The sequence below is a fragment of the Geobacillus sp. GHH01 genome (assembly GCF_000336445.1).
GTDB classification, from domain to species: domain Bacteria; phylum Bacillota; class Bacilli; order Bacillales; family Anoxybacillaceae; genus Geobacillus; species Geobacillus zalihae.
In genome coordinates this window covers 3,277,077-3,507,762 of the sequence record NC_020210.1, presented here as the reverse complement: position 1 = coordinate 3,507,762, position 230,686 = coordinate 3,277,077, and the positions used below count along the sequence as shown (strand labels likewise).

Genomic DNA, 230,686 nt, shown 5'->3' with positions numbered 1-230,686 from the left:
CGCGCTCTTCGTTTGGAAGTGTTTTCCACGCGCTCCAGTCGATCGTGCGGAAATCGTGCAAACAATACCAACCGTCCAACGTTTGGGCCGCTTCGCTCATCATCGTCACTCCTTTATTCAATCAATTGTACAGTACCACTATATCATAGTTTGGCCAAAAAAGCGGGTGTCCGTGCATAAAGCAAAAGATACTGAATTGTTCCAAAAGGTGAATTATTGATTGGAAGGGCTTACGATCGTTGCGTTTTCGTATCGAAGCGGTATGCTTAATGTAGAGAAAGGCTGATGCCTGGAGACAGGCGGGCCAACCGTGAAGGAGGCATGAATCGTGACAACCGATTTATTTACGGCATTAAAAGCGAAAGTAACCGATACGGGTCGAAAAATCGTGTTTCCGGAGGGAACCGATGACCGCATCTTAACGGCGGCGAGCCGTTTGGCGACGGAGCAAGTGCTTCAGCCGATCGTCCTTGGCGATGAGCAAGCGATAAGGGTGAAAGCAGCTGCGCTTGGCTTGCCGCTTGAAGGGGTGGAGATTGTCAACCCGCGCCGCTACGGCGGGTTTGATGAGCTAGTTTCGGCGTTTGTGGAGCGGCGCAAAGGGAAAGTGACAGAAGAAACGGCGCGCGAGTTGCTTTTCGATGAAAACTATTTCGGTACGATGCTCGTTTATACGGGAGCGGCCGACGGCCTCGTCAGCGGGGCGGCACATTCGACGGCGGATACGGTCCGACCAGCCTTGCAAATCATTAAAACGAAGCCAGGCGTTGGCAAAACGTCCGGCGTGTTCATCATGGTGCGCGGCGACGAAAAATATGTGTTTGCCGATTGCGCCATCAACATTGCTCCTAACAGTCATGATTTGGCTGAAATCGCGGTCGAGAGCGCCCGGACGGCCAAAATGTTCGGCCTTAAGCCGCGCGTAGCGCTGTTAAGCTTTTCCACGAAAGGGTCGGCCTCGTCGCCGGAGACGGAAAAAGTCGTTGAGGCGGTGCGGTTGGCGAAAGAAATGGCGCCGGATCTGATCCTTGACGGTGAGTTTCAATTTGACGCCGCGTTTGTGCCAGAGGTGGCGAAAAAGAAAGCGCCGGACTCGGTCATTCAAGGGGACGCAAATGTCTTTATTTTCCCGAGCCTTGAGGCGGGCAACATCGGCTACAAAATCGCCCAGCGCCTTGGCGGCTTTGAAGCGGTCGGCCCGATTTTGCAAGGGCTGAACAAGCCGGTGAACGACCTATCGCGCGGCTGCAGCGCCGAAGACGCCTACAAGCTCGCGCTCATCACCGCGGCGCAGTCGCTTGGGGAGTAAAGAGGCGGCGAACTGAGCAAGAGGAGTCGGAACCGGTTCGTTTTGCCAAAGAATGGGCGATCTCTTGTTTCATGCATGGATTCGTGTCAAAGAAGGCGGCTGGCTGCTGTTTAGCCGCTTTCTTTTTTAATGGCCGTAATCGTTCCAGTTTGATGTGGTATAATGAGAGCGGAACGTTCAACGTAAGGGGTTTGCTGCGATGAGCCATGAATTGCTGCGGCAGCCGAAATGGCGGGTCATCGACCAGTCGCATTTCGGTCCGCTGTTTGATGCGAAACAATCGTTTGCCATCGATGATGCATTATGCACCGCGGTTGGTGCGGGACAGTCGGATGCGGTCGTCCGCACGTGGGTGCATGAGAATACCGTCGTCTTAGGCGCCGCTGATACGAAGCTTCCGTACATCGATGAGGCCATTTCGTTTTTGCGCCAGGAAGGGTATCGCGTCGTCGTCCGTAATTCCGGCGGGTTGGCCGTTGTCCTTGACAGCGGGGTGTTGAATATTTCGCTCATTTTTCCGGAAACGAAAAACACGATTGCCATCGAGCAAGGGTATGAGGCGATGTATGCGCTCATGGCCGCCATGCTTGCCTCATACGGCGCCCGCGTTGAGGCGGGGGAAATCGTCGGTTCGTATTGCCCGGGGAGCTATGACTTGAGCATTGGCGGCAAAAAGTTTGCCGGCATTTCGCAACGGCGCGTGCGCGGCGGCGTTGCCGTGCAAATCTACCTTTGCGTCAACGGGAGCGGAGCCGCGCGGGCTGAGCTTATTCGCCGTTTTTATGAGCTCGGCCGCCAAGGAGAGAAAACGAAATTCGCCTACCCCGATGTTGTCCCAACTGTCATGGCGTCGCTGTCTGAGCTTCTCGGCTGCGAGTTGTCGATCGATGAGCTGCTTGTCGCCCTTTGGCGCACGCTGCAGTCGTTTGGCGGCGAGCTATATTCGTCTGCCCTCGAGAACGGCGAATGGAATTGGTATGAGCAGTATTGGGCGCGCATCGTCGAGCGGAATGAAACGGCGCTCAAGGGCGAGCTCCTAGCAGGAGAATAAGGGGGCGGTCCGCCCAGCAGCAAGAGCCTGCGTTCATCGCCTGACGCCGCCGGCAGGCAAAAAGGATGCTCCGTGTCTCGGCCGCACCGGAGAGAGTGCGATCAAGGCGCAGCCATGGACAGGGCATCCTTATTTTATTTACTCCGCGATTTTTTCCAAGTTGCCGTTCGGGTCCATGCGGAAGGTCAGTCCCCGCTCTTCTTCCTCTTTTAACACCATTTTGCGCGCTCGGTTGATGATTTTCACGAGCGTCTCAAAATCTTCTTGGACGGTCGACGAATTTTCTTCTAATTTCGCAACCTTTTCTTCAAGCTCTTTATTTTTTTGCTTTAATTCTTCAATTTCGCGGCGCAGCCGCTCGTTTTCTTTGATCAGCGTCTCCCGTTTCCGTTCATGGGATTGGAACGTTTTCAAAAAAGCGATCACTTGATCCAGCGTCACTTGTTGCGGCGGGGAGGATGGGATGACGGCAGGCAGCTGCATCACCTCTCCCAGTTCTTCTAGTGATGGCATCGGCGGCTCGTACAGACGCCGCTTTTTCGCGCCGCCTTGTTTGGCCAACAGCCGCAGCCGCTCTTTTCGCTGCTTTTTCGCCAGCTGCAGCGCTTCTTCGTACTGATGGCGGACGACTGCATTCCAGCGAAAGCCACAGGCGGCCGATGTCCGATTCAGCTTGTCGCCGACTTCTTCAAACGCGTTCAGCTGGGTGCTCCCTTCACGCACATGGCGCAATACGGTCTCTGCCAACAATAAATCGTCTTCTTCCGTCCAAGCGTCTTGCCGTTGTTTCATTGTTCTCCACTCCTTTTTCCCATGCTAGTAAAAGGGTGGACCAAAAGGAAAAAAATTATACGTTGCAAGTTTATGGGATTGGCAAATTACAAGGGTGAAAGCATGCCAACTTGCAATTTTCCGGCAAAAGCGGTAGAATACACAAAGCAAACGCTGCGGAAAGGGATGACGAGTGATGGCGAATGAGTTTCGCGTTTGCGACGACTGCAAGGCGCCGAATTTAAAAACATTGATTCCGCGCTTGAAAAAGCTTGATCCGGATGCGGTCATCAAAATCGGCTGCCAGTCGTATTGCGGCCCAGGGCGGAAAAAGACGTTTGCTTTCGTCAACAACCGTCCGGTGGCGGCGCTGACGGAAGACGAACTGATTGATAAAATTGCCGAAAGGTTGAAAAAGCGATAACCGATCACCTTCTTTGCCGAAAGAAGGTGATTTTTTGTTTTTTCCGTCAATAATGGAGAAAGACGGAGAAAAAAGTCAACTATTTCTTTGCCAAAAGAAACGGCGTATAATAGATGTATGTTGGAGACGGAAGAGGAGGATGCGATGTATTCCGGCGGGCAGCTTGACGAAGAAAAAGTGTTTAAAGATCCGGTGCACCGATACATACATGTTCGCGACAAAGTGATTTGGGATTTGATCGGCACAAAAGAATTTCAGCGCCTGCGCCGCATCAAGCAGCTCGGCACGACATATTTGACGTTTCACGGCGCCGAGCACAGCCGGTTTAACCATTCGCTCGGCGTTTACGAAATCATCCGCCGCATCATTGACGACGTGTTTGTCGGCCGCGATCATTGGGATCATAGCGAGCGCCTTCTTTGCCTATGCGCGGCGCTCTTGCACGATTTAGGGCACGGCCCGTTTTCCCATTCATTTGAAAAGGTGTTTCGCCTCGACCACGAAGATTTTACACAGGCAATCATTTTAGGCGATACAGAAGTGAACGCCGCCTTGCGCGAAGTGGGCGACGATTTTCCGCAAAAAGTGGCGGAAGTGATCGCCAAAACGTACCCGAACAAGCTTGTGGTGAGCCTCATTTCGAGCCAAATTGACGCCGACCGGATGGATTATTTGCTGCGCGATGCGTACTACACCGGCGTCAGCTACGGCTATTTTGACATGGAGCGCATTTTGCGCGTCATGCGCCCGCGCGAAGACCAAGTCGTCATCAAACGAAGCGGCATGCATGCGGTCGAGGATTACATTATGAGCCGCTACCAAATGTATTGGCAAGTGTATTTCCATCCTGTGACGCGCAGTGCGGAAGTCATTTTAACGAAAATTTTGCATCGGGCGAAAAAGCTGTACGAGGACGGGTATACGTTTGCGACGAAGCCAACCCATTTTTTATCGTTTTTTGCCGGCCATGTAACGCTCGGCGACTATTTGGCGCTCGATGAAGCAATCATCCTGTTTTACTTCCAGCAATGGCAATACGAGCGGGATCCGATTTTAAGCGACTTATGCCGGCGGTTTGTCCACCGCCGCCTGTTCAAATATACGGAGTTCCATCCGACAAACGAGCAAATGGCAAAGCTGATCGAGCTGACCGGCTTGTTCAAAAAGGCCGGGATCGATCCAGACTATTACTTGGTCGTCGATTCATCGTCCGACTTGCCGTACGATTTTTACCGGCCGGGCGAGGAAGGCGAGCGCCTGCCGATTTATTTGTTGATGCCAAACGGGGAGCTGCGCGAGCTGTCGCGCGAATCGGTGTTGGTTGACGCCATTTCCGGCAAGCGGCGCACCGACCATAAGCTCTATTTCCCCGCTGATTTTCTTGAAGACATGTCGACGAAGCGGACAGTGAAGAAAAAGATTATGGAAATTTTAAAGGGTTAGGAGATGACGGAGAGTGCTCACAGAGCATGCGAAAGTGATGAAGGCGTTGGCGGCCGCCGGGGAAATAGCGGGCCGCAAAAAGCTGCAAAAAATGATTTACATCGCCAAAAAGCTCGACTTTCCGTTTTATGAGAAGTTCGACTTCCACTTTTACGGCCCGTATTCGGAAGAGTTGACGTGCCGCATCGAAGAGCTGTGCGCGCTCGGCTTTTTGCATGAAGTGAAAGAGAAAAAGAGCGGCTATGTGCAATACCGCTATACACTGACCGAAGCGGGCGAACAGTTTTTGCGCCATTACGACTGGGAGATGCCGGGCCTTGCCGAATGCATGCAGGCGATGAACGGACAAAACGCACGCTTTTTGGAGCTTGTCTCCACGGTGCTCTATTTTGAACATTTGTCAAAAGATGAGGTAAAAGAGAAAATCGCTGTCGTAAAAAGCAAGCAGCGCTATACGGAGGACGAGATCGAAGAGGCGTATGCGTATATTGAGGCGCTGCGGAGCCGTTGCAACAAGGGCGCTTGTGTGTAGGGAAGATGAAAAACACTGTTTCAACACACCATCAGCTGGCCATAGACGAAAAGGTGTCCCATTGTTTCCGGGACACCTTCTTCTTTTGGATTAATGCGGCAAAAACGCCAGCTGCAAAAAGAACAGCACGGCAAGCACGTACAGCAGCAACGGCACATCGCGCCAGCGGCCGCGGGCGATTTTTAAGAGCGGGTACGAGATGAAGCCGAGCGCGATGCCGGTCGCGATGCTGGACGTGAGCGGCATGCTTAAGATGATGAGAAAGGCTGGGAACGCTTCGTCCAGTTCGCGCCAATTGATATGGGCGATGTTGCTGATCATCAAGCTGCCGACGACAATGAGCGCCGGGGCGGTGATGGCAGAAAGCCCGGCGACGGCGCCGACAAGCGGGCTGAAAAAGGCGGCTGCGATGAACAAGACGGCGACCGTGAGCGCGGTCAAGCCGGTGCGGCCGCCGGCGGCGACGCCGGTTGACGACTCGATGTACGCCGATGTCGGGCTCGTGCCGAACATGGCGCCGATCGTGGTCGCGACGGAGTCGGCCAAGAGCGCCTCGCGGGCGCGCGGCAGTGTGTTTCCTTTCATCAGTCCCGCTTGCTGGGCGACGCCGATCATCGTGCCGGTCGTGTCAAAGAGCGTGACAAGCAAAAAGGAAAAGACGACAGCGTACAAGCTGTGGCTGATGACATCGCCAACGGCCGTCAATGGATTGGCGGCGACAAGCCCTTCCGGCAGCGACGGCAGCGAGACGATACCTTTGTCAAAGTGAAGCTGCCCGGTCGCGTAGGCGATGACGCCGGTCGCGACCATGCCGTAAAACAGGGCGCCGTTGACGCCGCGCATCATCAGAATGAGCGTCACCGCCAGGCCGATGAGCGTCAACACGGCCGACGGGGCATGCAAGTTGCCAAGCGCGACCAAATTTTGCGGATGGGCTTGGATGATTCCGGTCAGCCGCAGGCCGATAAAGGCGATAAACAGCCCGATGCCGGCGGTGATGCCGTGTTTTAAGCTGTCGGGGATCACTTCGATCAGCTTGCTGCGGAGCGGGGTGAGCGACAGCAGCAAAAACAACACCCCGGCCACAAACACGGCGGAAAACGCGGTTTCGTACGAAATGCCGCCGTGCGAGCCGACGACGGAATAGGCGAAATAGGCGTTCAGCCCCATGCCGGGCGCGATGGCGATCGGATAGTTGGCAAAGATGGCCATCCATAGCGTGCCGACGACGGTCGCGATGACGGTGGCGGTGAACGCCTGTTCAAACGGGACGCCGGCATCTGATAAGATGACCGGATTGACGACGATGATGTACACCATGGTGAAAAAAGTCGTCAGGCCAGCGAGAAATTCCGTTTTGCGGTCAGTCTGTTTCTCTGCGAAACGAATCATGGGCCACCTCCTAAAAAACGAACAATGTCAGAAACCATTATAAATAATATTCGTTTTTCCCTAAAAATGCAACGGGAGCGCTTCATGCGCCCCCGCTCTTGTGTCACTCTGTGTCGCTCAGCCGTTTTCCGGCGATCGCATAATGGTCTTTCGTCATTTCTTCAATGAATACGACAACGCTCTCCCGTTTCGCCCCTGTCGTCTCGACGACGGCGTCGGTCACTTTTTCCACCAGCGCTTTCTTTTGCTCATCCGTGCGGCCGGCGAGCATTTTGATCGTGACATACGGCATCATCATTCCCCCATTTCCTTGTCGAGTGCTGTCGCGCTTATTATACCATGGAACCGTGAAGTTCAGTCCACTTTTGGCGGTAAATCATGTATACTAAGGATAGTGAATACAGGGGAAAAGGAGTTAATCAAGTGGAACACATTTTGCCGTATTCGTTAAGCGAAATTCCGTACGTGCTGTTGACGCTGGCGCTGGCGTTTTCCGTGCATGAGTTCGCTCATGCATACGTCGCCTACAAGTTCGGCGATCCGACGGCGAAAAACGAGGGACGGCTGACATTGTCACCGTTTGCTCATTTGGATTTGCTTGGCACCCTGCTGATTTTTCTCGCTGGGTTTGGCTGGGCGCGCCCGGTGCCGGTCAATCGCTTTTATTTCAAAAATCCGCGCCTTGCCGGCATTCTCGTCTCGGTTGCCGGACCGCTGAGCAACCTCGTGCTTGCCGCGCTTGGATTTGTCATTTGGTACGCGATGATCGATTTCGGCATCATGCGGGCGCTGCCGGATTGGTTTGCGGCCGGGTTTGACCTGTTTTTCCAAATTTTTATCAGCTTGAACGCTGTCTTGTTTGTGTTTAATTTATTGCCGTTTCCGCCGCTTGACGGGTATCGTATTATTGAAGACTTGGCCCCAGATGGGCTGCGGGCGAAAATGACGCAGTGGGAAACGTACGGGGCGCTCATTTTTCTTATCCTTGTGCTCACGCCGCTTGACCGATATACGATTGAGCCGGTGTTTCAAGTGGCGCTGCCGTTTGTATTGGAAAATTTGCAGTCGTTGGTCGCCAATTTGTTTATGTAAGGAAGGAGGAACAAGCGGAATGGAGCAAAAAAAGAAAAAAAACATCGGCTTTAATATCATCAAAGACGATCCGACCGACGGGCACCGCGGCTTTGGCGCCGGGGCGTTGAGCTTAGAAAACGTTTCGCCGGTCATCATTGACGTCGAAGCGGGCGAAGCGTTCGTCGATATGGGGGCGATGCATGCGCGCAGCGCCGTCGAGCGCGGCATCAAGTTTTTGCCCGACCGTTCCGCCGTGCCAAACGGCAAGCCGTATTGGATCGTCTGGGTGACGATCGAGCGCCGTGAAGACGGCCCGTATTACGCCGGGGTGACGGCGTGCGAAATGACGATCGACCGTGAGGCGCGCCGCGGCTATAAGTTATTGCCGGAACATGTGAACCGGCTCGATAAATCGCTAAAGCGGCACATTATTGTCGATCATATGGACGCGAAATCAAAACGGGTGCTCGCCGACTTTTTGAAAGGGCACGACATTGGGATGTGGAACCGTTCGAGCGACAAGCTGAAACAAGATTTGGAAGTGGAAATGTGACGGTTTTGTGAAAAGATATGGGCAAGGGCTTGTTCTTGTGTGAAAAAAAGGATAAACTAAATCTACATGTATAACACAGGAAAACTAGGACAAGAAAATCCCCTGCGTGCATACGCAGGGGATTTTCTTGTTTAAAACCATGGGAACCATTTCTCGAACCAGCTTTGATTGTCTTCTTTTTTCTTCTTTTTCTTTTCCAAATGGTCGGTGCAATAGTCGGTCGGTTCTGTACCGATGAGATAGTACGTTTTTCGTTTCACCGGACAGGAGTCGGTGGCCAGCTTGCCGTTTTGCGGGTCGATGTAGACGCCGATGACGCCTTTGGTCGGTTTGAACGATTTTTTCGGTTCGCCAGCGAGGCTTTGTTCCATAAAGTGAACCCATATTTGTTTGGCATATTGCCTTTCCGCAGGACGATCCATCGTTTCTCCGCGATCGTAGCCGGTCCAGACGCCGGCGACTAGTTGCGGGGCGAACCCGATCATCCAACTGTCCGTTTTCGTCGTTCCCGACTTGCCGGCGTACGGACGCGTGATGTCATCGATGATTGACTGCCCGGTGACGGTCGTATAGCCGTTAAGCTTTGGGTCGAACATTCCGGTCATTAAATGGGTCGTCACAAACGCTGCGTCGCGGTCGAGCACTTGCCGGCTCTCCGGCTTATGTTCATATAGCACGTTTCCGTTTGCATCCACGACTTTTTGAATAAACACCGGTTCGGTTTGTTTGCCGTAGTTGGCCAGCGTGCTGTACGCGGCCACCATGTCGATCACTTTCACGGGCGAGGTGCCGAGCGCCAACGACGGCACTGCTTTCAATCTGCTTGTGATGCCGAGCGCTTTCGCTGTGTCGACGAGTTTGTCGGCGCCGATGAACTGGAGCGTTTTCACCGCAAAGACGTTGTCGGATACGGCGAGCGCCTCGGCGAGCGTGATCGGGCCGTTGGCATAGTAGTCATTGTAATTATGGGGGGTGTACGACGATCGGCCGCCGTTAAACGTAAATGTCGTCAGCTCGCTGCGCAGTTGGGTCGATGGGGTGAATCCTTGCTCGATCGCCGCGTAATACAAAAACGGCTTAAATGTCGACCCTGGCTGGCGTTCCGCCTGCACGGCCCGGTTGAATGGGCTCTCTTCGTAGTTGCGTCCGCCGACGAGCGCCTTTACTTCCCCGGTGTGTGGATCCATCGCCACAAGCGCCGCTTGAATGGCAGAGTGCGGATCGATGATGCGACGGATTTGCTCTTCGGCAATCCGTTGCAGACGCGGATCCAGCGTCGTATAGACGCGCAGCCCCCCAAGCTCGATCGTCCGCTCATCCAGGCCGAGTTTCGTGCGCAACTGCTGTTTGACGACATCTTGAAAATACGGAGCGATCGGCTGCTCTTGTTCCCGGTGCCGGGCGTAGACGAGTTTGTCGCGGTACGCCTGCTCCGCTTCTTGGCGGCTGATGTAGCCGGCTTCCACCATGGAGGTGAGCACGATTTTTTGCCGCGCTTTCGCACGCTGTTCATTGACAAACGGCGAGTAGTAATACGGCCCTTTCGGAATGCCGGCGAGCATGGCTGCCTCGCTGAGCGTCAGCTCGCTCGCGTGCTTGCCGAAATAGTAGCGGGCTGCCGCCTCAATCCCGTAGGCGCCATGGCCGTAGTAAATCGTATTCAAATAGCCTTCCAAAATTTGATCTTTGCTGTAGTTGGCTTCAAGCCGGATGGTGTACAACGCTTCCTGGATTTTTCGCGACCACGTTTTTTCATGCGTCAAAAACAAGTTGCGCGCATACTGCTGGGTGATCGTGCTCGCCCCTTCGACTTTTGCCATCGCCTCGACATTCGCAATGATGGCGGCGGCGATTCGCTTCAAATCAAACCCGTGATGTTCGTAAAACTTCCGGTCTTCAACGGCGATCGTCGCTTCGATGATGTGCGGGGACATGTCTTTGAGCCGAACCCAATAGCGTTTTTGACCATGGTCGCTTTCCCCGATTTTGCTGCCGTCAGCGGCATAAAAAATCGTCGTCTGCGGCACGGCGACCGGCGGGGCGCCTTCGATTTTCGCGAACAACACAAAGCTCCCGAGAGCGGCGAAGGCAAAGATGACGAGAAAAAAGCCGATAAAGACGGCGGCGCGCACATATTTCCACGTGCCGCGAAAACGGCTGCCCGGGATCGGTTCCATTGCGCATCACCTCAACGGTTTTGGCGTTGTTTTAGACATGCGGGCGGACGCCCGGCTGAATGCGCCGCCTTGCTTTTGTCAAGGCTTCGCCAGCGAGGTTTTCCGCTTTTTCTTACCAGTATGAAAAAAAATTTTTTATTTTAAACTTGTTCCTCTTGCATTTTTGCTAGATTGCTCTATACTTTTTCATGTTTAGTTTTTCGTTGGCTAAGGAAAACTTGTATAGTAAGCAACGCTCGGAGAAAGGATGTTACCGATGGAACTTTGGTTTACCGAAAAGCAAACGGAGCATTTTGGCATCACCGCACGCATCATCCGCACTTTACATACAGAACAGACGCCGTTCCAAAAGCTCGATATGGTCGAAACGGCGGAGTTTGGCAACATGCTCATTCTAGACGGCATGGTCATGACAACACAAAAAGACGAGTTCGTCTATCATGAAATGGTCGCCCATGTGCCGCTGTTCACCCACCCCAATCCGGAAAACGTGCTTGTCGTCGGCGGCGGCGACGGCGGCGTCATTCGTGAAGTGCTGAAGCACCCAAGCGTCAAAAAAGCGACGCTTGTCGAAATTGACGGCAAAGTGATCGAGTGCTCGAAAACCTACTTGCCGGAGATTGCCGGCAAACTCGATGATCCGCGCGTCGAAGTGAAAGTCGATGACGGGTTTATGCATATCGCCAAAAGCGAAAACGAGTATGACGTCATTATGGTTGACTCAACCGAACCGGTCGGCCCAGCGGTCAACTTGTTCACAAAAGGGTTTTACGCCGGCATCGCCAACGCGTTGAAGGAAGACGGCATTTTCGTCGCCCAAACGGACAATCCGTGGTTTAAGGCCGATTTGATTCGCAACGTATACCGCGATGTGAAAGAAATTTTCCCGATCACCCGTTTGTATACGGCGAACATTCCGACGTATCCGAGCGGGCTCTGGACGTTTACGCTCGGCTCGAAAAAATACGACCCGCTCGCTGTGAGCGACGACCGGTTCCATGACATTGAGACGAAATATTACACGAAAGAATTGCACAAAGCGTGTTTCGTCTTGCCGAAATTTGTCGCGGATTTAACGAAGTAAGGGGGCGCAGGCAATGCGATTTGATGAAGCCTATTCGGGCAACGTGTTTATCGGCAGCCATCCGAATTTTGAAGAAAGCGAAGCCGTCATTTACGGGATGCCGATGGACTGGACGGTCAGCTACCGGCCTGGCTCACGGTTTGGCCCGGCCCGCATCCGCGAAGTGTCGATCGGGCTTGAGGAGTACAGCCCATATTTGGACCGCGAACTCAAAGACATCCGCTACTTTGACGCTGGGGACATTCCGCTGCCATTTGGCAATGCGGCCCGCAGTTTGGAGCTGATTGAACAGTTCGTGAAAAAGGTGCTTGACGCCGGCAAATTTCCGCTCGGCCTTGGCGGCGAGCATCTTGTCTCCTGGCCGGTCATGAAAGCGGTGTATGAATACTACCCGGATTTGGCCGTCATTCATATGGATGCGCACACGGACTTGCGCGAACATTACGAAGGCGAGCCGCTGTCGCATGCGACGCCAATCCGCAAGGTCGCTGACCTGATCGGCCCGACGAATGTCTTTTCGTTCGGCATCCGCTCCGGCATGAAGGAAGAGTTCGAATGGGCGAAAGAAAACGGCATGTACATCGCCAAGTTTGAGGTGCTTGAACCGCTCCGCTCCGTGTTGCCGAAGCTCGCTGGCCGTCCGGTGTATGTGACGATTGACATCGATGTGCTTGATCCCGCTCATGCCCCAGGCACTGGGACGGTCGATGCCGGCGGCATTACGTCAAAAGAGCTGCTTTCGGCCATTCACGAGATCGCCCGCTCCGACGTGCGAGTCGTTGGCGCCGATTTGGTGGAAGTCGCACCGATTTACGACCATTCCGAACAAACGGCCAATACGGCGAGCAAGCTTGTGAGAGAAATGCTGCTTGGCTGGGTGGCGAAGTGAAAAATGAGAAAAAGCGCCTAAATCGCAAGTTTGCGAGGGCGCTTTTTTCTTTGGTGGGACAAAAGATGCAGGAATATGAGCGTACGGAGCGTAATAATATGTAATGTATTTACAGAAAAAGGAGAGGGGGAATGAAGATGGGCGTGAAGCTGATCAAAATTTCCGTTGTGTACTTTGTCATTGGCGTCTGTATGGGGCTTGGCATGTCGATGACCCATTCGTTTGCGCTGACCCCGGTCCATGTCCATATCAACTTGCTTGGCTGGACGGCCTTGACGCTTGCTGGCATCATCTATCATTTATTTCCACAAGCGGCGGCGACGAAATGGGCGAAAGTGCATTTCTGGCTGCACAATATCGGCCTGCCGGTCATGATGATCGGTCTCATTTTCGTCGTTTACGGCAACGAAGCGTTCGTGCCGGTGACAGCGATTGGCGGGGTGCTCGTCGTGATAGGTGTCATTCTTTTTGCTATTAACGTGTTAAAAAATGTTCGGGCGTCATCATAAAATACCGATGGAACAAAGAGGGTGTCCCAAAAGGATCGGGACACCTTTTCTTATTACCGTATGTAGGTATAAAACAATCATTAAGAAACGATATGTTGTGTTTTGTTTAAGGAAAAACAACCTTTTGGGTCAGCCCCTTTTTTTGCCCACTGGAGCGGAAATCTGCCATCGGGTTTGTCCCCTCTTGAATGGAGCGAAACAGTTCATTATACTATAAATTATGACTGTTTGTTCGCAAAGGTGTGTTCATCGATATGAAGGAAACAAACGGCATCCCGGCGCGCCTCCGCCAAGTGGCTGTCATTCGCGACGGTCCGCGCCAAGAGACGGTTGTGCTTGAGGCGGATGGCACGTATTACATAAAAGGGGAAACCGTTTATTTGCAGTTTGCCGAAGAAAACGAACTCGGGCGGGTGAACAACATTGTGAAAATCGCGCCTGACGAGGTGACCGTCCTTCGTTCCGGAGCGGTCGAGATGCGGCAAACGTTCCGCCGCCGCCAAGAAACATCGGGCCATTATGGGACAGCGTTCGGACGATGGGCGCTGGCGGCCAAAACGAGCTCCATGGAGTTTCACTATGATGAGCAGCGGAAAAAGGGGCGGCTTTTTCTTTCCTATGAACTGATGCTAGGCGATGAGCGAAGCGGGCGCCATACGTTGACGTTGACATTTAAGGGGGTATAAGCGGTGAACATTGTCGGACAAATCAAGGAAAAGATGAAAGAAGAAATCCGCCAGGCGGCGGTAAGAGCAGGGCTGGCTTCGGCCGACGAGCTGCCGGATGTGCTGCTTGAGGTGCCGCGCGACAAGGCGCATGGCGACTACTCGACGAACATCGCCATGCAGCTCGCCCGCATCGCGAAAAAACCGCCGCGGGCGATCGCCGAAGCCATCGTCGGGCAGCTTGACCGCGAACGCATGTCGGTCGCCCGCATCGAGATCGCCGGGCCAGGGTTTATTAACTTTTACATGGACAACCGCTATTTGACGGCGGTCGTGCCGGCGATTTTGCAGGCGGGACAAGCGTATGGCGAATCGAACGTCGGCAACGGGGAAAAAGTGCAAGTCGAGTTCGTCTCGGCCAATCCAACCGGAGACCTGCATTTAGGTCATGCCCGCGGCGCGGCGGTCGGCGATTCGCTTTGCAACATTTTGGCGAAAGCCGGGTTTGACGTGACGCGTGAATACTATATTAATGACGCCGGCAAGCAAATTTACAATTTAGCGAAATCGGTCGAAGCCCGTTATTTTCAGGCGCTCGGTGTCGATATGCCGTTGCCGGAGGACGGCTATTACGGCGACGATATCGTCGAAATCGGCAAAAAGCTTGCCGAAGAGTACGGCGACCGGTTTGTCGAAATGGAGGAAGAAGAAAGGCTTGCCTTTTTCCGCGACTATGGGCTCCGCTATGAGCTTGAAAAAATCAAAAAAGACTTGGCCGACTTCCGTGTGCCGTTTGACGTCTGGTATTCGGAAACATCGCTCTATGAAAGCGGAAAAATCGACGAAGCGCTTTCCACTTTGCGCGAGCGCGGCTATATTTACGAGCAGGACGGGGCGACATGGTTCCGTTCGACGGCGTTTGGGGACGACAAAGACCGCGTCTTAATTAAGCAGGACGGCACATATACGTACTTGCTTCCGGACATCGCCTACCATCAAGACAAGCTGCGGCGCGGGTTCAAAAAGCTCATCAACATTTGGGGGGCGGACCACCACGGCTACATTCCGCGCATGAAGGCGGCGATCGCTGCGCTCGGTTATGATCCGGAGGCGCTTGAAGTGGAAATCATTCAAATGGTGAACCTATACCAAAACGGTGAGCGCGTCAAAATGAGCAAGCGCACCGGCAAGGCGGTGACGATGCGCGAGCTCATGGAAGAAGTCGGCGTCGATGCCGTCCGCTATTTCTTTGCGATGCGCTCGGGCGATACGCATTTGGATTTTGACATGGACTTGGCCGTGTCGCAGTCGAATGAAAACCCGGTTTACTACGTCCAATACGCGCACGCCCGCGTTTCGAGCATTCTTCGCCAAGCGGAGGAACAACACATTTCCTATGACGGCGACTTAGCGCTTCACCATCTTGTGGAAACGGAAAAGGAAATCGAGCTGCTCAAAGTGCTCGGCGATTTCCCCGATGTCGTCGCCGAGGCGGCGCTCAAGCGGATGCCGCATCGCGTCACCGCCTATGCATTCGATTTGGCTTCCGCGCTCCATAGCTTTTATAACGCGGAAAAAGTGCTTGATCTGGACAACATCGAAAAAACAAAAGCCCGCCTCGCGCTTGTCAAGGCGGTGCAAATTACGCTGCAAAATGCGTTAGCGCTCATTGGCGTTTCAGCGCCGGAACAAATGTAAACGAACGAGGGGGAGCGACTGCTCCCTCTTTTGTTTGGGCATTCTAAAGAAAAACAGTGGTGGAGGATCAACAAATGAAAGAAGTTGTACTATCGCTCATCACCGGCATCGTTGTCGGCTTTTTGTTCACCTTGCTTCGGTTGCCGATTCCCGCTCCCCCGGCGTTGGCCGGCATCGCCGGCATCGTCGGGGTGTATCTCGGCATGCGGTTGTTTCAATGGTTCACGGTGTTTTGGAAGTAAGCACTTGCATGATCAAACGGGGAACAAAACCCGGTTGGCGCAATTTTGGCAGCATCAAGCCGCCGGAAGCGCCGGCCGGGTTTTTTTGCTTCTTCTGTTGCTTGGGAGGGAAATGGAACTTCAGACCGGTCAAAGCCAGGCGGAGATGAGCTGGGAAATCGACTGTTTGCCGCGGTCAAGAAGCGAACGTTTTTGCCAAAAGTCGACCGTCAGCGGCTCGGCGCGCAACAAATCGCGCTCGATCGCCCGTTTGACGAGGCGGGTAAACGCGCGGTCAAACACATAGCAGTTGATTTCGCTGTTTAAAAACAAGCTGCGCCGATCGAAATTTGCTGTGCCGACGTCGCACCACTCCTCATCGATGACGAGCGTTTTTGCATGGTAAAATCCTTGGTAAAAGCGGTAAATGCGCGCGCCGGCTTTCAAGAGTCGATAAAAGTACGGATAGGCAGCCTCTTTGACAAATAAATGGTCCGCCTTCAGCGGCACAAGGACGGTCACACGCACCCCGCGCCGAAGCGCTTGCATCAGCTCGTTAAACAGCGGCCGGCTTGGGATGAAGTATGGGCTGCCGATCATAATTTCTTTTTTCGCCTGGCGGATGACCTCGATAAACTGTTCTTCAAGGGCAGCGCCGTTGGTGGCGACGAGCTGATGGCGAATGGCGCCGGCCGGAAGCGGCGGGAAGTAGCGATGTTTGTCAGGCACCGTCCGCCCCGTTGCTTCTTCCCAGTCGTGCAAAAACTGTTCTTGCAAGTCGTGAACCCCTTCGCCGTTCACTTTTAAGTGGTAATCGCGCCATTCGCCGAAGTTGGCGTCTTTTCCGTTGTATTCACGGCCGATGTTAAAACCGCCGATGTAGCCGACCCGCCCGTCGATGACCGTAATTTTCCGATGGTTGCGGCGGTTGAGGCGGTAAATGAAAAACGGAAAGCGCGGCTTTCGGGCATAGGCGAACTCCACCCCGCTTTCCTCGAGCGAACGGATGAGCGCTTTCGGCAGTCCAAAGCTGCCGATCCAATCGGTCAACACTCGCACTTTCACGCCGGCAGCTGCTTTTTCCTTTAAAATCTGGAAAAATGGCGCGCTCGTTTCGTCATTTTTTATAATGTAAAACAAGACGTGAATATGATCGCGGGCGCGGCCTAGTTCAGCGAAGTAATCAGAAAATAAATGCCTGCCGTTGATATAGAGGGAAATATCGCTTCTCCGCTCCGGGTAGACGACTTTTTTGCGCCCATTGCGGAAGATGAACTGTCCAAGCTTGTCATCAAGATAAACAAGCAGCAATACGATGGCAATGACGGAAATGACGACCATATCTTCTCCTCCTATGTCGATTCGGTATTTATTAATGTGCCCGAGAACGCGCAAAACGTTTCAAATTGCATCTACCGTGAACATACCCAAACTCCAAATGAATAAAATTTCCATATTGATGAATTTTTTTCGTCATGGGAGTCTATAGAGGGCTGAACAAATCGATGATTCCCCCGCGATCGCTCCGTTGCAAAGGGAAAGTTTTCGCGGCTGGGATGAAAAAAGGCTATTGACTGAATGCTCATTCATTTGTACAATAGACATAAAGCGAATTCTGAAAATTTCTTTTGTTATGGCAACACATTCGCTCGAAAAACGGGGGAAGGGGAGAGAAGATGAATGCCTTGTTGGTGGTGAACTGGCTCGCGTTTTTGCTTGTAACCGCTTACGCAATTTACTTGTTTGCATATGTCGTAAAAACGCGGGCGATGTACATCAAACTCGGCAAAAAATTCGAGTTTGACCACAAAGTAAAAGAGCGGCTGCGAAACATCTGGGTCAACGTGTTCGGCCAGAAAAAGCTGCTCAAGGACAAAAAAAGCGGACTGATCCACGTCGTCTTTTTCTATGGCTTTATTCTCGTCCAATTTGGCGCGATTGATTTCATCATCAAAGGGCTTGCGCCGGGGGCGCATTTGCCGCTTGGGCCGCTGTATGCGGGATTTACGTTTTTCCAAGAAATCGTTACCTTGCTTATTTTGATCGCGGTGCTCGCCGCCTTTTACCGCCGTTACATTGAAAAGCTCGTCCGTTTAAAGCGCGACTTGAAAGCTGGGCTTGTCCTCATCTTCATCGCCGGGCTCATGCTGTCGGTGTTGTTCGGCAACGGGATGAGCATCATTTGGCACGGCGAAGAAGCGACATGGAGCGAGCCGGTCGCCTCGCTTATTGCTGCCGCGTTTTCCTGGGTCGGCGAAACGGGGGCTGCGGTGCTCTTCTTTATCGCCTGGTGGGTGCATCTGTTGATTTTGCTCACGTTCCTCGTGTACGTGCCGCAATCAAAGCACGCCCATTTGATCGCTGCGCCGATCAACGTCTTTTTCAGCCGGCTGACGCGGCCGAAGCTTGCCCCGATCCATTTTGAAGACGAAAGCCAAGAATCGTTTGGCGTCGGCAAAATTGAGGATTTCACGCAAAAGCAATTGATCGACTTGTATGCCTGTGTCGAATGCGGCCGCTGCACAAGCATGTGTCCGGCGACCGGCACGGGGAAAATGTTGTCGCCAATGGATTTGATTTTAAAATTGCGCGACCATTTGACGGAGAAAGGGGCGGTCGTCACGTCACGCACGCCGTGGGTGCCCGCGTTCGCTTTCAAACATACAAGGGGCAATCAGCTCGCGTTCGCCGCGGCGTCGGAGCAGGCGGCGACGATCGAAATGCCAAGCTTAATCGGCGATGTCATCACCGAAGAAGAGATTTGGGCCTGTACGACGTGCCGCAACTGTGAGGACCAATGCCCGGTCATGAATGAGCATGTCGATAAAATCATCGACTTGCGCCGCTATCTTGTCCTGACGGAAGGACGGATGAACCCGGACGCGCAGCGGGCGATGACGAACATCGAACGCCAAGGCAATCCGTGGGGCTTGAACCGAAAAGAGCGGGAGAACTGGCGCGAGCTGCGCGATGATGTGCATGTGCCGACCGTCAAAGAGGCAGCGAAAGCGGGAGAGGAAATCGAGTACTTGTTCTGGGTTGGCTCGATGGGGTCGTATGACAGCCGGAGCCAAAAAATCGCCCTTGCGTTTGCCAAACTGCTGAACGAAGCGGGCGTCAAGTTTGCGATTTTAGGGAACAAAGAGAAAAACTCAGGCGATACGCCGCGCCGGTTAGGAAATGAGTTTTTGTTCCAAGAATTAGCGACGAACAACATCGCGGAATTTGAAAAAGCGGGCGTCAAGAAAATCGTGACGATCGACCCGCACGCTTACAATACGTTCAAAAATGAATACCCGGATTTCGGGTTCGAGGCCGAAGTGTATCATCATACCGAGCTGCTCGCCAAGCTCATCGAAGAAGGGCGGCTCGTGCCGAAACATCCAGTGAATGAGCGCATTACGTTCCATGACTCGTGCTATTTAGGGCGCTACAATGACGTCTATGACGCGCCAAGGAAAATTTTGCGCGCTATCCCGGGCGTCGAGCTTGTCGAAATGGAGCGCAACCGCGAACGCGCCATGTGTTGCGGCGCCGGCGGCGGCCTCATGTGGATGGAGGAGACGACCGGCAACCGGATCAACGTCGCCCGCACTGAGCAAGCGCTCGCTGTCAATCCGACGGTCATCAGCTCCGGCTGTCCGTACTGTCTGACCATGTTGTCAGACGGCACGAAGGCCAAGGAAGTGGAAGACCGCGTCTTTACGTACGATGTCGCCGAGATTTTGGCAAAATCAGTATTTGGTGAAGAAAAAGAAGAAGCGGCGTCGTAAAAATAGTTGCGAAGACAATTTCTATTTTTTAAAATAATAAGTATAATGAAAGAGAAGGTGTATGATCGTACACCTTCTCTTTCGCACCACGACCGAGCGAGCGTTCAGTCTGTGTTTTGTAATCGCTTTCTTATCCGATGAAAAGGGGAGAGGAATATGGGAAAAACAGTGATTGTCAGCGGGGCGCGCACCCCGTTCGGAAAACTCGGCGGTTCTTTGCAAGCGCTGTCAGCGTCAGAACTCGGCGGCATTGCCGTGAAAGAAGCGCTTGCCCGCGCGGATGTGAGCGCGGAACAAGTCGATCATGTCATTTTAGGCACCGTCTTGCAAGGCGGACAAGGACAGCTCCCATCGCGGCAGGCGATGCGCCATGCCGGCATTCCGTGGCATGTTCGCACCGAGACGGTCAATAAAGTATGCGCATCGGGCATGCGCGCCGTGACGCTCGCGGATCAGCTCATCCGCTTAGGCGACGCCGATGTCGTTGTCGCGGGCGGGATGGAATCGATGAGCAACGCCCCGTACGTGCTGCCGAAAGCGCGCTGGGGGTTGCGAATGGGCGACAGCACGGTGAAGGATTTAATGGTGTATGATGGCTTGACATGCAGTTTTACCGGCGTCCATATGGGCGTTTATGGCGGGAATACAGCGCGTGAACTTGGCATTACACGCGAGGCGCAGGATGAGTGGGCGTACCGCAGCCATATGCGAGCCATTGCCGCCATCGAAGCCGGTCGGCTCGCGGAAGAGATCGTTCCGGTGACGATTCCGCAGCGCAAAGGAGAGCCGCTTGTCGTCGAACACGACGAGGCGCCGCGCAAAGACACGTCGCTTGAAGCGTTGGCGAAACTGCCGCCGGTGTTTGACCCGGAAGGAACGATCACTGCCGGCAACGCCCCGGGCGTCAACGACGGCGCCGCGGCGCTCGTCTTGATGAGCGAGGAGCGCGCCGCCCGCGAGGGGCTTGAGCCGCTCGCGACTGTTGTCGCCCACACCGCCATCGCCGTTGAGGCGAAAGATTTCCCAAAAACGCCGGGACTTGTCATCAACGAGCTGCTCCGCAAAACGGGAAAAACGGTCGACGACATTGCCTTGTTCGAAATAAACGAAGCGTTTGCCGCTGTTGCTCTTGCTGCGATCCAAATCGCCGGCCTTGACCCGGAAAAAGTGAACGTCAACGGCGGCGCTGTCGCCCTCGGCCACCCGATCGGCGCGAGCGGCGCACGCATCATCCTCACGCTCATTTATGAGCTGAAACGCCGCGGCGGCGGCCTCGGCATCGCCGCCATCTGCAGCGGCGGCGGCCAAGGCGACGCCATCTTGGTCGAGGTATAACGAGCGGGGCGCGGCGGGCAAGCGGCATGCCGCCGTCGCCTTCCAGTGTTGCGCCAAGGCATAGGATGCGGCGTGTGACCGTCTGCCCCAAGCGTTGCGTCATGAGGCATCGCGCCATATGGTGCGGCATGCCGTCGCTGTCTCTGCCGCAGCGTGCGGCACGTTGCTCATTGCCGCAACAGCCGCGGCATCAACGGTTGACAGCAGGGGTTGTTGTGATGACGATGCAAAGACCGTTTGCCGTTGGTTGCTGGCGGCAGTGAGACATATGAGTTTAGGCGCGGAGAAGGAAACGCAAAGCGGACGATAGGGGGAACAGAAGATGGATGTGAAAACAATCATGGTCGTCGGCGCCGGACAGATGGGGTCAGGAATCGCTCAAGTGTGCGCCGTCGCTGGCTATCAAGTGTTTTTGTACGACATTAGCGAAGCGCAGTTGGACAAAGGAATCGCCAACATCGAAAAAGGGCTCGCCCGCCAAGTGGAAAAAGGGAAAATGACAGCGGTGGACAAAGACGCAGCGCTCGCGCGGCTTGCCCGCTCGACCGACTTGCATGCCGCCGCTGAAGCGGATCTTGTCATTGAAGCGGTCGTCGAAAACATGGACGTGAAAACAAAGCTGTTCGCCGAGCTCGATGCGCTCGCCCGCCCGGAGACGATTTTAGCGTCGAACACGTCGTCGCTGCCGATTACGGAAATTGCCGCCGCGACGAAACGGCCAGAGAAAGTGATCGGCATGCACTTTATGAACCCGGTGCCGGTGATGAAGCTCGTCGAAATTATCCGCGGATTGGCGACGGCTGATGACGTGTATGAAACGATCGAAGCCGTTGCCCGCAAGCTCGGCAAAGTGCCGGTCGAAGTGAACGACTTTCCGGGCTTTATTTCGAACCGCGTTCTCATGCCGATGATCAACGAAGCGATTTACGCCTTGTACGAAGGGGTGGCGACCAAAGAAGCCATCGATGAAGTGATGAAGCTCGGCATGAACCATCCGATGGGTCCGCTGACGCTCGCTGATTTTATCGGGCTCGATACGTGCTTATACATTATGGAAACGCTTCATGAGGGGTTCGGCGATGACAAATACCGCCCATGCCCGCTCTTGCGCAAATATGTGAAAGCCGGATGGCTCGGCCGCAAGACGGGCCGCGGATTTTACACGTATGAATAAACCGCTTGGCGTCGCTCCAGGACAACGCCGAAGCGTGCCGCAATGTGCGTGGGGCGGCGCCCGCTATGCTGTCTGCCGACCGTAACGCCGCACGTTAGGTGCATGCGGGAACGCTGTTTTACAGCCTATAAGGCAAATCTATAGAATCGTTCAGTTGCCTGCTGGCTGCCCCATGGAGCGGAGGAGCGCCTGAAAACACCATTGTGTCAGCGACATCGGAAGGAGGCCATTTCATGGAATTTCGCTTCACCGAAGAGCAGGAAATGATGCGGCAAATGGTGCGCGAGTTCGCCGCGGCGGAGATCGCCCCATTTGTCGAGCGCATGGAACAAGGGGAGTTTCCGCGCCCGATTTTAGCGAAAATGGCCGAACTCGGCCTAATGGGCATCACTGTCCCGGAGCAATATGGCGGCGCGGGTATGGACTTTGTTTCGTACATCATCGCCATTCATGAAATTTCTAAAGTGAGCCCGACCGTCGGTGTCATCTTATCAGTGCACACGTCGGTCGGCACGAATCCGATCTTGTATTTCGGCACCGAAGAACAGAAACAAAAATACGTGACAAAGCTCGCCCGAGGTGAGTACTTGGGGGCGTTTTGCCTTACTGAACCGAGCGCCGGCTCGGATGCGAAAAGCTTGAAGACGAAAGCGGTGCGCCGTGGAGATCGTTATGTGCTAAACGGCTCAAAAATATTCATCACCAACGGCGGGGAGGCAGATACGTACATCGTCTTCGCCCGCACGAATCCGGAAGAAGCCGGAAGCCGCGGCATTTCCGCGTTCATTGTGGAAAAAGGGACGCCAGGGATGTCGATTGGCAAAGATGAGAAGAAGATGGGGCTGCACGGGTCGCGGACGGTGACCATTACGTTTGAAGACGCCGAAGTGCCGGCGGAAAACTTGCTCGGTCAGGAAGGGGAAGGATTTAAAATCGCGATGGCCAACCTTGACGTCGGTCGGATCGGCATCGCCGCCCAAGCGCTCGGCATCGCGGAGGCGGCAGTCGAACATGCCGTCGCCTACGCGAAAGAGCGGGTGCAGTTTGGCAAACCGATCATCGAGCAGCAAGGCGTCTCTTTCAAGCTTGCCGATATGGCGACGGCGGCGGAAGCGGCGAAATGGCTCGTCTATCGCGCCGCTTGGCTGCGCGCGCAAGGGCTGCCGTGCGGAAAAGAGGCGTCGATGGCGAAGCTCTTCGCTTCACAAACAGCGATGGACAATGCCATCGAGGCGGTGCAAATTTTCGGCGGCAACGGCTACACGAAAGACTACCCGGTCGAGCGGCTGTTCCGTGACGCGAAAATTACGCAAATTTACGAAGGAACGAGCGAAATTCAGCGCATCGTCATCAGCAAACATTTGTAACCAGGCATGTTGATGAACCAATCCAAACCAGATGAGAAGGCTCTGTTCCTAGCTTTTCTGCCGTAGTCGGCAAGCCGTTCGCTTGCCGACTGGGCATGCGACAGCATGCCCTCCTCGAACAATGAACGTTTTGCGGGCAAATGGCATTTGCCCGTCGGCGTTCTTGTTCGAGGGAAGAGGCAGAAAAGCTTGTGTTCAGTCAGCTCATGATTGGCAACCGAATGAAATGGTGGAATGAGCCGCAAACCGTCGGGTCTTCGGAAGGCTGAACAACGCCGCTTTCAGGGATGGAGGCATAAACACGGGGCTCTGTCATTTGCTGCGTTTTGTTGTGCAGCCGGAGCGATCCTATTCTCTTTTCCCAACAACGATTCGTTGTCTGTCTTTGGAAAACCCGGAATGGGCGGCGAACTGGATGGCAACGTCGCGGCACAACGATTCATTGTCTGTTTTTGGAAAACGGTGATCACGCTGGCACGGGGGACGAGGATTTCGGATATATAGGAAAACGGGGGAATGAAACGATGAACTTTCGATTGAGCGAAGAACATGAAATGCTGCGAAAAATGGTGCGCGAATTTGCCGAAAATGAGGTAGCGCCGACTGCCGCTGAGCGCGACGAAGAAGAGCGGTTTGACCGCGGCATTTTCAACAAAATGGCTGAACTCGGTTTAACAGGCATTCCGTGGCCGGAAGAATACGGCGGCATTGGCAGCGATTATTTGGCCTATGTCATTACCGTTGAGGAGCTGTCGCGCGTCTGCGCCTCGACCGGGGTGACGCTTTCCGCGCATATATCGCTCGCCAGCTGGCCGATTTACAAGTTCGGCAACGAAGAACAAAAGCAAAAGTATTTGCGCGCCTTAGCGACTGGGGAAAAACTGGGGGCATACGCTCTGTCCGAGCCGGGGGCGGGGTCGGATGTCGCCTCGATGAAAACGCGTGCGGTAAAAGACGGGGACCACTACATTTTAAACGGCTCGAAAGTATGGATCACCAACGGCGGCGAAGCGGAAATTTACGTCGTATTTGCCGTCACCGATCCGGAAAAGCGGCATAAAGGGATCAGCGCCTTTATCGTGGAAAAAGGAACGCCGGGCTTTTCGTTCGGCAAAAAGGAAAAGAAACTCGGCATTCGTTCGTCGCCGACGACGGAGCTCATTTTTGAAGACTGCCGCATTCCGAAAGAAAACTTGCTCGGTCAAGAAGGAGAAGGGTTTAAAATCGCCATGATGACGCTCGATGGCGGCCGCAACGGCATCGCCGCCCAAGCGGTCGGCATTGCCCAGGGCGCGCTGGATGCGGCGGTGGACTATGCGAAACAGCGCGTCCAGTTCGGCAAACCGATCATCGAGCAGCAAGGGGTCGCTTTCAAGCTCGCTGACATGGCGACTGCCATTGAAGCGGCGCGGCTCTTGACCTATCAAGCGGCATGGTTGGAGTCGAATGGCTTGCCGTACGGCAAAGCATCCGCCATGGCGAAACTGTTTGCCGGCGACACGGCGATGAAAGTGACGGTCGAGGCGGTGCAAATTTTCGGCGGCAACGGCTACACGAAGGACTACCCGGTCGAGCGGTTTATGCGCGACGCGAAGATTACGCAAATTTACGAAGGAACGCAAGAAATCCAACGCCTTGTCATTTCGCGCATGTTGACACGCAATTAAACATTGCGTGTCCACTCATTCGTGTTGACACGCAATTAAACATTGCGTGTCCACTCATTCGTGTTGACACGCAATTAAACATTGCGCGTCCACTCATTCGTGTTGGCGCGCGATTGAAACATTGTGCGTCATTTCAATGGTTTTGGATCTGAACGGCGGCTTGGCGCTTTGGGAAAGGGCGCACGGATAGGCATGGGGCGGGGCGGCGCCCCGCCGTCAAATGGGAATGGGGGAGAGACAACGAACATGAAAAAACGGGAAGTGATTGCATCGGTCAAAGACGAAAAGCTCGTGAAAAAACGGCGCAATGAGATGATCAAAGGCGCGATTTCCTTGTTTAAACAAAAAGGTTTCCACCAAACGACGACAAGGGAGATCGCCAAAGCGTCCGGCTTCAGCATCGGCACGTTGTACGAGTACATCCGCAAGAAAGAAGACGTCCTCTATCTCGTGTGCGACCGCATTTACGACGAAGTGCGGGAGCGGACGGAACAAGACCTCGGTGCCCACCATGGCACGATCGAAGGGTTAAGGCGCGCCATTGCCCACTATTTCCGCGTTGTTGATGAACTCGATGATGAAGTGCTCGTCATGTATCAAGAAGTGAAAGCGCTAAGCAAAGAATCGCTGCCGTATGTGTTGAATAAAGAACTCGATATGGCGGCGATTTTCGAACATATTTTGCGCGCATGCGTTGAGAGCGGGGCGTTGCAGCTTTCTGAAAGCGAAATCCGCCTGTTCGCCCACAACATCGTCGTTCTTGGGCAAATGTGGGCGTTCCGCCGTTGGGTGCTGCGGAAAATGTATACACTCGATGAATATATCGAACTGCAAACCGAGTTTTTATTAAAGGGGATTATGGAGAAACAGCGAGTCTAAAAGGGGGAGAAGAAACGATGGCGCACATTTACCGTCCGAAGCATCACGTCCGCTTTGTGACTGCATCGAGCTTGTTTGACGGCCATGACGCCTCAATCAACATTATGCGCCGCATTTTGCAGGCGAGCGGCGCCGAGGTCATCCATTTAGGCCATAACCGATCGGTGGAGGAAATCGTCAATGCCGCCATTCAGGAAGATGTGCAAGGCATTGCCGTCTCCTCGTATCAAGGCGGGCATATGGAATTTTTTAAATATATGTACGACCTGCTCCAAGAGCGGGGGGCGTCCCATATCCGCATTTACGGCGGCGGGGGCGGCGTCATCATCCCGCGGGAAATCAAAGAGCTGCACGAATATGGCATCGCCCGCATTTTCTCGCCGGAAGACGGCCGACGCCTCGGTTTGCAAGGGATGATCAACGTCATGCTTGAAGAGTGCGATTTTCCGACCGTGACGGTGGTGACCGATGAACTGGAGCGGCTTCCGTCCGGCGATGTGCAGGCGATCGCCCGGCTCATCACGCTGTGCGAATATCGCGCCGAGGGGGAAAACAAAGAGGCGGCCGCGGCGGCGGAAGCCGCCATTGAACAAGTGAAGGCGCTCGAGAAGCGCGTGCCGGTGCTCGGCATCACCGGCACAGGCGGAGCTGGGAAAAGCTCGCTCACCGATGAGCTCGTCCGCCGCTTTTTAAACGAAATTCCTGATATCAAAATCGCGATCTTGTCAGTCGACCCGACGAAGCAAAAAACGGGCGGGGCGCTGTTGGGCGACCGCATCCGGATGAACTCGATCAACTCGCCGCGCGTTTACATGAGAAGCTTGGCGACGCGCCATTCCCGCACGGAACTGTCGCCGGCGATTCGCGACGCCATTTCGGTTGTCAAAGCGGCCGGATTTGATCTTGTCATCATTGAAACGAGCGGGATCGGCCAAGGCGACGCCGCCATTACCGAAGTGTGCGACGTGTCGATGTACGTCATGACAAGCGAGTTCGGCGCGCCGACGCAGCTTGAGAAAATCGACATGATCGATTATGCCGATTTGATTGTCATTAATAAATTCGAGCGCAAAGGGTCAGAAGACGCAAAACGGCAAGTGCAAAAACAATATCAGCGCAGCCACCAGCTGTTTGACCGCGATGTTTCGGAAATGCCGGTGTACGGCACGATCGCCAGCCAGTTTAACGACCCAGGCACGAATACGCTCTTTGTCGCGCTTGTGGATACGATCAATAAAAAAGCAGGAACGAATTGGAAAACAAGCTTAAAAACGGTCGCCAATGTCGAAAAGCATAATGTCATCATCCCGAACGAGCGCCGCTACTATTTGCGTGAAATCGCGGAAACGGTCCGCTCGTACCACCGCCGCGCCGAGCAGCAAGTCGAGGTGGCCCGACGCCTCTTCCAAATCGAAGGGGCCATCGAAGCGGCGAAGGAACGGGGCGAAGCGGAAGACGTGATCCGCGCGCTCGAGACGCTCAAAGCGGATTATGAGGCGAAATTGACGCCGGAATCGAAGCGCATTTTGGCGACATGGGAAGAAACGAAAGCGAAATATGCGGCAAAACAATTTGTCACGAAAGTGCGCGATAAAGAAATCGTTACCGAACTGACGACGAAAACGTTGTCCGGTTTGGACATTCCGAAAGTCGTCTTGCCGAAATTCAAAGACTACGGAGAGATTTTGCGCTGGGTGTATAAAGAAAATGTCCCTGGCTCGTTCCCGTATACGGCCGGCGTCTTTCCGTTCAAGCGCCAAGGCGAAGACCCGAAACGGCAGTTTGCCGGCGAAGGGACGCCGGAGCGCACGAACCGCCGCTTCCATTACTTGTGCAAAGAAGACAAGGCGAAGCGGCTCAGCACCGCGTTCGACTCCGTGACGCTCTATGGCGAAGACCCGGACTACCGGCCGGACATTTTCGGCAAAGTCGGGGAAAGCGGTGTCAGCGTCTGTACACTTGATGATATGAAAAAGCTGTACAAAGGGTTTGACTTGTGCGACCCGCTCACATCCGTGTCGATGACGATCAACGGTCCGGCTCCGATTTTGCTGGCGATGTTTATGAATACGGCGATTGACCAGCAAGTCGAGAAAAAGGAAGCCGAGCTTGGCCGCCCGCTCACGCCGGAAGAGTACGAACAAGTGAAGGAATGGACGCTGCAAACGGTGCGCGGCACGGTTCAAGCCGATATTTTGAAGGAAGACCAAGGGCAAAACACGTGCATTTTCTCGACCGATTTCGCCTTAAAAATGATGGGCGACATTCAAGAGTATTTCATCAAGCACCGCGTCCGCAACTACTACTCGGTGTCGATCTCCGGCTACCATATCGCCGAGGCGGGGGCGAACCCGATCACGCAGCTGGCGTTTACGCTTGCGAACGGCTTTACGTATGTCGAGTATTACTTGAGCCGCGGCATGCACATTGACGATTTTGCGCCGAACTTGTCGTTTTTCTTCAGCAACGGCCTCGATCCGGAGTATTCGGTCATCGGCCGCGTCGCCCGCCGCATTTGGGCGATCGTCATGCGCGAAAAATACGGCGCCAACGAACGGAGCCAGAAACTGAAATACCATATCCAAACGTCCGGCCGTTCATTGCACGCGCAGGAGATCGATTTCAACGACATCCGCACGACGCTGCAGGCGCTTCTGGCGATTTATGACAACTGCAACTCGCTGCATACGAATGCCTATGACGAAGCGATCACGACACCGACCGAAGAGTCGGTCCGTCGGGCGATGGCGATCCAACTCATTATCACGAAAGAGTTTGGCCTGACCAAAAACGAAAACCCGCTCCAAGGGTCGTTCATCATTGAAGAGCTGACCGATTTGGTTGAAGAAGCGGTGTTGCAAGAGTTTGAACGGCTCAACGACCGCGGCGGCGTGCTCGGGGCGATGGAGATGCAATACCAGCGCGGCAAAATTCAAGACGAATCACTTTACTATGAAACGAAAAAACATACCGGCGAACTGCCGATCATCGGCGTCAACACGTTCTTGAACCCGAATCCGCCGTCAGAGGACGAACTGAACAACATCCAGCTCGCCCGGGCGACGTATGAAGAAAAAGAGACGCAAATCCGCAACTTGCGCGAATTCCAAGAGCGGAACAAAGACAAAGCCGGCCCGGCGCTCGAACGGCTGAAGCAAGTGGCGACAAGCGGCGGCAACATTTTCGAAGAATTGATGGAAACGGTGAAAGTCGCCAGCCTTGGACAAATCACCCGCGCCTTGTACGAAGTCGGCGGACAATACCGGCGGAATATGTAATTCGAGGGAGTTTCGTTGTTTTCTGCTTTCGATGGGCGCCCTTGATCACAATGGACAACGGCCCGTTGAACTTTAGCAGATCGGTAGAATGATGGGCAGCGGCTGTTGGCGTACTGGCCCGCCGGAGGCGAAACGAACGGAACGCGGATTGGGCCAAAAGAGCAAGACGAATGGGCTTCGTAAGGAAAAAGTGGAGCGGTGTGAACAAAGGTGATTGTGACAACGGATATGTCGGAATCGGAAGGAGGGCCGCCCTCGCCGCAGGGCTGCCCTCCTTTGCTTTTTTCGGCAAATGGGTAGCATAAACCCCGACAATTTGTTTATAATGAATGGTATGTATTCCACTTGCATTCATTTGTTTCATTAATATAGAAGGGGAGTGCTGAACTTGAGCCTGCAGCAGCAATACTCGCCGGAGGAATTGCAGGAGATGTCGTTCGTCGAGCTGGCGAACCTCATTTTGCTTGACAAGCGGGAGGCGCTGCCGTTTGATCAACTCGTTCGTGAAGCAGCAGCGCTGGCCGGCATATCGGAAGAAGAGATGGAGGCGCGGCTGGCCCAATATTACACCGATTTAAACATCGACGGCCGGTTTATTTGCGTTGGGGAAAACGTCTGGGGATTGCGCGCATGGTATCCGTTTGACCAGACAGAAGACGAAACGGTGACGATCGTCAAGCCGAAGAAGAAGAAAAAAGCGCTTGACGATGAATACGATGAATACGATGAGTTGCTTGAAGATGAAGATCTCGATTACGACGATTTGGATGAATATGATGGGGAAGAGCTCGAGCTTGATGAAGACGAGCTCTTGGAAGATGAAGAATTCGATCTGGACGAAGACGTCGCGTTTGACGATGACATTCTCGGCGATGAAGAGTTTGAGCTGGACGATGCGCCGCTTGATGAAGAGCTTGATCTCGAAGAGCCGGACGAAGACGAATAACCGCTTGACTTTGCCAGGGGAACCCGGTACAATGTGTGTTGGGCTCTTGAAAACGAACAAATCGATCGCTCCCTTACGTACGGTAAGCGGAGCGTTTTTTATTTGCGCCTTTCGCAAACACTGAAACTGTTACCGCAATTTCGGCAAGGGGGAAGACAAAATGACGAAATACATTTTTGTGACGGGCGGCGTTGTTTCCTCACTCGGGAAAGGGATTACGGCGGCTTCGCTTGGACGTTTGTTGAAAAACCGCGGGTTGAACGTGACGATCCAAAAGTTTGACCCGTACATTAACGTCGACCCAGGGACGATGAGCCCGTATCAGCACGGCGAGGTGTTCGTCACGGACGACGGTGCAGAGACGGATTTGGATTTAGGGCATTATGAACGGTTCATCGATATTAATTTAAACAAATACAGCAACGTGACGACAGGAAAAATTTATTCCGCCGTCATCCGCAAAGAGCGCCGCGGCGATTACCTAGGCGGCACGGTGCAAGTCATTCCGCACATTACCAACGAAATTAAAGAGCGCGTCTTCCGGGCCGGAAGAGAGACGAACGCCGATGTCGTCATTACGGAGATCGGCGGCACGGTCGGCGATATTGAATCGCTTCCGTTTTTAGAAGCGATCCGCCAAATCAAAAGCGATGTTGGACGCGAAAACGTCATGTACATCCACTGCACGCTCGTACCGTACATCAAGGCGGCTGGGGAAATGAAAACGAAGCCGACGCAGCACAGCGTGAAAGAATTGCGCAGCCTCGGCATTCAGCCAAACGTCATCGTCGTGCGCACGGAAATGCCGATGCCGCAGGAAATGAAAGAGAAAATCGCCCTCTTTTGCGACATCGATCCGAAAGCGGTCATCGAGGCGCGCGATGCCGACACGCTGTATGCGGTCCCGCTTATGCTTCAAGAACAAAAACTGGACCAAATCGTGTGCGAACATTTGCGCCTCAACTGCCGCGAAGCGGATATGACCGAATGGAAGGCGCTCGTCGAGAAAGTGCGCAACTTATCGAAAACGACGAAAATCGCTTTGGTTGGCAAATACGTCGAGCTTCCGGACGCCTATATTTCTGTTGTTGAGGCGCTCCGTCATGCGGGGTATGCGTTTGACACCGACATTGATATTCAGTGGATCAATGCTGAGCATGTGACGCGTGACAATGTAGCCGACCTGTTGAAAGATGCGGACGGCATTTTGGTTCCGGGCGGGTTCGGCGACCGCGGGGTCGAAGGGAAGATTGAGGCGATCCGCTACGCCCGCGAGCAGCGCGTGCCGTTTTTGGGCATTTGCTTAGGAATGCAGCTCGCCTCGATTGAATTTGCTCGCCATGTTGTCGGGTTGTCCGGCGCCCATTCGTCCGAGTTTGACCCGAACACGCCGCATCCGATCATCGACTTGCTTCCGGAGCAGAAGGATGTCGAAGATTTAGGCGGCACGCTCCGCCTCGGCTTGTATCCGTGCAAGCTGCAGGAAGGGACGCTTGCCTACGCCGCCTACGGCGATGAAGTCATTTACGAGCGCCATCGCCATCGGTACGAATTCAACAACCAATACCGGCCGATCATGGAAGAGCACGGCTTCGTCTTTTCCGGCACGAGTCCGGACGGACGGTTGGTTGAAGTGATCGAACTCAAGGATCATCCGTGGTTCGTCGCCGCGCAATTCCATCCGGAATTCACCTCGCGCCCGACGCGGCCGCAGCCGCTGTTCCGCGAGTTTGTCAGAGCGTCGCTGAAAGAGTGACGAAAAAGGGGCTGTCCCAAAAAAGCCGTAGAACGGCCTTTTGGGTTCAGCCCCCTTTCTTTTTTGGATATTTTTCATCTTGTCAAGCACGATGCCCATTGATCAGGCGCTGTTTTTTGGGCGGTTTCTATACCTCTTTGCCTTTGGCCGGTCGGAGAGCGCTCGCTTTCATGGCGGCTGTTATTCATATTCCGCCAAAATTTCATCGAGCAAAACGCGCAGTCCGTAGTAGATGAATGAAGCGGTGATGATCGTCGGCATGCCGATGCGGCGGCCGTCTTCGGTCGGCACGAGCGGGCGGGAAAGTTTGCTGTCGATAAAGACGGTGGCCATATCGGCCAGTCCGGGTTCATCCTTGACGAGCGCCGCGACGGCCACTGCATCAACGCCGTGCGCCTGCAGCTGTTCGACGAGGCGAATGGCCTCAGGATCGGCGGAAAAGCGGGCAAATAGAAGCGCTCGGTCCGTTTCCTGCCAGTCATCGGTTGCTGTCGGCTCAAGCCGTTTGGCTTTCGGCAGCGGATCGGGGCCAAGAAGCGCGGCGGTGACGACCGCATCGAGTTCACCTATGCCATACAGCCAAATGCGTCCATCACCGATGGCGGCCTGAGCGAGCAGACGCGCCCCGTCTTCGAGCGCCAGCTCTTCATCCGCGGCGATTTTTTGCAACAATCCGATCGTTTGCGTCGTTAAAATTTTCACGGTTCGGCCTCCCTTCGCCGCTATTATACAAAATCGGCAAACAACAAGAAAAGCAAGCAGGAAAAGGGTTTGCCAAATGCGAAACATTAATAGGGAGAAAACAGGGAATAGAGGTGCATAACTGTGGGAAACAAAATTTTGATTGTCGACGACCAGTATGGCATCCGCATTTTGCTCAACGAAGTGTTTCAGCGGGAGGGGTATGTAACGTATCAGGCCGCCAACGGCATGCAGGCGCTCGAAATCGCCCGCAAACATCACCCCGATCTTGTGCTTCTTGATATGAAAATTCCTGGCATGGACGGCATTGAAATTTTAAAACGGTTGAAAGAGATTGATCCGGATATTAAGGTGATCATCATGACCGCCTACGGGGAGCTCGATATGATTCAAGAAACGAAAGAGCTCGGGGCGCTGATGCATTTTGCCAAGCCGTTTGATATTGACGATTTGCGCGTTGCCGTCAAAAAATACATTACCGCCTAGACAGCGCCATCGACGAGCGGCTTTCCTTTGGCAAAGAAAGCGCATCGATGGACATTGATGACGCTGTCGTCTTTAGGAGAATAAAGGGTGGAAATGTTGCCGTTTTGCCGGCAAGTTGGTATGCTTATAACGTAGATGGATTTTGCGCCTGTGGACCCAGTCACCGCCAGGGCGACAAAGACGACGATCAGCTAAGGAGGATGGAACCATGCCGTTAGTATCGATGAAAGAGATGCTCAACGAGGCGCTGCGCGGCAAATACGCGGTCGGTCAATTTAACATTAACAACTTGGAATGGACACAAGCCATTTTAGCGGCGGCCGAAGAGGAAAAATCGCCGGTCATTCTCGGCGTCTCCGAAGGGGCGGCCCGCTATATGAGCGGATTCAAAACGGTCGTCAATATGGTCAAAGGGTTAATGGAAGACATGAACATCACCGTTCCGGTCGCCATCCATCTCGACCATGGATCGAGCTTTGAAAAATGCAAAGCGGCGATTGACGCCGGGTTCACCTCGGTTATGATTGACGCCTCCCACCATCCATTTGAAGAAAACGTCCGCATCACCTCGCAAGTCGTTGAATATGCTCATGCGCGCGGCGTTTCGGTCGAAGCGGAGCTCGGCATCGTCGGCGGGCAGGAAGACGACGTCGTCGGAGAAGGGATCATTTACGCCGACCCGAAAGAGTGCGAAGAGCTTGTCAAACGGACAGGCGTCGACTGTCTCGCCCCGGCGCTCGGTTCTGTGCACGGCCCGTACAAAGGAGAGCCGAAGCTCGGATTTGCCGAAATGGAGCAAATCCGCGATTTAACCGGCGTTCCGCTTGTGCTCCACGGCGGCACCGGCATTCCGACCGAACAAATTCAACGCGCGATCTCCCTTGGCACATCGAAAATCAACGTCAATACCGAAAACCAAATGGCGTTTACCAAAGTCGTCCGCGAACTGCTCGCGAAAGACCCGAACGTCTATGATCCGCGCAAAATCATCGGCCCGGGCCGCGACGCCATCAAAGCGACGGTCATCGGCAAAATGCGCGAGTTTGGCTCGTCCGGAAAAGCGGCGCGATGAATCGGCTTCGCGGGCGGCGTTTGGCCGCCGCGCGGCTGCCTTTGCATGTGCAACGAATAACAAGGAGGGTTCAGCATGAAATTTTTTATCGACACTGCCAACTTGGAAGAAATCAAACACGCCCATGAACTCGGCATTTTGGCCGGCGTCACGACCAACCCAAGCCTCGTGGCGAAGGAGAACGTATCGTTCCATGATCGGTTGCGCGAAATTACATCGATCGTTTCTGGTTCGGTGAGCGCTGAAGTCATTTCGACCGACGCCGCTGGCATGATCGCGGAAGGCGAAGAGCTGGCGAAAATCGCCCCGAACATTACGATCAAAGTGCCGATGACGCCGGAAGGCTTAAAAGCAGTCAAGGCGTTCAGCGAAAAAGGGATTCAAACGAATGTGACGCTTGTGTTCACCGCCAACCAGGCGCTCTTGGCCGCACGCGCCGGCGCGACGTACGTCTCTCCGTTCCTCGGCCGCCTCGATGACATCGGCCATAACGGTTTAGAGCTCATTTCCACCATCGCTGAGATTTTCAACATTCATGGCATTGAAACGGAAATCATCGCCGCTTCGATCCGCCATCCGCACCATGTGACAGAAGCGGCGTTGCGCGGGGCGCATATTGCCACGGTTCCGTACAAGGTGCTTATGCAATTGTTCAACCATCCGCTGACCGATCAAGGAATTGAGAAGTTTCTCGCCGACTGGAATCGGCAAAAATGAAAGTAAGCCGTTTGCCTCTTGGGTGAAGCGGGCTCGCTCTGCCGCGTTCAGGCCGGACGTGATGAGCCCGCCCGGCTTTGCTTTTTCGTCCCAGGGGTGAAGCCAACTTCCGAGCAAAGAAGGGAGACGACGATGGATAAAATGAAAATTATCGGCGGAGATCGGCTGCGGGGAACGATCAAAGTGAGCGGTGCGAAAAACAGCGCGGTCGCTTTGATTCCTGCAGCGATTTTGGCCGATTCGCCGGTGACGATCGAGGGGTTGCCGGACATTTCCGACGTGCACATTTTAGGAAGCTTGATCGAAGAAATCGGCGGCTCGTTTTCGTTTGACGGCAAAGAGGCGGTCATCGACCCAACGAATATGGTGTCCATGCCGCTTCCAAATGGGAAGGTGAAAAAGCTGCGCGCCTCCTACTATTTGATGGGGGCGATGCTTGGCCGCTTCAAAAGAGCGGTTGTCGGCTTGCCGGGCGGATGTCATCTCGGTCCGCGCCCGATTGACCAGCATATCAAAGGGTTTGAGGCGCTGGGAGCCACCGTAACGAACGAGCAGGGCGCCATTTACTTGCGCGCGGAGGAACTGCGCGGAGCCCGCATTTTTTTGGACGTCGTCAGCGTCGGCGCGACGATCAACATCATGCTGGCGGCGGTGCGCGCCAAAGGGCGGACGATTATCGAAAATGCGGCGAAAGAGCCGGAAATCATCGATGTAGCGACATTGCTTTCGAATATGGGCGCGAAAATCAAAGGAGCCGGCACCGATGTGATCCGCATTGACGGCGTCGAAAAATTATCGGGCTGCCGCCATGCCATCATCCCGGATCGGATCGAAGCCGGGACGTACATGATCGCCGCCGCGGCCACCAATGGCGAAGTCGTCGTCGACAACGTCATCCCGCAGCACGTTGAATCGCTGACGGCCAAATTGCGCGAAATGGGGGTGCGCGTGGAGACGGGGGAAGATCAAATTCTCGTCTGCGGCACCGACGTTTTGAAAGCGGTTGACGTCAAGACGCTCGTCTATCCGGGCTTCCCAACTGATCTGCAGCAGCCGTTTACCGCGCTGCTGACAAAAGCCAACGGCACAAGCGTCGTCACCGACACGATTTACAGCGCCCGCTTCAAGCATGTCGATGAATTGCGGCGCATGAACGCCAATGTAAAAGTCGAAGGCCGCTCAGCCATCGTCACCGGCCCCGTCAAACTGCAAGGGGCGAAAGTGAAGGCGAGCGATTTGCGCGCCGGGGCGGCGCTTGTCATTGCCGGGCTGATGGCTGAAGGAGTGACGGAGATCACCGGCGTCGAGCATATCGACCGCGGCTACAGCAACCTCGTCGAAAAACTGTCTGACATCGGCGCCACCATTTGGCGCGAAAAAATGACCGATGAAGAAATCGAGCAAGTGAAAAACGCGTAACGTCCAGTCGACAAAGGGGAAGGGGAGAACGACGATGGAACGAAGCTTATCGATGGAACTCGTGCGCGTCACCGAAGCGGCGGCGCTTGCCGCCGCCCGCTGGATGGGGCGCGGGAAAAAGAATGAGGCTGATGACGCCGCGACGTCGGCGATGCGCGACGTGTTTGACACCGTGCCGATGAAAGGCACCGTCGTCATCGGCGAAGGGGAAATGGACGAAGCGCCGATGCTGTATATCGGGGAAAAGCTCGGCAACGGCTATGGCCCACGCGTCGATGTCGCTGTCGACCCGCTTGAAGGGACGAACATCGTCGCTTCCGGGGGATGGAACGCCTTGGCTGTCGTCGCTGTCGCTGACCACGGTCATCTGCTTCACGCGCCGGACATGTACATGGAGAAAATCGCCGTCGGGCCGGAAGCGGTCGGGATGATTGACATTGAGGCGCCGATCATCGACAATTTAAAGGCGGTGGCGAAGGCGAAAAACAAAGATATTGAAGACGTCGTCGCGGTTGTTCTCAACCGTCCGCGCCATGAGCGTCTCATTCATGAGCTGCGTGAAGCCGGCGCCCGCATTAAGCTCATCAATGACGGCGATGTCGCCGCCGCCATTAACACGGCGTTTGACCATACCGGCGTTGACATTTTGTTCGGCTCGGGCGGCGCGCCGGAAGGAGTGCTCGCCGCGGTCGCGTTGAAATGCCTTGGCGGCGAACTGCAAGGGAAGCTGCTGCCGCAAAACGACGATGAAGTCGAGCGGTGCAAACAAATGGGCATTGACGTCAACAAAGTGCTGCGCATGGACGATTTGGTGAAAGGAGACGACGCGATTTTTGCCGCCACCGGCGTCACCGACGGCGAGCTGTTGCGCGGCGTGCGGCTGAAAGGGGCGTACGGCCTCACCCACTCCGTCGTCATGCGGGCCAAGTCCGGCACGGTCCGCTTCATCGAAGGGCGGCACAGTTTGAAGAAAAAACCGAACTTAGTCATCAAATGATATCCTACCATCCGGCCGGGCGCCGGAGCCGCGCCTGGCTCGGAAAAACAAAAAAATATTGATTAAAAAGAAGAAAAAAGGGTAAAATAGTCGTGTTGCTTATGCAAAAATAAGCTCTGCCATTCTACTTCTTTATTTCATTTCAGCCTTCATCATCTTCGAAATGAATCCCTTCGCCTGTCGAATTGATGACCAATACGTCCGAACACGAACGATGGGAGAATAGGAAAATTTGCAAAGTGTGGTGTCAAGATGGAATTAACGTTAGCAGCACTAGAAAACATGAAATTGAAGGAGCTGTATGAGCTCGCCAAGCAATACAAAATTTCATACTACAGCAAGTTGACGAAAAAGGAGCTTATTTTTGCGATTTTGAAAGCGCGTGCCGAACAAGACGGCCTCTTTTTCATGGAAGGCATCCTCGAAATCATTCCGTCGGAAGGATTCGGCTTTTTGCGCCCGATCAACTATTCCCCGAGCTCGGAAGACATTTACATTTCCGCTTCCCAAATCCGCCGTTTTGATTTGCGCAACGGGGATAAAGTATCCGGCAAAGTGCGGCCGCCGAAAGAAAATGAACGCTACTTCGGCTTGCTTCATGTCGAAGCGGTCAACGGCGAAGACCCGGAAGTCGCCAAGGAGCGCGTTCACTTTCCAGCGTTGACGCCGCTTTACCCGAATCGGCAAATGAAGCTGGAGACAACGCCGGACAAGCTGTCGACCCGCATCATCGACTTGATCGCTCCCGTCGGCTTTGGCCAGCGCGGGTTGATCGTCGCGCCGCCGAAAGCTGGCAAGACGATGCTGCTGAAGGAAATTGCCAACAGCATCACCACAAACCACCCGGATGTCGAGTTGATCGTCTTGCTCATTGACGAACGGCCGGAAGAAGTGACCGACATCGAGCGGTCGGTGCAAGGCGATGTCGTCAGCTCGACGTTTGATGAGGTGCCGGAAAACCATATTAAAGTGGCCGAGCTTGTCTTAGAACGGGCGATGCGATTAGTTGAGCATAAGCGTGACGTCGTCATTTTAATGGACAGCATCACCCGCCTCGCCCGGGCGTACAACTTGGTCATTCCGCCGAGCGGACGCACGCTCTCAGGAGGGATCGACCCAGCGGCGTTTCATCGCCCGAAGCGGTTTTTCGGCGCGGCGCGCAACATCGAAGAAGGCGGCAGCTTGACGATTTTGGCGACCGCCCTCATTGACACCGGGTCGCGCATGGATGACGTCATTTACGAGGAATTTAAAGGCACCGGCAACATGGAGCTCCATCTTGACCGCTCGCTCGCCGAGCGCCGCATTTTTCCGGCGATTGACATTCGCCGCTCGGGAACGCGCAAAGAGGAGCTGCTCATCCCGAAAGAACATTTGGAAAAGCTGTGGGCGATCCGCAAAACGATGGCCGATTCGCCCGACTTTATCGAGCGGTTTTTGAACAAATTGCGCCGGACGAAGTCAAACGAAGAGTTTTTCGCCTTGCTCGATCAGGAGTGGAAACAGGGCGGCCCGCCCCGTCTGTAGGCAGTTGGCGGAATTTGCCGCGAATCGCCCGTTGCAAACTGACAGAAAAGCTGTTATAATCTTAACATGTGTGTTTTGGCTATCGCCTTTTGGTTTGTGCGATCCGTGATTTGCACCGGCTGGGTTCGCTTCGGTGGAGTCCCAGCTGTTCCATGCGCTGCGCCTTGCCAAACGGGCGGGCGCGCATAAGCATGAAGCGTTCCATGCTACGAATCACTCTGTTTCGATAAGATACAGGGCGGAAGGAGATGAAAACGATGAAACAAGGCATCCATCCAGAGTACAAAAAAGTCATCGTCCGTTGCGCATGCGGCAACGAATTCGAAAGCGGTTCGGTCAAAGACGAGCTGCGCGTGGAGATTTGCTCGGAATGCCATCCGTTCTTCACGGGCAAACAAAAATTTGTTACGGCAGCGGGCCGCGTGGATAAATTCAATAAAAAATACGGCCTTAAGTAACAAGGACGTGACGAAAGCAGGCAAGCGAAACTTGCCTGCTTTTTCGTGAGAGCAGATGGAAGGCCGGTTGCTTATCAAGCTGATCCCGCTGATCGTTGCGATGGCAGACGGCAAGGAGCGGCCGATGGTTTGAGGACAGTGTTGTGTGAAAGGAGAGGCCCCGATGTACGTGATGACGCAGTCCGGCTGGCTTGAGCTCATTTGTGGATGCATGTTTTCCGGCAAATCAGAAGAATTGATTCGCCGCGTCCGCCGCGCTCAGTTTGCCAAGCAGGAAGTGAAAGTGTTCAAACCGACGATCGACAATCGTTATAGCGAAGACGCAGTCGTGTCGCACAACGGCAATTCGGTGATCGCCATTCCGGTCGCGACGCCGGCGGAAATGTTCCGCTACATTTCCGCCGCCACCGACGTCGTCGCCATCGATGAAATACAGTTTTTTTCCGACGACATCATCGATGTGGTGCAAACGCTCGCTGATTGCGGCTACCGCGTCATCGCCGCGGGGCTCGACCAAGATTTTCGCGGCGAACCGTTTGGCCCCGTGCCGGCGCTGATGGCGATCGCTGAGTCGGTGACGAAGCTGCAGGCGGTTTGCACGGTATGCGGTTCCCCGGCCAGCCGGACGCAGCGGCTCATTAACGGTGCGCCCGCCTCTTATGACGATCCGGTGATTCTCGTCGGCGCCAGCGAGGCGTACGAGCCTCGCTGCCGCCATCACCATGAAGTGCCTGGCAAACCGAAAAAGCGATACAACCGCCCGCTTGCTGGACATACGGGTGAGTGATGGTGAGGCGGTCACTGATGTTGTTTGGCCGCTTTCATCGGCCAAGTGGCGAAGCGCAGCCATCGTTGATGGAAACGGTGCATATTCGTATGTTTCGCCGACCGAGAAGGGCGGAAGCGGCGCCATCATTCTCGCCCGTCTCGTGCGTCCATTCGCTATGGGAGGAAAAAGCGTTTGGCATGCGGCTCGTTCATCATTGATCGTTCGCTTGACTAGGCTGCCCCTTTTGTTCGTTCGCCGCAAAATAGACGAATGATGGCAGAAAGATTTATGGCTTGCCGTGTATCATTGACGGGCGATCATGGACATCCTAACAGCTAAGGAGGCGAAAAAGGATGAGACGCATCTGGCTGTTAGGAATGATCTTCCTGCTTTCGGCCTGTTCGCTCGCTCCGGATCATCCGTCCTACCGCCAGCAAAGCGAGGACAAAAACGGCGCGCGGCTGATGACGGACGGGCGGCCGAAGATCGACGCTGACAGAGACTTGTACAACAACTTCGACGATCCGGAAAACGTGCGGCAAAACCCGAATTTTATCAGCTTGACCGAAGGAAGCGAAAACCAGCGCGCCGATACGCGCAAGGCAGCACAACTCATCGAGCGGTACACCGATTACCACGCCGACTCCATCTGGTTTCACGGCGGCAATATGTATGTGACCGTTGATGCACCGGAAGAGCTGTCTGACGAGGAGCGGCAGCGCGAGGCGCAACGCATTGACAAGCTGCTGACAAAAGCAATCCCGACATACGAGGTCATCGTGCGCGTCAACTGAGAGCTCCCGCTTGCCAAAAGCGGGGGTTTTTGTTTGGCTTCATTTCATGCTATAATCTAAAATTAGACTGTGTGGGAAAAACAGAGGTGAATGATGTGTTTGATCGGTTGGAAGCTGTGGAGCAACGGTATGAAAAGCTCAATGAACTGTTGATGGACCCCGACGTCATCAACGATCCGAAAAAGCTGCGCGATTATTCGAAAGAGCAGGCGGATTTGGAAGAAACGGTGCAAACGTACCGCGAATACAAATCGGTTCGCGAGCAGCTGGCCGAAGCGAAAGCGATGCTCGAAGAAAAGCTGGAGCCGGAGCTGCGCGAGATGGTGAAAGAGGAAATCGGCGAGCTGGAAGAACGGGAAGAGGCGCTCGTTGAAAAGCTGAAAGTGTTGCTTTTGCCGAAAGATCCGAACGATGAGAAAAACGTCATTATGGAAATCCGCGCGGCCGCCGGCGGCGAAGAGGCGGCGCTGTTTGCCGGCGACTTGTACCGGATGTATACGCGCTATGCGGAATCGCAAGGGTGGAAGACGGAAGTGATCGAAGCGAGCCCGACCGGCCTCGGCGGCTATAAAGAAATCATTTTTATGATCAACGGCAAAGGGGCGTATTCAAAGCTGAAGTTTGAAAACGGCGCGCACCGCGTCCAGCGCGTCCCGGAAACGGAGTCAGGCGGGCGCATCCATACGTCGACGGCGACGGTCGCCTGCCTGCCGGAGATGGAAGAAATCGAAGTCGAAATCAATGAAAAAGACATTCGCGTCGACACGTTCGCCTCAAGCGGACCGGGTGGGCAAAGCGTCAACACGACGATGTCGGCCGTGCGCCTCACCCATATTCCGACCGGCATTGTCGTCACGTGCCAAGACGAAAAATCGCAAATCAAAAACAAAGAAAAAGCGATGAAAGTATTGCGCGCCCGCATTTACGACAAATACCAGCAAGAAGCGCGCGCTGAATACGACCAAACGCGCAAGCAAGCTGTCGGCACCGGCGATCGTTCTGAACGCATTCGCACGTACAACTTCCCGCAAAACCGCGTCACCGACCACCGCATCGGACTGACGATCCAAAAGCTCGATCAAGTGCTCGATGGGCATTTGGATGAAATCATCGAGGCGCTCATTTTGGACGACCAAGCGAAAAAATTGGAGCAAGCGAACGATGCGTCGTAACGTACATGAAGTCCTCGCCTGGGCTTCTTCTTTTTTGCGCGCCCACGGAAAAGAGGAGCGGGCGGCGGAGTGGCTATTGTGCCACCATTTGCGCACCGATCGGGCCGGGCTGTTCGCCCGTTGGCGCGAGCCGGTCGACGAAGCGGTATATGAACGATTTGCGGCCGATGTGCGCCGCCATGCGGTGGATCATGTGCCGATTCAATATTTGATCGGCTATGAATCGTTTTACGGCCGGTTGTTTCTTGTCAATCGCCATGTGTTAATCCCGCGCCCGGAAACGGAAGAACTGGTGCTTGGCGTCCTAAAGCGGGTGCCGCGTCTATTTGCTGGTCGGAAGCGGATCGATGTCGTTGACGTCGGCACTGGCAGCGGGGCGATCGCCGTGACATTGGCGCTGGAGAACAAAGCGTTGTCGGTGACCGCAACCGATATTTCCGAAGCGGCGCTCGCGGTCGCCCGTGAAAACGCCCGGCGGCTCGGGGCGAACGTTTCATTTTTGTGCGGCGATTTGCTGCAGCCGATCATGGCCATGGGGTGGACGGTCGATGTCGTCGTTTCCAATCCACCGTACATTCCAGAGACGGACGCCGCTATGCTTTCCCCGGTCGTCAAAAACTATGAGCCGCACACGGCGCTCTTTGGCGGCCGCGATGGGCTCGATTTTTACCGCCGCTTCGCCCGCGAGTTGCCGCTTGTGCTCGGCGCGCCGGCGCTTGCCGCTTTTGAAGTCGGCGCCGGGCAAGGGGAAGCAGTGGCGGCGCTCTTGGCCGCAGCGTTTCCAGAAGCCGAAGTGGAAGTCGATTTTGACCTCAACGGCAAAGACCGGATGGTGTACATGACGCGGCCGAAAAACGGGAAAACGTGTTAGATTGATAGGTTTAAAAACGAGCGGCGCCGTCCACAATGAAAGGTGAAAGGACGGTGCCGATGATGACCATCAAAGGAAATGCCATTGCCATATGTTTATATATCATTCTATTAACGACAGGCGTACTCGTCGAGCTGTACGGCCACAAGACGGACGCCGGGGCGAACGCGGCGGTCGCCATCCCTGATGAGGCAATCCGCCTGCGCATTTTAGCCAACAGCGACGCCGATGAAGACCAACAATTGAAGCGAAAAGTGCGTGATGCGGTCAATGCGCAAATCAACGGCTGGGTGGCCGAACTCACTTCGTTTGAGGAAGCAAAGCGCGTCATCCGCTCTCACCTGCCGGACATCGAGCGGACGGTCGCCCGCGTGTTGCGCGATGAACAAAGCGATCAAACGTACAAAGTGGAGTTTGGCCCGGTTCATTTTCCGACGAAAGTGTACGGCAACTACGTATATCCGGCTGGCATCTATGATGCCGTGCTGATCACGCTTGGGGAAGGAAAAGGAGCAAACTGGTGGTGCGTTCTGTTCCCGCCGCTTTGTTTTCTCGATTTTTCCAACAGCGATGCCGTCATGATGGCGGCGAACCGATCGCCTGCCGGAACGAATGAACCGGTGTCGGCTGGGAGCGTCCGGTCAATGGAAGCCGGGTCGAAGCAGAACAGCGAGTCGGCCGAAGCGGAAGCTGAGGCGATGCGAAGCGGCGAGCAGGCCATCGAGCGGGACGAACCGAAAGAGGAGAGGGGTGCGATGGCGGAAACCGAAGATCGCGCCGCTTCGTCCATCCATGCGGATGGCGAGAAGGACAAAGGGCACACTGATGATCAAGAATCGTCCTTCGTCGTCATGGCCGAGCCGGAACAGCCGGTGGAAGTCAAATTTTTCTTCAAAGAGTGGCTCAGCCATCTCATTCCATAAGCATCTATCCACAAAGTTATCCACAAAAATAACAAGTTTATTCACAATTTGTGTATAACTGTGGAAAGGCATCGGGCGGCGATCTGACGCTTGTAAAAAAAGCCGCCATTTTCAAGGCGAATCACGGCGATGGAGAAGGTGAAACGATTGAAAACGCGTGTTTGGGTTGTGGATAATATTGTTGATAAACAGCAAGTTTATCCACAAATACGAGAGGCGGTTGAATGGCTGCGGGCCGGGGAAGTTATCGCATTCCCGACGGAAACGGTGTACGGGTTGGGGGCTGATGCGGCCAATACAGCCGCGGTGGAAAAAATTTTCGCCGCCAAAGGGCGGCCGAGCGACAATCCGCTCATCGTTCATGTCGCCAGCATGGCCCAAGCGGAGGCGGTAGCCGCCTCGATCCCACCGATGGCGAAAACGTTGATGGAGCGGTTTTGGCCGGGGCCGCTCACGTTAGTATTGCCAAAACGGGCCAAAGCGGTGTCTGAACGGGTGACGGCCGGGCTGCCGACGGTGGCGGTGCGCATGCCGGATCACCCGCTGGCGCTGGCGTTGATCGAGGCGAGCGGCTTGGCGTTGGCCGCCCCGAGCGCGAATCGGTCAGGAAGGCCGAGTCCGACGACGGCGGCGCACGTGCTTGCCGATTTAGACGGGCGGATCGCCGGGGTGATCGACGGCGGGCCGACCGGCGTGGGCGTTGAATCGACGGTGCTCGATTGCAGTGGGGGCGTGCCGACGATTTTGCGCCCGGGAGGAGTGACGAAAGAGGCGCTTATTGAAGCGATCGGCCGCGTTGAAGAGGCCGCTGCTGTGGATGACGAGGCGGCGCCGAAAGCGCCGGGGATGAAATATACGCATTATGCGCCGAAAGCGCCGCTTTGGATCGTCGCCGGCCCGCCCGCGTTTTTGCAGCGGCTTGTCGATGAAAGCCGGGCGGAAGGGAAAACGGTCGGCGTGTTGACGACCGAGGAGAACCGGGATCAGTATGCGGCCGATGTCGTGCTGCCGTGCGGAACGCGCCAGGCGCTTGAGACGGTCGCGAGCCGGCTGTACGACACGCTGCGCCGATTTGATGAAACGAACGTCGATCTCATTTACAGCGAGGCGTTTCCGGAAGAAGGAATCGGCGCGGCGATCATGAACCGGCTCCGCAAAGCAGCCGGCGGACGCGCCATCAGCGAACAGCGGAAATGAAAGGACGGCCGTCTGTATAGATGCAGTGAACAAGTTTCACGTATCCTGGTCGAAAAAGCAGCTTGTCTATTTTTTGACGGTCGGAGGCAAGCCGCAGGCTTCTTCGTCGCGCCTTGGCGTGACGGAAGACCGAACGGAAACGCGCTTCACAGATCCATGTATGGGTTTGGAAGCGGCGTTGTTCGGTCGTGCGATAGTCGAGAAAACGGCTCTGCAAACGGTAAGGTTCAAATGGCAACTAGAGGATTTGGGGGATGCCGTTTCCAAGCGCGAAACCGGTCTGTTGTGGACCGGTTTTTTCTTTTCCGTCCGCCCGTCAATCAGGCGGCGCCCATTGGCTGCCCGCTCTGCTTCTAAACTGCCCTGGACGTGCATATGTTTAGCAATAAGGCCGGTCCGGGAGGGAAGAAACATGGGCGCATTCATCGGCGAAATCATCGCGCTGTCAATGATGGCGCTGGCGCTGGGCATGGACGCGTTTTCAGTCGCTTTAGGAATGGGGCTGTTGCGCCTCCGGCTGCGGCAAATGTTTTATATCGGGTTGACGATCGGCTTGTTTCATATTCTCATGCCGCTTGCTGGCATGGCGGTCGGCCGCCTGCTGTCGCGCGAGTTCGGAAGTGTCGCGACATACGCGGGCGGGGCGCTGCTGTTATGGCTTGGCGGGCAAATGATCATCGCCTCGTTCCGGAGGGACGATGGCTCACCGCTGTTTCCGCGTGGGGTGGGGTTGCTTTTTTTTGCGTTCAGCGTCAGCCTAGACAGCTTTTCCGTCGGGCTGAGCCTCGGCATTTTCGGAGCGCGGACGATGGTGACGATTTTGCTGTTTGGTCTGTTCAGCATGGTGCTGACATGGGTTGGGCTTTTTGTCGGCCGCCATTTTCAGCAATGGCTCGGTTCTTACAGCGAAGCGCTCGGCGGCAGCATTTTGCTGGCGTTCGGGCTCAAGCTGCTTTTTCTATAAACGGCGGCAGGCGGTTTTCCTTCAGTGGAAAAAAGCGGACTGCCTGCTTTTTTTGCGGCTCTTCACCAAAAGTTGTACTTGATTTTTTCTGAACATACCCTATTTACGCTTGTGAGGGAAAATCAGCACTTTTTGCCTATCCTTACGCAGGAAACCGCATTGCTTGTCAAGTACATGTTGTGGTGAAGAGCCTTTTTTTGCTCTTTTCCCTATGGTATATTGATGGTAAGTCATTGATGTGAAGAGGTGGTTGTATGCCATACCGCATTTTGTTCGTCTGCACGGGCAATACGTGCCGAAGCCCGATGGCCGCTGCATTGTTGGAGAATAAGCAGCTGCCAGGCGTCGAGGTGAAATCGGCCGGCGTGTTTGCGGCGGAAGGGAGCGAGGCGTCGGTTCACGCCAAGACGGTGTTGAAGGAAAAAGGAATCGAAGCGGCCCACCGCTCCTCGCAGCTGAAAAAAGAGCATATCGACTGGGCGACGCACGTGCTGGCGATGACATCCGGCCATAAAGAAATGATCGTCGAGCGTTTCCCAGAAGCGAAGGACAAAACGTTTACGTTGAAGCAGTTCGTCTCGGGAACAGACGGCGACATCGCCGATCCGTTCGGCGGGCCGATTGAAGTGTACCGGGCGGCGCGCGATGAGCTGGAGACGCTCATTGACCGCTTGGCGGAAAAGTTGCAAACAGAACAATGAGGTAAAGAAGTGAGGGGGAACACAAATGGGGGGGACAAGTCATCGGTTCGGTTTGCGCCTGAAGCTCGTCGTCTTTACGACAGCGTTGGCGCTGATCACGTATTCAACGAGCGCCTTTTTCTTGTACGTTTTGTATGATCAGTGGTTCGCCTCATGGAACAAAAGCGTGTTCACGATGATCGTGTTGCTCCTTGGCATCTTTTGGTCCGGAGTGCTTGCCTATTTGGCCGCTGGCTGGATTACAAGGCCGCTGCAACGGCTCGAGGAAGCGGCGGCAAAGGCGACGGAAGGGCATATCGATGAGGATGTTCCGCTGCCCTCTTCCCATGACGAAATTCGCTCGCTGGCTGTCGCGTTCAACCGGATGCTCGGCCATTTGCGCGCAGTCGTCGCCAATGTGGAAGAGAGCGCAGCGCGCACGACTGAAAAGACGGCGGAAATGAGGCAGGCGTCCGAAACAGCGTCAAACCGTGCACGCGATATTGCAGCGACCATTGACGACATTTCCAAAGGGGCGGCGTCTTCGGCCGAGGCGATTCAAGAGGCGGCTGCGGCGGCCGAGGATGTGCTCGCCATCGCAGTACAAGTAAAAGAAACAGCCGAGCGTGCGGAACAGTCGGTATATGGGATGGCCGAAACGCTGAAGGCAAGCCGCGATATCATCCATTCGCTTGTCAGCGGCATCGATCAGCTGGCTGACGATCAAGAACGGTCGCGGGCGGCTGTCAAGCAGCTCGAAGCACACGCCAATCAAATCGGCAACATTACGTTGCTTGTCGCGGACATCGCTGAACAGACGAACTTGCTTGCGCTCAATGCTTCCATTGAGGCAGCCCGCGCCGGCGAGCACGGCCGGGGGTTTGCCGTCGTCGCTGAGGAAGTGCGCAAGCTGGCTGATGAGAGCGCCAAGGCGGTCAAGAAAATCGCGGAACTGGTCGGCAACATTCAAAATGAAGTCGCCCGTGTGGTGGCGCAAATGGACAAGCAGGTGGCTGCTGCCAACGCTGAGGCGGCGAAAGGGGAGCGCACGAATGAGGCCATTGCGGCCATGGCGGCCTCAGCTGATGAAGTGATCCGCGCCGTCCATGACATCGCTGAGCTGGCGAAGCGTCAAATGGGGCATATGGAGCGGGCCGCGGCGCAGACGCAAGAAGTGGCGGCGATTGCTGAGCAGACGTCCGCCGGCGCGCTCGAAGTTGCGGCGGCGACCGAGGAGCAGGCCGCATCGATCAACGATGTGCATAAACTGGCTGGCGAGTTGGTTGAACAGGCCGAACAATTGCAGGCGGCTGTCGCCCGGTTCCGCACCCGTTGATGCACATGCAAATATGATTCATCGAAAGGAGGAAGGGCGATTCCTCCCTGGCTTTCGCTATCACTGCGAAGCCTAGGGCTCCCCGCCCGAACGTGATGAAAGTCGCTATTGCTTCTGACCATGGTGGAATTCGCATTCGTGAGGAAATTAAAGCACTGTTGGATGAAATGGGAATCGAGTACACCGATTTTGGCTGCGATTGTGAAACATCGGTCGATTACCCGGATTACGCGCTTCCCGTCGCTGAAAAAGTGGCGCGCGGCGAATTTGATCGCGGCATTTTGATCTGCGGCACCGGCATCGGCATGACGATCGCCGCCAACAAAGTGAAAGGGGTGCGCTGCGCCCTTTGCCACGACGTCTACAGCGCCAAGCTGACGCGCATGCATAACGACAGCAACATTCTCGCGATGGGGGAGCGCGTCATCGGCCCCGGCCTGGCGCGCGAAATCGCCAAGGCATGGCTTGAGACCGAATTTGAAGGCGGACGCCATGCGCGGCGAATCGGCAAAATCGCCGACTATGAAAACAAGCATTTGTAGGCGGAACCAGGGCCGCATCGGAGCGGATGCGGCCTGTGGGCCATAAGCGAAAGGTGTGGGCGTCTAGCTTCATGAGGGCAGCAGCGCAAAGGCTGGGAATTCGGCGATGTTCACAACAAACGCTGTTCATCTTTCGCGAATCATTGGTGAAAATACTAGAAGGCCATTGAAAAACAGCCGTTTTTTTGAAATGGATGATTCTCAAGTGAAGGAAGAGCAGCATGTATAAGGTTTCTCCATTTGAAAAGCAACGTGATGGAGCCGCATTTTTCGTTACATCACCAGACTTCTAGTGTTCGTCAAGGATCGTGTGGGGCACACCGTGCGAAGGAGGGAAGGGAATGGACGCACGATTGACCGAATGGCGGCAGCAATGGCAAGCCATCTTGCATGAGTTTCGCCAACAGGCGCCGCTTGGCCGCGGCGATGTCGTTGTGATCGGCTGCAGTACGAGCGAGGTGCTTGGCGAGCGGATCGGCACGGCTGGATCGATGGACGTTGCCGCCATGCTGTTTGCCGAGCTTGACGCGTGGCGGCGCGAAACCGGCATTGCGCTCGCGTTTCAATGTTGTGAACATTTAAACCGGGCGCTTGTTGTCGAACGGGAAACCGCCAAAACTCACGGGCTGGAGATCGTTTCGGTCGTTCCGGTGCCGAAAGCGGGTGGGGCGATGGCCGCCTACGCCTATCGAACGTTCGCTGACCCGGTCGTTGTCGAGGCGATTCGCGCCGATGCCGGCATTGACATCGGCCATACGCTCATCGGCATGCATTTGAAGCCGGTTGCCGTTCCCGTGCGCGTTTCGGTGAAGCACATTGGATCGGCGTGCGTGACGCTGGCGAAAACGCGGCCGAAGCTGATCGGCGGCGCCCGAGCGGTCTACTCGTTGGAAAATCCGAATGATTCCTGTTCTTTCTAGCGGTTTCATTCATTTTTTCTTTGAATTTGCCTAGCTGAAGCTGATAAAATAAAAACGAATATTCACTGATTTCGCATAAGGGGGAGCTATTGATGAATTACTTGCCACAACAAGATCCGCAAGTGTTCGCCGCTATTGAGCAAGAGCGGAAGCGGCAGCATGCGAAAATTGAACTGATCGCCTCGGAAAACTTTGTCAGCCGCGCGGTCATGGAAGCGCAAGGGTCGGTTTTGACGAACAAATATGCGGAAGGCTATCCGGGACGCCGCTACTACGGCGGTTGTGAATATGTCGACATCGTCGAAGAGTTGGCGCGCGAGCGGGCAAAGCAATTGTTCGGAGCGGAACATGCGAATGTCCAGCCGCACTCGGGGGCGCAGGCGAACATGGCCGTTTATTTCACTGTTTTGGAGCACGGCGACACGGTGCTTGGCATGAACTTGTCGCACGGCGGCCATTTGACGCACGGCAGCCCGGTCAATTTCAGCGGCATTCAGTACCATTTTGTCGAATACGGCGTCGATCCAAAAACGCATGTCATTGACTATGACGACGTGCGCGAAAAAGCGCGCCTTCACCGGCCGAAGTTGATCGTCGCCGGCGCGAGCGCTTATCCCCGCATCATCGACTTCGCCAAGTTCCGCGAGATTGCCGATGAAGTCGGCGCCTATTTAATGGTTGACATGGCCCATATTGCCGGTCTTGTTGCGGCAGGTGTTCATCCGAACCCGGTTCCGTACGCCCATTTCGTTACGACGACGACGCACAAAACGCTGCGCGGTCCGCGCGGCGGGATGATTTTATGCCAAGAGCAGTTCGCCAAACAGATCGACAAAGCGATTTTCCCTGGCATTCAAGGCGGCCCGCTCATGCATGTTATTGCCGCGAAAGCCGTCGCGCTCGGTGAAGCGCTGCAAGACGACTTTAAAGTCTACGCGAAGCGCGTCGTGGAGAATGCCAAACGGCTCGCAGCCGCCTTGCAAAACGAAGGATTCACCCTCATTTCCGGCGGCACGGACAACCATTTGCTGCTTGTCGATTTGCGCCCGCAGCAACTGACCGGGAAAACGGCGGAGAAAGTGCTCGATGAGGTCGGGATTACGGTCAACAAAAACACGATTCCGTACGATCCGGAAAGCCCGTTTGTCACAAGCGGCATCCGCATCGGCACGGCCGCGGTCACGACGCGCGGCTTCGGATTGGAAGAGATGGACGAAATCGCCGCCATCATCGGCCTTGTGCTGAAAAACGTCGGCAGCGAACAAGCGCTTGAGGAAGCGCGCCAACGCGTCGCCGCTTTGACAGAAAAGTTTCCGCTCTATCAAGACTAAGCGCCGCCGCTTCGTCCGAAACCGTACGGTGCACCGCCTCCGGATTTGGCGGTGCGCCTTTTTCCGTTCGTTCGGCAGTTGAATAGGCGCTCGTTTTCCAGTAGAATGTATAGAAGTGCAGCGCATACATACGGAAGAGGAGAGTTGACCCATGGGAAAAGTGTACGTCTTTGATCATCCGCTCATCCAGCATAAATTGACCTACATTCGCGACAAGAATACGGGCACGAAAGAATTTCGCGAGCTTGTCGACGAAGTGGCGACGTTGATGGCGTTTGAAATTACACGTGATCTGCCGCTTGAGGAAGTCGAGATCGAAACCCCCGTCAGTAAAGCCAGAGCGAAAGTGATCGCCGGCAAAAAACTGGGCGTCATTCCGATTTTGCGCGCCGGCATCGGCATGGTTGACGGCATCCTGAAGCTCATCCCGGCGGCGAAAGTCGGCCATATCGGCTTGTACCGCGATCCCCAAACATTAAAGCCGGTCGAATATTACGTCAAGCTGCCGAGCGATGTCGAAGAGCGCGATTTTATCATCGTCGACCCGATGCTCGCAACCGGCGGATCAGCGGTGGCGGCGATCGATGCGCTGAAAAAGCGGGGTGCGAAAAGCATTAAATTTATGTGCCTAATCGCGGCGCCGGAAGGAGTCAAAGCGGTGGAAACGGCCCACCCGGATGTGGACATTTACATCGCTGCCCTTGATGAGCGGTTGAACGACCACGGCTATATTGTCCCTGGTCTTGGCGACGCCGGCGATCGGCTGTTTGGCACAAAATAACAGCTGCAAGGCGCCCCGCGCCGCGCGGGGTTCGCATTCCATCGAGCGGTGGAGAGGGTGCCTTGCCCATGCGTCAGTTAAGCGCTTGCATCGAATCATGAAAAGGAAAATAGGCTAAAAATAAAATATATCATTATACATCATCATTGTGAGAAGAAAATGAGAAATTGTCACAAATTATTAATATTTGCCCTATGTGAATGAGGTTTTACGTGGAAACACATTGACATTGACCAGGCCGTATTGTATCCTTTACAAGGGGTAGATTGAGAAGGTTTTCATTATGTTAAAGGGTGTGTTGGCATGTCCCCAAAACAGCGCCACCCGTTTCAAGCCATGGCGTTGATGTCCGCCATCGTCTCCCAACTTGTTGGTTCGATTTTGGTCGGCGTTTTCGGCGGGAGATGGATCGATGATCGATTTGGCACCGAGCCGATCTTTTTGATCGTCGGCCTTTTGCTTGGACTGGCGGCCGGCGTGTATGCGATGTTGCGCTTGATCCGCCAATATTTCTCTGGGGAGCAATAAAATGGGAAATCTTCAAGCGATGTTTTGGCGGCAAGTTCGATACATATTGTATTTGCTCGCCATCTATACGCTCGGCTTTGGATTTACGCCGTATAAAACCGTTTTTCTCAGCTTGATTCTCGGCACATCGATCAGCCTCCTCATGGTTTGGAACTTAACCTGGAAAATCGAAAAATTCGGACAAGCGGTGGCGGCGCGCAAAAAAGTGCGCACATTAGGCACCTTATCGCGTTTGGCGCTTGCCGCATTGGCTGCTGTCATTGTTCTGACGTATCCGCAATATTTTCATATCGTGCCAACCGTTTTGGGATTAATGACATCCTACATTGTCATTATAATAGATTTCTTCTTTCACAAATGGAAAAACGACAAGCTGCAGGCATGAAAGCGAGGTGAGAGAGGATGGAGCATAAAGCGCCGCTTGTCGAATTTTTAGGCCTTACGTTTAATTTATCTGATATGTTGATGATTACGATCACCTGTTTGATCGTTTTCATCATTGCTGTTGCGGCTACTCGCTCGCTTCAGCTGCGCCCGACGGGGATGCAAAACTTTATGGAGTGGGTCTTTGACTTTGTTAGAGGCATCATTAACAGCACGATGGATTGGCAAACGGGCGGCCGCTTTTTGACGCTGGGGGTCACGCTCATCATGTATGTGTTTGTGGCCAATATGCTTGGACTGCCGTTTTCCGTCCATGTCAACGGCGAACTTTGGTGGAAATCGCCGACCGCGGATGCGACCGTTACGTTGACGCTGGCGGTGATGGTCGTCGCCCTCACCCACTACTATGGGGTGAAAATGAAAGGGGCATCCGACTATTTGCGCGATTACACCCGTCCAGTCGCCTGGTTGTTCCCGCTTAAAATCATCGAAGAGTTTGCCAACACGCTGACGCTCGGTTTGCGTCTTTTCGGGAACATTTACGCCGGGGAAATTTTGCTTGGCTTGCTCGCCAGCCTTGGCACGCATTACGGTGTGCTTGGCGCTGTTGGCGCAGCCATTCCGATGATGGTGTGGCAAGCGTTCAGTATTTTTGTCGGAACGATTCAGGCGTTCATTTTTACGATGTTAACCATGGTTTATATGGCTCATAAGGTCAGTCATGACCATTGAGCATTCCTTATCATTTCATTAAGGACTTGAAACATTACTTTAACATGGTGAAGGAGGATCTATCAACATGAGTTTGGGTGTACTTGCAGCTGCGATTGCGGTAGGTTTGGGGGCGTTAGGCGCCGGCATCGGCAACGGGTTGATCGTCAGCCGTACCATTGAAGGGATTGCTCGTCAACCAGAATTGCGTCCGGTTTTGCAAACGACGATGTTCATCGGGGTTGCGTTGGTTGAGGCGCTTCCGATCATCGGTGTCGTCTTCTCGTTCATTTACTTAGGTCGATAAGAAATCGATATGGAAAGTGATGGCGAAGTTCGTGTCAACGACCACCTTCGCCATTCCTTTATGTGCGGTTTTGCGAGACCGCATCGGTGCGATAGCTGTCGAAAGGAGTGAAACGCGGTGTTGTGGAAGGCAAACGTATGGGTGCTCGGCGAAGCGGCGCATGGCATCAGCGGCGGCACGATTATTTACCAATTGCTGATGTTCATTATTTTGCTGGCCTTGCTGCGCAAATTCGCTTGGCAGCCGTTAATGAATATCATGAAACAACGTGAAGAACATATCGCGAACGAAATCGACCAGGCGGAAAAACGCCGTCAAGAAGCAGAAAAACTTCTTGAAGAACAGCGCGAACTGATGAAGCAGTCGCGCCAAGAAGCGCAAGCGCTCATTGAAAACGCGCGCAAGCTGGCTGAAGAGCAGAAAGAACAAATTGTCGCCTCGGCCCGTGCGGAAGCGGAACGGGTGAAAGAAGCGGCGAAAAAAGAAATCGAGCGTGAAAAAGAACAGGCGATGGCCGCGCTCCGTGAACAAGTGGCCTCGTTGTCTGTCTTGATCGCCTCAAAAGTGATTGAAAAAGAGCTGACCGAGCAAGATCAACGCAAGCTGATCGAAGCGTACATCAAAGACGTTCAAGAGGTAGGAGGAGCGCGATGAACCAAGAAGTGATCGCCAAACGGTACGCGTCCGCTTTGTTCCAAATCGCGCTCGAACAAGGACAGCTTGATCGAATCGAAGAAGATGTTCGCGCCGTGCGCCAGGCGTTGGCGGAAAACGGCGAGTTTTTATCGCTTCTTTCGTATCCGAAACTTTCCTTGGATCAGAAAAAAGCGCTCATCCGCGAAGCGTTCGCCGGTGTGTCCACTCCGGTGCAAAACACGCTTCTCCTTCTTCTGGAGCGCCATCGCTTCGGCCTTGTGCCCGAGCTGGCGGAACAGTTTCTCGCCCTCGTCGACGATGCGCGCGGCATCGCCAAGGCGGTCGCCTATTCGGCGCGGCCGTTGACGGACGAAGAACTGCGGGCGCTTTCCGACGTCTTTGCCCAAAAAGTCGGCAAACAGACGCTTGAGATTGAAAACATCATTGATCCGGAACTCATCGGCGGCGTGAGGCTGCGCATCGGCAACCGCATTTACGACGGCAGCGTCAGCGGGCAGCTTGAACGGATTCGGCGGCAGCTGATCGGCTAACATTTGAAGACAGGGGTGAAAGGCATGAGCATTCGAGCGGAAGAAATCAGCGCGCTCATTAAGCAGCAGATTGAAAACTATGAATCGCAAATCCAAGTGAGCGATGTCGGAACCGTCATCCAAGTCGGCGACGGGATCGCGCGCGCTCATGGGCTCGATAACGTCATGTCCGGCGAGCTTGTTGAATTTGCCAACGGCGTGATGGGCATGGCGTTGAACTTGGAAGAAAACAACGTCGGTATCGTTATTTTAGGACCGTACACCGGCATTAAAGAAGGGGACGAAGTGCGCCGTACGGGCCGGATCATGGAAGTGCCCGTTGGGGAAGCGCTCATCGGCCGCGTCGTCAACCCACTCGGTCAGCCTGTTGACGGATTAGGGCCGGTGGAAACGACGGAAACGCGCCCGATTGAAAGCCGTGCGCCGGGCGTTATGGACCGGAGATCGGTGCATGAGCCGCTGCAAACCGGGATTAAAGCGATCGACGCGCTCGTGCCGATCGGCCGCGGCCAGCGCGAGCTCATCATCGGCGACCGGCAAACGGGGAAAACGTCCGTCGCCATTGACACGATCATCAACCAAAAAGACCAAAACATGATTTGTATTTATGTCGCCATCGGGCAAAAAGAATCGACGGTCCGCACCGTTGTCGAAACGCTCCGCAAACACGGCGCGCTCGACTATACGATCGTCGTCACCGCCTCGGCGTCGCAGCCGGCTCCGCTTTTGTTCTTGGCGCCGTATGCCGGTGTGGCGATGGGCGAGTATTTCATGTATAAAGGCCAACACGTGTTAGTGGTCTATGACGATTTATCGAAACAAGCCGCGGCATACCGCGAATTGTCGCTCTTGCTTCGCCGTCCGCCGGGCCGTGAAGCGTATCCGGGGGATATTTTCTACTTGCACTCCCGCCTGCTTGAGCGCGCAGCGAAATTGAGCGATGCCAAAGGCGGCGGTTCGTTGACCGCGCTTCCGTTCGTCGAAACGCAAGCGGGCGACATTTCCGCCTACATTCCGACGAACGTCATCTCGATTACGGACGGGCAAATTTTCTTGCAATCGGACTTGTTCTTCTCCGGCGTCCGCCCAGCGATCAACGCAGGGTTGTCCGTTTCGCGCGTCGGTGGGGCAGCGCAAATCAAAGCGATGAAAAAAGTAGCCGGGACGCTTCGTTTGGACTTGGCCGCTTACCGTGAGCTCGAAGCGTTCGCCCAATTCGGCTCCGACCTCGATAAAGCGACGCAGGCGAAGCTCGCCCGCGGGGCGCGCACGGTCGAAGTGCTGAAGCAAGATTTGCATCAGCCGATTCCGGTCGAAAAACAAGTGTTGATCATCTATGCATTGACGCGCGGCTTTTTGGACGACATCCCGGTTGAAGATGTGCGCCGTTTCGAGAAAGAGTTTTACTTGTGGCTCGACCAAAACGGCCAACACTTGCTTGAGCACATCCGCACGACGAAAGATCTTCCGAACGAAGACGATCTCAATCAAGCGATCGAAGCGTTCAAGAAAACGTTTGTCGTTTCTCAATAAGGCCGGCGGGGGCATATCGCCCCCTCATGCCTGTTAGAACCCGTGCAGCAAAAAGGTGGTGAAACCTTTGGCATCGTTACGCGATATTAAAACGCGCATCAATGCGACGAAGAAGACAAGCCAAATTACAAAAGCGATGGAAATGGTCTCGACGTCGAAGCTGAACCGCGCGGAGCAAAACGCGAAATCGTTCGTTCCATATATGGAGAAAATTCAAGAAGTCGTGGCTAATGTGGCGCTTGGCGCCGGCGGCGCTTCACATCCGATGCTCGTTTCGCGCCCGGTGAAAAAAACCGGTTATCTCGTGATCACGTCGGATCGCGGTCTGGCTGGCGCGTACAACAGCAACGTGCTGCGCCTCGTGTACCAAACGATCCAAAAACGCCATGCTTCTCCGGACGAATATGCGATCATCGTCATCGGCCGCGTCGGGTTGAGCTTTTTCCGCAAGCGGAACATGCCGGTCATTCTCGACATCACCCGCTTGCCGGACCAGCCGTCGTTTGCCGATATTAAAGAAATCGCCCGCAAAACGGTTGGGTTATTCGCCGACGGTACGTTTGACGAGCTGTATATGTATTACAACCATTACGTGAGCGCGATCCAGCAAGAGGTGACGGAACGGAAGCTTCTGCCGCTCACTGACTTGGCGGAGAATAAGCAACGCACGGTGTACGAATTTGAACCGTCGCAAGAAGAAATTTTGGACGTCTTATTGCCGCAGTATGCGGAAAGCCTCATTTACGGCGCATTGCTCGATGCAAAAGCAAGCGAACACGCCGCCCGCATGACGGCGATGAAGAACGCAACGGACAATGCGAACGAGCTCATTCGCACATTGACGCTTTCCTACAACCGCGCTCGCCAAGCGGCGATTACGCAAGAAATTACGGAAATTGTCGCCGGAGCAAACGCCTTGCAATAGGGGACTAGCAAGTTAGGAGGGAAAACGATGACAAGAGGACGCGTTATCCAAGTCATGGGTCCGGTTGTAGACGTCAAGTTTGAGAACGGCCACTTGCCGGCGATCTACAACGCCCTGAAAATTCAACATAAAGCGCGCAACGAAAACGAAGTCGACATCGACTTGACATTGGAAGTCGCCTTGCACCTTGGCGATGATACAGTACGGACGATCGCGATGGCGTCCACAGACGGCCTCATCCGCGGCATGGAAGTCATCGATACCGGTGCACCGATTTCGGTGCCGGTCGGCGAAGTCACGCTTGGCCGCGTGTTCAACGTCTTGGGCGAGCCGATCGACTTGGAAGGCGACATTCCGGCTGACGCCCGCCGCGACCCGATTCACCGTCCGGCGCCAAAATTCGAGGAATTGGCGACGGAAGTCGAAATTTTGGAAACGGGGATTAAAGTCGTTGACTTGCTTGCCCCGTATATTAAAGGCGGAAAAATCGGTTTGTTCGGCGGCGCTGGCGTAGGAAAAACGGTCTTGATCCAAGAGCTGATTCACAACATCGCCCAAGAGCACGGCGGGATTTCCGTCTTTGCTGGCGTCGGCGAACGGACGCGCGAAGGGAACGACTTGTACCATGAAATGAAAGATTCCGGCGTCATCAGCAAAACGGCCATGGTGTTCGGACAAATGAATGAGCCGCCGGGGGCGCGGATGCGCGTCGCCTTGACCGGCTTGACGATGGCCGAATACTTCCGTGATGAACAAGGCCAAGACGTGTTGCTCTTTATCGATAACATCTTCCGTTTCACGCAGGCCGGTTCGGAAGTGTCGGCGCTGTTAGGCCGCATGCCGTCGGCCGTTGGTTACCAACCGACATTGGCGACGGAGATGGGTCAATTGCAAGAGCGGATCACGTCGACGGCGAAAGGCTCGATCACCTCGATTCAAGCGATTTACGTCCCGGCCGACGACTATACGGACCCGGCTCCGGCCACGACGTTCTCGCACTTGGATGCGACGACGAACCTGGAGCGGAAACTCGCGGAGATGGGGATTTATCCGGCCGTTGACCCGCTCGCTTCGACATCGCGTGCGTTGGCGCCGGAAATCGTCGGCGAGGAGCATTATCAAGTCGCCCGCAAAGTGCAGCAAACGCTGCAACGTTATAAAGAATTGCAAGACATCATCGCCATCTTGGGGATGGACGAACTGTCGGACGAAGACAAACTCGTCGTTCACCGCGCCCGCCGCATCCAGTTCTTCTTGTCGCAAAACTTCCACGTGGCGGAGCAGTTCACGGGCCAACCGGGCTCCTACGTGCCGGTCAAAGAAACGGTGCGCGGCTTTAAAGAAATTTTGGAAGGCAAATACGACCATCTTCCGGAAGATGCGTTCCGCTTAGTCGGCCGCATTGAAGAAGTCGTTGAAAAAGCGAAAGCGATGGGTGTCGAAGTGTGACCCGGGATAGGGGGATTGGACAATGAAAACGATCCACGTGAGCGTCGTTACTCCTGATGGCCCGGTGTACGAAGACGATGTTGAGATGGTCAGCGTCAAAGCGAAAAGCGGCGAGCTCGGCATTTTGCCGGGGCACATCCCGCTTGTCGCCCCGCTCGAGATCAGCGCGGCCCGGTTGAAAAAAGGCGGCAAAACGCAATACATTGCCGTCAGCGGCGGCTTTTTGGAAGTCCGCCCGGACAACGTGACGATTTTGGCTCAAGCTGCTGAACGGGCGGAGGACATTGACGTCCTCCGCGCCAAAGCGGCGAAAGAGCGGGCGGAGCGCCGCCTGCAAAGCCAGCAGGATGACATCGACTTCAAACGGGCCGAACTGGCGTTAAAACGCGCCATGAACCGTTTGAGCGTTGCGGAAATGAAGTAAAAAGCAGGGGAGTTTTTCCCCTGCTTTTTTTGATGAAAACGGAAGAATCGTCCGTCAAGGAGAGAGGCAAACGCTCTCTCTTTTTTCGTTCCTCGCATTCCGTCGTTTCAACAAAGATGAAGCGCTTACATGAATGGATACCGTGTTGACAGTGTTAACTTGAAGTTTTGCTGACACGGCTGGATATAAATGTTATAATGAAATCGAAGGAATTATTGAAAAATTTCATCATTAACACCATACGTATGTAGTAAACCGGAAGGGGGCGAGCTGGTTGAGCAACATCTATGCAAACAGTTATTTGATCATCTTCGTCTTCCTTTGCCTCGGTGTGTTGCTGCCGATCGGGGCGCTCACGGCCGGGCGGTGGCTGCGGCCGCACGTGCCGAGTGATGCAAAGGCGACAATTTATGAAAGCGGTAACAATCCCTTTCACGACTCGCGCGTTCAGTTCCAAGTTCGGTACTACCTATTTGCCTTGCTGTTTGTCATTTTCGATATCGAGACGGTGTTTTTGTACCCGTGGGCTGTTGTCTATGACCAACTCGGCTTGTTCGCGTTGGTGGAAATGATCATGTTCATCGTTTTGCTTGCCATTGGCTTGATCTATGCTTGGAAAAAGAAGGTGTTACGATGGATGTGAAATGGGAGGGTTTTTCTGGCGTCGAAATGGAAGAAGTGAAGCGAAACGTCTTTTTGACGACGTTGGAACAGTTGAAAGGATGGGCCCGAAGCAGTTCGCTTTGGCCGTTGACGTTCGGCCTTGCCTGTTGCGCCATCGAGATGATGGCGGTCGGCGGCGCCCATTACGACCTCGACCGGTTCGGTTCGTTTTTCCGCGCCTCGCCGCGGCAGGCGGACGTCATGATTGTCTCGGGCACGGTGACGAAAAAAATGGCGCCGCTCTTGCGCCGGTTGTATGACCAAATGCCCGAACCGAAATGGGTCATCGCCATGGGTTCGTGTGCGACAGCCGGCGGCCCGTACGTCAAATCGTACAGCGTCGTCAAAGGCGTCGACCAAATTGTCCCGGTGGACGTGTACATACCAGGCTGTCCGCCGAACCCGGCAGCGCTCATCTACGGCATTCATAAATTAAAAGAAAAAATCCGACTGGAAGCCAAAACGGGGAAGAAGGTGCTGTAACCGATGGATGAAGAAAAAGATTTGGCCCAGCGAAAAAAAGAAGCAGCCGAGCGGGCAAAACAGCTGGCGCGCGAACGGCTTGCGGCCAAGCAAGCAGCAGAACAGGCGAAGCAAGCCGCTGAAACCGGTGACGCCCGAAGCGATGATTTGAATCCTTCTTCGGATGTATCCGACGGCCCGGCAAATGAAGCGCCGGGCGGCGCGGCGCAGCCGCCATCGGCTGAAGACATCGCGTCAGCGAAAAAACGAGTTGCCGAAGAGGTGCGAGCCAAGGCCGCCGAGTTGCGGCGACAGCGCGAGGCGGCGGCGTCCGGGGACGACCTCGAGGCGGCGAAGCGGAAGGCGGCGGAGGAAGCGCGGGCGAAGGCGGCGGAATTGCGAAGACAGCGGGAGGCCGCTGCGTCTGGTGCGGCGACAGGGGACGACCTCGAGGCGGCGAAGCGGAAGGCGGCGGAGGAAGCGCGGGCGAAAGCGGCCGAACTGCGGCGACAACGCGAGGCGGCGGCGTCGGGAGCGGGGTCCGGGGACGACCTTGAGGCGGCGAAGAAGAAAGCGGCGGAAGAAGCGCGGGCGAAAGCGGCCGAACTGCGTCGTCAGCGCGAGGCGGCGTCGGGAGCGGGGGCTGGGGACGACCTCGAGGCGGCGAAGAAGAAAGCGGCGGAAGAAGCGCGGGCGAAGGCGGCCGAACTACGTCGTCAGCGCGAGGCGGCCGCGTCCGCAGGTGCGTCGGAAGAGGACCTCGAGTTAGCGAAGAAAAAGGCTGCCGCGGCGGCTAAGGCGAAGGCGGCGGCGCTGGCCAAACAGAAGGCCGCTGAAGCGGCGGGAAGCGATGACGAGCTGGCGAAGCAAAAAGCGAAAGCCGCCGCTGCAGCGAAAGCGCGGGCTGCTGCTATGGCGAAGCAGCAAGGCGATGCTGCCGACGATGAGGCGAAACAAAAGGCGATCGCGGCGGCGAAAGCGAAAGCGGCCGCGGCTGCCCGGGCGAAGGCCGCAGCCGCTGGGGAGGATGGCGGGGCGGCGAAGCCATCTGCTTCATCGCCGAACGATCCGCTGCTTGAGAAATATGTCCGCATCATTCATGAGCATCTCGGTTCGGACGTGCTCGAGGATGCATACATCAACCGGCTGGCGAAAGATGTGCCGACGCTTGTCGTGAAAAAAGAGGCGTACTACAAAGTCGCTGAGTTGTTAAAGGGCCATGAACAGCTGCAGTTTGATTATTTATCCGAGCTGCACGGCACCGATTTTCAGACGCATATGGAAGTGTACGTCCATTTGTATTCCTATCCAAACCGGCAGCCGGTGGCGCTGAAAGTCAAAATCGAGCGCGACAACCCGGAAGTCGATTCGCTCGTTCCGCTTTGGCCGGGGGCGAACTGGCCGGAGTGCGAAGCGTACGATTTGCTTGGCATCCGTTTCCGCGGCCACCCGAACTTAATCCGCATCTTTCTTGGGGAGCACTGGGTTGGGCATCCGCTGCGCAAAGATTACGAGCCGTACGATGCGGAGGTGTAGATGATGCTGCGCACAGAAGAAATGATTTTAAACGTCGGCCCTCAACACCCGAGCACGCACGGGGTGTTCCGCCTCATTTTAAAAATTGACGGCGAGATCATTCAAGAGGCGACGCCGGTCATCGGCTATTTGCATCGAGGGACGGAAAAAATCGCCGAAGGGCTGCAATACACGCAAATCATCCCGTACACCGACCGGATGGACTACTTGTCGGCGATGACGAACAACTATGTGCTTTGCCATGCGGTCGAAACGATGATGGGCATTGAAGTGCCGGAGCGGGCCGAATATTTGCGCGTTCTCGCCATGGAGCTCGGGCGGATCGCCAGCCACCTCGTTTGGTGGGGGACGTATTTGCTCGATCTTGGTGCGACGAGCCCGTTTTTGTACGCGTTCCGCGAACGCGAAATGATTATTAATCTATTAAATGAGCTGTCTGGAGCGCGGCTGACGTTCAACTATATGCGCATCGGCGGCGTCAAATGGGATGCGCCGGACGGTTGGATTGACAAAGTGAAGCAGTTCGTTCCGTACATGCGGGAGAAACTTCACGGCTATCATGAGCTTGTCACTGGCAATGAAATTTTCCGCCAGCGCGTCACCGGCGTCGGGCGGTATACGAAAGAAGAGGCGATCAGCTATTCGCTCAGCGGCGTCAACTTGCGGTCGACCGGCGTCAAATGGGATTTGCGCAAAGATGAACCGTATTCGATCTATGACCGCTTTGATTTTGACGTGCCGGTGCGCGATGGCGGCGACTGCCTTGCCCGCTATGAATGCCGGATGGCGGAAATCGAACAGTCGCTTCGCATCATCGAGCAGGCGTGCGAGCAATTTCCGCCTGAGGGGCCGATCATGGGAAAAGTGCCCCGCATCATTAAAGCGCCGCCCGGCGAGACGTTCGTCCGCATCGAGGCGCCGCGCGGCGAGATCGGCTGCTATATTGCGAGCGACGGCAAAAAGGAGCCGTACCGCCTCAAATTCCGGCGCCCGTCGTTTTACAATCTGCAAATACTCCCGAAGCTGCTCAAAGGGGAAAACTTGGCCAATGTCATCGCCATTCTTGGGTCGATTGACATTGTGCTTGGGGAGGTCGACGGATGATGGAACAATGGCTTGAATCCACGCCAAGCTGGTCGAACATCGCCCTGTTTTTCGGGCTTGGGGCGCTGCTTTTGGCGGTCGTGCTCGCCTTTGTCACATACGGCATTTTGGCTGAGCGGAAAGTGATGGGGTTTATGCAAGGGCGCATCGGGCCGAACCAAGTCGGCGGCCGCTTCGGGCTTTTGCAAACGGTCGCGGACGTATTAAAGCTGCTGCTAAAGGAAGATACGATTCCGAAAGCCGCTGACCGCCCGCTGTACGTGCTGGCGCCGATCATCGCCTTTGTGCCGTCGTTTATGGTGCTGGCGGTATTGCCGTTTACCGATTCGTTTCGGTTTGCCGATATCGGCGTCGGCCTTTTGTATTACATCGCCGTTTCCGGCTTGACAACCATCGGCGTTGTCGCCGGCGGCTGGGCGTCAAACAACAAATACGCTCTGCTTGGCGGCATGCGGGCAGCCGCGCAAATGATTTCCTATGAGATTCCGCTCGTCATGTCGGCGCTTGGCGTCGTGCTTTTGGCTGGAAGCATGAATTTAGTCGACATCGTTGCGGCGCAAAAAGACGTCTGGTTCATTTTCGCCCAGCCGTTGGCGTTTTTGATTTTCCTCATTGCCGCGGTGGCCGAGTTGAACCGGACGCCGTTTGACTTGCCGGAGGCGGAGTCCGAGCTCGTCGCCGGCTTCCATGTCGAATATTCCGGGTTCCGTTGGGCGTTCTTTATGCTCGCCGAGTATGTGTATTTGTTCGCCATGGCGGCGCTTGTGACGATTTTGTTTCTCGGCGGTTGGCATCCGGTCGCATTTCTCGGCTGGATTCCTGGCGCGGTCTGGTTTGCGCTGAAGTTTTGTGCGGTCGTTTTCGTCCTCATTTGGTTTCGCGCCACATTTCCGCGCGTGCGCGCCGACCAGCTGATGGAGTTCGCCTGGAAAGTGCTGCTTCCGCTTTCGCTCGTCAACATTGTGCTGACGGCGGTCGTGAAAGCGTGGTTTTTCTAAAAGGCCGGTGATTTAGTGAAAAGTCGCGAAAAACGGACTCTTTTCAAATTGAGAAGTCCTGTAAAATCAACGCCTCTCTTTCACCCAAAAGCAACGGATTCGGCGAAATCGGTCGTTTTTCACCAGTCCTCTAAAGGAACAAAGCAACTTGTCTTGCCAAGAAGGGGGCAGCCGCCCATGAGCATGGCCTCCTCCTTCGGGCAGAGGTCGTGTCGGAACGCCACTTTTCCCATGAGAGGGGTAGACGGATGATTGGGTTGATGAAAGGATTGGCGTATACGTTAAAAGAGTTGACGCGCGAAAAAGTGACGTACGATTACCCGCACGAACCGCTCCCGCTCCCGGATCGGTTTCGCGGCATCCAGAAATTTTATCCCGAAAAATGCATCGTGTGCAACCAGTGTGTCAACATTTGCCCGACCGAATGCATCCAGCTGACCGGGAAAAAACATCCCGATCCGACGAAAAAAGGGAAAGTGATTGAGACGTACAACATCAACTTTGAAATTTGCATTTTATGTGATTTGTGCACGGAAGTATGCCCAACGGAAGCGATTGTCATGACGAACAACTTTGAGCTCGCGGAATACAGCCGCGACGCTCTGTATAAAGATTTGGCCTGGCTCGATGAAAACGATACGAACATCAGAAGGGAGAATAAGCCGTGAGCGGAACGGACATCGCCTTTTTCTTGCTCGCCCTCGCGGCGATTGCCGGGGGAGTGACGATGCTCCAGCTGACGAACGTCGTCCATATGGTCATCGCCCTCGTCATGACATTTGTAGGCATTGCCGGGCTGTACGTGCTGTTGTCCGCTGAATTTGTCGCTGTTGTGCAAGTGCTCATCTATTCCGGAGCCATCACGATCATCATGCTGTTTGCGATCATGCTGACGCGCCATCACACAGACGAAAGGGAGCGCCAAACCACCGGCGGCGTCTGGCATAAAGCGGTTGCCGCCCTCTCCGTCATCGCCTTCGGCCTTGCCGTCTACTTCGGCATCCGCCAGCTCGACTTCGGCGCTGACGGCAGCGCGCTTTCGGGCGACAACGCGAAGGCGATCGGCAAGTCGCTTTACTCGTATTATACGATTCCGTTTGAAATCGTGTCCGTCATTTTGCTTGTCGCCTTAATTGGCGCGATCGTGTTGGCGAAAAAAGACGGCAAGGGGGCGGAAGACGAATGACATTATCGGCCTATTTAGCGTTGGCGCTGATCTTGTTTTGCATTGGGCTGTACGGGGCGCTCACGAAGAGGAATACGGTCATTGTGCTCATCTGCATTGAGCTGATGTTAAATGCGGTCAACATCAATTTCGTCGCTTTTGCCAAATACGGCGCCCATCCCAGCGTTCACGGGCACGTGTTCGCGCTGTTTGCGATCGCCGTGGCGGCGGCGGAAGCAGCCGTCGGCTTAGCTGCGCTCATCGCTTTTTACCGCAGCCGGAAGACGGTTCAAGTCGATGAAGCCAATTCGTTGAAACATTAGAGAAGGGGATGGGAACGATGATGAACCTAGCTTGGGTCGTGCCGCTGTTCCCGCTTGGTTCGTTCATTCTGTTGCTGCTGTTCGGACGGAGATGGAAACAGCGAAGCGCCTATGTCGGCATCGCCGCGGCGTTCTTGTCGCTGCTTTTGGCGCTCGCGGTGCTTGTGGACCGCCTTGGCGGGTCGACGTATGAGGCAAACTGGACATGGATGACGATCGGCAACGTGACGTTGACGGTCGGGATTTCCGCCACCGCCCTAAACGCTTGGATGCTCGTCGTCGTCGCACTCGTCAGCTGGCTCGTCCATGTGTATTCGCAAGGGTACATGGCTGGCGATGAACGGTTTTCCACCTTTTACGCGTATTTGGGCCTGTTTACGTTTGCGATGCTCGGTCTTGTGCTGTCGCCGAATTTGCTGCAGGCGTACATCTTTTGGGAGCTCGTCGGGCTTGGATCGTTTTTGCTGATCGGTTTTTACTTCTATAAGGAAGAAGCAAAAGCGGCGGCGAAAAAAGCGTTCATCATGACGCGCATCGGCGACGTTGGCTTTTTTATCGGCATGATGTTGCTCTTTTGGCAAACGCACAGCTTTGATTACGATGACATTTTCCGCGCCGTCGGCGACGGCACGCTGTCGCCGGGGATGACGACGCTCGCTGTGATCTTGATTTTCATCGGCGCCATCGGCAAATCGGGGCAATTTCCGCTCCATACATGGCTTCCAGACGCGATGGAAGGCCCGACGCCGGTGTCGGCGCTCATCCACGCTGCGACGATGGTGGCGGCCGGTGTGTACCTTGTGGCGGCATTGTTTCCGCTGTATGAGGCAAGCCATGCAGCCATGATGACCGTGGCGACGATCGGCGGGGTGACGGCCATTTTCGCCGCGACGATCGGCTTGGTGCAGACGGACATCAAGCGCGTCCTCGCCTATTCGACGATCAGCCAGCTCGGTTATATGATGTTGGCGCTTGGCGCCGGCAGCTATGTCGCGGCCATCTTCCATTTGACGACGCATGCGTTCTTTAAAGCGCTCCTCTTTTTGGCCGCCGGGAGCGTCATTCATGCCGTCCGTACGCAAAACATCGAGGAAATGGGCGGACTTTGGCAGCGGCTGCCATGGACCGCGCCGCTATTCCTCATTGGGGCGCTGTCGATCAGCGGGGTTCCGCTATTCGCCGGCTTTTTCAGCAAGGACGAAATTTTGGCCGCCGCCTGGACGAACGGGCCGCGCCTCCTCTTTTGGCTCGCGGTCGCTGCCGCGCTGTTGACGTCGTTTTATATGTTCCGGCTCTTTTTCCTCGTCTTTGCCGGCAAAGCGCGGCATCATGAGGATGCTCATGAAGCGCCGGCCTCGATGGTGGCGCCAATGCTTGTGCTCGGCGTGCTGTCGATTGCATCCGGATACATGCAAACGCCGTGGTTTGGCTCGTTCCTTGGCGAATGGTTGACGGATGGAGCGTATCGTCATGAAGCGGCGCCGGGATGGATCGCTGTTTTGGCGACGATCGTGTCGTTTGCAGGGATTTTTCTCGCTTGGCTGATGTACGGGGCGCAGAAAATGCCGCGCGATTGGCTGTCCGCGCGTGTTCCGTATGTTGATGAGCTGCTGCGCCGTCATTACTACATCGATGACATTTACCGTTTGACGGTCGTGTCGCTTGTGTCATGGATCAGCCGCCTGTTGGCGTATGTCGACCGCTTCCTTGTGGAAGGGCTCGCCCGGCTTGCCGCCGGCATTGTCGGCGCGGCCGCCTCGGCTGGGTCGCGCGGGCAAAACGGGCAGGCGCAGACGTATGGGGCGGTGACGGTGGCCGGATTGGCGATTTTGGTCGTCATTTTCGCCTTAACAGGGGGGTACTGGCTATGATGTTTTTATCGCTGCTCGTCTTTTCGCCGCTGTTAGGCATCGTGTTGCTGATGTTTGTCCGCAAAACGGATGAACGAATGATTCAATGGCTCGGAACGGCTGCCACCGTACCGCCGCTCATTTTGGCGTTGTTTGCTTTCATTCAGTCCGGGCGCGGGTTTCGCCTCGAGCGGCTCGACGAAGCGCGGGACTGGGTGCGGCTTGCTGACCTGCCATTTTTGACGGACGCGGCGTATGTGATCCGCTATGAGCTCGGCATCGATGGGCTGTCGCTTGTCTTTATCGTTCTGACCGCGGTGTTGGCGACGTTGGCCGCTTTGGCGTCGATGCTTGTCAAAACGGAGAAAAAAGGGTATTTTCTCTGGCTGCTGGCGCTTGAGATTGGCATGCTCGGCGTATTTTCCGCCGCCAATTTCGTTTGGTTTTTCCTCTTCTTAGAAGTGACGTTGGTCGCTATGTTTTTGCTTGTCGGCAAGTGGGGCGGGTTTGAGCGCGAGCGGGCGGCGTACAGCTACTTGTTGTACAACGGGCTCGGCTCGGCTTTGTTGCTTGTTGTGATCGCGGTGCTGCTTGCCCGAACTGGAACAGCGAACTTTGCCTTGCTTCATGAAATGTTACATAATCCAGCGGCGGAAGGGCAACTGATTGCGCCGTTGACGGAGGAAGGGAGTCGCTGGCTGCTCGGCGGGCTGTTGTTGGCATTTGCCGTCAAGCTGCCGGCTGTTCCGTTCCACCGCTGGCTCATCCGCGTCCACGTCGAAGCGCCGCCGCCGGTGGTGATGCTTCATGCCGGGGTGTTGCTGAAAATCGCAGCGTATGGGATGATTCGCTTCGGGGTCGGCTTGTTTCCGGATGAGTTCCGCTCGTTTGCCGGCGTTCTCGCTCTATTTGGCGTCATCAACGTGCTGTACGGCGCGCTGTTGGCGCTTCGCCAGCGCGAATTGAAGCGCGTGCTCGCCTACTCGAGCGTGTCGCATATGGGGGTCGTGCTCATCGGACTCGGTGCGTTGAATGAGGCCGGCATTCAAGGAGCGGTCTTTCAATCGGTGGCTCACGGACTCATCTCGGCCTTGTCGTTTTTGCTTGTCGGCGTGCTCGCTCATCGAATGGGAACAACGGACATCAACCGGCTTGGTGGACTGACGAAAGCGATGCCGCTCTTTTCCGGGTATTTGCTCACAGCGGCGCTCGCCTTGCTCGGTCTGCCGGGGCTGGCGGGATTTGTCGGTGAATTCACGTCGTTTCTCGGGCTGTTTCAAACGAAGCCGGCCCTTGCCGCCGTGGGTGCGCTTGGATTGATCTTCGCCGCTGTCTATTCGCTGAAAGCCGTCCTTGATATCACGTTCGGCCGCCCCCGCGACCGGCGGGAAGCGGTCATGGGCTGGCGTGAGCCGCAAGCATCTGCGGCAAGCCTAGGTGAACCGCAAGGGGGCGTCGTTGACTTGCAAGGAAAAGAAGCTGTGCCGGCGTTCATCCTCGTCGCGTTGATCGTGGCCGTCGGCGTCTATCCACAGCTATTGGCCGCGCCGCTTACGGCCGTCGTCAAGACGATGATGAACGGGCTAGGGGGTTGATCACATGAACGATGTATGGCAATCCGATTGGAGCATGATGGCGCCCGAATGGATCGTCCTCGCGGCCGCCATAGCGCTGTTGGTGATTGACTTGGCGCTGCCGAGTGATCGAAGCCGCCGGCCGCTTGCTTGGGGCGCCGCGGCGGCGGCGGCGCTCGCCATGATCGCGACAGCGGCGATGATCCCGGCCGGGTCGGCATCGATTTTGCATGATACGTTCCGGCTCGATGCGTTCGCCAAAGCGTTCAAGTTCATTTTGCTGGCTGGCGGAGCGCTCGCTCTGCTTTTAGTGGCCGAATGGGCGCCGAAAGAAGGCAGTCCGCACCGCGGCGAATTTGTCTATATGATGTTGTTTGCGCTGCTTGGGGCGATGATGATGGCGTCTAGCGGCGATTTGCTTACATTATTTGTCAGCCTTGAGCTGCTTTCGGTGTCGTCCTACATTTTGGCCGGTTTGCGCAAAACGGCGCCGGCATCGAACGAGGCGGCGCTCAAATACGTCATCAATGGCGGCATCGCCACCGCCATCATGCTGTTTGGCATGAGTTATGTGTTCGGCTTGACCGGAACGACGAATCTCGGCGGCATCGCGCGCCGCTTGCAGGAGACGAACGAGCCGTACATGCTTGCTTTGGCGTTTCTGCTTTTGCTCATCGGCGTTTCGTTTAAGCTGGCGACTGTTCCGTTTCATATGTGGGCGCCGGACGTGTACGAAGGAGCGCCCGTTCCAGCGACCGCGTTTTTTGCCGTCGTGTCGAAAACGGCCGGCTTTGCCCTTCTTCTCCGTTTGCTGGTGACGATCTTTGCCGTGGCGCCGTCTGAAGGGCGTGACCCATCATCGCTTCTTTTGTCGATGCAGCCGATCATCACCGTGTTAGCTGGATTGACGATGATCATCGGCAGCGTCGTGGCGCTTCGGCAGCGGAGTTTAAAGCGGCTGCTCGCCTACTCAGGCATCGCCCACGCCGGCTACTTGCTCGCGGGGTTTGCCGCGATGTCATGGGCGATGATCGATTCGCTCTGGATGTATTTGCTCGTCTATACGTTGATGAACATCGGGGCGTTTGCCATTATTGCCCATATTGTCAATGAAACCGGATCCGATGATTTGGATGGGCTCGCCGGCTTATATCGGCACCGCCCATTTCTGGCTGCGGCGTTCGGGCTGTTTTTGCTCTCGCTCGCCGGCATCCCAGGAACAGCTGGCTTTATCGCCAAGCTGCATATTTTCATCGGCCTTGTCGTCACAGAGCCGGGCCATTATGTGCTCGCCGCCGTGATGGCGATCACGACCGTCATCTCGTACGTGTATTATTTCAATTTGATCGTCCAGCTCTTTTTCCGCCCGACGTTCACCGCGCCGCTTGGCCGGCTGCCGGCCGGGCTGTCGACCGCCGTCGTTCTTTGCGCGCTTGGAACGTTGGCGATCGGCTGGGCGCCGGGGCTTGCTTACGATATGCTTGCCCAGTTTGGGCATTTTGGCGATTTTTTGCCGTAACGGTAGAATAAAGGGAGAGGGAGAATGCCTCTCCTCTTTTTTTGCGCCGCCGGCTTCGTTTGGAAAGGAGGGGATGCGCTGCGTGCTTTGCGCAGGAAAGCTCCATCGAGCAATGTTTGCTTTCCACCTAGCATGAAAGTTTCAAGGCCTGCGCATTTTCATAGAAAGAGGGGAATGCTCATCCCGCTGGCTTTGTTTCGGGACGAGGAGCACCTTGGATGTGCGGCCGGTGCTGTTTCGGGGGAGAAGAGCTTGTCATGCGACGCTTAATCTGTTTTCGAAACGCATGAAGTGCTTTGGCTGCACGCCGCGTTCCGAAAAAGAGGAAATGCTTCGTATGCGCCGTTTCACATATGCTTGAGAAAGAGGTGAAACTTGATGATGCTGGTCATCGGCCAACAAGCGTTGATTTCGATTATCGTTCATTTGGCGTTTCTAGCGGTGACGTGGTGGACGCTGCAGGCGGTGCGGCTCGAGGTGCTGCTTCGGCCGAACCGCGTCGTCCAAGGGCGGCTGCTGTACATTTTATTGACGATTGCCATCGGCTCGACGGTGGCGAACTTTTTCCTTGACTATTGGGCTTGGTCAACCGATTTGCCGTATTTGTTCCGCGAATAGGGAGGCCCGGGGCGCCGTGGTGCTTCGGCTCCCCCTCCAACTGTCCGCTTGCCCCGCCCTCTGTCCGGCCGATCCGTTCTTGCCGCCGCCTCTTTGCTCCCCGTCCCGTCCCCTTCTTCCATGGATTCTCGGCTGTTTGCCCTCCGCTTTGATGTTTATTTATGAAAGCGATTTCAAAAATCGCCGGTTGTCGATTTTTTTGACGTATGTTCCCTTGCCCGGTGGCAACAATAACAAGTAAGGAGAGGAAGGGAACGAAGATGAGAAAAAATCCAATCTGTTGGCTGATGGCGCTGGCCGCCGCGGTCTTGTTGTTGGCCGCAGGGCAATACCGGACGGAAGGCGCGCGGGGGAACGAATGGTCCGAACCGTTGGAAATGATGGCGCACACATTGGCGCAACACGGTGCCTCGCTCGGCCGCTGGGTCGTGTACACAAGAGAGTATGCCCACGATATTCAAAATGATGCGGACTTTTTCAAAAAAATGGCGGAGTTCAAACAAACATACCGCTCCTTCCGCTGGACGTTCCACCAAACTAGCCATTGGCAAAAAGTGATCGGCACGAATGAACATTCCTTTTTTCGTGAACAAATCCAGCTCGTGATGACCGTCACAAATGGAACGCCGCAAACGTATATCCTCTATGAAGCGACCGGCCCAACGTGGAGCCAAGCTGGGTGGAAAGAAGCAGCACAGCACATTCAAAAAACGACGAACGGACTATTTGTGAATCACTCTACATTTTTCGCTTGTATTGAAGGCGAGTTCAGTGGTAATATGGAAGGTGGTTTGTTCGATCAAGCTTCTCAATTGCTTCGCGATTTTCAAGCGACGCCTGTCGAGTGGCTGCGGGAAGAGTCACTCGTTTCCCTGTCTGCATATACTGGGCAGTGGAAGAACGTTCTCCCGGCCGCCAATCATCAGCCGATCAACCTGCAACTCGCCTTGAGAGAAAAATTGGGCGGCAAGACGCGCGTCGTTGCTGGAACCCCAATCATTACCATTGAATACTAATATAGAGAAATTGGACGCGGAGGGGAATACCTTGGAAAAGATCATCGTCCGTGGCGGAAACCGGTTGAGCGGCACCGTCAAAGTGGAAGGCGCAAAAAATGCCGTTTTGCCTGTCATCGCTGCCACTTTATTGGCTACGAAAGGAACAAGTACGATTCATGATGTGCCTGCTCTTTCCGATGTATATACAATCAGTGAAGTGCTCCGCTATTTAGGCGCCGATGTGCACATTGCCGACGAGACGGTCACCGTCGATGCCACCGGTCCGTTGACGGTGGAAGCGCCGTTTGAATATGTGCGAAAAATGCGCGCGTCGGTGCTTGTCATGGGGCCGCTGTTGGCGCGCAACGGCCGAGCCCGCGTGGCGCTGCCGGGCGGCTGTGCCATTGGCTCGCGCCCGATCGATCAACATTTAAAAGGATTTGAAGCGATGGGCGCGTCTGTGAAAGTCGGCAATGGCTTTATCGATGCGGAAGTGAACGGACGGCTCCGCGGCGCCAAAATTTATTTGGACTTTCCAAGCGTCGGGGCGACGGAAAACATTATGATGGCCGCCGTGCTCGCGGAAGGCACGACTGTGATCGAAAACTGTGCGAAAGAGCCGGAAATCGTCGATTTGGCGAACTTTTTGAACGCGATGGGCGCCAAAGTGCGCGGCGCCGGCACCGGAACGATTCGAATCGAGGGAGTTGACGAGCTCGTCGGCACAACGCATACGGTCATTCCGGACCGCATCGAAGCCGGCACGTTTATGGTGGCGGCGGCAATCACCGGCGGCAATGTCCTCGTGCAAGGAGCCGTTCCGGAACATTTAGGCTCGCTGATCGCTAAACTCGAAGAAATGGGCGTGACCGTCATTGAAGAGGAAAGCGGCTTGCGTGTCATCGGTCCGGAAAAGCTGAAAGCCGTCGACATTAAAACGATGCCATATCCGGGCTTTCCGACCGACATGCAGTCGCAAATGATGGCTCTCTTGTTGAAAGCGGAAGGCACGAGCATGATCACCGAGACGGTGTTTGAAAATCGCTTTATGCATGTGGAGGAATTCCGGCGCATGAACGCCGATATTAAAATTGAAGGGCGTTCCGTCATGATCAATGGCCCGTGCCAGCTGCAAGGCGCCGAAGTGGCGGCCACCGATTTGCGCGCAGCGGCGGCGTTGATTTTGGCTGGACTCGCGGCGGATGGCTACACGCGCGTGACCGAGCTTCGTCATCTCGACCGCGGGTATGTCCGCTTCCACGAAAAGTTGGCTGCGCTTGGGGCCGACATTGAACGCGTCCGCGAAGAAACGGAACAATTCGACCAAATTCAAACGATCCAATGGAACGGATAAAGAGCGAAAAACGACCGTTCCTTGCCTTTTGGCAGGGAATGGTCGTTTTTTCTTGGAACACGGGCGACCGTCGAAGGACGGTAAAAAACAACCGTTCGTTCCTAACGGTCTGTTTTGAAGCTCAGAGAAAGACCGTCTGTATGAAATTTCTCCATAAGCTTGATCGCATCGCGCGAAGCAAGTCGCGACGGTGGTGAAACATGTGCTTTCGAGAACCCCCTTGTTCCATCGCCCCTATTCAGTCACCGACTTTTTTCAACGGCTTCATGTTTAGCAGGCTGGCGATTTAAGGGGAAATGCTGTTCTCCAACAGTGTTTCTCAAATGGAAAAACCTTGCAACACCATAGCGTCATTCCTTGCGATTTCTCACAAACTGAGCGAATCCGTTGTTTTTCACCAGCCTTTTAGGCGGAGTGCGAAACGCGCTCATGAAGGTTTTGGCTGGAAAGAAAACTGTCATATATACTTGTCCGAGCCCATAACTATAGTAACGAACCGAAGCCAACGCAGGCATTCATTCGCGATGTCCGCTTGTGCTTGGAAAATGCATATTGGGGGCTCGGCTATGGTGAAACGACTGAAACCGGTGATGGCGCTCGCTCTCTCGCTGTTTGTCGCCATCCTCGTCATTCCGACGGCGCTCGTTCTTCCATTTTATGACGGGAAGGTGGCCAAATTGGCCGAACAACTGCACAAGCAAGAACAAGTCCAACGGTCGCAGGCAGCCGAAGGGCCGTCCATCGACGTGGCGGTCTATCGAAGCAAAGAACAACGCGTCGAACATATTCCCCTCGAGCAATACGTCATCGGCGTCGTTGCGGCGGAAATGCCGGCCGAATTTGAACTCGAGGCATTAAAGGCGCAAGCGTTGACGGCAAGAACGTACATCGTGAAGCAATTGCTCGCCAACCAGCCGTTTCGCCTGCCAAAAGGAGCGAATGTGACCGACACGGTGGCTCATCAAGTCTATTACAGCGATGACGAACTGCGAAAACTATGGGGCAGCGACTACGATTGGAAAATGAAAAAAGTGACAAAAGCGGTGATGGACACGCAAGGGCAAATTTTGACATACAACAATGAGCCGATCGAGGCGCTGTTTTTTTCGACAAGCAACGGCTATACGGAAAATTCGGAAGCCTATTGGCAAAGCGATTTTCCGTATTTAAAAAGTGTCGCCAGCCCATGGGACAAACAATCCCCGAAGTTTTACCAGCGAAAAACGATGCCAGTGGCGGAATTCGAGCGAAGACTGGGGGTCGAACTGCCCGCTGACGGCTCAGTCGGCGTCATTGTATCGCGCACTCCCGGCCGCCGCGTCGGCGAAGTGAAGATTGGCGGCAAGACGTTTACGGGCCGCGATGTGCGCGAACGGCTCGGATTGCCGTCGAGTGATTTCACCTGGGTGCGCAACGGAGATGACATCATCATTACGACAAAAGGCTACGGCCATGGCGTCGGCATGAGCCAATACGGAGCCAACTTTATGGCCAAAGAAGGGAAAACGTACGCCGACATCGTTAAATATTATTACCGCGGCGTCCATATTTCGTCGGCGACGGCGTTTTTAAACAAATTGACCGCGAAAAATGGATGAACCGGGGTTCTGCGCCCCGGTTTTTCTGTCAAATGTTCGGGGCAAACGGCAGGGAGACGCCCCTCATTTTTTGTATAAAATCTAGCCGAATGTCAAAAAATAAGTGAAAAAATTATTTTCTATGTGTATATCTTTTCCTCTTTCTGTTCAAAATGGTTGCTGAGGTGATGAACATGAGAGAGGAACAAAAACAATCGTCGCTGAAGCGTCTGTTCCGCAAACGCTGGGTATTTCCGGCCATCTATTTATCGTCTGCCGCATTGATCGTCGCTGGTGCGCTTTGGTTCCAATTGGGCAAAGAGGAGAATACGGGCAGAGACAACGTGGCGAAAAACGGCACCGCCCAGCAAGAAAATCCGGCTGTTCCGGTCAATGAAACGGTCGAAACGATTGCGATGCCGGTGCTTGATCCAAATGCGGTGCAAGTGAAAACGCCGTTCTACGATGACAAAGCATCCGAAGCAGAACAGGAAGCAGCCCTCGTCTTTTATGATCATACGTACCACCCGAACCAAGGCATCGATCTTGTGCGCCAAGACGGCAAAACGTTTGATGTCACCGCTTCCTTAAGCGGCACGGTGACGAAAGCGGAAAAAGACCCGATTTTGGGCTATGTTGTCGAAATCAATCATGAACAAGGGGTCACGACCGTCTATCAATCGCTCGCTGATGTGAAAGTCGAAGCCGGCGACACGGTGAAACAAGGTGAAGTGATCGGCAAGGCAGGGCAAAGCGAATTCAACAAAGAAGCCGGCATCCACGTCCATTTTGAAATTCGCAAAGACGGCCGGGCGGTCAACCCGATCGACTATGTCGACAAACCGTTGACGGCTTTGACTGACAAAGCGGAAGACAAAACGGGAACCGATCGCGCCGCCACGAACAAGGAAAAAGAATTGATGCCAAGTGACGAAACAGCGCCGACAGACGAAAACCCAGCGAATGAACAACCATCGGCTGACGACCATTCGACGACGCCAAGCGACAACCATCAAGACGAAAACAACGATGCTTCATCCTACAAAACGCCAGACGCCTCGATCGGCATGGCAAGAGCGTAATCGACAAGGCGTCGAGCAAGAGGAAACGAAAAACGCGACGAAAAGGCCTGTCCGTTTGCCAAGACAAGCGGGCGGGTCTTTTTTCATCGTCGTTTCACGAGACTTTTGCACCGCAGGGGGTGCGGACGGGGATTGAAAAAGCTTTTAACCTCATGCTAGAGCCGTTATAATGATAGAAAAATGGATGCTAGGCGGGTGACAAGGCGATGAAACTAGATGACATCGACCGCAAAATTCTTGAACTGTTGATTGAAGATGGCCGCATGTCGTACGTCGACATCGGCAAAAAGCTGAACCTTTCGCGCGTCGCCGTCCGCGAGCGGGTCAATCAGCTCGTCAAGCACGGTGTGATTGAAAAGTTCACCGTTGTCATCAATTCAGAGAAATTCGGCAAGCAAGTTTCAGCGTTTTTCGAGGTCGACTGTGAACCAGCGTATTTGGTCGAAGTAGCGCAAAAGCTGGCCGAAAACCCGAATGTAGCGAGCTGCTACCAAATGACCGGTCCGAGCACGCTCCATATGCACGTTCTCGTTGAAGATTTTGCCGCCCTCGAAAAATTCATCAACAATGAGCTGTATGCGTTAGAAGGCATCACGAGAGTCGAAAGCCATATTTTGCTTCGCCGCTTCAAGAGCCGGACGGGGTTGAAGTTGTAGCGGCCGCCTCTGGCAGGGCCGTGAAACCCGGTAAAAAGCGTCCCGTAAAGGGGCGTTTTTTTATTCATAATAAAAAATTGGCTCTTCACCACAACATGTACTTGACAACGGTTTCCTGACAAGGATAGGCAAAAAGTGCTGATGTTCCCTCACAAGCGTAAATAGGGGATGTTCAGAAAAAATCAAGTACAACTTTTGGTGAAGAGCCAAAAAATTCAATTTTTTTTTTAGAGAATTATGTAGAAAAATGATTCGAATTCCTATATAATCATAAAAAACGAAATAAAAATTAACTTTGTTAAATATCAATTTGGTTTTAATTAACAAATGAATATAAAATTCTCTTTTATATAAACAACGGAAAGGAGTGAGTATGATGGCAGGGATGATTGTCAGAAGATTTTTTCAGCTTATCCTCCTATTGGTCGGCATCTCGTTCCTCGTCTTTACGAGCATGTATATCGCTCCGGGGGACCCAGCAACGATCATTGCTGGCCCGACCGCATCACAGTCAGACATCGAGGCCATCCGCGAAGATTTAGGGCTTAACGACCCATTCCTTGTCCAGTATGGCCGCTACATGAACGGGCTGTTTCATGGCGATCTCGGCTATTCGTACCAAACGAAGCAGCCGGTGTGGGACGCGATCATGACGCGGTTTCCGAACACGCTTAAGCTAGCCATCGCCAGCATTATCGTCGCGGTGATCATCGGTGTTGTCGCCGGCATTATTTCTGCCATCCGGCAAAATTCATGGTTTGACGTCTCCAGCACCGCGTTTGCTTTGGTAGGCATTTCGATCCCGAACTTTTGGCTTGGCACCGTACTCATTTTAATTTTCGCGGTCAACTTGCAGTTGCTTCCAGTCGGCGGGCTGGATCAGCCGTTTTATACGGCAGAAGGGTTGAAGCAGCTGGTGCTGCCGGCCATTACGCTTGGGACCGGGTCAGCAGCAATGATTGCGAGAATGAGCCGTTCGTCGATGCTCGAGGTCATCCGAGCCGACTTTATTCGGACAGCACGGGCCAAAGGCTTAAGAGAGCGGACGGTCATTTGGGTGCATGCCTTGCGCAACGCCATGATTCCAGTCATTACTGTTATTGGTCTAAACTTTGGCTTTTTGCTCGGCGGGACGATCATCACCGAACAGGTTTTTGCCATTAACGGCGTCGGCCGCCTGATGGTGCAAGCCATTGCCGCCCGGGACTTCCCGATGGTGCAAGGCTCCGTCTTGCTTGTTGCTACGTTGTTTGTCTTAGTCAACCTGATTGTTGACATTATTTATACGTTTATCGACCCGCGTATTAGTTACGATTAAAAGAACGATAGAAAGGGGGAAAATCGATGGAAACCGGTGCAGCGGTGAATACAGGCCATGCCACAGCCGGCCTTGGACGCAAGAAAGAAAAAATGTACATCACCACGATCAAGCGGTTGTTGAAAAACAAGTTAGCAGTTGTGGGGCTTGTCATCATCGCTATTCAAGTACTCATGGCCATCTTCGCCCCGTGGCTCGCCACCCATGATCCGATAAAGCAAAATTTGTCAGCGGCTGAGCTTCCGGTTTTTTCTGATGGACATTGGCTTGGAACCGATAACTACGGGCGGGATATTTGGAGTCGCATCGTCTATGGCGCCCGCATTTCCCTCGTTGTCGGCATCGTTTCCGTCAGCTTAGGGCTGATCGGTGGGGTGGCGCTCGGCCTGTTGGCAGGGTATTATAAAAAACTCGACGGACTGATCATGCGGATTGTCGACTTGCTGTTTGCGTTTCCGGGCATTTTGCTTGCCATGCTCATCATCGCCATTTTAGGCACTGGCTTGATGAATGTGGCGATCGCCATCAGTATTTGGTCGATCCCAACATGCGCCCGCATCGTCCGTGGCAGTGTCTTGTCAGTAAAAAATCGCGAATATATTTTAGCGATGAAAGCGCTCGGGGCAAGCAACGCCCGCATTATCATCAAGCATATTTTGCCAAACTGTTTGGCGCCGATCATTGTGTTTGCGACGATGCGCATGGCAACGGCCATTTTATCTGCTGCCTCGCTCAGCTATTTGGGGCTCGGCGCTCAGCCGCCGACGCCGGAGTGGGGCGCCATGATTGCCGCCGGACAAGCGTTTATGTGGACGTCGCCGCATATGACGATCGTCCCGGGCATCGCGATTATGCTCGTCGTTTTCGCTTTTAACGTCGTTGGCGACGGATTGCGCGATGCGCTGGATCCGAACATGGATATCAATTAATCAAACATAAATAAATAAACCGTTTTGGAGGGAAGGAACAGTGAAAAAGAAGTATTGGTCTTACGTCTTGCTTGTTCTCATGCTTGCCATTTCTGGAGCACTGGCTGGATGCGGAGGCAAATCCGCTTCTAACAACGCCTCGTCCAGTTCGCAAGGGAAAGGAACCGTCGCCCAGGAATTGACGTATGCGACGACATCTGACGTCGTTGGCCTTTCGCCGATTCTAACGAACGATTCCGTCTCGTCTGCCGTTATCGAGCAAGTGTATGAAACGTTGTTCGTCCGTGATCCGGAGACGATGGAAATCAAGCCGCATTTGGCGGAATCGTATGAAACTCCGGATGATAAGACGTGGGTCATCAAATTGAAAAAAGGAATTAAATTCCATGACGGCACCGACTTTAATGCGGAAGCGGTCAAGTATACGTTTGATAAACTAAGAGACCCGAAGACAGCGGCGCCAAGGGCATCGCTTCTTGAACCGGTCGAATCGGTGGAAGTGAAAGATGATTACACGGTAGTGATCAAAACGAAATACCCGTATGGTCCGATGTTGGCGGCCTTGTCGCATACGAACGCTTCCATTGTCAGTCCGACGGCTGATCAAAAACAAGATTTAATGAAACAGCCGGTCGGCACTGGCCCGTTTAAATTTGTTGAATGGGTGCCGGGCGACCATGTGACATTAGAGAAAAACGATGACTATTGGCAAGGGGCGCCGAAGTTGGAAAAAGTGACGTTCAAAGTTGTTCCGGAAGTGACGACGGCGATTTCGATGCTGCAAACGGGCGATGTGCAATTTATCGACAATATCCCGGCTGAACAGTTGTCCCGCGTCGAATCGATGAAAAATGTTCAGCTGATCAAAAAGGAAGGCACACCAGTCTACTATTTAGGCTTTAATATGAAAAAGAAACCGATGAACGAGCTTGCCTTCCGTCAAGCGGTTTCCTATGCGATCAACAAAGATGAGTATATCCAGCAGCTGAAAGGGCTTGGGGTGAAATCAAACAGCGTCATCGGTCCGAAAGTGTTCGGCTATGATGAAGCGTCGGAAAACGTCGCTTACAGCTACGATCCGGAAAAAGCAAAACAATTAATCGAGAAACACGGATATAAAGGCACAAAAATTACAATTCTCGTCGCCAACACAGCAAGCTATATGAAAATGGCTGAGATCGTCCAAGCGCAATTGAAAGAAGTCGGCATTAACGCTGAAATTGAATCGATGGAATGGGGAACCTTCCTTGACGCGACAAAGCAAGGAAAATACGATATCACATTCCTTGGGTGGACCAATAGTACGGCAGATGGCAGCGAGCTGTTCTATCCAAACTTCCATTCAAAAAACGCAGGTGTATCGAACCGTACATTCTACAGCAACCCAACCTTTGACAAACTTGTCGAAGAATCACGTACGACGATCGATCCAGAAGTGCGGAAACAAAAGTTGAAAAAAGCGAATGAATTCTTGTTGAAAGATGCTGCCGTTGTTGTCATGAACCATGGCGTCGTGACGGCGGCTGTTGATCAATCGGTGAAAGGATTGGAGATCGATCCGACAGGACAATGGTCGCTCTATCACGTTCATAGAGAGTAGGGGATAGCATGGCTGAAACATTGTTGCGTGTCGAGAACCTTGTCACGACCTTCAGCACGGCGGAGGGAAAAGTCTCCGCCGTGCGGGGGGTTTCTTTTTCCGTCCGCAAAGGAGAAACACTCTGCATTGTCGGCGAATCAGGGTGCGGGAAAAGCATCACCTCGCTGTCGATTATGGGGTTGCTTCCCAACAACGGGAAGATTGAGAGCGGATCGATTGAGTTTGCAGGACGCGACTTGGTGAAATTGCCGAAAGAAGAGTTGCGCCGCATTCGCGGCAATGAAATCTCGATGATTTTCCAAGAACCAATGACAGCGCTCAACCCTGTGTTTACAGTTGGTTATCAACTTCGTGAGCCATTGATGCTTCATCAAAAACTGTCGAAACGGGAAGCGCACGAACGAAGCATTGAACTGCTCAAGCAAGTCGGCATCCCGTTTCCGGAAAAGCGAATGAAACAATACCCGCATGAGTTGAGCGGCGGGATGAGGCAACGTGTCATGATCGCCATGGCGCTTGCCTGTCATCCGAGCTTGCTCATTGCGGATGAACCGACAACTGCTTTGGATGTGACCATTCAGGCACAAATTTTGGATTTGATCAATGAGTTGAAACAAAAATTGAATATGGCCGTCATTTTGATCACTCATGACATGGGCGTAGTCGCGGAAATGGCGGATCGAGTGATGGTCATGTATGCTGGTGAGAAAGTGGAAGAAGGCGATGTCGAAAGTATTTTCGCCAACCCGCGCCATCCGTACACAAAAGGGTTGTTGAAATCCGTGCCAAGCGTGGATGATGAGGAGTATTCGCTTGAACCGATTCCGGGGACGCTACCGAGCTTGCACGAACGAATTGACGGTTGCCGCTTCCACCCGCGCTGTCCGTTTGCGACCGACCAATGCCGCACGGCGCCGCCGCCAGAGAAAACGATCAGCGCCAGCCATTCTGTCCGTTGCTGGCTAGAGGAGGGAGCCCACAGCCATGAGCCAGTCCAAGCAGCCACTTCTTAAACTGGAAAACGTCAAAAAATATTACCCAATCAGAGGGGGACTGCTGCGGCGTATCCAAGGCTATGTCAAAGCGGTCGAAAACGTCTCTCTCGATGTGTTTGCTGGGGAAAGCGTCGGCATCGTCGGTGAATCGGGATGCGGAAAATCGACGCTCGGTCGGACGATTCTCGGCCTTGAAGAGGCGACGGGTGGCGCCATCTTCTTTCGGGGTGAGGAGATCAGCCGCTTGCCGGAACGGCAACGCAAAAAATGGAAAAAAGAGATGCAGATGGTGTTTCAAGATCCGTACGCGTCGCTCAACCCTCGCCAACGCATCGGACATGCCTTGGAGGAAGCGTTTATCATCCATACGAACATGACAAAGGCCGAACGCGAAGAGCGGGTATTGCATTTGCTTCAAGAAGTCGGGCTTCGCCCAGAACATTACGACCGATACCCGCATGAATTCAGCGGCGGGCAACGACAGCGGATCGGCATCGCCCGAGCGATCGCCTTAAACCCGTCGCTCGTTATTTGCGATGAGGCGGTCTCTGCGTTGGACGTATCGGTTCAAGCGCAAATCATTAAACTGTTAAAAGACATCCAAGAAAAACATGAACTGACGTATTTGTTCATCTCCCACGATTTAGGGGTCGTTCGTCATTTTTGCAACCGGGTGCTTGTCATGTATTTAGGCCATGCAGTGGAGCTGGCTCCGTCGCGGGAGCTGTACGCCAATCCGCTGCACCCATATACGAAAGCGTTATTGTCTGCCATTCCGCGGCCGAAGCCGGGCGCTAGGCGGGAGCGCATTCGTCTTGAAGGGGATTTGCCGAACCCGGCCAACCCGCCAAAAGGATGCCCGTTCCATACGCGCTGCCCGGTGGCGACCGAACGATGCAAACAAGAGCGGCCGGAGTGGAAAGAAGCGGCTCCAGGTCATTTTGTCGCTTGCCATGAAGTGAAGTAAGGAGGAACTGCCATGGACTACCTATACCACCCATACCCATCGCAGCGGACGACGGTGTTTGCGAAAAACGGCGTCGTCGCAACGTCGCAGCCGCTCGCGGCGCAGGCGGGGCTTGATGTGTTGAAAAAAGGCGGCAATGCCATCGATGCCGCCATTGCCGCCGCCGCCTGTCTGACAGTCGTGGAGCCGACATCGAACGGCATCGGCGGCGATGCGTTCGCTCTCGTCTGGACGAATGGGAAACTGTACGGCCTGAATGCGAGCGGTTATGCGCCAAAAGCGATTTCGATCGAAGCGTTGAAAGAACGCGGCTATACCGAGATGCCGAAATACGGATTCGCCCCGGTGACGGTGCCGGGCGCGCCGGCGGCGTGGGCGGCGCTGGCGAAGCGCTTTGGCCGCCTGCCGCTTGCCGAAACGCTCGCTCCGGCGATCGCCTATGCAGAGAACGGCTACCCAGTATCGCCGGTGCTGGGCAAATACTGGGCGAACGCTTATCGGGTGTACAAAGAATCGCTGAACGGGCCGGAGTTCGCCGCCTGGTTTGCGACGTTTGCGCCGGGCGGCCGCGCGCCGAAGATCGGCGAAGTGTGGGCGTCTCCGGACCATGCGGCGACGCTCCGCTCCATTGCCGAAACGGAAGCGGAAAGCTTTTACCGCGGCGAGCTGGCGGAAAAAATCGCGGCCTTCTCGAAGCAATACGGCGGCTTTTTGGCGGCGGACGACCTCGCCGAGTACGAACCGGAATGGGTCGAGCCGATCTCCGTCTCCTACCGCGGCTATGAGGTGTGGGAAATTCCGCCGAACGGTCAAGGGCTTGTGGCTTTAATGGCGTTAAACATCATGAACGGGTTTGACGTGCCGAGCGTCCCGGATGTCGAGACGCACCACCGGCAAATCGAGGCGATGAAGCTGGCCTTTGCCGATGGGAAAGCGTACATCGCCGACTGCCGCTATATGAGCTGCAGCCCAGACGAGCTGTTGTCGGAGTCGTTTGCCGCCGCGCGCCGGGCGCAAATCGGCGAGGAGGCGCTGACGCCGGAGCCGGGGACGCCGCCAAAAGGCGGAACGGTCTATTTGGCCGCCGCCGACGGCGAAGGGAATATGGTGTCCTATATTCAAAGCAACTACATGGGCTTTGGCTCGGGCCTCGTCGTCCCAGGCACCGGCATCGCCCTGCACAACCGCGGCCATAACTTTGTCTTCGATGAACGCCATCCGAACGGGCTGGCGCCGCGGAAAAAGCCGTATCATACGATCATCCCTGGCTTTTTGACCAAAGGCGGCACGCCGGTCGGTCCGTTCGGCGTCATGGGGGGATTTATGCAGCCGCAAGGGCATTTGCAAGTGATCATGAACACCATCGATTTTGACTTGAACCCGCAAGCGGCGCTCGATGCTCCCCGCTGGCAGTGGGTGGAAGGAAAAACGGTGTTGGTGGAGCCCCACTTCCCGCGCCATATCGCCGAAGCGCTCGCCCGCAAAGGGCATGACATCCGCGTCGCACTTGATGGCGGTCCGTTCGGCCGCGGGCAAATCATTTGGCGCGATCCGCACACCGGCGTGCTCGCCGCCGGGACGGAGCCGCGCACGGACGGCGCGGTCGCCGCTTGGTAAACCAACGGTAAGGGAATGACATACATGAACCAATGGCATTTGTTTCTCGCGTTTTTCCGCGTCGGCATGCTCGGGTACGGGGGCGGGCCGTCCTCGATCCCGCTCGTGCGCGCCGAAGTGGTGACAAAATACCGGTGGATGACCGATGAAGAGTTTGCGGAAATTCTCGCCATTGCCAACGCCTTGCCCGGCCCGATCGCGACGAAGCTCGCTGGCTATATCGGCTACCGTGTCGGCGGCGCGCTCGGCTTAGTGAACGCCGTCTTGGCGACGACCGCCCCGACGGTCGTGCTGATGATCGTGCTGCTGGCCGCGCTGTCATCGTTCAAAGACACGCCGTGGGTGGCCGGGATGACAAAAGCGGTGTTGCCGGTCGTGGCGGTCATGTTGGCGGAAATGACGTGGCAGTTCGCCAAGCAGGCGCGCGCCGCCCTCGGCATTTGGCCGGCCGCTCTGCTCCTGTTGGCCTGCTTTGTCGCCTTGCAGTGGCTCGGCCTTCATCCGGCGCTTGTCGTTGCCATTTTGCTGGTGGCGGCGTTTGTCGGCCGAAGCAAGCCGAAGGCGGTGGATCGAGACAAAGGCGGAGAAAGGAGGGCATCGTCATGATCTATTGGCAGCTGTTTCTCGCCTTTTTTTGGCCCGGCATTCTCGGCTACGGCGGCGGCCCGGCTTCCATCCCACTCATCGAGCACGAGGTCGTTGACCGCTACGGCTGGATGACGGTCAACGAATTCAGCGAGGTGCTGGCGCTTGGCAACTCTCTTCCCGGCCCCATTGCGACGAAAATGGCAGGTTATATCGGATACGAACAAGCCGGCGTCCTTGGCGCCGCCGTCGCCGTGTTTGCCAGCGTCGCTCCGTCGCTCGTTTTGCTGTTGGCGCTGCTTGGGCTCTTGTACAAATGGAAAGACGCGCCGCAAGTGAAGCGGCTCACCGCCTACATCCGCCCAGCGATCGCCGTGATGCTCGGGATTATGGCGATCGACCTTTTCCGTGAGTCGTACGAAGGAGCCGGGGTCGGCCAAACGGTGTTTCTTGCCGCCGCCAGCGCCTTTTTGATGTTTGGCAAATGGCGCCTGCACCCGGCGTATGTCATCGCCTTGTCGCTTGTGTACGGGGCTTTCTTTTTGTCTTAATGCAGGGAAAATCCTTTCGGCGCTGCAACGGGATGCTTCATCCTTGGGTGAGCATCCCTCTTTTTGTGGCAGTGCGGGCAAAAAGAACATCGATGCAGAAATTCCTGTTGGAAAAGGCCGCAAAAAGCGCTCGGGACAGGAGCGTTTTCCTAATTTAGACGCCGGATGGCGAGCGCGGCAACAGCCGCGAAGGCAAATCGGAAGCGCCTTCACTCGACCGTAAACGTCGCCGTCGCCCGCGCGTTCGGCCAGTTTTGGTCGGCGAGCCACCACTCAAGCGTATACGTCCCCGGCTCTAGGTCGCGGAACGTTTCCTGAAACGACAGCTCTTCGCCTTGTTTTAACGTCCGTTCCTCATAAATTTGCGCAAACATCTTCCCTTCGCTGAACTGCTTCACCTTTTGTCCATCGCGGTATAAAACGTAGTCATACTTTTTCGAGCTCGTAAACGTCACTGTTTGCACGCGTTCGGTTTGGTTTTTGACCGTAAAGGTAAACACGTAAGCATCGTTTTGCCTTTCGTACGTGAGCGACGGCTCCAGCGTCCCGGCGATGATGCCTTTTCCGCCCGCGGGCGCTGGTTTGCCGGCCGGAGCGGGGCCAAGCAAATCGTCTTTCGCCTGCGGTTGATCACTGCTGTTTGTGTACATGAACAACGCACTCGCCGCTGCTGCTCCCACGAGCGCCGCAATGATGCCGATCGTCTTTCCGTTTCCCATTCTCGCTCCTCCTTTGACTTTTCTATTATAGTCGTTTCCCATTTTCTCTCCGTTACAAACCGCAAAAAAATTGTGAAAAAACCGTTGTCCGCCTTGATATTTCTGGTATATATGCCCGATTTGTCTAATAAAATGTTACAAATTGAACAGCAATGAGAGTGGTTGAGGTGGGGATCGTTCACAACCGGCAAGCGACGCGATGAAGACGCTTCTAAGACATCCAACGAAAGCGGCGCTCATCAGTGGCAAGACGAGTCTCATTTCACACTTCTCACTTCTCACATCCAACCTAGGGAGGGCGAGTGGTGTGCACGATTACATCAAAGAGCGTACGATCAAGATTGGCAAGTATATCGTGGAGACAAGGAAAACCGTTCGCGTCATTGCGAAAGAATTTGGCGTATCCAAAAGCACCGTGCATAAAGACTTGACCGAGCGGCTGCCGGAAATCAACCCGGAACTGGCCCAAGAAGTCAAACAAATTCTCGATTACCATAAATCGATCCGCCATTTGCGCGGCGGGGAAGCAACGAAGAAAAAGTATAAAAAGCAGACGGTGAAAAACAACTGACTTTTTCCTTGCCATCTGCCGTTTGCAGTATCATTCCGGGAGGCAAATATGGTAGAATAAACAATTAGGAATGATTTTAGGGCAGAGGCAAGGAGGAGCAAGTCATATGTTTTCACGAGACATCGGCATTGACCTAGGCACGGCGAACGTCCTCATTTTCGTCAAAGGCAAAGGCATCGTGCTCAATGAGCCGTCCGTCGTGGCGATCGATAAACACACGAACAAAGTGCTGGCAGTCGGCGAAGAAGCACGACGAATGGTCGGACGTACTCCTGGGAATATTGTTGCCATTCGGCCGCTCAAAGACGGCGTCATCGCGGATTTTGACATTACCGAAGCGATGCTGAAGCATTTCTTAAGCAAGCTCGACCTAAAAGGCTTTTTCGCCAAACCGCGCATTTTGATTTGTTGCCCGACGAACACAACATCCGTGGAACGGAAAGCGATCAAAGAGGCAGCGGAAAAAAGCGGCGGCAAAAAAGTGTACTTGGAGGAAGAGCCGAAAGTCGCAGCCATTGGCGCCGGAATGGACATTTTTCAGCCGTGCGGAAACATGGTCGTTGATATTGGCGGTGGCACGACTGACGTCGCGGTTCTCTCGATGGGAGACATCGTCACCGCCTCTTCCATTAAAATGGCCGGGGACAAGTTTGATATGGAGATTTTAAACTACATCAAGCGCGAATATAAGCTGCTCATTGGGGAGCGAACGGCCGAGGAAATCAAGATTAAGGTCGCAACGGTATTCCCAGGCGCACGGACCGAAGAAATCGACGTCCGCGGCCGCGATCTCGTCACCGGACTGCCGCGCACGATCACCGTCCGTTCGGAGGAGATCGAACGGGCGCTTCGCGAGCCGGTGTCCTTGATTGTACAAGCCGCGAAAAGCGTGCTCGAGCGCACGCCGCCGGAACTGTCGGCCGACATCATCGACCGAGGCGTCATCTTAACGGGCGGCGGCGCCCTCTTGCATGGCATCGATTTGCTGCTTGCCGAAGAGCTGAAGCTTCCGGTGTTTGTCGCGGAGAATCCGATGGACTGCGTCGCCCTTGGCACCGGGCTGATGCTTGAGAACATCGACCGCGCGCCGAAATCGCAGTTGGTGTAAAAAAGGAAAAGCGGGGGATGCGGCTGCCGCCCCCGCCCGCCTATAATGGAATCAACAAGCCGCCCGCCAACGCCGGCAGCGGCTTTCTGCCACGAATTTTCATGGACAAGCGAGGGAGCTGTCATGCTAAGAGGATTGTATACCGCCGCGAGCGGCATGCTCGCCCAGGAGCGGCGCGTCGAGATGCTGACCAACAACTTGGCGAACGCCGAAACGCCGGGATACAAAGCTGATGCAGGAGCGATGAGAGCGTTTCCGGAACTGTTGATGAGCCGCCTCGAGGACGAGCCGATCCCGACCGCCTCAAGGCGCGCCATCCCGACGCAAACCGTCATTGGGCCGCTCGTTACGGGCGTCTATATGCAAGAACTCATCCCGAACTTCCGCCAAGGGGATATTAAAGAAACCGGTCTCTCCACTGATGTAGCCTTAGTCGATGGACAAGTCCCCGTCGACCGGGCAAGCGGCCAGCGGGGCGCGCTGTTTTTTGCCGTCGAAACAGGTGAGGGCGAGGTCCGCTACACGAGAAACGGTCATTTCACCTTGAGCCCGGACGGCTACTTGACGACGCAAGAGGGTTGGTATGTGCTTAATGCCAATGGCGAGCGCATTCCGCTCTCAAGCGAGCGGTTCTCGGTCCGCGACGATGGAACGATCATCGATGAGAATGGGACGGCCACCCGTCTCGGCGTTGCATTCGCCGCCAATCCGCAAACGTTGGTCAAGGAAGGAAACGGCTTATTCCGCAGCACGACAGGGTCGTTGCCGCAGGCGCTCGGCAATGTGACGTATACGGTGAAACAGCGTTTTCTCGAGCGGTCGAACGTCGACATTGAGCGGACGATGACCGACTTGCTCGCGGCTTACCGCACGTTTGAAGCAAACCAAAAAATCATCCAAGCGTACGACCGCAGCTTGGACAAGACCGTCAATGAAGTCGGCCGCCTGAAATGATGACAAAAGGAGGACAAGCCCGTGCTTCGTTCGATGCTCACCGCCGCCAACACGATGAACGCCTTGCAAGAGCGGCTTGATACGATCAGCCACAACATCGCCAACAGCAACACCGTCGGCTTTAAACGGCGCGAAGCGAGCTTCGCTGAGCTCCTCGCTCAGCAAGTCGACCGCCTGCCGAACGACGAAGCGCCCCGCGAGACGCCGGCGGGCGCGCGCTATGGCAACGGGGCGCGCCTCGCTTCGACGATGCTTGTATCCACGCAAGGAGCGCTCGTTGAGACCGGCCGCGCGCTCGATTTCGCCTTCACTGCCGCCAACCAATGGTTTCGCGTTCAAGTCACCGATGCCAACGGCGCCACAACGATCGGCTACACCCGCGCCGGCAACTTTTCTATCACTCCTATGGGCGGGCGTCTCGCCCTCGTGACAAGCGACGGCCGCCCGGTGCTCGATGAAGCGAATCGGCCCATCGAATTTCCCGCCGGCACAACCGGCTTTCAGCTCTCCCCGACCGGGACGCTGACGGCCACTGATGCCAGCGGTGCGGTTGTTGCCCGCGTGAACCTTGGCGTCACCGCCATTGACCGTCCGCAGCTTCTCGAAGCCCAGGGCGACAACGTCTTCACCTTGCCGGATGTCCCTGGCGCCGCTCGGGAGCTCAACGGCAATTTGCGTGGCCAAATCGGCGTCAAACAAGGCGCCTTGGAACAGTCGAACGTCGACCTTGGCGAAGAAATGGTCGGCCTGATGGCGACAAGCCGAGCGTATCAGCTGAACGCCCGCGCCATTTCCATCTCCGAACAAATGCTCGGGCTGATTAACGGCATGCGCTCCTCATAAGGAGGATCGCGATGAGTGACGAGAGGCATCAAGAACCTATGAGCTCGCCGTCTTCCCGGATGGCAAGGCGGAAAGGCCGAGTAAGAAAGAGCCCGCCGGCCCCCGCCGAACCGGAAGCCAAAGCCCTTCCGCCGGAAGGGGAGGCGGCCGCGCCGCGCCGGTTCGCGCGCACCCGGCTCATCCCGATTTGGCTTCGGCTCATCATCGTCGCCGCCTTGATGGCCTTAAGCCTCGCCGCCGGTGCGGTCGTCGGCTACAGCGCCATCGGCGACGGAGCGTGGATTGACGTGTTCCGCCCGTCGACGTGGCAGCACATCCTCGACTTTGTCGAAAAAGGGACGTAAGCAGCACCTCGCCGCGTCATCGTCTTGATGATCATGAAAAGGAGTGTTTCTATGCTTGACATCCAACAAATCCAAGCGATCATCCCGCACCGCTATCCGTTTTTGCTTGTTGACCGCATTCTGGAAATCGAAGAAGGAAAGCGCGCCGTCGGCATCAAAAACGTCAGCGCCAACGAAGCCTATTTCGCCGGCCACTTCCCTGAATACCCGGTCATGCCCGGCGTGTTGATCGTCGAGGCGCTCGCCCAAGTCGGCGCCGTCGTCCTCTTGCAAAGTGAGGAAAACCGCGGCCGCCTCGCCTTTTTCGCCGGCATCGACAACTGCCGCTTTAAAAAGCAAGTCAAACCGGGCGACCAGCTCCGCTTGGAAGTCGAAATTCTCCGCGTCCGCGGCGCCATCGGCAAAGGCAAAGGCATCGCCACCGTCGCCGGCGAGCTTGTCTGCGAAACGGAGTTGATGTTCGCTCTTGGCGACAAACGAGCCGACTGAACAAAGAGGGTGTCTCAAAAGCAACGGGACACCCTTTCTTCATCACAAGATGCAAGGACAAATCAACTTCGGTGACACGATAGGGGATCTCTCTGAAAGAGAGACGATCTGTTGGGACAGCCTCTTTTTCTTGCCGTCCGTTCTGTATAGCGAACGAATGAAACGCTTCTTTCTGGGAAAGATAAACAAGGAACGGCCTTACATAAGGTCACCACAATAACAGAAAGGAGCAGATAGGATGAAGAAAAAAGCGCTGCTGGTCCGGCTGTTCAGCGCTCTTGTCGCCCTCTTTTTAGCGGCGGGATGCAATATGAACCGCGACAACAACAATCCGCCGCCGCCGAACAACAATCAAAACGATGTCAACGACCAAGACATGAACCCGGCCGATGACATCAACCAAAACGATGACGTCGACAACGACAAAGACAATGACGGCATCCCAGACAACCGCGATACCGATTTGAACGACAACCAAAACAATCAACTCCCGCCGGGAGACGACACGAACAACGGACCGGGCGACGATGAGCGCGATACGGTTCCGGACCGCGAAGACCCGATTGAAGACCCGCGGGATGCGAACGACAAAGACAATAAAGATGAATAACGAAAAAAGGGCTGCCAATCAAGGCGGCCTTTTCGTTTCGCCAAAATTAGTACTGATTTCGGCTAGATATGTCCCTTTCCATTCGCTATAATGGGAATGTCGATTCATGTTCGAAAGATCGGGACAGAGGTCGAACATCGGGATGTCCTTGTGGAGGAAACAGCAGTACAACCTTCCATTTTGCATCAGAGGGAGCGTACGTACTGCGAACGTCAACCAAGAAGGAGACAGACAAGAGAGGGGGAATACTGGTGGAAGAAACGATCAGCCTGCGTGAGCTGTTCGAAACATTGCGCAAACGGCTTTGGCTCATCGTGCTGATCACCGCGCTAGCGACCGTTGTAAGCGGTGTGGTCAGCTATTTTCTATTAACGCCGATTTATCAGGCATCGACGCAAATTCTCGTCAACCAAGCGAAATCGGAGCAGCAGCTCTACAACTTCAATGAAATCCAAACGAACGTGCAGCTCATTAACACGTACAGCGTCATCATCAAAAGCCCGACCATTTTGGAAAAAGTGAAAGACGAGCTCCGCCTTGACCGGACGATCGACGAGCTGAACGAACAGATTCAAGTCTCAAGCGAAAAAGACTCGCAAGTGTTCTCGGTCACCGTCCAAGATCCCGATCCCGCCTTGGCGGCCAAGATCGCCAACAAAACCGCGGAAGTGTTTAAAAACGAAATTGTCAAAATCATGAACATCGACAACGTAACGATTCTGTCCAAAGCGGAAGTGAAGGATCATCAAGCCCCGGTCAAACCGAAGCCTTTGCTGAACATGGCCATCGCCTTTGTCGTCGGCTTGATGACGGGTGTCGGGCTTGCGTTCCTGCTTGAATATTTGGACAACACGATCAAAACGGAAGAAGACGTCGAAAAACATCTCGGCCTGCCGGTGCTCGGTTCGATCAGCGTCATACCTCCGCAGGCGGCGAAAAAGACGGGAACAGCGATGAGCATGCAACGAGCAAGGGGGGAGACCGTTGGCCGCTAACAGCCGCAAAAAATTTCAAAAAGCAGAGCGAAACTTAATCACCTTTGACGATCCGAAATCACCGATCTCGGAACAATACCGGACGATTCGGACGAACATCCAATTTTCGTTCATCGATGAACCACTGCGGTCGCTGATGGTTACTTCTTCCGCTCCGGCGGAAGGAAAATCGACGACCGCCGCGAACTTGGCTGTTGCGTTCGCGCAACAAGGGAAAAAAGTGTTGCTTGTTGATGCTGATTTGCGCAAACCAACAGTGCATTACACATTCCGCTTAAACAACTACGCTGGGCTGACAAGTGTGCTGACAAGCGCTTCTTCGCTGTCATCTACCTTGCAAGGGACGGCCGTTGAAAACTTAACGGTATTGACAGCTGGGCCGATCCCGCCAAATCCAGCGGAATTGCTCAGTTCCAGAATAATGGACCGCCTTTTGCACGAACTGCAAGAGATGTACGACCTTGTCCTCTTTGACACTCCACCGGTGTTGGCAGTCACTGATGCGCAAATTTTAGCGAACAAATGTGACGGCACGGTGTTGGTCGTTGCCAGCGGCAAGACAGAAATCGCTGCCGCCGCTAAGGCGAAAGAACTGCTTGAAGCCGCTAATGCGAAACTGGTCGGCGTAGTTTTGAACCAACGAAAGCAACGCAACGGCAGCGGCTATTACTATTATCAATACAAATAACAGACGGCTTCCCCCGCGGGAAGCCGTTTATATAGCCAAGGAGGGGGAGGAACTGTTGAGAAATTTCATTCTCATCCTTTTCGTCGCCGCTGCTTGTCTTGCTTTCATTATAACCGGGCACTTGTACTGGGAGCGAAAAATCGAAGCCACGGTGCAAGCGGCGCGGGCGAAAGTCGAAACATCCGCCAAGCAGGAAAAGGAGACGAGCCAAACGGAAGCGATCCTCGCCCGCGCCAAGCAGCTGCCAGCGGCCGCGCAAGCTGCCATCAAGCGGGCGGTGGAGGAGAATCGCCCAATCCGCCTTGTCATCGCTGGCTCCGAATCGACGCCAGAGAACGGCGGCTGGCCTGAGCGGTTGAAGCAAGCGCTCGATGACGCCTACGGAAAAGGCGTGTTTCACATCACCGTCCACGAATACGACGGCTTGACGACCGCCGACGCCGACCGACAGCGCATTGCCGCCGACTGGGCAAAAGACAAGCCGGATCTTGTCCTGCTTGAACCGTTTTTGTTAAATGACAACGGCGTCGTGACGATCGACGACACGCTTGCCCACATCCAATCGATCATCGACCAGCTCAAATCCGCCGCCCCGAATGCGGTCGTGATCTTGCAGCCGCCGAATCCCATTTACAACGCGACCTACTATCCGCGGCAAGTCGAGCAGCTTGAAGCGTTCGCGAAAGAGAACGGTTATCCTTATATCAACCATTGGCCCGCCTGGCCGGATGCAAACAGCGAGGAACTGAACCGCTACGTCGACCCGCAAACCGACTTGCCGACCGCGGAAGGAGCCACGCTTTGGGTCGATGCGCTCGCCAAGCGCTTCATCGACCAATGAAAACGCGCACCTTACAAGGTGCGCGTCGCATTTACTTTACCGCCGTCGCCTTCAATTCCAAATGCTCTTTCAACTCATTCGAAACCGCCAGCCGTTCGCTCTCTGGCACGATCAAGTAATAAATGCCATTGATTTTCGTCCCTTGTCCCGTAATATGCAGCTGCTTAATGTGCTTGCGGGCGTCTTTGTAATTCGCCTGAATGTCTTTCATTTCCTCAAATGTCAAGTTCGTTTTCACGTTTTTCCCGATCGCCGCGAGCACATCGCTGTAATTCGCAAGCGACGAGAAGCTGGCGCCTTTCTCAATAATCGCTTGAATGATCTGCTTTTGCCGGTCCTGGCGCCCGAAATCGCCGCGCGGATCGTCTTTCCGCATGCGCGAATATTTCAACGCTTCATCGCCGTTTAACGTAATCTCGCCTTTCGGAAAGTGCGTCCCTTCATACGTAAACGCGAACGGGTTGTTCACCGTCACCCCGCCGACCGCATCGACGATGTCGCGAAAGCTTTCCATGTTGACTTTAATGTAATAGTCAATCGGAATATCCAAGAAATGCTCGACCGTCGCCATCGTCATCTCCACTCCGCCAAAGGCGTACGAGTGGTTGATTTTATCTTCCGTCCCTTTTCCAACGATTTCGGTCCTTGTGTCGCGCGGCACGCTCACCATGTCAATCGACTGCTTATTCGGATTCACCGTCATCACAATGAGCGTATCCGCGCGCCCGCGATCCCCTTTCCGTTCATCGACACCGATCAACAAAATCGAAATCGGCGTCTTCCGTTCAAACGACACGTCTTCTTTCCGCTTCTCCGACTTCCAGTTGACGTCCTCATGCATTTGGTTCGCCGTCTGTTTCACATGATGATAAATGGAATAGGCGAATATTCCTGCTCCAGCGAATAACACGACGAGCAATCCCGTCACCCAGCGGAGCCATGTTTTCTTCTTTTTTCGACGTTCTGCTCTCATCTTCAACCTTCCTTCGGCTGTAAAATCCATCACTATGATTATAGTTTGTTTTTCCAGAAGAGACAACTAAGAGCAATGTATGAGCATATCAACTTTTGGCCAATCATGTCCGCCAAACTGCCAACAGGCAACAAATGGCGCCAGCAAAAAAGTTTTTTCGACAACAACCGACAAAAAACGCGATTGATATGACGAATCTCCTATGCTATGATTAATGATGTTCAAGATGTTGGAAAATAGGGGGAGATGGAGATGATCGACATCCATAGCCACATCTTGCCGGGCGTTGATGACGGGGCAAAAACGATGGATGATGCCATTGCCATGGCAAAAGCAGCAGTAGACGAGGGCATTACAACGATCATCGCCACTCCCCATCACCATAACGGGAAATACGATAACCCGTCATCCTCTGTCACCACCGCCGTCCGCCAGTTGAACGCACAGCTTGAACAAAATCATATTCCCTTGAAGGTACTTGCAGGGCAGGAAGTCCGCCTTCACGGCGATTTGTTGGACAACTGGGAGAAAGGCGACTTGTTGCCGCTTGGCGAGGAAACGCCGTACATATTGGTGGAATTCCCGTTCGACCATGTTCCGCGCTACGCGAACCAGCTGCTGTTTGAGATGCAGCTGAAAGGACTCACTCCTGTGATCGCCCATCCGGAACGAAACTCTGAAATCATCGAAAAACCAGATCGGCTGTACGAGCTCGTCCAAAAAGGCGTCCTTACCCAAGTGACTGCCGCCAGCGTGGCAGGTTTCTTCGGAAAAAATATCCAGAAGTTTTCAATGCAGTTGATCGAAGCGAACTGGGTGCACTTCATTGCCTCAGATGCTCATAATCTCACAAGCCGTTCTTTCCAAATGCGGACGGCTTATGATACGATCGACTGCGAATTCGGCATTGATGCCGTCTATTTCTTCCAAGAAAACGCCGAACAGCTCGTCAACGGGCAAACTGTATACCGCGACGAGCCCGTGCGGATCAAAAAGAAAAAATTTCTCGGCCTCTTTTAGAAGACCGGTGAAAAACGACTGATTTCGCAGAACCCGTTGTTTTCGGCCGACAGAGAAGCGTTGATTTTGCAAGACTTCTCTATTTGAGAAAAAAGTCCGTTTTCCGCGATTTTTCACTAAATCACCGGCCTTTTAGGAAGACGCGCCTGAGCCGACACGCCGGGCCAACTGTTTCAGCCCTTTGTCGACCCGTTTCCCATTTTAGTCAACAAAGCGGAAACGGCTTCCTTGTTTGCTTTTCGGTGATGCCTCCTTACCGTTATCAACGGAGGCACTCGGCCATGCCGTGGGTGGGGACGATGACGGTCCTGGCACCTTAGACGCCTGTCGTCGAGGGTGTGGCGTGAGGGCGGGTTAGATGCCCGATTTTTCACTCGTTTTTATCTAATTCAGTGATTATGAGTCAGGCGTATCGTTTATAATAGAAAGATAGAGGATCCGTAATCTGTGAAAAGAGGCGATACGCGCATGGAACAAACTTGGGCGTTAAAGGTTGAGCGATTTGGAAAGATCAAACAGGGGGAAATCGATATTGCCCCGTTGATGTTGTTTGTCGGCGACAACAACAGCGGGAAAAGCTATCTGATGTCGCTTCTTTGGGGGGTGTTGTCCGAGGGGCGCAAGCTGTTTCCAAAAGACCCTCCGAACACGTCCACGTACAAGGAAATCGATCGCTTTCTTGAATCGTCTATCGGCGATGACTGCCTCATCCAAGACCGTGAAGCGCAACTGTTTGTCCAATGGTTTAATGATGTTCTCAGAAACAAAAAAAGCGAGTTGGTTCGAACGATTTTTCGGCGCAAAATCCCGATCGGTTCGTTAAGCATCGAGCGGTACCGCCGTTCTGAACCGCTGCGAATCATCTTTGAAAAGAAAGATTCGCTCCAAGGCGCTCGTTTTTCGACGGGGAAACACTATATTCGCATCCCGTATACGGATCGAAGCAAGGGACAAGCGACAGAGCGGTATCGCATGGCTCAATACATTACGTGGAATTTGCTGATGGATGGACTTACATCGCCGTTTTACCCACCATCCAGACAAGGCGGCATCCAAGGGCGGGTCATTGGCGAAGCGCTGTATTTGCCCGCTTCGAGAACAGGGTTCATGTTGTCTTACAAGGCGCTGGTGCAAGAGATGATGGAACGGATGATCAACGAAGAACATGAGGAACCATCCCTTGACTTCACGTTGCCTGTCTATCGATTCTTGCAAGCGTTGTTGCGTTTGGAGGAAAGCGGACAGTCGAAATATGCGGACATCGGACGATTTATTGAAACCGAGATTGCCAACGGAACCATGGACCAAGAAAAAGGACCGATTCCATCGTTCTACTATTGCCCACAAGGCAAACAAGAGCGCTTGCCGTTGTATGTTACATCTTCGCTCGTAACCGAGCTGTCTCCGCTCATTTTATTTTTAAAATCGAAAGCAACATATCGTTCGCTCTTTTTTGAAGAGGCAGAAGCGCATCTGCATCCACGCGTCCAGCGCATATTAGCGACAGCGCTTGTCAAGTTGGCCAACCGAGGCATGCCGGTGTGGTTGACCACCCATAGCGATATTTTGTTCCAACAGGTGAACAATTTGATCAAACTTCACCAGCATCCAAAGAGAGAACAGTTGATGAAAACGTATGGCTATGTCGATGAGGACGCGATTGATCCGAAAAAGGTGAGGGCGTACCAGTTCCGCATGCAAGGCCAAGACACGATCATCACGCCGCTCATTCCGACCGAAAACGGCTTTCCGGCGGAAACGTTCAATGAAGTCATTTGGCAGTTGAATGAAGAGACGTATGCATTCCAGATCGGGGAAGAGGATGGAGAGGATGAATAACCTCGAATACCTTGAGCGAAGCTTTTATGAGAAAACGGGGGAAACAGGCGGAACGTTATATGTGATCGAGCAGGAAAAATCGGGAGAAGCACAAGTAACGCTCCACTGTTCCAACGAAGCCGTAGTGTTTTCGATCAAGCCTAACAACGGATTCCCTTATCTTCGAACCAAAAACACACCCGATGGCATCGTCTTTGTCAGAAGAGAGAAGCAATGTTGGGAACTGCACATTTTTGAATGTAAAAAAACAGTAAGAGTGAAGAGTTGGGAAAAGGCGAAACAGCAGTTTGAAGGAGGCATGCTTCATGCCTATATGTTACGAGGGTTTTTGGATCTTCCGCCTTTTTCAAAAATATGTGTATACACGGCCTACCAGGATGACCATTTATCGAAAAACTCGCCAGATCCAGCTTTGTTTCGGCAGCCGGTGGGCAAACCTGTGAAGAAGCCGCCGTATGCGGACTGGGATGATCCAAGCCTTGTCATTTTGGGGCATGAAGTTCCTCATCAACGCATTCCACTGAATGACTCCGGACAAGGAGAATACACGTTGTAACGTTTCCCTGCCGCGCCATGCTATAATGGCGTCAAGGAGGTGAAGCCATGAGCCAAGAGCTGAAAGAATTGCTTCGTTCCGTCTTGCAAGAAGAACTGAAACCAGTCCACGACAGGCTCGAACGGTTGGAAGGCGCAGTCGGGCACATTCGTCAAGACGTATCGCAGCTGCAGCAAGATGTATCCCAGCTTCAGAAGGAAGTCACCCAACTGCAAGAAGGTCAACGGACATTAGAAACCACGGTTTCCCAAATTCAAAAGGACGTTGCCCAGCTCCAAGAAGGCCAGAATGCGTTGCAGCGTGATGTCGCCCAACTGCAAGAAGGCCAACGGACATTGGAAACGACGGTTTCCCAAATTCAAAAAGACATTATCCAGTTGCAAGAAGGCCAGAATGCATTGCAGCGTGAGATCGTCCAGCTCCAAGAAGGCCAACGGACATTGGAAACGACGGTCTCTCAAATCCAAAAAGACATCACCCAGCTGCAACAAGGCCAACAAATAGTAGAACACGAGATGGCCGGCATGAAGCAGATGCAAGAGCGAATCCTCGAAGAGCTGCGCATTTCCAAACACAATCAATCCCTCATTTTGAACGATGTCACGGGCATCAGAAAATCCGTCGATGTCACCGTCTCGTACTTGCAGCGCCGATCCGATGTGATGTTCGACAAACTGATCGATCACGAAAAAGAAATCTTGAATCTGAAATCAAAAATGCCAAACTAAGTCCCGAAAAGGGGCTGTTTTTTATGCCCATATGCATCGGCGCATCGGCGCAGCTGCGGTTGCACCGATGCGCGGGGGCATAAGGGCCGACTATACATAGGGGGTTACGTACTACATGAAAAAAGTACGCAAAGCGATCATCCCAGCGGCGGGGCTCGGAACAAGATTTTTGCCGGCAACGAAAGCAATGCCGAAAGAAATGCTCCCGATCGTCGATAAACCAACGATTCAATACATCGTCGAAGAAGCGATTGCCTCAGGCATTGAAGATATTATCATCGTCACAGGGAAAGGAAAACGCGCGATCGAGGACCATTTCGACAACGCTTTTGAACTTGAACAAAACTTAATTGAAAAAGGCAAATATGACTTACTCGAAAAAGTAAAAGAGCCATCGAAAGTCGACATTCACTACATTCGTCAAAAAGAACCGAAAGGGCTCGGCCACGCCGTTTGGTGTGCGCGCAACTTTATCGGCGACGAACCGTTTGCCGTTCTACTTGGTGACGATATCGTCCAAGCGGAAACACCGTGCTTAAAACAATTAATTGACCAATATGAACAAACTCTCAGTTCCGTTATTGGTGTCAAAAGAGTGCCTGACAACGAAACGCATCGCTACGGCATTATTGATCCAATCGAACAACACGGACGCCGTTACCAAGTCCGCCAATTTGTCGAAAAACCAGCACCAGGCACCGCGCCTTCCAACTTAGCGATTATGGGAAGATACATACTTACACCGGAAATCTTCTTATTTCTTGAAAAACAAGAAACCGGTGCTGGCGGCGAAATCCAGCTCACCGACGCGATTCAAAAGCTGAACGAAATCCAGCGCGTCTTTGCCTACGAATTTGAAGGCAAGCGCTACGACGTCGGTGAAAAGCTCGGATTTATCAAAACGACGATTGAGTTTGCGTTGCAGCATGATGAATTAAGAGAAGATCTTATTCAATTCATGGAGGAAATATTAAATGATGTAAAAGTAGAAGAGAAATAAAGGGGGACGGAGAGTTGGCGAAGTCGAATACCGCGCGAAAAGCGTTTGTTTCTAATCAAAGAGTAGAATACACTTCCTTTCAAAGTTTAGAAGATACATCTAAATTATACGCTATTACGAAAAGAACAATCGATATTGTTGGAGCGATCATTGGACTTGTTTTAACAAGTCCACTTTTTTTGCTTATCAGTATCTTCTACTTATTCGGTGAATCGAAAGGTCCAATTTTTTTCAAACAAGTTCGTGTAGGGAAAAACGGAAAAAGATTTTATATTTATAAGTTTCGCTCGATGATTGTGAATGCGGAGGAGAAATTAAAAGCAGATAAAGAACTTTATGAAAAATATTTAAGAAACAATTATAAGCTAGAACCACATGAAGATCCAAGAATTACAAATTTGGGACGCTTTTTACGCAAAACGAGCCTTGATGAAATTCCCCAATTGATTAACGTGTTAAAAGGGGAAATGAGTTTGGTTGGACCGAGACCAGTGGTTGAGGAAGAACTAAAAGAGTATGGAATGGAAGTTTCAAAATTTTTATCAGTCAAGCCAGGAATTACAGGCTATTGGCAGGTAAGCGGGAGAAGTGAGGTTGGGTATCCTGAGAGAGTAGACGTGGAATTATTTTATGTATATAATCAATCGTTGTTTTTAGATATAGTGATTCTCGTAAAAACAGTGTTCATGGTCCTTTTAAGAAAGGGAGCTTATTGATATAGGGGAAAAGTATGTATGTCTGATAAAAAAGATTATTTGAAAACTTTCTATCTTTGGCAACTTTGCAAGGGCTAAATTATATACTTCCTTTGCTTACACTACCCTACTTAGTGAGGGTTTTAGGTCCAGACAACTACGGATTAGTGGCGTTTGCTCAATCATTTATTCAGTTTTTTATTATTTTAGTTGACTATGGATTTAATCTGTCTGCTACAAATCAAATTGCGATTTATAGAGACAATAAAAAAAGAGTTGAAAGTATTTTCAGTACTGTTATGACTATTAAGTTATTCTTTATGATGATAAGTTTCTTTATACTTTGTTTATTGATCTTGCTATTCCCAAAATTTCAAAACCATAAACTAGTATATATAGTAACATTCGGAATGGTTATCGGTAATGTTCTTTTCCCTATTTGGTTTTTTCAAGGAATGGAAAAAATGAGGTATATTACTATTCTGAATATCATTGCTAAAACGATTTTCACGATAGGCATTTTCTTGTTAGTAAAACATCGCGATGATATCCTATTTGTTCCATTGCTTAACTCTCTCGGGACTATACTAATTGGATTTATATCTTTAGGCATGATCAAAAGGAATTTTGGCGTAAATTTTATATATCCTAGCTGGAGCGATATTAAGTACCAATTAAAAGAAGGATGGCATGTATTTATTTCTACAGTAGCTATTAGCTTATATACAGTTAGCAACACATTTATTCTCGGTTTATTTACTAATAATACAGTTGTAGGATATTATGCAAGCGCTGAAAAAATAATAAATGCTGCAACCGGGATTATCAATCCAATTTCACAAACGATTTATCCTTATATTGGCCGATTAATGTCAGAAAGTCCTGAGAAAGGGTTAATCTTTATAAGAAAAATTCTTTTGATAGTTGGTAGTTGTACTTTTCTAATATCTTTGATGATTTTTGTATTTACGGAAAACATAGTAGATATTGCTTTAGGAGATAATTACAGGCAATCTATTATAGTGCTAAAAATTATTGCTTTTTTACCATTTATAATAGCATTAAGTAACATTTTCGGTATCCAAACAATGTTGACTCTAGGATACAAGAAAGCTTTCTCAAATATTTTAATACTAGCTAGTATATTAAATATTTTCTTAGCTATCATCTTAGTACCTCTGTTTAAACATATAGGAACAGCTTTTGGTGTCGCTATTTCGGAGTTTTTTGTTACTTTGACAATGTTTATGTATTTACATTCAAAAGGAATTAAACTTCTGGAGGGTAAACATGTTTGATTATGTGATTATTGGAACAGGATTTGCTGGTAGTGTGCTAGCAGAACGCATTGCAACACAATTAAATAAGAAGGTATTAATGATTGAAAAACGTAATCATATTGGAGGAAACGCGTATGATTCGTATGACAGTCAAGGTATTTTAATCCATAACTATGGGCCTCATATTTTTCACACGAAAGTAAAAAAAGTTTGGGATTATTTATCAAACTTTACGGATTGGCATTTATATCATCATAAAGTACTTGGGGTTATTGATGGACAAAAAGTACCGATTCCATTTAATTTAAACTCTATTAATCAATTATTTCCTAAAAATTTAGCTGAACGTTTAGAGAAGAAACTTATCGAAAATTTTGGTTATAATAAAAAAGTACCTATTTTAAAACTGCGCGAAGTGGAAGATACAGATCTGAAGTTTTTAGCCGATTATATATATGAAAAGGTGTTTCTTGGTTATACGACAAAGCAATGGGGTGTTACACCAGAAGAGTTAGACCCTTCTGTCACAGGACGGGTACCTGTATACATTAGCCGGGATGACCGCTATTTCCAAGATCCTTATCAAGGGATGCCGAAAGAAGGATACACCAAACTATTCGAAAGAATGCTAGATCATGAAAATATTAAGATTTTACTAAACACGGATTACAAAGAGGTACTGCAATTTAACCTTGAAACAGGTGAAGCAAGTTTATTTGGGCAAAAATTTGGTGGGAAAATTATCTATACTGGTCCGATTGACTACTTCTTTGATTATAAATTCGGGCAATTGCCTTATCGTTCGTTAAACTTTGTATTTGAACAGTTCAATCAAGAACAAGTACAAGAAGTAGGAACTGTCAATTACCCGAATGATTATAATTTTACAAGGATAACTGAATTTAAACATTTAACAAATCAGTCTTCTGACAAAACAACAACTGTAAAAGAGTTTTCCCAAGAGTATATTCCAGGGGAAAATATTCCTTATTATCCGATTAAGAATGAAAATAACTTGGAACTATATAGACTGTATAAAGAAGAAGCAAGAAAATATGATAACTTAATTTTTATTGGTCGTTTAGCGGAGTATCAATATTATGATATGGATATGGTCGTGGCTAAAGCTTTAAAAACTTTTGAATCTGGTTTATTGAAAGTGGGGATTTAGTTTTGAAAATATCTTACTTATTGATAGGATTTGGAAAAACTGGAGGTTCAATTGTTTTATATAATTTTATGGATAAATTAGTAGAGTATGGTCATGATGTTTATGCTGTTACCCCAAACGGTTCACTTAAATGGGAGATTGGTATTTGGAAAAAGATAATTGCAGATGAAAAAGCTTTTTCAAAAAAATTTACACTCGAAAAACTAAAATTAAAAGTTCACGATAAAATAAATCTGATATTAAATCATAACGATAAATATTTTAAAGATATTTCGTCTCTAAAGAAAATGATAAGTGGTTTGTTAAATAATTGGGTAGAATCAGATGTTACTATAGCAACTTTTAGTTGGACTGCATATGCTGCAACCGCATTATCTGATAAAACCGTTCCAATATATCATATGCAACATTTTGAAGAAATCTTTTTTAAAGATCTATTTAAAAGGTTAATAACTAGAATGACTTATAGTTTACCAATATTTAAAATATCTAATTCCCTATGGTTAAAAAATCTATTGAATAAAAACTTTAATGTCAGTTCATATTTGCTAAATCCAGGGATTGATTTAAGTGTATTTAAGAACGATGGAGATTATTTAAAAAAGTATATTTCAAAGGATAATTGGACTATTGTCAGTTTTTTTGATGAGGAAAGGGAATGGAAAGGATTTGATGACGCTGTATCAGCTGTTAAATTACTTAGGGAAAAATTAAACAAAAAAAATATAAAAGTTAATTGGAAAGTTTTTGGTTTAAATCCTCCAAGTAAAAAATATGAAACAGAATTTGAATATGTAGGGAAATTATTTAATGAAGATTTAGCCAAACTTTATGCTTCTGCAGATATAGTTTTATTAACATCATGGTATGAAAGTTTTCCATTACCACCTATTGAAGCAATGGCCTGTGGAACATTAGTTTTATCTACTCAATATGGAGTAGAGGATTATATGATTGATAATAAAAATGGACTAGTTACCTTACCAAGAAAAATTGAGGATATGGCATCAAAACTTGAGTGGGCAATAATGAATCCGGATAAAGTTAGGAAAATTGTGGAGGAAGGTGTAAATACTAGCTTGAAATACAATTGGGATAATAGAGTTAAAGAATTATTATGTATTATTGAAGAAGTTAAACAAAAACATGATTTTGTAAAATATAATTTATTTAATGATTTAGTTGAAGGGAAATTTTATGATTATATGTATGAAAAGTTTAAATAATTGGGCTGAAGTAGAGGTGTTATATGATTTTAGGAAATAATATCTCCAACAGTAATATAGAAAATGTTTTGTCTGCTAATGAACTAACTATTAATACTTATAATTTTAACAAAAAAAAAATGACGCTTAGCAATTTTATAATGCTGATAAATATAATGTCTTTTTTTTACATTTTGTTATCAGGTCCTCTGTATTATTTACAATATAAATTTTTTGGGGCAATTATTTTTCCAGTAACAATAGCAAAGTTGACTATTTTATTTAGTTCTTATTTATGGATAATTATTATTTTAAATAGGAAAATGTTAATTCCGTGCCATAGAGGTTTACTAATTGTAACAATTATTAATATGATTTATGGTTTAATTTCCGTAATGGTTCATATATTGGCATATGGCTATTCTTTGGAACGTAGTATATATTCCTTAAATTATATGGTAGGTTGGTTTTTTATAACATTTCCTTTTTTATTAATGAATAAATTTGCGAATGTCTCAGTTAACTTATCGAAATTTGAAAAATACATATATATAATATCTTGGCCGTTGTTTTTTATAGGATATCTTCAGACTTTGTATAATTCACCCTTAGTATTTCAAGGATTAGGATGGGAATATGTTCATAAGATTACTGATGACTACACAATAATATTTGGTTATTTTTTAGGACAAAATATTAGAGCCTTTTCATTATTTCAAAGTCCGTTAGTATATGGTTTTTTCTCGGTTTTTGTTAATTTAATGTCGTTAGCAGGGATAATACTTTACAAAAATAGACTTTTTATCAGAATTATAACTTATATAATGTCGCAGATTTCGATTTGGTCTACTTTGACACGAAATGTAATTCTATGGATGATTATTTCGAATATATTTCTTGTTTTGTACTATTATAGAAAGAAAATAAAATTGAATTTAATTTTACATTATTATCCATATTTGGCGTTTTTAATAGTTGTTCTAATTCTCACAATAATATCAAATGAAACATCTGGGGCATCCTTATTAAATAATGAAACGTTAAATGTAAGGAAAGATACTTGGATAGAAATAATTAAAAATATGAACCTTTTTTCATTTCTCTTTGGATTAGGAGAGGTACAATCTGAACAAGTAAGCGATAATCTTGTAATAGATAATTTGTTCATTGCCTTTGTTATTTATAATGGTTTAATAGGACTATTTTTCTTTCTTTTATGGTTTATAATATTTTGGAAATATTTTCATAGTCTATCTTTGGAGATATCTAATCTTTTTCTTCTTACTTGTGTTTCATTATGCTCTGGTTTTTTAGTAGTTTCTTTATTTAATAATACTGTAGGTACCCTTTACATGTTTTATCTACCACTTATATTTTATCAAATCACAGTTCGTAAACGGTTTAGAGAGAGGGAATGAGTATGCACGAAAAAGTTTGTGCAATTGTTGTAACTTTTAACCCCGACCCCCAAGATTTCATTAGATGCCTTAATAGCTATAAATCACAAGTTGATGATGTAATAATTGTTGACAATGGTTCCAATCTTTCAATTATTAATGAGATTCAAGAACAAATAAATAACGAGGCTAGTATTACCATTATAAGAAATAAAACTAATAATGGTATAGCAAGTGCATTAAATCAAGGAATAAGAGAAGCAATGAGAAGAGGGTATGAGTGGGTAATAACTTTTGATCATGATAGTGAAGTTGAAAATGGCATGATAGACAAGATGTTTAAAGTATATTTTAAATACTTACAGGATAAAAAGGTGGGCATAGTAGCACCTAATTATAAGGATGTTAATACAGGTGAAATGAGTCCTTTTGTGCAAAAATGTGGTTTGGGGTTTAAAAGAGTAAAATGCTCGGGGGATTATATTGAGGTCTTAACAGTTATAACTTCGGGTAGTTTAATGAAAACTTCCGTATTTAAGGAAGTTGGTTTTTTTAAAGAGGAGCTGTTTATAGACTATGTAGATAACGAAATGTGTCTGCGACTTCTAGAAAATGGTTTTAAAATTTATGTTATAACAGAAGCTATTATGTATCATAGATTAGGAAAAAGAAGAATCTATAAGTTGGGTCCTCTTAAATTTATTCCGACAAACCATAGTGTTTTAAGAAAATATTATATAGAAAGAAATAGGATATATACCTATAAGAAATATGCACTTAAGCAATTTTCATGGTTTTTGTTTGATATCTTAGCATGTATTTACGATATATTTAAAGTCATAATGTTTGAAAACCAAAAATTTCAAAAAATAAAATTTATGTTAAAAGGATTCTATCATGGATTTATAGGGAAATACGGGAAATTGGATATATAGTAAAATTTTAGAAGATATTAATCAGTTACCAAGTATGAACGTGTTGCAAAACACATAATGAGTGTATCAATGAACATAAAAAGCTCATCCTGTTGGAAATTATATATAGTGATCTGTAAATTAACCTCCAAGGGGTGGGCACTATTATGATTTCCAATTTTGTCATCGTGGATGCTTTTTCTAGCAAAGGTGCCCCATTTTTTACAGGCTTTGGACTAACTTTCTTTGCCACAAACACCATATGTAACGGGTCACTCGATGATTTCAAAAAAAACTGATACTGAAATGTTCGTTTTTTATTGAGTCCTTTACGCCAGTTAGTGCGAAACTGAACCATTAAAATATTTCCAACGTATTTGTGGTTTTTTTCACGTGTCGGTACATGGTTTTTCAAAAACAAAGATTTGCTTCCTTCCATACCCAACTTCTCAAAGACTTAGGGGGTTCGGTATCTAAAAGTAGTCATAATCGACAGTACCTCTCTCCAGCAGTCTTTACGATTCTTAAGATAGATGGGAAAAATTCAATCGATATAATTGGTTTAAAGGCTATAAACTACATCTCTGTACAACCATAGAAATAACCATTTTATCTAATATCTTGACAACAGCGAATTGAAATGATGCCGCTGTGGCTCGCCAGTTTTCATTATTGAAGAAATGGAAAATCAAGTTTGTGCTCGGAGACACAGCGTACGATAGCCAAAGAAGTCCGCCAAGCTGTGGAACAAACAGAAATCTTTTTTATTTCTCCCATTAATTCGCGTAATGACGAGGAGAGAAAAGATCCCTATGGTCGGGTGATTTCTCGGTTTCTAAAGAAGGAATTCGGAAAATGATTGTTTTGGTTCCACAATATCATTAAGCATATGTTTAATCAGTTAAGGAATTGCGGATTTGAACAACCTCGCTGGTATATGTTTAACCGATATTTACTTCATGTATAATTACGCATAATTATATGCGAGATTTAGATTTTTTATTATAGTTTTGCAACACCATCAAGTAGTTATATTTATACCTTTGAATAAATTATGAATTGTGGTTATCCTCGGTCTTTGTCTACTGTCAACTATCTTTTTAAATCAAAAAATTACCAAAACTATCAAGATATGAAGTAGAAGAGAATTTCATGTTGGAAGCTAATTCGGATTAGTATTTCATAATTTCATATATTTATTAGGGAAAAGGGGTAGGGATTTGAAAGTATCTGTTATTATTCCAACATATAATGGGGAAAAATATCTAAAACATAGTTTGCCTATATTAGAAAAATATATGATAGATAAGGATTATGATTTTGTTATAATAGATTCTTCTTCAACAGATAAAACCAAAGAATTATTGCGTAAATATGATTTAAATATCATAACCATATCTAAAAAATCTTTTAATCATGGAAGCACTCGAAATTTAGGCGCTAAATTAGCGAAGGGAAATATTTTAGTTTTTTTAACTCAGGACGCTATTCCAACATCAAATTCAATTGAAAATATTATAAAGCCATTAATAGAGAGTAGAGAAGTTGGCCTTGCATATGGAAGACAAATTCCACATAAAGATGCAAATTTTTATAGCGCCTTTGCTCGTTACTTTAACTACCCGAATGAAAATAGTTTAAAATCGATAAAAGATGTTCCATATTTAGGAATTAAATCGATCTTTGTTTCTAATTCTTTTGCTGCTTATAAAAAGGATGTATTATTTGAAATAGGAGGATTTCCATCAAATGTTATATTAGGAGAAGATACTTATGTAGCGGCAAAAATCCTAAAAAAGGGATATAAAATATCCTATGTGGCTGATGCAATAGTTTATCATTCTCACAATTATTCAATATGGCAAGAGTTTAAGCGTTATTTTGATACGGGTGTTTTCCATAACAGAGAAAAATGGCTTCTTAATGAATTTGCTAAAGCTGAGAGGGAAGGGATTCGTTATGTGAAATCTGAAATTGCTTATGCTTTCAAACAGAAGAAATCTTATTTATTACCTAATATTATATTCAGGAATGGTGTGAGGTTTTTAGGTTATAAGTTAGGGCGTATGGAAAACTATATTCCCAACTTCCTTAAATCGAAGCTAAGTATGCATAAAGATTATTGGAATCAAACTTAACAAACTTAAATTAAAATTAAAAAGGAGTTTTATTATGAAAGGAATTATTTTAGCAGGTGGAAGTGGTACACGCCTTTATCCTTTAACAAAGGCAGTATCTAAGCAATTGTTACCTATTTACGATAAACCGATGATTTATTATCCGTTATCTGTTTTAATGTTAGCGGGTATCCGCGATATTTTAATCATTTCTACTCCTAGTGATACCCCTCGTTTTCAAGAACTGTTAGGAGATGGATCAACCCTAGGAATTTCTTTATCTTATGCCGTGCAACCTTCTCCGGATGGTCTGGCACAAGCATTTATTATTGGTGAAGAGTTTATTGGTGACGATAATGTTGCGCTTATTTTAGGGGACAATCTTTTCTACGGTCATGGTTTGACACAGTTGTTGCAGAGAGCAGTTGAGCGCAAAACTGGGGCAACGATTTTCGGCTATTATGTCAAGGATCCTGAACGTTTTGGTGTTGTGGAGTTTGATGAAAATGGGAAAGTAATTTCTATTGAAGAGAAACCGCAAAATCCTAAGTCAAATTATGCGGTAACGGGGTTATATTTTTATGATAATCGTGTTGTTGAAATTGCCAAAAGCATTAAACCTTCTGCACGTGGAGAACTAGAAATTACGGATGTTAATAAAACATATTTAGAACTTGGCGAATTGCATGTTGAAATTTTAGGTCGTGGTTTCTCTTGGTTAGATTCAGGTACACATGAGTCATTGCTTGAAGCTTCGCAATTTATCGAAACAATCGAGAAACGTCAAAGCTTAAAGGTTGCTTGCCTGGAGGAAATCGCTTATGTGAAAGGATACATTACGCGAGAACAATTGTTAAAGTTAGCTGAACCTTTAAAGAAAAATCAGTATGGTCAATATTTAATAGATATTGCTAATCAGAAAAAGAAACCAATATATTTATAATTATGGGGTGTTTGTTATGAAAGTGATTGAGACTTCATTGCCCGGTGTGTTGCTTATTGAACCAAAATTGTTTGGTGACCACCGGGGCTTTTTTATGGAGAGTTATAATAAAAAGCTTTTCGCAGAATATGGACTTGATTTTGACTTTATTCAAGATAATCATTCGTTGTCACAACAGGCAGGGACGATACGCGGACTTCATTATCAATTAAATCCGAAAGCGCAAACGAAGCTCGTCCGCGTTACTAGAGGCGCCATTTATGATGTTATCGTTGATATTCGCAAAGGTTCGCCGACGTTTGGCAAATGGCAAGGGTTTATTTTAAGCGCGGATAATAAGCGGCAATTGCTTGTTCCGAAAGGTTTTGCGCACGGTTTTTGTACGTTAGTAGAAAATACGGAAGTGCAGTATAAAGTGGATGAATATTATTCACCCGAACACGATCGCGGCATTTTATGGAACGATCCTGCATTAGGTATTGACTGGCCGACGGCGAATCCAATCCTTTCTGACAAAGATACGAAACATCCACTATTAGCAGATGCTGAAATCAATTTTGAGTGGGAGAGATAATAATGAATCTTTTAGTTACAGGTGGAGCAGGTTTTATTGGCAGCAATTTTGTTCGTTACATACTTGAGAAATATCCAAATTATAAAGTAGTCAATTATGATTTATTAACCTATGCTGGTAATCTTGAAAACTTAAAGGATGTTGAAAATCACCCGAACTATACATTTGTGAAAGGTGATATCAATAACCGTGAGCTAGTGGATTATCTTGTTAAAACACATGAGATTGACGTTATCGTGAACTTTGCGGCGGAATCGCATGTCGACCGCAGTATTACAGATCCTGATATTTTTGTGAAAACAAATGTATTAGGAACGCAAGCGTTATTAGATGTGGCGAAAGCCAATGATGTTAAGAAATATGTACAAATTTCAACGGACGAAGTGTACGGTACACTTGGAGAAACGGGATATTTTACGGAAGAAACACCATTAGCACCGAATAGCCCTTATTCGGCAAGCAAAGCTGGTGGAGACCTACTTGTAAGAGCGTATCATGAAACGTATGGGTTAAATGTGAACATTACGAGATGTTCCAATAACTACGGACCATATCACTTCCCTGAAAAGCTCATTCCGTTAATGATCACGAATGCGTTGGAAGGGAAAGAACTTCCAATTTACGGTGACGGCCAAAATATTCGTGATTGGTTGCATGTTAAAGACCATTGCGCGGCAATTGATTTAGTGATTCATAAAGGTAGACCTGGGGAAGTATACAATATCGGAGGACATAATGAACGGACAAATAATGAAATCGTGCATCTAATCGTTGAAAAACTAGGAGTTTCCAAAGATTTAATTAAATATGTTGCCGATCGTCCAGGGCATGATCGTCGTTATGCAATTGATCCAACGAAGATTATGACAGAGCTTGGTTGGAAGCCGCAATATACCTTTGAAAAGGGGATCGTTGAAACGATTCAATGGTATATCGACAACCAAGAATGGTGGAAAAATATTAAATCCGGTGAATATATGAACTATTATCAAAAACAGTATGGTGACAAGCTATGAAAGTGGTTGTAACAGGTGCAAAAGGTCAGCTTGGTACCGATTTAGTCTATTTACTCGCTGATAGAGGGTATGAAGTTTATGGTTATGGACGAGAAGAGTTAGACATAACAAATTTTGACCAAGTAAAACAGGTCATTAGTGAAGTTAACCCTAGTGTTGTCATTCATGCCGCAGCGTATACAAAAGTTGATTTAGCAGAATCTGAGCCGGATCAAGCGTTTGCCATTAACGCGTATGGAACGAGAAACGTAGTAGTCGTATCGGAAAAAGTAGGAGCGAAACTAGTGTATGTAAGTACCGATTATGTCTTTGATGGAACGGCGAATGTACCATATCATGAGTTTGCACCGACAAACCCGCTCAGCGTATATGGGAAAAGCAAATTAGCCGGTGAGCAGTTTGTTCGTGATTTACATTCGAAATTTTTTATTGTCAGAACGTCTTGGGTATACGGAAAGCATGGGAACAATTTTGTCAAAACGATGTTAAAACTAGCACAAGAACGCGATGAATTGATGGTCGTGCATGACCAAATTGGCTGTCCAACGTATACAGTTGATTTAGCGAATTGTATTTTAGAGCTGATTCAAACGGAAAAATACGGTATTTATCATGTTTCCAATTCTGGACATTGTTCTTGGTACGAATTTGCGAAAGCAATTTTTGAGGAAGCGGGAATAGAAGTTAAGGTAAATCCATGTACAACAAAAGACTTCCCAAGACCAGCACCAAGGCCGGCTTACTCGGTGTTTGAGCATATGGCATTAAGACTGAATGGTTTTAAAGAAATGCCGAATTGGCGAGATTCTTTAAAAAGTTTTTTAGAAATTATTAAATGAGTTTTTTGTTCGTTTTATCCTAGAACAGTATATTAAGCACACCTGTGTTAGAAAGGGACTTTCTCATAATTTGTGAGAAAGTCCCTTTCTATATTTATTTCCGTGAAAATCCCCACCACTGGGTGAGTGCGGTATACGCTCCTGATCCGGGTGGGTATACTGAAAATGGCCAAAAAAGGCAATAGGAAAGCAGAGGTGCCCCATTTTCGGGCATCTCGTATAACCTGTCTGCCTTTTGGCTAGACTAAATCAGTTGTGGTTGGCGGAACGGCTCTTTGCGGGAGATCATGCAAAAGATGATCACCAACATTCGTCGAGCCGTGGCGATGAGGGCTTTTTTCTTCCCGCACCGGGCCGCCAACGACCAAAATTTTCGGGACAAAGGATGCGTCTTGGATCGAGCTGCTGACCATGCCGCCTCGCATAACGCTGATCGAAGATGGGGATTGCCTTTGGTGGTGCGCGTGCTCTTTCGCTTTCCGGCGCTTTCATGGTTGCCGGGGGACAACCCCGTCCATGAAGCCGCCCGTTCCGGCGTTTCAAAGACGCTCATGTCGGTTCCCATCTCGGCGATGATGACGGCGGCGGTTTGTTTTTTGATTCCAGGCATGGTCATCAGTAAGTCCACTTCCTCCCGATACGGCTCGAGCAGGCGGTCGATGTGCTGGTCGACTTCTTCGATGAGCCGCTCCAATTCCTCCACGTGTTTCCACAAGAGGCGAAGGAGATAGAGCTCATGTTCGGTCAAGGTGCCCAGCAGCGAATCGTACACCGCCTGCTTTTTCGTTTTGAGCCTGCCGCGCAGGCATTCATCCAGCTCGTCCTTGTCCACGTATCCCTTCTCGAGCAGCCGGGCAAGGATGTTTCGTCCGGAAACGCCGAAGAGATCCGAGAGGACGGAGCCTAGTTTGACATTGGAAGACTCCAGCACTTTTTGAATCCGGTTTTTCTCTGAACTCAACTGTCCGACCCACTTTTTGCGCAGGCGGGTAAAATCCCGCAGTTCACGAATCGGCGCTGGGGGGACGAAACTTTTTTCAATGAGTCCATGGCGGAGCAGCTTGGCGATCCACTCGGCGTCAGAGACATCGGTTTTTCTTCCCGGGACATTTTTGATCCGCTGCGGATTGGCCAAAGTCAAGTCGACATAGCCCTCGAGGAAGGCAAAGACCGGTTTCCAATACACGCCGGTGGATTCCATGGCGACATGGGTGACCCCATGGTCTTCGAGCCAATCGAGCAGATCGCCAAGCCCTTTCGAGAACGTTGAGAACGTTTGGATCTCCTTTTGAATCTCCCCCTCTTCTTCCCATAGGGCACAAGCGACAATAGTTTCGGTATGAACATCCAATCCTGCGCAGCGAGGATAGATGACATCCATGATGAAACGCCTCCTTTTCGATGATGGAGTGCGCAAACAGCGAATCCACGGGAGACATGCGGCAGTTTTCCGTTCGTCGTCACCTTTCCTCTGTCACAGGAAAGGGCGGACAATGGGTGGTGCACCCAGTGGATTCAAACACTTTTCTGTACAGGGTCCAAGCCACCATTAAGTATAACGTCCTGTTAAACTGTTTGCGCCTATTCTTCATTATGGGAAGAAAAGGGGGATTTTCATCCCTGGGTGGAGGGCAAACCATTGCCCATGGATCTTTTCTGTGAAAATCAATGAAACATGGTCGAATCGGTATACCCCACGATCAAATTGGATACCCTGTTAATGACCAAAAACGGCAATAAGAAAGCAGAGCTACCTTATTTTTAGGTATCTCGTATAGTTCTTCGTCTTTTTGGTTATACTAATAGGTTGGCTGTTCTCGAAACGGTTCTTTTCGAGAAAGCATGCAGTAAATGATTGTAAGCATTCGGTGCGCCATCGCAACGAGTGCTTTTTTCTTTCCCCTGCGTGCCGCCAGTGACCAATATTTCGCTGCCAATCGTTGATTCCTGCATCGAGATAACGCCCACGCCGCCTCACATAACGCGGATTTGATATGGGGATTTCCCTTCGTCGTTCGGGTACTTTTCCGTTTCCCTGCACTTTCATGATTCCCTGGAGCCACTCCAGCCCATGAAGCGAGGTGGTGCGAAGTTGGGAACTGTCCCATATCGACCCCGATTTCAGCGATGATCACGGCAGCGGTTTCTTTTTTGACTCCCGGTATGGTCACAAGAAGCTCCATCTCTTGTTTGTAGGCTTGTAAGAGTTGGTCGATTCGCTCTTCGATTTCTCGAAGTAAGCTTTCCAACGATTCGATATGCTTCCAAGATTGGCGAATCATAAACAACTGATGCTCGGTCAATGTTCCAAAGAGAGAATCTTGAATTTGTTGTCTTTTTCCTTTCATTCTCCCATGAATGCAGGCATCAATCTCTGGTTCTTCGATATATCCTTGTTTCATTAGGCGTTCAAGTAGTTTTCGCCCAGATACACCAAATATATCCGAAATGACAGAACTTAACTTGATATTCGAACACTCTAACACTTTTTGTATCCGATTTTTCTCAGCGGTCAATTGCCCAATCCACTTTTTCCGTAAACGGGTCAAATCTCGCAATTCCCGAATGTCCGCAGGCGGAACGAAACTCTTCTCGATCAGCCCATAACGCAATAATTTGGCGATCCATTCGGCATCGGAGACATCTGTCTTTCGACCGGGAACATTTTTGATGCGCTGGGCATTAGCGAGAGTAATGTCAAAATAGTCTTCCAAAATGTTGAACACGGGTTTCCAGTAAACACCGGTACTTTCCATCGCAATATGAGTGACCCCACGATCTTCTAACCATTTCAGAAGACGAAACAAATCTTTCGTGAAAGTAGGGAATGTTTCGATTTCCTTTTGAATGTGATCTTCTTCCCAAGAAGGGCACAAACCACAATGGTTTCGGCATGGACATCTAATCCCGCACAACGATGATAAAGAACATCCATGATTCTTACTCCTTCCATTGATAAATTCGCAAACAGTGAGTCCACTTGTACGTTAGGCATTTTTCTGTTCGTAGTCACCTTTTCCACATGAAAAGGGCTCACAATGGGTGGAACACCAAATGGACTCAAACAGTTTTTTGCACAGGGTCGAACCACCATTAAAAAGCACGTCTTTCCAAACTGTTTGCGTTCATCCTCCATTATGGAAGGAGAGATGGATTTTCATGCCTGGGTGGGGAGTAAAATTTACTCATGGATGTTTTTTAAGGAAATTTTTTATGAGGAAAGCGAATATATAATCAACTTTAATATTCCCATGCATTAACTAGCAATACTATTTTATTACTACTCTAGGAGAGATAAAGGAATGACATGGAAAGCAACAGTAGAAAAATGGCTTTCATATCCAAAGCTAGATGCAGAATTGAAACAACAATTAATTTTGATGCAGCATAATGAAAAAGCCCTTGAAGATAGCTTTTACAAACACTTAGAATTCGGTACAGGCGGGATGCGCGGGGAAATTGGTCCCGGGACGAATCGAATGAATATCTATACAATCCGCAAAGCATCGGAAGGATTAGCGCGTTATATCGTGGAACAAGGCGAAGAAGCGAAAGCGCGCGGTGTCGTGATCGCCTATGATTCCCGCCATAAGTCGCCGGAGTTTGCGTTGGAAGTGGCGAAGACGGTTGGAAAGCATGGGATTAAAGCGTACTTATTTAAAGAGCTTCGTCCAACGCCAGAGTTGTCATTTGCGGTTCGTTATCTTGGGGCGTTTGCCGGTGTTGTCATTACAGCAAGCCATAATCCGCCTGAGTATAACGGGTTTAAAGTTTATGGCCAAGATGGCGGACAAATCCCGCCAGCTGTGGCGGATGCGATTATTCAATACGTTAATGCCGTCGAAAATGAATTGACGGTTGAAGTAGCAAGCGAGCAAGAGCTTCTTGAAAACGGATTGCTTACATATATCGGCGAAGAAATCGATGAAGCCTACCTTCAGCAATTAAAAACGATTCAACTCAATCCAGAAATGGTTGCGGAAGTAGCGAAAGAGTTAAAAATCGTTTTTTCTCCTTTGCATGGCACAGCCAATAAGTTAGTCTGCGCTGGTTTAAAAGCATTTGGCTTTGAAAACGTGACGGTGGTAAAAGAACAAGAACTTCCAGACCCGAACTTTTCCACTGTTGCCTCGCCAAATCCGGAAGAGCATGCCGCGTTTGAATTAGCGATTCAATACGGTAAAAAAATCGATGCCGACATTTTAATGGCAACCGACCCGGATGCGGATCGGCTTGGTGTGGCAGTGAAAAATTTAGATGGTGAATATGTCGTGTTAACAGGCAACCAAATGGGCGCGTTGATGCTGGAATATTTATTATCACCCGTGGTGCTAGATAAACTCAAACAAGCATAAAAATAGCCCTTGCATGAGGATCCCCTTAAAATGAAAGTGCAACCAACCATTAAAAAGGAGGATCCCTATGCAAGAGCACTTTCATTTTACTACAGATCGGGCCAAGATTCAAAAGCAATATGCCGCCATTTTCGTTTTTGTTTCTGCTCAACTTTCATGCATTCAGGTGCATCTTCATCGTCGAAATCGCCATTTGGTCAAGCAAGAGGACGCTGTCATCATCGCCATTCATCTTTTAGGAAAGCTGCTCGGTTTTACTTCTGAACGGGCGTGGCATCGTTTTGTCACGGGAAATTTGTTCACAAACGGCTCGTTTCTCGAACGTTCCCGGTATAACCGCCGCTGCCGGGCGCTTGGCTTCGCTATCAAATGGATCCGCCATGAGCTGGCAAAACGTGGCCAACATCATGCCTATGCCGTCGTGGACAGCTTGCCGCTCCCATTGTGCCATACGGCAAGAATGCATCGCGTCAAACGGTTTCAAGAGATCGCCGACATCGGGTATTGCGCTTCCAAAAAGCAATGGTACTACGGGTTGAAGCTGCACCTTCAAGTGACCGATCAAGGGCTGCCAATGGGGTATGTGGTGACGGAAGCATCTTGCCACGATCGAATCGCAGCCGAAAGCGTGATGACCCAAATTCCCCACCCGTATAACTTTGGGGACAAAGGATTCATTAGCCGTGACTTGCAAAAAAGGCTGTACGAAGAATACCAAATGGCGCTTTGGACTCCGTCTCGAAAAAACCAGAAACATCGTGCGTCTGAGACATGGGAGCAGTGGATCCAACAAAAACGCAAAGTGATCGAGACGGTGTTCTCGGTTCTGGTTGACCACTATCGCATCACGGGGATCCGAGCCAATTCGATTATCGGATTTGAAGTGGCACTAGACGGTATATTGTTAGCTTATTCCCTGGTTACACTTGGGCTAGTTGAGCGCTAAAGCTCAACTAGCACCACGGGTTTATTATCACAAAAGCAGGCAAAAGGAATCTTGCCGAAAAACGGCGTCGTTGTGAAAACGATCGTGACGTCCGAAATCGGCCGCGCGATTGCCGAGCATTATGGCTTGCCAACGATTGATACGTTAACCGGGTTTAAATTTATCGGCGAGAAGATTAACGAGTTTGAACGGACGAAAGAATACACGTTCCAGTTCGGTTATGAAGAAAGCTATGGCTATTTAATCGGCGACTTTGTCCGCGATAAAGATGCGGTGCAATCGGCAATTTTTGCAGCAGAAGTAGCGGCCTATTATAAAGCGCAGGGAAAAACATTGTATGAAGGTTTGTTAGAGATTTTTGCGAAATACGGCTATTATAAAGAATCATTGCGCTCGCTAACGTTAAAAGGAAAAGACGGTGCTGAGCAAATTGCGAACATTTTAGCGGCCTTCCGCAAAGAACCGCCGAAAGAAATCGCCGGTGTGGAAGTTGTCATGATTGAAGACTATTTGATAAGCAAACGCACTATTGTAGCAACCGGGGAAGAGCAACCGATTGACTTGCCTCGTTCGAACGTATTGAAATATCATCTTGCGAATGGCGCATGGTTCTGTTTGCGTCCATCAGGCACAGAGCCGAAAGCGAAGTTTTACTTTGGCGTGAGAGGAACATCGTTACAAGAGAGCGAAGAACTTGTTGCCGCATTAGAAAACGCGGTAATGGCTATAGTCCATCAAATAGTTAATGTATAATTGGGGGATTGTATATGATTCTCGTTGTCGGCGGAGCCGGTTATATCGGAAGTCATTTAGTGAAAGAATTAGTGGAAAAAGAGCAAGTGATCGTGCTTGATAACTTATCGACTGGCCATCGCTATTTAGTGGATGACCGCGCGGTGTTTGTGCAAGGGGATTTAGGGAACAAAGCGGATCTTGAGCCGATTTTTGAAAAATACCCGATTCAAGCCGTCATGCATTTTGCGGCGAACAGTTTAGTCGGCGAATCGGTGGTGAATCCGCTGAAGTATTATCAAAACAACGTTGCTGCTACCTTAACGTTACTAGAGACAATGCTAAAGTATAATGTGAAAAACTTTATCTTCTCGTCAACCGCGGCGACGTATGGGATTCCGAATGTCGAATTGATTACGGAAGATTGCCCAACAAATCCAATTAACCCATACGGCCGTTCGAAGTTAATGATCGAACAAATTTTAGCGGATTTTGCTTCTGCGTATGGTTTGAACTATGTCGTCCTTCGCTACTTTAACGCGGCTGGGGTGCACGAGTCGGGAGAAATTGGCGAAGACCATAACCCGGAAACGCATTTGATTCCGCTTGTCTTGCAGCATTTGTTAGGCCAGCGCGACAAAATTTCCGTCTTCGGTACGGACTATGATACACCAGACGGGACATGCATTCGTGACTATATCCATGTCACCGATTTAGCGAAGGCGCATATTTTAGCGCTGGAAGCTTTATTGTCAGGCAAAAAGAAAACCGCCATTTACAACCTTGGCAACGGCTTAGGCTATTCCGTCAAAGAAGTGATTGAAACATGTGAAAAAGTAACCGGCCGCAAAGCGGTAATCGAATACACTGACCGCCGTCCGGGCGACCCGGCGCGCCTTGTCGCTTCCTCGCAAAAAATTTACGAAGAACTTGGCTGGAAAGCGGAATATTCGCTTGAGGAGATTATTGCAAGCGCGTGGAAGTGGCATAGCCGAAATACTAAGTAAATTCAAAGCCTCCTGTTGAAGTAATTCAGCGGGAGGCTTATTTATGTTGGAGGTGACTGTTGTGACGAAGAAAAAGAATCTGCGACCAGAAACCGAGCGTTTCAAACATATATTGATCAAAGCGTATCAACGAGGGGAATTGTCCGCAATATGACCGCGAAAGACATGGTTCGGGAGCTTGTTCATCAGTTAAAACCAATTTTTAAAGGGAATCATCATAAGTAGTATTGGGAGGTATGTATGTCATCGTTTCAACAGCTGCCAAAGTCGATAAAAAACGATCCGCTACATTCTTCAAGATGTCCAGTCGCTGGAGGAGTTGGAGTGGATGGAAAAATGATTTATATTCAAAAACGGAAGAAGGAACTGAATCGTTTCAACCGGGGAGGATGGCGCTTTTGGCGAATGTGGTTATTGACGCATGTGGGGGATTGCTTTATTCGTTTGTGCGAATTTATTTACGACGGATATGTTCTGAAATGTAAAATTACGAATTCCCTCTATGTTTTGCATCATGGTTATAGAGATCCTCTGCTTCCTCTTCTAGCTATACCCGCTGCATCCATTTCATTGGTGAACTTCTCCATAACTACCCCATAGATGCTTCAAGATTGCTTTTTGTTATCTTCGCTTACGAGGAATCCTTTTTTACATAAAATTTCTTCCTCAATCATTACAAAACTATGATATGGATTGGTTTTTGAGAAGAAATCATTAATACGGTTGGGGTCAACATGTGTGAATAAGGGGAGAGTTGTAAAAACGTAAAATCTGTATTATAGATGTATGTGTAAAAGTAAATCTGGCTACTGGGGGAGATGATGCTAAATGGAGGCAAGTGAAAAAAAGATCAACGAGATACTGACGGAAAACAAAATTTATGAAATTCCTCCTTATCAACGGCCGTATTCTTGGGAGAAAAGCCATGCGCGCGAGTTGATAGAAGATATTTGCCAGGCTTATCAGCGTAATGACCCTGAATACTTTATCGGATCGATTATTACGATTGAAAAAGAACGCAACCGTCGTTATGAAGTCGTAGACGGCCAGCAGCGGTTAACGACTTTAAATATTATTTTTGCGGTTATGAAGCAGTTGATCACGCATCCTTCTAGTGTAGAGGATATTCAAAAACGAATTATGCCGGTAAACCCTTATACGGATGAACCGGAGCAGCCTCGCCTGATAGTCAGAAAGCAAGATCAAGCATTTTTCCAGAAGTATATCCTCATGGGGGAAGATATAAGCTCTGCACAAGAAATGAGTGAAACTCAAGCGAAGTTTTATGACAATATGCTTGAAATCAAACAAGTAGTTTCAGAATTAAGCGAAGTCGAGTTGCGGCGGTTGGTCAATTATATTTTAGAACATGTATATGTTGTCTTTGTGGTCACCGATAACTTTACCTCCGCCTACCGGCTTTTTAATGTCTTAAATGCGAGAGGAATGTCTCTTTCCAACGGGGATTTATTAAAAAACCGGCTGTTTGAATATTGTGAAAGCAAGCCTCTTGAGAGAAGCCGAGTGGAAGAATGTTGGAATGAACTGGAGAATATCGTTGGCATTCGGCAGCTGGATAATTTCTTAAGCCATTTGCGGACTTCGATCAAAGGGAACAAGCAGCAGGAAATTCTTTATCAAGAGTTTGATGAGATCCTTGAAGAATATAAAGAAGCTCCCGCTCGTTTCGCTGAATTTCTCCTGCGCTCGGCTCATCATTATGAAAAAATTATGGAAAACGATTTCGATAATCATCTTAAGACGCAAAAACTCATCTCTTCCCTCCATCGGGTCGCTCATGATGAGTGGATACCTCCTGTGCTTGCGTTTCTAAATAAACCGGTGCCGGATATGGAATTCGCTGATTTTGTTGAATTAATGGAAAAAATCACGTACCAAAACTGGGTTCGCCGGCTTGGCAAAACAAAACGAAATACGGTTTATTATCAAGTGATTAATTTGATCAATAAAGGATGTTCAGCGGATGAACTGATTGAAACGGTTAAAAAATATGCGGATAATAAAGAATTTGAACAATTGATACGTGCGGATATTTACCATTCTCCTGCTGTAAAAGCAATACTCCTTCGCTTGGAACAAGAAAGCCAAGATCAGAGCGTGGTAAAACAATTCCATGGACGAATTACGGTGGAGCACATCCTTCCGCAAAAGCTAAAAGATGAATATTGGATCCAACGTTTCACGCCTGATGTTCATCAAGAATTGGTTCATAAGCTTGGAAATTTGACTTTATTGAGCGGTGTGAAAAATTCTGCTGCACAATACTATTCATTTGACCGTAAAAAGGAAATTTACGAAAAACGAAACAAAAAAGTATCGTTTGATCTTACGAAAGAAATATTAGAGGAAAAGGAATGGACAAAGGACCAAATTCTTTCCAGACAAGAAAGACTGGTCAAAAAGGCAATGGAAATTTGGAGCCTGTGACCAGCATAGGCGCCTGCCGCTGGTCGAAGGCTGTTTCGCTAACGAAGCCATTGAAACATGTAAAAAAGCAACCAGCTGCATAGCTGTCATAAATATGCCGCCCGGGCGCCCCGGCGCGGCTTGTCTCTTTCTCGGAGAAGATGGATAAGGAACCGGGCTGGGAAGCGGAATATTCGCTTGAAGATAATATTTTCAGTGCATGGAAGCGGCATCGTGGAAATGTGAAGGAAATACAGAGCCTCCCGCTGAAGGAGTGTTGTCAGCGGGAGGCTGATTGTTTATCTGCGTCAATCAATCAGTGTTAAAATCCAATCTTTTAAATCAATCATGCGTAAATGTTTTGGGGACGAATCGGTGCCAGTTATAATCATCGGCACTAGCGAATCTTGTTTATGAAGCCCCCCGTGGCTTGCTCCTCCAACATGAGTTGGAGAGCCTTCACCGATAAATTCAAATCCCGGTTTAGCACTTGCAACAAGATAATTTCCTCCATGAGAAGTCAGCGAGCTGTACAATCGGGCCAGTGCATCCGGATATTCATCATAAAAAATCTTATTGTTCTTTACCGTAAGATTCAAAACGCCTGCATCTCCTGCTAGATCCCACGATTGTTCATACTCATCCACCAATGGCCCATTCGGTTTAAAAATGAGTCTTCCCGGCCGAACTCCAGATATGACGTGCACGGATTCTTTTTCCATCCAGGCAATGACATCCACTCTGTCGTCTTTTGCAGCGTTTTCGCGATATCCGGAAGTGGCGCTCACCACCCGAAATTTGTCGAAATATTGGTAATTGAAAGATAAAGAAGAGGGTATTACAATGATGGGTGAGAACTAATGTTCTGTGATTGGGAGGGATGGATGAGTGACGGTGAAGATTTTAAGCATTGGGTTGAGGGGGTTAGAAGGGTATCGGGTGCAGGTGGAGGTGCAGGAGGTGCCGGGGATTGCTGCGATGGTGATTGTTGGGTTGCCGGATGCGTCGGTGAAAGAGGCAAAGGAACGTGTTCTTGCTTCGCTTTATGCTTTCGGATGCGACTTTTTTGATAAAAGGCTCGTTGTTCATTTGTCTCCGCCGGAGCGGAAAAAGCATAGCCCGATGTTTGATTTGGCGATGGCGATTGGGATTTTGAAGGCAATGGGCAAGCTGACAGCGCCGGTTTCCCCCGATGCAGCGTTTTTAGGTTCATTATCGTTGGATGGAGCGATTCAGCCGGTGGATGGCATGCTTCCAGCGATATTGGCAGCAAAGAAGCTCGGTTTTCAAAAAGTATACCTTCCGTATGATCCCACACTTCCGCTTCATCATTTGAAAGATCTCGATTGTATCTTTGTTCAGACATTGGAAGAAACGGTGCAATATCTGCAAGGACAACGTGTTCTTTCGTTATCCCCAGCTTTTCGCACTCCTGAAATTACGAACTCCCCGCGAAAGCATCATCGGGATTTTCAATCGATTATTGGCCATCATCAAGCCCGAGTTCGACAGTGACTAGGCAAACAAAATGCCTCTCGACCCTTGATACAAAAGGGACGAGAGGCATTTGAGCACACTTCGGGCGTGTATCTAGGGGCGAGGATGGATGCCTAGGATCTTCGGAGGAGGTTCCAGCCCTAGAGCCGCAAAGAGTTGCGCTTGTTTGGCCGTCAGCTCGGTTCGTTGATCAAGGTCTCCGTTTTTGAAGAAAAATGTCCAAGCATAAGACGCTCGCATTCGTCCCTTACTTTCGGCCACGATTCATGAGTCAGGAGAAAGGATCACGAAATGCTTTTGGCCAGACGCTCCAAGACAGCGCGATCCACCTCGTCTTCGCGCCCAAACGAATCAATCACCTTCGTTTTCGCATATTTGACCTTCGGATCCAATTCGTTGTGAGCAAGCTGGAGATACGCCACGGTCGTTCCATCTTTATTTTTGCGTGTTACTTTCCGCATGTACATGCCTATATTATAAACGATATTTGGCTATTTTAAAAGGTTAATTTGTCAAGTCGTGTGCCTATGAAATTCAGCGTTTTTTTCTAGGATCCGCATCGTGAAATCCTTGATATTACAGCATTTTAACCATTTTCATTTGCCTAAAATGGTCTCAAAACTGTCGAACTCGGGTCAAGCAAAGCGTGCATTGGAGATCGCAGCGGCAGGCGGACATCACGTGTTAATGGTTGGACCGCCTGGGTGCGGGAAAAGTTTGTTGGCGGAAACGTTTCCGACGATTTTGCCGAGCCTTTCTCATGATGCGCAGTTAGAGGTGATCAGTTTGTACCAGCTGGCAGGGGAAAAAATCGAGAGCGGCCATCCGCCTTTTCGTCATCCGCATCATTCCGCTTCATCGGTTTCTTTAATTGGCGGGGGAACGCACCCAAAGCCTGGCGAGGTGTCGCTGGCACACCGCGGTGTTTTGTTTCTCGATGAAATGGCGGAATTTGCGAAAAAGACGCTGGATATGCTTCGCCAGCCGTTAGAGACGGGGAAAGTGACGATTAGCCGTATTTCGTCGACGGTGACATATCCTGCGGACTTTATTTTGCTTGGGGCGATGAATCCGTGTCCGTGTGGATATTTAGGCTCAAGAACGCGCTATTGCACATGTAGTCCGAAACAAATTCAAGCGTATCGAAATCGTGTTTCCGGGCCGATTTATGACCGGATGGATGTTTTATTGTCATTGGAAGTCATTGATTTCACCAAAGAAACGAGGGTTTCGGAATCTTCGGAAACCATAAGGAAAAGAGTAGAAGAAGCAAGAAGAAAGCAATATGAACGTTACGGAAAAGGTTCATCACCAAAAGTTGTACTTGCACCTGTCATGAAAGTATGTTAGCTGTTTCTAGCCGAACCCGCAATGCAAAACGCTGGATATTTCTGTATCCGTATCCCCGACGTTTCATCAGCTTGATCTTGTTATTTGTTCCCTCCATTTTCCCATTTGAATAAGGGGATAAAATGCACGATATGATTTCGTCTGTTCGTTTGACGAGTGATTTTGCGATGGCGCGAACAGCAGAACAAGGACAAAACAAATACCGATGAACCCAGGCGTTCAAACGACGTTTCGCTTGTCGCTCGCTTTGGCTTTTGGATACATAACGAAAATGTTGAAGGGATTGATAGACAGCCTGCAAGGAATCGCTCTCTTTCTGCCACTCCCGCACCGTTTGGCGCTCCTCCTCGGTGAGTTTCTCGGGGCACTGGGTCAATAAGCGGCAAACATACCGAACATGCCCGTGTTTCTTGTTCCCTTTTCCGAAGGATTGGCGGCATCGATCCAACGCTTCCGTAAACAATTGAATCACATGAAAATAATCGACCACATGCTTCGCTTCCGGACACACCCCTTGAATGGCTTTTTTCATCGCTGGAGCCAAATCGCTCACGACATACTGAACAGAACCAGACACAGGAGCCAACACACGTCCAATGGCTTCCTCGTTCTTTCCTGCTTCAACGGCATACACTTCTCCCGTTTCGGCATCCATGACTGCCACTCCGTAATCATGCCCTTTTCGAAACGCAAACTCATCGACACAAACTGCCTTTGGTTGGATGTCATTCGATAGGAAGGAAGGGGCATGGGTATAAAACCAGCGTTCAACGGTCGTGTACGGAAGCTTGAGCATACGAGCCACCGCCTGAATGGATGTTCCGATGCAAGATTGCGCCACCCATTGCTGAAACGCATCCGTCGCTGCACTTCGAGGGGAAATTCCGGGATAAGACGTGCTGAATGTCATGCCACATGTACAACAACGTCTACGCTCCACAGGGAGTTCCACCCAAAAGATGCCGATCCGTTGAGCATACCCATGCATCCATTGCTTCTTTTTTCCTGTCATTTTGATCGTGCGTTTCAAGCAAACAGGACATAACAGGCATTGTTCGGGAAGAGAAAATTCGAAAATCCAACGTTCTTCTTCTTTTCGCACCTTTTGAATCAAAACATCTGGTAAATCGATGAGTTCTTTGATAAACTGAGCGTACATGCGAATTTTCCTCCAATGGTTTGGTTTGGACACCTTTACCATACAGGAAAATTCGCATTTTTTGTACCCTCTATTTTCTCTATGCACACCGATCTTCAATGATCAAGTACAACTTGTGGTGAAGAGCCACGGAAAAGAAATAACGAATGGGCGTGTTTCTTTTGATTTATTAATGGAAAAAAGCCCGCTTGCCAACAGGCAGCAACTTCTGTTGCAGCAATGGGCATCCCAGCATCAATGGAGCAATCGTGTACAAACGAAAATCATTCGGTTGGCAAGGACCATTTCCGATTTAAAGGGAACCGAAGAGATAGCGGATGAATCGCTTTGGGAAGCGATGACGCTAAGATGGCTGAAAACATATACGAAGCAACAGGCAACAGCGAGGTAAAAAGAATGGGACGGCAAAAGCGGATCTGGGTGCCCCATCGGTTTTATCATATCGTTTGCCGCGGCAATCGGCGTGATCCCCTATTCAAGGAAACAAATGATTTTCTCGCTTTTCTCCATATCCTCCACCAGCTTCACGAAAAAATCCCATTTGAAGTAGCCGCATATTGCCTTATGACGAATCACTTTCACCTGCGGCTGCGCTCACAACAGGAGCCGATTTCGAAAGTCATGGCGCTCATGAACAAACGGTATGCGAATTATTATAATACTCGCTATCGTTTGACGGGACATGTATTTGAAAAACGTTATTATGGTAAATGGATTGACAATGACAGTGGAATGTTGGAAGTGAGCCGATATATTCATCTCAATCCTGTAGAAGCTCATATGGTGCATGCGCCGGAACATTACCGATGGAGAGTTTATTTGTATATGCATCCAAAATCGCTGCCCCCGAAATTTATGAATATGGATGCATGATTAGATTACTTTTCAGGCACAAAAACAGAGCGGAAGAAAAAATATGCTGAATTTGTGAGGGGGTGAGGGTGCCTGTCACTTGTCAGCCATCGAAAGCGCGTGGAAATGGCATCAGCGGAAAGGACGATGATTAGGCTACCCCTTGGTGGGGCGGTTTATTTATAGGCATTTTCTATATACAGCGGTTTCCCTAATGAAATGAGTGCAAGAAAATTCTTTAAGGTGTAAAATATAATTACAATACCGTTTTAAAATAAAAGGGAGAGGAAAGGTATATTGGAAGGGAATATGGAAAAGAGACCCTTCAATGTTTATTGTAATTCCATTAGTTTAAGTATGACTCTTCATGATATTATCCTTAATCTTCAACAGCAATCGCCCGATGAGAATATATACCTCGGAAAGGTTACTATGAGCCCACAACATGCCAAACAATTTGCCTATTTGTTATTGAATTACATTAAGCAGTATGAAGAGATATTCGGTGAAATCCCTTCCCCGCCAAGCGAGGAAAAGATTCAGGAACTTTCGCAATTAGGTATTATTGGTGTGAAGAGTGAGCAATAATGGAAGGTAACAAGATCAATACAGACTACATATTTATAACTGAGGACCCTTTAGGCAGAGAGGTGCGGCTTAAAAGCACAACATGGAATTATCATATTGTTGGTGGGGATCATACAAGGGAAGAGTTTATAGGCCAAGAAGATATGGTCAAGAGCGTCATGCAAGATCCTTGTTTTATATTGCCAAATAATCCGGACGATCAGCATGATACAAGACAAAAATATATAGATCTTGTGCAATTGCCTAAGTTTAAGTCGCTAAAGGCATTGGTCGTTATTGTCGACCATGAAGATGAAGCGTATGGTGACGTTGTTACCGTCATCGCCAAAAGCAGGTTAAACCAAGAGACAGGAGGTGCGATTTATGTTCGTCCAAAATTTACAGGAAAACGTTAAATACTCCTATGACTATGATCACGATGTTCTTTATATTTATTTGGGCGAACCAAAAGTGTCGTACGATGACGAAGCAGCTCCTGGTGTGTTTATCCGGTTTTCTGAAGAGGATGAGGTCATTACTGGCATTGTGATTATGGACTACAAGAAGCGGGATATTGAGCGTATAAAGAAGTTTATACCGGTGAATATTAATTTTCATATGATTAACGAACAAATCCATTAGTTTTGGCCGATTTTGCCTCTGGCATGGACTCAACTATATCATCCTTCGCTACGTTAATGCGGATGGGGCGCACGAGTCGGGGGAAATTGGCGAAGACCATAACCCGGAAACGCATTTGATTCCGATTGTCTCGCAGCATTTGTTAGGCCAGCGCGACAAAATTTCCGTCTTCGGTACGGACTATGATACACCAGATGGGACATGTATTCGTGACTATATCCATGTTACCGACTTAGCGAAGGCGCATACTTTAGCGCTGGAAGCATTGTTGTCAGGCAAAAAGAAAACCGCCGCTTACCACCTTGGCAACGGCTTAGGCTATCCGTCAAAGTATGGACATATTTCCGCGAACTTGGGAAGCAAAATAAAACAAATTTTAGACGAGTGTTGATTATCCAAAATTAGACATACGCCTTCCATAAATTTGGGCATACTCAAACAAAGCAGCGGCCATCCCGGATCTCCAATCGAGAGGAAGCTGCCCAGAGAAAAAACGGCGAACGAACGAAATGAAGGAAAGAGAGACGTTCGTCTGTTTTTTGGTTTGATCATACAGCCATCGCAGCAACACATACGCGATGAACGCCGCAAACAGTTGGTTGTATACCGCATCTTCCGTCGTGCCAAACAAGGTCGGGACATTCAGATATTGCTTCACCCAACGGAAAAAGACCTCAACAGTCCAACGTTGTTGGTACATGTCGGCAATGGTTTCCACAGACGCATGGAAGAGGTTCGTCACGACCCGAATGTCGCGGCCATTCGCATCTCGAAAGATCACCACCCGGTGACGCTTGGTGGAGCGGTATTGTTTCGTTCCCAACTGGCACGTGAAGTCGGCTTGAACCGATGAAGATGTGCTGGAAAGGCGTTTCAAGCTTTTTTTCTGATGAAGTTCGATGTTGTCCTTCATCCGAATGACAAAGAGCTGATGCTGCTCCACAAATCGATCGAGGCGTTCGATTTTGAAATACGCCCGGTCTTCCACCAGCACTTGTTGAGCGTTCGTCAACTGTTCTCCCACCGGGCCATCGTGACGCAGTCCGATGGTTTCCACCACGTCTGCCGGCAACGAGGATTCCGGCGAATACGCGACGTGCAGCTTCACTCCGGCGCGTTCGCCGTGATACGGCGCCCATGGCAGGCGGTTTTTCCCGACCGTGACGGTCGTCGAATCCACCACCCGAAGCGGTTTGGGAAACCGAAGCGAACGGCGGGTTTGGCGGTTGCACTTGGAAATGATCAACGCCAACAAGCGTTTCATGATGTCATAGGGAACTTCTTTCGCTTTCTTGGATACAGTTGAATAATGGAATCGCGGCAATCCATACAGAGGCCCCACATCGGCTCCGTGGCGAAAGCTTTTCCATTGATGCATGGCGGCCAGCAGGAAGAAGTGAATCAACTCGCGCAACGTAAAGGTTCGAGACGAATCACGATACCCAACCGCTTCGGCAATCAGTTGAATCTCTTCATCCGAAACAAGTTTTTGCATCAAATTCGGGAGTGTGGTATGCTTGTTCATAGAGAGCACCTCCTGGGTTTGTTTGTGTCGCTACTCACATTCTACAGGAAAGGTGCTCTTTTTTCTATACCCTTTGGATTTTATTGGATAATCAACACGCCTGAAATTTTAGTTTTTCATGCTATCTTACAGGCCTCGGACACGCTTCACGGTTGTTGTTAGGTGTTTATCCTGCAGCGGGGAACGTATCCAGTGCGCCTAATTCAGCTGAAGCCCCTCTTGTTTTGATGATAGGGCATACCCGTGCATCATACCATACCAAGAGGGACTTTCTCAAACCTCTGAAAAGCTTCTAATAGGAACGCGCTCTCTGGAAGGCTATTTTCTGGCAGATGCCGCTACCCCTTTAGGAATTGGGCAAACATATTTTTTTCCATTCAACCGTTCGTTCAACTCGGCTTTTGCCTGTTCAATTAACTCTGGGTTTTGTAACATGTCTACGGCAGTAGCGGCGAGCACCTTTCCTGCATGCAGCATTCCTTTGTGCGCAATCGATGTAGCTCCGAGTGTTACCCATTGCCAAGAGTGGGCAGGGGAGCCGACAACGAAACAGGCTGTTGTACATTGAGCGGTAGGCGCAATCCAGCTTACATCTCCTACATCGGTAGACCCGTATAGCGAAACAGGGCTGTCATAAGGATTTAAGCGATCGGCCAGCACTTTATCCGCTAGGTCCGGAAACATGGTTTTGGCAATGTTTAATTCCTGTTCGGACAGGGTTTGACGAACGGCTTCAGCCAGCTGTAATTCTTGCTCGTCGTGAACCGGAACGCCTAGTTCAGAAAAGTTTTTGTACATGACCGATTCTAAAACTCGGTTCGGAATTAAATTGGAACACGCTTTATCAAACACAATCTCTACTTCTGTTCCTGTCATGAGGGCTGCCCCCCGGGCGATATCGCAAACCCGCTCGTAAATTTCCTGTACTTGGGAAATTTCAGGAGCGCGAATTAAATACAACACTTCTGCGTAAGACTGTACAACATTGGGTGATATTCCGCCTGTATGGGTGATGGCATAATGGATTCTGGCATCCTGAATAATATGCTCTCTTAAATAATTTACCCCGATATTCATTAGTTCAACCGCATCGAGGGCGCTGCGTCCCAAGTGTGGGCTTATCGCTGCATGGGAGCTTTTTCCCTTGAACTTATAATAGACTTGAAAGTTAGCTAATGAATGGGCAGAAAAAATGCCGTTATAGTCCATCGGATGCCAGCATAGAGCGAAGTCAATATCATCGAACAGGCCTTCCCGTGCCATGAATGTCTTGCCTGAGCCGCCCTCTTCTCCCGGGCAGCCATAGTAGCGGACAGTTCCGGGAATCTTACGTTCTTCCATATATTGTTTTAAGGCTACGGCTGCGGCCAATGATCCTGCACCGAGCAAATTATGGCCGCAGCCATGTCCACTGCCCCCTGGAACAAGTGGTTCTTGTTTCGCTGTTGCTTTTTTTTGGCTTAATCCTGCTAATGCATCGAATTCTCCCAAGATCGCAACAATCGGTTTTCCATCGCCATAGCTTCCGATAAAAGCCGTCTCGATTCCGCCAACGCCTCTCTCAACGGTAAATCCTTCTTGTTCCAAGGTTTTGCAAAGCAATTCGGCTGATTTGTATTCTTCAAAGCGGGTTTCTGCATATTCCCATATTAGATCGCTTACCCGAATAAATATGTCTCTTTTTCGTTCAATCAGCTCAGAGATTTTTTGTACATGAGACATGCATAAACTCCCCCTATTTCTTTAATATCCGTCTAGCGATACGATCGAGTAATTCTACACTGTGAGGAAGAACCTCTTCCCGAATATCAAATTTCGGATGGTGATGGGGTGCTGGATGGTCGGCCCCTATAATCATATAGGTTCCTTTTCCGCCTCGTTCCTGTACTCTGCGTATCATGAAACTTGCATCTTCGCTTCCCATCGAAGTAGATTCTATCTCTTTGAAAGAAGAAAACCCCTCAACCTTCTTCGCTTCCTCTAGAACAATCGTGACTAGTTCTTGATCACAAAAAATGGGAATCGCCGCTCCGATCACTTCAATTTCGTGCTGAAGCCCGTGCATGGCGGCACTATGGGCAATGATATCGCGAACTCGTCTTTCTAATTCTGCATTTACTTCTTCTGAAACCGAACGGGTTTCTAATACCATTTTTGCATAGGAAGGAATAATATTTGCCGCTGTCCCTCCTTCCAACACCCCTACATTGACGCGTGTGGCACCCGAACTAAATCGCGGAAGGGCATGAATATTCAATAATGCGGTACTCGCGCCCAATAAGGCATTTCGGCCTTTTTCTGGGGAGGCGCCTGCATGGGAAGACACCCCGTAAAAATGAGCAGCCAATTTCGTGCTTGCTAAGAAGCCAGACGTTCCGCCATGAATTTCTCCTAAGGGAACGTTGGCTCCAAGATGTTGGCAAAAAATGAAGTCCACATCATCCAGGAACCCCTTTTGCACAATGGCATAGGCTCCCCGTACTCCTTCCTCGGCAGGCTGAAAAATCAATTTTACTGTCCCCGAGAAGTTTCTGTCGGCTAATCTTTCTGCTAGACCCAACCCGATGGCAGTATGTGCATCGTGAGCGCAAGCATGCATATTGCCTTCGTATATAGAACGGAACCCTGCAGCCTTTGGAAAATGGTCGTCATCTGTACTTTCGCGGATCGGCAATGCGTCCATGTCAAAACGAAAGGCTACCGTAGGACCAGTTTTTTTTCCTTTTAATATTCCAATGACCGCAGTGTATCCATCCTTCATTTTCTCAATAATCTCGGGATTGGCTCCATCCCGCAAGGCTCTTTCAAATGCTTCATTAAGTTGTTCTTCGGATGGCAATCCTCGTCTAGAGTCGCCATCCATAGCATCTTGTCCGTATATTACTTCATAACCTAGAGAACTTAAAATTTCTACCACCTTGGAAGCGGTGCGAAATTCAGTAAAGCCTACTTCAGGGTGCTTGTGAAAATCGCGTCGCAATGATACAACATCCAAATCAACCAACTCCTTTATTTATTTTGAGGATGTTAATGTGCAGAAATGCCTGGGCCAATTGGCAGATTAAACATATACCAAATAAACATCATGACGACCCACGCAATATAAAACATGATCGCGTATGGCAGCATGGTAGAGAGAATAGTTCCAAATCCTGCGTCCTTTTTGTATCTTTGGTAATAAGCCAACATCATCGGTAAATATGGGTTCATAGGAGTAATCGTATTGGTTGCTGAATCTGCGATACGATAGGCAATTTGGATAAAAGCAGGATGAAAGTCAAGGAGCATGAGCATTGGTATAAATACAGGCGCCAAGACAGCCCACAATGCAGAGCCGCTGGCGATAAACATACTAACAACAAGGGTGAGCAAGGAAAATCCGAGCAGAATCGGAAATCCAGTTAAGTCCATGCTTTTAAGAAAATCGGCGCCTTTCACCGCCAACAGTATCCCAAGATTGCTCCAATTAAAGAAGGAAATAAATTGAGCGATGACGAATACGAGTACGATAAACCCCGACATGTCTTTAATCGATTCGCCCATTAATTTTGGGACATCGGCTTGACTTTTAATGCGTCCCATCTTCAGTCCATAAGTTACGGATACTGCAATAAAGAACAACAGAATGATCGGAATGATTCCTTTTAAGAATGGAGAATTCAGAATTCCGCCTGTCTCAGGATCACGCAATAGCGACCCCTCCGGCACAACGAGTAAAGCGATGATGACGATGTATATAAGGGCTGTGATTCCCGTCCATTTCAGTGCTTTGTTTTCTAAGTCTGACAATTTAACTACAGACGCTTGGTTTTCTTCTTCATAAATGCCTAAACGCGGTTCGATGATCTTGTCGGTAATCCATGCACCAATAAAGGCCAATACAAAAACAGAGACAGCCATGAAGAACCAGTTGTCCACAGGAGTTACAGCGGCATTGGCGTCAATTGTTTTGGCTACTTCTGTACTAATTCCGGAAAGCAACGCATCCGTGCCGGCAATAAACAGGTTTGCCGTAAAGCCGGATCCCACACCAGCGGCTGCAGCGACAAAGCCAGCCAAAGGATGGCGTCCTACGGCCGCAAATAGCATAGCGCCAACGGGGGGAATAATTACCCAAGCAGCATCAGAGGCGAGGTTTCCCAAAATACCTACAAATACAATGGAAATACTAAGAAGAGCCTTCGGAACGCTGATCATCATTTTGCGAAGGACTGCTTCAATTAATCCCACTCTCTCGGCCAAACCAATCCCGAGCACCATGATCAATACCAATCCCAACGGCGGAAAGTCGGCAAAGTTGCTTATTGCGCTGGTCAATATCCACGAAATTCCCTCTTGGGTGAGCAAACTTTTCACTACAATCGTTTCGCCGTTTCCTGGATGAGTGACGGACATTCCAGCCAACAGAGCTGATAAAATCATGACAATAACAGCCAAATAGATAAATAGCATAAACGGGTGCGGAAGCTTATTCCCAACTTGCTCAATCCACCTCAAGATCCCTTTTGGCTCGAGTTGCGGTGTCGATCCCGCGACTTCCAAATTTTTTGACATAAAAACCCTCCTTTGTAAAGTGAATATATAACGAAATTTTCGTTAAATTGATTATACATACCAGAACTCTATATTTCAACATAATTGTGATAATTCTTAACAATTAAAATTTTGATGATTGTTAACAAATAAAAAACATCCCGTTTTGGGATGCTTCATCAGTTTCGTAGTTTATATATTTTACCCGGTCTTCCACGGGTGGATGATTGTTCCTCGCCTATACATTCGGCTAAACCGGCTTCGCATAAACCTCCTATAATGCGTTGAGCGTTTCGTACAGTCATAGATAGGTGAGAAGCCAAATCTGCTGTTGTAAAACCACTCCATCCCATGCGCTGCACTAGTGCCTCAATTTTCTTATAGGTCTTCGTACTAATATTCGCTTTCTTTAATTTCTCCACCATTTCCTTATTATCCGAACGATAGGAATAAGCCAATTCCTCTTCCTGTCCAATAGATTCAATGATCAAACCGCTATCATCGATAGCGACAATCCCGCAATCTCCTTTGGCTTTTGCATGCTGGACAGCCATACGGGCATTCATTTCCGCCGAATATCCAGTTTCGCCAAATCCGATTCCTACTGCAACTGGAGCGCCTACATCCAAAGATATTTGTTGAACTGTACTGCGCAGCATCTCAATCTCTCTTTCGATCGCTCCCCGGGAACTGAAGATTTGATACCGTCCATTTCCGTTTTCAATCAGGGAGCCATCAATTTGTTCAACAAAAGGGAGCAACGTTTGCTGTATTTTTAATTCCATATGTTTTAAATAGTAATGTGTTTTAGATTTCTCCGCAATCCGGTCAAATTGATCAATTTCAATAATTTCTACGCCAATTTGTGTATCTTTAAAATAGGAGCTTTTTACTTTCTCTACAATAATTTTCAACGCTTGTCGAATCTCCATTTTGGTCATAAAGATCCGATAAACAGGGACACCTTCTTGTCTTAAAGTCTGATAAACAGCATAAAGGCTGGTCAAAACTCCTTTCGTTTTTCCCTGTTTCCATAACTGCAGATGGAATTGAATGAGTTCATCCCGATTATAGTTTTCATCAAATTGGCGAACATAGATGTTTTCAATCGGGATCTCTAGTTCCAGCAGTGATTCCTCAACATTTTCCGATTGAATCATATCAATGGAGATTCCTTGTACAACTTGCTTTTGATAGTAAGCCATTTGTAGAAGGCACTTATAAAGACTCGAACCAGTATAGGGAGTATATACATAATTGGCGTTATGGCTCAACACCTTCTTAGCCATAATATACGGAACAGGCCCTGAAAAAAACCATCCATCTACTTGGTTCTGATGTTCTTTTACAATTTCCTTCACTTCTTGGGCATCTTCATACGGAAAAGGTATAAATTGAATCTCATGTTCAAATTCATTGGAAACAGTTAGAACCCGTTGGATCGATTGTTGAGGGCCTACTAGTCCAATTTTGTGCATGCGTCCATTCCTCCTTACGCATTACAATGATAAACTGCTTTAACCTTAGTACCTTAAGAATCATTTTACTATAAGATTTGTTCAGTGCCTGCCTCCACTTGATGAAAGAGAAAAAAGCCCGCGGCAAATGATTGCGAAGCAGTTCCTAGCGTGTTTATTTGATTTTCGGAAGGAGGTGTGGGGTTATTGCTGTATAGAGTGAAGGGGCTTGTTACTTGCCAGTCAATGAGCGCTACCACAAAATATTTAAGAAAATGACAAAAAAGTGAAGAAAAAAATTTAAAATTATTTAAATACTCTGTCTTAAAATTATTTGTGCAACGAAATAAATCAGAAGGGATGGAGGTGGAACATGAGGATGTTGCACAACATCATCGTCTCTACAAAATAAACTGGGGAGGAGGAGTTTGAAAATGAACGGAGAGATAAAGTTTGTTAAGTTTTTTATTATGGCGTTCTTGCTTCTTAGCCTTATTTTACCGTATGTGAAACAAGACGGGGCTGCCTACGCTAAAAAATCTGATAAGCCTCTATACTTGAATCCAGAGGCGCCTATTGAGCAAAGAGTGAAAGATTTGCTGCAGCGGATGACGCTGGAAGAGAAAGTGGGGCAGATGACGCAAATTAATGTAACAAGGCTCATGGGAACAAATGAATGGGATCGGGGACCGCTGAACCCTGAATGGATGAAAAAGATTTTTGTAGACAATCATGTTGGTTCTATTCTAAGCGGCGGCGGAGCGGCACCAGTACCGAACAATCCGGAAGAATGGGCTAAATTGACAAACGACATTCAAAAATATGCGATGGAGCATTCGCGTTTGCATATCCCGATTATTTACGGTGTTGATGCAGTTCACGGACATAACAATGTCCTCGGAGCAACCATTTTCCCCCACAATATTGGACTCGCTAACGCATGGGATCCAGAATTGGTCGAAAAACTTTCCGCAAGTACTGCAAAGTCTGTAAGAGCGACCGGCATTCATTGGAATTTTGCCCCTGTTGCCGATATTGGCCGGGATATTCGTTGGGGGCGTTTTTATGAAACATTTGGTGAGGATCCTTACCTCGCTTCAAAGTTGAGTGCGGCGGCGGTCAAAGGACTTCAAGGAAAGAAGTTGTCCGATCAAGAAAGTGTAGCAGCCACGGGAAAACATTTTGTCGGTTATTCCCAGCCGCTTAACGGACAGGATCGTTCTCCAGCTGACATTTCCCTTCGCACCTTAAGAGAGATTTTCTATCCATCTTTTCAAGCGCAAATTGAAAGCGGTGTCAAAACCATTATGATAAACAGTGGCTCGATCAACGGCATCCCTGTTCACGCTTCCAAGTATTTGTTGACGGATGTGTTGCGAAAGGAAATGGGGTTTAAGGGTGTCGTTGTATCGGATTGGGAAGATATAATGAAGTTGCACACGGTCCATAAAGTAGCTCCATCATATAAGGATGCCATTCGCATGAGCATCAATGCAGGTGTCGATATGTCGATGGTGCCGCATGATGCAGACAACTTTACGAAAAATTTGATCGAACTTGTCAAAGAAGGAAAAATATCAATGAAACGCATTAACCAAGCAGTAAGCCGCATTTTAACGCTTAAATTTGAGTTGGGACTTTTTGAAAACCCTTACGTCGACCCGAAAAAGGCGGCAGAAATAATCAATGATTCTGACCGTCAGCTGGCGCTTCAGGCAGCCCGTGAGACAATGACATTGCTTAAGAACGAAGGAAATGTTCTGCCGCTCAAAAAAGATGTGAAATCGATTCTGGTCACCGGTCCAAGTGCCGATAATGTGGCAAATCAAATGGGCGGATGGACGATCGGATGGCAAGGGGCCACCAATCCTAACGAACTCCCTCCTGCTGTGACGATCCTTGAAGGCATCAAAGGGGCGGTGTCTAACAATACAGCGGTGAAGTATGTACCGGGAGTGCCGGATGAAAAAGACGAAAAAGATCCGTCCAAAGTAAAAGCAGCGATTGATGAGGCTGTAAAAGCAGCGTTGCAATCGGATGTCGTCATTGCAGTAGTTGGCGAAAAACCTTACGCTGAGGGGGAAGGAAACACGGAAACAGCCGAACTTCCTGCCGCTCAAAGACAGCTTATACAAGCGCTTAACGAAACCGGAAAAGACGTGATTCTCGTTCTTGTTGCGGGCCGTCCGCTGATGATCACGGATCTTGTTGAATCTACCCCAGCTGTTTTAATGGCGTATCTCCCTGGCACAGAAGGAGGAAATGCGGTTGCCGATGTTCTATTTGGCAATTACAACCCTAGTGGGAAGTTGGCTTCGACATGGCCAAAATCCATTGGCCAAGTGCCGATTTTTTATAATCATAAGCCAGGAACAAAGTATGAGCCGTTATTCCCGTTCGGTTACGGATTAAGCTATACGACTTATGAGTATAAAAATTTGCAGGTAACAAACATTATTAGCAAAAAAGGAGAAGCAAAAGTATCCGTGGATGTTACCAATACCGGCAAGGTTGCCGGGGATGAAATCGTCCAACTCTATGTCAATCAAGAATATCGTTCTGTCCTGACGCCTGTGAAACAGTTAGCTGGGTTTAAACGGATTCACCTTAACCCTGGAGAGACAAAGACAGTCACATTCAACCTGCCTGCATCACAGCTTGCCATTATTCCAGGTGACATTATAGGAACGGAACGTCCTGTTGTAGAATCGGGAACATATAAAGTAATGGTCGGCAATTTGACGAAAACATTTAAAATTGAATAGTTGTTTCAAGATGAAAGAATGAACGTAAAATGGCGGGGTTCCCCCTTCAGGCAGACAGTAACCTATGATATTCTTCTAAGTCTGCCGAAAGGGGGATTTTGATTGGAGTATTACACTGCTATGCCTTGAAGATTTTCAAAAATTGATAGGAGGTTGCAGTCTGTTCTTAGTCTTATGTTTTTCGGATCGGTGCGCAGTCTCCTCAGGCATTTGGCTTTGAAAACATGACGTTGGTAAAAGAACAGGGACTTGCCGAAAAACGGCGTCGTTGTGAAAACGATCGTGACATCCGAAATCGGGCCGCACGATTGCCGAGCATTATGGTTTGCCAACGATCGATGCGTCGTTAATCGGATTTAAATTTATCGGTGAGAAGATTCGCGAGTTTGAACGAACGAAAACATACAAACAAGTTCCAATTCGGTTATAAGGGCTGTATTGCTTTTGTTTTTGTGAAACTTTTCGTTTTTCTTCTTCGTAAATGACAATAAAACACTACTGAGGAAGTGATGGGATGTTAACGGCAAGCTTGCAGCAAAAAATAAAGAGATATAAAGATATTTATGTTCAGTTGAAAAATGAACTCAAATGGAAAGTGCCCGATCAGCGCATATTAATGACGGTAGCCTCTATGTATGTAGTCAACCACCGAGAGTTTCACCTGCGACGCTTTCTTCGCCTCAGCAATTACATAAAAGAACAAGTTGGCATGTTCTCTGCGTTAAAATCATATCATCGTTTTCCAACAGCAGCAATTCTTGATATTCGCTTTGAAAGGCCAGAGGAAAAATTTCATGAATTACTTAACTTGTATGAGAAATGTATTCAGTTGGGGTTTGGTAGAGGCTCATTTACCTATTTAGCAGCTTTGGCACTCATGTCCACTGTGGAGGATCATAACGATTACCAAGAAAAGCTGGAAAAGTCACTAGCGGTTTATAAGGGAATGAAAGCAAAGCATTTTTTCTTAACTTCAAACAGTGATTACCCTCTCGCTGTCTTGTTGGCGAATACAGGAGAAGATGTGAATAAGCTGCAGGATAGAATGGAGTCGTTTTACGAAAAACTGTCTGCACGTGGGTTTCGAAAGGGGAATGACTTGCAGTTTCTCAGCCATATTTTGGCCTTAAACAAAGAGACAGAAACAGATTTATTAGTTGAGCGTTGCGAGAGGATAATGGATTTGTTCAAACAATCAGGAACGAAGCTAAAAGCGATGCACTATCCTGTGATCGGGCTATTGGCTTTCGTTGATGAATGGGAGAAAGAGATACCGACGATTCAGCAGATGATAAATAAGCTTCATTCCGAAAAAGTTTTCAAATGGCATAAAGATATCAATATTATGATGGCAGTGAATATTTTTATGAGCGATAAAATGGAGAATTCAAAGTTGTTAGACACAGAGATATACACGGCGATGGAAACAATCATTCAAGCTCAGCAAGCCGCTTTTATTGCCGTTTTGGCAGCAGCTGCAGCGACTTCCTCATCAGGGGGAGGAGAAGGATAATATCTTTCTTATGAAGTGCATTTTGGTGTAGTGATTTTACAAAAATTCCTATGGGCGGATGATAAATTGGAGATAGACGAGAAGGATGGGGATGACCTATAAGTGTCTGATCTCATGGGCTGGGTGCTTGGCACTTGTCGAAGGCTATTCCGTCAACGAAGTCATGGAAACATATGAAAAAGTAACCCACCGCAACGCCGTCATTGAATCCACCGACCGCCGCCCGGGCGACCCGGCGCGTCTTGTTGCATCCTCGCAAAAAATTTATGAAGAGTTGGGATGGAAAGCGGAATATTCGTTGGAACAAATCATCAAAGCGGGTGGAAATGGCATCAGCGGAAAAGGTAAGGAGGACAAGCCACCCCGTAACAAGGGCGGCTTGTAAGTTTCATTTTTGTTGATTTATCCGAAAAATGCATTGACGATGAGTAACGTAACCAGAGACGCTGCCCATGCCAGTGTGGTTGGAATAGACCATGTCAAAATTTGTTCTTTCACTTCTTTAATTCCTAACATGCGGTTAATGACCCAAAATAAGCTATCGTTAAAATATGAGAAGACCATTGCACCTAAGGCGGCTGCCTGTGCAGCCAATGCCATATTGACATCTAATTGTTGCAAAATAGGTGCTGAGATGGAGGCGGCGGTAATCATGGCCACGGTTCCGCTACCTTGAATCAGTCTCACAATCGTTGCGATGATGAAAGGGATTAAGATGGCTGGGAGATGTAATTGCGCAACTTGTTGGGCAATATAATCCCCGCTTCCACTCTCCCTTAGGACGTTCCCGAGCGCCCCACCGGCACCGGTGACGAGGAGGATGATTCCGGACGTTTTGATTCCTTCCTCCATTTGGTCAAGCGCTTCAGAGCGCTTCACATGGTGATATAATCCGTATATGGAGAAGATCAATCCGATTCCAACTGCAATAATGGGCGAGCCAAGAAATGTGATGTAGTCGTAAATTCCTCCCTTTAATTTGAGGGCGGTGACGGTTGTATTCGCAAAGATTAATATAATCGGAACGAAAATAGGAAGCACCGATCGTGTTAGTGAAGGTAAGTCTTTCTTTTCCTTAGATTCAAGAAATTCCTGGACCGTGATCGGATTAACCGGTCGTACATAATCTAAGCCTGTTTCATCAGGGATTTGATATATTTTCTTTCCAAGCCATTTGGCATATAGGACGCCTACAACGGTAACGGGGATGGCAAAAACTAATCCCCACGCAATCATCAATCCGACGTCAACTCCAAAAATTCCCGCAACACCCAATGGACCGGGTGTTGGTGGCACCGCATGGTGGGTGGCGACGAGCCCGGCTCCGAGTGCCACGCCAATGGTGAGAACGGATTTCCCGGTTTTTTTAGAAAGGGCTTTCACAAGCGGCGTTAAAATCACAAAGGCTGAGTCCACAAAGATAGGGATGGAAACGATATACCCTGTGATCGCCATTGCCCATTCTTCTTTTCGTTTTCCGACCCATTTTACAAGCGTATATGCCATTTTTTCAGCAGCACCGGATACTTCTAAAATGCGTCCCATCATCACTCCGAATCCAATCACGATTCCTATAGATCCTAAAGTGGATCCGAATCCTGCGGTGATCGCGTTGATGACGTCGGGAGCAGACATGCCCCCAACCAGTCCAGTAATGGAAGCTGCTATGATCAGAGCCAAAAATGCGTGAATTTTCGTCTTAAGTACTAGGAAAATGAGGATCGCTACCCCTAATACAAGCCCGAATATCATTTGGGCGCCCGATGCTTCCAACGCTTATACCCCCTTTTCATTCCCCTTTTGTTGCCTAGACCATAGAAGAGTTATGCCCATGAAGGCTGAAATTTTGGCGCATATTTTGCTGCAAGTGTAATGGCTTCTTCCATACTTACGCTGCTTGCAATTCCCTTTCCGGCAATATCGAAGGCTGTTCCGTGGTCGACAGATGTGCGCAAAAATGGAAGACCGTTTGTAATCGAAATCGTTCTTTCAAAATCCGCCATCTTCGCGGCAATATGACCTTGATCATGGTAAAGGGATAGTACAGCATCATAACGCCCATTTAGTGCGTGATGAAAAACAGAGTCAGCAGGGATTGGCCCAACGGCGTTAATCCCTTTTTCTTGAGCCATTTGAATGCCTGGGAGAATCTCATCGATTTCTTCCCTTCCAAACAGCCCATTTTCTCCGCCGTGTGGGTTTAATGCTGCTACGGCGATTTTGCGATTTTCCACTCCTAGGCGTTGCAATGCTTGATCACAACGAATTAAATAGTCACAAACTCTCTCTTTTGTCATTGCGGCGATGGCGTCTTTTAGGGACAGGTGTCTCGTTAAAAAGAAAATTCTCATGTTTCTTACTTCAAACATCGTCAGTGGATCATGGGTGTTGGTCAATGCGGCTAATATTTCTGTATGTCCGATAAAAGGAACGTTTGCCGCTTTCAACGATTCTTTATTGATCGGCGTCGTGGCTAAAGCTGACACTTTTCCGTTAAGGGCTAGATGGACAGCTGTTTCAATATATTCGTAAGCTGCCTTCCCGCATTGTGCCTGAACTTTCCCCATTTCAAGGGTGTCTACGTTTACGTTGTTTAATGAGATAACATCTATTGTTCCATGTTCGTATTTTCCATCTGAAGGATCTTTAATTTCACGGATGTTCAGCGAGATACTTGTAAAATTCATAGCCATTTTCAATACTTCACTATGACCAATAACAAGGGGTGAGCAAACTTCATATATTTTCGGGTTATTCAAGGCTTTAACTGTGATCTCTGGTCCGATTCCTGCCGGATCTCCCATTGGGATTGCGATAATCGGTTTAGTTTGTGCTGACATGTTTTCCACTCCTTTGGTGATTGATTTTCATTTGCAAAAACCGTAGACTTTTGTAAATGGACCGTTGGTCGCCAACCATGCCTCCCTTTGTGACGACAGGGAGTCCGTCCAAGTATCCTCCCGAGAAGTATCCGAATGATGTCAATGGGAGAACTTCGTCTTCAATTTCAATGCCATTTGCTCTTCCTACGGCGCAAAGGGATGCGGTTACATCGCCGCCGCTTGTGAAGCATCCAGAAATGGGATATTTGGAACTCTCAATAATTTTCCTGCTAATTACGGCAAGTCCGTCTGTTATTCTTTTAGCTAGAGCATCTTCAGATACTTGCTCTATCTCAGATAACGCTTTCAAGTTGATCAGTTTATTCGCGGGGTGGTACGTAGTTACAATTAAGATGTTTTCTGTTTCTAATCTTTTTAGGCCAATGGATACGGCCCGTTCAACTTCTTCATTCCAGCTATTTGTGAAACTCGCTAATTTTTCTGGATTTACGTATACCGGGTTAGCGTTTGTTTTAGCTAAGAGATAATGAAGTTGTCGGCCGGTTAAAGAGGTCACACTTCCGATGACGATTAATATTTTTTGTGTGTTGAGTTCTTGATGTAAGTATAATCTTGCATAGTAAGCGGTTAAGGGACCTGGATCGACGGGAACAATGATTTTATCTTTAATCTTTGTCATCGCAAGGGCAATTGTTTCGATATGTTCATCGTTTACTGCATCAACCACGATGATTCGGTTTCCCTGTTCGATTTCTTCCCGTAATTTATTGGTGATTCTCCCGACGCCGGAAAGAACGGCATCCAGCCCTATCAATGAGACTGAATGGATGCTTTGTTGTCGAATGATGTCTGGGACAAACGACTGATTGACGGGCATAAGAGGATCTTTGGCTACGTCGGTTTCCTGGACAGGTACACCATCAACGAGCAAATATCCCCCGGTTGTTATTCTTCCTGAGTCGGGAAAAGAAGGGACGACGATGGCGATAGAATGTTCGCCGAGTTCATTTAAAACGGTATCAATTTCGATCCCAATATTGCCACGGATGGTGCTGTCAATTCTCTTGCAAAATATCTTCACATTCCATTGTTTGAGGTTTTTGATTGCCTGGCGTACGCGATTTTCCGCAATCTCCCTAGAAGCGTATCGGCTATCGGTATCAATACAAATAGCATCGTAGTTTTCTATATTTGTCAAAGGTGCGTTTCTGACGAAGGTAGCTGTTTTGAATCCTTGTTTGGCCAATCTGACTCCTGTTGCATTAGCGCCGGTCAGATCATCTGCAATTACTCCTATTCTCATAAGTATTGTTCCCCCTCTCTGTCTATCAAAATCGTTTATATCGCTGCCGATGGATCACCCCCTTATTTTTGTTTATCACCAAGCAGGACAGTAAGGGGTTTTTCATATGACGTTGATTTTTAGTTGAAGTTGGGACTGCCTATACTCATTCTCATTCAATAGGGCGTACAACAATCACGTTTACATGTTCACTATATTTACACTGGTCTTCTTGGCTTAATCCCGTGTCTGTAATAATCCCTTCCAACTCTGAAAGTTGGCAAACGAGAGAAAAAGCCTTTTGGTTAAACTTGCTGGAATCGGCCAGCAACCAAGTAGATTCGGCCGCTTGCATCATCAGTTTTTTGATTAGCGATTTTTCAAAAGTGGGCGATGTTACTCCTGATGCAATATCGACAGCATGGGCCCCTAAAAAGAAAATATCTGCATGGATGTTTTTCAGTAACTCTTGGGTAGGCCAGCCATACAAAGTACCAACTTGGTTTTGCAATTCCCCTCCCGTCACGATCACCTTTAATTTACTTTCCATTAATTCGGCTGCAATCTTAATGTCATTAGTAATAACAGTTAAATCTTCCCTGTCTTTAATCAACCTAGCGACTTCAATAGTGGTCGTTCCTGAATCTAAAATGACATTAGCTCCTTCTGGAATCAGTTCGACTGCTTTACGGGCAATGGCTTTTTTCTGCTCGATATTTTTTTCTTTTTTCGTTGAGTACGGTGTTTCTTGAATTAGCGATTTCGGATGAATGGCACCCCCATGTGTTCGGACGATCTTGCCCTCTCTTTCAAGAAGAGCCAAATCTCTTCTGATCGTCATTGCTGACACGTTTAATTGTTGCGACAGTTCTTCGATATCCACTTTACCTTGGGTGATCAATTGTTTTTCAATCCATCGGCGTCGTTCTTTTGGTAACATGTGTATTCACCTTTTGAACTAGTTGTTCGATTTTAACGATTATTTGTTAACTTGTAACATAATTTTATTCGATTTTGTTCATTTTTGTCAACATGGAAGTAAAAATATTTTTATAATTCCAATAATTGGTGTTATTCCAATAATTGGGGGTGGTGCCTGTCACCACCCGAAATTTGTCAAAATATTGGTAATTGAAAGATAAATGAGAGGGTATTACAATGATGGGTGAGAACTAATGTTCTGTGATTGGGAGGGATGGATGAGTGACGGTGAAGATTTTAAGCATTGGGTTAAGGGGGTTAGAAGGGTATCGGGTGCAGGTGGAGGTGCAGGAGGTGCCGGGGATTGCGGCGATGGTGATTGTTGGGTTGCCGGATGCGTCGGTGAAAGAGGCAAAGGAACGTGTTCTTGCTTCGCTTTATGCTTTCGGATGCGACTTTTTTGATAAAAGGCTTGTTGTTCATTTGTCTCCGCCGGAGCGGAAAAAAGCATAGCCCGATGTTTGATTTGGCGATGGCGATTGGGATTTTGAAGGCAATGGGCAAGCTGACAGCGCCGGTTTCCCCCGATGCAGCGTTTTTAGGTTCGTTATCGTTGGATGGAGCGATTCAGCCGGTGGATGGCATGCTTCCAGCAATATTGGCGGCAAAGAAGCTCGGTTTTCAAAAAGTATACCTTCCGTATGATCCCACACTTCCGCTTCATCATTTGAAAGATCTCGGTTGTATCTTTGTTCAGACATTGGAAGAAACGGTGCAATATCTGCAAGGACAACGTGTTCTTTTTTCGTTATCCCCAGCTTTTCGCACTCCTGAAATTACGAACTCCCCGCGAAAGCATCATCGAGATTTTCAATCGATTATTGGTCATCATCAAGCAAAGCGAGCATTGGAGATCGCAGCGGCAGGCGGACATCACGTGTTAATGGTTGGACCGCCTGGGTGCGGGAAAAGTTTGTTGTCGGAAACGTTTCCGACGATTTTGCCGAGCCTTTCTCATGATGCACAGTTAGAGGTGATCAGTTTGTACCAGCTGGCAGGGGAAAAAATCGAGAGCGGCCATCCGCCTTTTCGTCATCCGCATCATTCCGCTTCATCGCTTTCTTTAATTGGCGGGGGAACGCACCCAAAGCCTGGCGAAGTGTCGCTGGCACATCGCGGTGTTTTGTTTCTCGATGAAATGGCGGAATTTGCGAAAAAGACGCTGGATATGCTTCGCCAGCCGTTAGAGACGGGGAAAGTGACGATTAGCCGTATTTCGTCGACGGTGACATATCCCGCGGACTTTATTTTGCTTGGGGCGATGAATCCGTGTCCGTGTGGATATTTAGGCTCAAGAACGCGCTATTGCACATGCAGTCCGAAACAAATTCAAGCGTATCGAAATCGTGTTTCCGGGCCGATTTATGACCGGATGGATGTTTTATTATCATTGGAAGTCATTGATTTCACCAAAGAAACGAGGGTTTCGGAATCTTCGGAAACCATAAGGAAAAGAGTAGAAGAAGCAAGAAGAAAGCAATATGAACGTTACGGAAAAGAAATAACGAATGGGCGTGTTCCTTTTGAGTTATTAATGGAAAAAAGCCCGCTTGCCAACAGGCAGCAACTTCTGTTGCAGCAATGGGCATCCCAACATCAATGGAGCAATCGTGTACAAACGAAAATCATTCGGTTGGCAAGGACCATTTCCGATTTAAAGGGAACCGAAGAGATAGCGGATGAATCGCTTTGGGAAGCGATGACGCTAAGATGGATGAAAACATATACGAAGCAACAGGCAACAGCGAGGTAAAAAGAATGGGACGGCAAAAGCGGATCTGGGTGCCCCATCGGTTTTATCATATCGTTTGCCGCGGCAATCGGCGTGATCCCCTATTCAAGGAAACAAATGATTTTCTCGCTTTTCTTCATATCCTCCACCAGCTTCACGAAAAAATCCCATTTGAAATAGCCGCATATTGCCTTATGACGAATCACTTTCACCTGCAGCTGCGCTCACAACAGGAGCCGATTTCGAAAGTCATGGCGCTCATGAACAAACGGTATGCGAATTATTATAATACTCGCTATCGTTTGACGGGACATGTATTTGAAAAACGTTATTATGGTAAATGGATTGACAATGACAGCGGAATGTTGGAAGTGAGTCGATATATTCATCTCAACTCTTCCCCGCCAAGTGAGGAAAAGATTCAGGAACTTTCGCAATTAGGTATTATTGGTGTGAAGAGTGAGCAATAATGGAAGGTAACAAGATCAATACAGACTACATATTTATAACTGAGGATCCTCTAGGCAGAGAGGTGCGGCTTAAAAGCACAACATGGAATTATCATATTGTTGGTGGGGATCATACAAGGGAAGAGTTTATAGGCCAAGAAGATATGGTCAAGAGCGTCATTCAAGATCCTTGTTTTATATTGCCAAATAATCCAGACGATCAGCATGATACAAGACAAAAATATATAGATCTTGTGCAATTGCCTAAGTTTAAGTCACTAAAGGCATTGGTCGTTATTGTCGACCATGAAAATGAAGCGTATGGTGACGTTGTTACCGTCATCGCCAAAAGCAGGTTAAACCAAGAGACAGGAGGTGCGATTTATGTTCGTCCAAAATTTACAGGAAAACGTTAAATACTCCTATGACTATGATCACGATGTTCTTTATATTTATTTGGGCGAACCAAAAGTGTCGTACGATGACGAAGCAGCTCCTGGTGTGTTTATCCGGTTTTCTGAAGAGGATGAGGTCATTACTGGCATTGTGATTATGGACTACAAGAAGCGGGATATTGAGCGTATCAAGAAATTTATACCGGTGAATATTAATTTTCATATGATTAACGAACAAATCCATTAGTTTTCGGCGATTTTGCCTCTGGAATGGATTCCACTATATTATCCTTCGCTACTTTAATGCGGCTGGGGCGCACGAGCAGGGGGCAAAGCGGTTTTATTTTCTAGAGGGCTGGTGAAAAACGACCGATTTCGCCGAACCCGTTGCTTTCGGCTGAAAGAGAAGCGTTGATTTTACAGGACTTCTCAATTTGAGAAGAGATTCCGTTTTCCGCGATTTTTCACGAAATCACCAACCTTCCAGTTTCGAACATACTCGTTTTTAGTTAAGGGTATAGAGAGCGAAACAGCGGAGGAAAAAAGGTTTTTCCAAGGGCTCTCCCTCCTTTCCCGCGATGCGGGTGGGAGGAGGGTCAAATATATTTGATCATGGCTGTTTCATCGCAACAGTCGAGTTTCGGGCAGTTGACGCAGTCAATCCACACTTTTTCCGGCAGTGTTGATTTATCTACGATCTCAAACCCGCATTTTCGAAAAAACTCCACTTGGTACGTGAAGGAGATTAACCGCTTCACCCCGAGTCTGGCCGCCTCGTCGGCAATATGGTGGACGAGCAGGCGGCCGATTCCTTTCCCCATATGGTCAGGAGATACGACGAGCGAACGCACTTCCCCGAGATCGTGCCCTAGGATATGCAGCCCAGCGGTGCCGACGATTTGGCCGTTTTCCCTGGCGACATACATGCATTGCAAGTGCTGGTAGATGGACAGCAGCGAGCGGGGCAGCACCAGCCCTTTTTTTGCATAGTGTTGGATGAGAGCGTGCATGTCTTTGACATCGCTCGTGACGGCATGGTCGATTTGCATTTGGATCCCCCACGATCAATCGTCATTGTATGTTTATAAATATACAATATTTTGTTTTTATATTCAACTACGGATTTTCGTTGGCTGGGGGATGTTTCTGCCAAACGTTGCGCGGCAGGAGGAAAAAGAATGCCATTGTCGAAAGAGGATTGGGGGAGTGAATATATTTTCGGACGGTTTTCCGATCAATCCCCAATTCCCTCGCAATATCGGAAATACTCATTCCCCTTTCGTACATCTCTTTGATCATAAAAAATTCCCCTCTCGTAATCACGAACCATAGCTCCTCTCATTGACACTATGGTTCTATTGTAAGTGGGGAATTTTATTCCAGCTATATTGGGTGTAAATTATCACTTTATTTCGGAACAAAAGAGCCATTTTTTTGCACATTCTTTCAGAAAGCCCTCTCCCCTTTTCTGAAAGAATGTGCTAAATTTTTTGTGAATTATTTCGGAAGAGAAAATCCATCGGTTCAGAGGAGGGGAGGAGGACGTGATTCAATTTCATGACTTTGGCATTGACGTTCAAACGTATGCAGAACGTGGAAAAGAAAACGACTTCCCTCTTCTGACACAGTGTCCGCATTGACGGGCCAAGCGCCCGTTGCACCGCCACGGTTACGATGAGCGAAACGCATTGACCCCACATGGTGATTATCGCATTTGGATTGTGCGGTATCGCTGTCGGGAATGCTTGAAGACGGTGAGTGTGCTGCCTTCCTTTCTCCTCCCGTATTTTCAGTATACGTTGTCCGCCATATGGCAAGTTGTGAAAGAGCAGTTGGGATTGACCGAAAGGACGAACCAGGCTCCGTTCCTCCCGACAAAGGACGGCATCATCTTTTATGTCCGACGGTTCTGCCGAAACCTATCAAACCTTCACAGCTTTTTTGCGAGGCGGTGGAGGATCATAGGCCCTATCGTGAAAAAAGAAAAGGAACGGGCTTCTTGGTGGATCCGGACGTTGGAGGAACACGGTCTTGATTCGGTCATCAGAGAGATGTGGGAGGACGGATTCCGACACCCTTTTGCGAATTAAATGGGATCCTTATTTTACATACATATCCTAAATTGGAAATGATTGATGTTCCCACAAACCTTTCCTATCGACGGAGAAAAAGCAATTCGGTACGATAAGGGCAGGAGGACCGGAACGGTCCTGATTCCAAGTGAGACCAGGAGGAGATTCGAATGGATGAGTCGATGAGACACGACATTGCCCTGTTTCGGTACGGGCTGATCGCTCTGTTGGTGAATGGGCAGGTGGAACCGAAGACGTATCTGAAAGAGGTGAGCGAGCGAGTGCACCATGTTCCCCACCAGGGCGACAAGCGAATCGCAGCCAAGACGATCCTCGATTGGTGCACCCGATACAAAAAAGGGGGCTTTGACGCCTTAAAGCCGAAGCGCCGTTCGGACCGCGGCCACTCAAGGCGTCTGTCGCCCGATGATGAGGATCATATTTTAGCCCTAAGAAAAGAACATCCCACCATGCCCGTGACGGTGTTCTACGAACACCTGATCGAGCAGGGGGAAATCCCAGAAAACCATACCTCTTACTTTACTATATAAGTTGCAATAAAGATTTTCCGATTGTTCGATTCTGTTTTCCTTCATAACAAGTCATTTTGATAGAATGCGGTGGGCGCTCTACTGGATGTAAAACAAAGTTTCAACTTATATAGATGTGACATATATGAACACATTCATTTCCCCTGTATAGGTATGGCCGAGAGAGTGATCGACTAGGGGATGGGAATAAACTGGAAAACGTGGAAGCCCAGACTACTATTTGAGGTTATACCTAATGAGGACGATGAATGAATAGGTGCATAGGTATTCAAAATATTCAGGCTTGAAAAAACATATTCAAAGGTCTTTGGTGTCAGTGGTTACGAAGACAAGGATGGTTCTTTCCCGCAGCTTTCGATTTTACACATGACAAAGAGCGATTCCCTCTATTTCATATAACTTTATATAAAATTCAAAATATTATTGACAAACAGCTATAGCTAGTATAATAATTAAATCAGATCGGTCTTTTTGATGATATTCAGTATAATTAATTCGAGGTATATAAGCTTTGGCTAAACTCTATGATTGACGAATTTTTTATTTTATCCCTTCACTGCGTATCCTCTTATTCATACACAATTGTTTATCTTTTGGAACACAAAAGATGGAGTGAGTCGAAAAATTATAATTTTATAAACTTATAATTTTGCATTGCAATCGAGGAGGATATCAATGTACATAGATAAGAAACTACATATTCCCCTTTATCGACAAGTAGAGCGAGTATTAGAAGAAAAAATAAAATCAGATGAATGGCCAATTGGACATCAATTGCCAACTGAGCAGGAGTTAGCCGATCTTTTTGATGTTAGTACGATTACAGTAAAAAGAGCTATTATAGAACTTGTAAACAAGGGTTATTTATATAGGCAAAGGGGAAAAGGAACTTTTGTATCTAGGCCAATAAAAGAACAAAATTTAAATGTTTTCTTTTCTTTAACCACTGAAGATGAGAAACATCCGCATAGGTTGGTCAGTTTTTCTGTTGGCAGGGCTGACAGAGAGATTACCAATAAGTTGGGTATTGAGAATGATATGAAGGTGATCAAGATTAAACGTTTAAAAATCGAAGGCAATGAGCCAATGGCGCTGGAATATACCTATCTTCCTTATGACAAATGTTGCGGTCTTACACCAGATGATATAAATAACGAGCTTATTTACAATATCCTGAAGAAGAAGTTTCGTATCGCCTTAGGAAGAGCCAAACTATTTATAAAGCCTTACATTGCTACAGACGAAAAAGCAACATTACTACAAGTCGAACCTGGGAGTCCAGTTTTTGAATGGGAGAGGTTTACCTATACAAAACAAGAAGAGGTTATCGAGTATTCAAAGTTTTACGTACGCCAAGATAAAGAAGCATATTATACAGAGGTTTATTTTTAAATCTTTTACTATTCTATATATTGGAGTTTTTACCAATGAGTTATAGATGTATCCCCTAAAAGGTTAACCCCTGATCAAGGGGTATACATTTATTAAGGGAGTGAGGAATGCTGCAAAAGTTAGTCAGCATAATTGTTCGCTTATTCCTATAGTGATTATTACCTTTTCATACATTATAGTAGTATCTATTTCGAAACTAAAAGTTATAATATTATATTTTTTAGCAATTAAGGTCTGAAAATTATAAAATTTTAGTGTTTATTAAAAATATGAGAGGCTCTGATACATCAAGATTCCTATAGGGAGGTGATTAAAAAATCTTCCTAAAATTAGTGAATTAATCGGCGGTGTTAAGGCTATCTGAAAAAATGATATCGGGGTGGGGAGAAAATGATGTTGAAAAGTAAAACAGTTTTAACTGTGTTGATCTGTTTGCTATTTACTATGATCGTGGGATGTGGTAACCAAACTGCTAGCTCACCGAATCAAAGTTCGAAAAGTGGGGGAGAAAAGACGTTAGTTTTGGCTGCCTATGGTGGAAGTTATGAAAAAAAGATGAAGGAAACGATCATTCCTAAGTTTGAGAAAGAGTTTGGGGTTAAGGTCAAGTATATAACTGGGAGCTCCATCGACACATTATCAAAACTTCAGGCCCAAAAAGATAATCCTCAAATTGATGTAGCCTTTTTAGACGACGGACCTCAAGCACAGGCAAAAGCTTTTGGATTACTTGCCCCGTTAGATGAAAAAATAGTCACCAACCTAAATAATGTATACGACATTGCAAAAGATAAGGAGAATATTGGAGTTGGCTTTGGTATTGTTGTGACAGGATTAGCCTATAACAAAGATTATTTTGTGCAGAATGGTTGGAAACCGTTAACATCTTGGAATGATCTGGAGGATCCTAAGTTTAAAGGAAAACTCGTATTACCATCTATCTCAAACACTTATGGAGTTCATCTACTTCTAATGGCTGCTTTTGCGAATGGTGGGAACGAGAAAAATATTGAACCTGGATTTGAAAAGCTAAAGAAGATTGCTGAAAACGCTGTAACATTTGATAAAACTGCTGACGTGTCCAATTACTTTTTGCAAGGTCAAACAGTAGCCAGTGCATGGGGAAGCAGCAGAGTATATACACTGCAAGATTCAGGATTTCCAATTGAATTTGTCATTCCAAGAGAAGGTGCTCCTGTTTTAATGACAACAGCAAATGTGGTGAAAAATGCACCAAATGCGGAACTTGCACAGAAATTTGTCAATTTTATTTTGAGTGAGGAAGTACAAACGGAATTCGCCCATTCTTTGTTTGATGGTCCTGTTAATAAAAATGTAAAACTAGATGGAGATATTGCTAAAAAAGTTGTTTATGGGGAAGAGCAGGTTAAAAAGTTAATCAAAGTGGATTGGGAATACGTAAATCAAAAAAGAGCTGAATGGACGGAAAGAGCAAACAAGGAAATTGAAGTAACCCGCTAAAGAGGGAGGGAAGGTAAATGGGTTATTTGTGTCTCGAGAATGTTGCTAAGCGATTTGATAAAACAGAAGTGGTAAAAAATTTGAATCTAGAAATTCATCAAGGGGAGCTTATGTCCTTTCTTGGGCCATCCGGATGTGGGAAAACAACAACATTAAATATGATTGCTGGTTTTTTGAAGGTGGATAGTGGGGAAATCATTGTTGGTGGGAAGCCTATTCACCACCTCCCTCCCAATAAAAGAGATATGGGGATGGTGTTCCAAAACTATGCTTTGTTTCCCCACATGACTGTATTTGAAAATGTGGCGTATGGATTGAAGCTACGTAAGATTAGTAGGAATGAGATAAAAAAGCGAGTGTCAGAGGCATTGGAAATGGTAAAGTTATCAGGTTATGAAAACTACTATCCTCGGGAACTTTCCGGTGGTCAGCAGCAGCGCGTTTCGTTAGCGAGAGCCTTGGTTATTAAACCGAAAGTTCTTCTTCTTGATGAACCACTAAGTAACCTTGATGCCAAACTCCGTCAAGAAATGCGGGAGGAAATAGTAGGAATACAAAAAACGCTTGGAATTACAACTATATTTGTCACACATGATCAAGAGGAGGCACTTGCGATCTCCGACCGAATAGCAGTGATGAACGAGGGGCAAATTGAACAGGTAGATAGCCCGGTTATGATTTATAACCAACCGAAGACAGATTTTGTTTCTAAGTTTATCGGCGAAGTGAATCATATTCGCGGTAGAGTTGTTGAGGTGTATGGAAGTAAGAAATGTAAGTTATCTTTTTACGGGAATGAACAAATAGTTGAGATCCAATCAACTAAAGGTGCTGAAGTTGATTTTTACATTAGACCCGAAAAAGTACAGATCTCTTTAGATCGGTATACCCAAGCAAATGGCGATTGCCAAACAAAAGTTGAAAGGAAAATATTCCTTGGTGCTAAAACGAGATATATCTTAAAAATATCTAATAATAAACAGATCATAGCAGATGTCCCCAATACAGTTTTAAGCCCTGACCAAATTCAGGAAGGGGAAAAAGTATCGATTTTTTGGGATCCAAAAGATTTATTCCTCTCTAAAAAGTGAGGTGAGTTAACTAGATGCAGGCCGAAATAAAAACATACCAAAATCAGGAGATACAAAAACAAAAGAAAAGGAAATTAGATAAAAAGCAGTTGGAGTCTTGGCTACTATTGTTTCCTACTCTTATGATTTTTATCTTTTTCTTCTTATTTCCTTTACTTTCTTTATTTATCACGAGTTTTAAGACATTTGATCCAAACAGTGGAATTGGGGATAAATGGACATTGGAAAATTACGTGAAGTTTCTTTCAGACCCCTTTTACCTAGGAGTTATTTGGAGAACGATAAAGATTGGATTATTAACTACATTATTAACAGTTATCATTTCTTATCCAGTCGCTTTTCATATTTCTAGAGCCAGTGGGAAGGTTAAAAATTATTTAACATTGATAGTGTTATCACCATTATTGATAAGTATGGTCATCAGATGCTATGGATGGGTTATTTTGTTATCGAATAATGGTGTTGTTAATCGCACTTTGATCAATCTCGGATGGATTGATAAACCGCTCACATTATTGTATACAGAATTAAGCGTTGTGATTGGAATGGTGCATGTACTATTTCCGTATATGGTATTAAGCATCATGGGATCCTTAGAAAGGATCGATCCTTCTATTATCAGGGCTTCACAAAGTCTAGGAGCAGGTTTGATTAGAACCTTCTTTTCCATAATATTACCTCTGACATTACCTGGGGTATTTGCCGGTTCAGTTATGGTGTTTAGTTTAAGTGTAAGCTCATTTGTGACTCCTGCTATTCTCGGCGGTCCACAGGTAAAAGTTATGTCCTATCTAACTTACGAACAAGTTGCAGTGATATTAAATTGGCCTTATGGGTCTGCCATTGGGTTTGTATTAATTTTTATGGCAACTGTTACGATTATCGTATATAGCAGAATTCTTGCCCGTTCCGAAAAAGGAGTGGCGATTCAATGAAGAAAAGACTATATAATTTTATATTTCATTCGTTTTGCTTTGTCGTATATGTTTTTTTGTTAGCACCAATTATTGTTGTTTTACTATCTTCATTGACAACGACTGAATATATTGTTTTTCCGCCAAAGGGGATTACATTGAGATGGTATATTGAACTAGTCAACCACCCTGAGTTTACACAGTCTTTTGTGTTAAGTGTCATTGTCGCTCTAGGCACGTCACTTTTTTCTACCTTTATTGGAACACTTGCTTCTATTGCCATTGTTAGATATCAGTTTAAAGGAAAAGCAACTATTGTGCAGTTAGTTGGCTCCCCTCTTTTAATTCCGTCCGTCGTATTTGGCGTAGCGTTGCTACAGTTTTACTCTTGGATAGGTTTAGCTACAAGCCCTATGGCTTTAATTATTGGCCATATTATTTTGACGGTACCATTTGTTGTACGATTAGTCGTTGCTAGTTTAGTCGGTTTTGATCGATCTATAGAACAGGCCGCGAGGAGTTTAGGGGCAGGGGCTTTTAAAGTATTCTTCCAGATTACTCTTCCGATAATCAAATCCGGTGTGATTGCTGGAGCCATCTTTTCATTCATTACCTCATTTGATGATCTAACCGTAGCATTGTTTATTGTAAGCACCGATGTTGTCACTCTTCCAGTACGAATCTTTACCTATATGCAATACCAGTACGATCCAATTATTACATCAGTATCAAGCATCATAATTTTATTTACCGTTGTACTAATGGTGATCATCGAAAAGGTGTTAGGTGTTGGAAAAGTTTTTATGTCGAAAAATTAATAAGGAGTTGTTTTCATGCATATTAAAAATCATCCTATATTGGGCAGCTGTCTTCAGGAGCCTGTGACATTTTATTTTAATGATCAGCCTTATACGGCTTATAAACAACAAACCGTTGCAGCCGCTCTGATAGCAAACGGTATTAGAATGTTCGGGCTGAGTCGGAAATTAGTTCAGCCAAGGGGGATGTTTTGTGCGCGAGGGAGATGCTGCAGTTGCTATATGACTGTTAACGGGGAAGATCATGTGCGTACTTGCATGATAAAAGTTGAAGAGGGAATGAGGGTATATCCAAATCTAGAAGATCCGGAGATAAGGGGGGATTGAGTTGGAAACTGAAGTGCTTGTTATTGGAGCTGGACCAGCTGGGCTTGCAGCTGCATTTGAGACTGCCTCTAGGGGATTAGATGTGACTATTGTAGATGAATCGACTGTCAAAGGGGGGCAACTGTGCCAACAAACTCAAATTATCAGAGCATTGCCCTCTATTTTCCAACCTATGCGTGGATTTGAGTTGGCAAAGCTGTTAACGAACCAATTGGAAGACTTCTCTGTTAGGTATTTGCTCAAACATCGGTTGATCGGTTTATACCGAGATGGAAGTGTTGGCATCACCAATGAAGTAGACGTTTTTCCTATCAAGTTTAAAAAACTAGTTATTGCCACGGGAGCGGCCGAAAATGCGATCCTTTTTCCAAAGTGGACGCTTCCTGGGATTATAACGATTGGCGCAGCCCAAACACTAATCAACCGAGATTTTGTAATTCCCGGCAAGAATAGTGTAATAGTTGGTTCTAGTGATTTTGCAATGGACGTTGCTTTGCAGCTTTTAGACGTCGGTGTTAATGTTAAGGCTATTATCGAGGCCCAATCGGATGTTTTAGCAAGGGACAAGGAAAAGGTAAAGCGAGTAAAGGAAAGCGGGATTTCTTTCTACTTAAACTCCTCTATAGTGGAAGCAAGAGGGAAAGATGAAGTTAGTGAGATCGACATTCAACTGCCGAATAAGAGGATTACAGAAAAGGTTGATTTAGTGTGTGTAGATGGGGGAAGAAGTCCTATCTTAGATGCCTTTTATCAGTTGGGGTGTTCTTTTGGGTATCAGGGTGAACTTGGGGGATGGGTTCCACAATATAATGAGTTTTTCCAAACGGATCGTGAGGATGTTTTTTTAGCCGGAAACGCGGCGGGGGTTAGTTCTCAAGGAGCGGTGATTGTAACAGGGATGATAGCAGGTGTTAGTGTTTGCGAGTCATTGAGGATTATAGACAATAGGGAAGCTGAAAAAATAAGAATTTCTCTGTGGAGAGAGTTGGAAAATATAGAGTCGTCTCTCTATCCTGATGTATGGCAGGCTAGAATCAATCATATTAAAAGTTTTAAGTATCCTCTGCTAAAAAATCAGTTTATTCTGTGATTTTTTTGGAAAAGGTTGGTGGTTCATTTGGAAAAGTCAACAATTATTTGTCGATGTGAAGAAATCACGTACGAGGAAATTGAAGAGGTAATTTCTCATGGTGCAAGGACATTTGACGATATTAAAAGGTTGACGCGTTGCGGAATGGGTCCTTGTCAAACAAAGATTTGCATGCATTTAGTTAACAAAGTTATTCATGAGTTAACAGGTCTCCCATTTCAAGATATTCCTTTACCCCGATTGAGAATGCCGTTGTCTCCTATAAAGCTTGAAACGTTAGCCACTAATAGCACTTCGTTTTATGCAGTAAAATCCGTTTTGGATGAGTTGGAGTTAGAGGAGAGGAGATAGAATAAATGGAAACGAACTACGAAACGATAATTATTGGTGGCGGGGTTATTGGTAATAGTATTGCTTATCATCTCTCGGAGCGGTATAAAGGGGGAATATTAGTAATTGATAAGAAGTTCCCAATGTCAGGGACTTCAGGAGCTACACAAGCCTGGGTATGGGTGCATAATAAAACTCCTGCTTGGTATGCAGAATTTAGTATGTATAGTGCAGAGCTTTATTCATATCTATCAAAAAAAATTGGGGATGTTGAGTATAGACGAACAGGAGGATTATCTCCTTTTTTCACTGTGAGAGATTTGGAAAAGGCTAAGCGGCTTGCTGATTCTTATGAAAAAATTGGAATAAAAATTAAAGTTTTATCACGGGAAGAGGTATTAGAAAAGGAACCTTTTATTAATCCTAAAGTTGTGGGGGCAACCTTTAGTCGAATTGACGGGAACGTTAATCCATTCCGGTTAATTGACATGTATATGAGGGCGGCTAAAAAAAATGGTGTTCACTATTCCACTTATAATCGAGTAATAGACATTCAAAAACAGAACGGTCAGTTCGTTGTTATTTCTGAAAAAACAACGTATGCTACAAAAAACCTTATTCTCGCAGGTGGCCCTTGGTCACGGGAACTGGGGAGAATGGTAGGTGTCGATATACCTGTTAATCAAGTGAGAGGACAAATTCTTGTTTCAGAACCATTAAAGCCTTTTTTAAACTATACGATAAGTGGATTAAGGCAAACCAATAATGGTGAAGTATTGATAGGTTATTCTATGGAGCAGGCGGGTTTTGACCGATCCACTACACTTGACGTTATTCAAGAAACTGCCAATATGGCTGTCCATTACGTTCCTTCGTTGAGAAAAGCGAAAATTGTGCGTACTTTTTCAGGAATTCGCGCTATGCCGAAGGATGGTTTACCAATTATTGGAAGAGTTCCGGATGTTGAGAATCTTTACGTAGCGGCTACACATAGTGGTATAACACTTTCCCCTTTAATAGGGACGATCATGACCGAGTTAATTGTAGACGGAGAAACATCTATTCCGATTGACCGATATTCAATTACAAGATTTTCTTGAAAAGGGGAGTTCATTATCTGTTCCTAAATGCAAACCAATCGGCCTTTTCCCTAATAAGTAATGGGAAAAGGCCATGATTTTGCAGGTGATTTTAGGATGAATTTTTAGAGAAACAAAGCAAGAGACTATTTATATATTATCCAAAAAATGCATTAACGATTAGTAGCGTGATTAAGGATGCAGCCCATGCAAGAGTTGTTGGGATTGACCATGTTAAAATTTGTTCTTTCACTTCTTTTATTCCAAGCATACGGTTAATGACCCAGAATAGGCTATCGTTAAAATACGAGAAGATCATAGCTCCTAGGGCGGCTGACTGTGCGGCTCTTTAGTGTTGCCTATTTGTCCATTGCCTTTGCCGCTTTGGCGATGGCCGGTCTAGCCTGTGCCGCAGCTTGATGAATGAGGTTGTCTAGGAGCGCCAATGTGACCGATTTAACAGCGGAAAACGGCACGGATTGATAGGATGGTAAACAAAAAGGTGTTGGAGACATGAAGCGGATTCCGTCCCGATTTAACGCGATGGCGCAAACAAAGCATGGTGAACGGATTCTCTACAATAGGTATATCGGGGCGATTGGCGCGGTGGCGGAAGACAAGAAGGCCGCTGCGCTTGACGCGCTCAAGAGAACCGGGATTGACCGCGAACTGTCACCGGTGGAACAAACGCTGGTGGAGTGCGGGTTTCTTGTCGCTGAGAACGTCGATGAGAAGCGACGGGCGCAGTTTTTGCATCAATCGTTGCACCGGACGGATGTGATGCCTCTCGTGATCTTGCCGACGGAGGCGTGTAATTTCCGTTGTGTCTATTGTTATCAAGAGTTTTTGCGCGGACAGATGAAACGTGAGGTCATTGACGGGTTGAAACGTTTTTTGACGAAGACGATTCCGCGTCTCACCCATTTGACGGTCAGCTGGTTTGGCGGCGAACCGCTGTTGGCGCTCGGTGTGAAGGGAACCACTGTCCGTTGTCCCGCCTGCGAACAGGGGAGCACCCTTGCCCGCATGAAAAGCGAAAAATCAAAGAAGTGCTCCGGCTGATTGATGCACAGTCATTCGTACGAGATGAAGGGAAAGGGAGGTGAGAATATGCGCGTTTTGCGTCCTGCCGCATCGCTTGTTGCGTTGTCCTATTTTGGGCGGCTGACGAAATCAGTGCCTGGTCATTTGAAATGATGAATGGCGGGGGATTGCGGTTTGGCAGGCGATTTGGGAAAAAGCGTGAAAATCGTTTGAGATTCTGTCCTAGCTAGCAGATGGATCACACATTCCTTTTCTCGCGATGAAATGATTTCGTTTTTGCCTTCTGATTCAATGAGACATACGATCAACCATGCCCCCCAATGAAATGAATGAGTCGTTTTCTTTGGCATCCATGCAGCCACCAAATGACCATGAGCATGACAATGGCCCTTGTCGAATGACAAGGGCCCATTTATATGCTCCTTTGCGTGCATGAACCGGACTGTGATGGAATGGAAAACAGACTAAGCGAATTCACCTCTCACATGGAGAAGTGGTTTCCGTTTTCCTCGACTCGACCAAGGCGGGGGATGTCACTCAAGGGCATGCTCGACGACCGTCTTCTCGTATGGAGAAACCTTCCCACTTTATGACGTCTTACGCCCGCTAGAGACGGTCACCTTTTTTCTATGGCTTTTGAGAACGTCAGGTGGTGAGAAACGGTGGTGTCTCATCCTTTCAGAGTCCCCATTTACGGTTGAAAGGCGGTGATTAGTCGTGGCAGACACTCTGCAACGACTGAAGTGAGCACAGTTTGGATGCCGATGGTTATGCCTTATCGTTTTTTCATGAAAAATTCGACTAAAATGTCAATGAGAACAACGAGGGTCGAACGGGCAGATAGGTCATAACCCGCAAACTGGATGCGTTGCACGTAGGCGCTGATATGTTTTCGCACAAGCTTGGCCAGTGTGCTGTCGGCGTTGTTCGTGATCGCTACTGTTTCGATGTTTCTAATAGAGCGAGCATCGAGACCCTCTTCCAAATGAGGGGAATGATCATCCCATTCGATTAACATGGTATCTTCATCGTAAGCGGGTTCATCACCTATGATGACTTTAGCAATATCGTATTTCATCTGCCCATTCATTCAAAGAGGACTTCCCGCGTGGGCGAAACGATGGACGGTCAGGTGCTTTCGGTTGCCCTCACGGCCGGATGAACACTTCTGTTCCGTTCGGGACGATGGAGGCGAGTTCGAGCACGTCTTTGTTGTGCATGCGGATGCATCCTCTCGAGACGTATTTGCCGATCGAGGCTGGGTCGTTCGTGCCGTGGATGCCGTAATGGATTTTGGATAAACTGAGCCACATCGCGCCGAACGGACCGCCTGGGTTTGGCTGGCGGTTGACGATGACAAAGTCGCCGACGGGGGTGGTGGTGACCATTTTGCCGACGCCGATCGGATACGTGCGGATCGTTCGTCCTCGATACTTTAAGACGAGTTGCCGGCGGCTGATCGATACATGGATCGTATACGGAATCGAGCCTTTGGCCGGGAGGTGGGGGATGATGATCTCTTGACCCGGGAAGATGATGGACGAGGCGGTGAGGCCGTTGGCGCGAAGCAGCGCCGCGACGGACGTGCGGTAGTCTCTGGCGATGGAGGCGATCGTTTCCCCGCGTTTGACGATATGTTTGTACATTCCCTATCACTCCTTTTTTTCGCTCGACGGAGACACCCGTTCGGGTGCATGATACATTAATGTATGAGAACATCCTAGAAAGGTTGCCAAACGAGTGGGTGAACCGTTCCCTTCGCTAGAATGCTGGTGAAAACGGGATTTTTCCCTTTTCGGGTCATCGATGGCGCTCCTGTTTTACGCAAGAAGAGCGGGAAAACGGGTGTCAGTGATGGATCTTCCACATCGGGATCAGACGATGGAGATCATGGAAGAACCGAGAGCGATAACGATCGCCGGTCGGCGATGCGTATCGCTCGTATATACGAAGGGTTGGGTCATAACGAATGGGCTTCCCTTCGTGATCGTAGCAAGGGAACAGCTCATGACGAATCGTAAGGAAATAAGATGCCCCATTTCCCATTCTTCTTTGCGACAAACACGTCTTGATGGAGTTCAAACACGCCAAAAGCGCTATGGAATGTCTGGATGACACGGATACGGTAGACGTCTTGGAACGGTTTGTGTTCGCTTGACATCGACCAAGAAGACAAGTGTTCCATCTCGTCCAGGCGGTACTCGAACGTCTCGACGCCGAAGTCTTGCATAAAGACGTGGGCGCGGCGCTGGATGTAGATGTCTTTTGGGAATTTCTTTTTCATGAGCGGGTGAAACAGCTCCCAAGAGCTGCCAAAATCCCCTGCCTGTTCATAGCGGTAAAACGTGTCCACGATTTCCTTCGCCTCATTTTGTTCGTTCGAAAGAAACAGGGTCAAAATCGCCACCAACACGGCGGCGGCGGTGAGAACCGCCACCCCCGTCCTGGCTCGGATCGTTTTTTGGCGGTAGCGTGGGAACATGGGGTCTTCTCTCCTCTCTGTTATACCATATGCACGATGGACGGCCGATATGGGCGGAGAAAGGAAGAACATGCCGCGGGCTTGAGATGACGGTGCTTTTGAGTCAAAAAATCCGCTGTGGTGTAGTAAAATAGAGGGCAGAAGCCATTGCAGCGGAATTGAATTCATTCGTTCTATGTGGAAACGGGTGGGAAAGCGGAGCGTCCATCGGCTCCGTTTTTCCTTTTCCATGTTGAGAAAAACCGAACGTGCAGGAGAGGGAGAGAGGGATGAAGAGATCATTCATTTATGTGTTGCTTGTCGGGATCATGGTCGCCTGGGGGCTGAATGTGACGGCGTTGAAAGTTTTGGTGGAGCATTTTTCGCCCGTCGCGTTGACGGCGCTGCGCATTCTAACGGCCGGGTTGGTCGTGCTTTTGTTTTTATGGGGGATCGGCAAGCTGGAACGAGTCAGTTGGAAGGAGGCGAAACAGATTGGCGTGGCCGCCTTGTTCAGCGTCGTGGCCCATCACTTCTTTTTAGCGTTGGGAATTGCGAGGACGACAGCGGTGAATGCGGGTCTTGTGCTAGGGCTTGTGCCGCTTGTGACGGCGCTGTTGGCGATCGTGTTTTTGGGACAGCGGCCGACGTTGTTTCGGCTGCTTGGCATCGCGCTTGGGTTTTTTGGCGTCGTGTTTGTTGTGGCGAGCGGCGACGGGGGCCTTGGCCATTTGTCCATTGGGGATGTGTACGTCTTTTTGGCTGTTTTGGCGCAAGGGATCAGCTTTATTATGATCAAAAAAGCGACGGTCGAGGCGCGGTTGATGACTGGGTGGATGCTTGTCTTCGGGTCGCTTTGGCTGTTTGTCTTAAGCCTCGTGCTCGAGCCGAGCGGCCTATCGAGTTTGAAAGAGGGTACGTTGCCGCTTTGGCTCATTTTCCTTGCTTCGGCTGTCGTGGCGACGGCGCTTGGCCATATGTTTTATAACCAGGCTGTTCAACATCTTGGTCCCGCTGAGTCGGCGGTGTTCATCAACCTCAATCCGCTCTTTTCGTTGCTTGGGGCGCACTGGTTGCTTGGTGAGCCGATTTCATGGATGCAGCTGGCTGGTTTTCTCTTCATCGTCGTGGGCGTGTTGTTCGGCAGCGGGGGGATGGATGATGTGGTCGCCCGTTTCCGCCGGGCGAAAGTGGCGGCTGGGGGAAGGAAGGCGGGGATGTAGCCGCCTTGGCATCCCCTGCTTTTCGGCCTTGCGTGCAAGTGGCGGAACATTTATAGTTCCAGGAATAAGGGATTCACATTGCGGTTGGCGTCTTGGCTGTCTCTTTTCTGAAAAGGGATGGCCATTTTTGTGCCATCGGCAGGATTTTGCTTGATGATGTCGAAAAAGAGAATACGAAACGTATTCGTGTGAGGTGAATGTATGGCGATCGATCACGACCGGTTGTTCAAGGAGTTGTTGCAGACGTTTTTTGAGGAATTTGTGCTTCTCTTCTTTCCGGATATGCACGAGCATATTGATTTCAACCATTTGTCGTTTTTGTCCGAAGAGCTGTTTACGGACGTAACGGCTGGGGAGAAGTACCGCGTTGACCTGCTCGTCGAGACGAAGTTCAAAGGAAAAGACGGATTGATCATTGTTCACGTAGAAAACCAAGCGTACGTTCAATCGTCATTTCCAGAAAGAATGTTTCTTTACTTCAGCCGCTTGTTTGAAAAATACCGCACTCCGATCATTCCGATTGCCGTCTTCAGCTATGATGCCATCCGAGATGAACCCTCTTCGTTCACGCTCTCCTTTCCGTTTGGCGATGTGCTTGACTTTCGCTTTTTCCATGTGGAGTTGCGCAAGCAAAACTGGCGCCAATTCATCCGCACCGACAACCCGGTGGCGGCTGCGCTGCTTAGCAAAATGGGGTATACTGAAAGTGAACGAGTGGAACTGAAAAAGCAATTTTTGCGCATGTTGGTGCGTCTTGAGCTAGACGAGGCAAGACAGCGTTTGTTGATGGGCTTTTTTGAAACGTATGTGAAGCTGTCCGATGAAGAAGAACAACAGCTTCGAAGTGAGGTGGAACAAATGGAGACGAAAGAAAAAGAACGCGTGCTGGAATTGATCATTTCGTACGAGCAAAAGGGAAAAATTCAAGGCCGAAAGGAAGGACGGGAGGAAGGGCGCAAAGAGGGAGCGGAACAAGAAAAACGGCACATTGCGAAACGGATGTTGATGAAAGGGTTTGATGCGCAGACGATTCACGAACTGACCGGATTGCCTGTGACGGAGATTGAGGAAATGAAACAAAGCGGCTTCAAGTGAATGGAAATCAAACAGGCGGGGCAAAAGGCCAGCCCCGCCCTAGCGCGTTGGTTTTGCTGCTGTGGATTCCCGTTTGATCAGTTTCGTAGACAATAGCACTTCCTGAAAAGGTTCGTTCGGGTTGTCCCACCGCCATCGCAACAATTCCACCGCTCGTTTGCCGTAGCGCTTCAGGTCGATGTCGACGGTCGTGATTTTCGGCGTCGCGATTTGCGAAAGCTGTCCGTTGTCAAAGCTGCAGACGGAAACGTCATCGGGCACTTTTAGCCCGTACTGCTGCAGGCCGGTGCTGACGAAAAAGCCAAGCCCGTCATTGACGCAAAACCAGGCGGTCGGCTGCCGCTTCAGCTCGCGGATGTAGCCTGCGATGACCGTTTCGTCTTCTTGCGCCTGGCAGAACATCCACTCCTCGTTCGGCTTCACCCCATAGTCTTTCAGCGCCAATAAGTACCCTTCATCGTCTTTGGCGAGGAGACCCCCACTTCAACGACCAAAGGGAGTAAGTGGGGGAGGAATCGCTTTTTTTGTTTTTGTATCACTAAAAAAATATGATATAATATATGATATAATATATTATATAATATACCCGTGGTGCTAGATAAACTCAAACAAGCATAAAAATAGCCCTTGCATGAGGATCCCCTTAAAATGAAAGTGCAACCAACCATTAAAAAGGAGGATCCCTATGCAAGAGCACTTTCATTTTACTACAGATCGGGCCAAGATTCAAAAGCAATATGCCGCCATGAGTCAGTCAAGACTTTGTGGAGAACATTTTTTCGGTTCACTACGGGCGTTGTCAATCACTAGTTAGCGAACCATTTTCAGGAATTAATATCGTAAGCGCTTTCGGACTCTCATCCCTCATCTTGAGGCGATGATACGATATTCCATTTTTTTACACCCAACCACCATCCCGGAGCGCCGACAACGCTTGATGGATCGGTGTCCCGGATGACCGCTGCAGACACGGTAGATTCTGACGCACCACATCTGCCCATAACCGTCCGGCCTTCCGTTTGGCCTGTTCGATCCGCTTGGACTTTGTTGAGGCCGAGGCCGCCGTTCGGGTCTCTTCTTCCTCCACCAACTGCCCATTTCTCCGCCAAATCCCGTCGATTCGGGCCGCCATCGCCCTCAGAAACGCCCGAAGCCCTTGGTCTTTCCAGCTGCGGCGGGATTTCACCCGATGCGCAAACCGGCTCATCACGCTCTCGGCGTGGCCCATCGGACGCATGCCGGTCGTCTCCACCCCTTGCTCCGACAGCCACTCCCGATAGTCCCGGATGCATCCCGGCATCGACTCGATCCGGCGGATCATGGCAGCCATCTGCTTCTCTTTCGCTTCGTCCTCCAACGTGCCGACCGCGCTGTTCAGCTCCACGAGAAGCCCCTCTTCGTCTTGTTTCGCCAGCTTCTTCCGCACCTCCCGCCAACGCGGATGGCCGGACAGACACTGACGCAGCTCCCGCGCCACATGAAATCGATCCAGCTGAAAGCACGCCCGCTTCCCAAAATACTCCCGGCAGGCCGTGATCCACGACGCCGCGTCGCCGTTGATGATCAACAGGTCCCGGCACGGATCATAGGCATATTCGTTCATCAGCCACTCTTCGAACCGTTCCCACACGTCTCCCTCCCCTTCATGGAGGTAGTGGCGCCGGTTCACGAGCTCGAGCTGCGAACCGTTTCGTTTCCATCCCTCGTGAACCGCCAGGATTTTCTCTTCTTTCGCCCGTTTCCCTTTCCCCTGGCGGGAAATAAACAGTCCATCCGCCTCCACAAACAGCACCCGGCCGTGCCGTTGGGAAACAGGGCGGTGCAGCGAGACAGGGGCCTCCAGCACCAGTTGGCGAATCGCCTCGTGGCTCATGACCGCATACCCCACGATCGACTCCAACGTACGGGCCGCTTTGCGGTAGGAAGAGCACTCTACGGCCAACTCGACCGCCGTTTCCTCGAGGCAAGGACTGATCGATCGGGCCCCATCAAAGCCTAATTCGGCATCCAGCAAGAAGGTATAGTTCCCCGTTTGCCGGTCATAGTAGTAGTTCCGTCGAAACGTCACTTCTCCAAACAGCGTTTGGATCGTAGTCGGCCGTTTGTCTTTCAGCTGATACCGGCGCTTGTCCCGCGCTTCCGCCAGTTGTTGATCAATCTCCTCCAAAAGGGCCGCCAACAAGACAGCGAACACCTTTTGAAGAGTTCTGACTAATTGTTCCTCCAGCTCTTTTAATAAAGGCCATTCTGTGGTAAGATGTTTCATGGACTCTCTCCCTCCTGTTTTCGGTTGATGTTGACAATCACCATCATAGCAGGGAGAGAGTCCTTTTTGCATGACATTTGCTTTTTTCTACCGCGCTTCGCTTGGTGGCCCCGACGAGCGTCGCGAACAAAAGTTCGCAACCCTCGTCGGGGATCATTTCGGAATGTCACCCACAAATATTTTACTCACACTGCCGCCATTTTCGTTTTTGTTTCTGCTCAACTTTCATGCATTCGCGAACAAAAGTTCGCAACCCTCGTCGGGGATCATTTCGGAATGTCACCCACAAATATTTTACTCACACTGCCGCCATTTTCGTTTTTGTTTCTGCTCAACTTTCATGCATTCAGGTGCATCTTCATCGTCGAAATCGCCATTTGGTCAAGCAAGAGGACGCTGTCATCATCGCCATTCATCTTTTAGGAAAGCTGCTCGGTTTTACTTCTGAACGGGCGTGGCATCGTTTTGTCACGGGAAATTTGTTCACAAACGGCTCGTTTCTCGAACGTTCCCGGTATAACCGCCGCTGCCGGGCGCTTGGCTTCGCTATCAAATGGATCCGCCATGAGCTGGCAAAACGTGGCCAACATCATGCCTATGCCGTCGTGGACAGCTTGCCGCTCCCATTGTGCCATACGGCAAGAATGCATCGCGTCAAACGGTTTCAAGAGATCGCCGACATCGGGTATTGCGCTTCCAAAAAGCAATGGTACTACGGGTTGAAGCTGCACCTTCAAGTGACCGATCAAGGGCTGCCAATGGGGTATGTGGTGACGGAAGCATCTTGCCACGATCGAATCGCAGCCGAAAGCGTGATGACCCAAATTCCCCACCCGTATAACTTTGGGGACAAAGGATTTATTAGCCGTGACTTGCAAAAAAGGCTGTACGAAGAATACCAAATGGCGCTTTGGACTCCGTCTCGAAAAAACCAGAAACATCGTGCGTCTGAGACATGGGAGCAGTGGATCCAACAAAAACGCAAAGTGATCGAGACGGTGTTCTCGGTTCTGGTTGACCACTATCGCATCACGGGGATCCGAGCCAATTCGATTATCGGATTTGAAGTGGCACTAGACGGTATATTGTTAGCTTATTCCCTGGTTACACTTGGGCTAGTTGAGCGCTAAAGCTCAACTAGCACCACGGGTATAATATATTTAGTGAAAGAGAGGTGAGACAAATGGACATGACGTTAACAGCCAAAATAAAAATTTACCCAACAGCGGAACAAGCAGAAGTATTGAAAGCCACCCTTTCCGCTTATCGACAAGCGTGCAACGCTGTATCTGTTGTGATTTTTGACACAAAAGTGCTTGCACAAGCCAAGTTACACGACATGACCTATCGTCTACTTCGATCAAACTACGCTTTGCGTTCGCAAATGGCGCAATCTGTGATTAAAACGGTTATCGCTAGATACCGTTCCCTAAAAAGCAATGGTCATGAATGGACATTGGTTCGCTTTAAAAAGCCTGAATATGATCTCGTTTGGAATCGAGATTACTCCATTGTTCAAGGGTTATTTTCTGTCAATACGCTAGAAGGACGAATCAAAGTGCCATTCGAACCAAAAGGCATGGAACAATATTTTGATGGCTCATGGACGTTTGGCACAGCCAAACTCGTCTATAAGCATAACAAATTCTTTTTGCACATTCCCATGACTAAAACAATTCCGACCGTAGATGAACACAACATTCGCCAAGTGGTCGGTGTCGATGTAGGGGTTAACTTTCTTGCAGCAGCTTATGATTCGCAAGGGAAAACTACCTTTTTTAACGGACGAAAAATCAAGCATATGCGTGCCAAGTACAAACGAATGCGAAAAACCCTCCAGCAAAAAGGGACGGCTTCTGCGCGTCGGAAGTTGAAAACAATCGGACAACGAGAAAACCGTTGGATGACGGATGTGAACCATGCTGTCACGAAGGCACTCGTTCGTCAATATGGAGAACGTACCCTTTTTGTATTAGAAGATTTAACAGGCATTCGTGAAAAAACAGAACGTGTATGGATCCATGACCGATATGAAACCGTATCGTGGGCGTTCTATCAGTTCCGTCAAATGTTAGAGTATAAGGCACGTTTGCATGGGTCAAAAGTGATGGTGGTTGCTCCGCATTACACCTCTTTGACATGTCCAAAGTGTGGTCATACGGAAAAAGCCAATCGAAACAAGCGTACACACACCTTTTGTTGCCGAACATGCGGATACACCTCAAACGATGACCGCATTGGTGCTATGAACCTTCAACGAAAAGGAATAGAGTACATCGTTGAAGGAACGACACAGGCATGGCCTGCGTCGTTGGGCAGTTGTCAACCTGCCCCTAATGCAACCCCAAGTCAAGGAAGGAGGACGAAGTCCGCTCGCACTTCTGGGGAGTTGCAAGCCCCCACTTCAAGCGTTAGCGAAGTGGGGGTAGTTGACACCGCTCTTGATAGCTCGGCGAATAGTTGACGTCGCCGACAAACGCGATGTCAGTATGGTTGAGCTCCAACAAATGCTGGACGGCCACATACGCCCCGAACCGATTGTTGGTCAGCACCGCATCGGTATTGACTGGCTCGGCTCGCCCATCTTAGCCCCGCTCGTCATTGCGCTCATGATGGCGTGGAAGTTTGTCGGATATTATGCGCTGCTGTTTTTGTCCGGCTTGGAAAGCATCCCGAAAGAAGTGTATGAAGCGGCGGAAATGGACGGGGCGGTCGGCTGGAAGCGGGTTTGGCACGTGACGATTCCGATGCTGTACCCTTCGTTTTATACCGTGACGATTTTGGCGGTCGGCTTGATGTTTGGCATTTTCACCGAACCGTATGTGTTGACGGGCGGCGGGCCAGAGTATGCGACCCATACGTGGCAGCTCGAGATTTACAACCAAGCGTTTGAAAAATTGAATGCGGGTTACGGAACCGCGGTCGCGATCATTAATTCGATCGTCACCTTTGCGTCGATTTTCGTCTTTCGCAAGGTGTTGGAAAAATGGGGTGGCAAACATGGCTGGGAGTAAAACATGGAAGGTCGGACTGCTTTATGTTTTGGCGTTTGCCGTTTTGTTCGTCATGGTGTTTCCGTATTTGTATATGGTGTTAGGCTCTCTTGCCCCATGGAATGAGGTCGACCGAAAGCTGATCCCGTCGTCATTGACGCTTCGCTCGTATGAATGGCTGTTTCAAGGCGGCGAAGATGTCGTGCCGCGGCCGTGGCTTCGGGCGTTTTTCAACAGTTTGCTCGTCACGTCGGCGTCAACGGTGCTTATGCTTGTGACGGCGGTGATGGTGGGCTACGCATTGTCGAAAGTGAAGTTTAAAGGGAGACAATGGGTCAACAACGCGATTTTGTTTCAAATGTTTTATCCGTCGATCATTTTGTTGATTCCGCTGTTTCTAATCGTCCGGTATTTCGGCTGGTACAACACGTATTGGGCGATGATCGTGCCCAAAGCGGTCAACTTGTGGGCCATTTTTATGTACACAAACTTTTTCCGCAGCATTCCCGATGAATTGATTGAAGCGGCAAAGATGGATGGAGCGGGCCATTTCACTATTATTCGCCGCATTGTCTGGCCGATGTCGCGCTCGATTACGACGATCATTTTCTTGTTCCTTTTTATGGAACGATGGGTGGAACTGCTTTGGGATATGCTTGTTGTGAATAACGAAAAGATGTTGACCTTAAACGTGTTGTTGGCGCAAATGTTTGGACCATACGGCGGATATCCGGGGCCGATGTACGCCGCCTCAGTGCTTCTCACGCTGCCGATTTTGATTTTGTTCCTTTTGTTTAGCAAGAATTTTAAGGAAGGGATGCAATTCATATTAAAATAATAAAAACATCATAATCGGAAGAGGGAGCAGGGAGAGACGTGATGCAGACAAGGACGCCGACCATGAAGACTTGCAAGACACTGCTTGAGGAATTTCAGCGTGCACCGCAGCCGCTTCGGGCGGAGAAGCTCGTGTTTGCCGGTGTCGGTGAGCGGGATGTGTACAACATTTCCGCGCCGTTTGAAGATGATGGCGAGTGGGTCATTGCCGGACGGGTGGAGGCACGAGACAGCGAGCAATCCGAAGTCTACTTTTTCGTCGAGCGTGAAGGGACATGGGTGCCGCGGGAAGGGGCGCCGGTGTTTGCGCTGCAGGATCCGTTTGTTTCGCGGGTGCACGGGCATCTTGTGTTTGGGGGGGTGGAGACGTTTCCGCATCCTGTGCTTCACGGGAAGTTGTATTGGCGGACGGTGTTGTACCGCGGAAACACGATCAAGGAATTGGCGCGTTTTTTCACCGGTCCCGACGGGATGAAAGACATTCGTCTTGTCGAGCTGCGGGATGGGTCGGTTGGGGTCTTCACCCGTCCGCAAGGGGCAAAAGGCGGACGCGGAAAAATCGGCTTCACCCGCATCGGTGCGCTCGATGAGTTGACGGTGGAGGCGATTGAGAAGGCTCCGCTCATTGACGGCCAATTTTCGGATGAAGAATGGGGCGGCGCCAATGAGGTGCATTTGCTTGACAATGGGCTCGTCGGCGTCTTGGGCCATATTGCTTGTTTCGATCACGAGCGGAACCGCCACTATTATCCGATGGTGTTTGCGTTCAATCCGGATACGGGGGAAGCGTCGGACATGGAGTTGATCGCCACAAGAGCCCATTTCCTCGATGGCCCGGCGAAGCGTCCGGATTTGGCGGATGTCGTGTTTAGCGGCGGACTGATTCGCAACGGGGACGGCACGGCCGATTTTTACGCTGGAACAAGTGACGCAGAAGCGCAAAAACTCACGATCGTGGATCCATTTACGAAATACGAAAGGCAGGGGTGACGATGCACCTTTACCGCTATGAAGAGAACCCGCTCATTACGCCGAACGATGTGCCGCCGTATCACGATGGGTTTGAAGTGATCGGGGCGTTTAACGCCGGGGTGGCGATGTTCCAAGGGGAGGTGTTGCTGCTGCTTCGGGTGGCGGAGCGCCCCGTGTCGGATGACCCGAATATCGTGAAAGCGCCGGTATGGAATCCAAAGACGGGGAAGGTCGAGGTTTACGAATTTCGCCAAGACGATCCGCGCTACGATTTTTCCGACCCGCGCGTTATTAAAGAGGCGGGGGCGGAGCGGTTCGCCTATTTGACGTCGCTTTCGTATTTGCGCCTCGCCCGCAGTCGGGACGGGCGGCGGTTTGTGATCGACGACCGCCCGTTCGTCTATCCATCGAATGAGCTCGAGACATTCGGTATTGAAGACCCGCGCATTACATGCATTGACGGCACGTATTACATTTATTTCAGCGCCGTGTCGCCAAAAGGAGTCGGCGAGGTGATGGTGTCGACAAAAGACTTTCAGACGGTGACGCACCACGGCATGATTTTCGCGCCGGAAAACAAAGATGTGCTCATTTTTCCGGAGAAGATCAACGGCAAGTATTACGCCCTTCATCGCCCGGTGCCGAGAAGCAACGGCCGCCCTGAGGTGTGGATTGCCGAGTCAGAGAATCTGCTTCATTGGGGGAATCATCGCTTTTTGTTCGGTCTGCGCGAAGGGAAGTGGGACAGCGCCCGCATCGGCGGCGGAGCGGTGCCGATCAAAACGGAGCGCGGCTGGCTTGAGTTGTACCACGGCGCATCGGATGACCACCGCTATTGCATGGGGGCGGTGCTGCTCGATTTGAACGACCCATCCAAAGTTCTCGCCCGCTCGGAGCAGCCGCTTGTCGAGCCGGAAGCGGATTATGAGGTGAACGGCTTTTTCGGCCGCGTCGTGTTTTCATGCGGGGCGATTGTCGATGGCGATATCGTAAAAATGTATTATGGCGCCGCGGATACGTCGATGGCGTGCGTCGAGCTGAAGCTTAGCGAGATTTTGGATTCGCTTGTCAAGGAATGAACTTGTAAACGGGAAACGCCTGATGCGTCGGGCGTTTCTTTTTTTGGCTTGTGGCTCCCTAGGCGCTTTTCTGTCGAAAGTTCTTCCTTTTGTTTCTTTCTTGGCAAAGGGATTTGATATAATGGAAAAAAACGTCGATTGATCGGGACAATCCATTACGATGTGAACTCGGCGTACGGAAGCTGCCCGCGCGCTGGTCGGGGCAATGGTGGTGACGGCATGACAATCAAACGTTCATTATGGTTGAAGTTGTCGACGATTCAGTTGATCATTCTGTTTTATTTGGCGGCCGTCGCGGTGTCGACGGTGCTGTTATGGCTGCCGATTGTGCATCAGCCGGGAGTGGAGCTTCACTGGATTGATGCGCTGTTTACGGCGGCGAGCGCCATTAGTGTGACCGGGTTGACGGTTGTGTCGATTCCGGAGACGTTTAATACGTTTGGGATTGTTTTGTTGATTGTGATGATGCAGGTGGGCGGCGTAGGGTTAATGATGCTTAGTACGTTCATTTGGCTGTTAGTTGGCAAAAAAATCGGGTTTCGTGAGCGGCAGCTGATCATGACCGATCAAAACCGTCTTGCGCTCTCAGGGCTCGTGAAGCTCACGCGGGACATCTTTTTCTTGATTCTGGCCATTGAAGCGGTCGGTGCGCTGATTTTGGGCGTGTATTTTTTGCGTTATTTTCCGACGTGGCCGGAGGCGCTTTTGCAGGCGGTGTTTGCGTCGGTCAGTGCCACGACGAACGCTGGATTTGATATTACCGGCCAGTCGCTGATTCCGTTCGCCGGTGATTATTTCGTGCAAGTCATCCATATCATTCTGATCATTCTAGGCGCGATTGGCTTTCCTGTGCTCATTGAGGTGAAGGAGTTTTTGTTTGCGCGCGACCGAGGGCGCTACCGGTTTTCGCTGTTTACGAAGTTGACGACGGTGACGTTTTTTGCCCTCGTCTTCTTTGGCACGGTGGCGATTTATGCGCTTGAATGGAGCCATTTTTTCGCTGGAAAGCCGTGGCACCGGTCGCTCTTTTACGCCTTGTTTCAGTCGGTGTCATCGCGCAGCGGCGGGCTGGCGACGATGGATATGAACGAGTTTTCCGACCCGACGTTATTGCTTTTGAGCGCGATGATGTTTATCGGTGCTTCCCCGAGCAGCGTTGGCGGGGGCATCCGGACGACGACGTTGGCGGTGATTTTGTTAACGGTTTGGCATTATGCGAAAGGGCGCTCAGCGGTCAAAGTGTTCGGGCGTGAAATTCATGAGGAAGATATTTTAAAATCGTTTGTTGTCTTTATCGGTGCGCTGTTCCTTTGTTTTGCGGCGGTTCTTGCGCTTTCCGTCTCGGAATCGTCGCTTCCTGTCGTTATGCTTTTGTTTGAAGTATGTTCAGCGTTTGGGACGACCGGGCTGTCGCTCGGCATTACCTCTGAGCTCAGCCCGTTTGGCAAGCTGGTGTTGGTGATCGTCATGTTCATCGGCCGGGTCGGCATCATTTCGTTTTTATGGCTCGTCCGCGGCCGAGCGGTGAAAGATAGCTACCATTACCCGAAAGAACGAGTCATTATCGGCTAGAAGAGGGGGACGGAATCATGAAAAAAGTGCGCAAAGCGATCATTCCGGCAGCGGGCCTTGGGACGCGGTTTTTGCCGGCGACAAAGGCCATGCCGAAGGAGATGCTTCCGATTGTCGATAAGCCGACGATTCAATATATTGTTGAAGAGGCGATGGCATCAGGCATTGAGGACATCATCATCGTCACCGGGAAAGGGAAGCGGGCGATTGAGGATCATTTTGACTATGCGTTTGAGCTCGAGCAGCTGCTGAAGCAAAAAGGAAAATTGGACTTGCTTGAGAAAGTAAAAGAGCCATCAAAAGTGGACATCCACTACATTCGCCAAAAAGAGCCAAAAGGGCTGGGGCATGCCGTTTGGTGCGCGCGCAATTTCATCGGAGACGAGCCGTTTGCGGTGTTGTTGGGCGATGATATCGTCCAAGCGGAAAAACCTTGTTTAAAACAGCTCATTGAGCAATACGAACAAACGTTCAGCTCGGTGATCGGCGTCAAGCGCGTGCCGGAGGAAGAGACGCACCGTTACGGGATCATCGACCCGCTCGAGCAGAAGGGACGGCGCTACCAAGTGCGCCGCTTTGTTGAAAAACCCGCTCCGGGCACAGCGCCGTCGAACCTCGCGATCGTCGGCCGCTACGTGTTGACGCCGGAAATTTTCTTGTTTTTGGAGAAGCAGGAAGTCGGCGCAGGCGGGGAGATTCAGCTCACCGATGCGATCGGGCGGCTGAATGAAATTCAGCGCGTCTTTGCCTACGAGTTTGAAGGAAAACGGTACGATGTCGGGGAGAAGCTCGGCTTTATCGAAACGACGATTGAGTTTGCCTTGCAAAACGAGGAGCTGCGCGCCGATTTGCTTTCGTTTTTGGAGCGGGTGGTGGCCGAGGCGAAGGGATCGAAGAGCAGCTAATTCAACCATCAGTCGGTCGCATTTCCATGTTTTGCATGACGGCTTGTCGTTTTTTAGGGATGGAGACAAAAAGGAGATTCTGCTATCGAAGCATTATCGATGGTCAACTACCCCCACTTCGCTAACGCTTGAAGTGGGGGCTTGCCACTCCCCAGAAGTGCAAGCGGACTTCGTCCTCCTTCCTTGACTTGGGGTTGCATCAGGGGGCAGGTTGACGACTACCCAACGACGCAGGTCATGCCTGCATCGTTACCGATTCTCTCGGTGTGTCTGTTGGCAGTACTTGGCTTCCACACACAACAGACGGACCTACGCTCGATGTTTTACGGTTACAACGTTTCCTGTAACCAACTCCATACATCGAGTAGCAGTTATTGGAGTGCCTTTATTGAACGGTTTTCTCCACGCCTTTATTCTATCATACACAAAAGAAAGGGGGAACGCGCATTCCTCTCCCACTTACTCCCTTTGGTCGTTGAAGTGGGAGTCTCCTGCGCGAAATAGGATGAATTGCAGTTCATACAAGTGGAAGCCATCGATGAAGCATCGTCTGCCATCAACCGTGTTCTGGATGAGTTTATGGAGGCGGAGGAAGCGGGGGAATAAACATGGCTAAGGAGGGGTTCGGATGATTCGTGCCATGGTCGGCGATCTGACCAAAGTGGAAGGAGTCGAGTACATTTGCAATGCCGCCAACGGCATCGGGCCGATGGGCGGCGGCGTGGCGGCGGCGATCCGTCGGGCGGGGGGACGTGTGATCGAGGAGGAAGCGATCCGCGTCTGTCAAGCGCAAGACCCTAAGCCCGGCGATTTGTACGTGACAGGAGCAGGCTCGCTGCCGTTTCGCGGGGTCCTTCACTTAGTGACGATGAAGCAGCCTGCAGGGGCGACGTCGTATGACACCGTCCGGGCGTGTCTCGAGCGGCTCGTCGCGCACTGTCGGGAGAACGGAATCAAGAAGGTGGCGTTGCCAGCGCTAGGGACAGGCGTCGGAAGGCTTGACAAAGAAAACGTGGCGCAGTTGTTTGTCGAGGTGTTGGGTCCGGTCGAGGACGTGGAGTTTGTGGTGGTGGATATTGATCAAGCATTCATCCGTTTTGTCCAACAGCGCCAATAAAGGGAGAAAAAGGGCCTTGACTTCGTCTTGGCCCTGCTTTTTTGGCAATGAATAACGTGTTTCCTTCTTTCTCATATCATATTATAATAAGAACACACGAATGAATGAGTTTCATTGACTTTCTCATCCGGCCGACAGGAGGTGGCATCATCGTTGATGTCCGAATGACGAAGCCGGTGTGAAAGGGAGTGGGGTTTCCTGTTCGAACCGCGATCAGGAAAAACAGCCAAAAATGCCAATGTGGGCGTTTTTGGCGCCATCCGGAGGGATGAATCATGTTATTCTCATTGCCAACATTAAAGACATGTCAAGTGTTAGTAGACGAATTTCGTTCGGCCCCACAGCCGTTTGAGCCGGAAAAACTCCGCTTTGCGGGTGTTGGGGACCGAGACGTTTATAATATTTCCGCACCGTTTGTGGATGAAGGAGAATGGGTGATCGCTGGGCGCGTCGAGGCGCGCGACAGCGAGCAGTCGGAAGTGTACTTTTTCGTCGAACGCGACGGCGTTTGGGTCCCTCGTGAAGGGGCGCCGGTGTTCGCCTTGCAAGACCCGTTCGTGTCGCGCATTCACGGTCAGCTTGTGTTTGGCGGCGTGGAGACGTTTCCGCATCCGGTGTTTGTTGGCGAGCATAGCTGGCGGACGGTCTTTTACCGTGGACCGAACATTCGCCGCTTAGAAAAGTTCGCCGAAGGGCCGGATGGGATGAAAGACATTCGCCTCGTCGAGTTGAAAGATGACTCGATCGGCGTGTTTACCCGACCGCAAGGGGAAAAAGGCGGCCGCGGGAAAATCGGTTTCACCCGCATTTTCTCGCTCGATGAGTTGACGCCGGACGTGATCGAGGCCGCGCCGATTTTGGATGCCCAATTTACGGATGAAGAATGGGGCGGCGTGAACGAGGCGCATTTGCTTGCAAACGGGCTTGTTGGGGCGCTCGGCCATATCGCTTGCTTTGACGAGCAAGGCAACCGCCATTACTACCCGATGGTGTTCGTGTTGAACCCCGAGACGATGGAGCGTTCGGAGCTGGAATTGCTTGCGCTTCGCTCCCACTTTTTAGACGGGCCGGCGAAACGGCCGGATTTGGCGAACGTTGTCTTCAGCGGCGGGCTCATCCGCAAAGGCGACGGCACCGCCGAGCTGTACGCCGGCGTCGGCGATGCGGAAGCGCAAAAAATTTCGCTCATCGACCCGTTTGCGAAATACGAAGCGCAAGAGCTCGATCGGATGTATGCTTCCGTTTAGCGAAAGGATCGGTGCGACAGACCTTCTCTTGATGAGGAAGGTTGGCGGCCGGTCCTTTTTTGCATTTGGCCGGTTTCTTGCCTTGTGCGAAGGACTTCGGTTTGACATAAACGTGACTTGTTCGGTGACGGTGTATGTGCTCAATGAGGAACGGCTATATGAGCAGGCGGATGTTCAACCTTGTTTGTTTGCATTATCGTGATGAAAGAGGAAATGTTGCTTCCTCACAGCGTTTCTTCAGTTCAAAACTTTGCAACACCGTCGCGTGACCCCTTTCGGCTTCTCCCAAATCGAACAAATCCGTCGTTTTTCAACGGTCTTCGAAAGGACTGCTTAAAAGCGAACAGCGTGGGATTCTTCCCACGCTGTTTCCGTGAAAATGCACGCGTCTTGATGGGGCATTTTCATGCCCAGGTGAAGGGCAAAGGTTGCTCATGGATCTTTTCTGTGTCCAACGGGATCGGGGCGACGTTCATCGCCTGCGTGCTGTCCTTTACGGTTGTTTTTGCCGCTTTTCCCGCTCTTTCAACTTTTCTTCCATCCGCTTCAGCAGCTTTTCCCACGGGTTTTCCGTCGTTTTTTTCTTGCGCTTTCGTTTTTCTTCCGCCATGGTCAAGCGCCTCCTTTCGCGGCGGCCGATAAGGCGAGCAAGTCGCGCAGTTCGTCATCGGACAGTTCGGTGATCCACGCCTCGCCTTCGGTGATGATGTCGGCGAGCGCTTGTTTTTGTTCGAGCATCTCGTCGATTTTTTCCTCGATTGTCCCGATGGTGATCAATTTATGGACGTGGACGAATTTCGTCTGTCCGATGCGGTAGGCGCGGTCGGTCGCTTGGTTTTCCACCGCCGGGTTCCACCAACGGTCAAAATGGATGACATGGTTGGCGGCCGTCAAGTTGAGGCCGGTGCCGCCCGCTTTGAGCGACAAAAGGAAAATCGGCGCTTTTCGTGCTTGAAACTCCTCGACCATTCGATCGCGTGCTTGTTTCGGAACGCTGCCATTTAAAAACAGCACCGGCTCGTCAAACAAGTCGGAAAGCAGCTGTTGGATCATCTCGCCCATTCGCACGTATTGCGTGAAGATGAGGCACGATTCGTCGTTGGCGCGGATTTGCTCGATCAGTTCGATGAGCTTTTCGAGCTTGTGCGACCGTTCAACGAGCTGGCGGGGGCGGCGTTCTTTCAAATACAGCGCCGGATGGTCGCAAATTTGCTTCACACCGTTTAGCATTTGCAAAATCAAGCCGCGCCGCGCAAACGGACTGGCTTCCTTTGCCCGTTCGAGTGTGTCGTTGACGAGCTGCTCGTACAAGGCAGCCTGTTCGGCTGTGAGCGGGCAATATTCTTTTTGTTCAAGCTTATCCGGCAAGTTGAGCGCAACCGCTTCATCCGTTTTCGTCCGCCGCAAGAGAAATGGGCGGATGAGTGTTTGCAGCGCCGCTTTTTTGCGGGCATCGCCTTCTTTTTCGATCGGTCCGGCAAATCGGCGTTCAAACTCGGCCGCACTGCCGAGGTAGCCCGGGTTGAGGAAGTGGAAGATGCTCCAAAGTTCGCCGAGACGGTTTTCAACCGGCGTGCCGGATAAGGCGATTTTATGTTTTCCGCTCAAGCGGCGGATGGCGCGCGCTTGTTTTGTTTGCGCGTTTTTAATGTTTTGCGCTTCATCCAAGCAAATGACGTGCCAGTGCATCTGTTTTAAATCGTCATGGTCTAAATGGGCAAGGTTGTAAGACGTAATGACGACATCGGCCTCGCCTGCCGTTTGCACGAACGCATCGTTTTTCGCCCGGTTCGGTCCATGGTGCACGTAGACGCGCAAGTCTGGGGTGAAGCGGGCGCATTCTTTTTGCCAGTTGCCGATCACGCTGGTCGGGCAGATGAGCAACGCCGGCGTGTCCGGGCGTTCGATTTCTTTGACGTGCGCCAAATAAGCAAGCAGCTGCACCGTTTTGCCTAGCCCCATGTCATCGGCCAAACAGGCGCCAAAGCCGAATCGGCGCAAAAAGACGAGCCAGTCGACGCCACGCTGCTGATACGGGCGGAGCGTGCCGTGAAAAGACGGCGGCACATTTGCTTTCGGCAATCCATCAAGCTGCTGGAGCTGACGGATGAACGCCCGGAACTGATCATGGACGTCAATGTGGATCGGGATCGATTCGTCCGTTGCCTCTTCGCGCTCCTCTGCTTCTGAAAGCAGCGTTTGCGCCACGATATCGTGGATCGGCACGCCTTCTTTTTTCGCCTTTTCCATGAGCGCCTGCGCGCGGCGGACAAGGGCGGGATCAAGGATGAGCCATTGGCCGCGCAGGCGAATGAGGCGCCGCTTTTGTTCCGCCAAAGCGGCAAACTCCTCTTCCGTCAGCTCAATCCCGTTGGTCGCGACGCGCCAATCGAAATCAGCGAGCCGCTCAAGGCCGAATAATGATTCCGCGTTGACGGAAGGCGACAGTTTCGCTTTGATCGACAGCTGCGCCTGGCGGATGTCGTGCCACCAGTCGGGAAGCAAAAGGCGCACACCCGCTTCCGTCAGCTTTAAGCTGTCTTCGGACAAAAAGCGCCACGCTTGTTCGTCAGACAGTTCATGAAGCAGCGACTCGCTTCCATTGCCCAGCCATGGCACGATCGCGCAAATGCGGCGAATGGCGCGCTGGATCGATGATGCATATGGGCGCCAGGCGCGCGGAATGTCGCTCGCAGGTGTGATGACACTGTCGTCGACGGCGATTAACACCGCTTCCAGCGTCCATACGTCGCCGTCCTCAGGCGGCTCGACGAGGCGAAGCCCGACCGTAAACGGCGGCCGGTCGCCGAGCCAGCCGATTTGTTCAAGCCAATCGTCTTCCGTTCCGGTCCATTGGCCGCTGGGGGAGGCGATCAATGGATAAGCGCGAACGATTTCGCCCCAAATGACGCGAAGCTCCGGGTCGCGCGACAGCCAGTCGGCAATCGCCAGCGACCGCCATGTAGCGACGAACGGATCGGGATCATCGTCCGTGCTGCGCCAACGGGTGCGACCCGCTTCGCTCCATGAGCCGCCTGTGTTTTTCCAAAGGGGAGCGTCTGGAAGGAAGCGGCGTTCCCCCAACCCATTCCAAATGTGTCTCGCCCACTCTTCCAATCGGGCGGTGAATTCATCCGCCCATTCGATGACGGAAAAGCGCGAGTGCGGACGCAACGCGAACAGAGTGAGCGCTTGCCACGGCGACAGCCGCACGATGTCGTCTTCGATATCGATCATGGTCCCGTAAAAGGTTTCTTCGTGCCAAGCCAATAAAGGCGAAACCCATGATGAGGGATGGGTGGAACCAGAGAGCTCGAAACATCGAATCTCTTCATTCCATCTGCAGGAAATCTGAATCGTCTCCAATGCCTTCATGGAAGCAGTTTTCCTTTCTTTAATTCTTCATGAAACGCGCGCAGGCGCGCCGTTTTGGCGAGCAGCTGTTCAAGATACGCTTCCCATTGATCGAATCGCTTCATCGAACGGTAGTGGGTCCGCAGCGTTTTCAAGTGGCGGACCGCCTTTTGGTAGCTTGACCGGTTTTTCTCGTTGAGCAGCTTGATCACGGTCCGATGATATAACGGCATGACAAGATCCGTCCCGCGCGCTTGCAATGTTTTGAGCAGCTGCGGATGCAGCTCATCAGCGGTGATGTTCGCCCATAAGAATAGGTCCACGACTTCCCGGTAGCGTCCTTGCCGATACAAAAAGTTGGTGTACTCGTTGACGCTGTACGGAAGGCTTCGCTGCAAAAAATCTTCCCATGCGTCCGAGCGGTTTCGTTGCCGGGCGTACATTTCAAACCAGTGCGCCGCTTCGTCCAAAAAACTGCTTCGGATGGGAGCGGGTATATGCGAAAGATAAAGCGGCCAATCGTCTTTTGCTTTTTCCCAAACGGCTTCAAACCGCTTCAAGAGGCCGTTTTGAATGAATCGCCCGATCCATTCCACCAAAAACAAGCCTGCCTGATCGGGGAACGCGCGGTAAAGCGCCATCGCTTCGTCGTCTTCGCCAAGCAAAAAGGAAAGATGAGCCGCCGCCATAGCGGCGCGGATGTCGTCTCGGTCTTTGGCGAGCCGAAGGAGTTCGGCCCGTTCCTCTTGCCGCCATGTGGGCTTGGTGAACAGCGATTCCCACGCGGTTGTGTAAAAGTCATAGCCGAATGATGACAGCGCCCCGTCCAAAAACAATACATCACGAACATACGGAATCGTCTGTTCAATCAACGCGTTGAGCGACCGCGGCAGCGATTGAGTAGACAATTTTTCCAAGGCGTCAAAGGCGCGGTCGGCGACATAGTTGACGTCCTGCTGCCAGGAAAACTGTCCGTAAGAGGCGAATACGACGTCATTCCACCCTTGCGCCTCTCCGTACTGCCGAAGCTTTTCCAACAAAAAGAGGGCGGCATGAAGCTCCCGCAACGGACGGGCGCCAGCTTGCTTCCCTTCGTTTTTGCCAAGTTTCGGGAGCAGCTGGAAGGCTAAACGGTACGGCCAGTTTTGGCCGTTTTGATGGCGGGAGAAAAAGTCTTCATACTGTTTCTCGAACTGGCCCCGCCAATCTTCAACCGTTTCATTGGCTGTGATCGAAAGGCCTGCCGTTTTCCCCGCGCGTTTTGGAGCAGGTGTTTTTGATTCATGGACAGCGGATTCTTTCTGCAACGGGCCGATTTGCCCTTTTTTCCAAAGGCGGAACAGCTCGCCAACGTCGAACACGTTGCCGTATATATAAAAGAACAGCGCCAAAACGTGTGGACACAGCCCTTCCGTCCCGCACGGGCAGCGATGGCGGCGGGTGACGTTGGACAAATCAACCATGACGTCATGAGGAGTTTTGTCAGACACGACCCCTTCCACTTCATGGCTGTTGATGACCATCACGTTATAGACGAACCCGTATCTGGACAAATCGCGTCCTTTTTGAATGAGCGTGTGGAAAATGGGATACGGCAATTCTTTCACCAATTCTTCTGCCGCTTGCCGCAAAAGCGGTTTGGAGATCGTGGTCTGCAACATGTCGGTCCGTCCTTTCCGATCCATTCCTTATCATCCTATTATAGCATGTGACAGCGTGTCGAAAAAAGAGGGGCAATGTGACAAAACGCGTCTGTTCTCGAGACGGCATGAAAGGACATTGCGAGCTTTTGAACGTGTACGCGTTTTGATAGAAAGAAAGCTGGTGATGGTTGAACGTCTATCGATGATGGTATAATAGGAATAGAAAAAGTCCAAATGGAAAAGAAAGCAGGTGCATCGAATATGGCGGAAACGCCGCGGAACGCGTTATGCCCGTGCGGAAGCGGGAAAAAGTACAAGCATTGTTGCGGAAAAAAAGAGGCGGTTTCGATTTCGTCATTGATTGACCGCGAGTTGATCGAATGCATGAATGATATGCGTCAGTTTGTTTTGCAGCGGTATGAGAGGGAGGCGGAAGAGCTTTTAGACCAGTTCCCGCTTGATGAGATGCCGGAGGAACTCGAGCTTGGCATGCAGATCATGGTGGTGAACTGGATGTTGTTTTGTTGGCCGGTTGATGAAACAGGACAAACGATCTTTTCTGCTTACCGGAAAAGCCGTCATTGGGAGCGGTGGCGCCCGTCTGTTCAGGCTCACATCGAGAGGTGGGAAGGAGCCGTTCCGTCGCTTGGCGAGTTCATCGGCTATGATGACGACAATCGCCCCGTTGTCCGGGATTTGTTGATGGGAGAGGAAAAGATCGTTCATTTATTGACTTCCGATCAATGGCCGAGCGTGATCGAAACAGGAGATGTGGTGTTCGGCTTCCTTGTGCCGTACCAAGACGTGTTCACGTGTTTCACAGCGGTGTTTCCGCTCCCGGCGTCAGGGAAAGATCGATTGCTTCGGGCGATTCAACAAGAAGGGGAGTGGAGCGGTCAGCCATCGGCTTTATGGATGCGCGATCGGTTCGTCGCTGTGCTTTCCGATGTGCTCTTGGAGTGGCTTTGGCAGTTCGCCAAACAGTTCAAATGGGATGATCCGAAACAAGCGGCCGTCATTCGCGAGCTCGATGAAAACGAGCCGGAGGCGCCAGCGGCGCTGCTCAATCAAGCGTTCGCCATATGGGCGATCTATTGCGGAAAAACATCCCGCCTCCCTCATTCGGTTCCCGTCTACGCCGCGGCGCTCCGCTATGTGGCTGGGCATTTGATGAAGGCGGAAGGATCGGAGGTGGAAGACATCGCCGATCGGTATGACGTGATGCCAGAAGATGTGCGATCGGCGGCGTTGGATTTTTTCCTGATGGCTGTTGATGATGAAGACGACGAGGAATGGCTCGATGACTGGGAGGAAGACTGGTTCGAAGAGGAAGGGGATGAGCTTGATGCGCGCATCAATGAATGGATCGATGACATCGATCTGATGTTGATGCGTGAAGGATGGAACGAGAAGCGAGTCAACCGTCATATTGACCGCGCCCTCCGTTCGTGGCGGAATGAGGGCCTGCTCGAGGAAGTGAATGAAAAAGAATTGCGTAAAGAACTCCGCGATGTAGCGTGGGAGATCTTCACCGATCGGGGATTCATCTAGAAGCTGGCAGAAAAACGGGCGCTGCGCGCAAGTCAGCGGCATTTCGTCAGAAAGGAAAGCCGGTTCCACAAGGGCTCTCTCATTCAACCATCATGGAGCTCAACCCAAGCTCTCTATAAGCAGAAACAGGGAATGGAATGCGTTCCATTCGTGAAACTCCAAAAAAAGCGGCGGGGAACGATCCGTTTTGACCGAATCCATAATGGATTGGGAAAAATGGCTTTGTGCGCAATTCTGACCGTTTTTAATATCTTGGTCGCCGTTTTGGAAAGGAAAGATTAGAAGGGAGGGTTTTGCATGGCAATCGGCCGAAATGACCCGTGCCCGTGCGGAAGCGGGAAAAAGTATAAGAAATGCTGCATGAACAAACAGCAAAAGCATGAGATCAAGCGGGTGCGGCAGCGCCGCTTTTTTGACCAAAAATATGAGCTGTCGCAAATGGTGCAACGGTTTTTGGATGAAGCGCTGTCTTACGATGAACGCGAAGCGGTCAACCGTACATTTCGCCAAATGATCGAACAAAAGGATCATCGTGAAGAGTTGAAGGTGTTTGAGACGCTTTGGCGTTTTTTCCTCCATCGTTATCCGAATGGATTGCGCGGCGTTGAATGGTTTCAACAGGAAAAAGGGCGTCGTCTTTCTCCAGAGCTGAAAGAAATGTTGGACCGCTGGGTTCGGCTTGTGCCGCGCCTTGTGCAATTTGTCGATTTGGATGATGAAGGAGGAGTGGCGGTTGACCGGTTGACGGGCGAGAAACTTCTCATGCCGTATTGCGAGACATTGGAGGTTGTGCGCCCTTGGGGCGGCATGTTTGCCTTTTTGGAGCCATTTGACGGCGGCTATTACGTTTGCGGTGTATCATCGATCGTAGATCCGAAGGGCGTGGAACGGGCGGAAGAGAACATTCGCGTCTTGTTGACGCAAACCGATTGGCCGTATGACAAGGTAGCCGTTGAACATTTTCTCGATATCGTCGATGCAGGCTATCCTCCGAAGGCGGACGATGTACAAGAAGAGCGCACGCGGTGGACGTATGAATACGAATGCCAAGAAGCCGCTGAGGCGATGAGGAAGCTTGCTTCGATTGGACGCGCTCACATTGATCATGATGATGGGGAGAAGGTGGAAGGTTCATGGTGCACCAATGTGTACCATTATGTCGGGGTGATTTCCCCCAAGCTGATTCGTGTATTTGAATTAGGCGGGTCATTATCGGCTCATCGGTCGCGTCTCGTGTTGTCTACCGAGGAGGAAGGGACGGCCGAACAGCTCGTGTCGCTGCTGCAAGCGTTCGGGTATTCCCCAAAAGAACGAAAACGGCGGACAGAAGCTGTTTTGCGCCGAAAATGGATCGAAAACGTTTCGCTTCATATTGATTCAGACCCAGACTCTCCCCCTTGGGTGGCAACGATGGCCGGATTGGATGTTCAAATGGAAAAAGCCCTTCACACCCCACTTGAGAAATGGAATGGAAAAACCCCTCACGAAATGGCGCGCGAGGGGCGTGTTCAGGAAGTGGATGAGTGGCTGAAAGAGTATGAATTCCATTTATTTAACATGCAAGAACGAGCCAATTTGCCGGTGCTCATCGGAGTAAATTCCATTCGCTCCCGTTATGGATTGCCCCCATCTCCGTTTAGCTCATCACATCGTCTTTCGGACTTATGGAAAATGAAATGGATGGGGCCGGAAAGAACCGAGACGTTGTTGATCCGCGCGGAATGGGAAGGGATGTATTTCACCGATGACGCATTGGCGTTTTATAACGAAGTCATCGTGAGCGGAGAAAAAGAAGCCAAAGAGGCGTTTTGGGCCATGGTTTTGCTCGTGTGTGAATATATGAACGGGCGGACGTTTTCATCGTGGCAGGACGTAGGAGAAGAAGACTGGAAACAATGCATCGTCGAGCAAATCCCGTCAAGATGGAGTTCGTTTTCATGGGAAGTGGTGAGCCGAGCGCTCGATATGTTGCTTGAGTGGGCCGATTGGCTGGACCGCCGTTATGGAACGAATCATCGAACTGTTATTGGTGCCGTGCTGGAAGAGGTCAGAAGCGAATTGGAACATTGCTTTGCTCTGCTGGATGAATGGGGGGGCGAGAGAGGAAAGGCGGATGAGGAACTGATGGCTTGGCAGCTTGCCCATTTGTTTGGCTTGTCTATTCCCCTTTCCGTCAGTTTCTCGTTTTTCCGCGTCAAGCGTGTGGAACAGGGGAAGGCGGTGCTGGATTGGCTTGCCCATAACCGAACGGTGACATGGGACATTCCGAAGCGGGCAGAGCCGCATCTGTTGCCGGGCATGTATATCGTCGCCGCGACCGATCGCAATGGCAAGATGGACGATCTTGCCCGCGTGTATCCGCCGTCTTTCTCTCCGTACGTAGAGCCGTGGCTTCAGGCGCTGGAAGCGTGGCCAGACAAGGCGGAGACAGAATGGGTTGCGTTTCAAGAGCGCCTGCTTGCCTCGTTGTCTCGCTTGATTCGCCGGCCGTAGGCGTCCCGACGGATGACGGGGCGCTTTTTCTCTTGCCATTACGCAGGTAAGAACCGGTCATATTCTTAGAATTTTGGTTGGGCGCAAAAAATGGGAATGGGAATGTGCTTGGGACGAGCAGCGAAAGTCTAAAAGGCCGGTGATTTAGTGAAAAATCTCGGAAAATGGACTTTTTTCTCAAATAGAGAAGTCTTGCAAAATCAACGCTTCTCTTTCGGCCGAAAACAATGGGTTCGGCGAAATCAGTCGTTTTTCACCAGCCTCCTAAAGTTCTTGCGACATGTATCGATGAAAGCAGTTTCGTCGTGCGCTGAAACCTCCTCCCTAGTGCTCAGCGAGGCTGCATTCCTCTGGCGCGCATACTGCGAAATGAATGAACCGGTCATCGAGAATCCTGCTGTGTATGCGGCTGCACTCCGTTATTTGGCGAGTGAAATGGCTGGAAGAGAATTTGTCAATATAGAAGATGTTTCCAAACGATACGGTGTTCCTGTAGAGGAAGTGGAAGCCACTGTGATGGAATTGTTTTTATTTAGAACAGAGTTGCTCGATGATGGAGATGATGAGGGCGAGAATGATGATGAGTGGCTCTTTGACGATGGGGATGACGGTGATGAGATCTGGTTCGACGACGGTGGGATGGAGGATGGGGATGAGCTGGACCGTGCGATTGAGGAATGGCTTGACCAAGTTGAGGAGTTGTTTGATCGCGAGGGCTGGGACGTTGATCAAGTCCATCGTTTGATTGACAAAGCGGTCCGAACATGGAAAAAGGACGGGTTGCTTGAAGGAGTCGATGCAACTGAGTTGCGCAAGGAGCTCGAGGAGCTCGTCTGGGAGACGTTTGCCGAACGGGGATTTTTGTAAGGCGGCGGACAAAGCAGGCAACGAAGCGCAGATGGGTGCGAAAGAAGGTGTCCTTGGGAGATGCCGAACCCCTTCTTTCGCGTGCACATATACATGTCTGGCTGTTGCTGCTTCCGGGTGCCGCGACGGTTGCTGAATGGATTGGAACCGGCATCGCGGAGGCCGGATTGTGGCGGTTGGATCGTTACAATCGGATATAGGCCAGCCGCTCGTTCGCTTCCTCGACGTCAAAGGCATCAGGATCAAAATCTTCGCCTTTCATGTCGTACATCCAGTCCACCAGCTCGCGCAATTCGGGGTCGGCAAGAGAGTCTTTTTGCGCCGTCGCTTCCAGCAGCTCCAGATAGCCATAGACGCCGCCGCAATCCTCGGGAGGGCACGCCCGTTTTCCTTTCAGGCAAGCGGCGCGTTCCAACGGTTTTGGGAGTGTTTCAATCTTTTCAACGGTGACGGTATGGCTCCAGTAGTCGCCAAAATCGTAAATATATAGAAATTTTTGTTTTTCTTCCGTCAGCCATTGCTGTAATGGGATGCGGCGGGCGTCCATCAGTTCTTTTTCCAGCTGAAACGAATCCCAGCCGTCAGGGATGCCGATGAGAACGCTTCCGAAATCGAATTCGTATAAATGGGCTTGTTCCCATCCCATCGCTTCTTGGATGATGAGATGAAGCTCGTGAAATGTCGCATGTCCGGGAACAAGGACGCGCCGCCAAATCGGCGGGCGGATGCCGTTTAATGTGATTTTCAGCTGGTAGGCTGTTTTGGACCGCCGCCGTTTGGAAGGGGGTGCGCTCTTTGGCGCCTCAACCCATCTGCCGTGTGGACGGTCCCGCTCTGTCGGATGGAACATGGCAGACAATTCGTCGATCAGTTTAGCAAGATTGTCGGGGTTCATAGACCTCGTCTCCTTTCGGATAAACGTTTTGTATAATAGTAGTTTATCCTGTCCATAGTAGAATTTAAACATTATTGATGGAAATATTGAAAAAAGAAAGATGGAAGGGGAGGATGACGCATGTCGATCGGCCGCGTTGTAGTGGCTGTCGTATGAAGAAGCATGATGCAGAAAAAGGAGAGCCGTTGTCGGTTGATGGATGCCGCCTCGCTAGTTTTGTCGAGCGGTTTTCCGAAGCGGCAGACAGGAAATTCCCCGTTGTGCGCGAACGATATAGTAGACAAATTGGGGACAACGGGGGAGGGAATGGGCATGAGGCGAGGGACATGGCTCGCCCTGTCGTTTTGTTTGCTATGGTTGGCTGCGGCTGCTTGGCCGGTGGGGGCGAAAGGGGAAAAGGAAATGGAGGAAACGAAGCGTCTGGCTGTGGTGACGGCGGATCGCGTGAATGTCCGCCAAGGGCCGGGAGTGCCGTATCGTCCATTGGCGAACGTCCACCGGGGCGAAGTGTACCGGTTGGTGGACATGAAAGATGGTTGGGTGAAAATTGAATGGGAGAAAAATCGAACCGGGTGGCTCGCTGCGCGGTACGTCGCGTTGGCAAAAGAGACAGCCGTCGTGCAAGAAGACCGGCTCCGCCTTCGCCAAGAGCCGAGCCGAGACGGGCGAATTATTGGGCATTTGGCGCGGGGAGAAACGGTATGGGTCATCAAGGAAGATGGGGAATGGACGGAAGTGATCGCAGACGGTGCGATCGGCTGGGTGTCTTCAGCATACCTCACTGCGGCTCGGGAGTCATCGATTTCGCATCAAACCGGAATCGTCAACGCCAGTTCGCTCAACGTTCGGGCTGAGCCGTCATTGAAGGCAGCGCGCGTCGGACGCCTTGTCCGTGGTGAAGAGGTCGAGATTGTAGAAAAGAAACCGGGATGGTATAAAATTGCCTCCTCAACAGGGCTTGGTGGCTGGGTTTCGTCCGCGTATGTGCAGGTAAAGGGTGGACAAGCCAATGAAAAGGAAGCGGAAGCGCCCCAGTCGGCTGACCGCTCGCTGCTTTCCATCATCGCGCCTAGCGACTCGCGCCTGTATGTAGACAGCTGGACGCGCGGTCCTGTTCAGGCGCTGGCCGGAAAAACGATCGTTCTTGACGCTGGCCACGGAGGCAAAGACGGCGGTGCGAAAAGTGCCGATGGCGTCAAGGAAAAGGAGTTGACGTTGGAAACGGCGAGGCTTCTAAAAAACAAGCTGCAATCTTACGGCGCCCGCGTCGTGCTGACGCGCTCCAGCGATGAGTATGTGCCGCTGTCCGCGCGCGTGGCGATGGCGCGCCTGTATCAAGCGGATGCGTTTATCAGCCTGCATTATGACAGCGCAGACGACCAACAGGCGAGCGGCATCACCGTTTATTACTACGACCGTTTTGCCGATTACGGCTTAGCGCAATCATTCGAAGACCCGCTTTCCCGATTGGCCGCACTGCCTTTCCGCGGCGTTGCGTTTGGCGACTATTACGTGCTGCGGGAAAACGACAGACCGTCTGTATTGCTTGAGCTCGGCTATGTAAGCAACCGCACAGATGCGGCGACGGTGGCGACAGACGACTATCAGGAAGCAGTGACGACCGCGATTGCGGATGCGGTTCGGCATTATTTTGAATAAGAAATGATCGTGGAGAAATCGTTGATCGGCGGTTTTGTGGTTGATTGGCTGTCAAGAAGCAAATGTCATGTAACCGGGGGTTTGGCTCCTCCCGGTTTTCTTTTGGCCGCAGAGCACAACCGGTGAACTCAGCGGCTAGGCGAAAACAATGAAAATCCCCAGGCGATTCGATATAATGAGAACAAGCGACAATAGCCGCAATGGATCAAAAAGGTGTGAGGAACGATGAAAATCACGATCGCCGGGGCGGGATATGTGGGGCTGGTGACCGCCGCCTGCCTGGCTGATAAAGGGCATGATGTCATATGCGTGGATGTCAATGAGGAAAAAATTCGGCGGTTGAATGAAGGAATCGTCCCCATTTATGAACCGGGGCTCGAACCGCTCATCCAACGGAACAGCGCCCGCCTTCGCTTTACCACAGACGATGCGGAAGCGTATCGATGGGCGGAAGTGATCATGGTCGCGGTCGGCACCCCGCCGCTGCCGGATGGTTCTGTGCAGCTTGACGCCGTTTGGAAGGCGCTCGGCCGCATTGCGATGGCGGTGGAGCGCGACTGTTTGGTGGCGATCAAATCGACGGTTCCGGTCGGCACAGGGGATGAGGCCGCGCGTTTTGTAGCAGAAAATGGACGCTCTGGGGTGCGCATCGACATTGTGTCCAACCCGGAGTTTTTGTCACAAGGAACGGCGGTGCGCGATACGTTGCAGGCGCCGCGCATTGTGTTAGGCGTCGAATCGGAGAGAGCGGAGCGGATGATGAAGGACCTCTACGCCCCGTTTGCGCTCCCGTACGTCGTGACGGACCGGAGAAGCGCCGAGATGATCAAGTACGCGGCCAATGTGTTTTTGGCGTTGAAAATTTCCTACATCAACGAGATCGCCAATGTATGCGAGTTGGTAGGCGCCGACATTCAGGCGGTGGCGGAAGGAATCGGCATGGATCCGCGCATCGGCCGCCGCTTTTTGCGCGCAGGCGTCGGGTATGGAGGCTCATGCCTGCCGAAAGATGCGAGCGCGCTTTATTCGTTGGCGGCTTCTCACGGCTATTCGCTCAAAACGGTATGGGCGGCAATGGACGTCAATGAGAAACAAAAATGGAAGCTTCTTGACAAAGCGCGTCTGCACATTGGGGATTTCCGCAACCGGACGGTCGCCGTGCTTGGCGCCGCATTCAAGCCGGGCACCGATGATGTGCGCGAATCGCCGGCATTGGCGAACATCGAACGGCTCATTGCTGAAGGGGCCGCCGTGCGCGTCTGGGACCCAGCCGCTCTCGAACATGTCGCCCGCCGTTTTGGCGATGCGGTCGTTTGTTGTCAGACGATTGAGGAAGCCATTCGCGGCGCGGATGTTTGTTTCATTTTCACCGAATGGCCGGCTGTGCTGCAATTTGACCTTCACCGCTACAAGACGCTGATGAAAACACCGGTTGTGGTGGATGGGCGGAATTGTTACGACCCGAAGGCGGCAGAAGCCGCCGGCTTAATCTACGAGTCGATCGGGCGGCCGGTGGTGGGTGGAGCGACAGGCGTTTCGCTATACGCACCGGTCGCTACACAAGCAGAAAAAGAGGGGTAAAGAAAGCAGCTGTGCCCCATCTGTTCTCTGGCGATGGTTCGTCCCCAGCGATGGCGGGAGGCGCTGCCTGCTGAAGGAATTGGATGGCATTGCGATGCTGAGGATTGTTCGTTTAGGCGCTTTCTAAAAACGTGGTGATGCATTTTTGTATCTGCAACGAGCCGTTGGGGGAGTTTGAGGAAGAAAGTGAATCGGACGAGGGTGTTGTTTGCCGATAGGACGGGGATAGTGAGGAGGTGTGCTCCATTCGTATTCGATTAGGCATATTTGGTGCGGACGATTCGCTGTCAATTATTCAGGCGGTGGCGCAAGAGTACAAAGAGCTTGTTTGCGTTCCCGTTGTGTATTGGGATGAAAGTGAAGTGATCGATTTGATCCGCCCGCTCGCGTCAGAGGTTGATATGTGGCTGTTTTCCGGACAAGTGCCGTATTCGATCGTCAAGCAGTCCGGTGAGGTCGATGCGCCGCTGTTTTATGTTCCACATATTGGTGCCAGCTTGTACCGCACACTGCTGCAGGCGCACTATACGGAGCAGATTCCGGTCAGCCGACTTAGTTTTGACACGTACGAGCGTCGCGAAATCGAACGGCTGCTGGAAGAGGCGGGCATCGAAGAACCGATTCCATACGTCAAGCATTACGAGGGAGGCATTTCGGCCCAGGAACTGTCCGACTATCATTACACCCTTTGGAAACAAGGGAAAACGGAAGCAGCGGTCACCTGTTTGCGGACAGCCCATCTCGAACTGGAGAAACTCGGGATGCCGGTGTATCGGGTATTGCCTGCCCGCTCGGCGGTGGAAGCGGTCATCCAAACAATCATTCGCACCGGACAGATGCTACAGGCGCAAGATGCGCAAATCGCCGTGCAAATGATTGAAGTCGATGCGATGCAGGCGGCCTCCCCAGAGACATTTTCGACCGATGACATATATCGTCTGGAGATGAAGACAACGGAAAAATTGCTACGGTATGCAAAAAAAGTCCAAGGGTCGCTGAAAAGCGCCGGACCGGGCCGCTATGTCATTTTTACGACAAGGGGCGCATTAAAAGAGATCACCGATGGCTATAAAACGGTCCCCTCGGCCGAGGAGACGGAGCTCCTTTACGACGAAGTCATCGCGTGCGGAATCGGCATCGGCCGAACGGCGTATGAGGCCGAAATTCAGGCTGGGAAGGCGTTTTTGCATGCGAAACAAAGCGGACGGGGTGCGTGGATGGTGGTGTTTGATGATGGAACGATCTCGGGTCCGTTAGGAAAAAGTGTGCACCTCCGCTATTCGCTCGGCGGCGGAGAACTGCGGCAGCTGGCGGAGCGGACGGGATTAAGCGCCGCGACGCTCTGCAAATTGAAAGCCATATTGCAAAAACGCGGAACCAACGAGATCGAAGCGCATGAGTTGGCTTCTTATATGCGGATTGTGCCGCGCAGCGCCCGCCGGATTTTAAACCAATTGGAGACCGTGGGCCTTGCCGAAGTGGCCGGGGAGACAAACCCGTATCCGCGCGGGCGTCCGCGCAAAGTATACCGCATTTTCTTATAATCGCTCGATCAGCTTCTGCCTTTAGCGCCAGGCAGAAGTTTTTTGTTGTCTTGAAGACGTTTTTATTATTTGTATTATTTGAAAATTTCCTCTGTTTCCATTATAATTAAGGACATATCCGAAAATTATCCGTAATTGGCGTGAGGGGAGGATAGCTTGATTCAAGGGGAACGTCTTTGGCAACGGCTCATGGAACTAGGGGAGGTCGGCAAGAAACCAAGCGGCGGCGTCACGCGCCTCTCGTTCACTGCTGAAGAACGGAGGGCCAAAGATCTCGTCGCTTCTTACATGCGCGAAGCGGGGCTTTTCGTATATGAAGACGCGGCTGGCAACTTGATCGGACGGAAAGAAGGGGCGAATCCGGATGCTCCGGTCGTCCTTGTTGGGTCTCATCTCGATTCGGTTTACAACGGCGGTTGCTTTGATGGACCGCTCGGGGTGTTGGCCGGCGTGGAAGTTGTTCAGGCGATGAACGAGCACGGGGTTGTGACGCACCATCCAATTGAAGTAGTGGCGTTTACGGACGAAGAAGGAGCGCGCTTTCGTTTCGGCATGATCGGCAGCCGCGCGATGGCGGGGACGTTGCCTCCGGAAGCGCTCGAGTGCCGCGACGCGGAAGGGATTTCCCTCGCTGAAGCAATGAAACAGGCGGGGCTTGACCCGGACCGCTTGCCGCAGGCAGCACGAAAACCAGGAACGGTGAAAGCCTATGTCGAACTGCACATCGAACAAGGACGGGTGCTGGAGGAGGCTGGTCTTCCAGTTGGCATCGTCACTGGCATCGCCGGTCTGATTTGGGTGAAATTTACCATCGAAGGAAAAGCAGAACATGCCGGCGCCACGCCGATGTCGTTGCGGCGCGACCCGATGGCCGCCGCCGCACAAATTATCGCGATCATTGAAGAGGAAGCAAGACGAACAGGGACAACGGTCGGTACTGTAGGACAGTTGCATGTATATCCGGGCGGTATTAATGTCATTCCGGAACGGGTCGAATTTGTGCTCGATTTGCGCGACTTGAAGGCTGAGGTGCGCGATCAAGTATGGAATGCCATAGCCGCGCGGGCAGAGACGATCGCCAAGGAGCGGAACGTTCGCCTCACGACCGAGCGACTGCAAGAAATGGCGCCGGTGTTATGTTCCGAGGTGGTGAAACAGGCCGCGGAAAGAGCGTGCAAGCAGCTCGGGTATCCGCCGTTTTGGCTGCCGAGCGGCGCAGCCCATGACGGCGTACAGTTGGCTCCGATTTGCCCGATCGGGATGATTTTTGTCCGCTCCCAAGACGGGGTGAGCCATAGTCCGGCGGAATGGAGCACGAAAGAAGACTGCGCCGCTGGAGCAGAGGTGCTTTATCATACGGTGTGGCAACTAGCCCAAGGGGAATAACGAAAAAGACAAACGAACAGGGGGAGATTATGGATGACAAAGGAAGAAATCAAACGGCTCGTCGATGAAGTGAAAACGGACGTCATCGCCTGGCGCCGCCACTTGCATGCCCATCCCGAATTGTCGTTCCAGGAAGAGAAAACGGCGCAATTTGTGTACGAGACGCTGCAATCATTCGGCCATCTTGAGTTGTCGCGGCCGACGAAAACGAGCGTCATGGCGCGGCTCATTGGCCAACAGCCAGGCCGAGTCGTCGCCATTCGCGCGGATATGGACGCCCTGCCCATTCAAGAGGAAAACACGTTTGAATTTGCCTCCAAAAACCCAGGCGTCATGCATGCGTGCGGGCATGACGGCCATACGGCGATGCTGTTGGGGACGGCGAAAATTTTCGCCCAGCTTCGCGATCAAATTCATGGCGAGATTCGCTTTTTGTTCCAACACGCGGAAGAACTGTTCCCGGGTGGGGCGGAGGAGATGGTGCAAGCCGGCGTCATGGACGGGGTGGACGTCGTCATCGGCACTCACCTTTGGTCGCCGCTTGAGCGTGGAAAAATCGGCATTGTGTATGGACCGATGATGGCCGCACCCGACCGCTTTTTCATCCGCATCATCGGCAAAGGCGGCCATGGAGCCATGCCGCACCAAACGATCGATGCGATCGCCATCGGGGCGCAAGTCGTGACGAACTTGCAGCACATCGTCTCGCGCTATGTCGATCCGCTCGAGCCGCTTGTTCTGTCCGTGACACAATTTGTGGCGGGTACGGCGCATAATGTCCTGCCTGGGGAGGTCGAAATTCAAGGGACAGTGCGCACGTTCGACGCCGAGCTGCGCCAGACGGTCCCGCAATGGATGGAGCGCATTGTCAAAGGGATCACCGAAGCGCACGGCGCCTCGTATGAGTTTCAATTTGACTACGGATACCGCCCGGTCATTAACTACGATGAAGTGACCCACGTCATTGAAGAAACGGCGCGCGAGCTGTTCGGCGAAGAGGCAGTGGCCCGCTTGAAACCGAACATGGGCGGCGAAGATTTCTCCGCCTTTTTGCAAAAAGCGCCCGGCAGCTTTTTCTACGTGGGCGCGGGCAATGTAGAAAAAGGCATCGTGTACCCGCACCACCACCCGCGCTTTACGATTGACGAAGACGCGCTTGAGATCGGCGTGCAAATGTTTGTCGCCGCGACGTTGAAACTGTTGGCGGAAGCAGAGTAGGATGCTTCCGCTTTTTTGTACATCATAAAGGCGAATCCGATATATTGCATGCTCTTTCTCTGTCGCTAATTCACATGGTTGAACTTGGTGTAGCTCACATGAGTGGATAAAGGAAATAAAGAGAGCATGGGAACTCTTTGCCTTCCTTAATGTTAGTTTTGGGCTTCGATTCGATCAAGACGACAAGGCTAGGCGATTTTGACAATTTTTGTGATCGGTGCTAGGTCGAGGTCTTGGTTGTAAAGAGCGTGGACAAAATCGCCGTCAAGCGTAGCGAAGTAGTCATAATGATGGTATGTTGCAATGGCGTAGTGCAAGGCATCATAGGCTTCAAGCTGAAGGAGTCGCATTTGAGCTAAGGCTAAATCTTGAATGTTGGCAAGCATCGATGTATATAGACGCTTGTCCAAAATGTTCATCTATGGCATCTTCATATGTCATCACAAACGACATAATCGGCTACCGTCCTTGTTTGTAGATGTCCACTAATTTTTTGCCAAAGGGAGAAGGTTTGGCTATTTTTTTCCGTAATTCGGCGAATGAAAGATCCTTATCCGGTTTGTTGGCCTGTTCCGTGCAAGACAGTGTCACCCTCATTTTCGTTTCCAAAGCGGAGGGCATATTGATCACCTCATTGATTCTCCTTTCTAAAAATTATAATGCTGACCGAAAAAAATGTACACATTTTCCTTTTACTACTATACCCATACCCTTGTTCATGAAAACATAAACTAGGGAGAGAATCTCCCTTAAAAGGGGAATGGGTGAAAGAAAAGAGGGGAACGGAAAAGAAGTCTTCTTTCCAGCCTGTGAGCGAACGATTTTAAAACAATGGTAAAGCAGCTTTCAAAAAAGAAAATGGAAAAAGATCACCCTCCCTGTTATGATGATAAAGGGTTCAGCGAACAAGGTGTCTACTTTCGTTTGTTGTTTAGATACCTTGTTTTGTTGGGAAAAAGGTTGTTGGCAGGTGAAACGATGAGAGCTTTCCTTTCCCGCTGGCTTCCCGTCATTCTCTGGTGCCTCGTCATTTACAGCTTCAGCGAGTCTTCCTGGTTCACTGGGGCGAATACGGCGCATGTGCTGCAGATGATTTTGTCGTACTTGCCGTTTGGCGGAGGGGATGAAGAGGGGCCGTCATGGTTGAACTTTGTGATCCGCAAAGCGGCGCATTTGACCGAGTTTGGCATTTTGGCCGCGCTTGTGTGGCGGGCGCTTGCGCCAAAACGGTTTGCGTATGCGGGCGCTTGGCTGTTTGCGACAGTGTATGCGGCAACCGACGAGTGGCACCAATCGTTTGAACCGGGGCGGACGGCGACGCCAAAAGATGTGGCGATTGATTCATGTGGGGCGCTCCTGGCGCTTTTGATTGTATGGGCTTGCCGCTGTTGGGCAAGGACCAAGCATCGGGCGGTCAAACGCGGCGTATAATAGAACAAAGCTCTCCCATCGTATAGATTTAGATGTAAACGGAAAGAATGGCCAATAACGAGTTTGCGAGAAAAGGGAGAGAGGGCCATGGTCGCGTTTATCGCGGGAATGTTTGTGGGTTCGTTTGTGATGCTCGTCATCATGAGCATGATGGCGGTGGCGAAACGGGCGGATGAAGCAAGCGAACGGTGGAGGGAAAAGTGAGAAGCTTGCAGAGGGGCGTTAGGCAATGATCGAGCGCCTTAGGTGTTCTAAGACATGCTGGTTAATACAGATGCACGGTTTCATGCACGGGAGCAGCGGCAACTCCCTTGATAAAAAGGGGCTAATGGATGATGGCTGCTGTGGTTGTCGCTGATCATTTCGTTTGCGTCGTTGGTCGCGACAGTCGTTGTGCGGTATCAAAAGAAAAGTCCTCTACTAGGTGTAGGTGGGGGTGGGGCGATTCTGCCTATTTCTAGACCGTTGCACTTTTTGCGGTCGCTGTGCGTGTTGGTCAGGGCATTGGCAGTTGTCAATGTCCTGTTTTTTATCCTATGCTTTTATCTTATTAATTTATAACCGTGATCCGGGCAAATCACAATATGGCTTCGGGAAAACGTCGAGGCGCGGGAGTCTATCGCTTTTGTTTCGTACAAGGAGGGGGAAGAAAGATGGCTCGGCCATCGATTACGGTGATCGGCAGCCTCAACATGGACTTAGTCACTGTGGCGGCGCGGTTTCCAAACCAAGGAGAGACGATTTTAGGCGAACAGTTTCTCACCACTCCCGGCGGCAAAGGGGCGAACCAGGCGGTGGCCGCCGCTCGCCTCGGCGCCGATGTGCGGATGATTGGCGCGGTGGGGGATGATGCGTTTGGTCAAGAGCTCATCCGTTCGTTGCAAAATGAAGGCGTTTCCGTCGATTGTGTGAAATCGGTTACACATCAACGTACCGGCATTGCTGCGATTACGATTTCTGAGCGGGACAACCGCATTATTGTCGTCCCTGGGGCGAATCATGCGCTGACGCCGGAGGATCTGGATCCATATGAATCCGTGATCGCCGAAAGCGATGTGTGCTTACTGCAGCTGGAAATCCCGCTTCCTGTTGTGGAGCGGGCCGTTTCGATCGCGCATCGCCACGGCGTGCGCGTCATCGTGAACCCAGCTCCAGCCCAGCCGCTGCCGCTCGTGGTGCTCGAGCAGGCGAGTTTCTTGACGCCGAATGAACATGAACGGGGCATTTTGTTTGACAAGATGGATGAAGAATCGTTTGTCGATCAGCTCATTGTCACCGAAGGGGCCAAAGGGGTGCGCATTTGGCAAGATGGACAAGAACGGCTCATTCGAAGTTTCCACGTTCCCGTCGTGGATACGACGGGCGCGGGTGATACGTTTAACGGGGCGCTTGCCGTGGCGCTGGCGGAAGGGAAGCCGCTTCATGAAGCGTGCCGATTTGCCAATGCGGCTGCGGCTCTGTCCGTGACAAAACTCGGGGCGCAGGCTGGGATGCCGAGACGAGAGGAGGTGGAATCATTTTTGGCCGAACAGGAACGAAGTCAATGAGGCAAAAAGTCGATGTGCTGCTGGTCAACCCGACGGACTCAAGCGCTGTCACGTCTGCGATTGAATCCGCCAACAGCGCCAACATCCCGGTCATTACCGTCGATCGCAGCGCGGACGGCGGGAAAGTGGTCACCCATATCGCCTCCGACAATGTGGCGGGAGGAAAAATGGTCGCGCAGTTTATCGTCGACCACTTGAAAAACGGCGGAAACATTGTGGAATTGGAGGGGATTCCGGGCTCCTCGGCCGCACGTGAACGGGGAGAAGGATTCCACCAAGTGATCGACAAAGCAGCCAATGTCAACTACCCCCACTTAGCTAACGCTTGAAGTGGGGGCTTGCAACTCCCCAGAAGTGCAAACGGACTTCGTCCTCCTTCCTTGACTTGGGGTTGCATCAGGGGGCAGGTTGACGACTACCCAACGACGCAGGTCATGCCTGCATCGTTACCGATTCTCTCGGTGTGTCTGTTGGCAGTACTTGGCTTCCACACACAACAGACGGACCTACGCTCGATGTTTTACGGTTACAACGTTTCCTGTAACCAACTCCATACATCGAGTAGCCGTGATTGGAGTGCCTTTATTGAACGGTTTTCTCCACGCCTTTATTCTATCATACACAAAAGAAAGGGGGAACGCGCATTCCTCTCCCACTTACTCCCTTTGGTCGTTGAAGTGGGAGTCTCCTGCGCGAAATAGGATGAAAGTCGTGGCCAAACAGGCGGCTGATTTTGACCGGGCCAAAGGATTATCGGTCATGGAAAACATTTTGCAAAGCCATAAAGACATTCAAGCGGTCTTTGCCCATAATGACGAAATGGCCTTAGGGGCGTTGGAGGCCTTGCAGGCGCATGGGATGAACAACGTGCTTGTTCCCTCGACCGGCTCCATTAACCATCGGAGGTCATAAAGAAACGCATCTTGGTTCATACTAAAGAAAAAGATGGAAAAAGAAAGGAACCCACCATGCTTCGCGAACTTGACTGGATGACGTACATCATGATCATTTTGGCCAGCTATCGGTTCACTCACTTGATCGTCTTTGATAAAATCACGGAATTTATTCGCAATCCGTTCATGAAAAAAGAGAAAATCCAACACGAAGACGGGAGTACGGAAATCAAGAAAGTGCCGAAATCGAAATTCGGCTATTTGTTGAACTGTTACTGGTGCGCGGGGGTGTGGAGCGCGATGTTTCTCGCGCTTGGGTATTTATTCATCCCGAAGATCGCCATGCCGTTGATTTTTGTCTTTTCCATCGCCGGGGCGCAGGCGATTCTCGAGACGTTTGTCGGGGTCGGGACGAAGGCGGTCGATCTGTTGTCGGCGGCGAAAAAACGGATGGACTAAGGCGTGTTGGCGGCAGAGGGCGGGGAACATTTGCGGGCGTGCGGCGGAAACATGCGGCACGCTCGCTTTTCTTGCTTTTGTCGATACATCATGGTTAACTTATATAATTATTTAATTATATACTGATTGACGGAAACCATTTCATTGGTCGGCGTGGCCGTTTCATGATGGTTGTTCGTTTTGATATAAGCAAATCATGATATGATGATGAATGGAGGAGGTTATATGCCGCAACTCGCAATGGAGATAGGAGCAGCCGCTCGGGTGTTGAAGCTGCTCGGCGATCCGACGCGGCTGACGATTTTGGCGATTTTGAATCAGCGGGAGTGCTGTGTGTGCGAGCTGCTGGAGGTGTTTTCGTCAAGCCAGCCGGCGATCAGCCAGCATCTTCGCAAGTTGAAAGACGCCGGGCTGATCCAAGAGGAGCGGAGGGGGCAATGGGTGTATTATTCGCTCCGGCCGCAAAGCGAATACTACTCCCTGCTGCAAGCGGTGTTGTCATACGTTCCGGACCAAGACGAAAACATTCGCAAAATCGAGACAGCGAATCCCGCGGCCCGCTGCGGGTGCTGATGATGGACAACGGGGTGAATGATGATGGATTGTTGTGAACCGAAGCGGTTGTCGTTTTTAGACCGCTTTTTGACGGTATGGATTTTTTTAGCGATGGCGGCTGGGATTGGAATCGGGATTTGGGCTCCGGGGCTGGTGGATGGGTTGAACCGCCTGCAAGTCGGAACAACCTCGATTCCGATCGCGATCGGCTTGATTTTGATGATGTATCCGCCGCTGGCGAAAGTGCGCTACGAGGAAATGGGGCGCGTGTTCAAAGATGTGAAGGTGCTCGTTTTGTCTCTCGTGCAAAACTGGGTGATCGGCCCCATTCTCATGTTTTTGTTGGCGGTCGTCTTTTTGCCTGACAAGCCGGAGTATATGATCGGCTTGATTTTAATCGGGCTTGCCCGCTGCATCGCCATGGTCATCGTCTGGAACGACTTGGCGCGCGGCGACACGGAATACGCAGCAGGACTTGTCGCCTTCAATTCCCTGTTTCAAGTGCTGTTTTTCTCGCTGTATGCGTATGTATTTGTGACGGTCATTCCTGGATGGTTCGGGCTTGAGGGAGCCGTTGTCGAGATCACGATGGCGGAAGTGGCGAAATCGGTGTTCTTGTATTTAGGCGTTCCGTTTTTGGTCGGCATGGCGACAAGATTTGTGCTTGTCAAAGCGAAAGGACGGCAATGGTATGACACGGTGTTTGTGCCGAAAATCAGCCCGCTGACGCTTGTTGCACTTTTGTCTACGATCGTGGTGATGTTTTCGCTCAAAGGTGATATGATCGTCAGCTTGCCGCTCGATGTTGTGCGCATTGCGATTCCGTTGCTGCTATATTTTGTCATTATGTTTTTTGTGTCGTTCTTTTTGGCGAAAAAATTGGGGGCTGGCTATCCGGTATCGACGACGCTCGCGTTTACGGCGGGGAGCAACAACTTTGAGCTGGCCATTGCCGTCGCCGTTGGGGTGTTTGGCATTCATTCGGGCGCGGCGTTTGCGGCAGTTATCGGTCCGCTCATGAAGTGCCGGTGATGCTGGCGCTTGTCAACGTAGCATTGGCGTTTCAGCGAAAGTATTTTTCTTCGGGCAATCCAACATCAACGTAAAGGTGGGAACCAGCGATGAAGAAAAAAGTCATATACTTTTTATGCACCGGCAACTCGTGCCGCAGTCAAATGGCGGAAGGCTGGGCGAAACAACTTCTTGGTGAGGAATGGGAAGTGCACAGCGCCGGCATTGAAGCGCATGGCCTCAATCCGAATGCGGTGAAAGTGATGAAGGAAGTCGGCATCGACATTTCGAACCAAACGTCTGACGTCATCGACCCGGATCTCCTCAACCGCGCTGATTTGGTCGTGACGCTGTGCGGCCATGCGGCCGACCATTGCCCCGTCACCCCGCCGCACGTGAAGCGCGTCCATTGGGGCTTTGACGACCCGGCGAAAGCGGAAGGGACCGAAGAGGAGAAACTCGCGGTGTTCCGCCGCGTCCGCGATGAAATCGGCGCGCGCATCCGCCGGTTTGCCGAGACGGGGGAATAGGGGCGGTGCAGCGAGGCAGGCGCAAAGAGCGGGGAAACTATCTTGCATAGGGTGCGCAGCAACTGCTCGTCGAAGTGCGGCCGGAAACGGGGAATTGGCTGGGCGGACGAAAACCGCTCGGCGTGACGAAGATGGTGAGAAGCCATCTTGTCGATCCATCGAACGTTTTGACAGACGAAATGAGCACATCGATGAAGGCGGTGCCACATTAGGTCACTGGAGGAGAAACCAAATGGAGTTATTTCATCAGTTAGCTCGCCGAAACATCAAAATCCGCAAACAGTCCGGTTTCGGAGCGCAATGGCGACAACAGTGGGAAGAGGTGTTTGCCGGCCATTTGACAGCGGAAGAAAAACAACACATCCACCTTCGTAATCGGAATGGAGTTAACGGCTACTTATGGCATGTGTTCAGCTATGGGATGAGAGGCTGTTTCACAGGAGAAGAAGCGGAAATGGCGTTTGATCAAGAAGAGAAAACGTGCTGCTATCTTTTCTTTCAACATGGCGACGATGCGTTCACCGTGGAGGATGCGTCCGGCTTGAAAGCCGCCGATCTGGCAGCGGAAAACGACAAAATCGATCTATATGTGGTGGACAGTGAGTTCAACTGGACGTTTGTCATGACGCATGAAAGCGGATGGCTTGGCCCGTATTTTAGCAGAAGGTGACAGCCATGGCTTATCGGTAGCCAAGGAAATCCAATAAGACAGAAAGAAAAAGAGTTCCAACCGAGCCCCAGGAAGACTAGGTTGGAACCTTTTTATTATCGCTCGTCGGCCGGGAACACGATGCCGGTTTGTCTTCGCGCTTCGTCCATGATTTCCATCGTCCAAAGCGAATGACGGTGTGAGTTGATGGCCGATTCGTGTTCTCCGTTTTCGATCAAACGGATAAACTCTTGTGCTTCATAATACATCGGCGGCTTGTCCTGCGGCGCGGTGATGTCCTCGACGCGTCCGTCGCGGTAGCGGATTTCCGCTTTGGCTGGTGTGTGGATGGCGTCGATGATCATGCTTCCGTCTTCCCCTTGAATCTCCGAAGGCAAGTGCGAGTTCGTGATTTTCGAATAAAAGACGACCGCGTCCATCGCCCCGTAATGAAGCACGATCGAGCCTTCGCCGTCCACCCCTGATTCGAGCTTCACGCTTTGCGCCTTCACGCTGCGGGGCTGGCCGAACAAAACGACCATCGGGTACAGGCAATAGACGCCAAGGTCCATCAGCGCCCCGTTCGAGAGGGCGGGGTTGAAGGCGTTGAGCACCGTTCCTTGTTTATAAGCGTCATAGCGCGACGAGTATTGGCAATAGTTCGCCACATAACGGCGGATGCGGCCGAGCTTATGGATGTGCTCGCGGATGGACTGGAATGTGGGGAGCAGCGTCGCTTTCATCGCTTCCATCAACACGACGCCGTTTCGCTCCGCCGCTTCGATCATCGCTTTGACTTCTCTCGCATTGGAGGCGAGCGGTTTTTCGCACAAGACGTGTTTGCCGTGATTCATGAGCAAAATCGCCTGCTCGGCATGAAGTGCGTTCGGGCTGGCGATATAGACGGCATCAATGCCGTCGCTTTCGGCCAGCTTTTGCAAGTCCGTGAACGTCCGCGGCGCCCCGACTTTGTCGGCAAACTGCTTTGCGGTCTCCTCGGTTCGCGAGTAGACGGCGGCGAGTTCGAAGGAATCGACGAGGCGCGCGGCGTCAAGAAATGCTTCGGTGATCCAGTTTGTGCCGATGGTTGCGAATCGAATCATGTTGTTTGGCCTCCTTCATTTGTATCGACCCCATTGTACCACAAATCAACGGAGAGGCTTCGTTTTGTCATCGTCATGGAGCAAGCGTGCTTTTCTCTTTAGTTTTCATACAGCTCGATCGGCAGCCCGTCCGGATCTTGGAAGAAGGTGAATCGTTTGCCGGTCGCTTCATCAACGCGGACGGGTTCGGGATCGATGCCGTGTTGGCGCAAGTAGGCAATGGCTTCATCGAGGTTGTCCACCGCCAAAGCAAGATGGCGCAGTCCGCACGCTTCCGGGTAGCTTGGGCGCTTCGGCGGGTTTTCAAAGGAAAATAGCTCAAGCTGAATGCCGCCATCAGCTTCCAAATCAAGTTTGTACGAACGGCGCTCAGCACGGTATTGCTCCCGGATGGGGCGAAATCCGAGAATTTCCGTGTAAAATCGTTTCGACCGCTCATAGTCCGAGCAAATAATGGCGATATGGTGAATCGTGGCAAGGCGCATGTCAATTCCTCCTTATATAAACGGGTGATGCCGTTGAACTAGTTTTATTTTTCAATTAGAAAAACCTTATAAAACCAACTTCTTTTTCACCCAATGCCGCCGATTGGCGCCTGTATGGCTCATACTGGGAAAAACAGCCTCCCCGCCGTTTTGGACCCGTTCCCGGTGTTTGGGGACAAATGAAATCGAAAATGTTATGTTGCGATAATGGAAGTTGCTGTCGTTGATTGTCGAAGCGGGCGAAAAATGTCTGCTCTCCTTATATTGACAGTTTGACAATCTATAGACTATCATAAATCTTGTAGGTTGGAAAATTTAAAATATTCATTTGATATTTTGGTAGAAAAAACGAATGGTCACCACGTTTTTTGTAAGCGCTTAACTTCTATGTTTCCTCATGATCGCCGCACCATGGATGCTGCACCATTGTGTTTGTTTCCCATCACAGCATGAGAACAAGGGGAAGGGGATATGGCATGATCTACGAATTTAAATTGCCTGACATCGGCGAAGGGCTGCATGAAGCGGAAATCATCCGCTGGCTCATTCGCGAAGGGGATGTGGTCAAGGCCGATCAGCCGATCGCTGAAATTCAAACGGATAAGGCGATGGTGGAAATGACGACGCCGGTCGCTGGCAAAGTGGTGGCGCTTGCCGGGCCGGAAGGGGCGACGGTGAAGGTTGGAGAGCCGTTGATTGTCGTGGAAACCGAGGCGGCGGTGGCGGCCGAAGCGGCGCCGACTGACCATTTGGCTCAGGAGCCTGCGTCTGCTGTTCATATAGAAGCCCCGCGCCCAACGGTGGGGCGCAAGCGGGCGATTGCCGCGCCCTCGGTGCGCAAGCGGGCGCGGGAGTTGGGCGTTCCGATCGATGAAGTGGAAGGAACGGGCGAAGGCGGCCGGGTGACGCTCGCCGACTTGGAGCGATATGTCCGCGAGCGGGAAGCAGCCGTGGCGGTGGCAGAGCAACGTGAAAGGAGCGGGGCCGCGGTTTTGCCAGTTGGGGGCACGGCGATAGAGCAAAAGGCGGACAAAGCCGCATGGACGTCCATCGCCAGCACGGAGCTTGTGGTTCCAGAAGAAGAGCGCATCCCGCTTCGCGGCTTGCGCAAAAAAATCGCCGAAAAAATGGTGAAATCGGCGTACACGGCGCCGCATGTGACCGGGATGGACGAGGTGGACGTGACGAAGCTCGTCGAGATCCGCAAAAACCTGGCCAGCGAGCTGGCCAAGGAGCAGATCAAGCTGACGTATTTGCCGTTTATTATTAAAGCGGTGACAAGGGCGCTGAAGCAATATCCGATGTTTAACGCTTCGCTCGATGAAGAGACGAATGAAATCGTCTTGAAAAAGCGCTATCACATCGGCATCGCGACGGCGACGAAAGCGGGGCTTGTCGTCCCTGTCATCCGCGACGCCGATCAAAAATCGATCCGCGAGCTCGCCGTTGAGATCGCCGAGCTGTCGGAAAAAGCGCACCGCCAGGCGCTTCGCCTTGACGAGCTGCAAGGAAGCACGTTTACGATCACGAGCACCGGCGCGGGCGGAGGGTGGTTTGCGACGCCGATCATCAACTATCCGGAAGTGGCGATTTTCGGAGCGCATGCGATCAAACGGCGCCCGGTTGTCGTCGGCGACGAAATTGTCATCCGCGATATGATGGGAATGTCGCTCACCTTTGACCACCGCGTCATTGACGGCGAGCCGGCCGGGCGGTTTATGCGGACGGTGGCCTACTATTTGGAACATCCGGAAGTGCTGCTTTTGGATGCGCGGTGAAGGGCGGGCCTTTGCCCCATGTTGGAAAAGGGCGAGATGGGAAAAGGAACGAGCCGCCTATGAAAATACAAATGGGAGGGAAGCCCATGTTTGATCCGGACCAATTGTCGGTCGAGGTCGTGCAAATTTTGGACGAAAACGGAAACGGCGACGAGAGGCAGCTGGCGGCGTTTTCCGATGAATGGCTGCTTCGCGCCTATCGGGAAATGCGGCGGGCGCGTGTCATTGATGAGCGGCTGTTGCGCATGCAGCGGCAGGGGCGGATCGGGACCTACGCCCCGTTCAGCGGCCAAGAGGCGGCGCAAATCGGCAGCGCCCTTGCGCTTCATAAAGACGATTGGATTTTCCCGAGCTACCGCGAAGTGGCGGTATGCTTGATGCATGGCATGCCGCTTGAGCAGTTTTTCCATTACGTGCAGGGCCGCTTGTCAGGGAAACGGATGCCGGAGGGAGTGAACATTTTCCCGACGCAAATCATCATCGCTGCTCAGACGCTTCATGCGGTCGGCTGCGCGTGGGCGTCGAAATTGAAGGGCGAACCGCACGTATCGGTGGCGTATTTCGGCGACGGGGCGACGTCAGAGGGCGATTTTCATGAAGCGATGAATTTTGCCGCGGTGTACAACGTGCCGGTCATCTTTTTCTGCCAAAACAACCAATACGCCATCAGCGTCCCGTACCGGAAGCAGACGGCCAGCCGGACGATCGCGCAAAAGGCGCTTGCGTACGGGATGAAAGGGGTGCTCGTTGACGGCAATGACGTGCTAGCGGTGTACGAAACGATGAAGCAGGCCGTCGAAGCCGCTCGCCGCGGCGAGGGGCCGATGTTGATCGAGGCGCTCACCTATCGGCTCGGGCCGCACACGACGGCGGATGACCCGACGAAATACCGCCGGCCGGAAGAAGTCGAGACATGGCGGGCGAAAGATCCGCTCCGCCGTCTGCGCCTGCTTTTGGAACGGCGCGGATTATGGACGGAAGCGCAGGAAGACGCGCTTGTCGCCCAAGTGAATGATGAAGTGACGGCGGCGTACGAGGCGGCCATCGCCAGCAAGTCCGGTTCGATTGTCGATGCATTCGATTGTGTGTACAGCGAGGCGCCCAAATTGCTGGCCGAGCAAAAAGACGAAGTGATGCGGCGCAAACAACGGAGCGGGGTGAGATAAATGGCGGAATTGACGATGATTGAAGCGATCAATGAAGCGATGCGCCAAGAGATGGAGCGCGATCCGCGCATCATCGTGCTGGGCGAAGATGTCGGCGAAAACGGCGGCGTCTTCCGGGCGACGGACGGGCTGCTTGCGCAGTTTGGCGAGGGGCGCGTGTTTGATACGCCGCTTGCGGAATCGGGCATTATCGGCACGTCTATTGGACTGGCGATCAACGGCATGCGCCCGATTGCCGAAATTCAGTTTCTCGGGTTTGTGTACCAGGCGATGGACCAGCTGGCGGCCCAGGCGGCGCGCATCCGCTTCCGCTCGGCCGGACGGTTTTCGTGCCCGATCGTCGTGCGCAGCCCGTACGGCGGCGGGGTGCGGACGCCGGAATTGCACTCCGATGCGTTGGAGGCGCTGTTTACCCATTCGCCGGGCTTAAAAGTCGTCATGCCGTCCAATCCGTACGATGCGAAAGGGCTGCTCATTTCCGCCATTCGCGATGAAGACCCGGTTCTGTTTCTGGAGCCGATGAAGCTGTATCGGGCGTTTCGCATGGAAGTGCCCGAAGAGCCGTACACGATTCCGCTCGGCCAAGCACGGGTTGTGAAAGAAGGAGACGATGTGACGATCATTGCTTGGGGGGCGACCGTGCCGCTTGCCGCCAAAGTCGCCGCCGAGATGGAAGCGAAAGGGGTCAGCGCGGAAGTGATCGACCTTCGCTGCCTGCAGCCGCTTGATCTCGACGCGATCATCGCCTCGGTGGAAAAAACGGGGCGGGTGATGATCGTCCATGAAGCAGTGAAAACGGGCGGGTTTGGCGCCGAAGTGGCGGCCTTGATCAGCGAGCGGGCGCTGTTTTCTCTATCAGCTCCAATCGTGCGTATCGCCGGCTACGACACGCCGTATCCGGTGCCGTCGGTGGAGGATGATTGGCTGCCGAACGCCGAACGCATCGTGGAAGGGATCGAAACGCTGCTGCGATACTAGGCCGGAGCGGATGGTGCGTCCGCTTCATCCCAGCGATAAGGGGGAGAACGATGAATCTATATGAATCATTGCTTGCGTTGATCGGCGACCGCGAGCGGGTGAGCATCAATGAAACGGTGCTCGAACACCACAGCAAAGGCATCGCCTACCATGCGCCGCACAAGCCAGATGTCGTCGTGTTTCCGAAAACGGCGGAGGAAGTGAGCCGGGTGATGGCGTTTGCCAACGAGCACCGCATTCCTGTTACGCCGTTTGGCGCCGGCACGAGCTTGGAAGGGCACGTCATTCCGGTCCAAGGCGGGATTAGCCTCGATTTGACGTTGATGAACCACATCATTGACATTCGTCCCGATGATTTTTTGGCGATCGTCGAGCCCGGGGTGACGCGGCTGCAACTGAATGAGGCGCTGAAGCGATACGGGTTGTTTTTCCCGGTCGATCCGGGGGCGGACGCGACGATCGGTGGCATGGCGGCGACGAACGCGAGCGGCACGAACTGCGTGAAATACGGCGTCATGCGCGATCAAGTGCTCGGATTAGAGGTGGTGCTCGCGGACGGTTCAGTCATTCAGACGGGAAGTTTGGCGGTGAAATCGTCGGCCGGCTATGACTTGACCGGCTTGTTCGTCGGATCGGAAGGGACGCTTGGCGTGTTCACCCGCCTCGTCGTCCGCCTGCATGGCATTCCAGAGGCGACCAATGCGATCAAAGTGTGTTTTCCATCGCTTGAGGCGGCGGCGCAAGCGGCGTTTGCCATTTTGCGGTCCGGCGTCGGCCCCGGCAAAATCGAGCTGGTGGACGAGGCGACGATCGCCGCGGTCAATGCGTACAAAAAAACCGATTACCCGGTGAAGCCGACGCTCTTTATTGAACTGAGCGGCAGCCCGTCAAGCGTCGAGGAAGGGACAAAGCTTGTCAACGAATTGTGCGAAGCGGAGGGGGCGGTTTCGTTTGTGGTCGAGACCGACTCGCTCGCCCGCGCGAAGCTGTGGGAAGCGCGCCACCATGCGGCGTTTGCCATTCAAGCCGCCTATCCAGGCAAGGCGATGCTCTCCACCGACGTGTGCGTGCCGCTGTCCGAACTGCCCGGCGCCATTGCCGATACGCGTCGGCTTGTTGATGAGCAGAAGATGACTGCCGCCATTTTCGGCCATGTCGGCGATGGCAACTATCATACCGTGCTTGCCTTTGATCCGAATGACGCCGAGGAGATGGCGCGGATCGAGCAGGTGCACGCCCATATCGTCCGCTATGCCTTATCGCGCGGCGGCACATGCACGGGAGAGCACGGCATCGGACTTGGCAAACGGGCATTTTTGCGTGAGGAGAAAGGAGACGCCGTCGTGTGGATGAAACGGCTGAAACAATTGTTTGACCCAAACGGCATTCTCAATCCGGGGAAAATTTTTTGATCATAGCGGACGCTCTGCATCCCTGCCTGTTGGCGGGGATGTTTCTTTTGATCGGCGGGCGGCGCAAAGGAGAAATCCGCTAAGCGTGCCTCAAACAACACCACAGTGTCAAGGCTGAGTTTACAAAAACAAACGCATTGTCCGCGAAAAGGTTGGTGAAAAACAGCCGGTTCCCTTGGATCGACCATCATGGAAAAAGAGAAACGGGTGTTTCAAGATTTCTTCATTTGAGAAGGGTTGCTAGGAAACGGGACGCCCCAGTTCCCCCCTTCCTTCTAAAACTTATATGCACAGCCCGTTCTTGCCTTTGTAACATAGTGTTACAACATAGAAACAGTTGTTTTTCGTTTTCCTTTTGTTACAACAAGGCGCCATGCCCTTTACTTTTGCCATCCGGCGCGGTTTAGTAATAGTAGATGGAGCCAACAACAAGGCGATGGCGTTGCTGCAATCAGCAGAGTTGGGCTCAAACGGTTGGGCTGCTGTCCTTTCCGATCGTTTCCGTCTTCCGTCCCAGCAGTCGATACATTTCTTTCGCTAACCGTTCGAGCAAGTAGACGACCGGAAGCTGGGTTGTGACATCGGTCTGCCCGATCCGCTCCGGTGTGGTGTAGTACGTCAAGTTGTAGTCCGAGATGTTCGCGAGTGTGCAATGTTTCCGGTTGGTGATGCTGATGATCGTGCTGCCGTTTTCCTTGAACCGGTGCACTTGGGCGAGCGTATAGGACGTCTCTCCAGACACCGACAAGGCGATGACGGCGCAGTTGTGGAAATAATGGCCGTAAATCGGAAAAAACGGATCCTTGATGTAGACAGAAAACTTTTGAAAGGCAGAAAAATAGCGCGAGCCGTATTCGGCCAAAATACCGGAGCTGCCCGATCCGACGAAAATGACGTGATCCGCCCGGGCGATCGCGGCTGCCGCATCCAGAATGGTCCGCTCGTAATCGGCGGTCAGCGTCCGTTCGAAAAATTCCTTAAGCGCCTCTTGACTGCTGATGATCGCGGTTCGCTTTGTCTCGCGCAAATACAGCTTCCATTTCGTTTTAAATTCACTGAACCCTTCGCATCCGACCTTTTTACAAAAGCGGAGCACGGTCGGCGGCGAGACATGGACGGCTTCGGCGAGCTCGCGGATGCGCATGTACGCGACTTCATGCGGATGTTTCATCACATAGTCGTAAATGGCGTAGTCGAGCTCGGAGAACTGGGCGATTTGTTCAGGAGTGAACATCGGGACACCTCGCTTTCATGGGACGGAACGTGCGATAGCTGGGAAAGGATGGCGCTTTCAAGCCCACTGGTTGATTCCTACATTGATTATACCATGCCCAACAGGGCGAAAGGGGAAGAGGAATATGGATAAACGATTGAAAATTGCGACGATTGGCGGCGGGTCGAGCTACACGCCGGAATTGGTCGAAGGGTTGATCAAGCGTTATCATGAATTGCCGGTCGGGGAATTGTGGCTTGTCGATATTCCGGAAGGCAAAGAAAAACTCGAAATCGTTGGCGCACTGGCCAAACGGATGGTCGAAAAAGCCGGCGTGCCGATCGAGATTCATTTGACTTTGGATCGCCGTCGGGCGCTTGACGGGGCGGATTTTGTGACGACGCAGTTTCGCGTCGGGGGTCTTGAGGCGCGGGCGAAAGACGAGCGCATCCCGCTCAAATACGGGGTGATCGGCCAAGAGACGAACGGCCCGGGCGGATTGTTTAAGGGATTGCGGACGATCCCGGTCATTTTGGACATCATTCGCGATATGGAAGAGCTTTGCCCCGATGCATGGCTTATCAACTTCACGAACCCGGCTGGGATGGTGACGGAAGCCGTCTTGCGCTATACGAAACAGGAGAAAGTGGTCGGCTTGTGCAACGTGCCGATCGGCATGCGCATGGGCGTCGCCAAGCTGCTTGGCGTTGATGCCGACCGCGTGCACATTGATTTTGCCGGCTTGAACCATATGGTGTTTGGCTTGCACGTCTATCTGGACGGAGTCGAAGTGACTGAAAAGGTGATTGACCTCGTCGCCCATCCAGACCGCTCCGGTGTGACGATGAAAAACATCGTTGACCTTGGCTGGGAGCCGGACTTTTTGAAAGGGTTGAAAGTATTGCCGTGCCCGTACCATCGATATTACTTCCAAACGGACAAAATGCTGGCTGAAGAGCTCGAGGCGGCGAAAACGAAAGGGACGCGCGCCGAAGTTGTGCAGCAGCTCGAAAAAGAGCTGTTTGAGCTGTACAAAGACCCGAACTTGGCCATCAAGCCGCCGCAGCTCGAGCAGCGCGGCGGGGCGTACTACAGCGACGCCGCGTGCAGCTTGATCAGCTCCATTTACAACGACAAGCGCGACATTCAGCCGGTCAACACGAGAAACAACGGCGCCATTGCGAGCATCCCTCCGGAATCGGCGGTGGAGGTAAACTGCGTCATCACGAAAGATGGACCGAAACCGATCGCCGTCGGCGATTTGCCGGTCGCGGTGCGTGGGCTCGTCCAGCAAATCAAGTCGTTCGAGCGCGTCGCTGCCGAGGCTGCGGTCACCGGCGACTACCAAACGGCGTTGGTCGCCATGACGATCAACCCGCTTGTCCCGTCTGACACCATCGCCAAACAAATTTTGGACGAAATGTTGGAAGCGCATAAAGAATACTTGCCGCAGTTTTTTAAACAGGCCAAAACAGTAGCTGGAAACTAAATCGTTTGGAAAAGCGATTGACAAAGCCGCCTGTCGCCGGGGCGGCTTTGTCATTTCATCGTGAAAAGCCGCACAACACAAGGGCTTTCTTCCCATTCACATTCCCCTTATTTTAGACAAAATCAATGCTTTTCACCAGCCTTTTCGGCAGGATTTTGCCCAAGGCGCGGCGAAGAAAATAAAGAAAGTTCAAATATCACAAGGAGGGAGACCGTGTCCGAAACGCGAATCGATCACGACCGGTTGTTTAAGGAGTTGCTGTCGACGTTTTTTGAAGAGTTTTTGCTTTTGTTTTTTCCGCACGTGTATGAACAAGTCGACTTCCGCCACGTCTCCTTTTTGTCCGAAGAGGTGTTTACGGATGTGGCGGCCGGCGAAAAGCACCGTGTGGATCTATTGGTGGAAACAAAATTGAAAGGGGGAGATGGGCTGATCATCGTCCATATCGAACACCAAAGTTACACGCAGCCGACGTTTCCCGAGCGCATGTTCATTTATGTCAGCCGTTTGTTTCAAAAATACCGCCGTCGCATTCTTCCCATTGCCATCTTCAGCTATGACGAACACCGCGATGAACCGTCCTCGTTCACCATCAAGTTTCCGTTCCTAACCGTTGTCGATTTCCGCTTTCTTACTGTTGAACTGCGCAAACAGCCATGGCGTGAGTACATTCGCCGCGACAACCCGGTCGCGGCCGCCTTGTTAAGCAAAATGGGGTATAATGAAAGTGAGAGAGTGGCAGTGAAAAGAGAATTTTTGCGCATGCTCGTCCGCTTGGAGCTTGATGAAGCGAAACAGCGGCTGTTGTTTGGATTTTTCGAGACGTATTTGACGCTGTCCGAACAAGAGGAAATCCAATTGCGAAACGAGGTGAACCAAATGGGAACGAAGGAAGCGAAAAAAGTGACGGATCTCATCGTGTCGTATGAGCAACGGGGGATGGAAAAGGGAATCGAAAAAGGAATCGAAAAAGGAATCGAAAAAGGAATCGAAAAAGGAATCGAAAAAGGCAAGATGGACATCGCGAAACGGATGCTAGGGAAAGGATATGATGTGCCAACGATTTGTGAATTGACTGGACTGTCGGTTGAGGCAGTGGAAAAGTTGAAAGGATAAACGAGTGGAGAGACCCCGTTCCGATGCAGCGAGCTTGTTTCGGAACGGTGTTTTTTTGCTCGCTCTGCACTTGATGATGGGCATGGCCATCGCCGCATGGCGAATGATGCCGGCCGGACTGACCCCTATTTGGATTTCATATAGATGCAATTCATCCATTTTCTTTTGTCTAGGCTAGCGCCCCGGCATTCGTGTACAATGGCGGTAGGAGGGATCAAGATGCGCGATTGGTGGAAACGGCTGTTTTACGGGGGCGGCATCGCCCTGCTCTTTGCAAGCGCTTCCTTCACCGCCTATTGCGCTTGGAACGTGTATGCGTATCCGAAATCAGAGAAGGAACGGGTTCCGGAAAAAACAAAAGAGGCCTATCATTTCGTGCTTGTGCCAGAGGAACTCGATAATGATTACTGGCGGCTCGTGGAAAAAGGAGCGAAAGCGGCGGCGAAAGAACTGGGGGTTGATCTTGAGTATATCGGCCCGCGGCAGGCGAATATGGATGAGCATTTGCGCATTTTGAAAAAAGCTGCGGCGGCGAAAGTCGATGGGATCATCACACAAGGGTTGACGGAAGCGGAATTTGTCCCCGTGATTAACGAAATCACGGACAAGAATATTCCTGTAGTGACGATCGATACGGATGCCCCGACGAGCCGACGTGTCGCCTATGTGGGAACGGATAATTATTATGCCGGTTTTCTCGCGGGACGGGCGTTGGCTGAGGATACGAAGGGCAAGGCGACGGTCGCGATTATTACCGGCAGTTTGACGGCGGCGCACCAACAGCTGCGAGTGCGCGGATTTGAGGATGCGGTGAGACAGGAAAAAGGCATCCGCATCGTCGCCATCGAAGAGTCGCACATTACGCGTGTGCAAGCCGCGGAAAAGGCGTATACGATTTTGAAAAAGCACCCGGATGTGAATGCGTTTTACGGCACAAGCGCGCTTGATGCGATCGGTATTGCCCAAGTGGTGGAACAGTTTCACCGCGAGCAAAAGACGTATATTATCGGTTTTGATACGCTTCCGGAGACGATCCGCTATTTGCAGAAAGGAACGATTGCGGCGACCGTGGTGCAGGAGCCGTATGAAATGGGATACAAGGCGGTCAACATGATGGCCGAGATCGTCGCCGGCAGAGACGTGCCGGCGGTGACGAATACGGAGACGAAAGTGATCCGAAAAGAGGATTTGCCGCTGCGCCCGGCGCGCCATTATGAGGTCAACACGCCATGAAGGCGCCTTCCAAGCCTCCGTAGGGAGGGGGCTGAAAGCGGAGAAAGGTTGGCGAACACCGCTAAAGCATGAGAGATGGCCGTCCTTGACGTTCGAACACGTTCGGCTTGAAGCGGCAGGGCGATGCAGGCAACAAAGCGCCGGTGACAGCGGGGTGGAATCGAGATGAACATTCGGACGAAGATGCTGCTTTGCTTTACCGTGTTTTTGCTTTTGCTCAACGGAGCGGTGTTTCTTTTGTATCAGACGAGCGAAGAGATGATGAGCGATTATGATCAACGGATGCGCCGATTGCTGTTGCTGAATGAGGTGTCGCAGCGGACGAATCGGATGACCGAACAACTCAATGCGTACGTCTCGGAAAAAGAAGGACGGTATGCACGCGCTTATGAGCGGGAGTTCCGCTGGCTGCAGCAACGCCGCCGGCAGCTCGGCGCCATCTTGCCAGTGCTGTCCGACCGGTTGGCGGCGGAAAACTATGAACATATGATTGAAAGTTTGCTGGAGGAGGCGGCGCTGACGGTCTATCATTTTCAAGCTGGAAATATTGGCTTGTACTCGTCCCACTTGCATGAAACGATGAACATTGCGTCCTTTTTGCAAGAGGAAACGTTAAACTTGATTGACGATGAGCTGACGGCCTACCAACGGCGGTACGATGAAGTGGAGCGGCGCAACCGCTATTTCCGCTATATGGGAATGGGATTGTTTGTCACGACGTTGTTGCTTGGCGCCTTGCTGGCGGTGTTCTTTTCCGGCCACGTAACGAAGCCGATCATTCTTCTCTCGCGCGCTGCCCGATCCATCGCTGACGGGCGGCTGGACGGGCCGGATGTGGAGCCGACGACGAATGACGAACTGCGATTGTTGACGATCACGTTTAATGATATGCGCCGCAATTTAAAGCAGCTGATTGCGGAGATGAAACAAAAGGCTGAGCTCGACCGGCTGGTGAAGGAGCTGGAACTCAAAAGCTTGCAAAGCCAAATCAATCCGCATTTTTTATTCAATACGCTGAACACGGTTGCGAAGATGGCGTACTTGGAGGACGCCCAGCAAACGTCGCGGCTGATTGAAGCGGTGGCGGCGATTTTGCGTTACAACTTAGGGGACTTGCAGCGGACGGTGACGCTTGCCGATGAGGTGCGCATCGCCCGTGAATATTTCTTCATCCAGCAGACGCGGTTTTTTGATCGGATCAAGTTTTCGTTAGAGGCGGAACCATCTTGCCTCGATCAACCGATTCCGCCGCTCACGTTGCAGCCGCTGATTGAAAATGCGTTCATCCATGGCATTGAGACGTACGAGCAGGGAGCCGAGCTGTCCGTTTCCGTTTTCGCCGACAATGGGCGGGTCGTTGTGGAAGTGCGCGACAATGGCGTTGGCATGGATGAGCAGGTGAAAGCGGAGCTTGAGGCGTTGATCCGCGGCGAAGAACCGCCGGCGCGCCGTGAGCAAGGGCGCGGCCATTCGACCGGCATCGGCTTGCGCAATGTCATTCGCCGGCTGCAGCTGTTTTACGGAGTGATGGATGTGGCTGAAATCGAGTCTGCGCTAGGAAACGGAACGACGGTGCGGTTATGGCTGCCAAGATGGCAAGGGGGGATGAACGGTGAAAGTGGCGATCGTCGATGATGAGGCGTTGGAGCGAAGAGCGCTTTGCAAAATGATTCACGACCACCTTCCGGACATCGAGGTGGTCGCCGAGGGCGCCAACGGGCGCGAGGCCATTGACATTGCCAAGCAATATCGCCCGGATGTGATGCTTATAGACATCAAAATGCCCGGCCTTGACGGGCTGCAAGCCATCGAAGCGATTCGCCAAGACGGATTGGATCTTGAGTTCATTATTGTGTCGGCGTTTGATTTGTTCGACTATGCGAAACAAGCGATGCGGTTTGGCGTCAAGGAATATTTATTGAAACCGAGCCGGAAGGAGGAGGTCATTTCGGCTTTGGAACGGGTCAGCCAAGAAGTGGCGGCCAAGCGGCGACACGAGGAGAGCAGCCGCCAGCTCGAGGAGCAGATTCGCCGGTTGCAGACGCTTGTGGAAAGCGAATGGCTGTCTGTCCTCATGACAGAAGACGTATCGGCTGATGAGTGGGAGCGGTGGAAGGAACTGCTGCCGTTTTCGATCGCCTCGGGAATGTTTATGGTCATTCAGTTCCCGGATGCAGGGGTGGCTGACGAATGGAAATCATGGCTGGACAAGCAGCTTAGCGGGAAGGCGCCAACGCGCTATTGGATAGGGCGGATGGCGAACCGGCGCCTGCCGGTCTTGTTTTTCCGCAGCCCAAACGATGGCGAGCCGGCTTGGAAGCCCACCGTCCAGGCATTGGCGCTCGATTTGGCGCGGCAGTTTTCCGCCCGGTACGGCGCCGCGCTGTATATCGGGCTCGGCTCCCCGTTTTCCCGCCTTGACCAACTTCGTTCCTCGTACTATGAGGCGCTGTCGGCCGCTCATTATTACGCCGACCGGCAAAAAGCACAAGTGGGGTTTCTGCCGGCGGAAGCGACGCGCGCCGGCGGGGAAGCGGAACGGGATAAACAGCTGTTTGAAGCGCTGCGCCTTGGCGACATCGAGCAAGCCCGGATAATTTGTCTGACGTATATAGAGGAACTGGCCTCTTCTCATTCACTGCCGGCCGCCGGTCGCAAAGCGGAAGAGACCTTTGTGTGGCTCGGGCGTCTTCTATCGGAGCTGGGCATTCGTTATGAGCGGCTCGCTTCCTTTGCTTCCTGCCGGTCGGCGGCAGAATTGAAGCGGGCGGCGCTTGATGAACTGGACCGCATCGCCGCTGATCTCGAGGTTTGGCGCCAGCAGCAAGCCTACGGCAAACTCGGCAAAGCGAAAGACTACATTGACCGCCACTACGCCAAGCCGCTGACGCTTGAAGAAGTGGCGGAACAAGCCGGGATGAGCCCGTACTACTTCAGCAAACTGTTCAAAGAGCACTTTGGCATCACCTTTATCGACTACGTGACGAACGTGCGCATCGAACGGGCGAAAGAAGCGCTGGCTGGGACGGACCAAAGCTTAAAAGAAATTTGTTTTTCAGTCGGCTACAACGATCCCAACTATTTTAGCCGCGTCTTTAAAAAGCAGACCGGCCTGTCGCCGAGCGAATACCGGAAAAAAGTGCAGGCGCGCTGACAAGGGGAGTGCTGTCTCCAACAAGGAAGGTGCATGGCAAGTCAAAAGGTAAGTCCCGCAGACAAAGCAGGCTGCCCCGCCCTCTTCCGGCGTCTGAAACGAAGCCCGCCCCCTGGATGGGGAGACGGGCTTTTTTCGCGCCATAAAAGCGAAATGGCTGTCCGCTGCACCGCTTGCCTGACAGGAGAACGGAAAACAAAAAAGTGAAGAAAAACGCAAAAAAGTGAAGAAATCAAGCCGCCGTTTGCTGGACAGCGCATGGTACACTCGATGTTGAAAGGGGTTTCAAAAACAAAAGACAAAGGGGGAGAACCATGAGAAAGAAAGCATCCGCATGGCTGGCGTTGGCGCTTGGAATTGGGATGGCGCTCTCAGGCTGCAGCAGCTCGAACTCTTCATCCGATCACGCCAAACAAGGCAGCCAAAAAGCGGGAGAGAAACTCGAGATTTTCAGCTGGTGGACGGGAGCCGGCGAGGAAGACGGCTTAAAAGCGCTCATCAAACTGTTCCAAGAAAAATATCCGGATATTAAAGTCGAAAACGCCGCAGTCGCCGGCGGGGCCGGAACGAACGCCAAGGCGGTGTTGGCGAGCCGCATGCAAGGGAACGACCCGCCATCAACGTTCCAAGTGCACGGCGGAGCGGAGCTGAATGAAGGCTGGGTTGCGGCTGGCAAAATGGAGCCGCTCAACGATTTGTATGAAAAAGAAGGCTGGATGGACAAATTCCCGAAAGCGCTTATCGATATGGTAAGCAAAGACGGCAACATTTACTCCGTGCCCGTCAACATTCACCGCGGCAACGTGCTGTGGTACAACAAAAAAATCTTCGCCGACAACGGGCTAAAGCCGCCGAAAACGTTCGACGAGTTTTTCCAAGCGGCGGATAAGCTGAAAGCAAAAGGCATTACGCCGCTGGCCTTGGGCGACAAAGAGCCGTGGGCGGCGACGCACCTGTTTGAAAACGTGCTGCTTGGCACGCTTGGAACGGAAAACTACAAGAAGCTTTGGACGGGCGAATTGTCGTTTAACGACCCACAAGTGAAACAAGCCGTTGAGACGTTTAAGAAAATGCTTGGCTATATTAACGAAGACCATAGCTCGCGCAACTGGCAAGACGCCGCCCAGCTCGTTGCCGAAGGAAAAGCGGCCATGTACGTGATGGGCGATTGGGTGAAAGGCTATTTTGTCAACGATTTGAAATTGAAGGTGAACCAAGACTTCGGCTATGTGCCAGTGCCGAATACGGAAGGCAAGTTTATGGTCATTACCGATACGTTCGGCCTGCCGAAAGGCGTGAAAAACCCGGATGATGTAAAGAAATTTTTAGCGGTGCTTGGCTCGGTGGAAGGGCAAGATGCGTTCAACCCGCTGAAAGGCTCCATCCCGGCCCGCATCGACGCGGATCCGTCCAAGTACGATGAATACGGCAAACAAACGATGCAAGACTTCAAAACAGCCGAATTGGCGCCGAGCTTAGCCCACGGCTCCGCAGCGCCGGAAGGGTTTGTCACGAAGGTGAATCAGGCCGTCAACATTTTCGTGACGCAAAAAGATGTGAAGACGTTCATCGACACGTTGGCTTCGGCTGCAGCAGAACTGAAGAAATAATGGAGAAAAGGGGACGGGAGCCATTCTCTTCCCCTTTTCGCCATCATGAGGAGGAATCGTAGTGGAAACGGTCAACGTCACAACGACGGAGAAGGCAACGGCCGTCCCGGCGGTGCGGAAAAAGCGGAAATGGACGGCCGATCATTGGCTGGCAGCGGCGTTTTTGGCGCCGTCGGTCGTACTGATTTTCTTATTTGTGTACGGGTTTATCGGCTGGACGGGGTATGTGTCGTTGAGCAACTGGAACTCCCTTGTACCGGATTGGTCGTTTGCCGGGTTGAAAAACTATCTGTATTTGTTTCATGATTTCCGCTTCCAGGCCGACTTGCGCAATACGCTCGTGTTTACGGTGTTGTTTATCGCCGCCGTCATCGTGCTCGGCCAGCTGCTTGCCATTTTGCTTGACCAAAAGCTGCGCGGCGAGTCGCTGTTCCGCAACATTTTCTTTTTCCCGATGGCTTTGTCCTTTGTCGTCACCGGAGTCGTGTGGCAATGGCTGTTCAACCCGTCAACGGGTGTGAATCTATTTTTGAAACCGCTTGGCCTTGATGGAAAATGGTATACGGATACGAACATCCTTGGCGGATTCCATTGGGGGAAAATCGAATTTGGCGTTCCTGTCGCCATCGTTGCTGTTGTCGTGGCGGCCGTCTGGCAAATGACCGGATTTGCGGTGGCGATGTATCTCGCCGGCCTGCGCGCCATTCCGGATGAAGTGCGGGAAGCGGCGCGGATGGACGGAGCGACCGAGTTTCAATTGTATTGGAAAATCATTTTGCCGCTGCTGCGGCCGATCACCGTCAGCGTCATCATCATTATGGCCCATATTTCGCTGAAAATTTTCGATTTGATTTACGCCATGACCGGGCCGGGGGCGAACTTTGTCACCGATGTGCCGGGCGTATACATGTTTGAAACGACGTTCCGCGGCAACTATTACGCCAACGGCGCGGCGATTGCGATCGTGATGCTGCTGTCGGTCGCCATCTTTATCGTTCCGTATCTTATCTCAAGCCGGAAGGGGGGATCGTGATGGCGAGATCCGTGTGGGCGCGGCCGTTTTTGTACGCATTGGCCATCGCCATGAGCGTGTTTTTCCTCATGCCGGTGTATGTCATGGTCGCCACGAGCTTGAAGCCGCTTGATGAAGTGACACTGGCCGACATGTGGAAACTGCCGTCAACGATCGATTGGAGCAGCTACGCCACAGCCTTTGACAAGCTCGCCCCGAACTTTTGGAATTCGATTTTGCTCGTCGTGCCGGCGACGCTGCTCTCCGCGCTGCTTGGGGCGCTCAACGGCTACGTGCTGTCGAAATGGAAGTTTAAAGGAGCGGATACGCTCTTTACGCTCATTTTGTTCGGCATGTTCATCCCGTATCAAAGCATTCTTATTCCGCTCATCCAGTTTTTGCGTGAAATCGGGCTGTACAACACGATTCCGGGGCTCGTGTTCGTCCATGTCGTCTACGGCATTCCGATTACGACGCTCATGTTCCGCAATTTTTACGCCGCGATACCGGATGAGATGATCGAGTCGGCGAAAATCGACGGCGCGGGATTTGTCCGCATTTTCCGGTATATTATGCTTCCGCTGTCGATTACCGGGTTCGTCGTCGTGGCGATTTGGCAGTTTACAAACATTTGGAACGAGTTTTTGTTCGCGGTGACGATCACGACATCCGACAAACAGCCGATCATGGTCGCCTTGCAAAATCTATCCGGCAGCCAAATCGTCCAATGGAACGTGCAAATGGCAGGAGCCTTGCTCGCCGCACTGCCGACGTTGCTTGTGTACATCTTCCTCGGCAAATACTTCGTCCGCGGCTTGCTTGCCGGTTCGGTGAAGGGGTGAGCAAAAAAGAAGGTGCACCCGTTGCGTCGATTTTACTTACGGAGGCTGTTGCTTTTTGGAAATGTATACAAGTGTGATGAAAGGTGCCCTCCGCTTTTAGGGGCATCTTCTTTTCAGGTAAAGAAGATAGTGCTTTTGTTGGCAACCTTTAGTGTGTCAGCCGATGGTTGCCTGTGGCTAGGATCAGAGACGGTTGACGGCTATGCAAAAGCGTAGTAAAATAACATAAACATAGTATTCTTATTTATTTACTATGAATTAAAGGCAGGTGAAAGGGGAGAGAGCAGTTGATTCAATTCCAATATATTGAGAGCGGAGGGGAACGTTTGGCGGTTTCGATTCATGATCCACCCGTGTCGGTTGATCATGATGATGCGCCTGTTGTTGTCATTTGTCATGGGTTTATCGGTACGCGGATTGGTGTGGATCGGTTGTTTGTCCAAGCAGCGGAACGATTTGCGTCGGCCGGAGCCGGAGTCGTCCGTTTTGATTATGCTGGTTGCGGGGAGAGCAGCGGAGAGTACGGAAACAACCGATTTGATGATTTCATTCGACAAACGAGAGATGTTATTTGTGCAGTGGAACGCATTCCGTCATTTGAACGTCGACCGCTTGTGCTTCTCGGCCATAGTTTGGGAGGGGCGGTGGCGACGGCCACAGCTGCATTGGATCGGCGTGTCGACCGATTGGTGCTGTGGGCGCCTGTGGCCTATCCCTATCAAGATATCGTCCGCATTGCCACACAAGGGCGAGGACAAGTCGATGCAGAAACGGTGGAGCACCGTGGATATGTATTGCCCCCTTCCTTTTTTGCATCGCTTGCTCATGCGAATCCGCTGAAGGCAGCAGAACAGTTTTCTGGTGATGTTCTTTTGGTTCATGGCACGGCTGATCACGATATTCCCGTTGCATATGCGGATGTGTACCGGGAGGCGTTTGGAAAACGGCTTGATTCACGATTTTGGAGCCATGTGATTGCAGAAGCCGACCATACGTTTTCCGCGATTTCGGCAAGGCGCCAACTATTCGACATTACGGCTGCTTGGCTTTCCCAACGCCCAGAGCGGGGAGGAGAGAACAAGATGAGAGAGGTGAAAAGCCAGGCGAAACAAGCCGTTTTTCATAAGACAAACATATAGCAAAAGTGGCGAAGGGGTTGACCGAAAACGAGCATGTGGTTTTCGATCACCCCTTCTTTCATGAACTGATGGATCGTATCATGAGCTCTTTGCATGAACTCCAATGGAGCGAAAGGCGGCAGCGGGATGGTGACTCGGCAGCCGCGCTCCGCCCCCGAACAGCTTCTCCCGCAAAGTGCCGTCTGTGTAGGCGGTTTTGTACAGTCCACGCCGTTGCAAGATGGGAACGACATATTCGATAAAGTCATCCAAATCCTTGGGGGTGACAAGATGGACGAGGTTGAACCCGTCCACTCCAGAGCGGCGGGCCCGCTCTTCAATCGCATCCGCGACTTGTGTCGGGTTTCCGATGATGACCGACTCTCTCGTCAGCGTTCCGGCTTTTTGCAACGCCTCACCGATTGTCAGCGGTTTTGTAGCGTCTTTGGTTAGCGAAGCCGCTTTGTAATGTCCGTGGTCGGTGGGACGGAACAAAAATGGTTCATGGGCTGGCTTTCCTTCATATTCAGCCAAATCATAGCCGCTCGCTCCGCTGAACTGAGCCTTGGCGGCATCGGCGCTCCAAAGGCGGCGCAATTGTTCGAATTTGGCTTCCGCCTGCTCTGACGTTTTACCCACAATGACGGTCAGAAAGGTGAAAAATTTGAGCTGCTCGGGATCACGCCCGCATTGTTCCGCTTGGCGGCGAATGTCCCCGATGTAGGCTCGCAGCCGCTCAGCAGAAGGTGCACCGACGAAAACGCATTCTGCATGTTTGGCCGCAAACGCTCTTCCCCTCTCTGAGGAACCAGCTTGGTATAACACAGGTGTTCGCTGTGGAGAAGGTTCGCATAAATGCGGGCCTTTGACGGCAAAGAAAGGCCCCCGATGGCGGATCGGATGAATTTTGTCTGGATCAATCAGTACTTCTGCTGTCCGATCTTCGACAAATGCGCCATCTTCCCAGCTTCCTTCCCACAACTGATAGACCACTTCCAAAAACTCATCGGCGATTTCATATCGCTGGTCGTGGGCAATCATCTTCTCCAGTCCGAAGTTGGCGGCTGCGTTTGGCAAGTAAGAAGTCACGATATTCCATGCAATTCGTCCGCTTGTCAGATGGTCCAAAGTGGAAAACCTTCTGGCGATATGAAACGGATGTTCATAAGTCGTGCTTGCCGTTAACACGAACGAAAGATGAGTGGTGACGCTTGCCATAACAGGAATGATCAATGAAGCATCGTTTAATGGAAACTGCATTCCATCACGAATCGATGGGGATGGGCTTTGGCGATAAGTATCGTATACCCCGAGAACGTCAGCGAAAAAAACGGCGTCAAACAGCCCTGCTTCCAACCGCTTCGCCATTTCCACCCAGTAGGGAAGTTCTTTGTAGCGGCGGTGACGTTCGCTGTCGGGATGTTTCCATAGGCCATGGGCGTTGTGCATCGCACTTGCCATCTCAAAGGCATTGAATAGTAAAGGACGATCCATGGCTTGTTTCCTCCTTTCCAGATCGGCGGCTCGCTGCGATGAGAGCCGCCGATGGGATGGTTACTGTTTTTTGAACCAATCGGGCCATACGTATCCTTTGTATTTTGGATCCTTTTTGATCAATTTTGCAAATTCTTTCGATCGGTAGGCGGCGATCAAATCGTTGACGAATGGTTTGTCTTTGTCTTCGGGACGGATGGTGACGACGATTAAATAGTAATCCGGCGTTTTTTCCAAGGCGACGGCTTCGGTTAACTTCAAGCCGGATGACAGGGCATAGTTGCCATTGATGAGCGCGTAGTCGACGTCCCCCAGCGCTCTTGGAAGCTGGGCTGGATCGAGCGGCTTGAGGATGACTTTTTTATAAAACTGGGCGATGTCATTCTCCGACGCTTTCGTAGGCTCGACGCCCGGTTTTAGTTTGAGAATGCCCAGCTGCTCTAGCATCGTTAATGCCCGCGCTTCATTGACGGGTTCATTCGGCAATGCGATCGTTGTGCCATCTTTGATTTCATCTAAAGAAGAATGTTTTTTAGAATACAAACCTATCGGAACAGTGGGGATGGAAATTAATGGATGCAAATGCATATGATGGGTGCGAGCAAAATTTTTTAAATACATCGAGTTTTGGAATACATTCACATCAATGGACTTTTGATGAAGTGCGATATTGGGCTGTACATAGTCATTGAATTCTACCAGTTTCACGTTGTATCCTTTTTTCTCTAAATACGGTTGAATGGCTTCCCGAATTTGATCGCTGTAGGGGCCGGCGGTGGCGCCAATCGTAATGGTTTTCTTTTCCTCCTGCGCCGAGGAAGAGGATGACGAGCATCCTGCTGTGCCGGCGAGCAGCAATATGAAAAGGGTGAATAAAAATGAAAAACGCTTCATAAGACCAATCCTCCTTTGGAAATCAGGTTTGAAGCATGGTTATCGCGGGCGACGCCCAGACGGCGCTTACCGCTTATCCATCCAGCGGGCGACGGAATCGCCGGCCAATTGGACGATTTGCACTAAGCAGAGAAGTACGATAATCGTTGTGATCATGACCGTGTTGTCGTATCGATAATAGCCAAAGCGAATGGCTAGATCCCCCACACCTCCGCCTCCGACGATGCCGGCCATCGCGGAGTAGCTGATCAAGCTGATGGCTGTAATCGTCAGTCCGTGGATGATGCCAGGAAGCGCATCGGATAAAAGGACGTCTTTGATGATCATCCATGGAGTGGCTCCGACAGCCGTGGCTGCTTCAATCACCCCCTTATCCACTTCCCGCAAAGAAGTTTCGACGATGCGGGCAAAAAATGGGGTGGCGGCCACGGACAGCGAGACGGCCGCCGCTGTTGGCCCAATCGTTGTGCCGACCAGCAGTTTTGTCAGCGGCAGCAAGGCGACTAGCAAAATGATAAAGGGAATCGAACGCACCATATTGACAAGAAATCCTAAAATGGTTTGCAACGGCTTATTTTCCCAAAACAGGCCGCGGTCGGTGACGAATAAGAGCACACCAAGCGGCAGCCCTGCGATGATGGCAGCCAGCAAAGAAATGCCTACCATGTACAACGTACCCCAAAACGCTTTGAGTAGTTCCGGAATCAAGGTTTCAAGCGGCACGATCGATCACCTCGACTCCTTTCGTCCGCTCGGCCACATAGCGGATGGCGCGCTCCACTTCTTCTTTCTCTCCGGTCAGTTCCAACAGCAGTACGCCGAGCGGTGTGTCATTGATATATTCGATTTTTCCGTGCAAAATATTGGCGCGCACGCGAAATGTTTGAAGAGTGTCGGATAAAATGGCTTGTTCAGCGGCGGGACCCTGAAACAAGACTCTCACCAATGTACCGCTTCGCGCTTGCCACAACCGTTCAGGCACGTCTAAGCGCAATATATGTTCGACAAATGACCGTGTTAATGGATGCCGCGGCTGGGTGAACAAATCGTACACGCGCCCGATTTCGACAATTTGGCCGTTTTGCATGACGGCGACGCGATCGCAAATCTCTTTAATGACTTCCATCTCATGTGTAATCACGACGACGGTAATGCCGAGCTCCCGGTTGATTTGCTTGAGAAGCTGCAAAATGGAAGAGGTTGTGGCTGGATCGAGAGCTGATGTGGCTTCATCGCACAATAGAACAGACGGATTGTTGGCCAAGGCGCGGGCGATGCCGACGCGTTGTTTTTGCCCCCCGCTTAATTGAGACGGATAAGCGTCCCGTTTATCAGACAATCCGACCAGCTCGAGCAATTCATGGACACGAGCCTCGATTTCAGCTCTTGTTTTGCCTGCTGCTTTCAAGGCGAAGGCAATGTTTTCAAACACCGTTTTGGATCGGATTAAGCAAAATTGCTGAAAAATCATTCCGATTTTCAACCGCGCTTCACGCAACGCTTCTCCGGACAAGGAAGTGATGTCCGTGCCCTCTACGATGATGCGGCCGGATGTGGGGCGTTCCAACAAATTGATGCACCGGAGCAAGGTGCTTTTTCCCGCTCCGCTATGGCCGATGATGCCGAAGATTTCCCCACTTTCGATCTGCAAGGACACATGGTCGACGCCGACCACTTTCGTACGATGGAGGGTGTAGATTTTGGTCACTTGTTGAATGTCAATCATGCCTTTCCTCCTTTCAACGGATGGGTGACGGATGGATGCCGGTGTTGTGAACGATTGCAGCGCCATTCGGAATGGCATGCGATGCAAACAATTCTACGACCGCATCTTCCATGGGTGGATTGTGCAACCCCGCCCGCACATCACGATAGTATTGTTGCAACGGATTGGAGCGGTGCAAACTTTTCGCCCCGGCGATGCGCATGGCCAAATCGACGACACGGTTGGCGCTGTTTAACGCAATGTACTTGGCTAATGCTAATTCTCGGTCCATTGCTGAACGTTTTTCTGGAATGGCGTCCCATCTTTCGGCGGTAAAATAAAGAACGTGACGGGCTTTCCACAGTTCCATATCCATTTCCGCTATTTTCTGTCGAACATGCGGCAGATGAATGATCGGTTCGGATACGCTGTTCGGCTGATAGTGCGAAGCAAACGAAATGGCGTAATTTCGGGCAGCGATGGCAGCCCCTAAGTAGCAAGCGGGAATGTGCAAAAGCCAAGCACGGCTCCCCCCGCCTTTGACGAACTCTAATTGATCGAGTTCGACTAACGCATCGGTGGGCAGTTCGACATGATCGAAAATGACGTCATCGCTTCTTGTCCCCCGCATGGCGATCATATCCCACGTTTTTTCAATGCGAATCCCGTCGCTTCGATGATCGACGAGGAAAAACCCGACTTTCCCCGTATCGGCGATGACGGCTGTGACCAATGAGTAGTCCAACGCTTCCGCCATGGAGGCAAATGATTTTCTCCCCGTCAGAATCCATTTTCCATCGCGTTTCACTGCGGTTGTAATCGGTTTTCCTCCTCGAGTCGGGCTTCCTGTTGCTTCTTCGGTGGCCAGCCGATTGATGACGGCTTTTCGATTCACGATTTCCCTGCAAAGCCACGCAAACGTGCGCGCATTCCATGTGCGGCGTTCCCGAATATCGTACACAAGACCTAAATGCCAGCCTGCGCACAACCCGGTGGAAGCATCGCCTTGGCTTAGGCGCTCTTGCACGAGGATCAATTCGTATAAAGACAATGATTGACCCCCGTATTCTTCTGGAACGGTCAGGGCTAAATAGTTGGTCTCTTTCAAAAGTTGGAAATGTTCAAATGGAAACGCTCCTTCCTCATCAATGCGCCGCATGTTCGGACGGAATTGTTCCGCAAGCATAGAGGCTTGTTGCAACAGTTGTTCGTGGCGCTCCGTTTTGACAAACAATCGGGACAAATCATTCGCTAAGTAGGGAATCAGATCAGGAAGCACCAATAAAATCACTCCTTATACACGGATCGGATTGGGCATGGGCAGTTCTAGATGGTCGCGCAATGTGGTTCCTTCATAGTCGCGACGGAATAACTCGCGCTTTTGCAAAATCGGGATCACATGCTCGACAAACAGCGACAGTCCATGCGGATAGTACGGAAACATAAGATTAAACCCGTCCGCCGCTCCTTGGCGAAACCACTGTTCAAGTTGATCAGCGACTTGTTCAGGCGTTCCGATGATGGTAAAGTGCCCTCGCGCTCCAGCGATTCGCTCGTACAGTTGGCGGATGGTCAAGCGTTCGCGGCGCGCTAAATCAATGATAAGCTGGCGCCGGCTTTGATTCCCGTTTGTTTCAGGAATGTCGTCGGGAAGCGGATCATCGAGTGAATAGCCTGAAAAGTCGATGCCCCCTAAGTAGTCAGATAAAAATGCCAACCCGACCTCCGGAACGATTAACTTTTGCAATTGTTCATATTGCTCTTGCGCTTCTCGTTCCGTTCGCCCGATGTAAGGCGCTACGCCTGGCATGATCAATAGATGATCAGGATCGCGTCCGATCCGTGCGGCTTCTTGTTTCACCGTTTGGTAAAAACGTTGGGCGTCCGCTAATGTCGATTGGGCGGTGAACACGACTTCCGCAACATGGACGGCGAAACGGATGCCGTCTTGTGATGAGCCGGCTTGAATCAAGACGGGTTTTCCCTGCGGCGGACGGGAAGAGTTCAGCGGCCCGCACACCGAGAAGTGGGTTCCATGATGGTTCAACGGCCGCCACTTCTCTGGATGAAAGTAGATTCCAGATGATGGATCGCGAATCAGCGCCTCTTCATCCCAACTTTCCCACAGACCGTTGACGACATCGACAAATTCGCGCGCCCGCTCATAGCGCAGCTGATGTTCCAAATGAGCCGTTCGGCTGAAATTGTACGCTTCTTCCTCATAGTAGGACGTAACGATGTTCCAAGCGGCTCGCCCGCGGCTAATATGGTCGAGCGAGGAAAATTTCCGCGCGATGTGAAATGGTTCGTTGTATGTGGTCGAAGCTGTGCCGGCCAACCCGATGCGGCTGGTCACGGCTGCTAAAGCGGCGAGCAATGTGAACGGCTCGAGCCGGACGATCTCGGCAGGGTGAGACAACGGCTCAATGGCGAGTCCGTCGCTGACAAACAGCATGTCCAGCTTCCCTTGTTCCGCGATTTCCGCAAGACGGCGAAAAAACGCGAAATCTTCGCACCATTCCGGCCGCACATCGGGGTGTCGCCATGCGGCGATATGATGGCCGACGCCCATAAGAAACAGTCCAAGCTTGATGTGTCGTCGTTTCATGTGGCTCAGCCCCTTTACTTGTTTGTTGGTTTCCAGACAACGTCTTCTATGGACACGTGTTTTTCAATGAAACCGATCGCGCGCAAGTCGTCTGCTTCTTGCTGCAAGTCGCGAACCGCTTGAGGGTCGATCCAGTGGACAGTAGATTGTCGTTTTTTCAACACGTGAATCCATGTGTCGACAGGCAAATTCGTGGCTTCATGAAGCAGCTGTGCAGCTTCTGTCGGATCGCGGCGGATTTGTTCTCCTGACTTCTGCAATGCTTGGACGAATTGACGAACAATATCCGGATGGCTGTCCGTCATAGCAGGTGAGCTGAAATAAAAGGTGCGATAGGGAACGATGCCCGTTCCATCTTTTAATAATGTATGTCCTTTGCTTTCAGCTACGGATAAAAAAGGATCCCAGACAACCCATGCGTCGACTTCTCCTTTTTCTAAAGCCAAGCTGGCGTCTGGTGGATTCAAATATACAGGTTGTACATCCCGAAGCGACAGACCGACAGAATGCAGGGCTTTGACCAACAGATATTCGGCGATAGATGCCTTATTGAGGGCAATTTTTCTCCCTTTTAAGTCAGCTAGCGAAGAAAGGTCGAGTCCTTTGCGTACGATGATCCCTTCAGAGGCTGGAGATGACGGCTCTCCAGCGATATAGCGAAATTGTGCCCCTTTAGCGAGGGCGAAGATGGAAGGAATATCTCCGGCTACAGCGAAATCAATGCTTCCAGTGTTGAGTGCTTCCAGAATCGAGCTGCCGGTGTTGAATTCCGACCAAGTTACGTGATATCCTTCCTGTTCGAGCTGTTTTTGTAGCTTATGTTCATGTTTCATCAACAAGATGGTTCCGCCTTTTTGGTAGCCGATGCGAATCTCGGTCAATGAACTATTGTGTGTTTGCTGTTTTTCATGGCTGCAGCTCAACAAAACCCATAAGAATAGGAAAAGCAACAATGTTGCCAGTCGACGGTTGCCTCTCAACTTCCGTCCCCCCTGTCAATGATGAAACAACTTCGCCTGCTGAAGCTTCTCCCGAACAAGCGGAATCACAGAGGCTCCCACTTGCTCAATCGTTTCCAAATGTGGGAACCCACGCAACAATACATAATCAAAGCCAAGATCGATGAATTCAATAAGCCGGTCGGCAATTTGATCAGCGGTGCCGACAAGAGCGATGGAATTGCCCGACAACACTTGTGTGAGCCCGGTCCATAAGTTTGGACCGATTTGGAAACGCCGTTTTGCGCTTGTTTTCATCAATTCGTGTAATCGCCTTGCGCCAACCGAATCACCTTTTTCAATCAGTTCATCTTTTTTTTGCTTCGCTGACTCGGATAGATGGCTGACTAACGCATCCGCTCGTTCCCATGCTTCTCGTTCGGTTTCACCCAGCACGACTTGAAAGGAGATGCTGTATTGGAGCGTTCGCCCGTAACCAGCTGCTTTTTGTTTCATTTCTTCGATTCGCTCTTTCATTCGTTCGAATGTCTCTCCCCACATCATGTACACATCCGCCACTTGCGCCGCTACTTCCTTGGCAATGTCTGAGGCTCCTCCGAAATAAATCGGCGGGCGCTGTGCGGGTTTGGGGAACAGCGAGGCGTTTTCGAGACGGTAAAATCGTCCTTCATACGTGACGGAAGGGAGGGTGAACAGTTGCTTCAACAGATGGATGTATTCCCTCGTCCGTTCATACCGCGTGTCATGGTCAAGAAAATCCCCCTCAGCCGCTAATTCGACCGGTGAACCGCCTGTCACGATATTGGGCAACGCCCGTCCATTTGTCCAAACATGGATCGTCGCCAACTGTTTGGCAAAAATAGCAGGTGAAGTGGCGCCAGGACGGGCGGCGAACAGAAGGCGCAATTTGGTCGTTCGCGCTGCGAGATAAGCTGCGACAGCCAACGAATCAAGGCAGCCTGCACCTGTCGGCAACAGCAATGTAGAAAAACCATGGGTTTCTGCTGCTTTGGCAATCGCTTCAATGTACTCTACCGTCGGCGGACGCTCCGGATTCTCGTCTGTCCCGGTCCAGCTGTTTACGTTTGTCGAATTGTTGCCAAGACCGACGAACGTACTGTCTCCGGATGTCGGGGCCATCGTAATAAATTCGACCATTTTTTCTCCTCCTTTGGATCGTCTTCAGAAAGGGAAAAGAGAGTAGAGCGTTCTCGCTTTGATTGCGCACCGTCCTTGTCAGCTAGGAACAATTGTTTCCGCTGGCAGCCGATCGCTTGATGAAAGTGAACCATTTTGCCACCGCTTTTCGAACTCTCGGAACGAAATCGGATGTCCCAACAAATAAAATTGGACGTGCTGCTCGACAGCTTGAGCGTAGGACCGTTCACAAAACGTATTCGGCGGAGCAGCGAAGGCATCGGCCCCTTTTTCTTTGGCGAAACGGAGAACTGCACTGCGGCGCCCCTCTTGCTGTTGCTTGGCGATATTCGGATAGTCTTCGTACGTTTGTGAATCCGTGTCATAAAGGCGAATGATTGCTCC

Annotated in this window: 209 protein-coding genes and 21 pseudogenes (2 of these 230 only partly in view); 181 read left to right on the top strand and 49 right to left on the bottom strand. The window is 50.7% G+C overall.

Annotated features, from left to right (window positions below; all coding sequences use genetic code 11):
* On the bottom strand, positions 1-100 hold the beginning of the coding sequence (gene hemQ, locus GHH_RS17340) for a hydrogen peroxide-dependent heme synthase (RefSeq protein ID WP_011232883.1). 647 nt of this gene lie to the left of the window's left edge; the window shows 100 of its 747 coding nt (coding positions 1-100); the start codon lies at positions 98-100; the stop codon falls past the left edge of the window.
* A gap of 228 nt (positions 101-328) precedes the next feature.
* Here hemQ and pta point away from each other — a divergent pair, with 228 nt between their 5' ends.
* A complete protein-coding gene (gene pta, locus GHH_RS17335) occupies positions 329-1,309 on the top strand; it encodes a phosphate acetyltransferase (protein WP_015376084.1) in 981 nt (326 codons plus the stop codon).
* A gap of 199 nt (positions 1,310-1,508) precedes the next feature.
* Entirely contained in the window at positions 1,509-2,360 is an 852-nt protein-coding gene (locus GHH_RS17330; RefSeq protein ID WP_011232881.1) for a lipoate--protein ligase family protein, read from the top strand.
* 138 nt (positions 2,361-2,498) lie between these two features.
* Here the strand turns inward: GHH_RS17330 and GHH_RS17325 are convergent, their stop codons facing one another.
* Positions 2,499-3,152, bottom strand: a complete 654-nt coding sequence (locus tag GHH_RS17325; protein ID WP_015376083.1) for an RsfA family transcriptional regulator — start codon at positions 3,150-3,152, stop codon at positions 2,499-2,501.
* A gap of 175 nt (positions 3,153-3,327) precedes the next feature.
* On the opposite strand from GHH_RS17325, the gene GHH_RS17320 reads away from it, so the two are divergent.
* The 3 genes from GHH_RS17320 to GHH_RS17310 all read left to right on the top strand — a co-directional run bounded on the left by GHH_RS17320 (position 3,328) and on the right by GHH_RS17310 (position 5,530).
* A complete protein-coding gene (locus GHH_RS17320) occupies positions 3,328-3,555 on the top strand; it encodes a DUF1450 domain-containing protein (RefSeq protein WP_011232879.1) in 228 nt (75 codons plus the stop codon).
* Between the two features lie 144 nt (positions 3,556-3,699).
* The gene (locus GHH_RS17315; protein ID WP_015376082.1) at positions 3,700-4,998 is read left to right on the top strand and encodes an HD domain-containing protein; all 1,299 of its coding nucleotides are present in this window, start codon (positions 3,700-3,702) and stop codon (positions 4,996-4,998) included.
* A gap of 13 nt (positions 4,999-5,011) precedes the next feature.
* On the top strand, positions 5,012-5,530 hold the full coding sequence (locus GHH_RS17310) for a YwgA family protein (RefSeq protein ID WP_015376081.1): 519 nt from the start codon (positions 5,012-5,014) through the stop codon (positions 5,528-5,530).
* Positions 5,531-5,620: 90 nt separating this feature from the next.
* Here the strand turns inward: GHH_RS17310 and GHH_RS17305 are convergent, their stop codons facing one another.
* Together GHH_RS17305 and GHH_RS17300 are read right to left on the bottom strand one after the other, a co-directional pair.
* Positions 5,621-6,922, bottom strand: coding sequence for an NCS2 family permease (locus tag GHH_RS17305; RefSeq protein WP_015376080.1), 1,302 nt, complete (start codon positions 6,920-6,922; stop codon positions 5,621-5,623).
* A 103-nt stretch (positions 6,923-7,025) separates the two neighbouring features.
* Positions 7,026-7,214, bottom strand: a complete 189-nt coding sequence (locus GHH_RS17300; RefSeq protein ID WP_014196981.1) for a 2-hydroxymuconate tautomerase — start codon at positions 7,212-7,214, stop codon at positions 7,026-7,028.
* Between the two features lie 131 nt (positions 7,215-7,345).
* Between GHH_RS17300 and GHH_RS17295 the strand changes: the two genes are divergently transcribed.
* Entirely contained in the window at positions 7,346-8,014 is a 669-nt protein-coding gene (locus tag GHH_RS17295) for a site-2 protease family protein (protein WP_015376078.1), read from the top strand.
* 19 nt (positions 8,015-8,033) lie between these two features.
* Entirely contained in the window at positions 8,034-8,549 is a 516-nt protein-coding gene (locus GHH_RS17290) for a YwhD family protein (RefSeq protein ID WP_014196979.1), read from the top strand.
* 131 nt (positions 8,550-8,680) lie between these two features.
* On the opposite strand, the gene GHH_RS17285 is transcribed toward GHH_RS17290, so the two are convergent.
* Complete coding sequence (locus GHH_RS17285; protein WP_015376077.1) at positions 8,681-10,726, bottom strand: transglycosylase domain-containing protein; 2,046 nt, start codon at positions 10,724-10,726, stop codon at positions 8,681-8,683.
* A 256-nt stretch (positions 10,727-10,982) separates the two neighbouring features.
* Between GHH_RS17285 and speE the strand changes: the two genes are divergently transcribed.
* From speE to GHH_RS17255, 6 genes are all read left to right on the top strand, one after another.
* Positions 10,983-11,810 carry a polyamine aminopropyltransferase gene (gene speE, locus GHH_RS17280; protein WP_014196977.1) on the top strand — a complete coding sequence of 276 codons (828 nt, stop codon included), beginning with the start codon at positions 10,983-10,985 and terminating at the stop codon, positions 11,808-11,810.
* A 13-nt stretch (positions 11,811-11,823) separates the two neighbouring features.
* Complete coding sequence (gene speB / locus GHH_RS17275; protein WP_014196976.1) at positions 11,824-12,699, top strand: agmatinase; 876 nt, start codon at positions 11,824-11,826, stop codon at positions 12,697-12,699.
* A gap of 131 nt (positions 12,700-12,830) precedes the next feature.
* A complete protein-coding gene (locus GHH_RS17270) occupies positions 12,831-13,208 on the top strand; it encodes a hypothetical protein (protein ID WP_011232870.1) in 378 nt (125 codons plus the stop codon).
* 254 nt (positions 13,209-13,462) lie between these two features.
* Complete coding sequence (locus GHH_RS17265) at positions 13,463-13,894, top strand: DUF1934 domain-containing protein (RefSeq protein WP_011232869.1); 432 nt, start codon at positions 13,463-13,465, stop codon at positions 13,892-13,894.
* 3 nt (positions 13,895-13,897) lie between these two features.
* A complete protein-coding gene (gene argS, locus GHH_RS17260) occupies positions 13,898-15,571 on the top strand; it encodes an arginine--tRNA ligase (RefSeq protein WP_011232868.1) in 1,674 nt (557 codons plus the stop codon).
* Between the two features lie 74 nt (positions 15,572-15,645).
* On the top strand, positions 15,646-15,813 hold the full coding sequence (locus GHH_RS17255) for a XapX domain-containing protein (protein ID WP_013146634.1): 168 nt from the start codon (positions 15,646-15,648) through the stop codon (positions 15,811-15,813).
* A 129-nt stretch (positions 15,814-15,942) separates the two neighbouring features.
* Here the strand turns inward: GHH_RS17255 and cls are convergent, their stop codons facing one another.
* Complete coding sequence (gene cls, locus GHH_RS17250; protein ID WP_015376075.1) at positions 15,943-17,133, bottom strand: cardiolipin synthase; 1,191 nt, start codon at positions 17,131-17,133, stop codon at positions 15,943-15,945.
* A gap of 335 nt (positions 17,134-17,468) precedes the next feature.
* Here cls and GHH_RS17245 point away from each other — a divergent pair, with 335 nt between their 5' ends.
* From GHH_RS17245 to GHH_RS17200, 10 genes are all read left to right on the top strand, one after another.
* Positions 17,469-19,565 carry a (Fe-S)-binding protein gene (locus GHH_RS17245; RefSeq protein WP_014196973.1) on the top strand — a complete coding sequence of 699 codons (2,097 nt, stop codon included), beginning with the start codon at positions 17,469-17,471 and terminating at the stop codon, positions 19,563-19,565.
* 156 nt (positions 19,566-19,721) lie between these two features.
* The gene (locus tag GHH_RS17240) at positions 19,722-20,900 is read left to right on the top strand and encodes an acetyl-CoA C-acetyltransferase (protein ID WP_015376074.1); all 1,179 of its coding nucleotides are present in this window, start codon (positions 19,722-19,724) and stop codon (positions 20,898-20,900) included.
* Positions 20,901-21,018: 118 nt separating this feature from the next.
* Complete coding sequence (locus GHH_RS18645) at positions 21,019-21,210, top strand: hypothetical protein (RefSeq protein WP_081601545.1); 192 nt, start codon at positions 21,019-21,021, stop codon at positions 21,208-21,210.
* A gap of 12 nt (positions 21,211-21,222) precedes the next feature.
* Positions 21,223-22,074 (top strand): 3-hydroxybutyryl-CoA dehydrogenase, encoded by an 852-nt coding sequence (locus GHH_RS17235; RefSeq protein WP_011232862.1) that lies wholly within the window; start codon positions 21,223-21,225, stop codon positions 22,072-22,074.
* A 233-nt stretch (positions 22,075-22,307) separates the two neighbouring features.
* Positions 22,308-23,441, top strand: coding sequence for an acyl-CoA dehydrogenase (locus GHH_RS17230; protein ID WP_015376073.1), 1,134 nt, complete (start codon positions 22,308-22,310; stop codon positions 23,439-23,441).
* Between the two features lie 524 nt (positions 23,442-23,965).
* The gene (locus GHH_RS17220) at positions 23,966-25,108 is read left to right on the top strand and encodes an acyl-CoA dehydrogenase (RefSeq protein ID WP_015376072.1); all 1,143 of its coding nucleotides are present in this window, start codon (positions 23,966-23,968) and stop codon (positions 25,106-25,108) included.
* A 246-nt stretch (positions 25,109-25,354) separates the two neighbouring features.
* Positions 25,355-25,987 (top strand): TetR/AcrR family transcriptional regulator, encoded by a 633-nt coding sequence (locus GHH_RS17215; protein ID WP_011232859.1) that lies wholly within the window; start codon positions 25,355-25,357, stop codon positions 25,985-25,987.
* A gap of 17 nt (positions 25,988-26,004) precedes the next feature.
* The gene (gene icmF, locus GHH_RS17210) at positions 26,005-29,265 is read left to right on the top strand and encodes a fused isobutyryl-CoA mutase/GTPase IcmF (protein WP_011232858.1); all 3,261 of its coding nucleotides are present in this window, start codon (positions 26,005-26,007) and stop codon (positions 29,263-29,265) included.
* A 388-nt stretch (positions 29,266-29,653) separates the two neighbouring features.
* A complete protein-coding gene (gene rpoE / locus GHH_RS17205) occupies positions 29,654-30,211 on the top strand; it encodes a DNA-directed RNA polymerase subunit delta (protein WP_011232857.1) in 558 nt (185 codons plus the stop codon).
* Between the two features lie 160 nt (positions 30,212-30,371).
* On the top strand, positions 30,372-31,967 hold the full coding sequence (locus GHH_RS17200) for a CTP synthase (protein WP_011232856.1): 1,596 nt from the start codon (positions 30,372-30,374) through the stop codon (positions 31,965-31,967).
* A gap of 180 nt (positions 31,968-32,147) precedes the next feature.
* On the opposite strand, the gene GHH_RS17195 is transcribed toward GHH_RS17200, so the two are convergent.
* Entirely contained in the window at positions 32,148-32,669 is a 522-nt protein-coding gene (locus GHH_RS17195) for a DUF2529 domain-containing protein (protein ID WP_011232855.1), read from the bottom strand.
* Between the two features lie 123 nt (positions 32,670-32,792).
* On the opposite strand from GHH_RS17195, the gene GHH_RS17190 reads away from it, so the two are divergent.
* The 56 genes from GHH_RS17190 (at position 32,793) to GHH_RS16910 (ending at position 85,114) form a co-directional block, all read left to right on the top strand.
* A complete protein-coding gene (locus GHH_RS17190) occupies positions 32,793-33,155 on the top strand; it encodes a response regulator (protein WP_013146624.1) in 363 nt (120 codons plus the stop codon).
* A gap of 208 nt (positions 33,156-33,363) precedes the next feature.
* Entirely contained in the window at positions 33,364-34,227 is an 864-nt protein-coding gene (locus GHH_RS17185) for a class II fructose-bisphosphate aldolase (RefSeq protein WP_011232853.1), read from the top strand.
* A gap of 75 nt (positions 34,228-34,302) precedes the next feature.
* Entirely contained in the window at positions 34,303-34,944 is a 642-nt protein-coding gene (gene fsa, locus GHH_RS17180; RefSeq protein ID WP_011232852.1) for a fructose-6-phosphate aldolase, read from the top strand.
* Between the two features lie 132 nt (positions 34,945-35,076).
* Complete coding sequence (locus tag GHH_RS17175) at positions 35,077-36,363, top strand: UDP-N-acetylglucosamine 1-carboxyvinyltransferase (RefSeq protein ID WP_011232851.1); 1,287 nt, start codon at positions 35,077-35,079, stop codon at positions 36,361-36,363.
* Positions 36,364-36,397: 34 nt separating this feature from the next.
* Entirely contained in the window at positions 36,398-37,360 is a 963-nt protein-coding gene (glpX, locus tag GHH_RS17170) for a class II fructose-bisphosphatase (protein WP_011232850.1), read from the top strand.
* Positions 37,361-37,612: 252 nt separating this feature from the next.
* Positions 37,613-38,887 (top strand): transcription termination factor Rho, encoded by a 1,275-nt coding sequence (rho, locus tag GHH_RS17165; protein WP_011232849.1) that lies wholly within the window; start codon positions 37,613-37,615, stop codon positions 38,885-38,887.
* Positions 38,888-39,144: 257 nt separating this feature from the next.
* Entirely contained in the window at positions 39,145-39,345 is a 201-nt protein-coding gene (gene rpmE, locus GHH_RS17160) for a 50S ribosomal protein L31 (protein WP_011232848.1), read from the top strand.
* A 163-nt stretch (positions 39,346-39,508) separates the two neighbouring features.
* Complete coding sequence (locus GHH_RS17155; protein ID WP_014196962.1) at positions 39,509-40,132, top strand: thymidine kinase; 624 nt, start codon at positions 39,509-39,511, stop codon at positions 40,130-40,132.
* A gap of 17 nt (positions 40,133-40,149) precedes the next feature.
* A complete protein-coding gene (locus GHH_RS17150; protein ID WP_014196961.1) occupies positions 40,150-40,332 on the top strand; it encodes a hypothetical protein in 183 nt (60 codons plus the stop codon).
* Positions 40,333-40,467: 135 nt separating this feature from the next.
* Positions 40,468-40,908 (top strand): hypothetical protein, encoded by a 441-nt coding sequence (locus tag GHH_RS17145; RefSeq protein ID WP_015376071.1) that lies wholly within the window; start codon positions 40,468-40,470, stop codon positions 40,906-40,908.
* A gap of 95 nt (positions 40,909-41,003) precedes the next feature.
* On the top strand, positions 41,004-42,080 hold the full coding sequence (prfA, locus tag GHH_RS17140; protein WP_011232845.1) for a peptide chain release factor 1: 1,077 nt from the start codon (positions 41,004-41,006) through the stop codon (positions 42,078-42,080).
* The gene (gene prmC, locus GHH_RS17135) at positions 42,070-42,951 is read left to right on the top strand and encodes a peptide chain release factor N(5)-glutamine methyltransferase (RefSeq protein WP_015376070.1); all 882 of its coding nucleotides are present in this window, start codon (positions 42,070-42,072) and stop codon (positions 42,949-42,951) included. The genes prfA and prmC overlap by 11 nt, the downstream gene beginning before the upstream one ends.
* 59 nt (positions 42,952-43,010) lie before the next feature.
* Positions 43,011-43,874, top strand: a complete 864-nt coding sequence (spoIIR, locus tag GHH_RS17130; protein ID WP_015376069.1) for a stage II sporulation protein R — start codon at positions 43,011-43,013, stop codon at positions 43,872-43,874.
* Positions 43,875-44,003: 129 nt separating this feature from the next.
* The gene (locus GHH_RS17125) at positions 44,004-45,071 is read left to right on the top strand and encodes an L-threonylcarbamoyladenylate synthase (RefSeq protein WP_013146615.1); all 1,068 of its coding nucleotides are present in this window, start codon (positions 44,004-44,006) and stop codon (positions 45,069-45,071) included.
* 412 nt (positions 45,072-45,483) lie between these two features.
* Complete coding sequence (locus tag GHH_RS17120) at positions 45,484-46,035, top strand: manganese efflux pump MntP family protein (RefSeq protein WP_011232841.1); 552 nt, start codon at positions 45,484-45,486, stop codon at positions 46,033-46,035.
* A gap of 254 nt (positions 46,036-46,289) precedes the next feature.
* A complete protein-coding gene (locus GHH_RS17115; RefSeq protein ID WP_011232840.1) occupies positions 46,290-46,736 on the top strand; it encodes a low molecular weight protein arginine phosphatase in 447 nt (148 codons plus the stop codon).
* A 25-nt stretch (positions 46,737-46,761) separates the two neighbouring features.
* A complete protein-coding gene (locus tag GHH_RS17110) occupies positions 46,762-48,051 on the top strand; it encodes a methyl-accepting chemotaxis protein (RefSeq protein WP_015376068.1) in 1,290 nt (429 codons plus the stop codon).
* A 95-nt stretch (positions 48,052-48,146) separates the two neighbouring features.
* Positions 48,147-48,593 (top strand): ribose 5-phosphate isomerase B, encoded by a 447-nt coding sequence (rpiB, locus tag GHH_RS17105; RefSeq protein WP_023633289.1) that lies wholly within the window; start codon positions 48,147-48,149, stop codon positions 48,591-48,593.
* 341 nt (positions 48,594-48,934) lie between these two features.
* A complete protein-coding gene (locus tag GHH_RS17100; RefSeq protein WP_015376067.1) occupies positions 48,935-49,513 on the top strand; it encodes a TIGR01440 family protein in 579 nt (192 codons plus the stop codon).
* A 92-nt stretch (positions 49,514-49,605) separates the two neighbouring features.
* The gene (gene glyA, locus GHH_RS17095) at positions 49,606-50,844 is read left to right on the top strand and encodes a serine hydroxymethyltransferase (protein WP_015376066.1); all 1,239 of its coding nucleotides are present in this window, start codon (positions 49,606-49,608) and stop codon (positions 50,842-50,844) included.
* A 151-nt stretch (positions 50,845-50,995) separates the two neighbouring features.
* On the top strand, positions 50,996-51,625 hold the full coding sequence (gene upp, locus GHH_RS17090) for a uracil phosphoribosyltransferase (protein ID WP_011232835.1): 630 nt from the start codon (positions 50,996-50,998) through the stop codon (positions 51,623-51,625).
* 303 nt (positions 51,626-51,928) lie between these two features.
* Complete coding sequence (locus tag GHH_RS17085; protein WP_015376065.1) at positions 51,929-52,153, top strand: AtpZ/AtpI family protein; 225 nt, start codon at positions 51,929-51,931, stop codon at positions 52,151-52,153.
* A 1-nt stretch (position 52,154) separates the two neighbouring features.
* Positions 52,155-52,538 (top strand): ATP synthase subunit I, encoded by a 384-nt coding sequence (locus GHH_RS17080; protein ID WP_015376064.1) that lies wholly within the window; start codon positions 52,155-52,157, stop codon positions 52,536-52,538.
* 17 nt (positions 52,539-52,555) lie between these two features.
* Positions 52,556-53,269 (top strand): F0F1 ATP synthase subunit A, encoded by a 714-nt coding sequence (gene atpB / locus GHH_RS17075; RefSeq protein ID WP_015376063.1) that lies wholly within the window; start codon positions 52,556-52,558, stop codon positions 53,267-53,269.
* 67 nt (positions 53,270-53,336) lie between these two features.
* Positions 53,337-53,555 carry a F0F1 ATP synthase subunit C gene (gene atpE, locus GHH_RS17070; protein WP_011232830.1) on the top strand — a complete coding sequence of 73 codons (219 nt, stop codon included), beginning with the start codon at positions 53,337-53,339 and terminating at the stop codon, positions 53,553-53,555.
* Between the two features lie 120 nt (positions 53,556-53,675).
* Entirely contained in the window at positions 53,676-54,209 is a 534-nt protein-coding gene (locus GHH_RS17065; protein ID WP_190300174.1) for a F0F1 ATP synthase subunit B, read from the top strand.
* Complete coding sequence (locus GHH_RS17060) at positions 54,206-54,742, top strand: F0F1 ATP synthase subunit delta (RefSeq protein ID WP_015376061.1); 537 nt, start codon at positions 54,206-54,208, stop codon at positions 54,740-54,742. The genes GHH_RS17065 and GHH_RS17060 overlap by 4 nt, the downstream gene beginning before the upstream one ends.
* A 24-nt stretch (positions 54,743-54,766) precedes the next feature.
* On the top strand, positions 54,767-56,275 hold the full coding sequence (atpA, locus tag GHH_RS17055; protein WP_015376060.1) for a F0F1 ATP synthase subunit alpha: 1,509 nt from the start codon (positions 54,767-54,769) through the stop codon (positions 56,273-56,275).
* Between the two features lie 67 nt (positions 56,276-56,342).
* A complete protein-coding gene (gene atpG, locus GHH_RS17050) occupies positions 56,343-57,200 on the top strand; it encodes an ATP synthase F1 subunit gamma (RefSeq protein WP_011232826.1) in 858 nt (285 codons plus the stop codon).
* Positions 57,201-57,227: 27 nt separating this feature from the next.
* The gene (gene atpD, locus GHH_RS17045; RefSeq protein ID WP_011232825.1) at positions 57,228-58,649 is read left to right on the top strand and encodes a F0F1 ATP synthase subunit beta; all 1,422 of its coding nucleotides are present in this window, start codon (positions 57,228-57,230) and stop codon (positions 58,647-58,649) included.
* Positions 58,650-58,671: 22 nt separating this feature from the next.
* Positions 58,672-59,073, top strand: a complete 402-nt coding sequence (locus GHH_RS17040) for a F0F1 ATP synthase subunit epsilon (RefSeq protein ID WP_015376059.1) — start codon at positions 58,672-58,674, stop codon at positions 59,071-59,073.
* Positions 59,074-59,347: 274 nt separating this feature from the next.
* Positions 59,348-59,716 carry an NADH-quinone oxidoreductase subunit A gene (locus GHH_RS17035; RefSeq protein WP_015376058.1) on the top strand — a complete coding sequence of 123 codons (369 nt, stop codon included), beginning with the start codon at positions 59,348-59,350 and terminating at the stop codon, positions 59,714-59,716.
* The gene (locus GHH_RS17030; RefSeq protein WP_011232822.1) at positions 59,707-60,219 is read left to right on the top strand and encodes an NADH-quinone oxidoreductase subunit B family protein; all 513 of its coding nucleotides are present in this window, start codon (positions 59,707-59,709) and stop codon (positions 60,217-60,219) included. Before GHH_RS17035 ends, GHH_RS17030 begins: the two co-directional genes overlap by 10 nt.
* Before the next feature lie 3 nt (positions 60,220-60,222).
* A complete protein-coding gene (locus GHH_RS17025) occupies positions 60,223-61,734 on the top strand; it encodes an NADH-quinone oxidoreductase subunit C (RefSeq protein ID WP_015376057.1) in 1,512 nt (503 codons plus the stop codon).
* A 3-nt stretch (positions 61,735-61,737) separates the two neighbouring features.
* The gene (locus GHH_RS17020) at positions 61,738-62,838 is read left to right on the top strand and encodes an NADH-quinone oxidoreductase subunit D (protein ID WP_033005905.1); all 1,101 of its coding nucleotides are present in this window, start codon (positions 61,738-61,740) and stop codon (positions 62,836-62,838) included.
* The gene (nuoH, locus tag GHH_RS17015; protein WP_015376055.1) at positions 62,835-63,836 is read left to right on the top strand and encodes an NADH-quinone oxidoreductase subunit NuoH; all 1,002 of its coding nucleotides are present in this window, start codon (positions 62,835-62,837) and stop codon (positions 63,834-63,836) included. Before GHH_RS17020 ends, nuoH begins: the two co-directional genes overlap by 4 nt.
* A gap of 248 nt (positions 63,837-64,084) precedes the next feature.
* Positions 64,085-64,504 carry an NADH-quinone oxidoreductase subunit NuoI gene (nuoI, locus tag GHH_RS17010; protein ID WP_013146600.1) on the top strand — a complete coding sequence of 140 codons (420 nt, stop codon included), beginning with the start codon at positions 64,085-64,087 and terminating at the stop codon, positions 64,502-64,504.
* Complete coding sequence (locus GHH_RS17005; protein ID WP_013524804.1) at positions 64,501-65,022, top strand: NADH-quinone oxidoreductase subunit J; 522 nt, start codon at positions 64,501-64,503, stop codon at positions 65,020-65,022. Before nuoI ends, GHH_RS17005 begins: the two co-directional genes overlap by 4 nt.
* Positions 65,019-65,324, top strand: a complete 306-nt coding sequence (gene nuoK, locus GHH_RS17000; RefSeq protein ID WP_011232815.1) for an NADH-quinone oxidoreductase subunit NuoK — start codon at positions 65,019-65,021, stop codon at positions 65,322-65,324. Before GHH_RS17005 ends, nuoK begins: the two co-directional genes overlap by 4 nt.
* A gap of 17 nt (positions 65,325-65,341) precedes the next feature.
* Positions 65,342-67,195 carry an NADH-quinone oxidoreductase subunit L gene (gene nuoL / locus GHH_RS16995; protein WP_015376054.1) on the top strand — a complete coding sequence of 618 codons (1,854 nt, stop codon included), beginning with the start codon at positions 65,342-65,344 and terminating at the stop codon, positions 67,193-67,195.
* Positions 67,192-68,769, top strand: coding sequence for an NADH-quinone oxidoreductase subunit M (locus GHH_RS16990; RefSeq protein ID WP_015376053.1), 1,578 nt, complete (start codon positions 67,192-67,194; stop codon positions 68,767-68,769). Before nuoL ends, GHH_RS16990 begins: the two co-directional genes overlap by 4 nt.
* A gap of 4 nt (positions 68,770-68,773) precedes the next feature.
* Positions 68,774-70,267: an NADH-quinone oxidoreductase subunit NuoN gene (gene nuoN / locus GHH_RS16985; protein WP_015376052.1), complete on the top strand. Its 1,494-nt coding sequence runs from the start codon at positions 68,774-68,776 to the stop codon at positions 70,265-70,267.
* A gap of 378 nt (positions 70,268-70,645) precedes the next feature.
* Positions 70,646-70,885 (top strand): DUF1146 family protein, encoded by a 240-nt coding sequence (locus GHH_RS16975; RefSeq protein WP_014196942.1) that lies wholly within the window; start codon positions 70,646-70,648, stop codon positions 70,883-70,885.
* Between the two features lie 260 nt (positions 70,886-71,145).
* The gene (locus tag GHH_RS16970) at positions 71,146-71,901 is read left to right on the top strand and encodes a YwmB family TATA-box binding protein (protein ID WP_011232809.1); all 756 of its coding nucleotides are present in this window, start codon (positions 71,146-71,148) and stop codon (positions 71,899-71,901) included.
* A 31-nt stretch (positions 71,902-71,932) separates the two neighbouring features.
* Entirely contained in the window at positions 71,933-73,237 is a 1,305-nt protein-coding gene (murA, locus tag GHH_RS16965; protein ID WP_015376051.1) for a UDP-N-acetylglucosamine 1-carboxyvinyltransferase, read from the top strand.
* Positions 73,238-73,803: 566 nt separating this feature from the next.
* Entirely contained in the window at positions 73,804-74,835 is a 1,032-nt protein-coding gene (gene spoIID, locus GHH_RS16960) for a stage II sporulation protein D (protein WP_011232807.1), read from the top strand.
* Positions 74,836-75,008: 173 nt separating this feature from the next.
* Positions 75,009-75,896, top strand: a complete 888-nt coding sequence (locus GHH_RS16955) for a M23 family metallopeptidase (protein ID WP_013146592.1) — start codon at positions 75,009-75,011, stop codon at positions 75,894-75,896.
* A 206-nt stretch (positions 75,897-76,102) separates the two neighbouring features.
* The gene (locus GHH_RS16950; RefSeq protein WP_015376050.1) at positions 76,103-76,552 is read left to right on the top strand and encodes an Lrp/AsnC family transcriptional regulator; all 450 of its coding nucleotides are present in this window, start codon (positions 76,103-76,105) and stop codon (positions 76,550-76,552) included.
* A 376-nt stretch (positions 76,553-76,928) separates the two neighbouring features.
* Positions 76,929-77,870, top strand: coding sequence for a nickel ABC transporter permease (gene nikB, locus GHH_RS16945; RefSeq protein WP_015376049.1), 942 nt, complete (start codon positions 76,929-76,931; stop codon positions 77,868-77,870).
* A 26-nt stretch (positions 77,871-77,896) separates the two neighbouring features.
* Positions 77,897-78,799, top strand: coding sequence for an ABC transporter permease (locus GHH_RS16940; RefSeq protein ID WP_015376048.1), 903 nt, complete (start codon positions 77,897-77,899; stop codon positions 78,797-78,799).
* Between the two features lie 40 nt (positions 78,800-78,839).
* Entirely contained in the window at positions 78,840-80,399 is a 1,560-nt protein-coding gene (locus tag GHH_RS16935) for a glutathione ABC transporter substrate-binding protein (protein WP_015376047.1), read from the top strand.
* Between the two features lie 8 nt (positions 80,400-80,407).
* A complete protein-coding gene (locus tag GHH_RS16930) occupies positions 80,408-81,412 on the top strand; it encodes an ABC transporter ATP-binding protein (protein WP_015376046.1) in 1,005 nt (334 codons plus the stop codon).
* A complete protein-coding gene (locus GHH_RS16925; RefSeq protein ID WP_015376045.1) occupies positions 81,384-82,361 on the top strand; it encodes an ABC transporter ATP-binding protein in 978 nt (325 codons plus the stop codon). Before GHH_RS16930 ends, GHH_RS16925 begins: the two co-directional genes overlap by 29 nt.
* A 12-nt stretch (positions 82,362-82,373) precedes the next feature.
* Entirely contained in the window at positions 82,374-83,978 is a 1,605-nt protein-coding gene (locus tag GHH_RS16920; RefSeq protein WP_015376044.1) for a gamma-glutamyltransferase family protein, read from the top strand.
* Between the two features lie 24 nt (positions 83,979-84,002).
* Positions 84,003-84,584: a chromate transporter gene (locus GHH_RS16915; RefSeq protein ID WP_015376043.1), complete on the top strand. Its 582-nt coding sequence runs from the start codon at positions 84,003-84,005 to the stop codon at positions 84,582-84,584.
* The gene (locus tag GHH_RS16910) at positions 84,581-85,114 is read left to right on the top strand and encodes a chromate transporter (protein WP_015376042.1); all 534 of its coding nucleotides are present in this window, start codon (positions 84,581-84,583) and stop codon (positions 85,112-85,114) included. Before GHH_RS16915 ends, GHH_RS16910 begins: the two co-directional genes overlap by 4 nt.
* Positions 85,115-85,323: 209 nt before the next feature.
* On the opposite strand, the gene GHH_RS16905 is transcribed toward GHH_RS16910, so the two are convergent.
* Positions 85,324-85,833, bottom strand: coding sequence for a BsuPI-related putative proteinase inhibitor (locus GHH_RS16905; protein ID WP_015376041.1), 510 nt, complete (start codon positions 85,831-85,833; stop codon positions 85,324-85,326).
* A 307-nt stretch (positions 85,834-86,140) separates the two neighbouring features.
* On the opposite strand from GHH_RS16905, the gene spoIIID reads away from it, so the two are divergent.
* The 10 genes from spoIIID to GHH_RS16855 all read left to right on the top strand — a co-directional run bounded on the left by spoIIID (position 86,141) and on the right by GHH_RS16855 (position 93,276).
* Positions 86,141-86,404 (top strand): sporulation transcriptional regulator SpoIIID, encoded by a 264-nt coding sequence (gene spoIIID, locus GHH_RS16900; RefSeq protein WP_011232801.1) that lies wholly within the window; start codon positions 86,141-86,143, stop codon positions 86,402-86,404.
* Between the two features lie 106 nt (positions 86,405-86,510).
* Positions 86,511-87,512: a rod shape-determining protein gene (locus tag GHH_RS16895; protein WP_015376040.1), complete on the top strand. Its 1,002-nt coding sequence runs from the start codon at positions 86,511-86,513 to the stop codon at positions 87,510-87,512.
* Between the two features lie 123 nt (positions 87,513-87,635).
* On the top strand, positions 87,636-88,466 hold the full coding sequence (locus tag GHH_RS16890) for a flagellar hook-basal body protein (RefSeq protein ID WP_015376039.1): 831 nt from the start codon (positions 87,636-87,638) through the stop codon (positions 88,464-88,466).
* 21 nt (positions 88,467-88,487) lie between these two features.
* Complete coding sequence (locus GHH_RS16885; RefSeq protein WP_015376038.1) at positions 88,488-89,309, top strand: flagellar hook-basal body protein; 822 nt, start codon at positions 88,488-88,490, stop codon at positions 89,307-89,309.
* A gap of 11 nt (positions 89,310-89,320) precedes the next feature.
* Positions 89,321-89,653 (top strand): DNA-directed RNA polymerase subunit beta, encoded by a 333-nt coding sequence (locus GHH_RS16880; RefSeq protein ID WP_015376037.1) that lies wholly within the window; start codon positions 89,321-89,323, stop codon positions 89,651-89,653.
* A gap of 51 nt (positions 89,654-89,704) precedes the next feature.
* Positions 89,705-90,142 (top strand): 3-hydroxyacyl-ACP dehydratase FabZ, encoded by a 438-nt coding sequence (gene fabZ, locus GHH_RS16875; protein ID WP_015376036.1) that lies wholly within the window; start codon positions 89,705-89,707, stop codon positions 90,140-90,142.
* A 238-nt stretch (positions 90,143-90,380) separates the two neighbouring features.
* A complete protein-coding gene (locus tag GHH_RS16870) occupies positions 90,381-90,752 on the top strand; it encodes a hypothetical protein (protein WP_015376035.1) in 372 nt (123 codons plus the stop codon).
* Positions 90,753-91,003: 251 nt separating this feature from the next.
* Positions 91,004-91,747: a YveK family protein gene (locus GHH_RS16865; RefSeq protein WP_015376034.1), complete on the top strand. Its 744-nt coding sequence runs from the start codon at positions 91,004-91,006 to the stop codon at positions 91,745-91,747.
* Positions 91,737-92,435, top strand: coding sequence for a CpsD/CapB family tyrosine-protein kinase (locus GHH_RS16860; RefSeq protein WP_015376033.1), 699 nt, complete (start codon positions 91,737-91,739; stop codon positions 92,433-92,435). Before GHH_RS16865 ends, GHH_RS16860 begins: the two co-directional genes overlap by 11 nt.
* Before the next feature lie 55 nt (positions 92,436-92,490).
* On the top strand, positions 92,491-93,276 hold the full coding sequence (locus tag GHH_RS16855) for an SGNH/GDSL hydrolase family protein (protein WP_015376032.1): 786 nt from the start codon (positions 92,491-92,493) through the stop codon (positions 93,274-93,276).
* 31 nt (positions 93,277-93,307) lie between these two features.
* Here the strand turns inward: GHH_RS16855 and GHH_RS16850 are convergent, their stop codons facing one another.
* Positions 93,308-94,249 carry a LytR family transcriptional regulator gene (locus GHH_RS16850; RefSeq protein ID WP_015376031.1) on the bottom strand — a complete coding sequence of 314 codons (942 nt, stop codon included), beginning with the start codon at positions 94,247-94,249 and terminating at the stop codon, positions 93,308-93,310.
* Positions 94,250-94,501: 252 nt separating this feature from the next.
* Here GHH_RS16850 and GHH_RS16845 point away from each other — a divergent pair, with 252 nt between their 5' ends.
* The 16 genes and pseudogenes from GHH_RS16845 to rfbD all read left to right on the top strand — a co-directional run bounded on the left by GHH_RS16845 (position 94,502) and on the right by rfbD (position 111,543).
* Positions 94,502-95,269 carry a tyrosine-protein phosphatase gene (locus GHH_RS16845; RefSeq protein ID WP_015376030.1) on the top strand — a complete coding sequence of 256 codons (768 nt, stop codon included), beginning with the start codon at positions 94,502-94,504 and terminating at the stop codon, positions 95,267-95,269.
* 468 nt (positions 95,270-95,737) lie between these two features.
* Complete coding sequence (locus GHH_RS16840) at positions 95,738-97,108, top strand: AAA family ATPase (protein WP_015376029.1); 1,371 nt, start codon at positions 95,738-95,740, stop codon at positions 97,106-97,108.
* Positions 97,101-97,664 (top strand): hypothetical protein, encoded by a 564-nt coding sequence (locus GHH_RS16835; RefSeq protein ID WP_015376028.1) that lies wholly within the window; start codon positions 97,101-97,103, stop codon positions 97,662-97,664. Before GHH_RS16840 ends, GHH_RS16835 begins: the two co-directional genes overlap by 8 nt.
* Before the next feature lie 47 nt (positions 97,665-97,711).
* Positions 97,712-98,392, top strand: coding sequence for a hypothetical protein (locus GHH_RS16830; protein ID WP_015376027.1), 681 nt, complete (start codon positions 97,712-97,714; stop codon positions 98,390-98,392).
* A gap of 115 nt (positions 98,393-98,507) precedes the next feature.
* On the top strand, positions 98,508-99,392 hold the full coding sequence (gene galU / locus GHH_RS16825; RefSeq protein WP_015376026.1) for a UTP--glucose-1-phosphate uridylyltransferase GalU: 885 nt from the start codon (positions 98,508-98,510) through the stop codon (positions 99,390-99,392).
* 113 nt (positions 99,393-99,505) lie between these two features.
* Positions 99,506-100,108, top strand: coding sequence for a sugar transferase (locus tag GHH_RS16820; RefSeq protein ID WP_236612621.1), 603 nt, complete (start codon positions 99,506-99,508; stop codon positions 100,106-100,108).
* A 50-nt stretch (positions 100,109-100,158) separates the two neighbouring features.
* Positions 100,159-101,385 (top strand): annotated as a pseudogene (locus GHH_RS16815) (flippase); the annotation flags it as partial.
* Positions 101,378-102,538 carry a UDP-galactopyranose mutase gene (gene glf / locus GHH_RS16810; protein WP_015376023.1) on the top strand — a complete coding sequence of 387 codons (1,161 nt, stop codon included), beginning with the start codon at positions 101,378-101,380 and terminating at the stop codon, positions 102,536-102,538. The pseudogene GHH_RS16815 and the gene glf, both read left to right, overlap by 8 nt.
* Before the next feature lie 2 nt (positions 102,539-102,540).
* Positions 102,541-103,764, top strand: coding sequence for a glycosyltransferase family 4 protein (locus tag GHH_RS16805; protein WP_015376022.1), 1,224 nt, complete (start codon positions 102,541-102,543; stop codon positions 103,762-103,764).
* Between the two features lie 23 nt (positions 103,765-103,787).
* Positions 103,788-105,161, top strand: a complete 1,374-nt coding sequence (locus tag GHH_RS16800; protein ID WP_015376021.1) for a hypothetical protein — start codon at positions 103,788-103,790, stop codon at positions 105,159-105,161.
* Between the two features lie 2 nt (positions 105,162-105,163).
* Positions 105,164-106,075, top strand: coding sequence for a glycosyltransferase family 2 protein (locus tag GHH_RS16795; RefSeq protein WP_015376020.1), 912 nt, complete (start codon positions 105,164-105,166; stop codon positions 106,073-106,075).
* Positions 106,076-107,274: 1,199 nt separating this feature from the next.
* Complete coding sequence (locus GHH_RS16790; RefSeq protein WP_015376019.1) at positions 107,275-108,192, top strand: glycosyltransferase family 2 protein; 918 nt, start codon at positions 107,275-107,277, stop codon at positions 108,190-108,192.
* A gap of 34 nt (positions 108,193-108,226) precedes the next feature.
* Positions 108,227-109,114, top strand: a complete 888-nt coding sequence (gene rfbA / locus GHH_RS16785; RefSeq protein ID WP_015376018.1) for a glucose-1-phosphate thymidylyltransferase RfbA — start codon at positions 108,227-108,229, stop codon at positions 109,112-109,114.
* Between the two features lie 16 nt (positions 109,115-109,130).
* On the top strand, positions 109,131-109,688 hold the full coding sequence (gene rfbC / locus GHH_RS16780) for a dTDP-4-dehydrorhamnose 3,5-epimerase (protein ID WP_041470615.1): 558 nt from the start codon (positions 109,131-109,133) through the stop codon (positions 109,686-109,688).
* 2 nt (positions 109,689-109,690) lie between these two features.
* Positions 109,691-110,704 carry a dTDP-glucose 4,6-dehydratase gene (gene rfbB, locus GHH_RS16775; protein ID WP_015376016.1) on the top strand — a complete coding sequence of 338 codons (1,014 nt, stop codon included), beginning with the start codon at positions 109,691-109,693 and terminating at the stop codon, positions 110,702-110,704.
* Complete coding sequence (gene rfbD, locus GHH_RS16770; protein ID WP_015376015.1) at positions 110,701-111,543, top strand: dTDP-4-dehydrorhamnose reductase; 843 nt, start codon at positions 110,701-110,703, stop codon at positions 111,541-111,543. Before rfbB ends, rfbD begins: the two co-directional genes overlap by 4 nt.
* Before the next feature lie 244 nt (positions 111,544-111,787).
* Here the strand turns inward: rfbD and GHH_RS16765 are convergent, their stop codons facing one another.
* Both GHH_RS16765 and GHH_RS16760 read right to left on the bottom strand, forming a co-directional pair.
* The gene (locus tag GHH_RS16765) at positions 111,788-112,924 is read right to left on the bottom strand and encodes an IS110 family transposase (protein WP_015376014.1); all 1,137 of its coding nucleotides are present in this window, start codon (positions 112,922-112,924) and stop codon (positions 111,788-111,790) included.
* 418 nt (positions 112,925-113,342) lie between these two features.
* Positions 113,343-114,478 (bottom strand): annotated as a pseudogene (locus GHH_RS16760) (IS110 family transposase).
* A gap of 367 nt (positions 114,479-114,845) precedes the next feature.
* On the opposite strand from GHH_RS16760, the pseudogene GHH_RS16750 reads away from it, so the two are divergent.
* From GHH_RS16750 to GHH_RS16730, 5 genes and pseudogenes are all read left to right on the top strand, one after another.
* A pseudogene (locus tag GHH_RS16750) lies at positions 114,846-115,865 on the top strand (phospho-sugar mutase); the annotation flags it as partial.
* A 100-nt stretch (positions 115,866-115,965) separates the two neighbouring features.
* Positions 115,966-116,844 carry an IS982 family transposase gene (locus GHH_RS16745; RefSeq protein WP_011230510.1) on the top strand — a complete coding sequence of 293 codons (879 nt, stop codon included), beginning with the start codon at positions 115,966-115,968 and terminating at the stop codon, positions 116,842-116,844.
* Positions 116,845-116,865: 21 nt separating this feature from the next.
* Positions 116,866-117,597, top strand: a pseudogene (locus GHH_RS16740) (phospho-sugar mutase); the annotation flags it as partial.
* Between the two features lie 14 nt (positions 117,598-117,611).
* Positions 117,612-118,583, top strand: a complete 972-nt coding sequence (gene galE, locus GHH_RS16735) for a UDP-glucose 4-epimerase GalE (RefSeq protein ID WP_015376010.1) — start codon at positions 117,612-117,614, stop codon at positions 118,581-118,583.
* Positions 118,584-119,411: 828 nt separating this feature from the next.
* Complete coding sequence (locus GHH_RS16730; RefSeq protein ID WP_015376008.1) at positions 119,412-121,031, top strand: DUF262 domain-containing protein; 1,620 nt, start codon at positions 119,412-119,414, stop codon at positions 121,029-121,031.
* A 287-nt stretch (positions 121,032-121,318) separates the two neighbouring features.
* On the opposite strand, the gene GHH_RS18630 is transcribed toward GHH_RS16730, so the two are convergent.
* Positions 121,319-121,750, bottom strand: a complete 432-nt coding sequence (locus tag GHH_RS18630; RefSeq protein WP_223810856.1) for an alkaline phosphatase family protein — start codon at positions 121,748-121,750, stop codon at positions 121,319-121,321.
* A 148-nt stretch (positions 121,751-121,898) separates the two neighbouring features.
* Between GHH_RS18630 and GHH_RS16725 the strand changes: the two genes are divergently transcribed.
* Positions 121,899-122,525 carry a magnesium chelatase domain-containing protein gene (locus GHH_RS16725; protein WP_015376007.1) on the top strand — a complete coding sequence of 209 codons (627 nt, stop codon included), beginning with the start codon at positions 121,899-121,901 and terminating at the stop codon, positions 122,523-122,525.
* 75 nt (positions 122,526-122,600) lie between these two features.
* Here GHH_RS16725 and GHH_RS19750 read toward each other — a convergent pair.
* Positions 122,601-122,779: pseudogene (locus tag GHH_RS19750) on the bottom strand (transposase); the annotation flags it as partial.
* A 12-nt stretch (positions 122,780-122,791) separates the two neighbouring features.
* Entirely contained in the window at positions 122,792-122,968 is a 177-nt protein-coding gene (locus tag GHH_RS19600) for a hypothetical protein (RefSeq protein ID WP_015373950.1), read from the bottom strand.
* A gap of 175 nt (positions 122,969-123,143) precedes the next feature.
* On the opposite strand from GHH_RS19600, the pseudogene GHH_RS16720 reads away from it, so the two are divergent.
* Positions 123,144-123,809, top strand: a pseudogene (locus GHH_RS16720) (ATP-binding protein); the annotation flags it as partial.
* A gap of 31 nt (positions 123,810-123,840) precedes the next feature.
* Here the strand turns inward: GHH_RS16720 and GHH_RS16715 are convergent.
* Positions 123,841-125,016, bottom strand: coding sequence for an ISL3 family transposase (locus GHH_RS16715; RefSeq protein WP_015376005.1), 1,176 nt, complete (start codon positions 125,014-125,016; stop codon positions 123,841-123,843).
* Between the two features lie 127 nt (positions 125,017-125,143).
* Here GHH_RS16715 and GHH_RS16710 point away from each other — a divergent pair.
* The 6 genes and pseudogenes from GHH_RS16710 to GHH_RS16685 all read left to right on the top strand — a co-directional run.
* A pseudogene (locus tag GHH_RS16710) lies at positions 125,144-125,407 on the top strand (ATP-binding protein); the annotation flags it as partial.
* 5 nt (positions 125,408-125,412) lie between these two features.
* Complete coding sequence (locus GHH_RS16705; protein ID WP_015376004.1) at positions 125,413-125,889, top strand: transposase; 477 nt, start codon at positions 125,413-125,415, stop codon at positions 125,887-125,889.
* Positions 125,890-126,165: 276 nt separating this feature from the next.
* Positions 126,166-126,456, top strand: coding sequence for a DUF3467 domain-containing protein (locus GHH_RS16700; RefSeq protein WP_190304974.1), 291 nt, complete (start codon positions 126,166-126,168; stop codon positions 126,454-126,456).
* Positions 126,456-126,851, top strand: a complete 396-nt coding sequence (locus GHH_RS16695; RefSeq protein ID WP_015376003.1) for a hypothetical protein — start codon at positions 126,456-126,458, stop codon at positions 126,849-126,851. The genes GHH_RS16700 and GHH_RS16695 overlap by 1 nt, the downstream gene beginning before the upstream one ends.
* Positions 126,820-127,077 (top strand): DUF2283 domain-containing protein, encoded by a 258-nt coding sequence (locus GHH_RS16690; RefSeq protein ID WP_011888351.1) that lies wholly within the window; start codon positions 126,820-126,822, stop codon positions 127,075-127,077. The genes GHH_RS16695 and GHH_RS16690 overlap by 32 nt, the downstream gene beginning before the upstream one ends.
* Positions 127,077-127,408 (top strand): annotated as a pseudogene (locus tag GHH_RS16685) (NAD-dependent epimerase/dehydratase family protein); the annotation flags it as partial. The gene GHH_RS16690 and the pseudogene GHH_RS16685, both read left to right, overlap by 1 nt.
* Positions 127,409-127,468: 60 nt before the next feature.
* On the opposite strand, the gene GHH_RS16680 reads toward GHH_RS16685, so the two are convergent.
* The 5 genes from GHH_RS16680 to GHH_RS16660 form a co-directional block, all read right to left on the bottom strand.
* Positions 127,469-128,602, bottom strand: a complete 1,134-nt coding sequence (locus GHH_RS16680; RefSeq protein WP_015376001.1) for an IS4 family transposase — start codon at positions 128,600-128,602, stop codon at positions 127,469-127,471.
* Between the two features lie 318 nt (positions 128,603-128,920).
* Positions 128,921-130,324 (bottom strand): M20 family metallopeptidase, encoded by a 1,404-nt coding sequence (locus GHH_RS16675; protein WP_015376000.1) that lies wholly within the window; start codon positions 130,322-130,324, stop codon positions 128,921-128,923.
* A 13-nt stretch (positions 130,325-130,337) separates the two neighbouring features.
* Entirely contained in the window at positions 130,338-131,597 is a 1,260-nt protein-coding gene (locus tag GHH_RS16670) for an amidohydrolase (protein WP_015375999.1), read from the bottom strand.
* 32 nt (positions 131,598-131,629) lie between these two features.
* Positions 131,630-133,156, bottom strand: coding sequence for an AbgT family transporter (locus GHH_RS16665; protein WP_015375998.1), 1,527 nt, complete (start codon positions 133,154-133,156; stop codon positions 131,630-131,632).
* 158 nt (positions 133,157-133,314) lie between these two features.
* Positions 133,315-134,613, bottom strand: a complete 1,299-nt coding sequence (locus GHH_RS16660) for a hypothetical protein (protein ID WP_015375997.1) — start codon at positions 134,611-134,613, stop codon at positions 133,315-133,317.
* 413 nt (positions 134,614-135,026) lie between these two features.
* Between GHH_RS16660 and GHH_RS16655 the strand changes: the two genes are divergently transcribed.
* The 4 genes and pseudogenes from GHH_RS16655 to GHH_RS16645 form a co-directional block, all read left to right on the top strand.
* Positions 135,027-137,357 (top strand): glycoside hydrolase family 3 N-terminal domain-containing protein, encoded by a 2,331-nt coding sequence (locus GHH_RS16655; RefSeq protein WP_015375996.1) that lies wholly within the window; start codon positions 135,027-135,029, stop codon positions 137,355-137,357.
* A 249-nt stretch (positions 137,358-137,606) separates the two neighbouring features.
* A pseudogene (locus tag GHH_RS19745) lies at positions 137,607-137,763 on the top strand (phosphomannomutase); the annotation flags it as partial.
* A gap of 108 nt (positions 137,764-137,871) precedes the next feature.
* Positions 137,872-138,870, top strand: a complete 999-nt coding sequence (locus GHH_RS16650; protein WP_015375995.1) for a DUF4003 family protein — start codon at positions 137,872-137,874, stop codon at positions 138,868-138,870.
* A 142-nt stretch (positions 138,871-139,012) separates the two neighbouring features.
* Positions 139,013-139,218 (top strand): annotated as a pseudogene (locus tag GHH_RS16645) (GDP-mannose 4,6-dehydratase); the annotation flags it as partial.
* Between the two features lie 54 nt (positions 139,219-139,272).
* Here the strand turns inward: GHH_RS16645 and GHH_RS16640 are convergent.
* From GHH_RS16640 to GHH_RS16625, 4 genes are all read right to left on the bottom strand, one after another.
* On the bottom strand, positions 139,273-140,643 hold the full coding sequence (locus tag GHH_RS16640; RefSeq protein WP_015375993.1) for a GntP family permease: 1,371 nt from the start codon (positions 140,641-140,643) through the stop codon (positions 139,273-139,275).
* 50 nt (positions 140,644-140,693) lie between these two features.
* Complete coding sequence (gene pdxA, locus GHH_RS16635; RefSeq protein WP_015375992.1) at positions 140,694-141,710, bottom strand: 4-hydroxythreonine-4-phosphate dehydrogenase PdxA; 1,017 nt, start codon at positions 141,708-141,710, stop codon at positions 140,694-140,696.
* Complete coding sequence (locus GHH_RS16630; protein WP_015375991.1) at positions 141,694-143,016, bottom strand: four-carbon acid sugar kinase family protein; 1,323 nt, start codon at positions 143,014-143,016, stop codon at positions 141,694-141,696. The genes pdxA and GHH_RS16630 overlap by 17 nt, the downstream gene beginning before the upstream one ends.
* A gap of 151 nt (positions 143,017-143,167) precedes the next feature.
* Entirely contained in the window at positions 143,168-143,935 is a 768-nt protein-coding gene (locus GHH_RS16625; RefSeq protein WP_015375990.1) for a DeoR/GlpR family DNA-binding transcription regulator, read from the bottom strand.
* A gap of 263 nt (positions 143,936-144,198) precedes the next feature.
* Here GHH_RS16625 and GHH_RS16620 point away from each other — a divergent pair.
* From GHH_RS16620 to GHH_RS16605, 4 genes and pseudogenes are all read left to right on the top strand, one after another.
* Positions 144,199-145,729, top strand: a pseudogene (locus GHH_RS16620) (YifB family Mg chelatase-like AAA ATPase).
* A gap of 5 nt (positions 145,730-145,734) precedes the next feature.
* Positions 145,735-146,178 (top strand): transposase, encoded by a 444-nt coding sequence (locus GHH_RS16615; RefSeq protein WP_015375989.1) that lies wholly within the window; start codon positions 145,735-145,737, stop codon positions 146,176-146,178.
* Entirely contained in the window at positions 146,178-146,573 is a 396-nt protein-coding gene (locus GHH_RS16610; protein WP_015375988.1) for a hypothetical protein, read from the top strand. Before GHH_RS16615 ends, GHH_RS16610 begins: the two co-directional genes overlap by 1 nt.
* Positions 146,542-146,799, top strand: coding sequence for a DUF2283 domain-containing protein (locus GHH_RS16605; RefSeq protein WP_011888351.1), 258 nt, complete (start codon positions 146,542-146,544; stop codon positions 146,797-146,799). The genes GHH_RS16610 and GHH_RS16605 overlap by 32 nt, the downstream gene beginning before the upstream one ends.
* A 349-nt stretch (positions 146,800-147,148) precedes the next feature.
* Here GHH_RS16605 and GHH_RS16600 read toward each other — a convergent pair whose 3' ends face one another.
* The gene (locus tag GHH_RS16600; RefSeq protein WP_015375987.1) at positions 147,149-147,601 is read right to left on the bottom strand and encodes an N-acetyltransferase; all 453 of its coding nucleotides are present in this window, start codon (positions 147,599-147,601) and stop codon (positions 147,149-147,151) included.
* 145 nt (positions 147,602-147,746) lie between these two features.
* Positions 147,747-147,851: pseudogene (locus tag GHH_RS18620) on the bottom strand (helix-turn-helix domain-containing protein); the annotation flags it as partial.
* 245 nt (positions 147,852-148,096) lie between these two features.
* Between GHH_RS18620 and GHH_RS19590 the strand changes: the two are divergent.
* The 11 genes and pseudogenes from GHH_RS19590 (at position 148,097) to GHH_RS16545 (ending at position 157,719) form a co-directional block, all read left to right on the top strand.
* A pseudogene (locus GHH_RS19590) lies at positions 148,097-148,642 on the top strand (DUF6431 domain-containing protein).
* 152 nt (positions 148,643-148,794) lie between these two features.
* A pseudogene (locus GHH_RS16585) lies at positions 148,795-149,172 on the top strand (helix-turn-helix domain-containing protein); the annotation flags it as partial.
* Between the two features lie 678 nt (positions 149,173-149,850).
* Complete coding sequence (locus tag GHH_RS16580) at positions 149,851-150,567, top strand: GntR family transcriptional regulator (RefSeq protein WP_015375984.1); 717 nt, start codon at positions 149,851-149,853, stop codon at positions 150,565-150,567.
* Positions 150,568-150,957: 390 nt separating this feature from the next.
* Positions 150,958-152,049 carry an ABC transporter substrate-binding protein gene (locus tag GHH_RS16575; RefSeq protein ID WP_201764078.1) on the top strand — a complete coding sequence of 364 codons (1,092 nt, stop codon included), beginning with the start codon at positions 150,958-150,960 and terminating at the stop codon, positions 152,047-152,049.
* A gap of 17 nt (positions 152,050-152,066) precedes the next feature.
* Positions 152,067-153,140 carry an ABC transporter ATP-binding protein gene (locus GHH_RS16570; RefSeq protein WP_015375982.1) on the top strand — a complete coding sequence of 358 codons (1,074 nt, stop codon included), beginning with the start codon at positions 152,067-152,069 and terminating at the stop codon, positions 153,138-153,140.
* A 14-nt stretch (positions 153,141-153,154) separates the two neighbouring features.
* Complete coding sequence (locus tag GHH_RS16565) at positions 153,155-154,075, top strand: ABC transporter permease (RefSeq protein WP_015375981.1); 921 nt, start codon at positions 153,155-153,157, stop codon at positions 154,073-154,075.
* Complete coding sequence (locus GHH_RS16560; protein WP_015375980.1) at positions 154,072-154,872, top strand: ABC transporter permease; 801 nt, start codon at positions 154,072-154,074, stop codon at positions 154,870-154,872. The genes GHH_RS16565 and GHH_RS16560 overlap by 4 nt, the downstream gene beginning before the upstream one ends.
* Positions 154,873-154,887: 15 nt before the next feature.
* The gene (locus GHH_RS16555; protein ID WP_015375979.1) at positions 154,888-155,199 is read left to right on the top strand and encodes a (2Fe-2S)-binding protein; all 312 of its coding nucleotides are present in this window, start codon (positions 154,888-154,890) and stop codon (positions 155,197-155,199) included.
* A 1-nt stretch (position 155,200) separates the two neighbouring features.
* Complete coding sequence (locus tag GHH_RS16550) at positions 155,201-156,289, top strand: NAD(P)/FAD-dependent oxidoreductase (protein ID WP_015375978.1); 1,089 nt, start codon at positions 155,201-155,203, stop codon at positions 156,287-156,289.
* A gap of 18 nt (positions 156,290-156,307) precedes the next feature.
* Entirely contained in the window at positions 156,308-156,640 is a 333-nt protein-coding gene (locus GHH_RS18615; RefSeq protein WP_223812943.1) for a (2Fe-2S)-binding protein, read from the top strand.
* Between the two features lie 5 nt (positions 156,641-156,645).
* The gene (locus tag GHH_RS16545) at positions 156,646-157,719 is read left to right on the top strand and encodes an FAD-binding oxidoreductase (protein ID WP_015375977.1); all 1,074 of its coding nucleotides are present in this window, start codon (positions 156,646-156,648) and stop codon (positions 157,717-157,719) included.
* A 136-nt stretch (positions 157,720-157,855) separates the two neighbouring features.
* Here the strand turns inward: GHH_RS16545 and GHH_RS18610 are convergent.
* A pseudogene (locus GHH_RS18610) lies at positions 157,856-158,044 on the bottom strand (GntP family permease); the annotation flags it as partial.
* Positions 158,045-158,211: 167 nt separating this feature from the next.
* On the opposite strand from GHH_RS18610, the pseudogene GHH_RS16540 reads away from it, so the two are divergent.
* Positions 158,212-158,670, top strand: a pseudogene (locus tag GHH_RS16540) (radical SAM/SPASM domain-containing protein); the annotation flags it as partial.
* An 847-nt stretch (positions 158,671-159,517) separates the two neighbouring features.
* Here the strand turns inward: GHH_RS16540 and GHH_RS19585 are convergent.
* The 3 genes from GHH_RS19585 to GHH_RS16525 form a co-directional block, all read right to left on the bottom strand.
* Positions 159,518-159,832 carry a putative regulator gene (locus GHH_RS19585; protein ID WP_015375975.1) on the bottom strand — a complete coding sequence of 105 codons (315 nt, stop codon included), beginning with the start codon at positions 159,830-159,832 and terminating at the stop codon, positions 159,518-159,520.
* A gap of 58 nt (positions 159,833-159,890) precedes the next feature.
* Positions 159,891-160,388, bottom strand: coding sequence for a L,D-transpeptidase family protein (locus GHH_RS16530; protein WP_015375974.1), 498 nt, complete (start codon positions 160,386-160,388; stop codon positions 159,891-159,893).
* 359 nt (positions 160,389-160,747) lie between these two features.
* A complete protein-coding gene (locus GHH_RS16525) occupies positions 160,748-161,224 on the bottom strand; it encodes a hypothetical protein (RefSeq protein ID WP_015375973.1) in 477 nt (158 codons plus the stop codon).
* Positions 161,225-161,493: 269 nt separating this feature from the next.
* Here GHH_RS16525 and GHH_RS16520 point away from each other — a divergent pair, with 269 nt between their 5' ends.
* A complete protein-coding gene (locus tag GHH_RS16520; RefSeq protein WP_015375972.1) occupies positions 161,494-162,426 on the top strand; it encodes a DMT family transporter in 933 nt (310 codons plus the stop codon).
* Between the two features lie 201 nt (positions 162,427-162,627).
* On the top strand, positions 162,628-163,521 hold the full coding sequence (locus GHH_RS16515) for an Rpn family recombination-promoting nuclease/putative transposase (protein WP_013524772.1): 894 nt from the start codon (positions 162,628-162,630) through the stop codon (positions 163,519-163,521).
* A 39-nt stretch (positions 163,522-163,560) separates the two neighbouring features.
* On the opposite strand, the pseudogene GHH_RS16510 reads toward GHH_RS16515, so the two are convergent.
* Positions 163,561-163,977 (bottom strand): annotated as a pseudogene (locus GHH_RS16510) (substrate-binding domain-containing protein); the annotation flags it as partial.
* Positions 163,978-164,419: 442 nt separating this feature from the next.
* Positions 164,420-165,787, bottom strand: a complete 1,368-nt coding sequence (locus GHH_RS16505; protein ID WP_015374689.1) for an ISLre2-like element ISGsp3 family transposase — start codon at positions 165,785-165,787, stop codon at positions 164,420-164,422.
* 311 nt (positions 165,788-166,098) lie between these two features.
* Here GHH_RS16505 and GHH_RS16500 point away from each other — a divergent pair, with 311 nt between their 5' ends.
* Both GHH_RS16500 and GHH_RS16495 read left to right on the top strand, forming a co-directional pair.
* Positions 166,099-166,917, top strand: a complete 819-nt coding sequence (locus tag GHH_RS16500; RefSeq protein WP_051049851.1) for an IS982 family transposase — start codon at positions 166,099-166,101, stop codon at positions 166,915-166,917.
* 53 nt (positions 166,918-166,970) lie between these two features.
* Complete coding sequence (locus GHH_RS16495; protein ID WP_015375968.1) at positions 166,971-168,251, top strand: RNA-guided endonuclease TnpB family protein; 1,281 nt, start codon at positions 166,971-166,973, stop codon at positions 168,249-168,251.
* Here the strand turns inward: GHH_RS16495 and GHH_RS19580 are convergent.
* Positions 168,223-168,354 (bottom strand): annotated as a pseudogene (locus GHH_RS19580) (LacI family transcriptional regulator); the annotation flags it as partial. The gene GHH_RS16495 and the pseudogene GHH_RS19580 overlap by 29 nt on opposite strands.
* Between GHH_RS19580 and GHH_RS16490 the strand changes: the two are divergent.
* The 8 genes and pseudogenes from GHH_RS16490 to GHH_RS16455 form a co-directional block, all read left to right on the top strand.
* Positions 168,343-168,801: pseudogene (locus GHH_RS16490) on the top strand (carbohydrate ABC transporter permease); the annotation flags it as partial. The pseudogenes GHH_RS19580 and GHH_RS16490 sit on opposite strands and share 12 nt — an antisense overlap.
* On the top strand, positions 168,788-169,618 hold the full coding sequence (locus GHH_RS16485) for a carbohydrate ABC transporter permease (protein WP_015375966.1): 831 nt from the start codon (positions 168,788-168,790) through the stop codon (positions 169,616-169,618). The pseudogene GHH_RS16490 and the gene GHH_RS16485, both read left to right, overlap by 14 nt.
* Before the next feature lie 41 nt (positions 169,619-169,659).
* Positions 169,660-170,607: a DUF1861 family protein gene (locus tag GHH_RS16480; RefSeq protein WP_015375965.1), complete on the top strand. Its 948-nt coding sequence runs from the start codon at positions 169,660-169,662 to the stop codon at positions 170,605-170,607.
* Positions 170,608-170,609: 2 nt separating this feature from the next.
* Positions 170,610-171,668, top strand: coding sequence for a glycoside hydrolase family 130 protein (locus GHH_RS16475; RefSeq protein ID WP_015375964.1), 1,059 nt, complete (start codon positions 170,610-170,612; stop codon positions 171,666-171,668).
* 219 nt (positions 171,669-171,887) lie between these two features.
* A complete protein-coding gene (locus tag GHH_RS16470) occupies positions 171,888-173,240 on the top strand; it encodes a TrkH family potassium uptake protein (RefSeq protein WP_015375963.1) in 1,353 nt (450 codons plus the stop codon).
* Positions 173,241-173,257: 17 nt separating this feature from the next.
* Positions 173,258-174,145: a UTP--glucose-1-phosphate uridylyltransferase GalU gene (gene galU / locus GHH_RS16465; protein ID WP_015375962.1), complete on the top strand. Its 888-nt coding sequence runs from the start codon at positions 173,258-173,260 to the stop codon at positions 174,143-174,145.
* Between the two features lie 628 nt (positions 174,146-174,773).
* A complete protein-coding gene (locus tag GHH_RS16460; protein ID WP_015375961.1) occupies positions 174,774-175,262 on the top strand; it encodes a macro domain-containing protein in 489 nt (162 codons plus the stop codon).
* A 275-nt stretch (positions 175,263-175,537) separates the two neighbouring features.
* A complete protein-coding gene (locus GHH_RS16455; RefSeq protein ID WP_015375960.1) occupies positions 175,538-176,509 on the top strand; it encodes a DUF1861 family protein in 972 nt (323 codons plus the stop codon).
* A 612-nt stretch (positions 176,510-177,121) separates the two neighbouring features.
* On the opposite strand, the gene GHH_RS16450 is transcribed toward GHH_RS16455, so the two are convergent.
* Positions 177,122-179,884 (bottom strand): DEAD/DEAH box helicase, encoded by a 2,763-nt coding sequence (locus tag GHH_RS16450; RefSeq protein ID WP_015375958.1) that lies wholly within the window; start codon positions 179,882-179,884, stop codon positions 177,122-177,124.
* Positions 179,881-181,524 (bottom strand): hypothetical protein, encoded by a 1,644-nt coding sequence (locus GHH_RS16445; protein ID WP_015375957.1) that lies wholly within the window; start codon positions 181,522-181,524, stop codon positions 179,881-179,883. Before GHH_RS16445 ends, GHH_RS16450 begins: the two co-directional genes overlap by 4 nt.
* 216 nt (positions 181,525-181,740) lie before the next feature.
* Between GHH_RS16445 and GHH_RS16440 the strand changes: the two genes are divergently transcribed.
* From GHH_RS16440 to GHH_RS16430, 3 genes are all read left to right on the top strand, one after another.
* Complete coding sequence (locus GHH_RS16440) at positions 181,741-183,057, top strand: SEC-C domain-containing protein (protein ID WP_051049839.1); 1,317 nt, start codon at positions 181,741-181,743, stop codon at positions 183,055-183,057.
* Positions 183,058-183,354: 297 nt separating this feature from the next.
* Positions 183,355-185,550 carry a YecA family protein gene (locus GHH_RS16435; RefSeq protein WP_015375955.1) on the top strand — a complete coding sequence of 732 codons (2,196 nt, stop codon included), beginning with the start codon at positions 183,355-183,357 and terminating at the stop codon, positions 185,548-185,550.
* A 369-nt stretch (positions 185,551-185,919) separates the two neighbouring features.
* Positions 185,920-186,417 (top strand): hypothetical protein, encoded by a 498-nt coding sequence (locus tag GHH_RS16430; RefSeq protein ID WP_236612575.1) that lies wholly within the window; start codon positions 185,920-185,922, stop codon positions 186,415-186,417.
* 184 nt (positions 186,418-186,601) lie between these two features.
* On the opposite strand, the gene GHH_RS16425 is transcribed toward GHH_RS16430, so the two are convergent.
* Entirely contained in the window at positions 186,602-187,312 is a 711-nt protein-coding gene (locus GHH_RS16425) for a plasmid pRiA4b ORF-3 family protein (protein ID WP_015375953.1), read from the bottom strand.
* Between the two features lie 312 nt (positions 187,313-187,624).
* Here GHH_RS16425 and GHH_RS16420 point away from each other — a divergent pair, with 312 nt between their 5' ends.
* The 5 genes from GHH_RS16420 to GHH_RS16400 all read left to right on the top strand — a co-directional run bounded on the left by GHH_RS16420 (position 187,625) and on the right by GHH_RS16400 (position 194,700).
* Positions 187,625-188,971 carry an N-acetylmuramoyl-L-alanine amidase gene (locus GHH_RS16420; protein ID WP_015375952.1) on the top strand — a complete coding sequence of 449 codons (1,347 nt, stop codon included), beginning with the start codon at positions 187,625-187,627 and terminating at the stop codon, positions 188,969-188,971.
* A gap of 225 nt (positions 188,972-189,196) precedes the next feature.
* Entirely contained in the window at positions 189,197-190,552 is a 1,356-nt protein-coding gene (locus GHH_RS16415) for a UDP-glucose/GDP-mannose dehydrogenase family protein (protein ID WP_015375951.1), read from the top strand.
* Positions 190,553-190,788: 236 nt separating this feature from the next.
* Positions 190,789-192,096 (top strand): hypothetical protein, encoded by a 1,308-nt coding sequence (locus GHH_RS16410; protein WP_015375950.1) that lies wholly within the window; start codon positions 190,789-190,791, stop codon positions 192,094-192,096.
* 156 nt (positions 192,097-192,252) lie between these two features.
* A complete protein-coding gene (locus GHH_RS16405; protein ID WP_015375949.1) occupies positions 192,253-193,482 on the top strand; it encodes a hydantoinase/carbamoylase family amidase in 1,230 nt (409 codons plus the stop codon).
* Between the two features lie 33 nt (positions 193,483-193,515).
* Entirely contained in the window at positions 193,516-194,700 is a 1,185-nt protein-coding gene (locus GHH_RS16400) for a M20 family metallopeptidase (protein ID WP_015375948.1), read from the top strand.
* Between the two features lie 188 nt (positions 194,701-194,888).
* Here GHH_RS16400 and GHH_RS16395 read toward each other — a convergent pair whose 3' ends face one another.
* Positions 194,889-195,119, bottom strand: coding sequence for a hypothetical protein (locus tag GHH_RS16395; protein ID WP_015375947.1), 231 nt, complete (start codon positions 195,117-195,119; stop codon positions 194,889-194,891).
* A gap of 559 nt (positions 195,120-195,678) precedes the next feature.
* On the opposite strand from GHH_RS16395, the gene GHH_RS16390 reads away from it, so the two are divergent.
* The 10 genes and pseudogenes from GHH_RS16390 to GHH_RS16345 all read left to right on the top strand — a co-directional run bounded on the left by GHH_RS16390 (position 195,679) and on the right by GHH_RS16345 (position 201,796).
* Positions 195,679-196,131: a VanZ family protein gene (locus GHH_RS16390; RefSeq protein ID WP_041470767.1), complete on the top strand. Its 453-nt coding sequence runs from the start codon at positions 195,679-195,681 to the stop codon at positions 196,129-196,131.
* An 87-nt stretch (positions 196,132-196,218) separates the two neighbouring features.
* Positions 196,219-196,335, top strand: a complete 117-nt coding sequence (locus GHH_RS19575) for a DUF3789 domain-containing protein (RefSeq protein ID WP_011232702.1) — start codon at positions 196,219-196,221, stop codon at positions 196,333-196,335.
* A 449-nt stretch (positions 196,336-196,784) separates the two neighbouring features.
* Positions 196,785-197,678: a ribokinase gene (rbsK, locus tag GHH_RS16385; RefSeq protein ID WP_015375945.1), complete on the top strand. Its 894-nt coding sequence runs from the start codon at positions 196,785-196,787 to the stop codon at positions 197,676-197,678.
* Positions 197,675-197,980: pseudogene (locus GHH_RS16380) on the top strand (substrate-binding domain-containing protein); the annotation flags it as partial. The gene rbsK and the pseudogene GHH_RS16380, both read left to right, overlap by 4 nt.
* Before the next feature lie 409 nt (positions 197,981-198,389).
* Positions 198,390-198,590 (top strand): substrate-binding domain-containing protein, encoded by a 201-nt coding sequence (locus GHH_RS19330; RefSeq protein WP_015375943.1) that lies wholly within the window; start codon positions 198,390-198,392, stop codon positions 198,588-198,590.
* A 56-nt stretch (positions 198,591-198,646) separates the two neighbouring features.
* Positions 198,647-199,030, top strand: coding sequence for a DUF1360 domain-containing protein (locus tag GHH_RS16370; RefSeq protein ID WP_015375942.1), 384 nt, complete (start codon positions 198,647-198,649; stop codon positions 199,028-199,030).
* 225 nt (positions 199,031-199,255) lie between these two features.
* On the top strand, positions 199,256-199,603 hold the full coding sequence (locus GHH_RS16365) for a metalloregulator ArsR/SmtB family transcription factor (protein WP_015375941.1): 348 nt from the start codon (positions 199,256-199,258) through the stop codon (positions 199,601-199,603).
* A 24-nt stretch (positions 199,604-199,627) separates the two neighbouring features.
* Positions 199,628-200,691: pseudogene (gene arsB, locus GHH_RS16360) on the top strand (ACR3 family arsenite efflux transporter).
* Between the two features lie 15 nt (positions 200,692-200,706).
* A complete protein-coding gene (arsC, locus tag GHH_RS16355; protein ID WP_011232692.1) occupies positions 200,707-201,126 on the top strand; it encodes an arsenate reductase (thioredoxin) in 420 nt (139 codons plus the stop codon).
* A 232-nt stretch (positions 201,127-201,358) separates the two neighbouring features.
* Positions 201,359-201,796, top strand: coding sequence for a DUF4275 family protein (locus tag GHH_RS16345; RefSeq protein WP_015375939.1), 438 nt, complete (start codon positions 201,359-201,361; stop codon positions 201,794-201,796).
* Positions 201,797-201,891: 95 nt separating this feature from the next.
* On the opposite strand, the gene GHH_RS16340 is transcribed toward GHH_RS16345, so the two are convergent.
* A complete protein-coding gene (locus tag GHH_RS16340) occupies positions 201,892-202,878 on the bottom strand; it encodes a Gfo/Idh/MocA family protein (protein ID WP_015375938.1) in 987 nt (328 codons plus the stop codon).
* 98 nt (positions 202,879-202,976) lie between these two features.
* On the bottom strand, positions 202,977-203,363 hold the full coding sequence (locus GHH_RS16335; protein ID WP_015375937.1) for a VOC family protein: 387 nt from the start codon (positions 203,361-203,363) through the stop codon (positions 202,977-202,979).
* A gap of 476 nt (positions 203,364-203,839) precedes the next feature.
* On the opposite strand from GHH_RS16335, the gene GHH_RS16330 reads away from it, so the two are divergent.
* The 4 genes from GHH_RS16330 (at position 203,840) to GHH_RS16315 (ending at position 208,697) form a co-directional block, all read left to right on the top strand.
* Entirely contained in the window at positions 203,840-205,141 is a 1,302-nt protein-coding gene (locus GHH_RS16330) for a dihydrolipoamide acetyltransferase family protein (protein WP_015375936.1), read from the top strand.
* 86 nt (positions 205,142-205,227) lie between these two features.
* Positions 205,228-206,307, top strand: coding sequence for a pyruvate dehydrogenase (acetyl-transferring) E1 component subunit alpha (gene pdhA / locus GHH_RS16325; protein ID WP_015375935.1), 1,080 nt, complete (start codon positions 205,228-205,230; stop codon positions 206,305-206,307).
* A complete protein-coding gene (locus GHH_RS16320; protein WP_041470605.1) occupies positions 206,308-207,285 on the top strand; it encodes an alpha-ketoacid dehydrogenase subunit beta in 978 nt (325 codons plus the stop codon). It begins immediately after the preceding gene.
* A 50-nt stretch (positions 207,286-207,335) separates the two neighbouring features.
* The gene (locus tag GHH_RS16315) at positions 207,336-208,697 is read left to right on the top strand and encodes an FAD-binding oxidoreductase (protein ID WP_015375933.1); all 1,362 of its coding nucleotides are present in this window, start codon (positions 207,336-207,338) and stop codon (positions 208,695-208,697) included.
* A gap of 466 nt (positions 208,698-209,163) precedes the next feature.
* On the opposite strand, the gene GHH_RS16310 is transcribed toward GHH_RS16315, so the two are convergent.
* The gene (locus GHH_RS16310; RefSeq protein WP_015375932.1) at positions 209,164-209,931 is read right to left on the bottom strand and encodes a MurR/RpiR family transcriptional regulator; all 768 of its coding nucleotides are present in this window, start codon (positions 209,929-209,931) and stop codon (positions 209,164-209,166) included.
* A 124-nt stretch (positions 209,932-210,055) separates the two neighbouring features.
* On the opposite strand from GHH_RS16310, the gene GHH_RS16305 reads away from it, so the two are divergent.
* From GHH_RS16305 to GHH_RS16265, 9 genes are all read left to right on the top strand, one after another.
* Positions 210,056-211,399: a 6-phospho-beta-glucosidase gene (locus GHH_RS16305; protein ID WP_015375931.1), complete on the top strand. Its 1,344-nt coding sequence runs from the start codon at positions 210,056-210,058 to the stop codon at positions 211,397-211,399.
* A 213-nt stretch (positions 211,400-211,612) separates the two neighbouring features.
* Positions 211,613-212,515 (top strand): Rpn family recombination-promoting nuclease/putative transposase, encoded by a 903-nt coding sequence (locus GHH_RS16300; protein WP_015375930.1) that lies wholly within the window; start codon positions 211,613-211,615, stop codon positions 212,513-212,515.
* A 219-nt stretch (positions 212,516-212,734) separates the two neighbouring features.
* The gene (locus tag GHH_RS16295) at positions 212,735-213,748 is read left to right on the top strand and encodes a sugar-binding protein (RefSeq protein ID WP_015375929.1); all 1,014 of its coding nucleotides are present in this window, start codon (positions 212,735-212,737) and stop codon (positions 213,746-213,748) included.
* Positions 213,749-213,913: 165 nt separating this feature from the next.
* On the top strand, positions 213,914-215,383 hold the full coding sequence (locus GHH_RS16290) for a sensor histidine kinase (RefSeq protein ID WP_015375928.1): 1,470 nt from the start codon (positions 213,914-213,916) through the stop codon (positions 215,381-215,383).
* Positions 215,361-216,902 carry a response regulator transcription factor gene (locus GHH_RS16285; protein WP_015375927.1) on the top strand — a complete coding sequence of 514 codons (1,542 nt, stop codon included), beginning with the start codon at positions 215,361-215,363 and terminating at the stop codon, positions 216,900-216,902. Before GHH_RS16290 ends, GHH_RS16285 begins: the two co-directional genes overlap by 23 nt.
* A gap of 314 nt (positions 216,903-217,216) precedes the next feature.
* Positions 217,217-218,512, top strand: coding sequence for an ABC transporter substrate-binding protein (locus GHH_RS16280; protein ID WP_015375926.1), 1,296 nt, complete (start codon positions 217,217-217,219; stop codon positions 218,510-218,512).
* A 61-nt stretch (positions 218,513-218,573) separates the two neighbouring features.
* A complete protein-coding gene (locus GHH_RS16275; protein ID WP_015375925.1) occupies positions 218,574-219,545 on the top strand; it encodes a carbohydrate ABC transporter permease in 972 nt (323 codons plus the stop codon).
* Positions 219,545-220,366: a carbohydrate ABC transporter permease gene (locus GHH_RS16270; protein WP_015375924.1), complete on the top strand. Its 822-nt coding sequence runs from the start codon at positions 219,545-219,547 to the stop codon at positions 220,364-220,366. The genes GHH_RS16275 and GHH_RS16270 overlap by 1 nt, the downstream gene beginning before the upstream one ends.
* Before the next feature lie 287 nt (positions 220,367-220,653).
* Positions 220,654-221,505, top strand: a complete 852-nt coding sequence (locus GHH_RS16265) for a S9 family peptidase (protein ID WP_015375923.1) — start codon at positions 220,654-220,656, stop codon at positions 221,503-221,505.
* Between the two features lie 78 nt (positions 221,506-221,583).
* Here the strand turns inward: GHH_RS16265 and GHH_RS16260 are convergent, their stop codons facing one another.
* From GHH_RS16260 to GHH_RS16220, 9 genes are all read right to left on the bottom strand, one after another.
* On the bottom strand, positions 221,584-222,978 hold the full coding sequence (locus GHH_RS16260) for an LLM class flavin-dependent oxidoreductase (protein ID WP_015375922.1): 1,395 nt from the start codon (positions 222,976-222,978) through the stop codon (positions 221,584-221,586).
* Positions 222,979-223,038: 60 nt separating this feature from the next.
* Positions 223,039-223,872, bottom strand: a complete 834-nt coding sequence (locus tag GHH_RS16255) for a MetQ/NlpA family ABC transporter substrate-binding protein (RefSeq protein ID WP_015375921.1) — start codon at positions 223,870-223,872, stop codon at positions 223,039-223,041.
* Between the two features lie 66 nt (positions 223,873-223,938).
* Positions 223,939-224,595 (bottom strand): methionine ABC transporter permease, encoded by a 657-nt coding sequence (locus tag GHH_RS16250; RefSeq protein ID WP_015375920.1) that lies wholly within the window; start codon positions 224,593-224,595, stop codon positions 223,939-223,941.
* A complete protein-coding gene (locus GHH_RS16245; protein ID WP_015375919.1) occupies positions 224,585-225,598 on the bottom strand; it encodes a methionine ABC transporter ATP-binding protein in 1,014 nt (337 codons plus the stop codon). Before GHH_RS16245 ends, GHH_RS16250 begins: the two co-directional genes overlap by 11 nt.
* Before the next feature lie 13 nt (positions 225,599-225,611).
* The gene (locus tag GHH_RS16240; protein WP_015375918.1) at positions 225,612-226,859 is read right to left on the bottom strand and encodes an acyl-CoA dehydrogenase family protein; all 1,248 of its coding nucleotides are present in this window, start codon (positions 226,857-226,859) and stop codon (positions 225,612-225,614) included.
* Between the two features lie 12 nt (positions 226,860-226,871).
* The gene (locus GHH_RS16235) at positions 226,872-228,185 is read right to left on the bottom strand and encodes an LLM class flavin-dependent oxidoreductase (RefSeq protein ID WP_015375917.1); all 1,314 of its coding nucleotides are present in this window, start codon (positions 228,183-228,185) and stop codon (positions 226,872-226,874) included.
* A gap of 14 nt (positions 228,186-228,199) precedes the next feature.
* A complete protein-coding gene (locus tag GHH_RS16230) occupies positions 228,200-229,165 on the bottom strand; it encodes an aliphatic sulfonate ABC transporter substrate-binding protein (RefSeq protein ID WP_015375916.1) in 966 nt (321 codons plus the stop codon).
* A 15-nt stretch (positions 229,166-229,180) separates the two neighbouring features.
* Positions 229,181-230,302 carry an LLM class flavin-dependent oxidoreductase gene (locus GHH_RS16225; RefSeq protein ID WP_015375915.1) on the bottom strand — a complete coding sequence of 374 codons (1,122 nt, stop codon included), beginning with the start codon at positions 230,300-230,302 and terminating at the stop codon, positions 229,181-229,183.
* Positions 230,303-230,380: 78 nt separating this feature from the next.
* Positions 230,381-230,686, bottom strand: partial view of a hypothetical protein gene (locus GHH_RS16220; protein WP_015375914.1) — the 3' portion only. It continues 54 nt past the right edge of the window; 306 of the gene's 360 nt are visible here — the last part of the coding sequence; its start codon lies beyond the right edge, outside the window; the stop codon is at positions 230,381-230,383.

What these genes read in the sequence shown, in the direction of transcription:
- GHH_RS16430 (WP_236612575.1), top strand. Translation starts at nt 185,920, where the DNA reads ATGAATGAACCGGTCATCGAGAATCCTGCTGTGTATGCGGCTGCACTC.
- GHH_RS16415 (WP_015375951.1), top strand. Translation starts at nt 189,197, where the DNA reads ATGAAAATCACGATCGCCGGGGCGGGATATGTGGGGCTGGTGACCGCC.
- GHH_RS16575 (WP_201764078.1), top strand. Translation starts at nt 150,958, where the DNA reads ATGATGTTGAAAAGTAAAACAGTTTTAACTGTGTTGATCTGTTTGCTA.
- GHH_RS16570 (WP_015375982.1), top strand. Translation starts at nt 152,067, where the DNA reads ATGGGTTATTTGTGTCTCGAGAATGTTGCTAAGCGATTTGATAAAACA.
- GHH_RS16610 (WP_015375988.1), top strand. Translation starts at nt 146,178, where the DNA reads ATGGAAGGTAACAAGATCAATACAGACTACATATTTATAACTGAGGAT.
- GHH_RS17305 (WP_015376080.1), bottom strand. Translation starts at nt 6,922, where the DNA reads ATGATTCGTTTCGCAGAGAAACAGACTGACCGCAAAACGGAATTTCTC.
- GHH_RS16830 (WP_015376027.1), top strand. Translation starts at nt 97,712, where the DNA reads ATGAGCCAAGAGCTGAAAGAATTGCTTCGTTCCGTCTTGCAAGAAGAA.
- GHH_RS17125 (WP_013146615.1), top strand. Translation starts at nt 44,004, where the DNA reads ATGGAGAAGGTGAAACGATTGAAAACGCGTGTTTGGGTTGTGGATAAT.
- GHH_RS16950 (WP_015376050.1), top strand. Translation starts at nt 76,103, where the DNA reads ATGAAACTAGATGACATCGACCGCAAAATTCTTGAACTGTTGATTGAA.
- GHH_RS17115 (WP_011232840.1), top strand. Translation starts at nt 46,290, where the DNA reads ATGCCATACCGCATTTTGTTCGTCTGCACGGGCAATACGTGCCGAAGC.
- GHH_RS16955 (WP_013146592.1), top strand. Translation starts at nt 75,009, where the DNA reads ATGAGAGAGGAACAAAAACAATCGTCGCTGAAGCGTCTGTTCCGCAAA.
- GHH_RS16690 (WP_011888351.1), top strand. Translation starts at nt 126,820, where the DNA reads ATGTTCGTCCAAAATTTACAGGAAAACGTTAAATACTCCTATGACTAT.
- GHH_RS16615 (WP_015375989.1), top strand. Translation starts at nt 145,735, where the DNA reads ATGGGACGGCAAAAGCGGATCTGGGTGCCCCATCGGTTTTATCATATC.
- GHH_RS16920 (WP_015376044.1), top strand. Translation starts at nt 82,374, where the DNA reads ATGGACTACCTATACCACCCATACCCATCGCAGCGGACGACGGTGTTT.
- glpX (WP_011232850.1), top strand. Translation starts at nt 36,398, where the DNA reads ATGGAACGAAGCTTATCGATGGAACTCGTGCGCGTCACCGAAGCGGCG.
- GHH_RS16445 (WP_015375957.1), bottom strand. Translation starts at nt 181,524, where the DNA reads ATGTTGCAGACCACGATCTCCAAACCGCTTTTGCGGCAAGCGGCAGAA.
- GHH_RS16255 (WP_015375921.1), bottom strand. Translation starts at nt 223,872, where the DNA reads ATGAAGCGTTTTTCATTTTTATTCACCCTTTTCATATTGCTGCTCGCC.
- GHH_RS16395 (WP_015375947.1), bottom strand. Translation starts at nt 195,119, where the DNA reads ATGAACATTTTGGACAAGCGTCTATATACATCGATGCTTGCCAACATT.
- rho (WP_011232849.1), top strand. Translation starts at nt 37,613, where the DNA reads ATGGAATTAACGTTAGCAGCACTAGAAAACATGAAATTGAAGGAGCTG.
- GHH_RS16915 (WP_015376043.1), top strand. Translation starts at nt 84,003, where the DNA reads ATGAACCAATGGCATTTGTTTCTCGCGTTTTTCCGCGTCGGCATGCTC.
- glyA (WP_015376066.1), top strand. Translation starts at nt 49,606, where the DNA reads ATGAATTACTTGCCACAACAAGATCCGCAAGTGTTCGCCGCTATTGAG.
- GHH_RS17185 (WP_011232853.1), top strand. Translation starts at nt 33,364, where the DNA reads ATGCCGTTAGTATCGATGAAAGAGATGCTCAACGAGGCGCTGCGCGGC.
- GHH_RS16675 (WP_015376000.1), bottom strand. Translation starts at nt 130,324, where the DNA reads ATGTCTCATGTACAAAAAATCTCTGAGCTGATTGAACGAAAAAGAGAC.
- GHH_RS16650 (WP_015375995.1), top strand. Translation starts at nt 137,872, where the DNA reads ATGTTAACGGCAAGCTTGCAGCAAAAAATAAAGAGATATAAAGATATT.
- GHH_RS16280 (WP_015375926.1), top strand. Translation starts at nt 217,217, where the DNA reads ATGAGAAAGAAAGCATCCGCATGGCTGGCGTTGGCGCTTGGAATTGGG.
- GHH_RS17245 (WP_014196973.1), top strand. Translation starts at nt 17,469, where the DNA reads ATGAATGCCTTGTTGGTGGTGAACTGGCTCGCGTTTTTGCTTGTAACC.
- atpA (WP_015376060.1), top strand. Translation starts at nt 54,767, where the DNA reads ATGAGCATTCGAGCGGAAGAAATCAGCGCGCTCATTAAGCAGCAGATT.
- spoIID (WP_011232807.1), top strand. Translation starts at nt 73,804, where the DNA reads ATGGTGAAACGACTGAAACCGGTGATGGCGCTCGCTCTCTCGCTGTTT.
- rfbD (WP_015376015.1), top strand. Translation starts at nt 110,701, where the DNA reads ATGAAAGTGGTTGTAACAGGTGCAAAAGGTCAGCTTGGTACCGATTTA.
- pdxA (WP_015375992.1), bottom strand. Translation starts at nt 141,710, where the DNA reads ATGTCAGCACAAACTAAACCGATTATCGCAATCCCAATGGGAGATCCG.
- GHH_RS16310 (WP_015375932.1), bottom strand. Translation starts at nt 209,931, where the DNA reads ATGTTCACTCCTGAACAAATCGCCCAGTTCTCCGAGCTCGACTACGCC.
- GHH_RS16665 (WP_015375998.1), bottom strand. Translation starts at nt 133,156, where the DNA reads ATGTCAAAAAATTTGGAAGTCGCGGGATCGACACCGCAACTCGAGCCA.
- GHH_RS16525 (WP_015375973.1), bottom strand. Translation starts at nt 161,224, where the DNA reads ATGTTCCCACGCTACCGCCAAAAAACGATCCGAGCCAGGACGGGGGTG.
- nuoL (WP_015376054.1), top strand. Translation starts at nt 65,342, where the DNA reads ATGATGAACCTAGCTTGGGTCGTGCCGCTGTTCCCGCTTGGTTCGTTC.
- GHH_RS17315 (WP_015376082.1), top strand. Translation starts at nt 3,700, where the DNA reads ATGTATTCCGGCGGGCAGCTTGACGAAGAAAAAGTGTTTAAAGATCCG.
- GHH_RS19575 (WP_011232702.1), top strand. Translation starts at nt 196,219, where the DNA reads ATGGTCGCGTTTATCGCGGGAATGTTTGTGGGTTCGTTTGTGATGCTC.
- GHH_RS16555 (WP_015375979.1), top strand. Translation starts at nt 154,888, where the DNA reads ATGCATATTAAAAATCATCCTATATTGGGCAGCTGTCTTCAGGAGCCT.
- GHH_RS16315 (WP_015375933.1), top strand. Translation starts at nt 207,336, where the DNA reads ATGAATCTATATGAATCATTGCTTGCGTTGATCGGCGACCGCGAGCGG.
- GHH_RS16730 (WP_015376008.1), top strand. Translation starts at nt 119,412, where the DNA reads ATGGAGGCAAGTGAAAAAAAGATCAACGAGATACTGACGGAAAACAAA.
- GHH_RS17085 (WP_015376065.1), top strand. Translation starts at nt 51,929, where the DNA reads ATGTCCCCAAAACAGCGCCACCCGTTTCAAGCCATGGCGTTGATGTCC.
- GHH_RS17025 (WP_015376057.1), top strand. Translation starts at nt 60,223, where the DNA reads ATGGATGAAGAAAAAGATTTGGCCCAGCGAAAAAAAGAAGCAGCCGAG.
- galU (WP_015375962.1), top strand. Translation starts at nt 173,258, where the DNA reads ATGAAAAAAGTGCGCAAAGCGATCATTCCGGCAGCGGGCCTTGGGACG.
- glf (WP_015376023.1), top strand. Translation starts at nt 101,378, where the DNA reads ATGTTTGATTATGTGATTATTGGAACAGGATTTGCTGGTAGTGTGCTA.
- GHH_RS16470 (WP_015375963.1), top strand. Translation starts at nt 171,888, where the DNA reads ATGACAATCAAACGTTCATTATGGTTGAAGTTGTCGACGATTCAGTTG.
- fabZ (WP_015376036.1), top strand. Translation starts at nt 89,705, where the DNA reads ATGCTTGACATCCAACAAATCCAAGCGATCATCCCGCACCGCTATCCG.
- GHH_RS16520 (WP_015375972.1), top strand. Translation starts at nt 161,494, where the DNA reads ATGAAGAGATCATTCATTTATGTGTTGCTTGTCGGGATCATGGTCGCC.
- GHH_RS17040 (WP_015376059.1), top strand. Translation starts at nt 58,672, where the DNA reads ATGAAAACGATCCACGTGAGCGTCGTTACTCCTGATGGCCCGGTGTAC.
- GHH_RS16260 (WP_015375922.1), bottom strand. Translation starts at nt 222,978, where the DNA reads ATGGATCGTCCTTTACTATTCAATGCCTTTGAGATGGCAAGTGCGATG.
- GHH_RS19585 (WP_015375975.1), bottom strand. Translation starts at nt 159,832, where the DNA reads ATGAATGGGCAGATGAAATACGATATTGCTAAAGTCATCATAGGTGAT.
- speE (WP_014196977.1), top strand. Translation starts at nt 10,983, where the DNA reads ATGGAACTTTGGTTTACCGAAAAGCAAACGGAGCATTTTGGCATCACC.
- rpmE (WP_011232848.1), top strand. Translation starts at nt 39,145, where the DNA reads ATGAAACAAGGCATCCATCCAGAGTACAAAAAAGTCATCGTCCGTTGC.
- GHH_RS17255 (WP_013146634.1), top strand. Translation starts at nt 15,646, where the DNA reads ATGAAAGAAGTTGTACTATCGCTCATCACCGGCATCGTTGTCGGCTTT.
- prmC (WP_015376070.1), top strand. Translation starts at nt 42,070, where the DNA reads ATGCGTCGTAACGTACATGAAGTCCTCGCCTGGGCTTCTTCTTTTTTG.
- GHH_RS16455 (WP_015375960.1), top strand. Translation starts at nt 175,538, where the DNA reads ATGTTATTCTCATTGCCAACATTAAAGACATGTCAAGTGTTAGTAGAC.
- GHH_RS17145 (WP_015376071.1), top strand. Translation starts at nt 40,468, where the DNA reads ATGAGACGCATCTGGCTGTTAGGAATGATCTTCCTGCTTTCGGCCTGT.
- GHH_RS17120 (WP_011232841.1), top strand. Translation starts at nt 45,484, where the DNA reads ATGGGCGCATTCATCGGCGAAATCATCGCGCTGTCAATGATGGCGCTG.
- icmF (WP_011232858.1), top strand. Translation starts at nt 26,005, where the DNA reads ATGGCGCACATTTACCGTCCGAAGCATCACGTCCGCTTTGTGACTGCA.
- atpE (WP_011232830.1), top strand. Translation starts at nt 53,337, where the DNA reads ATGAGTTTGGGTGTACTTGCAGCTGCGATTGCGGTAGGTTTGGGGGCG.
- GHH_RS16440 (WP_051049839.1), top strand. Translation starts at nt 181,741, where the DNA reads ATGGAAAAGAAAGCAGGTGCATCGAATATGGCGGAAACGCCGCGGAAC.
- GHH_RS16485 (WP_015375966.1), top strand. Translation starts at nt 168,788, where the DNA reads ATGGCTGGGAGTAAAACATGGAAGGTCGGACTGCTTTATGTTTTGGCG.
- GHH_RS16505 (WP_015374689.1), bottom strand. Translation starts at nt 165,787, where the DNA reads ATGAAACATCTTACCACAGAATGGCCTTTATTAAAAGAGCTGGAGGAA.
- spoIIR (WP_015376069.1), top strand. Translation starts at nt 43,011, where the DNA reads ATGATGACCATCAAAGGAAATGCCATTGCCATATGTTTATATATCATT.
- GHH_RS17265 (WP_011232869.1), top strand. Translation starts at nt 13,463, where the DNA reads ATGAAGGAAACAAACGGCATCCCGGCGCGCCTCCGCCAAGTGGCTGTC.
- GHH_RS16910 (WP_015376042.1), top strand. Translation starts at nt 84,581, where the DNA reads ATGATCTATTGGCAGCTGTTTCTCGCCTTTTTTTGGCCCGGCATTCTC.
- GHH_RS16450 (WP_015375958.1), bottom strand. Translation starts at nt 179,884, where the DNA reads ATGAAGGCATTGGAGACGATTCAGATTTCCTGCAGATGGAATGAAGAG.
- GHH_RS17110 (WP_015376068.1), top strand. Translation starts at nt 46,762, where the DNA reads ATGGGGGGGACAAGTCATCGGTTCGGTTTGCGCCTGAAGCTCGTCGTC.
- GHH_RS16850 (WP_015376031.1), bottom strand. Translation starts at nt 94,249, where the DNA reads ATGAGAGCAGAACGTCGAAAAAAGAAGAAAACATGGCTCCGCTGGGTG.
- GHH_RS16270 (WP_015375924.1), top strand. Translation starts at nt 219,545, where the DNA reads ATGGCGAGATCCGTGTGGGCGCGGCCGTTTTTGTACGCATTGGCCATC.
- galU (WP_015376026.1), top strand. Translation starts at nt 98,508, where the DNA reads ATGAAAAAAGTACGCAAAGCGATCATCCCAGCGGCGGGGCTCGGAACA.
- rpiB (WP_023633289.1), top strand. Translation starts at nt 48,147, where the DNA reads ATGAAAGTCGCTATTGCTTCTGACCATGGTGGAATTCGCATTCGTGAG.
- rbsK (WP_015375945.1), top strand. Translation starts at nt 196,785, where the DNA reads ATGGCTCGGCCATCGATTACGGTGATCGGCAGCCTCAACATGGACTTA.
- GHH_RS19600 (WP_015373950.1), bottom strand. Translation starts at nt 122,968, where the DNA reads ATGCGGAAAGTAACACGCAAAAATAAAGATGGAACGACCGTGGCGTAT.
- GHH_RS16880 (WP_015376037.1), top strand. Translation starts at nt 89,321, where the DNA reads ATGAGTGACGAGAGGCATCAAGAACCTATGAGCTCGCCGTCTTCCCGG.
- GHH_RS16290 (WP_015375928.1), top strand. Translation starts at nt 213,914, where the DNA reads ATGAACATTCGGACGAAGATGCTGCTTTGCTTTACCGTGTTTTTGCTT.
- GHH_RS16605 (WP_011888351.1), top strand. Translation starts at nt 146,542, where the DNA reads ATGTTCGTCCAAAATTTACAGGAAAACGTTAAATACTCCTATGACTAT.
- GHH_RS17060 (WP_015376061.1), top strand. Translation starts at nt 54,206, where the DNA reads ATGAACCAAGAAGTGATCGCCAAACGGTACGCGTCCGCTTTGTTCCAA.
- GHH_RS16320 (WP_041470605.1), top strand. Translation starts at nt 206,308, where the DNA reads ATGGCGGAATTGACGATGATTGAAGCGATCAATGAAGCGATGCGCCAA.
- GHH_RS17150 (WP_014196961.1), top strand. Translation starts at nt 40,150, where the DNA reads ATGTTGTTTGGCCGCTTTCATCGGCCAAGTGGCGAAGCGCAGCCATCG.
- GHH_RS16930 (WP_015376046.1), top strand. Translation starts at nt 80,408, where the DNA reads ATGGCTGAAACATTGTTGCGTGTCGAGAACCTTGTCACGACCTTCAGC.
- GHH_RS16480 (WP_015375965.1), top strand. Translation starts at nt 169,660, where the DNA reads ATGCAGACAAGGACGCCGACCATGAAGACTTGCAAGACACTGCTTGAG.
- GHH_RS16305 (WP_015375931.1), top strand. Translation starts at nt 210,056, where the DNA reads ATGGATAAACGATTGAAAATTGCGACGATTGGCGGCGGGTCGAGCTAC.
- atpD (WP_011232825.1), top strand. Translation starts at nt 57,228, where the DNA reads ATGACAAGAGGACGCGTTATCCAAGTCATGGGTCCGGTTGTAGACGTC.
- GHH_RS16705 (WP_015376004.1), top strand. Translation starts at nt 125,413, where the DNA reads ATGGGACGGCAAAAGCGGATCTGGGTGCCCCATCGGTTTTATCATATC.
- nuoN (WP_015376052.1), top strand. Translation starts at nt 68,774, where the DNA reads ATGAACGATGTATGGCAATCCGATTGGAGCATGATGGCGCCCGAATGG.
- GHH_RS16695 (WP_015376003.1), top strand. Translation starts at nt 126,456, where the DNA reads ATGGAAGGTAACAAGATCAATACAGACTACATATTTATAACTGAGGAC.
- GHH_RS17325 (WP_015376083.1), bottom strand. Translation starts at nt 3,152, where the DNA reads ATGAAACAACGGCAAGACGCTTGGACGGAAGAAGACGATTTATTGTTG.
- GHH_RS16840 (WP_015376029.1), top strand. Translation starts at nt 95,738, where the DNA reads ATGGAACAAACTTGGGCGTTAAAGGTTGAGCGATTTGGAAAGATCAAA.
- arsC (WP_011232692.1), top strand. Translation starts at nt 200,707, where the DNA reads ATGAAGAAAAAAGTCATATACTTTTTATGCACCGGCAACTCGTGCCGC.
- GHH_RS17215 (WP_011232859.1), top strand. Translation starts at nt 25,355, where the DNA reads ATGAAAAAACGGGAAGTGATTGCATCGGTCAAAGACGAAAAGCTCGTG.
- GHH_RS16495 (WP_015375968.1), top strand. Translation starts at nt 166,971, where the DNA reads ATGGACATGACGTTAACAGCCAAAATAAAAATTTACCCAACAGCGGAA.
- GHH_RS16295 (WP_015375929.1), top strand. Translation starts at nt 212,735, where the DNA reads ATGCGCGATTGGTGGAAACGGCTGTTTTACGGGGGCGGCATCGCCCTG.
- GHH_RS16680 (WP_015376001.1), bottom strand. Translation starts at nt 128,602, where the DNA reads ATGAACAAGCATACCACACTCCCGAATTTGATGCAAAAACTTGTTTCG.
- pdhA (WP_015375935.1), top strand. Translation starts at nt 205,228, where the DNA reads ATGTTTGATCCGGACCAATTGTCGGTCGAGGTCGTGCAAATTTTGGAC.
- GHH_RS16895 (WP_015376040.1), top strand. Translation starts at nt 86,511, where the DNA reads ATGTTTTCACGAGACATCGGCATTGACCTAGGCACGGCGAACGTCCTC.
- GHH_RS17080 (WP_015376064.1), top strand. Translation starts at nt 52,155, where the DNA reads ATGGGAAATCTTCAAGCGATGTTTTGGCGGCAAGTTCGATACATATTG.
- GHH_RS16390 (WP_041470767.1), top strand. Translation starts at nt 195,679, where the DNA reads ATGAGAGCTTTCCTTTCCCGCTGGCTTCCCGTCATTCTCTGGTGCCTC.
- rfbC (WP_041470615.1), top strand. Translation starts at nt 109,131, where the DNA reads ATGAAAGTGATTGAGACTTCATTGCCCGGTGTGTTGCTTATTGAACCA.
- GHH_RS16925 (WP_015376045.1), top strand. Translation starts at nt 81,384, where the DNA reads ATGAGCCAGTCCAAGCAGCCACTTCTTAAACTGGAAAACGTCAAAAAA.
- GHH_RS16530 (WP_015375974.1), bottom strand. Translation starts at nt 160,388, where the DNA reads ATGTACAAACATATCGTCAAACGCGGGGAAACGATCGCCTCCATCGCC.
- nikB (WP_015376049.1), top strand. Translation starts at nt 76,929, where the DNA reads ATGGCAGGGATGATTGTCAGAAGATTTTTTCAGCTTATCCTCCTATTG.
- nuoK (WP_011232815.1), top strand. Translation starts at nt 65,019, where the DNA reads ATGACATTATCGGCCTATTTAGCGTTGGCGCTGATCTTGTTTTGCATT.
- fsa (WP_011232852.1), top strand. Translation starts at nt 34,303, where the DNA reads ATGAAATTTTTTATCGACACTGCCAACTTGGAAGAAATCAAACACGCC.
- rfbA (WP_015376018.1), top strand. Translation starts at nt 108,227, where the DNA reads ATGAAAGGAATTATTTTAGCAGGTGGAAGTGGTACACGCCTTTATCCT.
- nuoH (WP_015376055.1), top strand. Translation starts at nt 62,835, where the DNA reads ATGATGGAACAATGGCTTGAATCCACGCCAAGCTGGTCGAACATCGCC.
- GHH_RS16565 (WP_015375981.1), top strand. Translation starts at nt 153,155, where the DNA reads ATGCAGGCCGAAATAAAAACATACCAAAATCAGGAGATACAAAAACAA.
- galE (WP_015376010.1), top strand. Translation starts at nt 117,612, where the DNA reads ATGATTCTCGTTGTCGGCGGAGCCGGTTATATCGGAAGTCATTTAGTG.
- GHH_RS17220 (WP_015376072.1), top strand. Translation starts at nt 23,966, where the DNA reads ATGAACTTTCGATTGAGCGAAGAACATGAAATGCTGCGAAAAATGGTG.
- GHH_RS16425 (WP_015375953.1), bottom strand. Translation starts at nt 187,312, where the DNA reads ATGAACCCCGACAATCTTGCTAAACTGATCGACGAATTGTCTGCCATG.
- GHH_RS16225 (WP_015375915.1), bottom strand. Translation starts at nt 230,302, where the DNA reads ATGGTCGAATTTATTACGATGGCCCCGACATCCGGAGACAGTACGTTC.
- GHH_RS16245 (WP_015375919.1), bottom strand. Translation starts at nt 225,598, where the DNA reads ATGATTGACATTCAACAAGTGACCAAAATCTACACCCTCCATCGTACG.
- GHH_RS16330 (WP_015375936.1), top strand. Translation starts at nt 203,840, where the DNA reads ATGATCTACGAATTTAAATTGCCTGACATCGGCGAAGGGCTGCATGAA.
- GHH_RS16630 (WP_015375991.1), bottom strand. Translation starts at nt 143,016, where the DNA reads ATGAGAATAGGAGTAATTGCAGATGATCTGACCGGCGCTAATGCAACA.
- GHH_RS17230 (WP_015376073.1), top strand. Translation starts at nt 22,308, where the DNA reads ATGGAATTTCGCTTCACCGAAGAGCAGGAAATGATGCGGCAAATGGTG.
- GHH_RS16625 (WP_015375990.1), bottom strand. Translation starts at nt 143,935, where the DNA reads ATGTTACCAAAAGAACGACGCCGATGGATTGAAAAACAATTGATCACC.
- GHH_RS16975 (WP_014196942.1), top strand. Translation starts at nt 70,646, where the DNA reads ATGATGCTGGTCATCGGCCAACAAGCGTTGATTTCGATTATCGTTCAT.
- GHH_RS16580 (WP_015375984.1), top strand. Translation starts at nt 149,851, where the DNA reads ATGTACATAGATAAGAAACTACATATTCCCCTTTATCGACAAGTAGAG.
- GHH_RS17320 (WP_011232879.1), top strand. Translation starts at nt 3,328, where the DNA reads ATGGCGAATGAGTTTCGCGTTTGCGACGACTGCAAGGCGCCGAATTTA.
- GHH_RS16660 (WP_015375997.1), bottom strand. Translation starts at nt 134,613, where the DNA reads ATGCACAAAATTGGACTAGTAGGCCCTCAACAATCGATCCAACGGGTT.
- GHH_RS16435 (WP_015375955.1), top strand. Translation starts at nt 183,355, where the DNA reads ATGGCAATCGGCCGAAATGACCCGTGCCCGTGCGGAAGCGGGAAAAAG.
- GHH_RS17200 (WP_011232856.1), top strand. Translation starts at nt 30,372, where the DNA reads ATGACGAAATACATTTTTGTGACGGGCGGCGTTGTTTCCTCACTCGGG.
- GHH_RS16890 (WP_015376039.1), top strand. Translation starts at nt 87,636, where the DNA reads ATGCTAAGAGGATTGTATACCGCCGCGAGCGGCATGCTCGCCCAGGAG.
- upp (WP_011232835.1), top strand. Translation starts at nt 50,996, where the DNA reads ATGGGAAAAGTGTACGTCTTTGATCATCCGCTCATCCAGCATAAATTG.
- GHH_RS16745 (WP_011230510.1), top strand. Translation starts at nt 115,966, where the DNA reads ATGCAAGAGCACTTTCATTTTACTACAGATCGGGCCAAGATTCAAAAG.
- GHH_RS16515 (WP_013524772.1), top strand. Translation starts at nt 162,628, where the DNA reads ATGGCGATCGATCACGACCGGTTGTTCAAGGAGTTGTTGCAGACGTTT.
- GHH_RS16560 (WP_015375980.1), top strand. Translation starts at nt 154,072, where the DNA reads ATGAAGAAAAGACTATATAATTTTATATTTCATTCGTTTTGCTTTGTC.
- GHH_RS16460 (WP_015375961.1), top strand. Translation starts at nt 174,774, where the DNA reads ATGATTCGTGCCATGGTCGGCGATCTGACCAAAGTGGAAGGAGTCGAG.
- GHH_RS17030 (WP_011232822.1), top strand. Translation starts at nt 59,707, where the DNA reads ATGGATGTGAAATGGGAGGGTTTTTCTGGCGTCGAAATGGAAGAAGTG.
- GHH_RS17270 (WP_011232870.1), top strand. Translation starts at nt 12,831, where the DNA reads ATGAAGATGGGCGTGAAGCTGATCAAAATTTCCGTTGTGTACTTTGTC.
- GHH_RS16370 (WP_015375942.1), top strand. Translation starts at nt 198,647, where the DNA reads ATGCTTCGCGAACTTGACTGGATGACGTACATCATGATCATTTTGGCC.
- GHH_RS17155 (WP_014196962.1), top strand. Translation starts at nt 39,509, where the DNA reads ATGTACGTGATGACGCAGTCCGGCTGGCTTGAGCTCATTTGTGGATGC.
- GHH_RS17020 (WP_033005905.1), top strand. Translation starts at nt 61,738, where the DNA reads ATGCTGCGCACAGAAGAAATGATTTTAAACGTCGGCCCTCAACACCCG.
- GHH_RS17235 (WP_011232862.1), top strand. Translation starts at nt 21,223, where the DNA reads ATGGATGTGAAAACAATCATGGTCGTCGGCGCCGGACAGATGGGGTCA.
- GHH_RS16835 (WP_015376028.1), top strand. Translation starts at nt 97,101, where the DNA reads ATGAATAACCTCGAATACCTTGAGCGAAGCTTTTATGAGAAAACGGGG.
- speB (WP_014196976.1), top strand. Translation starts at nt 11,824, where the DNA reads ATGCGATTTGATGAAGCCTATTCGGGCAACGTGTTTATCGGCAGCCAT.
- nuoI (WP_013146600.1), top strand. Translation starts at nt 64,085, where the DNA reads ATGATTGGGTTGATGAAAGGATTGGCGTATACGTTAAAAGAGTTGACG.
- GHH_RS16905 (WP_015376041.1), bottom strand. Translation starts at nt 85,833, where the DNA reads ATGGGAAACGGAAAGACGATCGGCATCATTGCGGCGCTCGTGGGAGCA.
- GHH_RS16795 (WP_015376020.1), top strand. Translation starts at nt 105,164, where the DNA reads ATGCACGAAAAAGTTTGTGCAATTGTTGTAACTTTTAACCCCGACCCC.
- rfbB (WP_015376016.1), top strand. Translation starts at nt 109,691, where the DNA reads ATGAATCTTTTAGTTACAGGTGGAGCAGGTTTTATTGGCAGCAATTTT.
- GHH_RS17240 (WP_015376074.1), top strand. Translation starts at nt 19,722, where the DNA reads ATGGGAAAAACAGTGATTGTCAGCGGGGCGCGCACCCCGTTCGGAAAA.
- GHH_RS17290 (WP_014196979.1), top strand. Translation starts at nt 8,034, where the DNA reads ATGGAGCAAAAAAAGAAAAAAAACATCGGCTTTAATATCATCAAAGAC.
- GHH_RS16345 (WP_015375939.1), top strand. Translation starts at nt 201,359, where the DNA reads ATGGAGTTATTTCATCAGTTAGCTCGCCGAAACATCAAAATCCGCAAA.
- GHH_RS17300 (WP_014196981.1), bottom strand. Translation starts at nt 7,214, where the DNA reads ATGCCGTATGTCACGATCAAAATGCTCGCCGGCCGCACGGATGAGCAA.
- GHH_RS16600 (WP_015375987.1), bottom strand. Translation starts at nt 147,601, where the DNA reads ATGCAAATCGACCATGCCGTCACGAGCGATGTCAAAGACATGCACGCT.
- GHH_RS16970 (WP_011232809.1), top strand. Translation starts at nt 71,146, where the DNA reads ATGAGAAAAAATCCAATCTGTTGGCTGATGGCGCTGGCCGCCGCGGTC.
- GHH_RS16545 (WP_015375977.1), top strand. Translation starts at nt 156,646, where the DNA reads ATGGAAACGAACTACGAAACGATAATTATTGGTGGCGGGGTTATTGGT.
- GHH_RS16845 (WP_015376030.1), top strand. Translation starts at nt 94,502, where the DNA reads ATGATCGACATCCATAGCCACATCTTGCCGGGCGTTGATGACGGGGCA.
- GHH_RS17100 (WP_015376067.1), top strand. Translation starts at nt 48,935, where the DNA reads ATGGACGCACGATTGACCGAATGGCGGCAGCAATGGCAAGCCATCTTG.
- GHH_RS16940 (WP_015376048.1), top strand. Translation starts at nt 77,897, where the DNA reads ATGGAAACCGGTGCAGCGGTGAATACAGGCCATGCCACAGCCGGCCTT.
- GHH_RS16475 (WP_015375964.1), top strand. Translation starts at nt 170,610, where the DNA reads ATGCACCTTTACCGCTATGAAGAGAACCCGCTCATTACGCCGAACGAT.
- atpB (WP_015376063.1), top strand. Translation starts at nt 52,556, where the DNA reads ATGGAGCATAAAGCGCCGCTTGTCGAATTTTTAGGCCTTACGTTTAAT.
- GHH_RS16655 (WP_015375996.1), top strand. Translation starts at nt 135,027, where the DNA reads ATGAACGGAGAGATAAAGTTTGTTAAGTTTTTTATTATGGCGTTCTTG.
- GHH_RS16335 (WP_015375937.1), bottom strand. Translation starts at nt 203,363, where the DNA reads ATGCGCCTTGCCACGATTCACCATATCGCCATTATTTGCTCGGACTAT.
- GHH_RS16765 (WP_015376014.1), bottom strand. Translation starts at nt 112,924, where the DNA reads ATGGATGTCATCTATCCTCGCTGCGCAGGATTGGATGTTCATACCGAA.
- GHH_RS16990 (WP_015376053.1), top strand. Translation starts at nt 67,192, where the DNA reads ATGATGTTTTTATCGCTGCTCGTCTTTTCGCCGCTGTTAGGCATCGTG.
- GHH_RS17285 (WP_015376077.1), bottom strand. Translation starts at nt 10,726, where the DNA reads ATGGAACCGATCCCGGGCAGCCGTTTTCGCGGCACGTGGAAATATGTG.
- GHH_RS16340 (WP_015375938.1), bottom strand. Translation starts at nt 202,878, where the DNA reads ATGATTCGATTCGCAACCATCGGCACAAACTGGATCACCGAAGCATTT.
- cls (WP_015376075.1), bottom strand. Translation starts at nt 17,133, where the DNA reads ATGGTCGTCATTTCCGTCATTGCCATCGTATTGCTGCTTGTTTATCTT.
- GHH_RS16715 (WP_015376005.1), bottom strand. Translation starts at nt 125,016, where the DNA reads ATGTACGCTCAGTTTATCAAAGAACTCATCGATTTACCAGATGTTTTG.
- GHH_RS16420 (WP_015375952.1), top strand. Translation starts at nt 187,625, where the DNA reads ATGAGGCGAGGGACATGGCTCGCCCTGTCGTTTTGTTTGCTATGGTTG.
- GHH_RS16235 (WP_015375917.1), bottom strand. Translation starts at nt 228,185, where the DNA reads ATGAAACGACGACACATCAAGCTTGGACTGTTTCTTATGGGCGTCGGC.
- GHH_RS17175 (WP_011232851.1), top strand. Translation starts at nt 35,077, where the DNA reads ATGGATAAAATGAAAATTATCGGCGGAGATCGGCTGCGGGGAACGATC.
- GHH_RS18645 (WP_081601545.1), top strand. Translation starts at nt 21,019, where the DNA reads ATGGTGCGGCATGCCGTCGCTGTCTCTGCCGCAGCGTGCGGCACGTTG.
- GHH_RS16365 (WP_015375941.1), top strand. Translation starts at nt 199,256, where the DNA reads ATGCCGCAACTCGCAATGGAGATAGGAGCAGCCGCTCGGGTGTTGAAG.
- GHH_RS16400 (WP_015375948.1), top strand. Translation starts at nt 193,516, where the DNA reads ATGACAAAGGAAGAAATCAAACGGCTCGTCGATGAAGTGAAAACGGAC.
- GHH_RS16800 (WP_015376021.1), top strand. Translation starts at nt 103,788, where the DNA reads ATGATTTTAGGAAATAATATCTCCAACAGTAATATAGAAAATGTTTTG.
- GHH_RS16870 (WP_015376035.1), top strand. Translation starts at nt 90,381, where the DNA reads ATGAAGAAAAAAGCGCTGCTGGTCCGGCTGTTCAGCGCTCTTGTCGCC.
- GHH_RS17330 (WP_011232881.1), top strand. Translation starts at nt 1,509, where the DNA reads ATGAGCCATGAATTGCTGCGGCAGCCGAAATGGCGGGTCATCGACCAG.